The following is a 224124-nucleotide window of genomic DNA, read 5'->3' on the forward strand; positions in this document are numbered from 1 at the left end:
TCTGGTCGGGGCTGGGCATCTGCCTGACGGCGGTGATCGGCTGGGTCTTCTTCCGCCAGGGCGTCGATCTGCCCGCGATTCTGGGCATGGGAATGATCGTCGCGGGCATCGTGGTCATCAACGTCTTCTCGGGTACCGCGACGCATTAACGGCGCGCCTGCGTTCGCGCGTGGAGATCGGCGACGATGCGGCTGGCCGTCTTCTCGAAGAGAAACGGCAGCACGGCATGAATCAGCGCGGCCAGCCCGGCCGCCAACAGGCTCAGCGCAAAGCGCAGGGCAAAACGGGCGTGCTGCAGGTAGCTTTCGTTCACGCTCTGCGGATGATCCAGAAAGATGCGGGAAATCATGGTGCTCCTCCTTCAAGTTCACCGGCAAGTTACCCGCGGGGCGGTGGGAACATGTCCCAAACTTCGCAGCCTTTGCGATTTATTTGGGATCATCTCGCGTGTATCATTCAGGAATGGAGATTTTGGACGATCTCGACCGCCGAATCCTCGCCGCCCTGCAACATGATTGCGCCATCGCGCTCGATGCGCTGGGTGAAAAGGTGGGCCTGTCGCGCAACGCCTGCTGGCGGCGCGTCAAGGCGCTGGAGGCACGGGGCATCATCCGCCGGCGGGTGGCGCTCCTGGCGCCCGAGAAGCTGGGGCTGGGGCTCAGCGTCTTCATCATGGTCCGCACCGACCGGCACGCGGCTGACTGGCTGGAGCAGTTCCGCAAGGCCACCCGAGACATGCCCGAGATACTGGGCGCCTACCGGATGTCGGGCGATCTGGACTACCTGATCCGCGCACGGGTGGCCGACGTCGCCGCCTATGACGCGCTCTACCAGCGGCTGATCGAGCGGATCAGCCTGGCCGATGTCTCCGCCAGCTTCGTGATGGAGGAGATCAAGGAGACGACCGAGCTGCCGCTTTAGTTTTCCTCGACGATCACCAGGTCGCGGTCGCTGGCGCCCTTGGCGAATCCCAGCGCCTCTTGGTAGCGGGGCGAGTTGTAGCAGGCCACCGCATCCTCGAAGCTGTTGAACCGGGCCACGACATTGCGCGGCCGGTCGCGGCCTTCCATCTGCTGGTAGCGCCCACTGCGGGCCAGAAACACGCCGCCGTGCTCGGCGATGGCCTCGGTCGCGATGGCCGCGTATTTGCCGTAGGCCTCCTCGTCCAGCACCTCGACATGCGCGATCCAGAAAGCACCCATATCCGTCTCCCCTGTTGTCAGTCCTGTGCTGCGATCAGCGTCTCGACCGCCGCGATCGCCGCCTGGGCGCCGCCCGCATCCGGCCCGCCGCCCTGTGCCATGTCGGGACGGCCGCCGCCGCCCTTGCCGCCGAGCGCGGGCGTCGCCGCACGCACCATATCCACCGCCGAGACGCGCGACGTCAGGTCGTCCGTCACGCCGGCGGCCACCGCGGCCTTGGCCCCGGTATCGGCGATCAGAAGGATCGCGCCGCTGCCCAGCCGCGCCTTGTGCTCGTCGATGAGCGCCGGCAGGTCGCGGCCTTCGACGCCGTTCAGAACCGTGGCCAGGAACGGCACCCCGGCCACGTCGCGCGCCGCCGGACCGGCACCGTCCCCGGCACCGCCGGCCATCGCAAGTTCGCGGCGCAGTTGCGCGACCTCGTTCTGAAGCGCGCGCCGCTCGCCCAGCAGGACCTTCACGCGATCGGGCACCTCTTCCGGCTGCGCCTTGAGCGCCAGTGCCGTCTCGGACATCCGGTGGTCCTGCGCAGCGAGATAGCGGAAGGCAGCCTCGCCGGTCAGCGCCTCGATCCGGCGTACGCCGGCGCTCGACGCCGCGTCGCCCAGAAGCGCGAAGACCCCGATATCGCCGGTGCGCCGGACATGCGTCCCCCCGCAAAGCTCGATCGAATAGGTCTCGCCATCGAGCCCCTTGCCGGAATTGGTCTGCGTGCCCATCGATACGACCCGCACCTCGTCGCCGTATTTCTCGCCAAAGAGCGCCTGCGCGCCAAGATCGCGCGCCGCATCGGGCGTCATGATCCGCGTCTCCACCGGGCTGTTCTGGCGGATGAAGGCGTTCACCTCCTCCTCGACCTGGCGGATCTCCTGCGGGGTCAGCGCCTTGGCGTGGCTGAAATCGAAGCGCAGCCTCTCCGCCGCGTTGAGCGAGCCGCGCTGCGCGACATGCTCGCCCAGATGGCGGCGCAGGGCCTCGTGAAGAAGATGCGTGGCGGAGTGATTGGCGCGGATCGCGCGGCGCCGCTCGTGATCGACCTCAAGCTCGGCCGGCGCGCCGCGCGCGATCCGGCCCTCGGTCACTTCGGCGAAATGGATGAAGACGCCGGCGCTCTTCCTGGTGTCGGTGATGCGCGCCGCGCCGCCCTCGCAACGAAGCCAGCCGGTATCGCCTACCTGCCCGCCGGCCTCGCCATAAAACGGCGTCTGGTTGAGCACGATCTGCACCACTTCGCCGGTCTTCGCCGCCTCTACGCGCGCGCCGTCGCGGATTAGCGCCAGGATTTGCCCCTCGGCATTCTCGGTGTCGTAGCCCAGGAATTCGGTCGGTCCGTGCTCCTCGGCCAGGTCGAACCAGATCGCGGCATCCGCGGTCTCGCCCGAGCCCGCCCAAGCCGCGCGGGCCTGCGCCTTCTGCTCGGCCATCGCCGCGTCGAACCCGCCGGTATCGACCTGCCGGCCCTTCTCGCGCAGCGCGTCCTGCGTCAGGTCGAGCGGGAAGCCATATGTATCGTAGAGCTTGAAGGCCGCTCCGCCGGGCAGCGGCGCCCCCTCGGGCAGTTTCTCCAGCTCCTCGTCGAGGAGCCTCAATCCCCGGTCGAGCGTCTGCTGGAAGCGCGTCTCCTCCAGCCGCAGCGTCTCCTCGATCAGGGCGCGGGCGCGGCCCAGCTCGGTGAAATGGCTGCCCATCTGCGCCACGAGCGCACCCACCAGCCGGTGCATCACCGGTTCCTGCGCGCCCAGAAGATGCGCATGCCGCATCGCGCGGCGCATGATCCGGCGCAGCACGTAGCCGCGCCCTTCGTTCGAGGGCATCACACCGTCGGCGATCAGGAAGGAGGTGGACCGCAGGTGATCCGCGATCACCCGGTGATGCACCTTCCCCGGCCCGTCCGGATCGGTCGAGGTGGCATGCGCGGCCGCCTCGATCAGCGTGCGCATCAGGTCGGTGTCGTAATTGTCGTGCTTGCCCTGCAGGAGCGCGCCGATCCGCTCCAGCCCCATGCCGGTGTCGATCGAGGGTTTCGGCAGATCCTCGCGGTGGCCGTCCTCGAACTGCTCGAACTGCATGAAGACGAGGTTCCAGATCTCGATGAACCGGTCGCCGTCCTCGTCCGGGCTGCCCGGCGGGCCGCCGGGGATATGTTCGCCGTGATCGTAGAAAATCTCGGTGCAGGGGCCGCAAGGGCCGGTCGCGCCCATCGACCAGAAATTGTCGGCCGTCGGGATTCGGATGATCCGGTCGTCGCTCAGCCCGGCATATTTCTTCCAGATCTCGGCGGCCTCGTCGTCGGTATGGTAGATCGTGACCAGCAGCCGGTCCCGGTCAATCCCGAATTCCTTCGTGATCAGGTCCCAGGCATAAGGGATCGCCTGGTCCTTGAAATAGTCGCCGAACGAGAAATTGCCGAGCATCTCGAAGAAGGTGTGGTGGCGGGCGGTATAGCCGACATTGTCCAGATCGTTGTGCTTGCCGCCGGCGCGCACGCATTTCTGGCTGGTCGCGGCGCGGCTGTAGTCGCGGTGTTCGATCCCGGTAAAGACGTTCTTGAACTGCACCATGCCGGCGTTGGTGAACATCAGCGTGGGGTCATTGCGCGGCACCAGCGGCGAGCTGTCGACAATCTCGTGGCCGTGCGTCGCGAAATAGTCCAGGAAGGTGGACCGGATGTCGTTCAGGCTCGCCATATCTCGGGATCCCCGGCTAGGAAATGCGTGTCGGTTCCGGGGTGTAGCCCGGCGCCGTCAGACTGTCCAGCAATCCCGAATTTTGCAACGAGAAAGGGCCGCGCCCACAGGCCCGGCCCCTCGACTTTCGCGCGCGCAGCGCTCAGCCTTCGAGCAGCGCCTCGTCGGCATCGCCCGCCCCGGCCCCGGCCTTGGCGTCGAGCCCGTGCGCTGCGCGGATCTTGTCCTCGATCTCCTCGGCGATCTCGGGATGCTCTTTCAGGAAGCCCTTGGCGTTCTCGCGGCCCTGTCCGATCCGCTCGTCCCCATAGGAGAACCAGGAACCGGATTTCTCCACGATCCCGGCCTTCACGCCCATGTCGATCAACTCACCCGTCTTGGAGATGCCCTCGCCATACATGATGTCGAATTCGACCTGCTTGAAGGGCGGCGCCACCTTGTTCTTGACCACCTTGACGCGCGTGGCGTTGCCCACCACCTCGTCGCGGTCCTTGATCGCGCCGATGCGGCGGATGTCCATGCGCACCGAGGCATAGAATTTCAGCGCGTTGCCGCCCGACGTCGTCTCCGGGCTGCCGAACATCACGCCGATCTTCATGCGGATCTGGTTGATGAAGATCACCGTGCATTTGGAGCGCGAGATCGAGCCCGTGAGCTTGCGCATCGCCTGGCTCATCAGCCGGGCCTGGACGCCCACGGAACTGTCGCCCATGTCGCCCTCAAGTTCCGATTTCGGGGTCAGCGCGGCGACCGAGTCGACCACCACCATGTTGACCGCGCCCGAGCGCACCAGCGTATCGGTGATCTCCAGCGCCTGCTCGCCCGTGTCGGGCTGCGAGATCAGCAACTCATCGAGATCGACGCCCAGCTTGCGCGCGTAATGCGGGTCCAGCGCGTGTTCGGCATCGACGAAGGCGCAGACGCCGCCGGACTTCTGCTCCTCGGCGATGGCGTGCAGCGTCAGCGTCGTCTTGCCGGAGCTCTCGGGGCCGTAGATCTCGATGATCCGGCCCTTCGGGATGCCGCCGATGCCAAGCGCGATGTCGAGCCCGATGGAGCCGGTCGAGGTCGCCTCGATCTCGGCGATCGGATTGTCGCCGCCGAGGCGCATGATCGAGCCCTTGCCGAATTGCCGTTCGATCTGGCTGAGCGCCGATTCCAGCGCCTTCTGCTTGTCCATTTCGCGCTTTCCGTTCAACTCGAGTACGTTCTGGGTCGCCATGTCTTCACCTCTTATTTCATATCGCCGAAGGGGCGGCAATCGCTGCTCTCGTTCACCTCTTGTTCTACGCCTTTATGAGGTCAAAACAAGAACATTTCAACAGAATTTTCCGGCTCCCACTGTTCCATTGGTATAGTTAAGGATTGGTATACAACCTGAGGTATGCGTTACGTCTGCGGCAGACCTGTCCCATGCTTCTGTTCTGGAAGGAAAAGCCGCTCTATCTCGCGGCGCCCAGGACCGGAAGTTTCTCCATCGAGCACCGTCTGGCCAGGCACGCGGCGCTGATTCTGCGGAAGCCGCCGGCGATGAAGCATATGCCGGCCTGTCATTTCGAACGCGACTTCCGGCTCCAGGTGTTTGATCCCACGGTTTGATGGCGGCGATCCGAAGCGGCGGGCGGGCTACGCCTGCGGCGGGCGCATCTGCCCCTGCACGGTGGCGGTCAGTTCGCTCAGCGAGAAGGGCTTGGGCAGGAAGACGGCGTTGGGGATCGTCGACTGGTGTTCGGCCACCGAATCCTCGGCATAGCCGGAGACGAAGACGACCCGCGCATCGGGCCGCGACTTCAGCGCCTCGCGCACCCAGGTCGGGCCGTCCATGCCGGGCATGACCACGTCGGTCACGAAGACATCCACCGACAGGTCCGGATCGGAGAGCCGGTCGAGTGCGTCCTCCGCGGACTCCGCCTCGATAACCGTGTAGCCCCGCATCCGCAGCGCACGCGCCGCGAAGGCGCGCACCGGGGCCTCGTCCTCCACCAGAAGCACCACGCCGTCATCGACTTGTGGGCCGGCGCCGGTGGTGCCGCCCGAGACCGGCGCGGGGGCCGCGGCGGGGCGGTCATGGGCGGGGAAATAGAGCGTGAAGACGGTGCCCGTGCCCGGCGCAGAATCCGCGAAGATGAAGCCGCCGGTCTGCTTGACGATGCCATAGGCGGTCGAGAGCCCCAGCCCCGTGCCCTCGCCGGTGCGCTTGGTGGTGTAGAAGGGCTCGAACACCTTGGTCAGCTTGTCGGGTGCGATCCCCGTGCCGTCATCGGTGACCCGCACCGCCACATACTCGCCCGCGGGCACGATGGCCCGATCCCGCCTGAGATCCTCCGCCAGGTGGCAGTTTTCGGTCTCGATCCGGATCTCGCCACCGCCGTCCTGCATCGCGTCGCGGGCATTCACGACCAGATTCATGATCACCTGTTCCAGCTGCCTCTTGTCGGCGCGGATCGGGCGCAGATCCGGGTCATGGCTCAGTGTCAGAGCGATCCGCTCGCCCACAAGCCGGTTCAGCAGATGCGCCAGATCGGCCATCGTGTCGCGCATGTCCAGGGTTTCGGGCTGCAGGTTCTGCTTGCGGGAGAAGGCAAGCAACTGCCCCACCAGGCTGGCCGCGCGGTTGGCGTTCTGGTTGATCTGGATGAGATCCGCGTATTCGGAATCGCTTTCGTCATGGCGCAGCAGCAGCAGGTCGCAATGACCGGAGATGGCCGTCAGCAGATTGTTGAAGTCATGCGCGACACCGCCGGCCAGTTGCCCGATGGCCTGCATCTTCTGGCTCTGGACGAATTGCGCCTCCAGGGTCTTGAGTTCGGTCGCGTCATTGAGCACCGCCACCAGCGAGACCTCACCATCCTCCACGATCCGGTGGAGCATGATTTGCAGGAAGACATCGCCCTCCGCGCGGGCGGCGCGCACCACCTCGGGCTTGCGCGGCGCGCGGCCCCGCACTGCATCCGCCAGCCATTCGCGCACCGGGCGGCCCAGCCCCTCGACCAGTTCCCCGAGATGAACCGGGCCATTCATCGAGTGGCACAGTAACCCTCGCACCATGCGGTTGGCCATTGCGACGGTCCCGTCCGGCGCCAGCTTCAGCAGCGCCACGGGCAATTCGTCGAAGAACCGTTCTGTCGCAGCGCCGGAGAGTTCCTCGCCCTCGCAGGGGGCCAGATAGATCTCGCGCCGACCGCCCGCGCCGGTCTGCACGGTCACGCGGACATCGACCGGACCGCGAGCGCCGGCGATGCGATGCACCCGGTCCGGGCGCAGCGGCAGGTCGGTGAATATCCGTTCCAGATGCTTCACGCGCCCGCCCAGCAACTCGCGCAACGGTTCGTTCATCGAAAGGATCGTGCCGCTTTGCGATGCGGTGAGCATCGGAAGACCGACAAAGCCCGGCGCGTTGCTCCGCGGGGCGCTCATATCCTCCAGCCTCCAGAGCGTGCCATCCGCCCCCAGATCATGCGCCGATAGTCGCATATGGCCACCGCGCCCGACAATATCCTCGCGCGCGTGGCCGTAGGTCGCGGCGGTCTCGCGCATGCGGCGCAGCGTGAAGCCGGTGTTGGAGACCTGACCGGCCAGCGCGCGTGCCAGCATGTCGCCCGGAGCGGGCTTGAACCGCCGCGCGGCGGCAGCATTGCGGTAACGGATAATCCCGTCGCGATCGGTGCAGAAGGCCGGCACGCTGTCACCGTGGAGGATGCCGGTTACAAGGCCGAGCGTCCCCGGCCCCGCCGGTCCTCTGCCGCGCCGCCCCAGGATGGCCACGAGTCCGGCCAGCGCCGTGAGCATACCGGCCGCGCTGAGTAGCGCGAGCTGCGCGAGGGTGCCGGGCAGCAGGCTACCCAGGCCCAGACAGGCTGCAGACAGGATGAGAAACCAGCCGACGCGCGAGGACAGGATCCGTGCCGTTGCGGTCACCGGGCCGGGAAGGTTCGCGGAATACGCCACCAGGGCCTCCGTTGCGATTCGATGCCCCGGCATTAGCTCCGCGATTGGTTAAGGCCCCATTAAGCACCACTTGCGGTTGTTCTATGAACCATGTCCTACACGCGTCAAGACGCAACAATAGAACCCGTCGCCTTCCTGAGTCGGCAAGAATCTCTGCGCGAGAAGCTGCTCCCAAGCTGAATATTGGGACGTAAACGTCTGTATCTGTTTCGAATTTTCTGCATCAAGAAGGGAGCATGTGACATAGGCGAGCCGCCCGCCGGGCGCCACCAGTGCCGCGGCTTCCGCAAGAATGCCGCGTTGCGCGTCCAGGAGCCGTTCCAGCCCCTCCGGGTTCAGGCGCCACTTGGCTTCGGGGCTGCGCCGCCAGGCGCCGCTGCCGCTGCAAGGCACGTCGCAGAGCACCACGTCATAGGGCCCGTGCCGGTTCGCCGTGCCGGGTTCGATCGGCCGGATCGACGCAGCCGCCCGCGCGGCGCGGGCAGGCAGATCAACCATGCGCGCGGGGTCCGCGTCATGGGCGTCGATGGCCGCGCCGGGCGCCCGCGCGGCCAGGGCCAGCGCCTTGCCCCCACCGCCCGCGCAATAGTCGAGGATGCGGCCTTCGGACGGCACGGGCAGCAGGTCCACCACCGCCTGCGAGGCCAGGTCCTGCAATTCCACGAGCCCGTCGCGATAGGCGGACGAGTTCCGGATTTTTCGTTCGTTTTCCGTAACCTCCAGCGCCATCTTCACATTCGGATGCGGGCGCGCCACGATCCCGTCGGCAGTCAACGAGGCCAGCGCGCCGTCGCGATCCGCCCGCAGCGCATTGACCCGCAGCCAGACCGGCGCGCGGTGCCGCAACGCCGCCATGACCGGTTCGAAATCCGCGCCCAGCGATGCCTCCAGCGCGGGCATGAGCCAGTCCGGACAATCCAGCGCAACCGCCTGCGGCATCGCTACATCCGCCCCGAGATGGGCGTGTTCGGCTTCGGTCAGTGGCGCAGGGGAATGGGTGGCGCCGGTGAAAAACGCCTCCGGGTCCTGCCCGGCCTCGCGCAACTGGCCCAGCATCCGGCCGCGCCCGGTTTCCGCGCCGCCAAGCGCGGCATGTGAGCGCCAGCAGCGCAGCGCGGTGAAGACGTGATCGCGGATCGCCGCGCGGTCGCCGGAACCGGCGAAGCGGCTGGCGCGGGCCCAGTTGGTCAGCGCCTTTTCTGCCGGCGCGCCCGAGCCGATCCGGTCCAGTATCTCGATCGCGGCGGCGATGCGGGCGGACGGCGTCATGCGAAAATCACTGGAAATTCGCCTCGCAACTTATTTGGATAGCGCGTGAAAACCGGTTTCATTTATCCTCGATGAACCGATAACCGCCGCCTGCTCGCTCCAGCCGTCCCAGGGCCGGGCGAAGGATATGTCCGCCTGAGAAGAGCAGCCCGTCAGTCGCGATCATGTCGAGGCAGCGCTTGCGGGCGGCCCGCGCGGCCTCGGCATCGACATCGAAGGAGACGCCCACATCGGGATCGGCGAGTTGCAGGTCCTGCGCATGGACCACGTCGCCCGCATGGATGAAGGCCTGCCCCCCTGCGTCGAGCCGGAAGCCGCTATGGCCCGGTGTGTGGCCGGGCATCGGGATCGCGGTAAGGTCCGGCGCGATCTCGGCCTCGCCCTCCAGGCTGCGGATGCGCCCGTCATAAGCCGCGAGCAACGCCGCGGCGAGTTGCTGCCAGCCCGCCATCGTCTCGTCGCCCTGAAAGCGCGCCGCATCCGACCAGAAGGCAATCTCGGCCTCGGGGATCACCACCTCGGCATTGGGAAAGACCGCCGCGCCTTCAGCCGTCAGCGCACCGGCAATATGGTCGGGATGCAGATGCGTGAAGAAGATCAGGTCCACGTCGCCGGGCGCGACGCCGGTCTCGTCAAGCGCGTCGGGCAGATTGCCCGCGGTCGGCCCGAAAAGATCGCGCGGGCCGCTGTCAACCAGGATCGTGCTGCCCGGACGGCGGATCAGGAAGGCGTTGAAATTCGTGCGGATCGCCGCTTGCCCGGCGGCTTCCAGTAACTCCGCGATATGGCCCGGATCGGTGGCGGGAAAGACGCCGTTGTCGAACTCCAGCGCGCCGTCGGTCAGCACCGTCAGGCGGATGTCGCCGAATTCATGGGTCAGGGTCCGGGCCATACGCTCCTCCTGTTGTCATACCCCGCGGTAATTGGGGCTTTCACGGGTGATCTGCACATCGTGGACATGGCTTTCCTTCAGCCCCGCCCCGGTGATGCGGACAAATTCGCAGCCCCCGCGCATCTCGTCAATCGTGGCCGAGCCGGTATAGCCCATCGCCGCGCGCAGGCCGCCGACGAGTTGGTGGATCACCGTGCCGGCGGAGCCCTTGTAGGGCACCTGCCCCTCGATGCCCTCGGGCACCAGCTTGTCGGAGGCTGCGTCCTTCTGGAAGTAGCGGTCGGCCGAGCCGCGCGCCATCGCGCCCAGGCTGCCCATGCCGCGATAGGCCTTGAAGCTGCGGCCCTGGTAGAGGATCACCTCGCCCGGACTTTCGTCTGTACCCGCGATCATGCTGCCCACCATCGCGCAATGGGCGCCCGCGGCGATCGCCTTGGCGAAGTCGCCCGACAGCTTGATGCCGCCATCGGCGATGATCGGCGTGCCGCTCGGGTCGGCCGCGGCGGCGCATTCCATGATCGCGGAAAGCTGCGGCATGCCCACGCCCGCCACGACCCGCGTGGTGCAGATCGAGCCCGGTCCGATCCCGACCTTGACGGCGTCCGCGCCGGCGTCGATCAGCGCGCGCGTGGCATTGGCGGTGGCGACATTGCCCGCCACCACCTGTACCTCGTTGGAATGTTTCTTGATCCGCTCCACGGCCTCGGCCACGGCGGCGGAATGGCCATGCGCCGTGTCCACCACCACCAGGTCCACGCCCGCGTCAATCAGCGCCTCGGACCGCTCGAAGCCCGCATCGCCCACGGTGGTGGCCGCAGCCACACGAAGGCGCCCCAGATCGTCCTTGCAGGCGGCCGGGTTCAGCACCGCCTTCTCGATATCCTTGATGGTCAGGAGGCCGGTGAGCCGACCCTTCTCGTCCACGACCAGCAGTTTCTCGATCCGCCGCGCATGCATCAGCGACTTGGCTTCGGCCAGGTCGGCGGGCTCGCGCAGCATCGCCAGATTGTCCCAGGTCATCATCGCGCGGACCGGCGTGCGGTCGTCCTCGGCGAAACGCATGTCGCGGTTGGTCACGATCCCCAATACGCGGCCGTCACCATCCACCACCGGAAAGCCGGTTATCTTGTAGCGCTCCTGCAGCGCCTTGGCGTCGGCCAGCGTCTGGTCGGGGGTCAGGGTCACGGGATGGTAGACCACGCCGCTCTCGAAACGCTTGACGCGGCGGACCTCGCGGGCCTGCTCCTCCACCGTCAGGTTGCGGTGAATCACCCCGATCCCGCCGACCTGCGCCAGCGTGATCGCCATCTGCGCCTCGGTCACGGTGTCCATCGCCGACGAGAGCAGCGGAATGTTCATCGAAATGGTCTTGGTGACCTTGGTGCGGGTATCGGCCGTTGTCGGCATCACCGAAGATGCAGCGGGAACCAGCAGAACGTCGTCGAAGGTCAGTGCCTCGCGAATCTCCATGAGCGGTCTCCTGAAAGGGAGTTTCGTTTGGCGCTTCCCTATCTCACGGGCGGGACAGAAAGGAAAGCCGCAAATCGAGACTCAGGCTTCGGCGGCGTTGGTCTGCACCGCCAGCCGTCCCTTCGCCCAGAGTTGCATGACCTTCCAGGCGATGGGAAGGATGGCCAGCGTGGCGCCGACCAGCGCGAGGCCCGCCAGGATGCGCCACGGCCCGCCGGCGAGGCCGGCCATCAGTTCCATGTGCCCGGCGAAGGCCGCGAGCGGGAAGGTGAAGGCGCCCCAGAAGGGCGAGAACCCGGCCTGCGTCAGCCAGCGCGCCCCGGCCAGGAACAGCACCGCCAGCCCCAGCCCGGCCCAGGCGAGCGCCGCCCCCAGCGCGCCCTGCCCGACCATCAGCGCGACCGCGCCCAGCAGACAGACCGGCGACAGGTGGATCGCCAGCAACGGGCGCAGCGGCGCGGGCACGCCGGCGTGCAGAAACTGCCGCAGGCTTTCGGCCCCGATCAGCGCGGCCAGCGGCAGCGTGACCCACAGGATCGCCTCCGCAAGCGCCGGGTAGCCCAGCGGTGCGGCAGCCAGCGCGCCCACGATGAAGCCCACGAAATTCAGGTGCCAGACCGGCGTGACCCGGCGCTGTTCCGGCGGGCCGGTCACGAAAACCCGGACGATCACCAGGGCCAGAACGGTGTGCGCGGCGAAGCCCGCGGCCAGCACGGCACGCGCCGCGCCCAGGCTGTAGGGCTCCAGCACCAGCGCAAAGAGAAAGACCGACAGCGTCATCGCCGCCAGCCCGGCACGCCCCGGCAGGATTCGCAACTCGTCGGCGAAGACGCCGGGACGGCGCATCAGCTTGGTCACGTAAGCCGCCATCGTGAAAAGGAAAAGCAGGGTCGCGGCCCCGAGGAGCATCTCGCCGGGTGCGGCCCCGATGCCGAAGACCTCACTCGCTCTCCGCCAGGCCAGACCCAGGCCCAGCAAGCCGAGGACGGGAGGAAAGATCGCGGGCGGCGTGCGCCGCCAGAGCCCGGTTCCTGCCTGCATCTCGTCCTCCGCCATCTGCCTTTGGCGGAGCCTTGCGCAAACCGCGCCCTCTGGCGAGGGGGCGCGGCGTCGCAGTCCGGCTTGCCAGCTCCGCGCAGCGCGCGCATTCTGCGCCCCGAGGAGGAGCCGCCATGACCCGACACGGCTACGAGACCGGCCGACTGAACCTGCCCTTCGTGGGCATCGCGACCTTCGGCAAGCGCCCCCTTGCCACGGATTGGGACCGGATCGAGGCCGATGCGGCGATCCTGGGCGCTCCCTTCGATTTCGGCACCCAGTTCCGGCCCGGCGCGCGGTTCGGACCGCGGGCGGTGCGCGAGGCATCGACGCTCTTCTCCTTCGGCCATGCCGGGGCCTATGACCATGAGGACGACGCGACCTATCTGGGCCCGGACGTGCGCATCGTGGACATGGGCGACGCCGATATCGTGCATACGGACACCGTGCAGAGCCACGCCAATATCCGCCTGGGCGTGACCAAGGCGCTGGAGGCTGGCGCGCTGCCGGTGGTGATCGGCGGCGACCATTCGGTCAACATCCCCTGCATCGATGCCTTCGCCGGCCGCGGCGACATCCATGTCCTGCAGATCGACGCGCATCTGGATTTCGTCGACGAACGCCACGGCGTGCGCTTCGGCCACGGCAACCCGATGCGGCGCGCGGCCGAGAAGGACCATGTCACCGGGCTCACCCAGCTTGGCATCCGCAATGTCTCGTCCACCGCGCGCGACGGCTACGAGGCCGCGCGCGCCATGGGCGCCGACATCCTGTCGGTGCGGCAGGTCCGGGCCTTGGGCGTCGAGGCGGTGCTGGCGCGCATTCCGCCCGGCGCGCGGCTCTATGTCACGATCGACATCGACGGCTTCTGCCCTTCCATCGCGCCGGGCACGGGCACGCCCAGCCATGGCGGGTTTCTCTATTACGAGGTGCTGGAACTGCTTCAGGGCGTCGCGCGGCGTCACGAGATCGTCGGCATGGATCTGGTGGAGGTGGCTCCGGATTACGATCCGACCGGCTCCACCGCGATCCTGGCGGCGCAGATCCTGCTCAATTTCCTCGGATTTATCTTCCATGCCCGCGCCGTGGGCTGATCACGCCGCCTTGATACCCGGTGCCCCGCAGGCCTAGACTGGACCCGAGGTGAAGCCGGAACGAAAGACCAGGGATGCCATCTGAACCAATGCGGAGCGATCAGCCGGACCGCCCGGCCTGGCTGCAAAATCACAGGCTTCAGGCCTGGTTCCTGGGCATCATCGCCTTCGGGATCGTCCTCTTCCTGCTGGTCGAGGCGCGTTTCCTGCTGATCTCGCTGGCCATCGCGATCATCCTGTTCAGCCTGACCAGCGACGCGATCAACTATATCGGGCGGCTGCGCATCGCCGGGATCGGCATTCCAAACTGGCTGGCCAGCATGCTGGCGGTGGCGCTGATCGCCTCGGGGCTGCTGACGCTGTCGGGCGTGCTGCTCTCGCAGGTCAACACGATCCTCATCACCACGCTGAGCTATACCGAACAGGCGCAGTTCGCGATCGCCGACCTCTTCCGCTGGATGGGCGAGGACGTGTCGCAGGCGGTTCTGGGCGCGGTGCGGGACATAAATGTGGGCTCCTATCTGCGCTCGGCCGCCGGACAGGCGGGCAACGTGATGTCCGCGACGGTGCTGGTGATCCTCTTCGTGGGTTTCCTCTTTGCCGAACGGGTCTGGTTTCCCGCCAAGCTCACCAGCCTCTTTCCCGATCCCGGCCGCGCCGACCAGGTCCGCCGGACCATCGGCACGATCATGCGCCGCGTGAACCGCTACCTGCTGGTCAAGACGGCGGTCAGCATCGCCACCGGGCTGATGGTCTATGGTGTGATGCGGGCTTTCGGCCTGGACCTGGCGCTGCCGATGGCGATCGCCACCTTCGTGCTCAACTACATCCCGAATATCGGTTCCATCATCGCGACGGGACTGGTCACGCTGGTGACCTATGTGCAGTTCGCCGATCCGACGCCGACCCTGATCGTCTTCGTCGTCACCGGGGTGATCCAGTTCGTGAACGGCTCCATCATCGACCCGACGCTGATGGGCCGCGCGCTGCGGCTCTCGTCCTTCGGGATCATCATCTCGCTGGCTTTCTGGAGCGTGGTCTGGGGCATTCCGGGAATGTTCCTGTCGGTGCCGATCATGGTGGCGATCATGATCGTCTGCTCGCAGCATCCGGCCCTGCACCCGCTGGCGATCCTGCTCTCGCGGGAGGGGATCCCCAGTACGCTCAGCGAGGACGAGACACTGGACGACATGCAGCCTTCCCGCGACGACGAGCGCAAGATGCGGCAGGGTTGAGAGCCGCGCTCAGTCTCCGTCGCGGGACCCGCCCCGGAAACCAGAGGCGACGACGAATTTCTCGGAACTGTCGGACCGGCTGGCGGGCGGCTTCACATTGGCGACCTTCGCGAAATTCTGCTTGAGCAACGTCTGGAGCTCAGCCTCGGCACCGCCGGCCAGGACCTTGGCCACGAAGGTACCGCCCTGTTCGAGAACGTCGAACGCGAAATGCGCCGCCGCCTCGCAGAGTGCGACAATGCGCAGATGGTCGGTCTGCTTGTGGCCCGAACTGGCCGCCGCCATGTCGGACATGACCACGTCCGCCTTGCCGCCCAGCCAGCCCTTCACCGTCTCGTCGGCGTCGTCGGCCAGGAAGTCCAGAACGTGCAATTCCGCCCCCGGAATGGGCTCCACCTCACGCAGATCGACGCCGATCACGCGGCCGGCGGGCTTGCCGGGCTTCTCTCCCAGCGCGTTGACACGCGCGACCGCAACCTGGCACCAGCCGCCGGGGGCGCAGCCCAGATCGACCACGCGCGCGCCGGGCACGAGGAACCGGTATTTGTCGTCAAGCTCCAGGATCTTGAAGGCGGCGCGGCCGCGATAGCCCTCCTTCTGGGCGCGCTGCACGTAAGGATCGTTGAGCTGCCGCTCCAGCCAGCGGGTCGAGCTGAGCTTGCGCCCCCGCGCGGTTTTCACGCGCACCCGCAGGTCGCGCTGACCACGCCCCGAGCTTCGCTTCCTGTCATCGGCCATGTCAGTACGTCCCGCCGTCCAGAACCCCGTCGGAGCTCATCTGCGCGAAAAGCAGCGCCTCCCGCAAGCCCCGGTCGGCCACCGACAGCCGGTCGGTGGGCCAGGCCCTGAGTAGCGCCTGCAGGATCGCAGCCCCCGACATGATCAACGAATGCCGGTCGCGCCCGATCCTGGGGTCGCTGCGGCGACCCTCCGGCCCAAGCGCCAGGTACTCGTTGACCACCGCGTCGATCTGGGCGCTGGTCATCCGGAGCCCGTCGACCTTGTTGCGGTCGTAGCGCCTGAGCCCCAGATGCGACGCCGCAACCGTGGTGACGGTCCCCGAGGTGCCGATGATCTGGAAGCCGTCCCGCGCCTGATCGGCGGCGTCGTGATAGGGGCTGAAGGCCGCGAGCTTTTCCTCGAAATAGCAGGACATCAGGGCGAATCGGGCGCCGTCGTCTTCCACATCCGCAAACTGATCCTTCAGCGTGGCGACCCCGAGCGGCACCGAAATCCAGTCCACCATCCGGGCGGCAGGAAAGGGTCCGTCGGCATGGACGAAGCCGGTGTGCAGCCGCATCAGCGCGCGCGGCCGGTCGGGCGGGGCAACCGCCGTCAGGTCGAGCCAGACCAGCTCCGTCGAGCCGCCGCCGATGTCGATCACGAGAAGCTGCTCGGTCCGGGTGGAGACGAGCGGCGCGCAACTCACGACCGCCAGCCGGGCCTCCTCCTCGCATTCGATGATGTCGAGCTTCAGGCCCGTCTCGCGCCCCACCATGCGGATGAACTGCTGCGCGTTCTGCGCCCGGCGGCAGGCTTCGGTCGCCACCAGCCGCATGCGCTTCACCTGATGCTTCTGGAGCTTGCGCTGGCAGATTTTCAGCGCCGCGACCGTTTTGGACATTGCCGCGCGCGACAGCCGCCCGCTGGCCTCCAGCCCGTTGCCCAGACCGACGGATTTCGAAAAGCTGTCAACCACATGGAACTCATTGCCCTTCGGCTGGGCGATGAGCATGCGGCAACTGTTCGTGCCGAGGTCCAGAGCCGCGTAAAGGTCCGCCGGATCTGGCCGATTTGGCGCGGGGCGCTCAACCGATATCGGGAACGCGCCCGCGTTAACGGGGCGCTTGGGCGCCATGATTTGGTGCCTCCAAAGAAGTTGCGGGAAAGGTAACGCGCGCCCGCCCCCGGTGCAAGCCGCCGCGAGGTCGCTTCCTGCCTGTGCCAGGTCGAAATTCAGCGCAGGGTATGCGATGCAAGGGACTAGAAGTCTTCAATCAGGCCAAGGAGGTGCAATCCATGCCCGAGGTAACCATCGTCTATTGGCGGGACATCCCCGCCCAGGTCATCGTGGGCAAGGGGCGGCGCGGCGCGAAGGCCCAGCTTGCGGAACGTTTCGAACAGGCCATCGACCGCTGCGCGATGAAGGTTGGCGCGGACGACACCGATGCTTATCTTGCAGAGTGGCGAAAGGCGGAGCCTTACGAGGTCGATGGCGAGCCTCAGGAGGTCGCAAAAGCCGAAGCGGCCCGACTCGAAGCCGACTACGACACCGCGAAGATCAAGACACTGATCGCGAATGACGGATGGGCCTGAGCCCTTGACCCTCCAGAACATGAGGAGACGCGCCATGGCGCTGCTGAACTTCCGCCGCAAGGAAACGGCCCCTGTCCCGGTGAAGCCCGAGGTCGAGGCATTCCTCAAGGACTACTCCATCGAGGTAATGCCGCGCACCGCCGAGAAGGTGGAGGATTTCCGCGAGCTTCTGCCCGAGGGAACGCGCGTCTACATCGCCCATATCGAAGGCACGCCGATCGAGGACATGGTGGCCACCGCGACGCGCCTGAACGCCGACGGCTTCCGCGTGATGCCGCATTTCCCTGCACGGATCATCAAGGACAAGGCCATGCTGGCCGACTGGATCGCCCGCTATCAGGGCGAGGCCGACGTGCGCCAGGCGCTGCTGCTGGCCGGCGGCGTGGAAAAGCCGCATGGCGATTTCCACAGCTCCATGCAGCTCATGGAATCGGGGCTCTTCGACAAGGCCGGCTTCACCCGCCTGCATGTCGCCGGCCACCCCGAGGGCAACACCGATATCGACCCCGATGGCGGCACCCGCAATGTCGACGAGGCACTGCGTTGGAAGCAGAAGTTTTCCGAGCGCACCGACGCCAAGATGGCGCTTGCCACGCAATTCGCCTTCGAAGCGGCGCCGGTCATCAAATGGGCCGACAGCCTGGCGGAGGCCGGCATCGACCTGCCGATCCATATCGGCGTCGCGGGACCGGCGAAATTGCAGACGCTGATCAAGTTCTCCATCGCCTGCGGCGTGGGTGCATCGTTGCGTGTTCTGCAGCGTCGCGCTAAAGATGTATCCAAGCTGCTGCTGCCGTTCGAGCCCGACGAGTTCATCGGCGCGCTGGCGGCACACCGGGCCGCGCACCCGGATTTCAACATCACCAATGTGCACTTCTTCCCGCTCGGCGGGATCAAGACCAACGCAACATGGGCCATCGAACACGGCGGCGATTCCGCCATTCCGGCCGCACAACAGTAAGGACCGCCTGACATGACGCGCACCGTCGTCGAGAGCAAGACCAAGACCGTCACCATCGGCTTTGACGAGCCGTTCTGCGTGATCGGGGAACGCATCAACCCCACCGGCCGCAAGAAGCTCGCCGCCGAACTGGAGGCCGGCGATTTCTCCACCGTCGAAAAGGACGCGCTCGAACAGGTCGCCTGCGGGGCGATGGTGCTCGATGTCAACGCGGGCGTGGTCTACAACTCCAACCCCAACCCCAACGAGACCGAACCGCCGCTGATGACCAGGATGATCGAGCTGGTGCAGGGGCTGGTGGACGTGCCGCTCTGCATCGACAGCTCGGTGCCCGCGGCGCTGGAAGCGGGCTTGGCCGCCGCGCAGGGCCGGCCGCTCCTGAACTCGGTCACGGGCGAGGAGGACCGGCTGGAACTGGTGCTGCCGCTGGTCAAGAAGTACAACATCCCCGTGGTGGCGATCTCCAACGACGACACCGGCATTTCCGAGGATCCGGACGTGCGTTTCGCGGTGGCCAAGAAGATCGTCGAGCGCGCCGCCGATTTCGGCATCCCCGCGCATGACATCGTCGTGGACCCGCTGGTGATGCCGGTGGGTGCCATGGCGACGGCAGGCCAGCAAGTCTTCCGCCTGGTGCGCAAGCTGCGCGACGAGCTGGGCGTCAACACCACCTGCGGCGCCTCCAACATCTCCTTCGGGTTGCCCAACCGGCATGGCATCAACGCCGCCTTCCTGCCGATGGCGATCGGCGCGGGCATGACCAGCGCCATCATGAACCCGGTCCGCCCGGTGGAGATGGAGGCGATTCGCGCCGCCAATTTCCTGATGGCTCACGACCCCAACGGGGGCGAGTGGATCAAGTTCTCCCGCGTGCTGGACGCGGTCAAGGAAGGCAAGGAATTCGCCGAGGCCAGCCAGGAATCGGCGGCCGCATCGGCGGGCCAGCGTGGCGGGCGGCGCGGCGGCCGCCGGCGCAGTGCCTGAGCGGCATCGCCCCGGCGGCGCGCGGACAGCGCGCGCCTGAGATTGCGGTCAAGGCCGGGCGCGCGCCCGGCCTTGCGCATTTTCCGGGTCCTGCATAGGGCCTGAGCAGGAAGGGAGGATGGCATGACACGCTATTTCATCATTGCGGCACTGGCCGGGGCCGTCGGCGCCGTCAGCAACGCCTTCGCGGCAGGCGTGATCGCGGGGGCCAATACGCTTGCGCTCCTGGCCACCCCCGCGCGGTATGCCGTGGCTTGTGTCCTGGCGCTGCTGCTGCCGCTCATCTTCCGGGGAATGCCGCGCTGGTCGGCAATGCTGCTGGCATTGGCCGCGCTCACGTTCCTGCCCTCGCTCAACGCCAAACTTGTGCTGGGCGTCGGCGCGCCCTGGCAGACGGTGCTGGTTCTCAACGCGGTCTATGCCGGGGTGACGACGCTGGTCTATCTGGTGGCGGCCGGACGGCACGCCTCGCATCGTGGCTGAACGGCATGCACAAAAAGGTGACAGCCGCTCTCTGGACAGGCGCGGAGCAATCGCGGAACCTGCATGACAGACCGGCCGCCTGCGCCGGAACGAGGCTGGCCAACCGGCACCGGGGACAACGTGACGAAAATTCCTGACCGCGAGACCGGCCAAGCACCGGCGGTGCCGCCGCCCCCGCCGCTGCGGATCGCCGTTCTGCGCACGCTGCTGCGCATCGCCGCCATCGTGGCGCTGGCTGTGGCGATTCATCAGGCCACGGACTGGCTGATGGACCAGATCGTGACCATGCCCATCGAGTATCGTGGCCCCGCGACCATCCTGCTGGTGGGCGCGCTGCTGTGGTGCTACGCGCTGCTTCTGGCCATCCCCTTCGTGCCCGGCGTGGAGATCGGCCTTGCTGTGCTGATGGCCTATGGCGCGGCGGGCGCGCCCTTTGTCTATCTTGCCACCTGCCTAGGGCTGTTGCTGGCCTATTGCGTCGGCCGCTTCCTTCCTGTGGCCAGCCTGATCGCGGTGTTCCGGGATCTGCACATGCGCCGGGCTTGCGAGCTTCTGTCGAGGATGGAGCCCCTCGATGGCCCCGCAAGGCTCGCCCTCCTGCGCGGCCACCTGCCCGAACGGCTGGCGCCAGCCGCGCTGAAATGGCGTTACCTCGCGCTGGCGCTGCTAATCAACTTGCCGGGCAACGCCGTCATCGGCGGTGGCGGCGGCATCCTGCTGATGGCCGGGCTGAGCCGCATCTTCCTCTTCCGCAGCGTCGTGCTGACCATCGTGCTGGCCGTCGCCCCGGTGCCTCTGGCGGTGATCATCTTCGGGGCGGGCATCATCGACTGACGCTTTGCCGCTCAGAAGCAGGATTCTGCCGCTTGCCGCCTTTCATCCTCGGCTGCGGCCGCTATGCTGCGCGCGCAACGGCCGCCAGCAAGGACCCGTAGAAGACATGAGCCAGGATCCCCTCGTCATCTTCATGCCCTCCGGCAAGCGCGGGCGCGTGCCCGCCGGGACGCCCGTGCTGACCGCGGCGCGCCAGCTTGGCGTCGATCTCGACTCGGTCTGCGGCGGGCGCGGCATCTGCTCGAAATGCCAGATCGCACCGGCCTATGGCGAGTTTTCCAAACACGGCGTCACGGTCGAGGCCGACGCGCTGTCGGACTGGAACAAGGTCGAGGCCCGTTACGATGAGAAACGCGGCCTGAAATCGGGCCGCCGGCTGGGCTGCCAGGCGCAGATCATGAAGGATGTCGTGATCGACGTGCCGCCCGAGAGCCAGGTGCACAAGCAGGTCGTGCGCAAGGCCGCCACGGCGCGCAAGATCATCATGGACCCGGCCACCAAGCTTTATTACGTGGAGGTGGCCGAACCCGACATGCACGAGCCGTCGGGTGACCTGGAACGGCTTGCCCAGGCGCTTGAGGATCAATGGGGCCTCAAGGATGTGGCGGCCGATCTCCACATCCTGCGCGAAGTTCAGCCGGTGCTGCGCAAGGGCGGCTGGAAAGTCACCGTCGCGGTGCATCGCGGGCTGCACGACAACCGTCCGCGGATCATGGAAATCTGGCCGGGCTTCTACGAGGCCGGCATCTACGGGCTGGCGATCGACCTGGGCTCCACCACCATCGCGGCGCATCTGTGCGACCTGGTGGACGGGCGGGTGCTGGCTTCCGCCGGCGTGATGAATCCGCAGATCCGCTTTGGCGAGGACCTGATGAGCCGGGTCAGCTACGTGATGATGAACCCCGGCGGCGACCGCGAGATGACCGGCGCCGTGCGCGAGGCGATCAATACCCTGACGCGCGAAATCGCTGCCGAGGCGGGCGTGGATACCGGCGCCATCATGGAGGCGGTCTTCGTCTGCAACCCGATCATGCACCACCTGCTGCTGGGCATCGACCCGGTGGAGTTGGGCCAGGCGCCTTTCGCGCTGGCCACCGCCAATTCGCTGACGCTCAACGCCCGCGAGATGGATCTCGACGCGATGAACGCGGCTGCCCGCGTCTTCGTGCTGCCCTGCATCGCGGGCCATGTCGGCGCCGATGCCGCCGCCGTCGCACTGAGCGAGGAGCCGCACAAATCCGAAGATCTCGTGCTGATGGTCGATGTCGGCACCAATGCCGAGCTTCTGCTGGGCAACAAGGACCAGGTGCTGGCCTGTTCCTCGCCCACGGGCCCGGCCTTCGAGGGCGCGCAGATCAGCGCCGGCCAGCGCGCCGCGCCGGGCGCGATCGAGCGCGTCGAGATCGACCTGGAGACCCGCGAGCCGCGCTTCAAGGTCATCGGCTGCGACCTCTGGTCGAACGAGGACGGCTTTACCGAGGCCGTGGGCGATGGCGGCATCACCGGCATCTGCGGCTCGGGCATCATCGAGGCGGTGGCCGAGATGCGCATGGCCGGGATCGTCGATCCGTCCGGGCTGATCGGCTCGGCCGAACAGACCGGCAGCGCGCGCTGTATTCCCGAAGGCCGCACCCATTCCTACCTGCTGCACGACGCGCGGGCCGAAGGCGGGCCGCTCATCGCCGTGACGCAGGGCGACATAAGGGCGATCCAGTTGGCCAAATCCGCGCTCTACGCCGGCGCGCGGCTGCTGATGGACAAGATGGGCGTGGACGGCGTGGACCGCGTCGTGCTGGCCGGTGCATTCGGCGCGCATATCAGCCCGAAACACGCGATGGTGCTGGGCATGATCCCCGACGCCGATCTGGACCGCGTCACCTCGGCCGGCAACGCGGCGGGGACCGGGGCGCGGATCGCGCTCTGCTCGGTCGCGGCGCGCGCGGATATCGAAAAGGTCGTGCGCCGCATCCACAAGGTCGAGACCGCCGTGGAGCCGCGTTTCCAGGAGCATTTCGTCGCCGCCAACGCGATACCGCACGCCACCGCGCCCTTCGCCAAGCTCGCGGCCGCCGTGCCGCTGCCCCAGGTCAGCTTCAACACCGGCGGCGGCGACGGCACCGACGGCGGCCGCCGGCGCCGGCGCCGCGGCTGACGCGCATCGCGCTTGACGCGGGCGCGGGCTTGTCCTAATCGGACGGGATCGCGCGGGTGTAGCTCAATGGTAGAGCAGCAGCTTCCCAAGCTGACGACGAGGGTTCGATTCCCTTCACCCGCTCCATCCTCCACCGCCCGATTTTCCGTTGCACATCGCCGCGCCCGAGGCTAAGCGGCGGGGCATGGACCTGCGTTATCACATCCCGCTCGACCGCGCGACGCTGCGCGCCCACGGCGTGCCGGACGACTGGCCGATGGGCGTCGCCGACCGGGTGCGCTTTCACGAACTGGACACGCTGGGCCACGTGAACAACGCCGCCTATCTGACCTGGTTCGAAAACTTCCGCGTCCATTACACCACCGCCTACGGGCTGACCCGTGGTCGGCCGCAGCTCGACGGGCTGGTGCTGCGCGCACTCAACGTCGATTACCGCGCGTCGCTGCGGCTGGGCGAGGACTATATCGTGACCGGTCGCACCACGCAGATGCGCAACACGAGTTTCACGATGGAATACGGTGTGTTTTCAGGCGATCTTAAAGTTCTATCGACGGCCGTTCTGGTGCTTGTCGAAGCCGATGGCACCACCAAGCGGCCGATCCCGGAAGAGGTGCGCCGCGCCTTCGCGGAGCGTGACGGGGCGCAAGCAGCCTGAACGCGGCGGGCCTCAGCTCCGGTGGCCGCGGATATAGTCCAGAAGCTGCCGGGTGGAGCCATCCTGCCCTTCCGCCCCGGTCTCCCCATCCTCCAGCAGTGGCTCCAGCGCGGTGGCCATTTCCTTGCCCAGTTCCACCCCCCACTGGTCGAAACTGTTGATCCCCAGGATCACGCCCTCCACGAAGACCCGATGTTCGTAGAGCGCGACGATCTGGCCCAGCACGAAGGGCGCGAGACGCGGATAGAGCAGCGTGACCGAGGGTCGGTCGCCCGGAAAGACCCGGTGGCGGGCCTGGCGTTCCAGCTCGGTGCCCTCATAGCCCGCTGCCGCCATGCGCCGGCGCGCCTCCTCCAGGCTGCGGCCCTGCATCAGCGCCTGCGACTGGGCCAGGCAGTTGGCCAACAGCAGCCGGTGATGCCCGGCAAGGTCGGGCTCATGGCCCTCCGCCCCGGCCAGGAATTCGCAGGGCACGACACGGCTGCCCTGGTGGAGAAGCTGATAGAAGGCGTGCTGCCCGTTGGTACCCGCCTGCCCCCAGACGACCGGCCCCGTGTCGCGCCGGACCGGGTTGCCATCCATCGCCACAGACTTGCCGTTGCTTTCCATCTCGAGTTGCTGAAGATAGGCTGGCAGCAGCTCCAGCCGTTGCTCATAGGGCAGCACGGCGCGGGTCGCATGACCGCAGATCTGGTTGTGCCAGATGCCGGTCAGCGCCAGGAGAACCGGCAGGTTCCGCTCCGCCGACGTCTCGCGGAAATGCGTATCCATCGACGCGCCGCCGGCCAGGAACTCGGCGAAACGTTCCGGCCCGATGGCCAGCATAAGGCTCAGCCCCACCGGCCCCCAGAGCGAATAGCGCCCGCCGACCCAATCGGCGAAGCCGAAGACGCGCTCGGGCGGTATGCCGAACTCCGCCGTGCGCGCCTGCGCGGTGGAGACGGCCGCGAAATGCCCCGGCGCGGCCTCGGCCCCCAGCGCGGCCTCCAGCCGGGCGCGGGCGGTGGCGGCGTTGGTCATGGTCTCGACGGTGGTGAAGCTCTTGGAGACCACGACGAAGAGCGTCCTGGCCAGATCGACACGGGCCAGCACATCGGCGATATGCGCCCCGTCGACGTTGGAGACGAAATGCACTTCCGGCCCGTCGCCATAGGGGCTGAGCGCGCGCACCGCCATTGCCGGTCCCAGATCGGACCCACCGATGCCGATATTGACCACATGCCGGATTCGCGCGCCGCCGGGCGCGGTAAATCGCCCCGCGCGCAGGTCGCAGGCGAAATCGCGCATCCGCGCGAGCGCCCGGCGCACGCCCGGCATCACATCGGCGCCGTCCGGTTCCACCGGCCCGCCCTCGGGGTTGCGCAGCGCCGTATGGAGCACCGCTCGCCCCTCGGTCTCGTTGATGGGGGCACCCGAAAACATCGCCGCCCGGCGCGCCGCCAGGCCCGCCTGCCTCGCGAGATCCAGGAGCGCCGCGCGGATATCCGCGTCGATCGCGGTCTTCGAATAGTCGAAGAGGAGCCCATCCGCGCGGGCCGAGAACCCTGCGGCGCGATCCGGATCGGCGGCGAAAAGCGCCGCGATCGGCCGACGGGCGGCGGCAAGGCGTTTCAACTCCGACCAATCCGGCATCCGGGCACCGTCACTCCGCATGGTGGACAATGGCCTCGCCAAGGATCAGCCGTACCGGCGCATCGGCCACCGGCCCGCGTTCGGCGGCACGCTCCAGCGCGGCGCGTTTTTCCGGCCCGGTGATCAGCAGGTGCAGGTGCATCGCCCCCATCAGGACCGGCGCGGTCAGGGTGACGCGGGGCTCGGGCACCTCGGCGGCGCGGATCGCGGCCAGGGCCGGCGCATCGTCGGCCAGCGCGGCGTCCAGCCCTTCGCCGCCGCGAAAGAGCGACGCGATATGCCCGTCCGCCCCCATGCCCAGCAGGCAGACCGTCAGGGGCAGCACTTCGGCCACGCCTTCGCACAGGCGCTCCAGCGCATCCTCCGGTGCCGCAGCGGCGGGATCATAGAGCGGCACCAGCCGCGCTGCCGCCGCCTGCCCGGTCAGCAGCCGTTCGCGGATGAGCCGCGTGTTGGAGCGCGGATCGTCGGCGGGCACCCAGCGCTCGTCCGTGGGCACCACATCGACGCGCGCCCAGTCGAGCGACACCTCCGCCAGCGCGTCGAAGACCGGCCCCGGCGTGGTGCCTCCGGGCACCGCCAGCGTCGCGCGCTCACCCAGCGAGAGCGCGCCGCGCAGTTCCGAGGCGATGCGCCCGGCCAGATCGACCATCATGATATCGCGGTCGGGATACTCCTTCAGCTCCATCTCAACCCTCTATCTCGCGCCAGCGGCGTCCATCGCGATGCATCAGCATCAGCGCGTCGTCCGGCCCCGAACTGCCCGGATCATAGGGCATCGCACGCGCGCCCCGCGCCTGCCAGCCCGCGATCACCGGATCGGTCCAGGCCCAGGCGGCCTCGACCTCGTCGCCGCGCATGAACAGCGTCTGGTCGCCACGGATCACGTCCATGATAAGCCTTTCATAGGCGTCGGGGAAGTTGCGGCCATCCTCCCCCAGCGCCTCGGCGAAACTCATGTCGAGCGGCACCTCCACCAGCCGCATGCCGCCCGGCCCCGGCTCCTTGATGGTCACGCGCATCACCATGCCCTCGTCGGGCTGGAGCCGGATCGCCAGCACGTTGCCGCGCCGCCGTGTTTCATGGCCGAAGATCGAATGCGGCGGGTCCTTGAAGGTCACGGCGATTTCCGAGACGCGGGTGCGCAGCCGCTTGCCGGTGCGCAGGTAGAAGGGCGTGCCCGCCCACCGCCAGTTCGACACATGCACCTTGAGCGCGATGAAGCTCTCGGTGTCGCTGCCGGGGGTGCCGACCACATCGACATATCCCGGAACGCCCGGCCCCGCCCGGTACTGGCCGCGCACGATGTCCTCCGGCCCGACCGGATCGAGCGCGCGGATCACCTTGAGCTTCTCGTCGCGCACGGCGTCGGGCTCGAAATGCGAGGGCGGCTCCATCGCGATCAGGCAGAGAAGCTGCATCATGTGGTTCTGGACCATGTCGCGCATCGCCCCGGCCCGGTCGTAATAGGCGCCGCGCCCCTCGACCCCCAGACTCTCGGCCACGGTGATCTGGACATGGTCCACATACTGCGCGTTCCAGAGCGGCTCGAAGAGCACATTGGCAAAGCGCACCGCCATCAGGTTCTGGACCGTCTCCTTGCCCAGATAATGGTCGATCCGGTAGATCTGATGCTCGTGGAAGGCGGCGGCCAGAACGGCATTGAGCGCCCGCGCGCTTTCCAGGTCGTGGCCGAAAGGTTTTTCCACCACGATCCGGGTCTCGGGCCGGGCGATGCCGTGATCGTGGAGCCGCTCGGCCAGCGGCCCGAAAAGCGCCGGGCCGACAGAGAAATAGAACGCCTGCACCATGTCGGCGCGCAGCGCACCGGCCAGGTCCGCCCATCCCTCCGTGCCGATGGCGTCCAGGGGAATATAGCGGACCAACCCCAGAAACCGATCGAGAAGCGCCGCGTCGTATTGGTCCGCGGGCACTTGGTCGGTCACGGATTCGCGCACGAAATCGCGGTACTCGTCATCCGTCAGCCCACTGCGCGCGGCCCCGATGATGTGCGCGCCATCGGGCATCTGCCCCGAGGCGAGCCGCCGGTAGAGCGACGGCAGGATCTTGCGTCGCGCCAGGTCGCCCGTGCCGCCGAAAATGACCAGATCGAAGGGATCGACCGGGATGACGCGCGAAACCATTGCCGAACCTCCTGTCCGCCACCGCGCCCCGGAAGGCCGGATCGCGGGCAGAGTAACATCCCCCCCAAGCGGCACAAGCCGCTTCACATCCGCGTGGGAAAAAACCGCAAGACTTTTACAAACCGCGCGGGCAGGTTAGCTAGCGGATGAACGCTCATCACCAGCGCGAGGGATCATGAAGGACCAGGTCGAGGAAGCGAGGGTCAATGCGGGCAAGTTCCGGGATCCGCATCTGACCGCCACGGGCGAGCGCCGCGCCTCCGTTCCGCTCAGCCATCCCGAGACGCTGTGGTTCAACACCGGGACGCTGTGCAATATCGAATGCCGCAACTGCTATATCTTCAGCTCCCCCAGCAATGACGACCTGGTCTATATCACCGCCGCCGAGGTGACCGGCTATCTCGACCAGATCGCCGCGCGCGACTGGCCGGTGCGCGAAATCGGCTTCACCGGCGGCGAGCCCTTCATGAACCCCGAGATCATCCCGATGCTGCGGCAGAGCCTGGAACGCGGTTTCGAGGTGCTGGTGCTGACCAACGCGATGCGGCCGATGATGCGGCGGCGCGTTCGGGAAGGTTTGCAAGATTTGGCCAGCACTTACGGCGACAAGCTCACGTTACGGGTATCTCTCGACCATTTCCGCGAGGCGTTTCATGACGAGGAGCGCGGCGCTGGCGCCTATGCGCGCACCATCGAGGGTATGGAATGGCTGCGCGACACCGGCATTCGCATGGCGGTGGCCGGGCGCACTGTCTGGGGCGACAGCGACGCCGAGAGCCGCGCCGGATATGCAGCGCTCTTCGCACGCCACGGCTTTGCCATCGACGCGAATGACCCGTCGATGACCGTGCTCTTCCCGGAAATGGACGAGAACGCGGAAGTTCCCGAAATAACAGAGTCTTGCTGGGGCATTCTTGATGTAAAATCGGAGAGCATCATGTGTGCCTCGTCGCGCATGATCGTGAAACGCAAGGGCACGGCGCGGCCGGCGGTCGTATCTTGCACGCTGCTGCCCTACGCACCGGAATTCGAGCTGGGCGAGACGCTGGCCGAGGCCGAGCGCGACGTGCATCTGAACCACCCGCATTGCGCCAAGTTCTGCGTGCTGGGCGGGGCGTCTTGCTCGGGTTGAACACCTAGCGCCGGGCCGCAAGCGCGTCTGACAGGACCCCGCGCACCGCGTCCATGTCCACATCGCTGGCCACGAAGGCCTGGCCTATACTGCGCGCGAGGATGAAGCGCAGCTTGCCGTCCTGCACTTTCTTGTCCTGCATCATCAGCGCGAGAAGCTCATCCGTTTCTGGAAGATGGCCCGGAATATCCGTGACTTCCGTCATCATCTTCATGTTTCTGAAATGGGCGCGGACGCGGCTTGGTTCCTCCTGCGGACAAAGCCCCAGACGCGCCGAAAGCTCGAACGCCAGCGCGCAGCCGATGGCAACGCCTTCGCCATGCAGCAGCCGGTCGGAATAGCCGGTCGCGGCCTCCAGCGCGTGGCAGAATGTGTGGCCCAGGTTAAGCAGCGCGCGGTCGCCCTGTTCGGTCTCGTCGCGCACCACGATATCGGCCTTCATCTCGACCGATCGGCGCACGGCATGAGTCCGCGCCACCGCGTCGCCCGCAGCCAGCGCCGGGCCGTTCTCCTCCAGCCAGGCGAAGAACTCCGCGTCGCCCAGAAGCCCGTATTTCGCCACCTCGCCATAGCCGGCCAGGAAGTCGCGCTCCGGCAGGGTGTCGAGCACCTGCGTGTCCGCCAGCACCAGTGCGGGCTGATGGAACGCGCCCACCAGATTCTTGCCGTGGGGCGAGTTGATACCGGTCTTGCCGCCCACCGAACTGTCGACCTGCGCCAGGAGCGTCGTGGGCACCTGCGCGAAGCGCACCCCGCGGCGCAGCACCGCCGCCGCGAAGCCCGCCAGATCGCCGATCACCCCGCCGCCGAGCGCGATCACCATGTCGCGGCGTTCCACCTGCCGCTCCAGAAGCCATTCGACGGACCGTTCCAGCATCGGCCAGCTCTTGGTCGCCTCGCCGGGCGGCAGCGCCAGCGAGGACGATCCGACGCCTGCCTCCGCCAGCCCGTCCTGAAGCGCGCCCAGATGCAGCTCCGCCACCGTCTCGTCGGTCAGGATCGCGACCTCGGGCCGGGCGAGCAGAGGCGCGATGGCGTGTCCCGCCCCCGCCAGGAGCCCCGCGCCGATGCGCACGTCATAGGCGCGGCCCTCCAGCCCCACATGAACCGTCTCTGCCGTCGTCATCTGGACACCCTTTCAAGAATGCCGGCCGGGTGCGCCTCCAGCGCGGCGATCACACGCGCGGCCATATCGTCGATGGAATAGGCCGCATCGGCCTCTACCACAATTGCGGCCTGCGCGTAATGCGGCGTACGCGCCTCCAGAAGCTCCGCCAGGCGCTTGCGCGGCTCGGGCACGCGCAGGAGCGGCCGCGTGTCCTTGTGGCGCACCCGCTGCCACAGGAGCGGCAGGTCGGCCTTCAGCCACACGGCCACCCCGCGCGCCGCGATCAGGTCGCGGTTGCGCGGGTTCAGGAACGCGCCGCCGCCCGTGGACAGGATCACCGGCGGCCCGTCGAGAAGCCGTGCCAGCACGCGGGTTTCCTTGTCACGGAAAAAGGCTTCGCCGTCGCGCTCGAATATCTCGGCCACGCTGCGATTGGCGGCTTCCTCGATCGCGTGGTCGGAATCAACGAAGGCGACCCCCAGCTTGCGCGCCACCGCTTGTCCGACCGCACTCTTGCCCGACCCCATCATGCCGACCAGCGCCACGGTCTTGTTGAGTTTGTAGGCGCTTTTTCTTGGCATGGACCCGCTCAAACCCGTGCTGACAGAATTCAATGACGTGTAATCCAGCCCAATGCCATATATATTCGTTGGCGAACAGACCACAGGCGACGAACCGGGAAAACAACCGGCGGGCTGGCAGGTATCAATAGGGCAGACATGGGGCAGACATGGGGCGGATGTTGAAGTTTCTGGCGATTCTGGTGATTCTCGGCGGGGTCGCGCTGACCGGTTACGCCTATCTGGGCGATATGACCCCCCCGCGCGAGGAAGTGACACAACCGGTGACGCTGGATGTTGAATAGGACGCTCGCGGTCTGCGCGATCTGCCTGAGCACCCCGGCCTGGGCCGAGGAGCCGCTCTCGGCAATCGACTGGCTGTCCGATACCGTGCGCGAGGCCCCGGCCGCACCCTCCGAGGGCGCCGCCCCCGACATCGCCGATTCCGCCACCGTGGCCGAGGTTACGACTCGGCCGCTTGATGCACCCGACAAGGATGCGGTGGGCCTGCTGCCGCCCGAGACGACCGGCCTGCCGCGCGATCTCTGGGCCGGATCCTCCACCGCGTCGCTGGTCAGCCTGATCGCGCGGCAGCGCACCGACGCCCTGCCCGCCATCCAGGATCTGCTTTACACGATCCTGCTGGCCGAGGCCGACCCGCCTGCCGACAGCGGACCGGAGGCGCGGCTGCTGTTGGCCCGGCTCGACAAGCTCCTGGAATTGGGCGCGCTGGAGCAGAGCCAGGCGCTGCTGGAACGCGCCGGTCCGACCGAGCCCGAGATTTTCCGGCGCTGGTTCGACGTGAGCCTGCTGACCGGCCACGAGAACCACGCTTGCGCCACCATGCGCGCCACCCCTGCCATCGCGCCCACCCTGCCCGCGCGCGTCTTCTGCCTTGCGCGCGGCGGGGACTGGAACGCCGCCGTGCTGACCATGGAGACCGGCGAGACGCTGGGCCGGATCAGCGAGGCCGAGGCCGATCTGCTGGCGCGCTTCCTCGATCCCGCGCTTTTCGAGGGCACACCCGATCCGCCGGCGCCGGAGCGGCTGACCCCGCTCATCTTCCGCATTCGCGAGGCCATCGCCGCGCCGCGTCCGCCGGGGCCGCTGCCGCTGGCCTTCCTGCATACCGACCTGTCCCCCAATGCGGGCTGGAAAGCGCAGCTCGATGCCGCCGAGCGGCTGGCGCGCAACCGCTCGGTGCCGCCGGGAAGGCTGATCGCGCTCTATACCGGTCGCAAGCCCGCCGCGTCGGGCGGCGTCTGGGACCGGGTGCGCGCGGTGCAGGCCTTCGATGTGGCGATGCTGGCGGGCGATACCGAGGGCGTGGCGACCTGGATGCCGCGCGCCTGGCAGGCGATGCGCGAGGTCGGACTGGAAGTGCCCTTCGCGCGCTATTACGGCGCGCGGCTGGCGCTGCGACCGTTGACTGGCGAGCCCGAGAACCTGGCCTTCCGCATCGCGCTTCTGTCGGACGGCTACCAGGCGACGAGTGCGGTTTTCGAGCCGCAGGATGCCGAGGGCCGCTTCCTCAAGTCGCTGGCCCTCGGAAATGTCGCGGACCTCACGCCTCCCGGCGCCGTGGCCGCGGCCATCGCCGACGCCTTCTCCGCGCCGTTGGGGACAGGAACGCTCAAGGGGCTGCTCGACGAGGGCCGCCTGGGCGAGGCCATCCTGCGCGCGATGCTGCGCATCGAGGACGGCGCACATACCGATCCGGATGACATCCAGTCGGCGCTCGCGCTGATGCGGCAGGTCGGGCTGGAAGACGTGGCCCGCCGCACCGCGCTGCAACTGCTGCTGCTCGACGCAAGGGGCTGAGGCGATGAGCGCCGCCATCGAGAGGTTCCTGGAGGCCCAGCAGGCGGAACTCGGCGCCGCCGAGAACACCGTGCTGGCCTATGCCCGCGACCTGGCGCATTTCCGCGACTGGCTGGACCGCACGCAGGGCGCGACGCTGGAGACCGCGACCCGCAACGGGATCGAGGCCTACTTGTCCGGGCTGGAGGCCGACGGGCTGGCCCGCGCCACGCGGGCGCGCCGGCTTTCGGCGATCAAGCAATTCTACCGTTTCGCCTGGGATGAGGGCTGGCGCGGCGACAACCCGGCGATCCAGATCAAGGGGCCGCGCAAGGAACGCCACCTGCCCGGCACGCTGAGCGAGGCCGAGGTCGAGCGCCTGCTGGAGGCCGCGCGCCAAGTCGGGCGCACCCGCGCCGACCGGCTGCGCAACACCTGCCTGATGGAGTTGCTCTATGCCACCGGCATGCGGGTGAGCGAGCTTGTCGGCCTGCCGGTGGGCGCCGCGCGGGGCGGGCCGCGCATGTTGCTGGTGCGCGGCAAGGGCAGTAAGGAACGCATGGTGCCGCTCTCGCCGCCCGCGCGCGACGCGCTCGCCGCCTGGATCGGGCTACGCGACCGCGACGAGGCCGCATCCGTCGCGGCGGGCGGGCAGCCCTCGCGCTTCCTCTTCCCCTCCAGCGGCAAGGCCGGCCACCTGACGCGGCATCGCTTCTACGGGCTGATCAAGGAAATCGCGCTGACCGCCGGGATCGACCCGGCGGGCGTCACGCCGCACACGCTGCGCCACGCCTTTGCGACCCATCTGCTGGCCAATGGCGCCGACCTGATGTCGATCCAGACGCTTCTGGGACATGCGGATGTCTCCACCACCGAGATCTACACCCATGTGCTGGATGAACGCCTCAAGACGCTGGTCATGGACCATCACCCGCTGGCGCGGGAGGACTGAACTGCGGCTGGCATGACGGTCAGAGCCGCATTCCGAGACCGCGAGGACGGTCACTCCAGCCTGCATGGGTTTGATATTTAACGTATTTATTAATCTACGTACCGCCGCAGGCCGGGCGGCAACGTGTCCTCGCTGGGCCACCAGCCGCTCAACAACGCAGCGTCGTAACCCTGCGTCAGCCCCGCCGCGCACATTTCGGCCGCCGCCGCCTCGGCGTCGTAGTCTAGCCGTTCGATTCGCGGCGCGTCCCCGTCGAGCACCGCGAAGCGCGTGGCCCGGTGCCCGTCATGCGGCGGCAGGCCGATCACCCCGGCATTGATCCAGTCGATGCCCGCGACACGGCGGCGGAAGGCGATGCCGCAATGTCCGGCGACCACGCCGTCCACGGCTCCAATACCGGCCTGCAACAGTCGGATTTCATGCTCGAAAACATCATCGCCCGTATCAGGCCAGATGAACCGGCTGACATCCGAGGCCCCGCCATGCAGCACCGCGTAGCGCCGCCCGGCATGGGTGAAGACGATGCGCCGGGGCAGCCCCGCCATCCAGCCGCGCGCCGCCGCGTCGAGCCCGGCTCGCGCATGTGCGTACGAGTCGCGCGCCAGGACGGCACAGGCCGAACCCTGCCCGTAGCCGCAGCCGCAATCCGCGGCATCGGCGGCAAGCTGGATCTCGCAATTGCCGGCCAGCACTGCGCCGCCCGATTGCCGGATCAGCGCCACGCAGCCCGGCCCGTCGGCGCCATAGGCCACCACGTCGCCAGTGCAGATGCGCCGCGCGGGCGGTATTCCCAAGCCTTCGGCACGGGCCAGCAGCGCCTCGAGCGCCTGCCGGTTCGAATAGGGCCGCCATAAAGCAGGACCGGCCCGTCAAACACACCCAGATCGGTGAGCTGCATAGCGTCTCCCTTGATGCGGCGGGGCCGAGCCCCCATAAGGTCAGAGAACAGTTTTCCGCGACCGGGACAAGATGGACACCGCAGTAACGATGCTCGACACGACATTCTGGATGACCGCTGGCGCGATCCTGGGCCTGCTCGGGCTCTCGGCCTTCTTCTCGGGCTCCGAGACGGCCCTGACGGCCGCGAGTCGCGGGAAGTTGCGCGCGCAGGCCGACAAGGGCGCCCCCGGCGCGCAGGGCGCGCTGGAGATTACCCAGGACAGCGAGCGGCTGATCGGCTCGGTCCTGCTGGGCAACAATCTGGTCAATATCCTGGCGGCGTCGCTGGCCACCAGCCTCTTCACCCGGATGTTCGGGGATTCGGGCGTGGCGTTGGCGACGCTGGTGATGACCGCGCTGGTGCTGATCTTCGCCGAGGTGCTGCCCAAGACCTATGCGATCACCAACGCCGAAAGCGCCGCGGCGCGCGTCTCGCCGGTGATCCGGCTGGTGATCCTGGTCTTCTCGCCCGTGGTCGGCGCGATCCGCTGGTTCGTGCGCCAGATGCTGAGCCTCGTGGGCGTGCAGACCGATCCCGACAGCCGCATCCTCTCGGCGCATGAGGAGATCGCGGGGGCCATCGCGCTCGGCCATTCCGAGGGTACGGTGGAGAAGGAACATCGCGACCGGCTGCTGGGCGCGCTCGATCTGGGCGACCGGGCGGTGGAGGAGATCATGCTCCACCGCTCCTCGATCGAGATGATCGACGCCGATGCCGACCCGGAGGCGGTGCTCGCGCAATGCCTGGCCTCGCCCTATACCCGGCTGCCGGTCTATCGCGACCAGCCCGAGAACATCGTCGGCGTGGTCCATGCCAAGACCCTGCTGCGCGCCGTGGCGGGGCTGATCCGCGGGCCGCACGCCTCGGACGCGAAGCTGGCCGCCTTCCGCGTACTCGACGTGGCAATGGAGCCCTATTTCGTGCCCGAGACCACGACCCTGGACGACCAGATGCGCGAATTCCTGCGCCGCAAGACGCATTTCGCACTGGTGGTCGATGAATACGGCGCGCTGCGCGGGCTGATCACGCTGGAGGATATCCTGGAGGAAATCGTGGGCGAGATCACCGACGAGTTCGACGTGGACGAGGAAAAGCCACTGCGCGAGGCCGAGGATGGCAGCATCGTGGTAGAGGGCGGCATGACGATCCGCGACTTCAACCGGGCGACCGACTGGACGCTGCCCGACGACGAGGCCAACACCGTTGCCGGTCTGGTGATCCACGAGGCTCAGACCATTCCCGAACAGGGGCAGGTCTTCAGCTTCCACGGTTTCCGCTTCGAGGTTCTGGTCCGCATGGAAAACCGTATCACAAAGCTGAAGATACGCCGGCTCTGAGGCTGCCGCCGCGCGTCAATTCGTTTCGGCGAAGGTGATACTGACGCGGCGGTTGCGCTTGCCCTTCTTCTCGATCTTGCCGAATGCCACCGGCCCGATCTCGCCTGTTCGCGCGACGTGGGTGCCGCCGCAGGGTTGCAGATCCACCTGGTCTTCCGGGGTTCCGATCCGCACCAGCCGCACGCGCCCGGCGCCGCGGGGCGGCTGCACCGACATGGTCTTGACCAGGCCCGGATTGGCCTCCAGGTCCGCATCGGTGATCCATTCCTCGCCCACCGGCAGGTCGCGCGCGATCAACTCGTTGAGCCGGGCCTCCAGCGCGTCGCGGTCCGCCGGCGCCTCGGGCATATCGAAGTCGAGCCGCCCCTTCTCGGCCGTGATCGACCCGCCCGTGACCGGCAGCGGGATCACCACCGAGAGAAGATGCAGCGCCGTGTGGATGCGCATGTGGCGATAGCGGCGCTCCCAGTCGAGAAGCTGGATGACCTCGGTGCCGACGGGCGGCAGGCGGCTGGGCTCGCCCGGCACCAGCACGATCTCGCCGCGCTCGCCCTTGACGGTGGTCGCGACCGCGATCTCGCCGCCTTCCCACAGAAGCCGCCCGCTGTCGCCGGGCTGGCCGCCGCCGGTGGGATAGAAGATCGACGCCGCGCAGACGATGCCGCCTTCCTCGGTATGGGCGGTCACGCTGCTGCGCGTCTCGCGGGCATAGGGTTCGGCCATGAAGACCGGTTCGGTGGTCATATGTCGCCTCCATCCGCCGCATCACTGTCGCCTGCCTGGCCCGCGGGCGGCGCCTCGGTGCCCGGCTTCGCCGTGGCGACCGGTTCGCTTTCCGCACCTTTCGCCGGGGCGCCGCGCAGCGTCTCGGGGTTGCGCAGCCAGATGTCGCGCTGCGCGAACGGGATCTCGATGCCTTCCTCGGTGAAGCGCTTGACGATCTCGTGGTTCATGTCTGAATGCACGTTCAGCACGAAGTTCACGTCGCGCAGGATGGCGCGTATCTCGAAATCGAGCGAATCCGCCCCGAATTGCTTGAAGACCACATAAGGTTCGGGGTTGAGCACCACCATCGGGTGTTCCCTGGCCACCGACAGCAGGATTTCCTCCACCTTGCGGGTGTCGCTGCCATACGCCACGCCCACCGGCACGATGACCCGCCCGGCCAGGTTCGACAGCGTATAATTGGTCACCCGTCCGGCCACCAGATCGGCATTGGGCAGGATCACGTCGGAGCGGTCGAAAGTCTGGATCCGGGTCGAGCGCACCGAGATGTCGCCGACATAGCCATGCACGCCACCAACCTCGATCCAGTCCCCTTTCTTGATCGGCCGCTCGATCAGCAGGATGATCCCCGAGACGAAATTCGACACGATGTTCTGAAGCCCGAAGCCGATCCCGACCGAGAGCGCGCCAGCCACGATCGCCAGGCTCGACAGGTCGAATCCTGCGGTGGTGATGGCCAGCAGAGCTGCCAGGACGATACCAAAGTAGCCGGTGCCAGTGACGATCGCCTCGCGCCCGCCGATATCGAGCTTGGTGCGCGGCAGGACCGAACTGCGTAATGCGCCCTGGATCAGCCGGGTGATCGTGTAGCCGATCACGAAGACCACCACCAGGGTCATGATATCGCTGAAGGAAATGGTGACCTTGCCGATGGTGAACCCATCGCGCAACATCGTCCAAATCTCGCTCAGCCGCGAAGGACGCATTCCCCAGATCAGCGCGAAGAGCGGCACCGCGGCCAACACCAGCACGCCCGAGACCAGCACCGGGATCAGCGATTCCGCATGGCCGCCTTCGGGATCGCTGCGCATCAGCAGCGCGAAGCCGTTGACCAGGAGCCGCTGGAGCACCGCAATCAGCCCGATCAGCGTCAGCGACATCACCGAGGGGAAGACGAAGAACGTGCCGGCGTTGAAATAACCCACCACCGCCAGAAGCGGCCCCACCACGCCCACGCCCATGACAACGCGCGAGACCAGGTACATCAGCCGGTCGCGGAACAGCCCGCTGTCATCGTCATCCATGGTGTCGAGTGCATCGACGCGCAGCACCCGGCCCAGCCGCACCAGCAGGAGGCCCATCACGACGACGACGGGAAAGCCCAGGACGAGCCGCGCCTCTTCGGGGAAGACCGGCTGGCGCAGCGCGGCGCCGAGCAGCACTGCCACCGCCAACATTACGCCCAGCCCCGTGGCCGCGCGGCGGCCCTTGGCCAGCATCCGCTCGTCGAGATGGCAGAATTCCGGCGCGCGATCGTCGGAACTGAAGATGACCGAGGCCATCCAGCGCCCCCCGAAGAGGAAAAGCCCCATCCAGGGCAGCACGTCGAGCAGCGCATCGCCACGCGCGCCGGTCAGCCCGGTCAGCCGTACCGCGAACATCAGCGCTACCAGGCCCAGCATCGGCAGCGCGAAGCTGGAGAGCGACACGATGATCCAGCGGAACTCGCGATGGTAGATGCCGCTGCCGCGCGGGATGAACGCCCCCACCAGCCGCAGGAACCAGCGCCGTCCACGCACCAGCAGCACGAAGGCAAGAAGCGACAGGACCCCGATCAGCGGCGCGTTCTCGCGCCGTTTAACCGCACCCGTGCTGCTGTTCCAGTTCTCCCGGATTTCGCCCGAGACCTCATTGCCCAGGCGGGCCAGCCCGGCCGCGGCGCCGGGCCAGTTGGACGGGTTGAGTGGCGACGGACCGAGCCGGAAGATCCGGTCGGTCTTTCGCGTGTCTATGATCTTGTCGATCTCCTCGACCAGCCCGTTGGCGCGGGTGAAGGCTTCTTCCGCCCGGACATGGGGCGCGCGCGCCTCGGCGAGTTGATCGTTCAGTTCGCTCCGACGCTCGCTGATCGCATCGGGCTCGCTCTCACCCTCCGCCGGTGCGGGTCCAAGCGCGTCGATCTGGCCCTGTATGGTCTTGATTCGTTTGTCATTTACGGATTGCGCCGACTGGAAGCGGCTGCGCCAGTTCACCAGTTCCTTGCGCAGCGATTCTAGCGCCTCGTTCGACGCCTCGCCGCGCGCGACCGTGTCCTCGGCCCGTTTCGCGATCCGCGTCCATTCGTCGTAATCCGGTGCCTCGGCCTGCGTACCGGCCGACGGCTGCGCCATCAGCGGCGGCGCCGAGCCCCCCAGCGCCCCGGCCGCAACCACGAGCGCCAGGAGAACGGCGCGCAGAAGCCCGATCATCCTGACGCCACGCAGGGCCATCTATTCGAATACCGACGGCAGCGGCCGTGGTCCGGTGTCGAGCCATTGCGGCACCGGCAGGCCCTTCTCGTGCAGAAACTCGGGGTTGAAGAGCTTGGACTGGTAGCGGTTGCCATAGTCGCAGAGCACCGTGACGATGGTATGCCCCGGCCCCATCTCCTCGGCCATGCGGATCGCCCCGGCGATGTTGATGCCCGTCGAGCCGCCCAGGCAGAGCCCCTCCTCAGTCACCATGTCGAAGACCAGCGGCAGCGCCTCCGCATCGTCGATGCGCCAGGCCATATCCACCGAGAGCCCTTCGAGATTGGCGGTCACACGGCCCTGCCCGATGCCTTCGGTGATCGAGGTGCCCTCGGCCTTCAGCTCACCATGCGCGTAGTACTCGTAAAGCGCCGAGCCTGCGGGATCGGCGATGCCGATCTTCACGTCACGCCGGCGCGCACGCAGCCCCTCGGCCACCCCGGCCAGCGTCCCGCCCGAACCCACCGCGCAGACGAAGCCGTCCACCCGGCCATCGGTCTGTTCCCAAATCTCCGGTGCGGTGGTGTCGATATGTGCCTGGCGGTTGGCAACATTGTCGAACTGGTTGGCCCAGACCGCGCCATTGGGTTCGGTCTCGGCCAGCTTCTCGGCCAGCCGGCCGGAATAGCGCACATAATTGTTGGGGTTCTTGTAAGGGGCCGCGGGCACCTGCACCAGTTCCGCGCCGGCCAGGCGGATCATGTCCTTCTTCTCCTGGCTCTGGGTCTCGGGGATCACGATGACGGTGCGAAAGCCCATCGACCCGCCCACCAGCGCCAGGCCGATGCCTGTGTTGCCCGCAGTGCCCTCCACGATCGTGCCGCCCGGCGACAGCAGGCCGCGCTCCACCGCGTCGCGGATGATCCACAGAGCGGCCCGGTCCTTGACCGACTGGCCGGGGTTCAGGAACTCCGCCTTGCCCAGGATCTCGCAGCCCGTGCGCTCGGATGCCGCCCGCAGGCGGATCAGGGGCGTGTGTCCGACCGCGTCCGGCAGGTCCTTGAAAATCCGCATGTCCAGAGCCCCTTGTCTTGCAGCAGTGCCTTCCCTTGATAGGACCGGCGGCGGCGGAACTCAAGCACCAGCGGCCCCGCGCAGGCGGTCGCGGTTGCGCGCCAGCCAATGCGCCGAAACCACCAGCGGCGCGGTGCGCAACTCCCCCCGGTCGAGCGCCGCCATCAGCGTCTCGAACGACAGCAGATGGGTGCGGATATCCTCGCCCTCCTCGGCCAGCCCATGCACCCCGGCGATGCCGTCGGGCAGATCGGCAGGCGCCAGATAGGCGGTGATGAACTCGCTGAGCGCGCCGGGCGAGGGGTAGAAGGCCGAGATGCGCTCGAGCCCGCCCGCAAGCTCCAGCCCCGCCTCCTCCAGCGCCTCGCGGCGGAGCGTGGTCGCGTGGTCCTCGTCGGGCTCGCAGCGCCCGGCGATCGGCTCCAGCGTCCAGGGATGGGTGTCACCGCGCGCATGGGGGCCGACCCGGAACTGTTCGACAAGCAGAACCCTGTCGCGCCGCGGGTCGTAGGGCAGAACGGTCACGGAATCGGCGGTGACGAGGGCGGCGCGTTCGCGCGGGCGGTAGCGCCCGCCACCGAAGGCCGGCAGGTCGAGATCGAACTCCTCGACATTGAAGAACTTGGCGTAGGGGCGCCTGTGGGCGCGGGTTATCGCCGCGCCTGCGCCGGTGGCGATGCGCGGGCGCGGCGGGTCGCGGCGCGCGTTGAGGCGCGACTGCGCGCGTATCCGCATGAGCCCGTGACGCTCCGCGACATCCCGGCTGGAACGCGCGCCATACTCGCTCATGATCTCGCGCGCGGCCTCCAGCGCCAACATGCGCGGCCCTTTCTTCCAGGTCTCCAGGTGCCAGACATCGCCGGTCTCGAACCAGCCTGTCACCGGGGCGAACATATGCGCGGCGAGACGCGCACCCTGGCACTCCACCTCGACCGGGACGAGCCGGTAGTGGTCGCCCTCGCCCTCGTAGAACTTCAGCCGCGCGATCTCGTCGCTACCAAGCCCGGTCACGAGCACGCCCGCGGTCGCGCCGCCCTTGCAGGGCAGCACCACCGGATAATCGCCGGGCACGACGCTGCGCGGCTCATGCCCGTGCAGCCGCGCCGGCACGAGATCGGGCGCCGAATCCCGGCCCAGGACCACCGCCAGCAGGTCCGGGTCGCGCAAGGTGCCGTAGAGAAAGAGCCGCTCTGCCATCATGCCGAAACAGATATTCCTGCGCCTCAGCGCCAGCGTTGACTGGCCATTTCGGACAACGCGCCGCCGATCAGACCGCCGACGATCAGGACCGCGATGACCGGCAGCGTGGCCGCGCTTGTCGCGTATTCAGCGCCCAGCTTGAAGACGCCAGTGATCGCGTCGACCGGCCCGTCATAGCGCATCCGCGTGCTGAAGATCAGCATCTGCCGGATCGAGAAGATCAGAAGCATCCAGACCACGATCATCAGCGAGGTGCGCAGCCCGTGACCGGCGGCCGGAAGCACGCCCTGTCCCACGAGCCGACCCATCACGAACCAACCACAGAAGAGTCCCACCCCCGTCGCCGTCAGGAGCAGGTTCGTCGTCGCCATGCCCTCGGGCAGGATCTGCGTATACGCCATCCCCGCCAGAAGGCCGACAATGGCGAACGTGGCGGCGGCGACCAGTTTCGCGGCTGTGGGCAAGCGGCTCTCCTCGCGCGGGGCGGGTCATCGTGACCTGCGTCACATTACAGTTACCACCACGCAAGGACGCTGCGCAATATGCCAGTAATAGTCCCACATTTGCCGGAACCGCAGGTCGATGCCCGTTGCGCGGATGTCGCGCGGATATCGTCCCAGTCGCGCGCCAGTCGCGCGAGAAAAGCTCGTGCCTGCGGCGTGGAGCCCGGGCAGCATTCCGGACGGGTAGATCTATCAAGGCAAACGCATGAAATCCTCTCGCCCACCGGCCGCTCGTGTTGCCACTCGCCACGAGGTACATGGTTGATCCGGTCCATCTTCCGAGGTTGAACAAGGCGTTACAACCATTCATGTTCTTGAGGTTTTATCCATTTCGCGCGCGCGATAGGCAGCCAGGGCGTGGCGTCGGCCCGTGTCCAGCGCGACGAGCGGCTCGGGCACGGCCATATCGGGTGAGAGGTTCCAGCTTCGCGGCGCGGCCTCGAAGAACGCCAGTGCATCGGCCCCCGGCCGATCCCCGGCGCGCTCTGCCACGTAGCGCGCAACGTACTCCCTGCCGGGATCGAACTTCGCAAGCTGCGTGTCGGGATTGAAGATGCGGAAATACGGAGCGGCGTCCGGACCGGAGCCCGCCACCCACTGCCAGCCCATCGCGTTGGAGGCCGGATCCCAGTCGATCAGGCACTCCTCGAACCAGCGCTGACCGATCCGCCAGTGCTTCATCATGTGCTTGGTCAGGTACGAGCCCGCGATCATCCGGGCGCGGTTGTGCATCCGGCCGGTCACATACATCTCGCGCATCGCCGCATCGACGAAGGCGATCCCGGTGCGGCCCTGCTTCCAGCGCAGTACGGCCGTGTCCTCGTCCTCCGACCAGGGGAAGGCGTCCCATTCGGGGCGCCAGTTGGCATGGGTGATGCGCGGCGCGTGCCAGGCCAGGTGATAGGCGAATTCGCGCCAGCCAAGTTCTTTGAGGAAATGCTCGGCCCCCGGCGCGCCCCGGCGAAGCGCGGCGAGCCCCGCAAGCCAGACGGTGCGCGGGCCGATCTCGCCATAGGTCAGGTTCTCCGACAGGCGCGAGGTCGCGGGTTCCGCAGGATAATCGCGGCGCGCCTTGTATTCGGCGATCCGGCGGTCGATGAAGGCGCCAAGCCGGCCCTGCGCCGCGCGCTCGCCCACGCAGACATGGCGCGCCAGCACGACCGCGCCAGGCCCCATCGCCGCGCCCATCGCCCAGTCTGCCAGCCGCGCGGATTGCGGCCAGGTCTCCGGCGCCGCCAGCGACGTGACGGCGGGAAACGGCGCTTCCAGCTCGCGGTCCTTCACCGCGCGCCACATCGGAGAAAAGACCTTGTAGAAACCGCCCTGCTGGGTTTCGACGGTCCAAGGTTCGAATAACAGATGTCCGGGATGACTGCGCGCCGCGAGCCCGTCCTCGACGAGCCCCGCCTTGACGCCCGTGTCGCGCGCGACCGCGTCCGGGTCATAGGCGCGCGACCACCAGACCGCGCCGGCGCCCGTTTCCGCCGCGAGTTCGCGCAAGACCTCCAGCGCCGGACCGCGGCGCAGGGTCAAGCGCGACCCGATTTCCGCAAGGCGGGCGGCAAAGGCCTCCACAGCCAGCCCGAGACGCCATTTCGGGGCGGCGCCCAGCGTCTCGACCAATTCGTCATGGATGAAAACCGGAATGACCGGACGGCCCGACGACGCGGCGGCGTGCAAGGCGGGGTGATCGGCCAGGCGGAAGTCACGGCGAAGCCACAATATGACCGGCGATGCATCGCGCATGGCTGCCCCCTGCCCCGTTTCAGACGGATACGCGCGGCCCCCCGCCGTAGATCACAAGACCGCGTCGAGCGCCGTCATGAGCTGCTCGACTTCCGCTTCCTGCGTGTAATGTACGAAGCTCATCCGAAGCACACCTCGATCCGGGTCCACCCCCATCGCCTTCAGCGGGCAGACCGCGTAGAAATCGCCGCCGCCCGCCATGATGCCATGTGCGGCGAGTGCCGCGGCAACCGGTTCGGCCGGGCGGTCCAGCGCCAGCGCGACGGTGGGCGCACGCTGCGCCGCATCGCGCGGACCAAGAAGCCGCAGATCGTTGCGTTGCGACAGACGGTCGAGCAGCGGCTCCAGCAGCGCCACCTCATGCGCGCGCATCAGGTCATGCACCTGCCGGCCTTTCTCGACCGGGCGCGCGAGCCCGTCGAAATGGTGCATGTGCAGGGCGTCGACATAGTCGGCCATGCCCGCGCAGGCCGCGATCTGCGCGTGGTCCGGCCCCGCCGGGGTGAACCGCTTGTAGAGCGTATCGGCATTGAAGAAATGCGCCTGGTTGGGCAGCGCCTCGCCCAACGCGCGGCGGATCACCATCAGGCCCTGGTGCGGCCCGTAGGTCTTGTAGGCCGAGAAGAGGTAGATATCGGCCCCCAGCGCGCCCACGTCCGGCAGCCCGTGCGGGGCGTAGCTGACCCCGTCCACGCAGACGGCCGCGCCGGCGCGGTGCGCGGTCTCGACGATCTCGGCCACCGGGTTGATCTCGCCCACCACGTTGGAGCAATGCGGAAAACAGACGAGCCGCACATTGCCGTCCAGCAACGGCGGCAGCGCGGCGGGGTCGAGATGCCCGGTCTCCGGGTCGATCCGCCATTCCCGGATCTCGATCCCGTCCTCGGCGAGCCGCCGCCAGGGGCCGGAATTGGCCTCGTGATCCTGGTCGGTGACGATGATCGCGTCACCCGGCTTCAGGTGCTGCCGGAACGCCTGCGCCAGGACGTATGTGTTCTGCGTCGTGGACGGTCCGAAGGAGAGTTCGTCATTTTCCACCCCCAGGATCGCGGCCAGCCGGCTGCGCGCCTCATCCATCTCCTCCCCCGCGAGGCGGCTGGCCTCGAAGGGCGCATAGGGCTGGACCTTTCGCTCGCGGTAGAAGCGCGTCAGGCGCTCGATCACGAAACGCGACGCGTAGGAGCCGCCGGCGTTTTCGAAGAAGGCCTGACCCCGAAGCGAGGGTTCCGAGAAGGCGGGGAACTGGCTGCGCGCGAATTCAGTGTCGAGTTGGGGCATGGCCTCTCCTGTCATCAAAAGGGCCCCGGATCGGCTCCGGGGCCCTCTTGGATGTCAGGTTAGCCACCCCGCGCGGGCGGTGGCAAGCGCGATCAGGCGCGTTTCTCGCTCATCAGCCCCTTCAGGATCGCCCAGCAGATCATCAGCAGGATGATCGTGAATGGCAGACCGGTCGAGATCACCATCGCCTGCAGCGCACCCAGGCCGCCGCCGATCAGAAGCGCGATGGCCACAAGCCCTTCGAAGGTGCACCAGAAGACCCGCTGCGGGACCGGCGCATCGACCTTGCCGCCCGCGGTGATCGTGTCGATCACCAGCGAACCGGAGTCCGACGAGGTGACGAAGAAGACGATCACCAGGATGATCCCGATGGTCGAGGTGATCGAGGCCAACGGCAGCCCTTCGAGCATCGCGAAGAGCGACAGCGGCGGGTTGTAGCTGTCGATCACCTGCGCCTTGACCGCGCTGCCGACGGGATCGGACAGAACCTGGTCGATCGCCGCACCGCCGAAGACCGCCATCCAGAAGACGCAGACCAGCGACGGAATGATCAGTACGCAGGTAACGAATTCCCGCACCGTGCGGCCCCGGCTGACGCGGGCGATGAACATGCCCACGAAGGGTGACCAGGAAATCCACCAGGCCCAGTAGAACGCTGTCCAGCCCTGCATGTAGCCGGTGTCTTCACGGCCGAAGGGGTTTGACAGAGGGATGACGTTCTTGAAATAGGCCCCGATGCCCTGCACGAAATCGCCCAGGATCGTCATCGTCGCGCCGGCCAGCAGCACGAAGACCAGCAACAGCGCGGCAATCGCCATGTTGATCTCCGAGAGCACCTTCACGCCGCCATCGAGCCCGCGCAGGACCGAGATCAGCGCAACCGCCGTGATCGCGATGATCAGGATCACCTGAACCGTCACACTCTCCGGAATGCCGTAGATATGGTTCAGACCGGCGTTGGCCTGCTGTGCGCCGAAGCCCAGCGAGGTGGCCAGACCGAAGAGCGTTGCGAAGACCGCGAGTGTGTCGATGATATGGCCAGTCCAGCCCCAGACCTTTTCCCCGAAGATCGGGTAGAAGGCCGAGCGGATCGTCAGCGGAAGACCCTTGTTGTAGGAGAACAGCGCGAGCGACAGCGCGACAACGGCGTAGATGGCCCAGGGATGCAACGCCCAGTGGTACGAGGTCGCCGCGAGTCCCATTGCCTTGGCCGCCTCGACATTGCCCTCGATGATCGCCCCGTCCTCGCCGAAGGGCGACGGTACGCCGAGCGGCGCGGAAATCGCCATGTGGTAGACCGGTTCCAGAACCCCGAAGAACATCAGGCCGATCCCCATGCCCGCCGCGAAGAGCATCGCGAACCAGCCGGTATAGGTGTAGTCGGGCGTGGCGTCCGTGCCGCCCAGCCGCACCGAGCCCCAGGGGCTGACGATCAGGAAGAGACAGAAAATTACAAAAATGTTGGCCGAGAGCAGGAAGAACCAATCAAAGGTACTGGTCAGCGCAGGGCGCAGCCATCCAAAGAAATCGGACGCCTGCGCGGGCGCAATGAGCGCATAAGCAACAAAGGCCACAATGGTCAGGCCGGAAATCACGAAAACCGGATTGTGGATGTCGAAACCGAACGGCCCGATCCTGCCGTCTACATTGTCCTGACCGATCGTGTAATCCGTTTTGATCAGGTCGGCGGCGCCTTCGGGCGCCGGTATGCCCTGGTCGTCTGGTGCATCTGTCATGCAGTATCCCCCTTATGAGCTCGCTCGATTCTTTTTGGGCGGTCCAGGTGATTCACGCGGCCAAACCCTTGCATGAGCGACTTGTGGCCAATTTGTCCGCCGGAGATCGGTCCCCGACATGTCGCGTTGCGGTACCCGATACTACAAAAACGACAAAAAGCGCGCAATCGCCGCTTGGCTTGCCCATACCGACGCCCCATTGGCCAGCCTGCGGCGCGCTTCTCAGGCCTTGCGGCGCTGGCCTTTCCGCCGGTGAAGGACAATCTCCGCCAGGACCGAGAGCGCGATTTCCTCGGGCGTGATCGCCCCGATATCGAGCCCGGCGGGCGCGTGGAGCGCCTCGAGCCGCGCCGGATCCGCGCCGCTTTCGCGCAGCCGCGAATCGAGCGCCGCCATCTTCGCCCGGCTGCCCACGAAGGCCACGTAATCCGCAGGTGCCCCAAGCGCGGCCTTCAGCGCCGCCTCGTCGCCCGCGCCCTGCGTCGCGACGACGACATAGCGCCCGCGCGCGCTGACCGGCGTCCCGTCACCGGGCGGGGCATCAGGATTGCCTTGACCCGGCGCATCCTCCCCCGGCGCGCAGAGCGTCAACTCGAACCCGAAGCCCGGCGCCAGCCCTGCCAGCGCGCGCGCCACCGGGCTTTCGCCCCAGATCACCAGTTCGGGCGCGGGCACGACCGGCTCCACGAAGACATCCATCGTGCCCTGACTGGGGCACATGTTGCGGGCGAAGCGCACCCCCTCCACCTCGTCGCCGGGGGTCACGCCGCGCGCCTCCAGCACATCGCCCGGCTGGATCGAGATCAACCGGGGCCGGCCGTCCTCCAGTGCCTCGCGCGCCGCGCGCAGCACCGCCGCGCGGGCACAGCCGCCTCCGATCCAGCCCTCGTGGATGGTGCCGTCGGCGCGGATCACTGCCTTGGCGCCAGCCTTGGCCGCGGTGACCGACACGGTACGCACCACGGTGGCCAGCGCGAAGGGTGCACCGACCTCCTTCAGCCGCGAGGCCAGCGCCAGGATGTCGCTCTGGCTGGGAAGCGGCCCGGTCATAGCCGCGCGAACTCCGGCTCCAGCGCGGCCAGGCTCTCCAGCGTGTTGGCCGGGGCGAAGAGATCCAGATGCGGCAGCGCCGCCGCCATGCCGCGGGCCACCGGCGCATAGCCCCGCCAGCCCTTGAGCGGGTTGAGCCAGACGATCCGGCAACCCCGGCGCCTCAGCCGCGCCAGTTCCGCCGCCAGCCGCTCCGGCGGGTCGGTGTCGTAGCCGTCGGACAGGATCATCACCACGCTGCGCCCGTTGACGCGGGCCTTCGCATAGCCCGCATTGAACGCCGCCAGCGCGCCGCCGATCCGCGTACCGCCGCCGAAGCCCTGCGCCATGAGCGACAGCCGATTGACCGCGCGCAGGCTGTCACGGTCGCGCAGCGCGTCGGTGATCCGAACCAGCCCGGTGTGGAAAAGATACGCATCCGCGCGCATGTCGGCGGCCAGCACGCCCTTGAGGAAGGCCAGAAATACGCGGGCATAGACGGTCATCGAGCCCGAGACGTCCAGGAGCAGCACCAGGTTGGCGGGCCGGTCGGGGCGGCGCCGGTGAAAAAGGCGGATCGGCTCGCCCCCGGTGGCGACCGAGGCCCGCGCGATGCGCCTGAGATCGAGACTCTGCCCGCGCCGCGCCGCCTTGCGCCGCCGCGAGCGGCGGTCACGGATCGCGCGCGCCAGCCGCGCTGCGATGGCCTCGGCCTCTGCAATCTCCTCTTGCGTCACGAACTCGCGCAGATCGCTGCGCATCGTGTTGGCCCGGCGCGACGCGACGAGCCGGCCCTCCCCGTCCGCCTCCGCCGCGCCGCCGCTCTCGGCATCCGGGCGTTCCGCGCGTCCGGCGCGCCGCGCCTCCAGCGCCTCGGTGACGAAAGGCCGGTGCTGGCGGTCGCGCCGGGCCGGTTGGGCGGGATCCGGCACGGTGCCCGCCCGTTCGCGGCCTCGGTTGAACCAATAGGCGTCGAAGAGCGCATCGAAGCCCCCGACCTCCTCCGCGTTGCCCGCGCAGACCGCCTTGAGCGCCAGCCGCGCCTCGCGCGGGTCGGTCGGGTTGACCGCCGAAAGCGCTGCCATCGCCGCGGCGCATTCACCAACGCCCAGCCGCCATCCGTTGAGCCGCAGATGCGCGAGGAATCCCGCCAGACGCTCCGCCGGGCCGCTGGCGCGGGCGGGAAACCGGGTGACGCGGGACGTCATCACGCCGCCCGCCCGGCCAGCCGCTGCGCGACCTCCAGCGGGATCGCGGCGCGGTCGGCCTGTGTCTTCAGAAGCGTGACCAGCGCCGCCCTGAGCGCCACCGGGTCCTCGCCCAGATCGGCCAGGCCCAGACCGGCGATCGCGGCGGCGAAGTCCAGCGTCTCGGCAACGCCCGGCGCCTTTTCCAGCTCCTCGCGCCTGAGCGCCTGCACGAAACCAACGATCTGCGCGGCCAAGCCCGGCTCCAGGCCCGGATGACGCGCCGCGAGGATCGCCAGTTCGGTCTCGCGATCGGGATAGTCGAGATGGGCATAGATGCAGCGCCGTCGGAGCGCGTCCGAGAGATCGCGGGTGCCGTTGGAGGTCAGAATCACATGCGGCCGCGCCCGCGCCGTCACCGTGCCCAGTTCCGGGATCGAGACGGTGAAATCCGACAGCACCTCCAGCAGATAGGCCTCGAACTCCTCGTCGGCGCGGTCGATCTCGTCGATGAGCAGCACCGGAGGCCTGTCCTGGCTGATCGCCTCCAGAAGCGGCCGGCGCAACAGGAAGGGCTCCGAGAAGATGCGCGCCTCCACATCCGGACCGGTCTCGCCCGCCTCCGCCGCCGCCCGGATCGCCAGAAGCTGGCGCTGGTAATTCCACTCGTAGATCGCCTGGCCCGCGTCGAGCCCCTCGTAGCATTGCAGGCGGATCAGCCGCGCGCCGCGTAGCGCCGCCAGGCTGTGCGCCACCTCGGTCTTGCCGACCCCCGCCGCACCCTCCAGCAGTAACGGGCGCTCCAGCACCAGCGCCAGATGCAGCGCCATCGCCAGGTCGTCCGAGGCGACATAGCCCTGCCCGGCCATCCCGTCGCGCAATTCCCGCCAGTTCCGCATCGCCTCTGCCCGCTTCATCTTTCCCGAAATACTCCGGGGGAGTCCCGGATTTATCCGGGACGGGGGCAGCGCCCCCGCCCCTGCGACATCTCAGCCATGCAGGCCCAGGTCATGGGCGATCTTCCATATCCGCCAGTGATCGTGCGGCATGTGACTCTGCGTCAGACCAAAGGCCCGGAATGCGTCATGCACCGCGTTGGAGAAGGCCGGGACCCCACCCACATTGGGGCTCTCGCCCACGCCCTTGGCCCCGATCGGATGGTGCGGGCTGGGCGTCTCGGTCCAGTCGGTGGTGTAGTTGGGCGTCTCCCAGGCCGTGGGCAGGAAGAAATCCATCAGCGTGCCGGTCTTGACGTTGCCGATATCGTCATAGGCGATCTCCTGCCCCATGGCGATGGCCAGCGCCTCGGTCAGCCCGCCATGAACCTGCCCCTCGATCACCATCGGGTTGATCCGGGTGCCGCAATCGTCGAGGGCATAGAATTGCCGGATCCCGTGCTCGCCGGTATCCACGTCGATCTCCATCACGCAGATATAGGCCCCGAAGGGATAGGTCATGTTGGGCGGGTCGTAGTAGCTGACCGCCTCCAGCCCCGGCTCGATCCCCGGAATGGCCTGGTTATAGGCGGCATAAGCGATTTCGGCCATGGTCTTGAACCGCTCGGTCGCGCCCTTGACGGCGAACCGGTCCACGTCCCATTCCAGATCGTCGTCATGCACCTCCAGCAGATAGGCCGCGATCATCTGCGCCTTCGCGCGGATCTTGCGCCCCGCCATCGCCGTCGCGGCACCCGCCACCGGCGTCGAGCGCGAGCCATAGGTGCCCAGCCCGTAGGGCGCCGTGTCGGTGTCACCCTCCTCGATTGTGATCTGGTCGGCCGGGATGCCGGTCTCGGAGGCCAGGATCTGCGCGAAGGTCGTGGCGTGCCCCTGGCCCTGGCTGATCGTGCCCAGCCGGGCAATCGCGCTGCCGGTTGGGTGGATGCGGATCTCGCAACTGTCGAACATGCCCATGCCCAGGATGTCGCAGTTCTTGACCGGCCCCGCGCCCACGATCTCGGTGAAATGCGTCAGCCCGATACCCAGCAGCTTGCGGGTCTTCCCGGCCTTGAAATCGGCGATCCGTTGCGCCTGCTCGGCCCGCAGACCTTCATAACCCACGGCCCTGAGCGCCTTCTCCCAGGCGGTGTGATAATCGCCGCTGTCATATTCCCAGCCCAGGGCGGACTGGTAGGGGAACTGATCAGCCTTGATGAAATTGATGCGCCGCAACTCGGCCGCGTCCATGTCCAGTTTGGCGGCGAGAATCTCGATCAGCCGCTCGATCATGTAGGCGGCCTCGGTCACCCGGAACGAGCAGCGATAGGCTACGCCGCCCGGCGCCTTGTTGGTATAGACCCCGTCCACGGCCACATGCGCGGCCGGAATGTCATAGCTTCCGGTGCAGATATGGAAGAAGCCGGCGGGAAACTTCGTGGGGTCGGCGCAGGCGTCGAACGCGCCGTGATCGGCGATCACATGGGCCTTCAGTCCGGTGATCCGGCCGTCCTTCGTGGCCGAGATCGTACCGTCCATCCAGTAGTCGCGGGCAAAGGCCGTGGCCATCAGGTTCTCCATCCGGTCCTCGACCCATTTCACCGGCACGCCGGTGACAATGGAGGCCACGATGGCGCAGACATAGCCCGGATAGACCCCGACCTTGTTGCCGAAGCCGCCGCCGATATCGGGCGAGATCACCCGGATGTTGTGCTCGTCGATACCCGAGAGCAGCGAGGCCACCGTGCGCACCACATGCGGCGCCTGGAAGGTGCCCCGGACCGTCAGCTTGCCGTTGACCTTGTCCATCGAGGCGACGCAGCCGCAGGTCTCCAGCGGACAGGGATGGGTGCGCTGGTAATAGATCCGCTCCGAAACCACGACCTCGGAGCCGCCGATCGCGGCCTCCGCGGCCTCGCGGTCGCCCGCTTCCCACCGGAAGATGTGGTTGTGGTGGCGCCGCGGCCCGTGCGCGCCCTCGTCCTGTCCCTCGAGGTCCTCGCGCAGCACCGGGGCGTCGTCCTCCAGCGCCTTGTAGGGATCGACGACGACCGGAAGGTCCTCGTATTCGACCTCGACCAGATCGACGGCATCAGCGGCGATATAGCGGTCCTCGGCCACCACGAAAGCCACTTCCTGCCCCTGAAAGAGCACTTTGCCGTCGGCCAGCACCATCTGCCTGTCGCCGGCCAGCGTCGGCATCCAATGGAGGTTCAGCGGCTCGAGATCCTTGGCGGTCAGCACCGCGACCACGCCGGGCAGCGCCAGCGCGGCGGCGGGGTCGATCGACGTCACCCGCGCATGGGCGTGGGGCGAGCGAACGAAATCGCCGAAAAGCATCCCCGGCAGCTTCACGTCATCGACGTAATTGCCCTTGCCTTGCGTGAAACGGGCATCCTCGACCCGCTTGCGGGCGCAGCCCGTCCCCTTGAGATTGGCGGTGCGTTCCTCGCGGCTTGGCGTCATCTCGTTCATTGCGCGGCCTCCTTCGCGGCGTTGAGTTCGGCGGCGGCGGCCAGGATCGCCTTGACGATGTTCTGATAGCCGGTGCAGCGGCAGAGATTGCCGGACATGCCGAAGCGCACCTCCTCCTCGGTCGGGTCGGGGTTCTCCTGCAGAAGCCGCCAGGCGCGGGTGATCATACCCGGCGTGCAGAAGCCGCATTGCAGCCCGTGATGCTCGCGGAACATCTCCTGGAGCACATGCAGGGCGTCGGGCGTGCCGATCCCCTCGATCGTGGTGATCTGCGCGCCTTGTGCCTGCGCCGCAAGCACGGTGCAGGATTTCACCGACCGGCCGTCCATGTCCACGGTGCAGGCCCCGCAATGCGAAGTCTCACAGCCGATATGCGGCCCGGTGATCTCCAGGCGTTCGCGCAGCACATGGATCAGCAACTCGCGCGGTTCGGCCAGAGCCTCGACCGGCTTGCCGTTCACCGTCAGCTTCAGGTGCATCTTCTCTGCCATCTCCGCCTCCCCTTCAGGCGCGCTCGAAGGCGCGCGCGATCGCGCGGGCCAGGATCACCCCCGCGACATGTCTCTTGAACTCCACCGGCCCGCGATTGTCCTCCACCGGGTCGATATCCGCCTGCATCGCGTCGACCGCGGCTTTCACCGCCTCCGGCCCGCAACCGGTACCGGTCAGCGCCGCGGCCGCGCCCGCGCTCAGGACCGGGACATCCGACAGGTTGGTCATCGCGATGGCCGCCGCCGTGACCTTGCCGCCCTCCACCGCGATCTGCACGGCGGCGGCGGCGGTGGCGTAATCCCCGATCTTGCGCTTGAGCTTCTCATACGCCCAGCCGCCGGTCGGGCGCGCGAAGTTGATGGAGGTCAGTATTTCCTCCTCCTCGCGCGTGGTCATGAAGGCCGACTCGAAGAAGTCGCGCGCCGCGACCTCGCGCGTGCCGTCGGGGCCGGCCAGCGTGAAGCGCGCATCCAGACACTGCATCAGTCCCGGCATGTCGTTGCCCGGATCGCCATTGGCCACATTGCCCCCGATGGTGCCCAGGTATCGCACCTGCGGATCGGCGATCTGCCGCGCCGCCTCGGCCATGATCGGCGCGGCTTCCGCCAGGCCGGAATGGGTCAGGATCTCATGCTGCGTGGTCATCGCGCCGATGCGGATCTCCGCGCCGATCTCGATGCCCCTGAGTTCGTCGAGCCCCTGCAGGTCGATCAGGTGCTCCGGCGCGGCCATGCGCAGCTTCATCATCGGGATCAGGCTGTGGCCGCCCGCCACCACGCGCGCCTCGTCGCCATGCGCGCGCAGGAGCGCCACGGCCTCCGCCACGGCACCCGGTCGGTGATATTCGAAAACGCCCGGTATCATCTCTCCGGCTCCTCCGTGTTCTCCGGCGCCTTTTCCGGCGCGCTCCGGGGAGGCTAGCCCGCGCATCGCCGTCGTGCGACACGCCGCCGCACGGCGAGCGCATCCCGCTGCACGAGTTGCGGCATGGTTGCACGAATTGCGATCAGAGCCCCAGCCGGTCCCGCAGCGCGGCGACGCGGGCGCGACTCACCGGCACCTTTTCCAGATGCGCGAAACCCTCGAATAGGCAGACGCCATTATCCTTGCGCCGCTCGAAGCCGCTGACATGGCCGGTATTGACGAGATAGCTGCGATGGGCGCGAAAGAAGGCCCCGTCCGAGAGTCGCCGCTCCGCCTCCGTGATCGACCAGGGACAGAAGACCCGCCCGCCTTCGGTATAGGCGATCGTGTAATGGCCCTCGGCGCGGATCGCCGCAACCTGGCCCGCGGGCAGGAAATAAGTGATCCCGTCGCGCTCGAAGGGCACGCGCGGCCCGGTGCCCGCGGGCGGCGCGGAAGGGGCCTCCTCAGGCATGGCCGTCCCGCCCGGCGCCCCCGACAGGAACCGCGCCCCCGACAGCAGGAAGGCGCCCGAGATCACGAAGCCCGAGAAAAGCACGATCAGCGCAAGCTGCTCGTTGTCCATCGCCGGGCGCGGCAGCGCGCCGCCAGCAGTGGCGGCGAAGTCCGTCCAGTACATCGCGGTGAAATGCACGATCACCACGGACCCCCCGAAGATCAGCGTGGCCAGCAGGATGTTGCGGCCGGTGCGCCGCCCATAGGCCACGCGGATCGCCACGATCCCCATTCCCACGGCCAGGCCACCGGCCACGGCATATCCCGTTGGGTCGTAGACCGGCAGGCAGCCCTCGATGCCCGAAAGGCCCACGTAATGCATGACCACGATGCCCAGTCCCAGCACCGCACCCGCCGCGACGCTCTTCCAGCCCCGGCGCGGGCCGAAATGCATCAGCAACAGCGCCAGCCCCGCCAGCAGGATCGCGATCAGGACCGAGGCGACGGTCCTCAGCGCCTCGTAATAGACCGCCACGTTGAAACGCATCGCCAGCATGGCCACGAAATGCATCGACCAGATGCCGCCGCCCAGCGCCACCGCCGCCATCGCGATGCGCAACTGCCGGATGCCCATCGGCATGGCCGACAGCCCGCGCGTCAGCGCAAGCCCGGTAAAGGCCGCCATCATCGAGATCGCGACGGAGGCCAGAACCAGGCGGATATCGTAGCTGTAGACCAGCATGCCCACCGGGTCCGCGCAGGCCGCGCGGCCCCGTCATCCTTTCGTCCGGTACGCCCGGACGGCATGAAACGCCGCCACCCCTGTCCTGTCAACTCGGCAACGCCGGCGCGAGGCAGGCCGGATGCCGCGCATCAGGCCGAGAGATCGACCACCACGCGCCCGCGCACCTGCCCTTTCAGGATGTCGGCGCCCAGCCCCGGCAGGTCTTCCAGCGTCGCCGGCCGGACCATCGCCTCCAGCTTGTCCATCGGCAGGTCGCGGGCGATCCGCTCCCAGGCCCTCACGCGGTTTTGATAGGGCTGCATAACGCTGTCGATACCAAGAAGGTTCACGCCGCGCAGGATGAAGGGCGTGATTAGCGCGCCCTCGATCGCCGCGCCACCCGCGAGACCGACCGCGGCGACGCTGCTGCCGTATTTCATCTGCTTGAGAACCCGGCCCAGCATGACCCCGGCCACCGCATCGACGCAGCCCGACCATTGCTCGCTCTCCAGCGGCTTGCGGGTCGGCTCCGCGAAATCCTCGCGCGGCACAATCCGGCTCGCCCCCAGCCCCTTCAGGTAGTCTTCCTGCTCGGGCCGCCCGGTAACCGCGGCCACTTCATGTCCGAGATGTGCCAGGATCGCCGTGGCGACCGAGCCGACACCGCCCGCGGCGCCCGTGACCAGAACCGGGCCGTGGCCGGGTTCCAGCCCCTGATCCTCCAGCGCCATCACCGCCAGCATCGCGGTCAGTCCGGCCGTGCCCACCGCCATCGCTGCCCGCGTGTCCAACCCCTCGGGCAGGGGCACAAGCCAGTCGGCCCTCACGCGCGCCTTCTGGGCATATCCGCCCCAATGCGCCTCGCCCACGCGCCAGCCCGTGAGCACCACGCGATCGCCGGGCTTGTAACGGTCGTCGGCGCTCTCCTCGACCGTGCCGGCAAAATCGATCCCCGGCACATGCGGGTAATGGCGCACCAGCCCGCCACCCGGCCCGATGCAGAGCCCGTCCTTGTAGTTCACCGTGGAATATTCCACCGCGACGGTCACCTCGGCCCGCGGCAGGTCGGCCTCGGATATCTCCTTCACCGCCGCCGCGGTCTTGCCGGTCTCCTCGTCCTTCTCGACGATCAGTGCCTTGAACATGTCGCTCTCCTTGCCAATGGCGTGGCCGCGGCCCCGCTTTCTTCTTGCTCCAAATATCCCGGGGAGCGCGAGGGGCAGCGCCCCTCGCCCCCTCCGTCCGCCCGGCGCTCAGGCCCAGAATCCCTCCTGCACGACGCCGCGGCGTTCCCCGTCGGGCGCCATGACCCGAAGCTCCGACCCCGGCTCCCAATGTGTCATACGCACCATGCCGATGGCCACATTCGTCCGGTGGTCGGGCGAGAAGGCGGCGGAACTCACCCGGCCCACCCGGCGGCCCTTGTCCGACAGGACCGGCCACCACGCGGCGCAGGGCGGCACCGGCGCGCCGTCGATGGCAATGGCGCGGATCTGCTGTACCGGCCCTTCCCTGGCCACGCGGAGCAGGGCATCGCGCCCGATGCAGCCGATCGCCGTATGGGTGTTGCAGAACCGCCCCAGCCCGCATTCATGCGGCGTGTTGTCGTCGGTCATGTCATTGCCGTAGCTCAAGAGCCCGCCCTCGATCCGCTCGATCAGGTTGGGGCAGCCCGCATGCACATCCCACTCCTTTCCGGCCTCCATCAGCGCGTGCCAGAGCGGCATTCCGATATCGCCCCCCTCCACGTAAATCTCGAACCCGCCCTGCTTGGAATAGCCCGAGCGCGCGATCACCATGTCGCGGCCCTGGAAATCGAACACGCCGAAGCGGAAGAAGCGGATGTCGCGCACCGCGTCGCCGAATACCGCCGCCATCAGGTCATCGGCGCGCGGCCCCTGAATGGCCAGCGGACTCACATCCGGCTCATCGACCAGCACGTCGAGCCGCCAGCCATGCGCCGTCGCGCGCACCCAGTACAAGAGGTCCGAATCCGCAATCGAAATCCACCAGCGATCCTCGGCCAGCTTTACCGCCACCGGATCGTTGAGCATGCCGCCGGTCTCATCGACGATGGGCACGTAATAGCACTGCCCCGGCGTCATGCCGCGCAGGTCGCGCGGGGTGAGCATCTGCATCAGCCGGCCCGCATCGGGGCCGCGCAGTTCCACCTGCCGCTCGCAGGCCACATCCCAAACCTGCACCGCCTCCTTCAGGTGGCGGTAATCCTCCTCGATGGAACGGAACACCGTCGGCAGCAGCATATGGTTATAGACCGTATAGGCCTTGACCCCCGCCGCCTCGACCCCTTCGGAAAAGGGCGTGCGGCGAAGACGGCGCGACAGCGACAGAAGCGGTGCGCTCATGTTCCGGTTTCCTCGGGCATGAAGACCAGGTCCGTGTCGCCCCAGACGATACCGAGCGCCGTCAGCATCGCGTGGACCTGGCCCCGGTGATGGGTCTGATGATTGAAGAAATGCGCCACGCAGAGCGCGCGCGGCCGCGTGACCTCGCGCCCCTGCGCGCCGGAATGCCAGCTCAGCACCCCTTCCAGCGCCTCGGGCACCAGCCGGTCGGCCCAGTTCAGGATGCGCCGGTCCGCCGCCGCGCGCGCCGCCTTGTAGGCGGTCCAGTCGGAATGGAGGCGCGGGCTCTCGGCGATGCCGCCCTCGGGCGCGGGGCCGCCATCGAGCCGCGCCATCCACAGATCGTCAGCCCAGAGCAGATGGCTCAGCGTGCCGGCAATCGAACCAAAGAAGGCCCCGCGGTCGCGCTGCCGCGCGGCGGCGTCCAGTCGGTCGCATGCGGCGACGAGGCTTTCGTTCTGCCACATGTTGTAGCGCGCCATCATGGCGCAATATCCCGGTGTCGCGATCACTTGCCGGGGCCGTGCCAGTCGATCTGGCAGATCTCGGCCGAGCGGCCGTCGAAATCCCAGACCCGCCCGAAGGCGCGCACGCGGCCCTTGGTGGCGGTGGCCACGGTGATGTCGGGGCCCATCCAGTATTGCGTGTTGGTCACCACGATGTTGGTGTCGGGATCGGCGCCGCTCACCGGCACCACCTCGCCCTGGATTTTCTTGCCCACCATCAGCCGCCGCGTCTTGCCCTCGGTGGTGAACTCGACCGGCGCGCTTTCGGCACCCAGGAACTCGCTGACCAGAACCGCGAAGAGCCCGGTCGTGCCCCGCGCCTTGCCCGAGAAGATGTTGATGAGCGCGTTATGCGCGGCATAGCTGGCACGGTCGTCGATATAGGCCGCGGCCTTCCAGTTGCCGCGTGCCATCAGGCCGGGGATCTCCAGCACCAGGCCGACATTGAGCCCCGAAAGCTCCTCGCCGCCGTAATGCCCCTCGTCGATGCGCACCCCGGCCCAGGCCTGGCAGTAGCCCTCGGTGGGCGCGTGCTTGCCCAGGCTCACGACGCAGGGGCAGAAGACAGTGCAGTTGCAGTTCAGGATCAACTCGCCCTTGATCGCCCAGGGAATGTTGCCCGCATCCTGGCGCTGAGCACTCGGGTGGCGGCTGTCGATCTTCGCGGGGGTCTTAAGCCGGTCGGATTTGGTCTTGGCAGTCATGTCGTCCTCCCTGGGGTCAGCCGGTTCCGGCGACCAGTGTCGCAATCGCGGCCGCCAGCAGCACCAAGCCCAGCGGGCGGGTGACCGGTCGGCCGATCTCGGGCAGTTTCTCCAGGACCATCACCAGCGTGGCGAGTCCCATCCAGGCCAGGTTCATCGTCCCGCCCACGAAGGCCAGCGCCATCAGCGCCCAGCAGCAGCCCAGGCAGAGCACGCCCAGCCGCAGCCCCATCGCCGCCGCGCGCGCCGGACCCGGCGCCCAGTGCTGCATGAAGAAGGTCAGCGGCTGGCGGCATTTCGAAAGGCACGCTTCCTTGAGCGCGGTGAACTGGTAGGCCCCGGCCAGCGCCAGCAGGAGCGCGGTCAGCAGCGCCGAGCGGCTGCCGCCCAGCGGGTCCAGCAGCCCCGCACCGGCAAGCCCGACCTGCGCCCCCGCCGCCAGCGCCGCGAAGCCCAGCCAGACCGCCAGGTACCCCGCCAGCAGGGCCAGAAATCCGTCCCGCGTGGCCGCGCCCGTGGCAATCAGATCCTCGTATGTGGCGAGCGCCGGTAGAAAGGTTGGCGCCATCATCGCCGCCGACATGGCCACCCACATCGCCAGCACCGTGGGATATCCGGCAAGCCCCGGCTCCACCACGCAGAGCGCGGACCAGAAGTCGTGCCCGTAGAGCGCGGCACCGGTGCGCAGGTCGCCCGGCACCTGCATGGCATAGAGCAGCGCCCAGGCGCCCAGCACAGTGCCGAAGAAGGCCAGCCAGTGCCAGCCCGTCATCCGTCTGATCCGATGCGCCACGGTCATGGGCCGCTCTTTTGCGAAATGATTGCCTCGCAGGCCAAGGTCGTGCTAAATGAAATAAATGTCAAACAATTAATTGTCAGACAAATCAAGGCGGCGCAATGCAGGTGGAATACAGACTCAAGGAGGATGGCGACCTGTCGGTGCAGATCGCAGGCGCGATCCGCGATGCGATCGTCGCCGGGCGGCTGATCGTGGACGAACGCCTGCCCTCGGAGGCGGAGTTGGCCGAACAGTTCGACGTCTCGCGCCCCACCGTACGCGAGGCGCTCAAGCGGCTGGCCGCGCAGAACCTGATCCGCACCCGGCGCGGCGCCTCGGGCGGGGCGTTCGTCAACCGGCTGCGCTTCGAGGACGCGCATGGCCAGCAGATCACCACCTCGACCCTGCTGCTGAGCATGAACGCGGTCGACTTCGAGACCGCCTGCGAGGCGCGCTATGCGCTGGAACGCGCCTGCGTGCCGCTGGCTGCGGCCCGGCGCGGACCCGACCACCTGGCCACGATGCGCGCCGAGATCCACCGGCAGGGCCAGCCGGGGCTCTCCGACGAGAGCTTTTGCGCCTCAGACGTGGCCTTCCACCGCGCACTGGTCGATGCCGCCGGCAACCCGGTTCTGTCCTACCAGCTTGCCGGTGCGGTGGAAGCGATGCAGCCGCTGATGAACATGATCACATTCTCGGCCCGCTCGCGCGCCCGCATCCTGGCGCTGCACGGCGCCATCGCCGACGCGCTGGAGGCCCGCGACGCCGCGCGGGCGGAGGCCGAACTCGCCGCGCTGGCGGCCTACACGATCGAACTCGCCGATGACGTGCGCGCCCGGCGGCGGGCGCGCGCCGAGGCCGCCGGCGGCGCACCCGGCACCGGGCAATAATCCCTTGGCACGGCCCCGGCCCTGTTCTAGCGTCAGGCGGTCACGCATCGCGAAGACGGTGCGCCAACAAGGGAGCTACGACGATGAAACCACTCAAGAACGTAACGGCGCTGGCGACGATCATGGCACTCGCCGTCCCGGCGATGGCCGCCGACGACAACCTGCTGGTCTTCGACTGGTCCGGCTACGAGGACCCGGAATTCTTCAAGGGCTATATAGAAAAGCACGGCGAGGCGCCGAGCTACGCCTTCTTCGGGGATGACGACGAGGCGTTCCAGAAGCTCTATTCGGGCTTCAGGGCGGATGTGACCCATCCCTGTTCGCAGATGGTCTCGAAGCACCGCGACGCGGGGCTCGTGGAACCCTGGGATACGTCCAAGATCCCGGCCTTCGACAATATCAACGAGGATTTCCTGGCTTCCGACATCTTCAAGGACGACGCGGGCGTGTGGTTCATCCCGATCGACTGGGGCGCGACGGCGATCACCTACCGCACCGACGAGGTGCCCGAGGAGGAAGTGCAGACGCTCGAGGTCTTCAAGGATCCGAAATATGCCGGGCGCATCTCGCTGCCCGACAATACCGACGACGTGTGGTCGCTGGCCTATCTGGCCACCGGCGTGTCGGACTGGCGCAATGTGACCGAGGAGCAGTTCCAGGCCGCCGCGGACTGGATGCGCGAGGTGCACCCAAATGTGCGCGCCTACTGGCAGGACGGCGCGGAGCTGAGCCAGCTCATGTCCTCGGGCGAGGTGCTGATCTCCTGGTCGTGGAACGAGACACCGACCACGATGATCGCCGAGGGGCATCCGGTGGCGTTCGAGCGCGAGCCCGCGGAAGGCTCCTCGACCTGGTTCTGCGGTTACATGAACCTCAAGGACGGCCCCGGCATGGAGGAGCGCGCCTATGACTTCATCAATGCCTGGCTGGAGCCGCGCTCGGCCGAGTATATCGTGAACGCCTGGGGCTACGGCCACTCCAACGCCGAGGCGATGGCCGATATCCCAGAGGAAACCCTGGAAGAGGTCGGCCTGGCGGAGATCGACGCGCCGATTCTCGCCCAGGTGCCGATGGACAACGAACTGCGCAACCGCATGCAGGAAGAGTTCGAGAAGATCAAGGCGGGCTTCTGAGCCGCAAGCGCGCCGCCCGGACATCCGGGCGGCGCCGAGCTTTTGCCGCTGCGCGGCGGATCATGCCTCCGGCGGGAGTATTTCGGGAAAGATGAAGGCGCGCGCCGCGCCGTTCAGCGGAAGAGTACCATCGCGCCCGCGTCCCAGCCAACGCGCGCCCGTGCGCCGCGGTCGAGCACCGGGCGGCCGGGCAGGTTGCGCATCGAGATGGTGACCGGCGCCGCCACCCCGTCGAGCGTCACGTCATAATAGGTCATGTCGCCGAAATAGACCACTTCGCTGACCGAGCCCTCGGCCACGCGGGCGGCCTTCTCGGAAGTATCGAAGAGGATCGTCATGGTCTCGGGCCGGAGCCCGACCACGGTGCTGGTGCCGGAGCGGCCCTCGGGGCATTGCGCGGGGTCGAGCGCGACCCGCCCCAGCCCGGCCACATCGACCTCCAGCCCGTCGGCGCCGTTGCCGCCCACCGAGGCGTCGAGGAAGTTCATCACCCCGATGAATTCCGCCACCCGGCGCGACACCGGGCGGCGGTAGAGCACCTGCGGGCTGTCGAGCTGGGCGATGCCGCCGTCGAACATCACCGCGATCCGGTCGGACATGATCAGCGCCTCCTCCTGGTCGTGGGTGACCAGGATGAAGGTGATGCCGACCTGGCGCTGAAGCTTGCGCAGTTCGACCTGCATCTGTTCGCGCAGCTTCTTGTCGAGCGCCGAGAGCGGCTCGTCGAGAAGCAGCACCCGCGGCTTGAGCACCAGCGCGCGCGCCAGCGCCACGCGCTGCCGCTGGCCGCCGGACAGGGCGTGGCTCGCGCGCGTCTCATAGCCCCCCAGCCCCACCATGTCGAGCGCCTGGCCCACCTCGCGCGCCATCGCCTCGCGGCCCAGTCCCTTGCGGCGCAGGCCGAAGCCCACATTCTCGCCCACGCTGAGATGCGGGAAGATCGCGTAGGACTGGAAGACCATGTTGGTGGGCCGCTTGTTGGCCGGCACCCCGCGCATGTCCTGCCCGTCGATCCTGAGCTGCCCGCCACTGAGATCCTCGAACCCCGCGATGGTGCGCAGGAGCGTGGTCTTGCCGCAGCCCGACGGCCCCAGGAGCGAGAAGAATTCGCCTTCGCGGATCTCGGCCGAGACGCCGGTCAGCGCGCGCACCTCGCCGTAATTCTTCTCGACCCGGTCGAGTTCGATGAGCTGTCGTGTCACAGGAAGCCTCCGCTGTCCTTTGCCCCGGTTCTGGCGACGCCCCGGCGGCGGAAATATTCGGCGGCGGTCAAGAGCAGCAGCGAGGCCACGAGCATGATCGTACCCAGCGCCATGACGATGGGGATCTTCGTGGGGAAGCGCAACTGCGACCACAGATAGACCGGCAGCGTCGGTTCGTTGCCGGTCAGGAAGAACGCGATGATGAACTCGTCGAGCGAGATCGTGAAGGCGATCAGCATCGAGGAGATGATGCCCGGCATCACCAGCGGCAGGGTAATCAGCCGGAAGGTCGACCATTTCGTCTCGCCCAGGTCATAGGAGGCCTCCTCCAGCGACTCGTCGAGCGACAGGAAGGCCGAGTTCAGGATGGCGATGGAGAACGGCGTGCAGATCAGCACATGGCCCAGGATCACGGTCCAGGCGCCCAGATCAATCCCCAGTTGCAGCAGGACCACCAGCAACGCCACCGCGACGATGATCTCGGGCAAGACCAGCGGCAGCATGATCAGCCCCATGATCCCGCCCTTGGCCGGAAAGCGGTAGCGCGCCGAGGCGCGCGCCGCGAAGAGGCCGAAACAGGTGGACAGCACCGCCGTGGTCAGCGCGATCCAGAGGCTGTTGAAGACCGAGTCATGCAGCGCCTCGATCCGCGTCAGCTGCACGAACCAGCCGGTGGTGAAGCCCTGCAGCGGAAAGGCAATGATGGTACCGTCGTTGAAGGCGAAGAGCGGCAGCAGGATCACCGGCGCGTAGAGAAACAGCAGATAGGCGACCGCATATGTAGCCAGGCCGCGCCCCTTCATTGCCGCACCTTCAGGTAGCGGCGGTTGAGCCACAGGAAGATGAGCGAGATCGCGGTCACGATGATCATGCCCGAGATCGCCAGCGCCGCCCCCAGCGGCCCGTTGTTGAGCTTCATGAACTGGAGCTGGATCATGTTGGAGATCATCGCGCCGTCCGGCCCGCCCACAAGTTTCGGCGTGACGTAATCGCCGATCGTGGGGATGAAGACGATGAGCGTGGCCGCCACCACGCCGGGCATGGCCAGGGGCAGCGTGACTCGCAGGAAGGTGGTGAAGCGGCTCTCGCCCAGGTCCTGCCCGGCCTCCAGCAGCGCGCGGTCGATCTTTTCGAGCGCCACGAAGATCGGCAGGATCGCGAAGGGCGCCCAGGCATGGGCGAGCGTGATCACCACCGCATTGGCATTGTAAAGGATGAAGGTCAGCGGCTCGTCGATCAGTCCCAGCCCCAGCAGACCGGAATTCAGCACGCCGTTATATCCCAGGATCACCTTCCACAGAAAGACGCGCAGCAGGTAGCTGGTCCAGAACGGGATGGTGATGAGGAAAATCCAGAGCGCCTTGCGCTCGGGCCGGACATTGAAGGAGACGTAATAGGCGATCGGAAAGGCCAGCAGCACCGTCGCCGCCGTCACGATCACCGCGATGACGACGGAGCGCAGCATCAGCGTCTGGAAAAGCGGCTCTGTCCAGGCCCTGATATAGTTGGCGAGCGTGAACTCGCGGATCATCACGAGGTAATCCTGGGTCCAGAAGCTGATCGCCACGATGGTCGCGAGCGGCGCGGCCAGAAGCAGCAGGGCGTATAGGAAGGTCGGGCTGACAAGGATGAGCCCTTGTGCGCCCTCGCTGTGCCTCCAGCGGGAGAAAGCCCCGTCCGATGATGACATTCGCGTCCCTATCCCCGGTCCACCGCGGCAAGCTGCTGCCGCATATCCTCTGCGCCGGGTTCCTCGGGCAAGCACACCACCGGAACCTTCTCGCGCAGGTGATCATGGAATGTTTTCAGACCATACTCAAGATCGGAGAGGATCACCCCGTCATAGGCCGAGGATTTCGTGGCCTCCGCCGACCAGACACAGAGCATCTGGTCCTCCTCCAACGTGTCGCGGTCGATGCGCCCCGACAGGTAGCGCGCGAGGCGCAGCGCGCGGCTCTCGTCGCGGTGGCGGTAGACCGCGCCGCGCTGGAGCGTGCGTTCGGCATCGAGCGGGATTTCCTGGTAATAGGTCACGCTGTCGGGATAGAGCCCGATCACCGTGTTGGGGAAAAGCGCGATATAGACCCAGGCGCCGCGCTGCGCGGGGGCCAGCGGTGAAGTGTCGCCGATAATCGAGCGGTAGGCCCGCACCGACCAGAGCCGCGAAGGCCCGTCGTTGAAGCGCCCCTCCGACCGGGCCGCGCCGCGCTCGAAGGGCTCGTCGTGATAGGCCGTGCCGTAGAGGTCGTGCAGGGCGGGATGCGCCTGGCGGACATGGTAGCCTTCGTTGTCGACATCGCGGACCGCTTTCCAGTTCACCGCGATCTCGTCGGTCCAGAACCCGTCGCCCGTGGGCACGACATCCGCCGCGCCATAGGCTGCCGCCTCGGCCTCGTAACGAGCCAGCAACTCGGCCACCGGCGGCTGGCCGGAGGCCACGAAACGGATGAAGACGAAGCCCAGCCAGACCTCTAGCTCCACCGGCTTCAGCCCCCAGGCCACGCGGTCGAGATCGGGGAAGGTGTCGGCCTCGGCCACGCCGCGCAGCGTGCCGTCGAAATTGTAGGCCCAGCCGTGGAAGGGACAGATCATCGCCTTGTTGCAATGGCCGCGTCGGTCGGCGACCACCCGCGTGCCGCGATGACGGCAGAGGTTGTGGAAGGCGCGCAAGCGGCCGTCCTGCCCGCGGATCACCACGGCACGTTCATGGCCGATATCGAAACAGATGTAATCGCCCGGCTCCGGCAAGTCCGAGACATGGCCCGCCAGTTGCCAATGGGTGCGGAAAAGCGTCGCCAGTTCCAGATCGAAAAGCTCCCTGGAACTGTAGGTCCAGCCCGGCAGGCCGGAGCGGTCCCAGTTCACGGGCGGGGATGCAGCGCCGCTCATGTCTGCTCCTCCCGTCTTGTCCAGGCCCAGAGGCACATGATTTCGGACGCCACATGGGCACCGGCCACGGCGGTGGCCCCGGTCGGGTCGAAGGGCGGCGAGACCTCCACCACGTCGCCGCCCACCAGGTTGATGCCGGCGATGTCGCGCAGGATGACCGCCGCCTGCCCGCTGCTGAGCCCTCCCCAGACCGGCGTGCCGGTGCCCGGCGCGAAGGCCGGGTCGAGGCCGTCGATGTCGAAGCTCAGATAGACCGGATGGTCGCCCAGGATCTCCCGTATCCGGCGCGCCGCCGCCTGCGGACCCTGCAGATGCACCTCGCGCGCGTCGATGATGTTTACGCCCAGCGGATCGGGATTGTCGGTGCGGATGCCGACCTGAACCGACCGCGCGGGGTCCACGATGCCGCACTTGACGGCCTTGTAGAACATCGTGCCGTGGTCGATCCGGTCCATGTCGTCATCGGGCCAGGTGTCGGAATGCGCGTCGAACTGCAGAAGCGAGATCGGCCCGTATTTCGCGGCATATGCCTTGAGGATCGGAAAGGAGATGTAGTGATCGCCGCCCAGCACCAGGCTGGCCGCGCCGGCGTCCAGAATGCCGGCGATATGGGCCTCCAGCCGGGCGGGGAAAGACGCCACGGCGGCATAGTCAAAGGCCAGGTCGCCGTAATCGACGACGGTGAACTCGTCGAGCGGGTCGAAGCCCCACCCATGGGGCGCATCCGCCGACTGGAGGGCGGAGGCCTCGCGGATCGCGCGCGGCCCCAGCCGGGTGCCGGGCCGGTTTGTCACGGCCTGGTCGAAGGGCACGCCGGTCACCGCCAGATCGACGCCGGTCAGATCCTTGGTGTAACGGCGGCGCAGGAAACTCGGCGCGCCGCCGAAGGTGTTCTCGAAGGCGCGGCCACGGGCGTCTTCGCGGGTGAAGGCCGTGTCCACCTCGCGCCTTGCGTCGGGAAGCGCCATCAGCCCAGCCTCACCCCGTCGGCCACCAGCGCGTCGGTGACTTTCGCAATGGCGCGGCCCAGCGTCTCGGCCACGAAATCGACCTCGTCGCGGGTGATGACCAGCGGCGGCGACATGACGTTGAGATGGCCCATCGGACGCACCATCAGGCCCATCTCCTCGCAGGTGTCGGAGATCCGCCGGCCGATATCCAGCTCGTCGGGCAGCAGCCGCTTCGTCGCCTTGTCGGCCACATTCTCCACGCACATCATCAGCTTGCGGCCCCGGACCTGCCCGACGATGGGCAACTCCTCCAGCGCCTTGAGACGGGTCTCGAAATAGGTTCCGACCTCGGCCGCATGGGCCAGCAGGTCCTCGCGCTCGATGATCTCGATATTCTTGAGCGCCGCGGCGCAGCCCACCGGGTGTCCGGCATAGGTGAAACCCGAGGTGAACCAGCGGTCGCCCTGCATCGCGGCATGGATGCGGTCGGAATAGATCAGCGCGCCGATCGGGATATAGCCCGACGACAGCCCCTTGGCGGTGCAGACGATGTCGGGCTGCACGCCGAACTCGTCGAGCGACGAGAACCAGTGCCCCAGCCGACCCCAGGCCGTCACCACCTCGTCGGCGATGAAGAGGATGCCGTGGCGTTGGCAGACCTCCCACATCCGCTTGAGATAACCCTCCGGCGGCACGATCACCCCGCCCGAGGCCTGGATCGGCTCGGCAAAGAAACCGCCGACCTTTTCGGGTCCGATTTCAGCGATCTTCGCTTCGAACTCGGCTACCAGATGGTCGCAGAACTCCGCCTCGCTCATGCCCTCCGGCGCGCGGTAGTAATTCGGCACCGAGACATGGTGGATGCCCTCCTGCTTGTAACGGAATTCCGGCACCTGGTCGCCCGGCCGCTTGCCGATCGACATCGCGATATAGGTGGAGCCATGGTAGGAATGGTCCCGCGCGATCACCTGGGTCTTTTCAGGATGTCCCGCGCAGGTCTGGTAGTACTGGACCATCCGGTAGGCACTGTCGATCGCGGTGGACCCGCCGGTGGTGAAATGAACGTGGTTCAGATCGCCCGGCGCCAGTTCCGCGAGCTTGGCGGAGAGCCGCGCGGCGGGCGCGTTGGTGACATCCACGAAGGTGTTGGAAAAGGCCAGCCGCTCCACCTGCTCGGCGATGGCCTCGGCCATCTCGCGGCGACCCAGCCCGATATTGGTACACCAGAGCCCGCCGACCGCGTCGAGATACTTGCCGCCGTTCGCGTCCCACAAATGGCAGCCGGAACCGCGGTCGATCACCAGCGCGCCCTCGCGCTCGAAATTTTCGAAATGCTGCCAGGGATGCAGCGCATGGGCGCGATCCATCTCCCACAATTCGCGGGCGGCATCATTGGGTTTGGCGGCGCGGGTGGTCATCTTTCCTCCATCAGGCAGAGCCCTCGTCGGGCGGACCGGGCAAGCTTAGACACGGGCGCCGCCCGCGTGCCAGAGAATTCTTGCCCTTTCACGCGCGGGTTGCCAGAAGGTCAAAGGCCATAGCCGCCGGAGCGGATCATGAAACGCCTCTACGAACCCGAAGCCTACGATACGTCCTATTGGCCCGAAAGTTTCTGGCGCGCCTCGGTCGAGGAAGTGCCGGAGCATCCCGCGCTGGAGGGCGACCGCGAGGCCGAGGTCGCGATTATCGGCGCGGGCTACACCGGGCTCGGCGCGGCGCTGGAACTGGCGGAACGCTACGGCACCGAGCCCGTACTGCTCGACGCCGCGCAGCCCGGCTGGGGCGCCTCGGGGCGCAATGGCGGCTTTGCCTGCATCGGTGGTTCCAAGCTGCCTGACGCGACGGTGATCGAGCGCCACGGGCTCGACGCCGCGCAGGAATTCCACCGCTTCCAGCGCGCCGCAATCGACACGGTGGCCGACAATCTGGACCGCTACGGCATCGAGGCCGACACCCATTCGGAGGGTGAACTTTGCCTGGCGCACCGCCCCGGCGGGCTGGCGGAGTTGCGGGCCGAGGCCGAGACCGCCCGGCGCCGCTACGGGCTGGCGACGGAGGTGCTGAGCCGCCCGGAGTTGGCCGAACGCGGCATGGGCGCGGGCACCTTCCATGGCGGGCTGATCACCCGCGCGGGTTTTGCGCTCAACCCGATGAAATACGTGCTCGGACTGGCGCGCGCGGCGGGCGCGGCCGGCGTGGCGATCCACGGCCAGAGCCCGGTGACCGCGATTCGCCGCGACGGCGCGCGCTGGCGGCTGGAGACACCGGGCGGCACGCTGCGCACCGGGCGCGTGATCGTCGCCACCAACGGCTATTCCTCCGAAGACATACCGCCGGCGCTGGCAGGCGTGGTGCTGCCGGCGCTCTCCTCGATCCTGGTCACGCGGCCGCTGGAACCCGCGGAGCTTCAGACCGCGGGCTGGCGCAGCGACATGATGGCCTATGACACGCGGCGGCTTCTGCATTACTTCCGCCTGATGCCCTGCGGGCGGTTCCTCTTCGGCACCCGCGGCGGGCTATCGGCCGGACCGGGCGCCGCGCGGCAGGTGCGCGCGATGGCACGCCGGCAATTCGAGGCGATCTTTCCCGGCTGGGCGCATGTCGAGACGCCCTGGTTCTGGTCGGGCCTCGTCGCGCTCACCGGCAGCCTGACCCCGGTCCTGACCGCGGCGCCCGGCACGGAGGGCGTGATCCTGGCGCTGGGTTACCACGGTAACGGCGTGGCGACGGGCAGCCATGCCGGGCGCGTGGCCGCGGCGCTCGCCATGGGCGAGGATCGCCGCCCGGCGCTGTTGCGCGCCGCCCCGCGGCGCTTCCCGCTGCCGCGGTTGCGCCGGACCGCCCTGCGCGCGGCCTATGCCGCCTACGCCCTGCGCGACGGTCCGGTGGGCGCGTGACCCGGCGCCGCTTGCGCCTATGTCCCGGTCAGGGCAAAAGAGCCTGCGCGAACAGGAAACGGAGATCATGAGCGAAACCGACACGCAATTGCGCGCCGCCTTCCTGGCCGGGATGAGCCGCGCCGCCGCCACCGTCAGCGTCGTGACCACCGACGGCCCCGGCGGGCGCGCGGGCGTCACCGTGTCGGCCATGACCTCGGTCTCCGCCGACGGGGTGGCGCCGACGATGCTGGTCTGCGTCCATCACGAAAGCGCCACCGCCGCGGCGATCCTGGCAAACGGTTGTTTCTGCATCAATGTCCTGCGCGCCGACCAGCGCGAGATATCGGACGTCTTCGCGCGCCGCCTGCCGGCGCCGGGCGGCGACAAGTTCAAGGCCGGCGGCGCCGTGGCGATGACAACCGGCGCGCCGCGGCTCGACGATCCGCTGGTGGCCTTCGACTGCCGCCTCGTCTCGGGCGAGCGCGTGGGCACCCATCACCTCTTCATCGGCGCGGTCGCGGATGTGCATATCGGCGAGGGCCAACCGCTGCTCTATGGCAACCGCTCCTACCTGAAATCCCGCCCCCACTCGTGAACAATACGCCGCAACCCGTTGTGATTTCGGGAAATCACGGCGCCAGTCGGCGGTACTCCGTCACCATCCGGTAGTTCTTGCGCGGCCCCACGACGCGCCAGACCGTGCGCCAGACCGGCCAGCCGGTGAAATCGTAGGAGACATGGTAGAGGTCGGGCTCGCAAAGATGCGTGTCGTCGGGCATCAGCCGATCCGGAACGATGCGGTGAAACCGCCGCCCGTCCGCGTAGAGCACCTCGATCACCCCGCCTTCGCCCGCCCGCCAGAGATAGCGGCGCGTGGCATCGAGCGCGGGGCCATCCTGCATCTGCAGCCGCCCGCTCTCCTCCATCACCAGCCCGCCGGCGCCGTCAGGCGAGAAGCGCGCCCGCCCGTCCAGCCGGCCGGTGCCGCCGCCCAGGCGATCCGCGATCCGACGCGACATGGTCCAGTCGCCCAGGAATTCCTCCAGTGTCAGCCCGTGATCGGTCAATCGCTCGTGTCACCCAGGTTGAAAGCCGCACATCGTGGAACCCCGGCTGCTGCTTGCCGCCGGCCGGAGCGCGGTCTATGACGGCGCCGAGCATACACCAAAACGCAAAGGCCCTCATCCATGATCCCGCGCTATTCCCGCCCCGAAATGGTCGCCATCTGGTCGCCCGAGACGAAATTCCGCATCTGGTACGAGATCGAGGCCCATGCCTGCGACGCCCAGGCGGAGCTGGGCGTGATCCCGCGCGAGAACGCCGCCGCCGTGTGGAAGGCCCGGGACGTGGAGTTCGACGTTGCCCGCATCGACGAGATCGAGGCGGTGACCAAGCATGACGTGATCGCCTTCCTGACCCACCTCTCCGAGATCATCGGCGGCGAGGCCGCGCGCTTCGTCCACCAGGGCATGACCAGTTCCGACGTGCTCGATACCACCTTCAACATCCAGCTCGTGCGCGCCTCCGACATCCTGCTGGCCGAAATGGACGCATTGCTGGCCGCGCTCAAGACCCGCGCGCTGGAACACAAGGACACGGTGCGCATCGGCCGCTCGCACGGCATCCATGCCGAGCCGGTAACGATGGGGCTGACCTTCGCGCGCTTCTATGCCGAGATGGACCGCAACCGCGCCCGTCTCCGCGCCGCGCGCGCCGAGATTGCCACCGGCGCGATCTCCGGCGCGGTCGGCACCTTCGCCAATATCGACCCCGCGGTCGAGGCGCATGTCTGCGCGCAGATGGGCCTCGCGCCCGAGCCGATCTCCACCCAGGTCATCCCGCGCGACCGGCACGCCGCCTTCTTCGCCACGCTGGGCGTGATCGCGAGTTCCATCGAGAATGTCGCCATCGAGATCCGCCACATGCAGCGCACCGAGGTGCTGGAGGCGGAGGAGTTTTTCTCCAAGGGGCAGAAAGGCTCTTCGGCGATGCCCCACAAACGCAACCCGGTGCTGACCGAGAACCTCACCGGGCTCGCCCGGCTGGTGCGCATGGCGGTGGTGCCCGCGATGGAGAATGTGGCGCTCTGGCACGAGCGCGACATCTCGCACAGTTCGGTGGAGCGCAATATCGGCCCCGATACCACGGTGACGCTGGATTTCGCCCTGGCCCGGCTGACCCAGGTGGTGGAAAAGCTGGTGATCTATCCCGAACACATGACCCGAAACATGAACAAGTTCCGCGGCCTGGTGCATTCCCAGCGCGTTCTGCTGGCGCTGACCCAAAAGGGCGTGAGCCGCGAGGACGCCTATCGCCTCGTGCAGCGCAACGCGATGAAAGTCTGGGAAGAGGGCCGCGATTTCATGACCGAGCTCAAGGCCGACCCGGACGTGACGGCAGCGCTGAGTGCGGAGGAGATCGAGGACAAGTTCGACCTCGGCTACCACACCAAGCATGTGGACACGATTTTCGCCCGCGTCTTCGGCGACTGAAATCGCGCGCCTTCGGCGCAAGTCCTTGCTTTGCGCCCGCCCACGGCGGCCGCGGTGCCTCCGGCGGGGATACTTGGAGCAAGAAGAAATGGCGCGCGCCCATTCTTCTTGCAGGACATATCCCAAGGGGCCGCTCCGCCAGGGGCGGCGGGGGCAGCGCCCCCTGCGGCGCCGGACCGCCCGCGCTCAGGCTTCCTTGACGAGTTGCTCCTTGGCCACGAGCATCAGCTCGTCGAGCTTGCCGCGAATCTCGGCCTCGCTGGCGAGTTCGCCTAGGTCGCCGGCGACCTTGCGGACCACGTCACCGACGCCCGGCTCCTCGAAATCGGCCTTCACCACTTCCTTGGCGTAATTGGCCGCGTCCTCGCCCGTCTTGCCCAGAAGCTCCGCCGCCCAGAGCCCGAGCAGCTTGTTGCGGCGCGCTTCGGCGCGGAACTGCATTTCCGCATCATGGGCGAATTTGGACTCGAATGCATTTTCCCGGTCGTCGAATGTGGTCATCTCTGTCTCCGCAGGCTTGAGATCGGTCGAACCTAGATATGACCGGCCCCGCGGCGGCCTGCAAGGGCGGATAGGCGCGCGGGCGCGACTCCTTGCCCTGCTCGGGGCTTTGGCCTATAGCGCAGGCACACGCGGCCGGCATGCGAATCCCGGCCCCCTGGCGATTGGAGACCCGATGGCACGCCGCAAGCTCATATACGAAGGCAAGGCGAAGATCCTTTACGAAGGGCCCGAGCCGGGGACCATCGTGCAGTATTTCAAGGATGACGCCACAGCTTTCAACGCTGAAAAGAAAGAGGTGATCGAGGGCAAGGGCGTGCTCAACAACCGGCTCTCGGAATTCTTCATGACCGGGCTCAACGCGATCGGCGTCCCGACCCACTTCATCAAGCGGCTCAACATGCGCGAGCAGCTGGTGCGCGCGGTGGAGATCATCCCGCTGGAGGTGATCGTGCGCAACGTGGCCGCCGGCTCCATCTCCAAGCGGCTGGGGATCGAGGAGGGCACGCAGTTGCCGCGTCCGATCATCGAGTTCTGCTACAAGGACGACAAGCTGGGCGACCCGCTGGTTTCGGAGGAACATATCATCGCCTTCGGCTGGGCCAGCCAGCAGGATCTGGACGACATCGTGGCGCTGGCGCTGCGCGTGAACGATTTCCTCTCCGGCGTTATGCTGGGCGTCGGCATCCGGCTGGTCGATTTCAAGATCGAGATCGGCCGCATCTGGGAGGGCGACTTCCAGCGGCTGGTCGTGGCCGACGAGATCAGCCCCGACAGTTGCCGGCTGTGGGATATCGAGACCGGGCGCAAGCTCGACAAGGACGTCTTCCGCCGCGATCTGGGCGACCTGGCCGACGCCTATACCGAGGTGGCGAAGCGTCTGGGCGTGATGCCCCGCAACAGCAATGTCACCAGCGGCCCGAAACTGGTGCATTGAGCCGCACCGCCAGACTGTCAGAGCAGGCCGTCGAAACCGGAGAGAGATAGGATGAAGGCACGCGTGCATGTAACCCTGAAAACAGGCGTTCTGGACCCGCAGGGCGAGGCCATCCGCCACGCGCTGGGGGCGATGGGCTTTGCCGGGGTGGATGCGGTGCGGCAAGGCAAGCTGATCGAGCTCGATCTGGCCGAGACCGACCCGAAGGCGGCCGAAGACCAGGTGCGCGCGATGTGCGAGAAGCTGCTCGCCAACACGGTGATCGAAACCTACACGGTGGAGTTGGAGTAGGCGCATGCGCGCGGCGGTTCTGCAGGCCTGGCGCGCCGATCTCTCGCTGGAGAGCCTGCCCGATCCGGACTGCCCCCGCGACGGGGTCGTCTTGCGCGTTCTTGCCTGCGGCGTCTGCCGGTCGGACTGGCATGCCTGGACCGGCGCGGACCCCGATGTCGCCCTGCCCCATGTGCCCGGCCACGAATATTGCGGCGTGGTGGAGGAGACCGGCCCCGAGGTCTCGGCCTGGCGCCCCGGCGACCGCGTCATCGCGCCTTTCATCCTGGCCTGCGGGCACTGCCCGTCCTGCCAGGCCGGCCACCAGACCACCTGTCCGACCCAGATCGTGCCCGGCTTCACCTGCCCCGGCGCCTTCGCCGAGCGCATCGCGGTGGCGCGCGCCGACACCAACCTCACTCGCCTGCCCGAGGGCATGGATCCCGCGCTGGCCGCCAGCCTGGGCTGCCGCGTCACCACCGCCTGGCACGCGCTGACCGACCGCGCGGCGCTGGCGCCCGGCGAATGGCTGGCGGTCTTTGGCGGCGGCGGCGTGGGCATCTCGGCGCTGCTGCTGGGCCGGGCGCTGGGTGCGCGGGTGGTGGTCGTCGACGTGGTCGAGGAGAAGCTGGGATTTGCCCGCGCGCTGGGCGCGGATGCGACGGTGAACGCCGCCGACGCCGACGCGGCGGAGGCCGTCCGCGCGCTGACCGGGGGCGGCGCGCATGTGGCGGTGGAGGCGCTGGGCATCGCCGCTACCACCACCGCCGCGATGCGGTCGCTGCGCAAGCTGGGGCGCATGGTCCAGATCGGCATGCCCGCGGGCGAGCACGCCTCCATGACGCTGCCGATGGATGTGCTCTATTCCGGCCAGCTCGCGCTATTCGGTACCCGCGGCATGCCCGCGCGCCGCTATCCCGGCCTGCTGAGCCTGATCGAGGCCGGCCATGTCGATCTCGCACCCCTGATTGCGCGCCGGGTGCGCCTGTCGGACGCCACCACGGAGTTGCGCGCCTTCGATGGCCCGGCCCCGCCGGGCGTTGCCGTCATCACCGATTTCGCCGCCTGAACGAGGAGCCCGCCCCATGAAATCCGCCGTCATCGTCTTTCCCGGCTCCAATTGCGACCGCGATCTCGCCGTGGCCTTCGAGCAGGCCGGCGGCCGGCCCGCGCAGATGGTCTGGCACAAGGAGACCAGCCTGCCGGCGGGGCTCGACATCGTGGGCATTCCGGGCGGCTTTTCCTTCGGGGACTACCTGCGCTGCGGCGCGATCGCGGCGCGCTCGCCGATCTGCCGCGCGGTGGTCGACTTCGCCAAACGCGGCGGGCTGGTGCTGGGCATCTGCAACGGCTTCCAGGTGCTGACCGAAACCGGGCTGCTTCCGGGCGCGCTGCTGCGCAATGCCAATCTGAAGTATATCTGCAAGGACGTTGATCTTACGGTGGAAACAACGGACAGCCCCTTCACCCGCGGCTACCGAAAGGGCCAGGGCATCCGCATCCCCATCGCCCATCACGACGGCAATTACGCCGCCGATGCGGCGCTGCTCGGCCGGCTCGACGCGGAGGACCGCGTGGCCTTCCGCTATGTCGACAACCCCAACGGGTCGGCGGGCGACATCGCGGGCGTGCTGTCGGAAAACCGGCGCGTGCTGGGCATGATGCCGCATCCCGAACGGCTGGCCGATGCGGCGCTGGGTGGCACCGACGGGGCGGCGCTCTTCGCCGGGCTGGCGGAGGCGTTCGCGCCCGCCTGAGCCCGCCCCGCATAGGCGGCGTTTCGCGCAGGCGCGCGCGGCTTCGCTTGAGCCCCCGCCCCGGCGGGCCTAATGTTCCTGCATGTCGCACAGGCCGGATCCAGATATTCCGCGCATGACATCGCCCCGCCTGATGCGCGTGGTGGTGCTGTTTTTCGTCGTCGTGGCGATCAGCGTGGTCTGGGTCTCCAACCGGCTGCTGACCGAGCGTTTCACCGAGTCCACCAAGACCCGCGCGGAGCTGCGGCTGGCGCTCTATTCGGGTTCGATCGTCAGCGAGTTGCAGCGCAATTCGGCGGTGCCACTATTGCTGGCGCGCGATCCAGTGATGATCGCGGCGCTGAATTCCGGGGATTACTCGGCCACCTCGCAGCGCCTGATCTCATACCAGAAGGAGATCGGCGCGGCCTCGATGATGCTGCTCGACGGCGACGGGCGCACCGTGGCGGCCACCGATCGGCAAAAACTGGGCAGCCAGCACCGCAACGCCAATTACTTCGTCAACGCGGTGCGCACCAATGACACGGTCTTCACCACCTCCGAGATGGAGACCGGCGCGACCGAGTTCAATTTCTCCCGCCGCGTGACCAGCGAGAAGCAGGGCATCGGCGTGATTGTCGTGAAGGTCGATCTGGCCAAGCTGGAGCAAAGCTGGATCGGCACGTCCGAGGCGGTTCTGGTGAGCGACAGCGAAGGCCGCATCCTGCTGGCGACCGAGCCGCAATGGCGGGGTCGCCCGGTGCAGGAGGCGCTGGCCGCGCGCCCCGCGCCCTCGGCCATCGAACGCGCGATCCAGGCCACAGCGGACTGGAGCCAGACACCGGCGGATGCCTATCTGAAGGGTCAGGCGGTGCTGCGGACCGAAAGCCGCATACCGTTCCGCGGCTGGCGGCTGATCTCCTTCACCACCTATGCCTCCGTGCGGGAGCGGGTGAACGGCGTGCTGGCGATGGAAATCATGGGCTTTGCGATCCTTCTGGCGCTGATCTTCTACGTCCTGTCGCGGCGGGCCCGCAGCCAGTCTGTTCAGTTCCAGCGCGAGTCAATCGAGCTGCGGCGGCTCAATTCCCGGCTGCAGCGGGAGATTGCTGAGCGCGAGAAGGTCCAGCGCAATCTTCAGGTGGCCGAACAGACACTGGCGCAAAGTTCCAAGCTTGCCGCGCTGGGGGAGATGTCGGCCTCGGTCAGCCATGAGCTCAACCAGCCGCTCGCCGCGATGAAGACCTATCTGGCGGGCGCCAAGCTACTGCTTCAGCGCCACCGCCCGGAGGAGGCGCTGTCGAGCTTCCAGCGCATCGACGACCTGATCGAGCGGATGGGCGCGATCACCCGGCAACTCAAGTCCTATGCCCGCAAGGGGACCGAGGATTTCGCCCCCATCGACCTGCGCAAGTCGGTCGGCGCGGCGCTCACGATGATGGAGCCGCAGCTCAACAAGATGAAGGTCGAGATCACCACCACCCTGCCCAAGGAGCCGGTGATGATCGAGGCCGACCGGATCCGGCTGGAACAGGTCATCATCAACCTGCTGCGCAACGCGCTCGACGCGATGAAGGACCAGGACGACCGGCAGCTTGACATCCTGCTCAGCAAGGGCGAGACGGCGATGCTTACGATCCGTGACAACGGCCACGGGATCGAGGATATCGACGCGCTCTTCGAGCCCTTCTATACCACCAAGGCGCCGGGAGAGGGCGTCGGGCTGGGCCTGGCGATCTCGACCGGCATCATCAAGGATTTCGGCGGCCGGCTGACCGGGCGCAACGGGGCCGACGGCGGCGCGGTCTTCGAGGTGCAGCTCCCGCTGAAGAAACAGGACGATGACATGCGCGCCGCGGAATAGGACCGATCATGCAGGATACGATGAAAATAGCGATCGTCGACGACGAACAGGACATGCGCCAATCCATCAGCCAGTGGCTCGCGCTGTCTGGCTACGAGACCGAAACCTATGCCTCGGCGGAGGATGCGCTCAAGGCCATTGGCCCGGATTTCCCCGGTATCGTGGTCAGCGACATCAAGATGCCCGGCATGGGCGGAATGACCTTCCTCAAGAAGCTGATGAACATGGACAGTGCCCTGCCGGTGATCATGATCACCGGGCATGGCGATGTGCCGATGGCCGTGGAGGCGATGCAGATGGGCGCCTACGACTTCATGGAAAAGCCCTTCAACCCCGACCGGATGACCGATCTGGCCAAGCGCGCCGTCCAGGCGCGGCGGCTGACGATGGACAACCGCGCCCTGCGTCGCGAGCTGTCGGACGGCACCGTGCTGATCCGCAAGCTGGTGGGCACCAGCGCGGTGATGGAACGGCTGCGCGAGGACATCCTGGATCTGGCTCAGGCCGACGGCCATGTGCTGATCGACGGCGAGACCGGCACCGGCAAGAGCCTGGTGGCGCACGCGCTGCATGCCTGCGGTCCGCGGGCGGGCAAGAAATTCCTGACGATAAGCTGCGCCGCCTATTCCGACGAGGAACTGGCGGCCAAGATATTCGGCCCGATCGACGAAGGCACCGCCCTGCCGCTGGTGGAGGAGGCGCGCGGCGCGACGCTCTGCCTGGAGGATGTCGAGGCGCTCTCGCCCACGTTGCAGGCCCGGCTGCTGACGCTCATCAACGATCAGGCGGACATCCCGGAAGTGCGTGTCGTGGCGATCTGCAACCATCATGAGCAGGACCGGAGCTGCGAGGACGCGCTTCGCCCGGACCTCTACTACCGGCTGGCGGCGATGAAGGTGGTGATCCCGCCGCTGCGCACACGTGGCGAGGACATTCTGACGCTCTTCAACCGCTTCGCGGAGCAATTCGCCGAGGAATACGGCTGCCCCGCCCCGCAGGTCGCCGCCAAGGAGGCCGCGCAGCTTCTCCAGGCGCCCTGGCCGGGCAATGTGCGCCAGCTCATCAACATCGCCGAGCGCGCGGTACTGCAAAGCCGGCGCGGATCAGGCTCCATCGTCAGCCTGCTGCTCGACGACACCACGGATATGAGCCACGCGATCTCCACCGAGGGCAAGCCGTTGAAGGAATATGTCGAGGCGTTCGAGCGGATGCTGATCGACAACACCATGCGCCGCCACAAGGGCTCCATCGCGGCGGTGATGGAGGAGCTGAGCCTGCCGCGCCGCACACTGAACGAGAAGATGGCCAAATACGGGCTGAGCCGGTCGGACTACCTCTGACCGGCCGTGTCGCCGGGTGGCAGGACCAGCGGCGCACGGCTGAGCGCGTTGCCCCGGTCGGCGGCCTTGGCGGCGAGGCGCAGGAACTCGGCCCGCTCGGCAGGGTCGAGCCCGACCAGGATCTCGTCCTGCAGTTCCTCCACCACCGGGGCGGCCGCGGCCAGCAGCGCGCGGCCCGCCGGCGTCAGCGTGAGCGCGCGCGCGCGCCGGTCGCTGGCGGAGACAGCGCGGCGCACCAGCCCCTTGGCGGCCAGGCGATCGGTCACACCGCCGATCGTCGCGCGGTCATAGGCGATGAGCCCCGCCAGGCTGGCCTGGTCCAGCCCCGGATGGCGCTCCACTGCGCGTAGGGCGGCGAATTGCACCGCGGTCATATCCCAGCCATGCGCGCGCATCCGGTCCTGGAAGACCGAGGTAGAGATCTGGTTGAGCCGCCGGATCAGATGGCCCGGCATCAGATGGATGTCCATGTTACGCCCCTTCTGCCGTGCGCCGCGCGCGCCCGGCTGACAGAGCCGATTGACAGGCCACGCGTAAGTGTATTACCTCCATTGATAAGTATACTGCGCATTTCTGGCAATGGGGGAGTTTCCATGAATCGCACGACGCCCCGCCGGACCACCCCGGCATGAGCGCGGCGCCCGTCCTGATCGCGGGTGGCGGCATCGGCGGGCTGGCTGCCGCGGCCGGCCTGGCGCAGAAGGGCATCGCATCGGTCGTCGTGGAACAGGCCGCGCGGCTGGGCGAGATCGGCGCGGGGATCCAGATAGGCCCCAACGCCTTCCATTCCTTCGACTATCTGGGCATCGGCGATGCCGCCCGCGCGAATGCGGTCTATATCGACGCGCTGCGCCTGATGGATGCGCAGGACGGCACCGAGATCACCCAGATCCCGCTGGGCGAGGCGTTCCGCGCCCGCATGGGCAACCCCTATGCCGTGGTGCACCGGGCCGACCTGCATGGCAGCCTGCTGGACTATTGCCGCGAAAGCCCACTGGTCGAGCTTCGCACCGGCACACGGGTCACGGGCTATGCGCAAGAAGGCGGCACTGTCCGGCTGATATCGACGGAGGGCACGCTTGCGGGTCGCGCGCTGATCGGGGCCGAGGGGCTGCGCTCACCCATCCGCGCGCAGATGCTGCGCGACGGGGAGCCGCGCATCTCGGGCCACACGACATACCGTTCGGTCATCCCGACGGAACAGATGCCCGAGGATCTGCGCTGGAACGCAGCCACGCTCTGGGCCGGGCCGAAATGCCATATCGTGCATTACCCGCTCAAGGGCTGGAAGGTTTTCAACCTCGTCGTGACCTATCACCGCGACCTTCAGGAGGCGATCGCCGGCCGGCCGGTCAGCAAGGCGGAGGTGGCGCAGGGCTTCGAGCATATCCATCCCCGCGCGCGCCAGATCATCGAGCACGGGCAGGACTGGAAGCTCTGGGTGCTCTGCGACCGCGAGCCGGTTTCGAACTGGGTCGACGGCCGCGTGGCGCTTCTGGGCGATGCGGCCCACCCGATGCTGCAGTATTTCGCGCAGGGCGCCTGCATGGCGATGGAGGACGCGGTGGCTCTGTCGCATTGCATGGCGGCCCATGACGACACCGAAACGGCGCTGGAGCGCTATCAGCAGATGCGGCGGGTGCGCACCGCGCGGGTGCAGATGAATTCCCGCCTCATCGGCGATTACATCTACCATCCCGACGACGCCAAGGCGGCGGTGCGCAACCACGTAATGTCCACCATGACGCCCGAGGACTGGTGCGACCGGCTGCACTGGCTCTATGGCTCCAACGGGCTGGAAACCTGAAGAGGAGGACAGCATGTCCCTGACCGAGAAACCCGAAGAGACGCCGGAGCGGCTGGCCTTCTACGACAAGATCGACAAGGAGGCGTTCACGCCGCTCTGGGCGGTGATGTCCTCGATCATCACGCCGGAGCCGAAAAGCGCCTGCCAGCCGCATATCTGGCGTTTCGAGAATGCCCGCGCGCATTTGCTGGAGGCCGGCGGGCTGATCACCGCCAAGGAGGCCGAGCGGCGCGTGCTGATCCTGGAAAATCCCGGCCTGCGCGGCACATCGAAGATCACCACCTCGCTCTATGCCGGGCTGCAACTTGTCATGCCGGGCGAGGTCGCACCGGCGCATCGGCACAGCCAGTCGGCGCTGCGCTTCGTGCTCGACGGCTCGGGCGCCCATACCGCCGTCAACGGCGAGCGGACCGAGATGCAATATGGCGATTTCGTCATCACCCCGCCCTGGGCCTGGCATGACCACGGCAATACCACGGATGAGCCGATGATCTGGCTCGACGGGCTCGACATTCCCATCGTGACGCATTTCGACGCCTCTTTTGCCGAGGGCATGGACGCCGACGAACAGCCGATCACCCGCCAGACCGGCGACAGCCTGGCCCGGTTCGGCGCCAACATGCTGCCGGTGGACTACCGGCAGGAGAAACTGGCCTCGCCGATCTTCAACTATTCCTATGCCCGCTCGCGCGAGGCGCTGGAGAAGATGAAAGCGCAGCAGGAATGGGATCCCTGCCACGGGCTGAAGATGCGCTATGTGAACCCCGTTGATGGCGGCTATGCGATGCCCACCATCGCGCCCTTCCTGCAATTGCTGCCCAAGGGGTTCAAGACCGCCGCCTACCGTTCCACCGACGCGACGGTCCATGTCCCGGTGGAGGGGCGCGGGCGGACCAGCATCGCGGGCGAAACCTTCGAATGGGGGCCGCGCGACATTTTCGTAGTGCCAAGCTGGCACCATGTCAGTCACGAGGCGGATGAGGAAGCCGTGCTCTTCAGCTATTCCGACCGCGTGGCGCAGGAAAAGCTGGGGCTTTTCCGCCAGGACCGCGGCAACAACTGAGGATCGGATCACCCATGGATTATGTCTTCCCCCCTGCCCCCGTCCCGTCGGTCGCCGTCGCGGGCAGCGACGCGCGCCTGCCGGTGCGCCGCATTTTCTGCGTCGGGCGCAACTACGCCGCCCATGCCCGCGAGATGGGCAAGGATCCGGACCGCGAGCCACCCTTCTTCTTCATGAAACCCGCCGACGCGCTGGTCATGGATGGCGAGACCGTGGCCTATCCGCCGCAGACCGAGAACCTGCATTACGAGGCCGAGATGGTCGCCGCCATCGGCACGGGCGGGCACGACATCGCGCCGGAGGAGAGTCTTTCCCACGTCTGGGGCTACGCCGCGGGCAACGAGCTGACCCGCCGCGACTTGCAGATGGAGGCGCGCGACATGGGCCGGCCCTGGGACCTGGGCAAGGGCTTCGATCGCTCCGCCGTGGTCGGGCCGGTGCATCCGGTGGCCGAGGTCGGCCATCCCGACAAGGGCTTCATCCGGCTGCGGGTCAACGGCGAGACGCGGCAGGATGCCGACCTGGCCGAACTGATCTGGTCGGTGCCCGAGATCATCTCGATACTGTCTCAATCCGTGACGCTGGCGCCGGGCGACCTGATCATGACCGGCACGCCGGCGGGGGTGGGCGCGCTGCTGCCCGGCGATGTCTGCGAGGTCGAGGTGGAGGGGCTGGGCCGGATCACCACCACGATCGGCCCGCGCGCCTGAACTGCGGACGGGCTCAGCCCAGCCGCCCAAGCTCCCGCGCCAGATCGCCATAGCCGGTGAAGCGGCGCTCATATTCCAGTCCCAGCCGCGCCGCGCAGGCGCGCGCCTTGATGTCGAGGGCGGGATCGTCGGTCTGCGCCTGGTAGACCAGCCGGGTGTAGTTGCCGAAGAGCATGTCGCGCAGCTCCGGGTGCCGGTCGAGCCCCATCGGCTTCCACACGAAAGCGTCGAACTGCTTGACCAGGAAATCGGTCAGGTAGAAGACCGTCATCTCGTCCTCGGCCTTCGCGGCGAAGGCCTCGTTGCCCTCGAAGAAGGCGTAGCAATGCGGACCCGGCACCATCTCCACGCCCAACTCGGCGCATTTGGCCTGCAACCCGCCGCCGGTGCCGCAATCGGCATAGACCACGAAAATCGTCTCATAGGCGTCGCGGTGCTTCTCCACCGCCTGCGCCACGGCCTGGGTGATCTTCTCGGGATAGAGATGCAGCTTGGCGGGCAGGCAGGTCAGGTCCATGTGGTCCCAGCCATTGGCGCGCTTCAGCGCCAGTATCTCGTGGGCCAGTGCGCCGCAGGCGATCAGCAGAATGCGCCCGCGCCCGTCGGCCGCGTTCAGCCCCTCTTCGGTCAGTGTCCTGTCGTCGGGTTTCACTTCAGCACCATTGCGGTTCCGTGGAAGACCACCTCGCTGCGCGCCAGCCCCCGCACCGCGGCGGTCTCCCGCCCTGGCACCGCCTCGGTCGTCACACCCGGGAGATTACTTTTCGATACGATCATAATGATCGTCGTCGCGCTTCGACAGCCGGTCCGAGATGACGCGGAAGATCAGGTAGGCGATCAGCGCCACCGGGATTACCACCAGCCAGCTCAGCGCCGGGGACCGCACCAGGCCCGACAGCAGCGTGCCCAGGAACAGCGTCACCCCGGCCGTCGCGAAGACGCAGACGAGGATCAGGACGAGGCGGTCGACGGGCATGGCCTGGCCTTCCATAGCGAGTACCTGCCATTAACTTGTGTCATCGCACCGCGAAAGCCAAGGCCGCCTGCGCCAAAAGGCCCCACAGGGGGCCTTTTGCGCGTCACGCGGCGGCAATTCCGTCACGCATTGGGCTGATTGTGCTTGCGCGACACATAGGTCTTCGCGGTTTCCACCGCCACCGCGGCGTCGCGGCAATAGGCATCGGCGCCGATCGCCTTGCCGAATTCCTCGTTCAGCGGCGCACCGCCCACCAGCACGATGTATTCGTCGCGGATGCCCATCTCGATCATCGTGTCGATCACGACCTTCATGTAGGGCATGGTGGTGGTCAGCAGCGCCGACATGCCCAGGATGTCCGGCTGTTCGCTTTCCAGCGCTTCCATGTAGTTCTCGACCGGGTTGTTGATGCCCAGATCGACGACCTCGAAGCCCGCGCCTTCCATCATCATGCTGACCAGGTTCTTGCCGATGTCGTGGATGTCGCCCTTGACCGTTCCGATCACCATCTTGCCCTGCTTGGGCGCGCCGGTCTCGATCAGCAGCGGCTTGAGGATGGACATGCCGCCCTTCATCGCGTTTGCCGCCAGCAGCACCTCGGGCACGAAGAGGATGCCGTCCCGGAAGTCCTCGCCCACGATCTTCATGCCGCCGACCAGCGCCTCGGTCAGGATCCGGTAGGGCGCCCAGCCACGCTCCAGCAGGATATACACGCCGTCCTCGACCTCGTCCTTGAGACCATCGTAAAGGTCGTCATGCATCTGCGGCACGAGTTCCTCGTCGGGCAGTTCCGACAGGACAATATCTTCTTCATCAGCCATGGTTTAACCCCGTTTGCTGCGCGCAGCCTCTATTCATCTGGCGCTGTTTCCCCTTAATGCGGCATTCGCTCTGCGCGAATTGCGACATGCACCGCGCTCTAACCGACAGATTGTCGCAGGCGGACCGTGCCGCGGGACCGAATCCGCGCAGGCTTGCGCATGTTCCTGGTTCGTTCTAGTCTTGCGGCATGCTGCCCCGACGCCCCATCGCGCCCGCCGAGCGCCCCGGCCGTGGCGCCACGACCAACCGCAGCGGCCGGTATGAGCAACTCACGCATGAGCGCGCCGACGACGGCTGGGAGCTTCCCTGGGAGGCGCCGCCGATCCGCACCGAGATCCGCGAGGAGCGCGCGCGCAGCATCCTGACGCGCAACACCTCCCCCGATGTGCCCTTCGACCGCTCGGTCAACCCCTATCGCGGCTGCGAACACGGCTGCATCTATTGTTTCGCGCGTCCCAGCCACGCTTGGCTGGGCCTCTCGCCGGGGCTCGATTTCGAGACCCGGCTGATCGCCCGCCCCGACGCGCCCGAATTGCTGGACCGCACGCTGCGGAAACCGGGTTACAGGCCGCGGCCAATCGCCATCAGCACCAATACCGACCCCTACCAGCCGGCGGAGCGCGACCGCGGCATCATGCGCGCGCTGCTGGAGGTGCTGCGCGACCACAACCACCCGGTGACGGTCGCCACCAAGGGCACGCTGATCGAGCGCGACGCGGATATCCTGGGCGAGATGGGCCGCAAGGGCCTGGCGCAGGCCGGCATTTCCGTGACCACGCTCGATCCCGGCCTCGCGCGGCGGCTGGAGCCGCGAGTGCCCGCCCCGGCGCGCCGGCTGGCCGCGATCGCGGCGCTGGCGGAGGCCGGCTGTCCGGTCCGCGTCATGGTCTCGCCGGTCATCCCCGCGCTGACCGACCACGAGGCCGAGCGCATTCTGGAGGCCGCGCGCGATGCCGGGGCGCAGGCAGCGAGCTGGATCATGCTGCGCCTGCCGCTGGAGGTGGCGCCGCTTTTCCGCGAGTGGCTGGCCGAGCACGCGCCGGGCCGCGCGGCCCGCGTCATGGCGCGGGTGCGCGAGATGCATGGCGGGCGCGACTATGCCGCCGACTGGCACCGCCGGATGCGTGGCGACGGCCCCTATGCCGCGATCGTTGCGCAGCGTATCCGCGTGGCGATGGCGCGGCTGGGCCTCAAGGCGGAACTGCCGCCGCTCGACCTGGCGCAGTTCGCCCCGCCCCCGCGTGCGGGCGATCAGTTGTCGCTCTTCTGAAGTCATGGCTCCGGATCCGGCTCAGGCCCTGCGGCGGCGCCGTTCGCGCGGCTTGGCGCCCGCCCCGTCGGTGCCGTCGGAGACCGAGGAAAAACCGCCCAGGGTTTCGGCGATCTGCTCCAGCGTCGGGCGCGGCCCCGGCGTCCGGCTCTCAAGCGCGGCGCGCATCAGGCGCAGATGCTCGGGCATGGTGCCGCAGCAGCCGCCGATGATCCGCGCGCCGCAGTCGCGGGCCAGCACGGCGTATTCGGCCATCAACTCCGGCGTGCCGTCGTAATGGATATGCCCGTCCACGTATTTCGGGATGCCCGCGTTGCCCTTGGCGATCACCGGGCGCTCGGCCCCGGCGGCGAGGATGCCCAGCACGGTGCGCAGCAGATCGGCCGCGCCCACGCCGCAATTGGCCCCGAAGGCCAGCGGCGGATGGTCCATGCCCTCGACCAGTTGCGCCAGATCGGCCGATGTCACGCCCATCATCGTGCGGCCCGCGGTGTCGAAACTCATCGTGCCGCACCAGGGCATGCCGGCCAGCCGCGCGGCTTCGCCTGCGGCCTTGTATTCCTCGGGCGCCGAGATCGTCTCGACCCAAAGCACATCGACACCGCCCGCCTTCAGCCCCTCGGCCTGCTCGTGGAACATCTCCACCGCATGCTCGGGCGTGAGCGCGCCCATCGGCGCCATGATCTCCCCCGTCGGGCCCATCGACCCCGCGACAATCACCTCGCGCCCCGCGGCATCCGCGATCTCGCGGCCGATCTCCGCCGCGACCCGGTTGAGTTCGGCCACGCGCGCCTCCGCCCCGTGCAGCTTGAGCCGTGAGGCATTGCCGCCGAAGCTGTTGGTCAGGAAGAGATCGCTGCCCGCCTCGACCGCGCCGGAATAAAGCGCGCGCACCTTTTCGGGCGCCTCCACATTCCACATCTCGGGCGCGTCGCCCGATTGCAGCCCCATGTTGAAGAGATTGGTGCCCGTCGCGCCATCGGCCAGCACCCAGTCCCGCTCAGCGAGCATTCGCGTCAGTGCATCCGTCATGCTGATTGGCCTCCATTCCGCTCATGCCGAGCCGGGCCGAGTCGCGCGCCCCGTCCCTTTCATACCAGATGTGCCACGACGTGCCCGCCGGCACAAACTCATATCCGGCATGAAAATGATGAATTCCGCTCAAGTTCACGCCGCTGCGGCGCGGCCGGCGACCTCCCTGATACGCCCGACCATGGCCCTGAGCCCGTTGGAGCGCTGCGCCGAGAGATGGTCGTGCAGCCCGAGCCGTGCCAGAGCGCCGCCTGCGTCGAGCGTTTGCACCTCCCGCACGGGGCGTCCGGCGTAAAGCGCGTGCAGCACCGCAATCAGGCCGCGCACGATCATCGCGTCGCTGTCGCCGCGGAAGCTGAATGTGGCCTCGGGACCCTCGCCCTCGATCTCGGGCACCAGCCAGACCTGGCTGGCGCAGCCCTCGACCTTGGTGGCGGGCACGCGAAAAGCGTCGTCGAGCGGGTCCATCGCGCGGCCCAGCTCGATCACGTAGCGGTACCTGTCTTCCCAATCCTCGAGAAACTCGAAGTTTTCGGCGATTTCCTCGAATTCGGTTTCAGCCAACTCAGATCTCCCGTCGCGTCCCTGCCCTTCACGTAGGGACAAGCGCTGCAAAGGTCCAGTCCGCGCCGCCGCCGGCCCGGATCATGGCTTTCCAATAGCTCCGGTTTCGGTTTATCCAAGGGCAGGTTGCAAGGGAAGCCGTCCATGAAAGCCGTCACCGCCGCCCTGTCGATCCTTTTGCTGGTCAGCGCCTGCGCGACGATCCGCGAGTCGCGCCTCAACCCGGTCAACTGGTTCGGCCGCAGCGTGGAGACGCGCCAGCCGGCGCGCGGCCAGGATGCGCAACTGATCGCCGCGGCGGAGACCGAGGCCGCGCGGCCGATCGGGGCCGACGGCCGGCCGATCCGCCCGGCGCTTCGCCACGATATCGGCGATTACCGCATCCTTGTGACCGAGATCACCGACCTGGACGTGATCCGCGTGCCCGGCGGAGCCATCGTGCAAGCCACCGGACGGCCGCGCCGCCAGGGCTACTGGGACGCGGATCTGGTCATGGCGCGGCTCAGCGACCAGACGGAGGAACGGCTGGTCCTGGAACTCCGTGTCTTTCCGCCCGTCGCCGCGCGGCCCGCGGGCAGTGCCCCCTCGCGCGAAGTCGTGGTCGCCCGCCACCTGAGTGCGAAAGTACTCGACGGCGTGCGCGAGATCGTCGTCGTGGGCCAGATGAACCGCATGAGTTCGCGCCGCTAGTGTTCGCCACCTGACAAAAGGTTCCCAGTCTGCCTCTGGTGCGCCCTCGGTCGCTCGGACGAAGGTCCGAGGGGGCAGAGACGCGCCCGCCGCTGCCGTTCGGGTTGCCGCCGCGCGCGGGATCAAGGCCGAAGGCCGCCGCGTGATCGCCGACGCGCCCCCACGCGGCGGCGATTTGGAGAGGCAAGCGCCACGCTCTGAATCTTTTTCGGATTTGGCAGGGATAAAGTGCCCCCAACGACCGTCGGATCGCCACCGCGCGCGTCGGAGACCGCGCGGCTCCCCGCTTGAGCGCCTTGTCCACAAAGGGCTCCTAGCCGTCCTCTGACCGTTTTCGCTCAAGGATGCTGGGCCGATGCCCGATACCCTGCTTCCATCGGGTATCTTGTGTCAGGTGGCGAACACCAGGGCGACCTCCCTCTGCAAGAAAAGGCCAAGCGTGAAGGTTCGCCTGTTACCCCATGCAGGATGAAGGGCGAATCCCGCCGCGCGGGCCGCCCGGATGGACCGGCGACGTCTCCGGATATGCCAACAGGCGCATGGATCATCGTCCCTCCTACGGCTACGGGGGCTCAGACCGCCGCCCCCGCCCGGCATCCCGCGGTTGCATCCTTCGGCCGCCCGCCCTGCGCACCGCGCCGTCACGAGGTTTCTGCAATTCCGCTGTTGCCGTTCGCCCCGGCATCGCTACGATCCCCGCAAAACAATTTGCTGCGACCAGGGAGACCGCACATGAACCGCATTCTGAAAACCTCCGCCATTGCCGCCATCGCCGTCAGCTTCGCCGGGGAGACATTCGCGCTGGAGTGGAATGTCTCGCTCTGGGGCAAGCGGCGCGCCTTCACCGAGCATGTCGAGAAACTGGCCGAGCTGGTCTCCGACCGGACCGGTGGCGAGTTCACGCTCAACATCTCCTATGGCGGGTTGTCGAACAATCGCGAGAACCTGGACGGCATTTCCATCGGTGCCTTCGAGATGGCACAGTTCTGCGCTGGCTACCACCGCGACAAGAACCCGTCGATCACGGTGCTCGAACTGCCCTTCCTGGGGGTGGACGACCTTAATGTGGAGCGCAGCCTGTCGATGGCGCTCTACGGCCATCCGGCGGTGGTCGAGGATCTGGCGCGCTGGAACGCGACGCTGCTGATGCCCTCGCCCATGCCGCAATACAACATCATCGGCCTGGGCGACGCGCCCCGCGAGCTGGAGGATTTCGAGGGGCTGAGCGTGCGTGCCACCGGCGGGATCGGCGTGGCGATGGAAACGCTGGGCGCGGTGCCCACCTCGATGTCCGCAACCGAGGTGCGCCAGGCGCTCGACAGCGGCGTGGTCAAGGCGGTGGCCTTCGCCCCGCATGCGCATATGTCCTTCGGCACGGTCGAGAACGCCCGCTGGTGGACCACCAACCTCAACCCCGGCACGGTCAACTGCCCGGTCGTGGTCAATACCGACGCGCTGAACGCCCTCTCCGACGAACATTTCGAGGCACTGATGGGCTCGGTCGATGAGGCGCTCGATCACTACGTCGCCAATTACGAGAACAACACGATGGCCAAATGGGGACCGCTGCTCGACGACAAGGAGATCGAGCGGATCACCTATTCCAAGGAGGATCTGGCCGCCTTCCGCGCCGCCGTGGCCGAACCCGCGGCCCAGGCCTGGATCGCCGAGAACGACGCCCGCGGCCTGCCCGCGCAGGAGCTTTTCGACTTCGTGCAGGAACTGCTGGCGGAGCGCGCCGGGGTCGACGATGGCTCGCTCAAGTCGCTCGATCCGGTCGAGGGGCTGCCGGAGGAGTTGCAGGAGAAGGATACGCAGTAAACGGACGCGCCCCATGGCCGGCACCGCCTCGGTTCTGGAAGACGCCACAAGACTGAGCCGCCTCGACCGCGGGCTCTACCGGGTGGAGCGTGCGCTGGCGCTGCTCAGCGGGCTTGCCGTCTTCGCGCTGATGATCCTGGCGGTGGTTTCGGCGGGGGGGCGCAATCTCATCAACCAGCCGCTGCCGGGCTATGTCGACTGGATCGAACAGGCGATGCCGCTCATTGCCTTCATGGGCGTGGCCTATACCCAGCGCGATGGCGGCCATATCCGCATGGATATCCTCGTCGGGCGGCTCTCCGGGCGGATGCTCTGGGCGGCGGAGTTCCTGACCACGCTCATCGTGCTGGCGCTGATGCTCCTGCTTGTGTGGGGAAGCTGGGCGCATTTCGCCCGCAGCTTCGATTTCGCCGCCCCGCTCTGGAGCCGCGACAGCTCGATGGATATCGCTCTGCCCCTCTGGCCCGCGAAACTGCTGGCGCCGGTGGCCTTCGCGGTGCTCTGCCTGCGGCTGGTGCTGCAACTCTGGGGCTATGCGCGGGCCTTCGCGCAGAATGCGGTGGCGCCGGTCGCGGTGCCGCTGATCGAGGACGCCGCCACCCTGGCCGAACGCGAGGCCCGGCACCTCGCGGGCCACGACGGGTAGCGGCGCGTGGAGCCCATCGACATAGGGATCGCGGTCACCGGCGGGATGCTGGTGCTGGTGCTGCTGGGCATGCGGGTGGCCTTCGCCGCCGCACTGGCCGGGTTCGCCGGGCTCCTGTGGATCTTCTGGGCGCGCAAGGGCCTTGAGCCGGAGGCCTTCGCCTGGGCGCTGACCCTCGCCGCCAAGACCGCGGGCCAGGTACCGCATTCGAAAGTGTCGAGCCAGGCGCTCTCGCTCATCCCCACCTTTATCCTGATCGGTTATCTGGCCTATTACGCGGGGCTCACCCGCGCGCTCTTCGAGGCCGCGAAACGCTGGGTGGCCTGGGTGCCGGGCGGGCTCGCCGTCGCCACCGTCTTCGCCACGGCGGGCTTCGCCGCCGTCTCGGGGGCGAGCGTTGCCACCGCCGCCGTCTTCACTCGCATCGCGATACCGGAAATGCTGGAGATCGGCTACGACAAGCGCTTCGCGGCGGGCGTGGTGGCCGCCGCCGGCACGCTGGCCAGCCTCATCCCGCCGTCGGCCATCCTGGTGATCTACGCGATCATCGTGGAGCAGGATGTGGGCAAGCTCCTGCTCGGCGGGTTCATCCCCGGTGTCTTCTCGGCGCTGGTCTACGGGCTGCTGATCGTCGGCATGGCGCTGGCGATCAAGGGCTTCGGCCCGCCGGTGGGCGGCTATTCCTGGCGCCAGAGACTTGTCGCGCTGCCGCCGGCGCTGCCCATCGTGGCGGTGGTGGTGATCATCATCTTCTTCGTCTACAACCCGCTGCCCGAATGGGTGCGCCTGGGTCCGGTCCAACTTGGCGGCGACGCCTGGGGCACCCCCACCGAGGGCGGCGCGATCGGCGCCTTCATCGTCTTCTGCGTGGCGCTCTGGCGCGGTATGCGCTGGGCGGAGTTGAAGGACGCGCTGCTGGAGACCGCCAAGCTCAGCGTGATGATCTTCACGCTGATCTGGGGCGTGCTGATCTATGTGCGTTTCCTGGGCTTCGCCGACCTGCCCGGCGCCTTTTCCGAATGGATCACCGGACTCAACCAGCCGCCGCTGCTGACGCTGGTGATGATCCTGCTCGCCTATGCGGTGCTGGGCATGTTCATGGACGCGATCGGCATGCTGCTTCTGACCCTGCCGGTGGTCTACCCGGCGGTGATGGCGCTCAACGGGGGTGAGTTCGTCGCCGCCGCCGATAGCGCCTTCGGCATGTCCGGGCCGATGTGCGCGATCTGGTTCGGTATCCTGGTGGTGAAGATGGCGGAGTTCTGCCTGATCACCCCGCCCATCGGGCTCAACTGCTTCGTGGTGGCGGGGGCGCGCCCCGATCTGAACGTGCAGGACGTGTTCCTGGGCGTGACGCCGTTCTTCCTGGCCGACGCGGTGACCATCGGCCTGCTGGTCGCCTTCCCGTCAATCGTCCTGTGGCTGCCCGGACTGGCCTGAGGCCGCATCGAGCAAGCGGGTCACCTCGGCATCCGGGACCTGGCCGAAGTTCACGTAAAACTGCCCTACGGCGAGGAAATCCGCGGGCGCAGACAGGCAAACGACCTCGTCCACCTCCCGCTCCAGCACACCCAGCGTGTCGCGCGGCGCGACCGGCACCGCCAGCACCAGCCGCGCGGGACCGCGCCGCGCCAGCGCCTTGAGCGAGGCGCGCATCGTAGCCCCGGTGGCGATGCCGTCATCCACGACGATGACCGTCCGCCCCTCCACCGGCACCGGCGCCCGGCCGCCCTGGTAGAGCGCGCGGCGGCGCGCGATCTCGGCAAGTTGCGCCCCGGCCAGGCGTTCGATCCCGGCGCGGTCGAGCCGGGCCATCGCCGCCACCGCGTCGTTGATGACGATTTGGGGCGCATCGCCGTTGACCACTGCGCCGGCGGCCAGTTCCTCATGCCCCGGCACGCCGATCTTGCGCACCATGACGATGTCGAGCGGCGCCGAAAGCGCAAGCGCCACCTCGTAGCCCACCGGCACGCCGCCACGCGGCAGCGCCACGACAACCGGATCGGCATACCCCTTGTTGCGCAACGCATCCCCCAACGCGCGCCCGGCCTCAATCCTGTCGGCAAAGCGGGTCATCCCGGCACCGCGGTTTTCAGATGCGCCGTGAACCAGCCCACAGCCAGGTCGGCGGCGCGTTGCAACGTGCCCGGCTCGGTGAAGAGATGCGAGGCGCCCTCGACAAGCTCCAGCCGGTGCTTGCAGTGAAGCTGCATCGCGGCGTCCTGGTTGAGTTCTATCACCCCGTGATCGCGCGCGCCCACGATCAGCAACGTCGGCGCGCGCACGAAACGCAGGCGCCGCCCGGCAAGGTCGGGCCGCCCGCCGCGCGAGACCACCGCGGCCACCTGCCCCGGTGTCTCGGCCGCCGCCACCAGCGCCGCCGCCGCCCCGGTGCTGGCGCCGAATAGGCCCAGCGGTAGAGACGCGAGCCGCGGATCGTGACGCACCCAGGCGATCGCCTCGGTCACCCGCCCGGCCAGCAGCGGAATGTCGAAGATGTTGGCGCGGTCCTCCGCCTCCTCCGGGGTCAGCAGATCGAAAAGCAGCGTCGCGATGCCCTGCGCCGCGAACACATCGGCCACGGAGTTGTTGCGCGGGCTCAGATGGCTGCTGCCTGCGCCGTGCGCGAAAAGCACCATCGCACCGGCATCCCGCGGCAGCCGGAGTATCCCCTGCTGGCCGCGCGCGCCCAATGTGACGAACTGCTTGCTTCCCTGTTGCAGAACCATGGCCCTGTCCGCAATCCTTGGCCTTTCGTGCGGTCCTCCCGCGACTGAGATCATATTCGCATACCGCGCCGGCGCAGGTCGTTGATATAAGTCAATACGCACGGCCCGCCCGTGCCCCCTTGCCCGCGCCGCGCGCGGTGCTAACGTCGGGCGCGCCCGACAGGAGACCATCCATGACCGCAGCCTTCAACCCGCATCTCGCCGCCACCACACCGCCCCCGGTGATGGAGGCCCGCCGCTGGATCGAGGGCGTGACCTTCCCGCCGGAGCGCCCGCTACTCAATGTCAGCCAGGCCGCTCCGGTGGAGGCCCCGCCCGAAGGGCTGCGCCGCGCCATCGCCGAGGCCGCGATGCGGGAGCCGGAGGCGCATCTCTATGGCCCGGTTCTGGGCCTGCCGGAACTGCGCGCGCAGCTCGCAGCGGACTGGTCGGCGGCCTATGGCGGGCGGATCGAACCCGGCCAGGTGGCCATCACCCAGGGCTGCAACCAGGCTTTCTGCGCCGCCATCGCCACGCTGGCGGGCGCGGGCGATGCGGTGATGCTGCCGGTGCCCTGGTACTTCAATCACAAGATGTGGCTCGACCAGCAGGGCATCGCGACGCAGCCACTGGCCACGGGCCCGGACCTGTTGCCCGACCCCGAGGCGGCGGCGGCGCTGATCACCCAAGCGACCCGCGCCATCGTGCTGGTCAGCCCCAACAATCCCGGCGGCGTCGAATACCCTGCCGGGCTGGTGCGGGCCTTCATGGATCTGGCGCGCGCTCGGGGGGTGGCGCTGATCCTCGACGAGACCTATCGCGATTTCGATGCGCGCAGCGGCGCGCCGCATGATCTCTTCGGCGATCCCGACTGGTCCGACACGCTGATCCATCTCTATTCCTTTTCCAAGGCCTACCGGCTGACCGGGCACCGTGTCGGCGCGATGGTCGCCTCCGTGGCGCGGCTGGCGGAGGCGGAGAAGTTTCTCGACTGCATCGCCATCTGCCCCAACCAGCTTGGCCAGCGCGCGGCGCTTTGGGGGATGCGCAATCTCGGCCAGTGGCTGGCCGGCGAACGGGCCGAGATCCTCGACCGGCGCGCCGCGCTTTCCGACGCGTTCGCGGTGCTGGAAGGTTGGCGGCTGATGGGCTGCGGCGCCTATTTCGTCTATGCCGAACATCCCTTCGAGATGGACTCCGACGTGCTGGCCGAACGGCTGGTGCGCGAGGCCGGCGTGCTGCTGCTGCCCGGCACCATGTTTGCGCCGACCCGCGCCGAAGGCGGCGACGGAGGCGCCGAACGGCAGTTGCGCATCGCCTTCGCCAATATCGACCGGCCGGGCATCGAGACGCTACTGGCCCGGCTGGCCGCGTTTTCGCCCTGAGCGCGGGCGGGGATGCTTGTCACCCCTGGCGGCAGCCATTAAGACCGGCATCAGGACGCGAGCATGGAAGGGCCGCAGATATGGCGACTATCGGCAAGGGCAAGGGGTCCAAGATCTTTCTGGCGATCCTGCTGGGTCTGTTGATCCTTGGCCTGGCGGGCTTCGGCATCGGGGATTTCGGCGGCTCGGTCCGTTCCGTGGGCGCGGTGGGCGATGAGGAGATCCCGGTCCAGGAATACGCCCGCGCCCTGAACACGCAGCTTCAGGAATTGCAGAACCAGACCGGCGAGCGGCTGTCGATGACCGAAGCCCGCCAGATGGGGCTGGACCGGATGGTCCTGGGGCAGCTTCTGCGCACCGCCGCGCTCGACAACGAGGCGCGCCGGCTCGGACTTTCCGTGGGCGACGGGCATGTGCGCGAGCGCCTGATCGCCATCCCCGCCTTCCAGGGTATCGACGGCAGCTTCGACCGCACCTCCTACGAATTCGCCCTGCAACAGGTCGGGGTGACGCCTGCGGAATTCGACGAAGAACTGCGCGACGACGCAACGCGCAACCTGCTGGCCGACGCGATCACCAGCGCGACCGAGCCCGGCGACACCTACACCCGGACGCTTCTGAATTTCATCGGCGAGCGGCGCGACTTCACCTGGGCGCGCCTTGGCGCCGACGCGCTGGAGGGACCCGCCCCCGAGCCGACCGAGGCGGAACTGGCCGAGTATCACGACGCCAATCCCGAGCTTTTCACCACGCCGGAGTCCCGCGACATCACCTATGTCTGGCTGACCCCGGACATGCTGATCGACAGTATCGAGGTGGACGAGACGCAGTTGCGCGCGCTCTACGAGGAACGCGCGGACCGCTACAGCCGCCCCGCGCGCCGGCTGGTGGAGCGGCTGGTCTTCGGCACCACGGAGGCCGCGGCCGCGGCGCGCGCGCAGATCGACACGGGCGAGACGAGCTTCGACGACCTGGTGGCCGAGCGCGGCCTGACGCTGGACGAGGTGGATATGGGCGAAGTGACCCGCGAGGATCTCTCGGCAGAGGCGGCGGAGCAGGTCTTCGGCCTGCTCGGCCCCGGCGTCGCCGGTCCGGTGCAGTCGAGCCTGGGTCCCGCGCTCTTCCGTGTCAACGCGCTGCTGGAAGCGCAGAAGGTGCCCTTCGCGCAGGCGGAGGCGGATCTGCGCGACGAGTTTTCCAGCGATCGCGCCCGGCGGATCATCGACGACAGCGTGGACCGGATCGACGACCTTCTGGCCGGCGGCGCCACGCTGGAAGAGATCGCCGCGGAAACCGAGATGCGCCTGGCCCAGATCGACTTCAACGCCGAGACCGATGGCCATATCGCGGCCTATGACGCTTTCCGCGACGCCGCGGGCGCGGTGCAGGAGGGCGACTTTCCCGAACTGGGCGAGCTTTCGGATGGCGGCATTTTCGCGCTGCGCCTCGACGGGATCACCCCGGCCCGGCTGCAACCGCTCGACGAGGTCCGTGCGGCCGTCGAAGCGGCCTGGCGCGAGGACGAGAACCTTGCCCGGCTCGCGGATATGGCCGAGGAGAAACTGCCCGCGCTCGAGGACGGCGAGAGCTTTCGTGAACTCGGCCTGGAGCCGCAGAGCGATACCGACCTGACCCGCAACGCCTTCATCGACGGCGCCCCGCGCGGCCTGCTGGAGACGGTCTTCCGGCTGGAGACCGGTGGCGTGGCGATGGTGGAAGGCGAGCGCGCGGTTTTCGTCGCGCGGCTCGACGCCGTCACGCCACCCGACATGGACGACCCGGACATGCAGGCGCTGCGCGAGTCGCTCCGGTCCCGCCAGCAGAGCGGTATGGAGGACGACCTCTTCGAGGGCTTCGCCAGCGCGGTGCAGCAGAATGCCGGGGTCGAACTGAACCAGACGGCGATCAACGCCGTTCACACGCAGTACCCCTGAGGCGAAGCGGCATGGCCCTTACCCCCAGCCTCGCGGAATTTTCCGCCGGATACGACGCGGGCCGCAATAAGGTCGTCTATGCCCGCCTTGCGGCCGATCTGGACACGCCGGTTTCGCTGATGCTCAAGCTCGCGCAGGGCGCGCGCGACGCCTTCATGCTGGAATCGGTCACCGGCGGCGAGACCCGCGGACGCTATTCCATCATCGGCCTCAAGCCGGACCTGATCTGGGAATGCCGGGGCATGGAAAGCCGCGTGAACCGCACCGCGCGCTTCGACGCGGACGCTTTCGAGCCGATGGAGGCCGACCCGCTGACCGCGCTGCGCGGGCTGATCGAGGAAAGCCGGATCGACCTGCCCGACGACCTGCCCGCGGCCTCGGCCGGGCTTTTCGGCTATCTGGGCTACGACATGATCCGGCTGGTCGAGGATCTGCCCGACGTGAACCCCGATCCGCTGGGCCTGCCCGACGCGGTGATGTTGCGGCCCTCGGTCGTGGCGGTGCTCGACGGGGTGAAGGGCGAGGTGACGGTGGTCAGTCCCGCATGGGCCGGATCGGGGCTGTCGGCCAAGGCGGCCTACGCGCAGGCGGCGGAACGGGTGATGGACGCGGTGCGCGATCTCGACCGTCCCGCACAGGGCGAGACCCGCGATCTGGGCCAGGCCGCCGAGGTGCCCGAGCCGGTCTCCAACTTCGTCCGCGCCGATTACCTGGCGGCGGTCGAGAAGGCCAAGGACTACATCCGCGCGGGCGATATTTTCCAGGTCGTGCCGTCGCAGCGCTGGGCGCAGCCCTTCCCGCTGCCGCCCTTCGCGCTTTACCGGGCGCTCAGGCGTACCAATCCCTCGCCCTTCATGTTCTACTTCAATTTCGGCGGCTTCCAGGTCATCGGCGCGAGCCCCGAGATCCTCGTGCGGGTCTTCGGCGGCGAGGTGACGATCCGCCCGATCGCGGGCACGCGGCCGCGCGGTGCGACCCCGGCGGAGGACAAGGCGCTGGAGGCCGAGCTTCTGGCCGACCCGAAGGAACAGGCGGAACACCTGATGCTGCTCGATCTGGGGCGCAACGATGTGGGGCGCGTGGCCCGGATCGGAACCGTGCACCCGACCGAGGAATTCACCGTCGAACGCTACAGCCACGTCATGCATATCGTCTCCAACGTGGTGGGCGAGCTCAGCCCGGAGCATGACGCGCTCTCGGCCCTTCTGGCGGGCCTGCCCGCGGGCACCGTCTCGGGCGCGCCGAAAGTGCGCGCGATGCAGATCATCGACGAGCTGGAGCCCGAAAAGCGCGGCGTCTATGCTGGCGGCGTCGGCTATTTCAGCGCCGGGGGCGACATGGACATGTGCATCGCGCTCCGAACCGCGGTGGTGAAGGACGAAACGCTCTATATCCAGGCCGGCGGCGGCGTCGTCTATGACAGCGACCCCGACGCCGAGTTCCAGGAGACGGTCAACAAGTCGCGCGCCATCCGCAAGGCCGCCGAGGATGCCGGTCTCTTCGTCCGCGGCAAGGGTCAGTAGCGCCCCTGCCTGCCCCGGATCGACCGCGACGTTTGGTCCCATCTGTGCTAGGCTCCGGCCACGCAAACACGCAAACGGGGGGACTTGCGATGACTGTCAGACCTGACCCAACCTTCCACGCCTCGCCGAAGCTGGCCATGGAAGCTCCTGCCGAGTCTCTTGCCTATACATTGATGCTCAGCCCGGATGGCTCGAAACCTGACGGGCTGGCCATCGTTAACGTGGATCCGTCATCCAAGGATTTCGGCAAGGTCGTCCATCAGGTTATCATGCCCAACAAGGGCGACGAGTTTCACCATTTCGGCTGGAACGCCTGTTCCTCGTCGCTCTCGCCGCTGACCGGCCATGCCTTCCTGGAGCGCCGCTACCTGATCATTCCCGGCATCCGCTCGTCGCGCATCTACGTGGTGGATGTGAAAGAGCCGCTCAAAGCCAAAATCCACAAGATCATCGAGCCCGAGGAGGTCTTCGCCAAGACCGGCTATTCGCGCCCGCACACGATTCATTGCGGCCCCGAAGGCATCTATGTCTCGACCCTGGGCGGCGGCGGCGAGGACGGCACCGACGGCCCGCCGGGCATCTTCATCATGGATTGCGAGACATTCGAGGTGATCGGCCGCTACGAGATGGATCGCGGCCCGCAGGACAAGCACTACGATTTCTGGTGGAACCTGCCGCGCGACTACATGGTCAGTTCCGAATGGGGCCTGCCGCCGCAATTCGAGAACGGCATCGTGCCCGGAGACCTCTTGTCCAACCAGTATGGCCACCGCATCCATTTCTGGGACCTGCGGGGCCGGCGCAACGTGCAGACCATCGACCTGGGCGAAAATCACCAGATGCCGCTGGAGATCCGGCCGGCGCATGATCCGGTCAAGGAATATGGCTTCTGCGGGGTCGTGGTGGACACCACCAACCTGGAGGGCTCGATCTGGACCTGGTGGCGCGACGACAAGGGCAAGTTCCACGCCGAGAAAACCGCCACCATCCCGCCGGAGCCCGCGAAGGCCAAGGATCTGCCGGAACTGCTCAAGGGCTTCGAGGCGGTGCCGCCGCTGGTGACGGATATAGACCTGAGCCTCGACGACCGGTTCCTCTACGTCTCCTGCTGGGGCACCGGCGAGATGCGCCAATACGATGTCTCCGACCCGATGAAGCCCAAACTGGCCGGATCGGTACGGATCGGCGGCATCACCGGCAAGGCGGGGCATCCGTCGGGCAAGGCCTATGCCGGCGGGCCGCAGATGGTCGAGATCAGCCGCGACGGCAAGCGCGTCTACTGGACCAATTCGCTCTATTCCACCTGGGACGACCAGTTCTATCCCGAGGGCGTTCCGGCGGCGATGGTCAAGGCGGATGTGGGTCCGGACGGGGGGCTGACGCTCGACAAGAAATTCTGGGTCGAGTTCCCGGAGGGCTACCGCAGTCACCAGATCCGGCTGGAAGGCGGCGACTGCTCGACCGACAGTTTCTGCTACCCCTCGGTCTGACGATTGGACGGGGCGATGACGGCCACGGCCGGCCTCTGGCTGGCCGTCATCGCCAGCGGGCTCTACCACGGCGTCAATCCGGGCATGGGCTGGCCGCTGGCGGTTTCCGCCGCGCTGATGGAGGGCGGACGCGGCGCGCTGTGGCGGGCGCTGGCGGCGCTGGCGGTCGGCCATTTCGCCGCGATGCTGGCGATCCTGCTGCCCTTCGCCGCGATGAACCTGCTGGTGGAATGGCAGCGCGAGATCCGCATCGGCGCGGGCGGCGTGGTGATCGCGCTGGGGCTCTGGCTGCTGGTCAACCGCCGGCATCCGCGGTTTCTGGCGCGTATCCCGCCGGCGCGGCTCGCGCTCTGGTCCTTTCTGGTGGCCACGGCGCATGGCGCGGGGCTGATGCTGGTGCCGATCTATCTCGGGCTCTGCGGTCCGGCGGAGACCGATACCGGCCACATGGCCGCGGCGGAGCTGATGGCGCGCAATGCCGGCGTGTCGCTCGGCGTGGCGCTCGTGCACACCGTCGCGATGATCGGCGCGGGCGGGGCGGTGGCGCTGGCGGTGCATCACTGGCTGGGGCTGAAATTCCTGTCGCGGAGCTGGTTCAACCTCGACATTCTCTGGGCACTCAGCCTGATCGCGGTGGGCGGCATCGCGCTGGCCACCGCGATCTGAGCCCTCACTGCCCGCGCAGAACCGCCGAAACGGGCGCCAGGATCACGGTTTCCGCCTGGTCTCCGAGCGCCCATTCGAAGAGCCCCGTCACCGTGTCGGAATAGCTGTGGCCCAGCATGACGACATGGCCCTCGGTCCGGGCGCGGAAGGCGGCGCGGTCGAGATAGCGCTTAATGACCGGCGCGGCCTCCTGCTCCGCATCCAGGCTGCGGAAGACCAGCGCGGCGGGAACGCCCTCGCGCGCGGCCTTCTTGTGAGTGGTGTTGAGCCCCTCGTCATGGGTCAGCAGCCCGTGCCCGCTATCGGCCAGATAGGCGATCACCGCGTCGGCGATCGGGCCGGTCCGCGCGAAACCTCCCGACGCGCGGTCGAGCAGCCCCACCGCCTGCGGCAGCGTGTTGAAATAGGCGGCGAGCGCCGTTTCCACATCCGCGGGCTTGGCCGAGGGCGGGATGCCGGCATCGCCCGATCCGGTCAGCGAGATCACCTCGAAACCGGCTTCGCGCAGGTCGGCGGCGCGGGTGGCGGCGTTGGGCGCGGCCGGGTCGATGGCGAAGCTCACCGGAAAGCTGAAGGTCTTGAGCACGTCGATATCGAGCCCCTCACCGCCCGCGTCGATCAGCACGATGGCCATCAGCGGACGGTCGTCGGCGGCCTCGAAGCCCACGGCGTTGCGCGCCAGCGCGCCAAGCGCGGGACGCGCCGCGTCAGCCGTCTCCTCCCCCTGCTCCTCGGTGCCGGGGGCGTCGTTTCCGGGGGCTTCCTCGTCGCCGGTGCCGACGCTGGGCGGCTCCTCCGGCTCGGGGGCGGGCTCGGCCTCGGGCGCCGCGGTCTCCGGCGCGCCGATCTGGGGAAATTGGCGTTTGGGGGTCGAGCCCACCGGATTCTCGATCTCCGGCATCGGCACTCCGACGGCCTGGTCCGGGATCTCCACGGGCGGCTCTTCCACCGCCGGGGCAATCGGGGCCTTTTCGTCCTCGGGTTCCGGCGCGACGGCGGGCTGATCCAGCGCCGCAGTCACATCGGGCGGATCGGCCGGCGCGGTGTCGGCTGCCGGGGGCGCCGACTGTGTCGTTTCGTCCTCGGGCGGCGCGGGGCGCGGCGTGTCGGCGGACGGCGGAGTGTCCGGCACCGGCAGGACCGGCTCGCTCTCGGCGCGTTCGCGCGTGAAGCCGGAGCCCGCGGGCACCGCAAGCTCGGCCTGGGCAGTCTCCGCGCGGTCGCTTTCAGGCAAGGGTGCCAGCGCCGACGCGATGCCCAGAACGATGACCGAAAGGACCGATCCCCAAATCAGACCGGAAATGAGACCTCTGCCCATGCTCTGCCTCCATTGCTCCCGCAGGTCGGGCCTTGACCCCCGCCCGCGGCTCTGAGCATTTATAGCGCGACCACGGTCCGGGTTCACCCCCAATTGCGCGAAAGGCCCGAGATGCTTCTGCTGATAGATAACTATGACAGCTTCACCTATAACCTCGTCCATTACCTGGGCGAATTGGGGGCCGACGTGACCGTGCGCCGCAACGACGCGCTGGACGTGCAGGCGGCAATGGCGCTGCGCCCATCCGGTATCGTGCTCTCGCCAGGGCCTTGCGATCCGGACCGGGCCGGCATCTGCCTGGCGCTGACGGAAGCCGCCGCCGAGACCCGCACGCCGCTTCTGGGTGTCTGCCTGGGCCACCAGACCATCGGCCAGGTTTTCGGTGGCCGGGTCGTGCGGGCGCGCGAGATCGTGCATGGCAAGATGGGCGTGATCCGGCATGGCGCCGCGGGCGTCTTCGCCGGGCTGCCCTCGCCATTGCTGGCCACGCGTTACCACTCGCTGGTGGTGGAGCGTGAGAGCCTGCCCGATGTGCTCGAGGTGACGGCGGACCTGGAGGACGGCACGATCATGGGGCTGCGCCACCGCGAGTTGCCCATCGAGGGCGTGCAGTTCCACCCCGAGTCGATCCGCTCGGAACATGGCCACGCCATGCTGAAGAATTTTCTGGAAACGGTTCCGGTGCCGGCATGAGTGAACAGATGAAACCCCTGATCGCCGCCGCAGCCGACCGCGCCCTGACCCGCGCCGAGGCCGAGGCGGCCTTCACCATCCTCTTCGAGGGCGATGCAACCCCCAGCCAGATGGGCGGTTTCCTGATGGCGCTCAGGACGCGCGGCGAGACGGTGGACGAATACGCCGCCGCGGCCGCCGTGATGCGTGCCAAGTGCAACGCCGTGCGCGCGCCCGAAGGCGCGATCGACGTGGTGGGCACCGGCGGCGACGGCAAGGGCACGCTCAACATTTCCACCGCCGCCGCCTTCGTGGTGGCGGGCGCGGGTATCCCCGTGGCCAAGCATGGCAACCGCAACCTCAGTTCCAAATCCGGGGCGGCCGATGCGCTGACGCAGATGGGCATCAACGTGATGATCGGCCCGGAGGTCGTTGAGGAAGCGTTGAAAGAGGTCGGCATAGGCTTCATGATGGCGCCCATGCACCACCCCGCGATCCGCTTCGTCATGCCGACCCGCCAGGAATTGGGAACCCGCACGATCTTCAACATTCTCGGCCCGCTCACCAATCCCGCCGGGGTCCGGCGGCAACTCACAGGTGCCTTCTCGCAAGCCATGCTGCGCCCGATGGCCGAGACGCTGGCCAAGCTCGGCAGCGAACGCGCCTGGCTAGTGCATGGCAACGACGGTACCGACGAGTTGTCGATCGCCGGGCCCAGCCATGTCGTCGCGCTCGAAGCGGGCGAGATCACCGAGTTCGAGATCACGCCGGAGGATGCCGGGCTGGAACGCCACCCGTTCGAGGCCATCCTGGGCGGCACGCCCGAAGAAAACGGCACCGCCTTCCGGGCGCTGCTCTCCGGCCAACCGTCGGCCTATCGCGACGCGGTCCTGCTCAACGCGGGGGCCGCGATCCTGATCGCCGGGAAGGTCAAGACATTGCCCGAAGGCGTTGCAAAGGCGAGAGAAAGCATAGACAGTGGCGCAGCCCGCGCAAAAGTGGACGGGCTGGCCAAGGTGACACAGGCGGCTGCATGAGCACGATTCTGGAGGATATCCGCGCCTACAAGCTGGACGAGGTCGCCAAGCGCAAGGCCGAGCGTAACCGGGAGGACCTGGAGGCTTCCGCCAACGCCGCGCCCGTCCCGCGTGGCTTCGCCGAGGCGCTGCGCGCTGCCAGCGTCAACGGCTACGGCCTGATCGCCGAGATTAAGAAGGCCAGCCCTTCCAAGGGCCTGATCCGTGAGGATTTCGACCCTGTGGCGCTGGCGCAAGCCTATGAAGCGGGCGGCGCGGCCTGCCTGTCTGTGCTGACCGACACGCCGTCCTTTCAGGGCGCCGACCGGTTCCTGACCGAAGCGCGCGAAGCCGTGGCGCTTCCGGCGCTGCGCAAGGATTTCATGTTCGACCCCTGGCAGGTCATCGAGGCGCGGGCGCTCCATGCCGACTGCATCCTGATCATCATGGCCGCAGTGGACGATGCGCTCGCGCAGGAACTGGAGGCCACGGCGCAGGACTGGGGAATGGACGTGCTGATCGAGGTCCACAATGCCGAGGAACTGGAGCGGGCGGCGCTTCTCTCCTCTCCTCTGATCGGAATTAACAATCGGGATCTCAACACGTTCGAGACCGATCTTGAAGTCAGCCGCAACCTGGCCCGCCAAGTGCCGATGGACCGTCTGATTGTCGCGGAATCCGGGCTTAATACGCCCGAGGATCTCGCCGATCTGGCCCGCTACGGCGCGCGATGCTTCCTGGTCGGCGAAAGCCTGATGCGCCAGGACGATGTCGAGGCCGCCACCCGCGCGCTGCTGCGCGACCCGCTGAGCGCCGGGGGCGGGTTATGAGCGGGCTGACGCATTTCGACGCCGGCGGATCGGCGCATATGGTCGATGTCTCCGACAAGGACGTGACCGACCGGGTCGCGGTGGCCGAAGGCTATATCAAGATGTCGCCTCAAACCCTTGAAATAATTATGGACGGCAGCGCCAAAAAAGGTGACGTCCTCGGCGTTGCGCGGTTGGCCGGGATCATGGGCGCGAAACGCACGTCCGATCTGATCCCGCTCTGCCACCCGCTGCCGCTGAGCCGCGTCGCGCTGGACCTTGTCCTCGACACCGCCCTGCCGGGCATCCGCATCGAGGCGACCGTGAAGACGTCGGGGCGGACCGGCGTGGAGATGGAGGCCCTGACCGCCGTCAGCGTCGCCGCGCTGACCGTCTATGACATGGTCAAGGCCGTCGACAAGGAGATGCAGATCGGCGGCACGCGGGTCATCCTGAAGGACGGCGGAAAATCCGGGCGCTACGAGGCCGCGCGATGATCTCGACCGAAGAGGCGCTGGCGCATGTGCTGGCGCTCTGCCGCCCGCTCGGGGTGGAACATGTGCCGCTGGCGGAGGCCGCGGGGCGTGTGCTGGCCGAACCGATGGTGGCGCGGCGCACGCAGCCGCCCTTCGCCGCCTCGGCGATGGATGGCTACGCGCTGGACGGGGCTGGCGCCCTGCCAGGTTCGTGCTTCAAGATCATAGGTGAAGCTGTTGCCGGAAAAAGATTTTCCGGCGCGGTTAATCCCGGTGAGGCTGTGCGCATCTTCACCGGCGCCCCGGTGCCCGAAGGTGCCAGCCGCGTCGTCATCCAGGAGGATGTGGTCCGCGACGGAGACACGATCACCCTGGGCGACGATCTGGGCGGCAAGGACCATATCCGGCCCGCGGGCGACGATTTCAAGGCCGGAGACCGGCTGGAGGCGCCGCGCCGGCTGAGCCCGTCCGACATCGCGCTGCTGGCCGCCATGAACCATGCCGAATTGCCCGTCGCCCGGCGCCCGGAGATCGCCGTCATTCCCACCGGGGACGAACTGGTGGCGCCGGGAGAGGACCCCGGCCCCGACCAGATCATCGCCTCCAACAGCTACGGGCTCAAGGCGCTGCTGGAGGCACAGGGTGCCCGCGTGCGCCTGCTGCCCATCGCGCGGGACACGGCCGCCTCGCTGGGTACGGCGCTGGAGCTGGCGCGCGGTGCCGACATGATCGTGACCATCGGCGGCGCCTCGGTCGGCGATCACGACCTGGTGCGGCAGGTGGCGGGGGACCGGGGGCTCGCGCTGGAATTCTACAAGATACGCATGCGGCCCGGCAAACCGCTCATGGCCGGCCGGATCATGGGTAGCGTCATGGTCGGCTTGCCCGGAAACCCCGTCTCGGCAATGGTTTGCGGGCATATCTTCTTGCGCCCCGCCGTGGATGCGATGCTGGGCCTCAAGGTGCGCGCGCTGCCGCGGATGCAGATGCCGCTTGAGCAGGCTATCCGCCCCAATGGCGGGCGGGAACACTACATGCGCGCCCGGCTGGTGGAGGGGGCGGAGGGTCTGCGGGTGCGGGTCTTCGGCCGGCAGGACAGCGCACTCCTAAGCGTTCTGGGCGACGCCGACGCGCTGGTCGTCCGCCCGCCCGACGATCCCGCGCGCGCCGCTGGCGAGCAGGTCGACGTGATCCGGCTGTGACCGCCGCCGATATTGACACAAAACAGGAACAGAGATAGAACAGGCCCGAACAAGGACCGGCGACGACACGCGCCGGCCGACAGGCGGAGGGCCGAGCATGCTGACGCAGAAACAACGCGAACTTCTGGAATTCATTCACAAACGTCTGCAACGCGATGGCGTTCCCCCGTCCTTCGACGAGATGAAGGAGGCGCTCGATCTGCGCTCGAAATCCGGTATTCACCGGCTCATCACGGCGCTGGAGGAGCGCGGATTCATCAACCGTCTGGCCCACCGGGCCCGCGCCATCGAGGTGATCAAGCTTCCCGATGCCATTGAACGCGGCGGCTTTTCGCCCCGCGTGATCGACGGCGAGGCCGACAATTCCAACCCGCCGCGCGACGCCATGCCGGTTGAGGCCGCGCATGCGCTGGAACTGCCCGTCATGGGCCGGATCGCCGCCGGCACCCCGATAGAGGCGATCAGCCACGCGTCGCGCAACGTTGCCGTTCCCGGCTCGATGCTGGGCAGTTCCGGGCACCATTACGCGCTGGAGGTCAAGGGCGACTCGATGATCGAGGCCGGGATCAACGACGGCGATATCGTGGTGATCCGCGAACAGTCGAGCGCCGACAATGGCGACATCGTCGTGGCCCTCGTGGAGGATCACGAGGCGACGCTCAAGCGGCTGCGCCGGCGCGGCGACATGATCGCGCTCGAGGCCGCGAACCCGGCCTACGAGACGCGCGTCTACCGTGCCGATCAGGTCAAGGTGCAGGGCCGGCTGGTCGGGCTCATCCGCAATTACTGAGGCGCTTCGCGCCGCCCTGTCCCGCGAGTCCAGAGCCTGTCGCCGGCCAGCGGGCGCGCGCCGGTGAAGCTGTAGCCGCCCCCGTCGCGCCGGTGTGCCGCAATGGCTCCCAGCGCGCGCAGGTGGTTCTTGTCCACCACCACCGCCGCACAGTCCGCGCCGTCCAGCACCGTCTCCGGCACCAGTACAAGCGCCTCCGCCGCGCAGGCGGCCGCCAGCATGGCGGGTTCCGGCGCGCCGTCGAAAACCGCGAGTACCGGGTCCGGCGGTTCCCTTCGGGTCGCCGCGTCTTCCTGTGCGGCCAGATCGCCGTCATTCTCCAGCCAGGAGCGCGCCGCGAACCCCTCGCCCCGCGGCTTGCTGAGCACCCTGCCCCCGGACCCCATAACGCCGGTGAGCTTGCCGGTCTCCGAGATCAGGATCTCCGGCCGCTCGGCCCCCAGCCAGAACGTCGCCGCCAACAGCACCGGAAGCAGTCCGGCCAGCCGCAGCCGCCCCTGCCAGAGCACGACCACCAGCGCCCCCGCCGCCAGCAGAGGCAGCACCGCGCCACCGGGCTTGACCACCGGGATCACCGCGCCCTCCCAACCCGCCACGCGATGGGCCACGCCGAGGATCCAGTCGATCCCCGCACCCATCGCCGCGAAACCCGGCCCCGCCAGACCCAGCGGCCAGAGAAGGAAGGCAAGCACCGCCGCGGGCATCACGACCATGCCCATGACGGGAACGGAGGCGAGGTTGGCCAGCAGCCCGTATTGCGACATCTGGTTGAAATGCACGGCGGCGATGGGTGCGGTCGCGGCCCCGGCCACCGCCGAAGAGATCAGCACCGCCAGCGCCGGGCGAAGCCAGCGCGGCATGCGCCAGGCATCCTCCGGCCGGGCTTGCTGCCAGTTGCGCAGCGCGCCGAACACCGCGACCAGCGCGGTCGTGGCGGCAAAGGACATCTGGAAACCCGCCGTCACCAGGCTTTCGGGACGCAGCGCCAGCACCAGCATCGCCGCCATCGCCACCGCGCGGAGCGTCAGCGCCCGCCGGTCCAGCAGCACCGCCAGCAGCATCACCGCGACCATGATGAACGCCCGCTCCGTCGCGACGCTGGCCCCGGAGATCAGCAGGTAGGCGAAGGCCACCGGCAGCGCCGCGGCGGCGGCCAGTTTCTTGCCCGGCACGCGCAGCGCGAGCGGCGGGACGAGCGCGATCCCGGCCCGCAACCCGGCGAAGACGAAACCGGTGAGCAGCCCCATATGCAGCCCCGAAATGGCCAGCAGATGCGCCAGGTTGGAGGCGCGCAGATCCTCCAGCACGGCGCTCTCCACAGCAGAACGGTCGCCGGTGACGATGGCCGCGGCGAACCCGCCGCTGCGGCCGGGCAGTTGCGCGCGGATTGCCTCGGAAAGCCGCATCCGCAGCGCAAAGACCCACGGCCGCCAGCCATCGGGTGCGGGCGCGGTCAGGCCCAGCATCGGGCTGCGCGTGTAGCCCACCGCACCCAGCCCCTCGAACCAGGCCAGGCGGCGGAAATCGAAGCCGCCGGGCTCCACCGGGCCGGAGGGGGGCGACAGATGCGCCGTGGTAATCACCCGCGCGCCGGGCACCGCCCGGTCGAGCCCGGTTTCGCCATGCAGCGAGATGCGCACCCGACCGGGCGTCGCGTCGGGGTCCACGCGTGACAGCACCACCCGGTCGAGCGTGACGCGCGGCCGGTTCGAAAAGGATCGGTCGAGCGCGACGACGCGGCCTTCCACCGGGCCGTAATAGCGGAACCCCAGCACCGGCGCGGCCACGTCATGGGCGCGAAACCCTGCCAGCAGGAAGCCCAGAACCGCCAACGCCACCGCTGCCGCGATGGGCGCGGCGGCCGGCCCGACCCGGAGCGCCAGGAGCGCCGCGCAAAGCCCCGCCGCCGCCGCGGCGGCGTAGTGGCCCGGCTCGGGCTCGCGCCCCAGCCCGAACCAGAACCCGATCCCGCAAGCCATCATCACCGGCACCCAGGGAAAGAGCCGCCCCCGCTGCCTCAGCAGCGCCAGAGCCGCGAAATGCAGGGGGGCGAGGCTTGTTCTCATGCCGGGGATTGCCTAAACACTGGGGGCCAAAGCCTATTCCCCACATGGTTTCCAGAAGGTTAACGCGCGCATGTCCCAGGCCCCCGTCGTCACCCGTTTTGCCCCGTCGCCGACCGGTTTCCTGCATATCGGCGGTGCGCGCACGGCGCTTTTCAACTGGCTCTACGCACGCGGCCGCGGCGGGAAGTTCCTGCTCAGGATCGAGGACACCGACCGCGTTCGATCGACCCCGGAGGCGACGCAGGCTATCCTGGACGGGCTGACATGGCTGGGGCTCGACTGGGACGGCGAGCCGGTCAGCCAGGCCGCGCGCGCGGCGCGCCATGCCGAGGTGGCGCGCACGTTGCTGGACCGGGGCCATGCCTATAAATGCTTCGCCACGCAAGATGAGATCGAGGCGTTCCGAGAAGCCGCGCGGGCCGAGGGACGCTCCACCCTCTACCAGAGCCCCTGGCGCGATGCCGACTCCGCCAGCCATCCCGACGCGCCCTATGTGATCCGGCTGAAGACGCCAACCACGGGCAGCACGGTGATCCGCGACGTGGTTCAGGGCGACGTGACGATCGGCAACGACCAGCTCGACGACATGGTGCTGCTGCGCTCGGACGGCAGCCCGGTCTACATGCTGGCCGTGGTGGTGGACGACCACGACATGGGCGTGACACATGTCATCCGCGGCGACGACCACCTCAACAACGCAGCGCGGCAGATGGGCATCTACGGGGCGATGGGCTGGGACATCCCCGTCTGGGCGCATATCCCGCTGATCCACGGGCCCGACGGCAAGAAGCTCAGCAAACGCCACGGCGCGCTGGGGGTGGAGGAATACCAGCGCATGGGCTACCTGCCCGAGGCGATGCGCAATTACCTGGCGCGGCTGGGCTGGAGCCACGGCGACGAGGAGTTCTTCACCACCGCCCAAGCGCTCGAATGGTTCGACATCACCGGCATCAAGAAGGCTCCGGCGCGTTTCGATTTCAAGAAACTCGACAATCTCTCGGGACGCCATATTGCAGTTGCAGCAGATGCCGAGATTCTGCACACGCTTTTGCAATATCTCGCGGCGACGGGCGCCGCCCCATTGACAGACGCACAAAAATCGTCCCTCATGCGTGCGATGTATTGCCTTAAAGACAGGGCAAAGACCATGCCGGAACTCCTTGAAAAAGCGCATTTTATCCTTGGGTCACGGCCCTTCTCGCAGGATGCGCAGGCGGAGAAGGTTCTCGACACAGTATCCCGTGGTATACTGAAACAATTGACGCCGCACCTGCAAAATGCTAGCTGGTCGCGGGATGGGCTGGAGGCCGCCGTGCAATCCTTCGCGGAGGCACATGACCTCAAGCTCGGAAAGATCGCACAACCCCTCCGCGCCGCGCTCGCCGGCCGGATGGTGTCCCCAAGCGTTTTCGACATGATGACCCTCATCGGACGCGATGAGACCATCGCCCGGATCGAAGACGCCACAGCTTGACGGTTCGGCCGGGAGACGCGCCGGACAAAAGAAAAACCGGGGCACGCGCGCCCGAATTGCGTTGCGCGGGCCCTGTCCGGCAGACCTTCCGGCACCCGGCGCGACCGGGTCCGCCACAGCATGAAAGGGACAGATGATGGCCGACAAGAAGACTGCAACTTTGAGCTTTGCCGACAAGACGCTTGAGTTCCCGATCTACTCGCCGACCGCGGGGCCCGATGTGATCGATATCCGCAAGCTCTACGCCGATGGCGGCGTCTTCACCTACGATCCGGGCTTCACCTCCACCGCATCCTGCGAATCGAAGATCACCTTCATCGACGGCGACAAGGGAGAGCTGCTCTATCGAGGCTACCCGATCGACCAACTGGCCGAGAAGTCGCATTTCCTCGAGGTCTGCTTTCTGCTGCTTTACGGCAACCTGCCTTCGGCCGTTGAACTGGAGGATTTCGAGGCCCGCGTGACCAAGCACACGATGGTCCACGAGCAGATGATGTATTTCTTCCGGGGCTTCCGCCGCGACGCGCATCCGATGGCGATCATCACCGGGGTGATGGGCGCGATGTCGGCCTTCTATCACGACAGCACCGACATCACCGATCCCTGGCAGCGCGAGGTCGCGGCGATCCGCATGATCGCCAAGGTTCCGACGATCAGCGCGATGGCCTACAAGTATTCGGTCGGCCAGCCCTTCGTCTATCCGCGCAACGATCTGGATTTCGCCTCCAACTTCCTGCGCATGTGCTTTGCGGTGCCGGCCGAGGAATACGAGCCCAACCCGATCCTGAGCCGCGCGATGGACCGCATCTTCACGCTGCACGCGGATCACGAGCAGAACGCCTCGACCTCCACCGTGCGGCTGGCGGGCTCGTCGGGTGCGAACCCTTTCGCCTGCATCGCGGCGGGCATTGCCTGCCTCTGGGGACCGGCGCATGGCGGCGCCAACCAGGCCTGTCTGGAGATGCTGCGCGAGATCGGTACGGTGGACCAGATCCCCGAATATATCGCCCGCGCCAAGGACAAGGACGACCCGTTCCGCCTGATGGGCTTCGGTCACCGGGTCTACAAGAACTTCGACCCGCGCGCGAAGGTGATGAAGGAAAGCGCCGACGAGGTGCTGGACCTGCTGGGGATCGACAACAATGAGACGTTGAAGGTCGCCAAGGAACTCGAGAAGATCGCACTCGAGGACGAATATTTCATCTCCAAGAAGCTCTATCCGAACGTGGATTTCTATTCCGGCGTCATCCTCGACGCGATGGGCTTCCCGACCTCGATGTTCACGCCGATCTTCGCGCTGTCGCGCACGGTCGGCTGGATTTCCCAGTGGAAGGAGATGATCGGCGACCCGACCCAGAAGATCGGCCGTCCGCGCCAGCTCTACCAAGGGGCCACGATGCGCGACTATGTGGATGTGGAAGACCGCTGACGGCGCTGAAATCACGGATGCGGCCGCCCATTTCGGGCGGCTGTTTTCCGTTCGGGGTCCAAATGATCTGCAAGACACGGCATTGCGCGGTGTGCCGCGCGGGATCGAGGGCGAAGCCCCTACCCCGCCCCGCCGTCGCGCCGCGGGGTCCGGGACGCTCCGCGCCGCGCCGCCCAGCCGCCCCGCCGTCCGGTCTGGCCCGCACGGTCGAGCCCGGCTTCCAGCACGCGGGTCATCGGATGGTCGGGCTGGGCGCTGCCATAGACCTCCAGCAGTTCGGGGATCAGCGCCTTCATGTCCGCGCCGTCGGGCATGCCCAGCGCCCAGTCGAGGAAAATCGTGCGGCAGTCGGGCTCGGTGATGCCCTCGATCCGGTAGGCCTCGTAGATCAGTCCGCGCGGATCGGCTGCCAGTTTCGGTCGTGCCATGTCCATGCCCCGTCATGCGCCGCCGGTCAGTCCCGCGGTGCGCCAAGAATATCATCCACCAGCCGTTCGCACCGCATCTGCTGCGACCCGAGCGTGTCACGCAGCGACGCGATATCCTCCGCCCCGGTCTCGCGCAGCAGAAAAGCGCGGCCGCCCTCGCCAAGCGCCTCCATGTCGAGCGGCTTCTCCACCAGCAACCGGCTGCCCTGGTTGAGCCGGCGCAAAAGCCCGTGCGCCTCGGCCAGCGCGGCGGCCTGCGCCTCGGCAATCCAGCCGCAGTCCGCGCCGGCCTGCAACTGGGCATCGGGCTGGCGGTCGGGCACGCCGGCGATCAGCGCCGCGGCCTGGGCCACCAGCTCGATATCCTGGAGCCGCCCGCGCCCCAGCTTGGGCTCCCACGGGTTGCCCACACGCCGGGCATCGGCGGCGCGCGAGATACGCTTGCGCATGTCGGCGGTGTCCTGGCGTATCTTCTCCGTATCACCGCGAGCGGTCAGGAGCGTGCGCCGGAATTCCCCGATCTCCGCGCAGAGCCCGTCATCGCCGGCCACGGGCCGGGCGCGGGTCAGGGCCAGATGCTCCCATGTCCAGGCCTCGCGCTGCTGATACTGCGTGAAGGCCGACAGCGCCGTTGCCACCGGCCCCTGCCTTCCCGACGGTCGCAGCCGCATATCCACCTCGTAGAGCTGCCCCTCGGCCATGCGGGCCGAAAGCGCGGTCACCAGCGCCTGCGTCAGCTTCGCGTAATAGGCGGTCACGGAGAGCGGCTTGCGGCCCTCCGACTCGGTCGCGCCGCGCGCGTCGTAGATCACGATGAGGTCGAGATCGGATTTCGCCGTCAGCATTCCCGCACCGAGCGAGCCCATCGCCAGGACCGCCGCGCCGCGCCCCGGCGGCGGCCCGTGGCGTACCGCGAACGCCCCGCAGACCACGGGCCAGAGCGCGCGCAGCACCGCCTCGGCCAGGTCGGAATACTGCCCGGCGGCCTCGTCGGCGCCGATCAATCCGCGCAGGTGATGCACGCCGACGCGGAAATGCCGCTCCTTCATCCAGCGCCGCGCGGCGTCGAGTTGCGCCTCGTAGTCGTCGAGTGGCGCCAGAACGGCGGCGAGTTTCTCGGTCAGCCCGTCCGCCCCCGGCCAGGGATCGAAGAAATCCCCCGCGATCACCGCGTCCAGGACCTGCGCGTTGCGCGACAGATGCGCGGCCAGCCCCGGTGCGGTGGCGCATATATCCGCGATCAGGTCGACAAGCTGTGGATTGGCCTCGAAGAGCGAGAAGATCTGCACGCCCGCGGGAAGGCCCGACAGGAACCCGTCGAACTGCGTCAGCGCCTCGTCGGGCCGCGAGGCACGCGCGAACCGCTTCAGCAGCACCGGCTTCAGGCGGTTGAATATCTCCACCGCGCGGGAGCTGCGCAGCGCCGGATAGCTGCGCCAGCGGCTGACGATCTCGCGCGCGGTCTCGGAAAATGCGTCTTCCGGCGCGGCCTCGCCCTGACCGGGCGCGAAGAAGCCCTCGATCAGCGTGTCCACGCCCTCCAGCCGGGAGCGCAGGTCGCGGCGGTAGGCCTCGGTATCGTCCCAGCCCGAGAACCGCGCCAGCCGGTCGAACCCGTCGGCGCTGCCCGGCAGCTTGTGGGTCTGCGCGTCACCCAGCATCTGCACGCGGTGCTCGACGGTGCGATGCGCGACATAGGCCTCGGTCAGCGCTTCGGCCGCCTCCTGCGGCACCCAGCCCTTGTCCGCCAGCACCGCCAGCCCCTCCACCGTGCCGCGCAGCCGCAGGTCGGGGTCGCGGCCGCCGGCGATGATCTGCCGTGTCTGGGTGAAGAACTCGATCTCGCGGATGCCGCCGCGTCCGAGTTTCATGTCATGGCCTTCGAGCGTCAGCCGCCCGCCCAGCCCCTTGTGCGAGCGAATGCGCAGCCGCATGTCGTGGGCATCCTGGATCGCGGCGAAATCCAGGTGCTTGCGCCAGACGAAAGGCTTGAGCCGGTCGAGGAACGCCTCGCCTGCCGCGATGTCGCCCGCGCAGGGGCGCGCCTTGATATAGGCGGCGCGTTCCCATGTGCGCCCGACGCTCTCGTAATAGCGTTCGGCGGCTTCCATCGACAGGCAGACCGGCGTCACCCCCGGATCGGGGCGCAGCCGCAGATCGGTGCGGAAGACATAGCCCTCCCCCGTCACATCCGACAAGAGCGCGCACATTCGCCGCGTCGCCCGGATCAACGCCGCGCGGACTTCGTGGAAATCGTCGGGGTCGTATCGGGTCTCGTCGAAAAGGCAGATCAGGTCGATATCCGAGGAATAGTTCAACTCCCCCGCGCCCATCTTGCCCATCGCCAGCACGCACATCCCCGCGGCGGTCTCGATCTCGTCCTCGCCCGCGCCGGGGATCTTGCCGCGCCGGATCTCCGCCCCGACCAGCGCCTTGAGCGACAGATCGACCGCCCGGTCGGCAAAATCGCTGAGCGCCCCGGTGATCCGATGCAGCTCCCACACACCACCCAGATCGGCCAGCGCGATCAGCAACGCCACCCGGCGCTTGGCCTGCCGCAGCGCGTCCTCGAGCGCCCCGGCATCGCCTGCGGACAGCGCCGCCATCACGTCGGCCAGCGCCTCCTCCGGGGGTTGCTCCCAGGCCGCGCGCAGCCACTCCGCCTCGCGCCGCAGGAGGGTGGCCAGGAAAGGGCTGCACCCGGCCGTGCCCTCAATCAGCGCGCGCATCGGCGCGGGCGCGCCGTCATAGAGCGCCGCCGTCTCGGCACCGATCTCGGTCTCATAGGGGATGGGCGCGGAACTGAGCCGGGAAATCAGGGACATGGGCGCAGAATGCGGCCCCGCGCGATGGGGGTCAACGCCTCTCCGCGCGCAGTCCGGTTATTGCTTGTCATTGCCCGCGCCTTCTTCAAGACTGCCCGCGCAGGCCGGGCGGCGACCCGACGGCGGAGACGGGAGCAGATCATGAGCAAGAGTGTCAGGCGCGTCAGGGAGGTGCTGGAGGCCGCCGGGCTGGACGTGGAGATCATGAAGACACCGGACAGCACGCGCACCGCGCAGCAGGCAGCCGTGGCGGCAGGCTGCGCGCTGGACCAGATCGTGAAGTCGATGATCTTCGCAGGGGCCAAAAGCGGGCGGCTGCTGCTCTTTCTGACGGCGGGCGGCAACCGGGTGGTCGAGGCCGCCGCCGAACGCCTGTCGGGCGAGCCGCTTGTCCGCGCCGACGCCGCGCGGGTGCGCGCGGAGACGGGCTTCGCCATCGGCGGGGTCGCGCCGCTGGGCCATCTGAACCCGATCCGGGCCTTTCTCGACCCGCGGCTCTGCGATTTCGACACGGTCTGGGCCGCGGCCGGCACGCCCTATCACATATTCCCGATCGCCCCCGACCGGCTGATCGCACTGACCGGCGCGACCACGGGCGAATTCACGAGATAGCGTCCAGCACCGCGCGCGCCGCGCGCAGGCCCGGATCCGGCCCGTCGCGGCCCAGCTTGCGCATCGTCTCGCGCGCCGCTGAAAGCTGCTGCGCACGCACCGACCCGTCGGTCAGCGTCTCCAGCAGCGCCTCGGCGATGGGCGCGGGCCGGCAGGCTTCGCCGATAAACTCCGGCACCGCGCGGCGCTCGGTGACGATATTGACCAGGTTGACCGTGTCGATCCGGATCAGCCGCTTGATGATGCGCCGCGAGAGCCAGTTCATGTCATAGGCCACCACCATCGGCGTGTCGGTCGCGGCCAGTTCCAGCGCCACCGTGCCCGACGCCGCAAGCGCCGCGTCGGACGCCGCGAAGGCGCGGCGTTTTTCGGTCTCGGCCTCGGGCGCGGACATCTCGCGCGGGTCGAGCACCACCGGATCGCCGGGCCAGCGCGCCACTGCCGCCAGCACCTCACCCGCCACGTGGCGCGCGGCGGGAATGACGACGCGCGCCTCCGGCAGCCGGGCCAGGACCGGACGCAGGGCCTCGCCGAAGATAGGTGCGAGCCGCGACACCTCGCCCCGGCGCGAGCCCGGCAGCACGCAGATCAGCGGTACGCCCGCGGCGATCTCGTGGCGGGCACGCAAGGCGCGCGCCTCCTCGGCCGAGGGGACCGGATCGCAGACCACCGGGTGGCCGACGAAGTCACAGCCCATGCCCGCTTCCTGCATATAGGGGGACTCGAAGGGGAAAAGCGCCAGCACATGGTCGATGCACTGTGCCATCTTCGCCGCCCGGCCAGGCCGCCAGGCCCAGACCGTGGGCGCGACGTAATGGATCGTGCGGATCTCCGGCGCGGCGGCCTTCACCCGGCGCGCCACGCGCAGGCAGAAATCCGGGCTGTCGATGGTGATGAGCGCGGCGGGCCGCGCGCTCAGCACCGCGTCCACGGCCTCGTCCCGGCGCGACAGAAGGTGCCGCAGCCGCGGCAGCACCTCGGTAATCCCCATCACCGACAACTCGTCCATGGGAAAGATGCTCTCCAACCCCGCCGCCTGCATCAGCGGGCCGCCCACCCCGATGAAGAGCGCATCGGGGTCTGCCGCTGCGAGCCCCTGCATCAGGCTCGCGCCCAACCTGTCGCCCGACGCCTCGCCCGCGATCAGGAAGAAGGTGCGCGTCATGCAAGACCCCCGCGCGCCCAGATGAAAAGCCCCGCCGCATCGGCGGCGGCCAGCGTCGCGGCACGGTCGAGGATCATCACCCCGCCCGCGGCGATCACGATGCCCGCCAGCCCCGCCCCGGCGGCGCGGCGCACCGTATCGGGACCGATCACCGGCATGTCCGCGCGCAGGTCCTGCCCCGGCTTGGGGCGCTTGAGGAAAACGCCGCGCGCGCCCTTTGCGTCCGGGCGGCAGGCCGCGCCTGTGCGCGCCACCCAGTCCAGCATCGCGTCGGTACCCTGCACCGTCTCCACCCCCAGGCAAAGCCCCTGCGCGACGACCGCGCCCTGCCCCAGGTCGAGCGCACCCAGCGCGGCGGTGATCGCATCGGCACGGTCGGCATCGGCGCGGTCGGCGGGCGTCGGCGCATGGGCGCCCAGAACGCCCTCCTCCGCCACGAGGCCCGGCACCAGTTCATGCGCGCCCAGAACAGCGAAGCCCGCCTCCTCGAAGACCGCGATCACCGCGCGCAGGAGGCCGTCATCGCCCGACTTCAAGGCCGCCATGATGCGCGGCGCCAGCGCCAGCGTCGTGGCGTCGAGCGCGGCGGGGTCGAGCGCCGGGCGGGCGAGCGCGCCGGCCATCACCACCCGGTCCACGCCTGCGGTGCGCAGATCGTCGAAAAGCGCGCCCAAACGCTCGAACCGGGCTGCGATCACCTCGACATCATCCGGGACGGCTGCGCGGACCCCGGCGAAATCGACGGCGCAGACGGGTGTGCCAGCGGTGCGGGCGGCCTGCGCGATATCCGAAGGCAAGGTACCGTCGCCCGCCAGGATCGCAAGTTTTCCAGCCGCCCCCATGCCCGGCCTCACCGCGGGGTCAGGAACGAGCGTTCGGACCCGCCCAGGATGAAGGCGATCATCTCGCGCAGATGGGCGTTGCCGCTGCCCGCGGCCTCCAGCTTCGCGGCGCGGTCCTGAAAGCTGCCCTCGCCGGTGGCCAGCGCCCGGTAGGCGGCGCGCAACTCGGCGATCTCGGCGCGCGACAGGCCGCGGCGCTTGAGCCCCACCAGGTTGAGCCCGTCGAGCCGCCCGCGCGGCCCCTGCACCAACCCGTAGGGGATCACGTCATGGGTGACCATCGTCACCGCGCCGACGATCGCGCCCTTGCCCACGCGCACGAATTGGTGGATGCCCGACAGCCCGCCGATCACAACCCCGTCGCCGATCACGCAATGGCCCGCGAGTGCCACGTCATTGGCCAGGATCACGCTGCTGCCCACCTGCGCGTCATGGCCCACATGCGCGCCGGTCATCAACAGGCAGTCGTCGCCCACGCGCGTGACCCGGCCGCCGCCCTCGGTCCCGGTGTTGAGCGTCGCGCCCTCGCGGATGCGCACGCGGCGGCCCACCTCCAGCCGCGAGGCCTCGCCCTTGTATTTCAGATCCTGCGGCACCTCGCCCACGCAGGCGAAGGGAAAGATCACCGTGCCCTCGCCGATGCTCGTATGGCCGGTGACGACGGCATGGCTCTTGACCTCGACACCCGCCGCCAGCCGCACATCCGGGCCGATCACCGAAAAGGGGCCGATCCGGCAGTCCGCGCCGATCTCCGCGCCGTCTTCCACGATGGCCGCGCCATGGATCTGCGCCGAGGGGTGAATCGCCATCAGGCGGCCTATTTGTTGTCGCCGGGAAGCACGATCATGGCCGAGAACTCGGCCTCGGCGGCCTTTTCGCCATCGACCATGCCGATGCCTTCGAATTTCCAGATCTTCCCGTGCCCGCGCAGCACGTTCACGTGCAGCTCCAGCACATCGCCCGGCACCACCTGCCGGCGGAACCGCGTCTTGTCGAGCGTCATGAAATAGACCAGAGGATGCTTGTCCACCAGATCGAGCGTCCAGCCCACGAGGACGCCTGACGTCTGCGCCATGGCCTCGATGATCGTGACGCCGGGCATCACCGGCTTGGTCGGAAAATGTCCCTGGAAATGCGGCTCGTTAAAGGTGACGTTCTTGACCCCGACGGCGCTCTCTGCGGGGAGGATGTCGCGCACCCGGTCGATCAGGAGAAACGGGTAGCGATGCGGAATGATCCGCTGGATCAGAGAGATATCCGCTTCGTCCAGCGGCGGTTGAGACGCATCCATCATCGTCGGGAAACCCTTCCAGTTCTGCGGGCCGTCGCGGGCCTCCGCTCCTGACTAGCAAGCCGCCCCCGGACTGGCAAGCGCCAGCCCTATCCCAGCCACCGGTCCGGTTCTTACTCTGACGCGGGCGCCGGCGGCGCGTCCCCGGTCGGCTCGGGCGGTTCGTCCACAGGCGCGCCGGGCGCCGGCGCGGGCGGCTCGGCGGGCGTGTCCTCGCCGATCTGCGACCCGTCTCCCAGTTCGGCGTTCACGCGCTCGATCGCGATATCGGTGATGTCGATGCTGCCCGCCGACAGGATGATCGCCCGGTCCTGCAACAGAACGGCCGCGCCGGCTTCCTGCACGATGCCCAGCAGCACCGGCAGCGAGGCCTCGAAGAAGCGCTGGCGTTCGGATTCGGTTCGTACCTCGATGTCGCGTGCTTTCTTGTCCTGGCGGGCGCGGATCGCGACAACCCGTTCGTCGAAGGCGTCGGCCAGATCACGAAACTGGGCCGCATCCATCTCGGGGCGCCTTTCGGTCAGCTCGCGTTCCTCGGCGGTCAGCTCCGCCTCGATCCGCCGGTTCTCCGCCGCCAGGTCGTTGGCCTGCTGCTCCAGCTCGCGCAGCACGCGCTGGCCGAAATCCGACTGCGAGAAGAGCCGCTCCTGATCGAGGGTCAGCACCGGGCTGCGCGGCAGGCCGTCCTGTGCCGCTGCCACCACAGGCAACCAGGCCGCGATCAGCCAGGCCAGCGCGGCCCCCAGTATTCGCGCCGGGCCTCGCCGCCCCATCATCGTCAGAACTGCGTGCTGACGGTGAAGTCGAAGGCCCGCGTCTCGTCCTCGGGCTCTTTCATGAGCGCCTTGGAAAAGTTGAATCGCAGCGGCCCCAACCCGGTCTGCCAGAAGACCGAGAAGCCGATGGCGGAGCGCAGAGCAAAGCCATCATCAACCGGCACGCCGCCCGTGCCAATCGTGTCGTCGAGTCCCCAGAGCGAGCCGACATCTAGGAACACGCCGCCGCGCACACCGAATTCCTCGGGCAGGCCGACCGGGAACTGCGCCTCGAAGCGGGCAACCGCGAAGTAGTTGCCGCCCAGACCGTCCTGGTTGACGGAATTCACGTCACGCGGGCCGATGCCGCGGAAATCGAAGCCGCGCATCTGCTGGGAACTGAGGTTGAACCGGTCGGTCAGCCGGGAGTCGTCGCTCAGCATGATGAGCCCGCCCACCTCCAGCTCCGCGCTCAGCGTGATCTCCTCGTTGCGGATACGCTTTTGCGCGCCGATCAGTGCGGTGGACTTGACGTATTCGACATCGCCGCCCAGCCCCGCGACATCGCTGGAAAAGGTCAGGATCACGCCTGCAGTGGGATCGAGTCCCGTCCGCCGCGTGTCGTAGGAGTAGGAGAAGCCGACGGCACTGGTCAGGAAGGAGCCCTCGTCGCGCTGGATGATGGGCGAGTTGTTGGCGTCCACGCCACTCAGCTGGTCCTCGGAGATGCGGTAGCGAAGCTGGAGCCGCCCGTTCTCGGAGACCGGGAAGTCGATGGAGGGCTGGAAGCCGATCGACTGGGTATCGAACTCCGCATTGTCCTGATCGGTCCGCCGCCGGAAGAAGAGCTTCATTCCGACGCCCAGATCACGGTCGAGGAAGCCGGGCTCGCGAAAGTCCAGATCGAGCGTGCGCGTCTCCTGCGCGGTGTTCACCGCGAAGCGCAGGAACTGCCCGCGGCCCAGGAAGTTGCGTTCCTCGAATGAAGCGCCGATGCCGGGGCCGTCGTCGGTGCTGAAGCTCAGCCCCAGCGACAGCGTGCCGGTGGGCTGTTCCTCGACATTGACGTCGATGATGCGCTGTTCGGGGCCGGACCCTTCGGAGGCGTTCACGTCGGAATTCGCGAAGAAACCCAGCGCGCGGATGCGCTGCGCGGCCTGACGAATCTCGCGCGGGTTGAACGGATCGCCCTCGACGACATGGAACTGGCGCCGGATCACCCGGTCCACCGTGGTCGTGTTGCCCTCGATGTCGATGCGCTCGATGAAGACGCGCTCGCCCCGGATGATGTCAAACTCGACATCGAGCGTCAGATCCGCGTCGTTGCGGGTGATCCGCGGCTCGACCCGGATGAAATCGAGCCCGTCACGCACCGCCAGCCGCTCCATCCGCGCGATGGCGCGGTCCACCAGCGCCGGCGAATAGGTGATGCCGGGGCGGATGCGCAGCACCTTGTGGTATTTTTCCGGGTCGATCTCGGGCAGGTCCGACACGGTGGTGATCTCGCCGAATTCGAAAGACTGACCCTCGCGGATATGGAAAGTCAGGAAGAAGGCGTCGCGGTCGCGGGAAAATTCCTGCGTCACCGACAGGATCTCGAAATCCACGTAGCCGCGCGAGCTGTAGAAATCCGTCAGCTCCTGCCGGTCGAAGTCGATTCTATCGGCGATATATGTGTCGCTGCCGATAATGCGCCGCAGGATGCCCGCCTGCTTGGTCTGGAGCACGCGGCGCAGACGGCGGTCGGAGAAGCTGCGGTTGCCCACGAAACTCAGGCGCTCGACCTCCACGACGCCGCCCTCGCGGATCTCGAAGATCAGATCGACGCGGTTGTCGGTACGCCGGATGATGACGGGTTTCACACGCGCGGCCATGCGGCCGGTCTGGCGATAGGCGTCGGCGATGTTGTTGGCGTCGCGTTCGGCCTGGGCGGGGTTGTAGACACGCCGTGGCTGCGATTCGACGATCGCCGTCAGCGCCTCGTCGTTGAGCCGCTTGTTGCCCTCGAAATTGATCCGGCTGATGGTCGGGAACTCACGCACCCGGATCAGCAGTTGCGCGCCCTGCGGCACGACCTCGACGGATTCGAACAGCCCGGTCCCGATCAGGTTCTGATAGGCGTCGTTCACCGCGCCCGTCGTCACGGCCTGACCGCGGGGGATGCCCGCGAATGTCTCGATCGAGGAGCTTTCGATCCGCTGGTTGCCTTCCACCACGACGGAGGTGAAGCGGTAGCTCTGCGACGCGGCCGGCCCGGCGGGCAGGATCAGCGCCAATACGAGTGTCAGGAAGGCCATTCCGGCGATGACCTGCACCCAGCGCATCGTCCGGTTTTCATTCACTGATCTGGACGTCATTCTGGGAGCCCCGCCTCACACGCAATCGAAGCCTGAATAGAGCGTATGGGGGGGCTTGTCAAAAGCCCAGAAACGCGAGGCGGCGCTGTTGAAAACAGCGACCGCCCGAGCATGCAAACGTGAGGGGTTAATGACGAAAGTTCTGGTCAGACAGGGATGAACCAGGCCAACACGCCCAGAGACGCCGCAATCGCGCACGCATAGACCAGAAGGTCCGCGTTCAGGTCGATCAGCAGCGCAAGTCCCCTGTATCCGGCATGTAGCTGGCGCATTTTACTGAGCCTTTCCAATCATCCTCATAAAAAAATAGCCAAGGATTATGGCGCAAATTTGTCGGGATCAGGGACAGAACAAGTCGTTCGTCAGCCCGAAGACCATCAGCGAAAGGATCAGCGTGAGCCCGACCGTCATCATGATCTGGAGCGCCCGGTCGCTGGGCGGACGGCCGGTCACCGCCTCGTAGCCGAAGAAGACCAGATGCCCGCCATCGAGAACCGGAATCGGAAAGAGGTTGAGCATCCCGACCGCGGTGGACAGCACCGCGATGAACCAGATGAAGCTCTCCAGCCCCTGGCTGGCCGCCGCGCCCGAGACTTCGGCAATGCCGATCGGCCCCTGAAGGTTGCAGGAACTGATCGCGCCGGTGACCATGTGCCACAGCCCGCTCAGGCTGCCGGTGATCACCCCCCAGGTCCGCTCGGAACCCAGTTTCAGCGCCTCCAGCGGGCCGGGGGTATAGGTATGGGGCTCGAAGAATGTGCTTCCGGTGATGCCGATCAGCTTGCGCGTCTCCCAGCCGCCCTCGTCCGCCGGCAGATCGACGATCTTGGGCAGCAGCGCAATCTCCAATGTCTGGCCCGACCGCCAGATCGTCAGGCGCAGCGGATCGGTGCCCGACTGCGTGACCGCGTTCTTGAGTTCGTTGAAGCTCGCGATGGGCTGGCCGTCCACCGCGCGGATCATGTCGCCGGCTTCCAGCCCCGCGGCGATCGCGGCCGAACGCGGCTGCACGCTCGAAACAAGCGGCGGCATCGGGAACGGGCCCTCCACCGTCATCCGGGTGCTGTCGCGTTCCACCAGATAGGACTTGCTCGGCGCGGGCGCGGCGGAGTCGGCATAGTCGAAATAGGCCTCGAAGGAGGGCACCTCGTTACCGTCCACGGCCAGAATCCGGTCGCCCGGCTGCAACTCCACGGGAATGTCCTGCGGCAGCGGCTTGAGCGCGCCCACGATGGGCGTGTCGCGGGCCAGCCCGCCGACGATGAAGACCATTGCGAAGACCAGGATCGACAGGATGAAGTTGGCGACCGGCCCCGCCGCAACCGTCGCCGAACGCGCCCAGAGCGGCGCGCCATGCATCGTGTCGCCGTGGATGTTGGAGCCTCTCGCGGCCTCCAGCGCGGCGTCGTCCCGGCCGCTCGCCGCATCCGCGTCGCCCAGGAATTTCACGTATCCGCCGAATGGCAGCGCCGCGACCTGCCAGCGCGTACCGCGCGCATCGACCCGCGACCAGAGCACCGGGCCGAACCCCAGCGAGAAGACCTCCGCCCCGATGCCACACCAGCGCCCGACGATATAATGGCCGAACTCGTGCACGAAAACGATGATGCTCAGGGCCAGTATGAAGGCGATGACCGTGGCGGCGAAACCGCCGAACGACGGCAACAGGGAGACGATATCCAAACTTGTCCTCAGCTCTGGTTCAGGCGGCTTGCCGCTTCTTGCGTTGTCCTACGAGCCAGATGGTCCGTCGCCAGCACGCTATCAAGGGTGAATGTGGCACCGGTAAGGTCACCTTGGGCCATCAGCTTGTCGAGCGTCACCTCCACCAGCGGCGCCATGTCGGCAAAGCCGATCTGCCCGGCGAGGAAGGCATCGAGCGCGCTTTCCTTGGCCGCGTTGAAGGCCGCGCCCGCCAGGCCGCCGGCCTGCATCACCCCGCGGGCCAGGCGCAGGGCGGGGAAGCGCGCCTCGTCGGGCGCATGGAAGTCGAGCCGCGCGATCTCGGCCAGGTCGAGCCGCGCCACCGGCAGCGCGGCCCGGTCGGGCCAGTTAAGCGCATAGCCGATCGCGTGCCGCATGTCGGGCGGTCCCAGATGCGCCATCAGCCCGCCATCGGCGAAGCCGACCAGCGCGTGGACGATGGATTGCGGGTGAATCAGCACCTCGATCTGTCCCGGCGAGAAATCGAAAAGCTCACGCGCTTCAATGACTTCCATCGCCTTGTTGAAAAGGCTTGCGCTGTCGATGGAAATCCGCTGCCCCATTCGCCAGTTGGGATGCGCCATCGCCTCCGCCACCGTCGCGCGGGCCAGCCTTTCGGCGGGCCAGTCGCGGAACGGCCCGCCCGAGGCGGTCAGGATCACCCGTTCCGCATCGGCGCGCCTCTCGCCCGTCAGGGCCTGGAAGATCGCCGAATGCTCGCTGTCCACGGGCAGGATCGTCGCGCCGTGGCGCGCGGCCTCCGCGCGCATCAGCGGACCGGCGCAGACCATGCTCTCCTTGTTGGCCAGTGCCAGTGTGCCGCCATGCGCCAGCGCCCGCATCCCCGGCGCCAGACCCGCCGCGCCGACGATGGCCGACATCACCCAGTCGGCGGGCCGCGCGGCGGCCTCCAGCAGCGCGGCGGAACCGGCGGCCGCCGCCACCCCGCTGCCGGCAAGCGCGGCGCGCAGAGGCTCCAGGCAGTCGTCGAAGGCGGTCACGGCGATCTCGGCCTTGAGACGCCGCGCCTGATCGGCCAGCAGCGCTACATTGCGCCCGCCGCTCAGCGCGACCACGTCGAAGGCATCGGCGCCGCCGGCCTTGGCGATCAGGTCCGCCGTGTTGACGCCGATGGAGCCGGTCGCGCCGAAGATCGAGACCCGCCGCATCGGCCTAGCCCCCCAGACCGGGCGGGAAGGCGAAGAGCACGGCGTAGAGCGCCAGCACCAGCGCCGCGCCCACCAGCCCGTCGAACCGGTCCATCAGCCCGCCGTGTCCGGGCAGGATATTGGACGCGTCCTTGACGCCCGCGCGCCGCTTGATCCAGCTTTCGGCGACATCGCCAAGCTGCGCGGCCAGGCACATCGCAACCGAGAGTGCCATCAGCGGGTTGGCCCAGACGCCCTCGATGGAGGCGGCGAAGACCAGCCCTACCAGCGCCGCGCAGATCCAGCCCGCGACGGTGCCCGACCAGGTCTTCTTGGGGCTGATCCGGGGCCAGAATTTCGGCCCCCCGATCAGCCGCCCGGCGAAATACCCCGCTACGTCGGAGGCGATCACCACAAGAACCAGCCACAGCATCCAGACGGGTCCGTCATCGGCGCGCAGCACCACCAGCGCCGATGTGGCCACCACCATCGCGGCAGCACCCAACGCGAAGGTCAGCCTGCGGCCGGGGGCCACAAGCGCGGCCATCGCGGGGACCACCAGCAGGCCCAGCGCACCCCAGGGCGCGGGCAGCACCGGCGCGGCCAGGACGGCGGCGGCGGCCACGAGCGCGGGCTGCGGGGGCTGCGGCGCGCCCTGCATCCGCGCCAGTTCCCACACCATCAGCCCCGCGACCAGCGCGCAGAGAGTCAGGAAGGCCGCGCCGCCATACCAGACGGCCGCAAAACCCAGGAGGGCCATCACGGCGGCCGAGCCGGTGCGCGCGGCCAGGTCGGAAAAGCTTGCGCGGGCCAAGACTACCCGGCCACCGCGCCGAACCGGCGTTCGCGCGTTTCGAACCGCGCCAGGCAGCGCGCGAACAGTTCGGGCGTGAAATCGGGCCAGAGCGTATCGACGAAATCGTATTCGGCATAGGCCGACTGCCAGAGCAGGAAATTCGAGATCCGCGCCTCGCCGCTGGTGCGGATCACCAGGTCGGGGTCCGGCAGCACATGGGTGTCCAGGAAGCCCGCCAGCGTCTCGGCGCTGACCGCTTCGGGGTCGAGCCGGCCCGCCGCCACTTCGCGCGCCAGGCGCTGCGTGGCGCGCGCGACCTCGTCGCGGCCGCCGTAGTTCAGCGCGATAGTCAGATCAACGGTGGAATTTCCGGCCGTGAGTTCTTCCAGCCCGTCCATCATCGCGACAAGCTTGCGGTCCAGCCGGTTGCGATCGCCGATGAACCGCACCCGCACGCCGCGCTTCAAGAGCCGCTGCGCCTCATTGCGGATATAGCGGCGGAAAAGGGCCATCAGTCCCGCGACCTCGGGCTGCGTGCGCTTCCAGTTTTCCGTCGAGAAGGCGAAGATCGTCAGGTAGCGGACGCCGAGATCGGGGCACGCCTCGACGATCTCGCGCACACGCGCTGCACCGGCGCTGTGTCCGAAGAGCCGCGGGCGCCCGCGGCTCTGGGCCCAGCGCCCGTTGCCGTCCATGATGATCGCGACATGCATCCGCCGCGCGATCCCTGCCGCATCCTCAGCCATTCCGGGCCGCCCCGCCGCCGTGTCCGCCTGCCCGTGCCGGGGTCATACCTGCATGATTTCCTCTTGTTTGGATTCCAGCGCCTGATCCACATGCGCGATGGCCTTGTCGGTCAGTTCCTGGATCTCGTCATGCCAGATGCGCTCGTCATCCTCGCCCATGCCTGCCGCCCTGGCCTTCTTGAGCTGGTCCATGCCGTCTTTTCGCACGTTGCGGATCGCCACGCGCGCGTGTTCGGCATATTGCGCGGCGACACGGGAAAGCTCGCGGCGGCGTTCCTCGTTCAGTTCGGGGATCGGCAGGCGGATGATCGGCCCGTCCGTCTGCGGGTTGATGCCCAGACCGGAATTCCGGATCGCCTTCTCCACCGCGCCGATCAGGCTCTTGTCCCAGACATTCACCGTGATCATCCGCGGCTCCGGCACATTCACGGTGCCGCACTGGTTGATCGGCATGGTGGAGCCGTAGGCCTCCACCATCACCGGGTCCAGCATGGAGGCCGAGGCCCGCCCCGTGCGCAGCGATGCGAATTCGGAGCGCAGCGCGCTCATCGCGCCGTCCATCCGGCGTTGCAGATCGTCTAGATCAATCTCGAGGTCATCTCCCGACATGGCCCGTCTCGCCCTTCTGGTCTCTTCAACGGCTCTATAGCCGCTTCATTCCACGATTGTATAGGTGCCTTCGCCCCTGAGGATACCCTGGAAGCCGCCCGGTTCGTCGAGGGAGAAGACGATGATCGGCAGGTTGTTGTCGCGCGCCAGCGCGATCGCGGAGGCGTCCATCACCTTGAGGTTCTTCACCAGCACGTCGTCATAGCTCACCCGGTCATAACGTTTCGCATCCGCGTCGATATTGGGGTCCTTGTCATAGACCCCATCGACCTTGGTGCCCTTGAAGATCGCCTCGCAGGCCATTTCGCTGGCCCGCAGCGTGGCCGCGGTGTCGGTGGTGAAATAGGGATTGCCAGTCCCGGCGGCGAAGATGCAGACGCGCTTCTTTTCCAGGTGGCGCACGGCGCGGCGGCGGATATACGGCTCGCAGACCTGGTCCATCGGAATGGCGCTGATCACCCGCGTATAGACGCCCAGCGCCTCCAGCGCGGCCTGCATGGCCAGCGCATTCATCACCGTGGCCAGCATTCCCATGTAGTCGGCGGTGGTGCGCTCCATCCCCTGGGCGGAACCCTGAAGGCCCCGGAAGATGTTTCCGCCGCCGATCACCATGCAGATCTCCACGCCCAGATCGTGGACAGTCTTGACCTCCCTCGCGATACGCTCGACCGTCGGCGGATGCAGGCCGTAGCCCTGGTCCCCCATCAGCGCCTCACCGGAGATTTTCAGCATCACCCTCTTGTATGTCGTGCCCGTTTGGGAAGATGATGCGTCGCTCATGTTAGATGCTCTCCTGATACCCGGCCCCTTTGCCGCCGACAAAATGTCGGAAAAGCCCGACATGTTCAACGTCAATCGCGGGGCGAGGCGCTACGCAGCCGGAGCAAGCCGGAGATGATCGCGCCGGGGGCGCTCGATCCGGATCGTCCGGTGCTGATCGCGGGGCCGACCGCGTCGGGAAAATCCGCGCTCGCGCTGGAAATCGCGGACCGCGACGGCGGCGTGATCGTCAATGCAGACGCGCTCCAGGTCTATGATTGCTGGAAGGTGCTGACGGCCCGCCCGTCGGCGGCCGACGAGGCCCGCGCGCCACATGCGCTCTACGGCCATGTGCCCTGCGACCGCGCCTGGTCGGTGGGCGACTGGCTGCGCGACGTGGCAGCCCTGCTGCGCGACGCGCAGGCGCGCCCGATCGTCGTGGGCGGCACCGGGCTCTATTTCACCGCACTGACAGAAGGGCTGGCCGAGATCCCGCCGGTGCCCGCCGCGATCCGGGCCGAGGCCGATGCGCGGCTGGCCGCCGAAGGCGCGGCCCCGCTGCTGGCCGAACTGGCCCGCGCCGATCCGCGCACCCATGCCAGGATCGACCGGCGCAATCCCGCACGGGTGCAGCGTGCCTGGGAGGTGCTGCGCTCCACCGGCCGCGGACTGGCGGACTGGCAGGGCGAGACCGGCCCGCCGCTCCTGCCCCTGTCGCGGACGCAGCCCTTCGTCCTCGAGGTGGACCGCGACCGGCTCAACGCGCGCATCGCCCGGCGCTTCCGCACCATGCTGGAGGCCGGCGCGCTGGACGAGGTGCGGGCCCGCCTGCCCCGTTGGAACCCCGCCCTGCCCTCCGCCCGCGCCATCGGCGCGACCGAACTTGTCGCCCATCTGCGCGGCGAGATGACGCTGGAGGAGGCCGAGACCGCCGCCTGTCAGGCCACGCGCAACTATGCCAAGCGGCAGCGAACCTGGTTCCGCTCCCGCATGAGTGGCTGGACGAGGCTCGAAGCCCTTGCCTGAGGGCGCTCCAGGCCCGGCGGCAGAGGGCGAACGGCTCCACATCGGCGCTTTTCGGCACTTTGTTGAAGATTTCAACGCTTTGCCATTTTTTGGCCACAGGGGTCATGTTACGGTCTGTTTCTAAACCTGCAACAGAACCGCCATTTATCGACCGGAGGTTTCCCGCGACCATGCAAGAGCACGCCACGACACCCGCTTCCCCGGCGCTTGCCTATGTCCGCATCTGCTCGCTGCAAAGCGTCGCATCCGGCGCGGGCTGGCATGTGGAAGCCGCCCGCAGCCTCTCGGCCGACCTGTTTCTGTGGATCACCAAGGGCCAGGGGCGCAGCACCATCGACGGCATCACCCGCGGCTATGGTCCGCATACCGCGGTCTTCGTGCCCGCCGGCGTCATGCACGGGATCGAGGTGGGCCCGCGCGTCCAGGGCTACGCCGTCTTCATCCCCCGCGGGATGGAGCCCGGCCTGCCCCGCAATGTCATGCAGATCCGCACCACCGACATGTCCGAGCAGGGCGAGGCCACCCGCATGATCGAGGTGATCCAGTCCGAAATGTCGGACCGCCGCGAAGGGTTCGACCGCGCCGTCGCCGCGCAGATCACCATGCTTTCGGTCTGGCTGGAACGCCGCACCGGCCGCAACGAGCGCGCGGCGCCCGCCCGTTCCAGCGCCGCGCAACGCATCGTGCGCGATTTCGCCGCCCTCCTGGAGCGCGAGATCGATGCAGGCAAGTCGGTTTCGGATTTCGCCCGCGCGCTCTCGGTCACGCCCACGCATCTGTCGCGGGTCTGCCGGGACAGTTTCGGCAAGCCCGCCTCCGAGGTGCTGCAGGACCGGATCATCCTGGAGGCCCGGCGGATGCTGGGCGAAACCGACCTGAAGGTGCAGGAAGTGTCGGCCCGGCTCGGCTTCTCCTCGCCCGCATATTTCACCCGGCTCTTCGCGCAGCGCACGGGGCTCTCGCCCAGCGTCTTCCGGCAGCGCCACAGCAGGGGCGCCCATGTCTGAGCCCGGCCTGGGCCCAGTCTGATCCTCGCCTGAATCGCGGCCCGTCAGGGCGCTCCCGACCCGTGAACCGGCATTGACCCGGCCCGCGATCTGTTGCGGTATGGAAGGACGTTCCACACCGCAACCCGAGGACCGAGCGCATGACCGACCCTCTGAGCCAGGCGAGAGACACGCACCCGGCCCTGTTGGCGGAGGCGCGGGCCTGCCGCGACGGGCGACTCGGGCGGCGGGAGTTCCTGGCCCGCGCCTCGACGCTCGGTGCCTCCGCAGCGCTGGCCTACGGCCTGATCGGCCTGTCCGCACCGCGCGCCCAAGCGACAGAGCCGGCGCGGGGCGGAACCCTGCGCATCCAGCAGGACGTGCGCGCGCTCACCGACCCGCGCAGCTATGACGGCAGCCAGATGGCGAACCTCACGCGCGGGCTGCTGGAATATCTCGTAGAATACGGGCGCGACGGCGTGTTCCACCCGATGCTGCTGGAGCGCTGGGAGGTCGACGCGGACGCCACGCTCTACACGCTGCATCTGCGCCGCGGGGTGCGCTGGAACACCGGCGTCGCGTTCACGGCCGACGACGTGGCCCGCAACATCGCGCGCTGGTGCGACCGCAGCGCGCCGGCCAATTCGATGGCCGGGCGCTTCGCGAGCCTGATCGACCCCAACACCGGGCTTGCAGCGGAGGGTGCCATCGAAATTGTCGATACACACACGCTGCGGCTGCATCCGCACACGCCCGACATCACCCTGATCGCCGGGATGGCCGACTACCCCGCGGCGATCACCGATGCGAGCTATGATGGCGGCGACCCCTTCGCCCACGGCATCGGCACAGGCGCCTACCGCCCCGTGGCGCTGGAGGTCGGCCGGCGCTGCGTGCTGGAGCGTCACCCAGAACATGACTGGTGGGGGACGGAGGTGCTGGGCGGCCCCTGGCTCGACCGGATCGAGTTCATCGACACCGGCACCGATCCGGCCTCGGCGCTCGATGCGGCAGCGGCGGACAGTATCGACATGACCTATGAGACGACGGGCGCCTTCATCGGCGCCTTCGACCGGCTGGGCTGGCGGATATCCGAGACCGAGACGGCGAACACCATCACCATCCGGACCAACCAGGCCGCCGAGATCGGCGGCCGGGCGCCCTATGCCGACCGGCGGGTGCGCCGCGCGCTCGCCCTGGCGGTGGACAACGCGATCTGCCTGGAACTGGGCTACGAGAACCGGGGCAGCGTCGCGGCCAATCACCATGTCAGCCCCTTGCATCCCGAATATGCCGATATCGGACCGGCGCCATATGATCCGGCCGCCGCGCGCGCGCTGATGGAGGAGGCCGAAATGGCGGATTTTGCGCATGAACTGGTCTCGATCGACGACGACTGGCGCGCGCGCACCGCCGAGGCGGCGACCGCGCTTCTGCGCGACGCCGGCCTGACGGTCAGCCACGTGCTGCTGCCGCGCGCCGTCTTCTGGCAGAACTGGACAGGCTACCCGTTCAGCTGCACCGACTGGAACATGCGTCCATTGGGCGTGCAGGTCCTGGCGCTGGCCTATCGCAGCGGCGAGGCCTGGAACGAAACCGCGTTTTCCAATGCCGAGTTCGACGCGGTCCTGGCCGAGGCGCTGGGCATCGCCGACCCCGACCGGCGGCGGCGGCTGATGGCCCGGCTGGAGACGATCCTGCGTGAGGAGGGTGTCATCATCCAGCCCTATTGGCGCCGGCTCTTCCGCCACACCCGCAACGGGCTGCACAACGCGGGCATGCATCCGGCTTTCGAGATCCATGTCCACCGCATCGGCTTTCAGGCCTGATGTGCGGCCGGGCTGGACATCGATGCCGGGCCGGGCGAGACTTGACCCCGCACCCACCCGACCGAAGACCGCCGCCATGTCCCACTTCGCGCCGCTGCCCGTTCCGCCCTATCACGCCGTCATCTTCACCGCCCAGCGCCGCGAAGGCGACCGCGGCTATGCCGAGATGTCCGCCGAGATGTCGGCGCTCGCCGAACGGCAGCCGGGATATCTGGGGATGGAAAGCAGCCGCGACGGCGAGGGCTTCGGGATCACGGTCAGCTATTGGGCCGACGAGGCGGCGCTGCTCAACTGGAAGGCCGTCGCGAAACACCTGATGGCCCAGCGACTGGGACGCACACGCTGGTACAGCCATTACCGTATCCGCGTGGCAAGGGTCGAACGCGCCTATGAGGGACCGGAGGGGCGCTGACCCCGGCCGGCATCCCGGAATACGGCGCGCCTGCGGCGCAAATCCATGGTTTGCGCCCGCCTCCGGCAGGCGCAGTGCCTCTGGCGGGGATATTTGGAGCAAGAAGAAAGGATGCCGGCGACCCGTTCTTCTTGCTCCAAATATCCCGGGGGAGTCGCCCCGACAGGGGCGGCGGGGGCAGAGCCCCCGACCTATCGCTCCAGGATCGCGGCGACGTAGCCTTGCGTTTCGGCATAGGGCGGCACACCGCCGTGGCGCGCCACGGCTTCCGGCCCGGCGTTATAAGCCGCAAGCGCCAGCTCCCAGCTTCGAAAACGGTCGTATTGCTGGCGCAGGTATCGCGCGCCGCCATTGAGGTTGTCGCGGGGATTATCCGCGTCCACGCCCAGCTTCGCCGCCGTTCCAGGCATGAGCTGAGCCAGCCCGCGCGCGCCCTTGTGCGAGACCGCCTTCGGGTTCCAGCCCGATTCCTGCTGCACCAGCCGCGCGAAGAGATCGGCCGGCACCCGGTGGCGTGTCGCAGCCGCGCGGGCCATGCTGAAATAGGGGCCGCGGTAGCGGCCGCGATAGGCCGGCACGGCTTCCTCGTCACGGTTCGGACGCAGGCGTTCGGAATGGTCGTATTGCCGCGCGAGGCGGCGGTCGAGAAACTCCAGCTTCGCATCGAAATCGCCCTGGCGGCTCTTCGAGGATTTCGAAAGCCCCTGGCCCGCGGCCGGTGTCGCCGCAGCCAGCGCCAGCGCCGATATCGCGCAGAGGCACCGACCCGTCCGGCCCGTCCAGAATGCAATCCCCCGCCTCACCGCCAGCGCCCCCGCCTGCCGCTTCAATGATTTCCGGCGCGCATCGTAGCGGATGCGCCGGACGTTTCAAGCCCGTTACCCGGCTGCGCCCCTTCCCGCGCAAGCAGCGGCGCATCCATCAGGTCCTCGATCAGGAGGCTCACGAGCTGGCTGCGCCCGCTCACCCCGGCCTTGCGGTAGATCGCGGCAAGCTGGCTCTTCACGGTGCCTTCGGCCGCGCCGCGCAGCCCTGCGATCTCGGCGATGGAGAGCCCCTTCATGGTAAAGGCCGCGACGTCGCGTTCGGCCGCGGTCAGGCCCCAGGCCCGGAAAAGGCCCTGCATCACATCGGCCAGCGCCCCCGAGGCGACGGCCAGGCTGCGCGCGGCAACCTGCTCACGGCGCAACATCTCCAAAAGGAAGCGCAGTTCCACCGCGATGCCGACAATGAGCGCGATGCTCGCGATGGCCTCGATCACCAGATGCAGCCGCAGTGCCGCCATCCCGCCGCCATCGACCAGATCGGCGACCACATCGCCCAGGAAAAAAACCGCGCAGACCGCCTGTACGCCGATCAGCAGCGCCAGCGCGCGGCTGGAACCCTCCCTGGATGGCGGCGGACTCGATTGCGGCATCGGCGTCAGTCCTTCGTCTTCTCCGTCGCGTCCTTGTAACCGGTCACCATCGGGCGCACCAGATTGCGTTTCTCGATCAGCGATTCCGCGATCACGCCCCCGACATGCAGGACCACCGAGAAGATCGCCCAGTTGGCCAGGAACTCGTGCAACTCCTCCACCCAGTCGACGCCCCAGAACATGTCGGTGGTCATCATCCACCCGGTCGCGCCCAGGGCGAGCATGCAGGCCAGCAGGTTGTAGACCATGAGCGCCCCCAGCGGATTGTGGGACCGGTGCGGCCGCACGATCCCCCGCGCCATGTCGCCCAGATGCGCGAGTGCCGCCGAGAGCGACGGCGGAAAGGCGCTGAAACGCGCCTGCGCCGGCCCGGCGAAGCCCCAGAGGATGCGCAGCAGGGCCAGCGCCAGTACCGCGTAGCCCACGCGTTCGTGCCAGGCGCCTTCATCGTCGAGCACCGCGAGGTTGAGCGCGAAGCCAAGCACGACCGACCAGTGGAACACCCGCACGAAGAGGTCCCAGGATTTTTCCCGTTGCATTGCCATGTCTCCCGTTTGGCGGCTCCGGGGACGGGCCGGCAGGCCCGCCCCCGGCGGCCGGTCAGTCATCGGCCTTGATACGGCGCGGGTCGAAATTCTCGTCTAGGTAAAGCTCCATCCGTTGCCCGTCCTTGAGCGCGTAGACCTCGACCTCGCCATCCTCCATCTCGATCTTGCGCACCTCGTAGCCCTGCGCCGTCAGCTTCTCGGTGATCGTCTGCCGGTCCGCCGCGCTGATCGTGCCCGAGGCGAGCGCCGGGGAGGTCAGCGTCACGGCGGCGGCCAGGGCGGCGGCAATTCTTGCGGTTCGTGTCATGTCTCTCACTCCTGTCAAGACCCTGCGCCTGCTGCGCCAGGGCCGGTTGCGTCGTGACATGATCTGGCACGCGCGCAGGCCGCCGCGCCATCAACCGGCGGAGCAGACCGGTGCTTCTATGGCCGGGGTTGAGGCCCGTCTGCCTGGGGTTTATGCGCGCAGGGCGTTTCCACCCGCCGGACAGGGTTAACCATTCCTTCACCGCCCCGCGGGAATGGTGTAGATCGATCAGACGCAGGGGATTCGGCAGGAGGAACGCATGGCAGGTTCGGTCAACAAGGTCATTCTCATCGGCAATCTGGGCCGCGACCCGGAAGTGCGGACCTTCCAGAATGGCGGCAAGGTGTGCAACCTGCGCGTCGCCACGTCGGAGACCTGGCGCGACAAGGCGAGCGGCGAGCGGCGCGAGCGGACCGAATGGCACAGCGTGGCGATCTTTCAGGAGGGATTGGTGCGCGTCTGCGAGCAATACCTTCGCAAGGGCTCCAAGGTCTATCTCGAAGGCAAGCTGCAAACCCGCAAATGGCAGGACCAATCCGGTCAGGATCGCTATTCTACCGAAGTCGTCCTGCAAGGTTTTGACGGCACGCTTGTGATGCTCGACGGACGCGGCGAAGGCGGTGGCGGTGGCAGCTATGGCGGCGACGACCGAGGCGGCGATCCGGGCGCGTCCTCGGGCGGCGGCTTCTCCGGCGGGCCGGCGGGCGACCTGGACGACGAGATCCCGTTCTGACTCCCCGCTTGTCCGGCAGCGGCGAGGCACGGCGCACGCAGCCGCTGGCCGTGCTCCACCCGCGCTACGGGCAAGAGGCGCCACGTTTGCTGGTGCCGGGTCTCAACCCGGCGGCGCATCCCGCCTGACGGGCAGGCTCAGCGCAGCCGGGCGGGCTTGCGGGTGCTCAGAAGCAGGCTCGTCTCGCTCAGTGCCACGCCGTCGAAGCGCCGGACCGTCGCCAGCACCCGATCCAGCGCCTCCAGCGTGTCGGTGCCGATCTCCACGATCAGGTCCCATTTGCCGTTGGTGGCGTGCACCGCCTGAACCTGCGGAATGCCCAGAAGCCGTGCCACGGTGCGTTCGGTGCCGCGCCCCTCGATCCCCAGCATCATCAGCCCGCGCACCGGGGCCTGCGCCACGTCGTCCTTCAGGAGCGCGGTGAAACCAACGATCTCGCCCCGCTCCACAAGCTTGCGCAGGCGGTCCCGCACCGTGGCGCGCGAGACGCCCAGGGTCGCCGCCAGATCGGAGAGCGCGGCCCGCCCATCGCGCCGGAGGGCCGAGACGAGCCGGCGGTCGGTGTCGTCCATTTCGGTCATTACATCCACCATTATGGAAAGTATGACACCAATATGGCCAAAATGGCTGGTTCCGTCCATCCCGGTTTGCGCGAACTCTGGCGGCAAGACATGACCAAGCCATGACAAGGACATTCCCGATGACACCTAAAACCTGCATTCTGCTCGGCGCGCCGGTCGACAGCGGCAAGCGCCGTCCCGGCTGCCTGATGGGGCCTGCGGCCTATCGCACCGCCGGGATTGCCGGGGCAATCGCCGCTCTGGGCCACGGCGTGGAGGACCGGGGCGACCTGGCCCCCGCCCCGCCGAGGCCCGCGCAAAGCGCCAATCCCGCCGTGCATGGCCTGGGCGAGACGATCGCCTGGACAGAGAACCTGACCGCCGCCGCCCGCGACGCCGCCGCGGCGGGCTTCCCGATCTTTCTGGGCGGCGACCACAGCCTGTCGCTGGGCACGGTCGCCGGGGTCGCCGCGCATGCCGCGGCCGAGGACCGCCCGCAATATGTGCTCTGGCTCGATGCGCATCCGGATTTCCACACTCCGCTGACCACCGCCTCGGGCAACCTGCACGGCACGCCGGTGGCCTATTTCACCGGCCAGCCCGGATTCCACGGCTTCCCGCCGCCCGCCGCACCGGTGCCGGGCGAGAGGGTCTGCATGATGGGGCTGCGCTCGGTCGATCCGGCAGAGCATGCGGGGCTTCTCGAGCACGGCATCGGAATCCATGACATGCGCGCCATCGACGAGCATGGCATCGCCGCGCCGCTGCGCGCCTTCCTGGCGCAGGTCGCGGCCAGCAACGGCTGCCTGCATGTCAGTCTGGACGTGGATTTCCTCGATCCCGGCATCGCGCCGGCGGTCGGCACCACGGTGCCCGGCGGCGCCACCTTCCGCGAGGCGCATCTGGTGATGGAACTTCTGCATGACAGCGGGCTCGTCACCTCGCTCGACCTGGTGGAATTGAACCCCTTTCTCGACGAGCGCGGGCGCACCGCCACGCTGATGGTCGAGCTCACCGCCTCGCTTCTGGGCCGCAAGGTCTTCGACCGCCCGACACGGAGTTTCGCATGAAAAACCTCAACATCGTTCCCTTCGTCTCCGTCGACAACATGATGAAACTGGTGCTCGCGACGGGTGTGGAGCGCTTCCTGACCGGGCTGGCCGACTATATCGAGGAGGATTTCCGCCGCTGGGAGCTTTTCGACAAGACCCCACGCGTGGCCAGCCATTCCAAGGAAGGCGTGATCGAGCTGATGCCCACCTCCGACGGAGAGGTCTACGGCTTCAAATACGTCAACGGGCATCCCAAGAACATGAAGGAAGGCTTGCAGACCGTCACCGCCTTCGGGCTGCTGGCCGATGTCGGCAACGGCTACCCGGTGCTGCTGTCGGAAATGACGATCCTGACCGCGCTGCGCACCGCGGCGACCTCGGCGATGGTGGCCCGGCACCTGGCCCCAAAAGGCGCGCGCACCATGGCGATGATTGGCAACGGCGCGCAGTCCGAATTCCAGGCGCTGGCGATGAAGGCGGTCTGCGGGGTGGACCGGCTGCGCCTCTACGACATCGACCCGGTGGCGACCGAGAAGGCGATGCGCAACCTCGCCGGTTTTGGCTTCGACATGAGCTTCTGCCGCAGTAGCGAGGAGGCCATAGAGGGCGCCCAGATCATCACCACCTGCACCGCCGACAAGCAATACGCCACGATCCTGACCGACAACATGGTCGGCGCTGGCGTGCACATCAACGCCATCGGCGGCGACTGTCCGGGCAAGACGGAACTGCATCGCGACATCTTGCTGCGGTCGGACATTTTCGTGGAGTTTCCGCCGCAGACCCGGATCGAGGGCGAGATCCAGCAGCTCGACGCGGACCACCCCGTGACCGAGATGTGGCGGGTCATCAACGGCGCCGCGCCGGGGCGCCGGGACGCCCGCCAGATCACGCTTTTCGACGGCGTGGGCTTTGCGGTGGAAGACTTCTCGGCCCTTCGGTTCCTGCGCGACCGGCTGCGGGGCACGCGCTTCTACGACGATCTCGACATGATCGCCGATCCCGACGAGCCGCGAGATCTCTTCGGGATGCTGCTGCGCGCCGCGTCCTGATCGGCACCTCGCCCGTACCGGCCACCGGGGCGGGCGCTTCCTTCGGTCAGTGCAGCGATATCTCCCCGGTGACGTTGCGCCATTCGCCCGGCGAGATCAGCTTGCGGTGGGTGAAGCGGACGGAATGCAGCGGCCCCTCGATCTCTTCCTGCCAGAATTCGATGAACTTGAAGAGCTTCGGGTAATCCGGTGCAAGGTCGTATTCCTGCCAGAGAAAACTGTTCAGGACATGCTGGTAATCCGGCATCCGGTAGATCATTTCGGCCGTGGTCAGGCCGTAGCCGTCCAGCATCAGCTCGATCTCGGTCCTCGGCATTCTGCTACCTCCTTTTCTTCTTGTTACATAATGTTTGCCCGGCTTTTCCGATCCGTCAAGAAATCTGTACATCAAAGATAAATGATTCCAGTGTGTTAGCAGACAACGCCGTTGGCTGCTCGCGGCACAGGCAGAGGCCGATTGCATCCCGTATCTGGGTTCGGGTATAATCGCGCCAACTAGATATAGATGTCGGCAATACAGGCGCAGCACACGTGAGCGACACTCCAGAACCCCCTGACAACGCGGACGAAATGCAATTCGGCGGTCCGTCTTTCGAAGGCCCCTCGATCACCATCGAGGAGGAAATGCGGTCGAGCTACCTCGATTACGCGATGTCGGTCATCGTCTCGCGGGCGATTCCCGACCTGCGCGACGGGCTCAAACCGGTGCACCGGCGCATCCTCTACGCGATGCACGAGACCGGCAACACGCATGACAAGCCTTATCGCAAATCCGCCCGCCCGGTGGGCGACGTGATGGGCAAGTATCACCCGCATGGCGACAGCGCGATCTACGACGCGCTGGTGCGCATGGCGCAGGATTTCTCGATGTCGCTGCCGCTGCTGGACGGCCAGGGCAATTTCGGCTCGATGGACGGCGATAACCCAGCGGCGATGCGCTATACGGAAGTGCGCATGGATAAGCCCGCGCAGGCGCTGCTGGCCGATATCGAGAAGGAAACCGTCGACTTTCAGGACAATTACGACGGCAAGGATCTGGAGCCGACGGTCCTGCCCGCGCGCTATCCCAACATGCTGGTCAACGGCGCGGGCGGCATCGCGGTGGGCATGGCCACCAACATCCCGCCGCACAATCTCGGCGAAGTCGCGGACGCCACGCTGGCGCTGATCGAACAGCCGGACCTGACCTCAGAGCAACTCATGGACTACATCCCCGCCCCGGATTTTCCGACCGGCGGGATCATCCTGGGCCGGTCGGGCGCGCGGAAAGCCTATCTGGACGGGCGCGGCAGCGTCGTGATCCGCGCCAAGACCCGGATCGAGGAACTGCGCAAGGACCGGTACGCCATCATCATCGACGAGATCCCCTATCAGGTGAACAAGGCCGGCATGATCGAGCGGATCGCCGATGCCGCCAAGGAAAAGCGCATCGAGGGCATCGCCCATGTCCAGGACGAGAGCGACCGTGTCGGCGTGCGGGTGGTCATCGAGCTCAAGCGTGATGCGACGCCCGACGTGGTGCTCAACCAGCTATTCCGCTTCACCCCGATGCAGACCTCCTTCGGCTGCAACATGCTGGCGCTCAATGGCGGGCGGCCCGAGCAACTGACGCTGCGCAAGTTCCTGACCGCCTTCGTGTCCTTCCGCGAAGAAGTCGTGGCCCGGCGCACCGCGCATGACCTGCGCAAGGCGCGCGAACGCTCGCACCTGCTCTGCGGGCTGGCGGTGGCAGTCTCCAACGTGGACGAGGTCGTGGCGGCGATCCGAAGCTCAGCCGACCCCGCCGAGGCGCGCGAGAAGCTGATGACCCGGCGCTGGCCCGCACGGGACATCCTGGAATATATCCGGCTGATCGACGATCCCACCCACCCGGTCAACGAGGACGGCACCTATAACCTGTCGGAAGCGCAGGCGCGCGCGATCCTGGAGTTGCGGCTGCAACGGCTCACGGCGATGGGGGTCAAGGAAGTCACCGACGAATTGCAGAGCCTGGCCGACAAGATCCGCGACTATCTGGACATCCTGCGCTCGCGCGAGCGGATCATGGGCATCATCGCCGACGAACTGCGTCAGGTGCGCGACGATTTCGCCGTGCCGCGGCGCACCGAGATCGTCGATTACGACGCCGACATGGACGACGAGGACCTGATCGAGCGCGAGGACATGGTCGTGACCGTGACCTCCTCGGGTTACATCAAGCGCACCCCGCTGGTGGATTATCGCGCGCAGCGCCGCGGCGGCAAGGGACTGTCGGGCATGGCGACCAAGGAAGACGACGTGGTGACGAATCTCTTCGTCGCCAACACCCACACGCCGCTTCTGTTCTTCACCACCGACGGGATGGTCTACAAGCTCAAGACCTGGCGCCTGCCGCCGGGCGGGCGCAACGCGCGCGGCAAGGCGATCGTGAATATACTGCCGATCGCGGCCGGGGTTTCGATCGCCGCGATCATGCCGGTGGATGCGGCGGAGGAGGATTGGGACAAGCTCCAGATCGTCTTCGCCACGTCCGAGGGTACGGTGCGGCGCAACGCGCTGAGCGATTTCACCAACGTGATGCGCAACGGCAAGATCGCGATGAAACTGCCCGAGGGCGTGAGCCTGGTGAATGCGCGCATCTGCACCGAGGACGACGATGTCATGCTGGTAACCGCCAGCGGCCGGGCAATCCGCTTCCGCACCACCGATGTGCGGGTCTTCAAGGGCCGTGGCTCGACCGGCGTTCGTGGCATCAGGCTGGGCAAGTCGGACCGCGTGGTGTCGATGGCCGTGATCCGCCATTTCGAGGCCACGCCGGAAGAGCGCGCCGCCTATCTGAAGATGCGCCGCGCCGTCGCCGGGCTGGCCGACGACGCCGAGATGGACGACGAGGACGTGCCCGCCGCGGCCGATTTCAGCCAGGAGCGTTATGCCCAGATGTCGGCGGCCGAGGATCTCATCCTGACCATCACCGAGGGCGGCGCGGGCAAGCTCAGTTCCTCCCATGACTATCCGGTGCGCGGGCGCGGTGGCCAAGGCGTGGCGGCGATGGACCGCGCCATGCGCGGCGGCGATCTGGTCGCCGCCTTCCCGGTGGAGATGGACGACCAGATCATGCTCGCCACTTCCAAGGGCCAGTCGATCCGATGCCCGGTGGACGGCATCTCCTTCCGCTCCCGCGCGGCGGGCGGGGTCAAGGTCTTCAATACCGCGAAGGGTGAGAAGGTCGTCTCGGTCGCCTGGATCGCGGAGCGCGGCGAGGACGAGGAAGACGCCCCCGACGACGAGGCGTGAGTGCCGCGCGGCAGGGCTGTGACGGCCCTGCCGCCGGCCCTTGGTGAATTCCGCAATGTGATCCTAATCTGAACACATTTCTCCCGGAGGTTGTTTTCCGAGGGCGGGCGTCTAGTGACCGAGGGATGGAATGAACCAGCATGCCGAATTTCGCGCGAAACGGGAATACAGGTATGTGGAGGACATGTTGCGGGAGGCCGCCGCGGCGGCAGCGCGCGAACCAATAGTCCCGCCCGAACCGGCACCCGCGGCACCGCCCGAGGCCACGCCGCTCGACATTTTCGCGACCTTCACGCGTGTAGTCATAGGCTCCTTCTTCCTGGCGAAATCGGCCGGTCTGGTGCTTGCGGGCAACGCGCTCCACCAGGTGTTCGCGGCCGGGCTGATCCCCGGCACCTTCATCTGGGTGAGCGTCGGATTCGAGTTCCTCGCCGCCTTCTGTGTGCTGATCGGCTTCCAGACCGTGCTCGCCGCGTCGGTGCTGGCGGTGCATGTGTTCTGGAGCAGCTATCTCTTCAACTACGACCCCGGAAACTTGCCCGCGCTGCATCTCTTCTGGAAGGATTTCTCGATGGTAATGGGGCTCTTCATCGTGATCCTGCTCAGCCGCTACGGCGCCGGACTGGACCGGCTGAGCAAGGCCACCGCCCTGCGCGGCCTGCGCGACTGACCCCCACCGCCACCGCGCCCCCCTTTCCTTTTCCCGGCCACTCCCCTACATCCGGCGCATGACCGGACCCATCCATATCATCGGCGGCGGCATGGCCGGGGCCGAGGCCGCCTGGCAGGCGGTCCAACTGGGCGTGCCCGTGATTCTGCACGAGATGCGCCCGCGTATCGGCACCTTCGCGCACCGCACCGGTGATCTGGCCGAGATGGTCTGCTCCAACTCCTTCCGCTCCGATGACGATGAACAGAACGCCGTGGGCCTGCTGCATTGGGAGATGCGCGCGGCCGGCGGTCTGATCATGGAAATGGCCGATGCCCATGCCCTGCCCGCCGGCGGGGCGCTGGCCGTGGACCGCGACGCCTTCTCGTCCGGGGTGAGTGCGCGCCTGCGCGCCCATCCGCTGGTCACCCTCGAGGAGGGCGAGATCACCGGCCTGCCACCCGCCGACCGGGGCTCCTGCATCATCGCGACCGGGCCGCTGACCTCCGACGCGCTTGGGGAAGCGATCCGGGCCGAGACCGGGGCCGAGGCGCTGGCCTTCTTCGACGCCATCGCGCCCATCGTGCATTTCGACAGCATCGACCTGTCCAAGGCCTGGTTCCAGTCGCGCTACGACAAGGGCGAAACCGAGGAGCAGCGCACCGCCTATCTCAACTGCCCGATGGACCGCGACACCTACGAGGCGTTCATCGACGCCCTGCTGGCCGCCGACAAGACCGAGTTCCACGAGGGCGAGACCGCCAAATATTTCGACGGCTGCCTGCCGATCGAGGTGATGGCCGAGCGCGGCCGCGAGACGCTGCGTCACGGACCGATGAAGCCGGTGGGCCTGACCAACCCGCACGCGCCGGATGTGAAGCCGCATGCAATCGTGCAGCTTCGCCGGGACAACAAACTGGGCACACTCTACAATATCGTGGGCTTCCAGACCAAGATGAAGTATGGCGCGCAAACCGATGTTTTACGTATGATTCCAGGATTGGAACATGCCGGTTTCGCGCGACTTGGGGGCATACACCGCAACACGTTCCTGAACTCGCCGCGCTATCTCGACGCGCAGTTGCGGCTGAAATCGCGTCCGCATATCCGCTTCGCCGGGCAGATCACCGGGGTCGAGGGCTATGTCGAATCCGCCGCGATGGGTCTGCTGGCGGGACGGCTGGCCGTGGCCGAACTGCGTGGCGCGCCGCTCTGCGCGCCGCCGCCCGAAACGGCGCTGGGCGCGCTCGTCACCCATATCACCGGCGGCGCGGATGCGAAGACCTTCCAGCCGATGAACGTGAATTTCGGCCTCTTCCCGCCGGTCGACCTGAAAGGCGGGCGCCGCAACCGGCCCGCGCGCTACCGCGCCTATACCGACCGCGCCAAGGCCGCCTTTGCAGAATGGCTGGAGAACCAGACCGCTCTGGACCTTTGCTGACCGGGCTTGTTATCCTGTTTGCGACAGGGGAAGCCTATGAACGACACCGATACCATTGAAGAACGCACGAACCAGACGGGTCCGGCGGCCGGGCGTGACCGCGCCACCGCCCCACAGGACGCCGCGGCGGCGCTGCGCGACTGCGGCGCCGATACGGGCGCGCCGCTGCTCGATTTCGGCTGCGGCAACGGCATATCCGGCGCGGCCTTCGCCGATGCGGGCTTCCGGGTGATCGACGGCATGGACCCGTCGCCACGGATGCTGGAACGGGCGGCCGCGCGCAACATCTACCGCGGCCTCTGGCAGATCGTGCCGGGGCGCCGCCTGCCCTCGGGCAATGGCCCCTATGACAATATTGCTGCGCTGTGCGCGATCGGCCCCGGCGCCGCGCCGCCGGAGACCTTCGATGGGCTCTTCCGGCTGCTCAAGCGCGGCGGCTACATGATCCTCTGCTTCAATGCGGAGACACTGGCCGATGCGCGGTTCGAGGCCCGGATCGCCGAATATGTCGATTGCTGCGCGGCCGAGGTACTGTGCCGCGACCAGGGCGACCAGATCCCCGGGACAGAGCCCGGCGCGGTTGTCTATGTGCTGCGAAAACGCTGAATGTGCACGCGATTCGCGCCCTCGCCCACGGGTCTCCTGCATCTGGGCCACGCCTTCTCGGCGCTGACGGCCTGGGACATGGCGCAGGCGGCGGGCGGTACTTTCCTGCTACGTATCGAGGATATCGACACCGCCCGCGCCCGGCCCGAATTCGAGGCCGCGATCTTCGAGGATCTCGCCTGGCTGGGGCTGGACTGGCCGCGCCCGGTGATGCGCCAGTCCGACCGGATGCCGGCCTATCGGGGCGCGTTGACGCGGCTGGCGGCTTTGGGCGTGGTCTATCCCTGCTCCTGCAGCCGCGCCGATATCCGCGCCGCCCTTGCCGCCCCACAGGAACGCGCGGAGCCCGCGCGGGACGGTCCCGACGGCCCGGTCTATCCCGGCACCTGCCGGGGACGAGGGATGGCGACGCGGACGCCGGGCGATGCGCTGCGCCTCGATATGGTACGCGCGCTGGCGCGGTTGGGCGACGGTACCGACACGCATCACGCGGCGGAGACCGGCGCAGCGGAGATCGCGCGCCACCGGCTGGACCCGGACGCGCTGACGGATCGCTGCGGCGACATCGTGTTGGCGCGCCGCGATATCGCCACCTCCTATCACCTCTCGGTCGTGGTGGACGACGCGGCACAGGGCATCACCCATGTCGTGCGCGGCCGCGACCTTCTGGCGGCCACGCCGATCCATATCCTGCTTCAGGCGTTGCTGGAGCTTCCGCATCCAAGCTACCACCATCACGTTCTTATTCGAGATGAAGCGGGGCGCCGTCTCGCGAAACGCGACGACGCGCGCGCGCTGCGGCTCTGGCGCGAATCGGGCGAGAGCCCGGCCGACCTGCGGCGCCATCTGGGCCTGCCGCCCCTGGCGGCCTGAGCGGTTCAGCCCGGTTCGGGGCGCATCAGTTCCGTCTCCTCGCCGTCGCGGATGCCGGTGAAAAAGCAGCTCCTGCGGTTGGTGTGGCAGGCGGGGCCGGTCTGCTCCACCAGCACCAGCAGGCAGTCGCGGTCGCAATCGACGCGCAGTTCCACGAGCCTCTGGACATGGCCGCTCGTCTCGCCCTTGACCCAGAAGGTCCGGCGCGAGCGCGACCAGTAGGTGACGCGGCCGGTCTCCAGCGTGCGCGCGACGGCATCGGCATTCATCCAGGCCAGCATCAGCACCTCGCCGGTCGCGGCCTCCTGCGCGATCACCGGGATCAGGCCGCGGTCATCAAATTTCAGCGTGGAAGGATCGAATGCCATGACATATCCTTTTCAACGGGACCGGTCCGGACTATCTATTTGATCCGACGCCAACAGGAAAGTACCCACCCATGAGCGCCGAATCCGAACTGATCAAGCTCTATTCCCAACGCATCCTGGCGCTTGCCGCGGATATCCCGCTGACCGAACGGCTGGACGCGCCGGACGCCACGGCGAAACGGCGCGCGCCGCTCTGCGGCTCCAACGTGACGGTGGATCTGACAGTGTCGGACGGGCGCATCACAGACTTCGGGCAGGACGTGAAGGCCTGCGCGCTGGGCCAGGCCGCCGCCGCGGTGGTCGGGGCGAACGTGATCGGGCGCAGCCGCGACGAGATTCTGCGCGCCCGCGACGAGCTGAAGGCGATGCTCAAGGAGAACGGCCCACCACCCTCGCCGCCCTTCGACGGGCTGGCGGTGCTGGAGCCCGCGCGCGACTACAAGAACCGCCACGCCTCGATCATGCTGGCGCTGGAGGCGACGCTGGAGGCCTTCGATGCAGCCCGCGAGACCGCCTGCGCTTGATCTGCCATGCAGACCAAGAAAAAACCGCCGCGAGGCATGAGCCCGCGGCGGTGAGTGAGCGTATCTGGACCCCGAGGGGAGCGGAACCGAGGCCGGTCCGCCCCCCGCCCCCGGAACAGGCGATGTCGGGGGCGCGCATCCGGGGACGGGATGCCGGGGCGGTACAGAACGCAGGCAGGTTCAGACGAAACCGGGAAGATGCAACGCGACCAGAAGCGTGACCAGGATCGCGGCGCAACCCAACGCGTCTTCCGCCAGGGTCTGGGGCGAGCGGGCGATGATCCTGCGAATATCCGTAAGCATCCTGATCTCCTGTTCTTCCGATCCGTGTTGCCACTTTGTTCTCATATTCTTAACGCCCTGTAAAGAACTTTTGAGGAACATTTGCGAACAAAGCCGGTATCAGGTTTCTGGAACAGCCCCATTCGGTCCGCAACATATGGCCTTGCGCGCACATTCAACCGTTGTCCCCGCGCGGGAACACAGCCGCAGAGCGCCCGCTAGCGTTATTGTCATCGCTTAGGATTCGGGTCTTCCCGACCTGGCACTACCCGACCGAAATCAGACGAATCGCGCGATCCTGCTCCATCAGGTAGAGCAGCACGCGCGCCGCCTGCCCGCGCGGTCCCTCCAGCCCAGGATCGGCGGTCAGAAGCGCGCGCGCGTCGCTCTGCGCGGTGGCCATCAGCCCGGCCTGCGCCTCCATGTCCGCCACGCGGAAACGCGGCAGGCCGGATTGCGCGGTGCCCAGCACGTCGCCCGCGCCGCGCATCGCCATATCCTCCTCGGCAATGCGGAATCCGTCCTCGGTCTCGCGCATCACGCTCAGCCGGCGGCGGGCGCCATCGGAGAGCAGCCCGCCATGCATCAGCAGGCAGGTGGAGGCCGCCGCCCCGCGCCCCACCCGGCCGCGCAACTGGTGAAGCTGCGCGAGACCGAAATGCTCGGCCCCCTCGATCACCATGATCGAGGCGTTGGGGACGTCGACGCCGACCTCTATTACGGTTGTCGCCACCAGAACACGTGTGCGCCCGGCCTGGAAATCGGCCATCGCGGCATCCTTCTCGGCGGGCGGCATCTGGCCATGCACCAGCCCCACCGCGCCCTCGCCCAGCCGCGCGCGCAGCGCGTTGAAACGCTCGGTCGCGGCGGTCAGCTCCACCGTCTCGCTTTCCTCCACCAGCGGGCAGACCCAATAGGCCTGCGCGCCGTTCGACGTGGCATCCGCCAGATGCGCGATCGCCTCCTCCATCCGGGCGGAGGAGACCAGCGCCGTTTTCACAGGCCGGCGGCCCGGCGGCTTCTCGTCCAGCACCGAGACATCCATGTCGCCGTAATGCGCCAGCGCCAGGCTGCGCGGGATCGGCGTGGCGGTCATCACCAGGATGTCCACCGCGCGGCCCTTGGCGCCCAGTTCCATTCGCTGGGCGACGCCGAAACGGTGCTGCTCGTCGATGATCGCGAGCCGCAGGTCGTGGAACTCCACATCCTTCTGAAAGACCGCATGGGTGCCCAGCAGCACATGGATATCCCCCGCGGCGAGCGCGGCCAGCTTGGCGGCGCGCTCCGCCCCCTTGTCGCGCCCGGTCAGCAACTCCACCACGATGCCCGCGGCCTCGGCCAGCGGGCGGATCGAGGCCAGGTGCTGACGGGCCAGGATTTCCGTGGGCGCCATCATCACGCCCTGCCCGCCGGCCTCCACCGCGATGGCCAGCGCCATAACCGCCACCAGCGTCTTGCCTGCGCCGACATCGCCCTGAAGCAGCCGGTTCATGCGCAAGGGCGCGGCCATGTCGGCGGCGATCTCGACCATCGCGCGGTCCTGCGCGCCGGTGGGCGCATAGGGCAGCACCGTGCGCAGCCGCGCCTGCATCCGGCCAGTGCCCTCGGTCACCACGCCCTTGGCGCGGCGCAGCCGGGCGCGCGCCAGCGCCAGCGTCAACTGATGGGCGAAAAGCTCGTCATAGGCCAGCCGCAGCCGCGCCGGGGCGCCGGGCGCGAGGTCGGCAGCACTCTGCGGGCCGTGCGCGGCGGCGACGGCCTCGTGCCAGTCGGGCCAACCCTCACGTGTCTTGAGCGCATTGTCGATCCACTCTTCCAGTTCCGGCGCGCGGGTCAGCGCGGCGCGCGTGGCCTTCCACATCGCCTTCTGGGAAATGCCCGAGGTCAGCGGATAGACCGGCTCGAATCGCGGGATGTCCGCCGCCTCCTCCGGCCGCAGGATGTGGTCGGGATGGATCATCTCGGCGATGCCGTCAAATAGCTCCAGCTTGCCGGAGACCACGCGCCGCGATCCGGCTGGCAATTGCCGGCGCAGCCAGTCCTCGCGTGCATGGAAGAAGACCAGCCGGAAGCTGGTTTCGGCGTCCTCGACCGTGACGCGGTAGGGCCGGCCGCGCCCCGAGGGCGGGTGATGCGCCCCCACCTCGACCTCCACCGTCACGGTGCAAGGCGGCGCGACCTCGCGGATCGAGCCGCGCCGGGTGCGGTCCACCACCGAATGGGGCAGCGTGAAGAGCAGATCGCGCGGATGCGTCACGTCAAGCTGTGCGAAGAGCTTGGCCGTCTTGGGGCCCACGCCGTCCAGCGTCTCCAGATCCGCGAAGAGCGGGAAGAGGATTTCGGGACGCCCGGCCACGCGCTCAACCGTCCCCGATGAGGGCGAGCCAGCCGTCCTCATCCACCGTCTCGATGCCCAGTTCGGCGGCCTTTTTGGCCTTCGACCCGGCGCCGGGCCCCGCGACCACCAGATCGGTCTTCGCGCTCACGCTGCCCGAAACCTTGGCCCCCAGCGCCTCGGCCCGTGCCTTGGCCTCGGCGCGGGTCATCTTCTCCAGCGTGCCGGTGAAGACGACGGTCTTGCCCGCGACCGGGCTGCCTTCGGTGTCGGGCGGTTCGTCGGGGCGCACGTCCAGATGCGCGATCAGCCGGTCGATCGAGGCGCGCTCGGCCTCCTGCGCGAAGGCGTCGGCGAGCGAGGCCGCCACCGTCGCGCCGATCCCGTCGATCCCCACCAGATCGTCCCAGGCGACCTTGGCGCCCATTGGCAAGTCGGCCTCGGCCCATACGGCCTCGCGCGTCTCGGTGACGCGGGCGCGGCGGCCCTCGACCTTCGCGGCGGCCTGTTCGGCGCCGACGGCCTCCGCGGCGGCGCGATGGGCATGGGCGGCGGGAATCGCCGCCTCGACGCCGACGGCGAAGCTCTCCCAGGTGCCGAAATGGCGCGCGAGATCGCCCGCGGCAACCTCGCCCACATGGCGGATACCCAGCGCGAATATTACGCGCCGCAGGTCGATTTTCCGCTTCTCGTCAATCGCTTCGAATAGGTTACTCGCGCTTTTCTCGCCCCAGCCTTCGCGGTTCTTCAACTGCCGCGCACCCGACCCGAATCGCTCCGCCAGCGTGAAGATATCCGCCGGCTCCGCGATCCAGCCGTCGCGGTAGAACTGCTCCACCTGCTTGGCGCCCAGCCCCTCGATGTCGAAGGCCGCGCGGGAGACGAAATGCCTGAGCTTCTCCACCGCCTGCGCGGGGCAGATCAGCCCGCCGGTGCAGCGCCGTACCGCGTCGCCTTCCTCGCGGATCGCGTCGGAACCGCATTCGGGGCAGACCGTCGGGAAGGCGTAGGGCGCGGCATCTTCGGGGCGCTTCTCGAGATCCACATCCGCCACCTTGGGGATCACGTCACCCGCGCGATAGACCTGCACCCAGTCGCCCTCGCGGATGTCCTTGCCGCCGCGGATCGGGTTGCCCCCGGCATCGCGCCCGGCGATGTAATCCTCGTTGTGAAGTGTCGCGTTGGAGACGACGACGCCGCCCACCGTCACCGGCGTGAGGCGCGCCACGGGGCTGAGCGCACCGGTGCGGCCGACCTGTATCTCGATCTTCTCCAGCCGGGTCCAGGCCGTTTCGGCCGGGAACTTATGCGCCAGCGCCCAACGCGGCGTGGTCGACCGGAAGCCCAGCCGGCGCTGGTAGTCCAGATCGTCCACCTTGTAGACCACGCCGTCGATATCGTAGCCCAGTGTGGCGCGGCCCTGCTCGATGGCGCTGTACTGCGCCAGCATCCCGTCGGGGCCGTCGCAGCGCACGGTCAGCGGATTGGTCCGGAAGCCCAGTTCGGCCAGCCGCGCGATGGCGTCATACTGCGTGCCGGCGAGCGGCTCCGACAACTCCCCCCAGCCATAGGCGAAGAAGCGCAGCGGGCGGTCGCGGGTGATCCGCGCGTCGAGTTGGCGCAGCGAGCCCGCGGCGGCGTTGCGCGGATTGGCGAAGGTCTTGTCGCCGCGTTCGGACTGGCGCCCGTTCAGCGCCGCGAAATCCTCGTGGCTCATATAGACCTCGCCGCGCACCTCCAGCACCTCGGGCGCGTCGTCCAGCCGCTCGGGAATGTCATCGACGGTGCGTGCATTGGCGGTGACGTTCTCGCCGGTCTCGCCATCGCCGCGCGTCGCGGCCTGCACGAGGCGGCCGCCCTCGTAGCGCAGGTTGAGCGAGAGCCCGTCGATCTTGGGTTCGGCCGTAAAGGCGAGCGGCGCGCCGTCCTCGAGCCCCAGATACCTGCGCACCCGCGCATCGAACTCGGCCACCTCCGCATCCTCGAAGGCATTGCCCAGCGACATCATCCGCACCGCATGGGTGACCTTCGCGAAGCCGTCGGCAACCGGGCCGCCGACCTGTTCGGAGGGGCTGTCGGCGCGCTTGAGATGCGGGAAGGCGTCCTCGATGGCCGCGTTGCGCGCCTTGAGCGCGTCGTATTCGGCATCGCTGATGCGCGGGGCATCTTCGGTATGATAGGCGCGGTTCGCCGCGTTCAGCGCCTCGGCCAGGCGGTCCAGTTCGGCGCGCGCTGCGGTCTCGTCGAGCCGGTCCACCGGCGTCTTGGCATGGCGCTCTGACGGCATGCGGGTCCCTCTCCAGGCGTTGCGCTCCAAGTGATAGGTCGCAGGCCCGGAGAGGTCCAGAGCGGGGTGGAAGCCGCATCAAGGATTTGCCGCGCCGCCAGGCGCCGCGGCGGAGGGTCGTGTCAGGCGGTTTCGGCCAGCGCCGCCGGGGCGGATTCGAATTCCTTCTCGGGCTCGCGCAGCACATATCCGCGGCCCCAGACCGTCTCGATATGATTGTCGCCGCCGGTCGCCTGGCAGAGCTTCTTGCGCAGTTTGCAGATGAAGACGTCGATGATCTTGAGCTCCGGCTCATCCATGCCGCCATAGAGATGGTTGAGGAACATCTCCTTGGTCAGCGTCGTGCCCTTGCGCAGCGACAGAAGTTCCAGCATCTGGTACTCCTTGCCGGTCAGGTGCACCGGCTGGCCATCGACCTCCACCGTCTTGGCGTCGAGATTGACCGCGATCCGGCCTGTGCGGATGATCGACTGTGAATGGCCCTTGGAGCGGCGGATGATCGCGTGGATGCGCGCCACAAGCTCCTCACGGTGGAAGGGCTTGGTCAGGTAATCGTCGGCGCCGAAGCCGAAGCCCTTGAGCTTGTTTTCGGTGTCGTCGCTGCCGGTCAGGATCAGGATTGGCGTCTCCACCCGCGCCATGCGGAGCTGGCGCAGCACTTCATGTCCGTCCATGTCCGGCAGGTTCAGGTCAAGCAGGATCAGGTCGTAGTCGTAAAGCTTCGCCAGGTCGATCCCTTCCTCCCCCAGGTCGGTCGCGTAGACGTTGAGATTGGCATTCGACAGCATCATCTCGATACTACGTGAAGTTGTCGGATCGTCCTCGACCAGAAGTACGCGCATAACGGGTCTCCACTCTGATTTCGTGTCCCGTTAACGAAACACGACATTGGTTAATCACTCGTTACCATAGAACAAGAATTAAAAACAGCAACTCAGGGTTGTCTATACCGCTGCACCGATGTGGCCTTCAGCGCCCGTTCGCCATGCAACTCGATTGCACGTTTCCAGCCCTCCAGTTCTTCCTCCGACAACTCATAGATTTCGCGGGCTTCCGCATCGCTCAGCAGCCCATAGATCACCGCCCGCGCAACGGCCGCCTTGCGACTGGCCACCCAGCGCCGCGTCGCGGGCACGGGGAGGTCGGATCGGAACATCCGGCTGCCATCGGGCAGGCGGACGGAGCTTGGCCCCGCCATCCGTCTGATATACATGGTCTCACCCCTTGCAACCGCTCGCGGGGGAAACCCTGCGTGCCGCAGCTTAACGCGGGGTGAAACCGGATCTTGAGAATACCGCGCATTTTCCTATATTCCTGCGCATCTTCCCTTCGGAGGCCCCGATGCCACTCGACAGCCGACCCCACCCGCTGAACTCGCTTGGATTCGCCAAGCCCGAGCGCGACACGCGCGTCGTCGTGGCGATGTCTGGCGGCGTGGACAGTTCCGTCGTGGCCGCGCAACTCGCCGAGGGAGGCTATGACGTGGTCGGTGTCACGCTCCAGCTTTACGATCACGGCGCGGCGCTGGCCCGCAAGGGCGCCTGCTGCGCGGGGCGCGATATCCACGATGCCCGCCGCGTGGCCGAGACGATGGGCTTTCCCCATTACGTGCTCGATTACGAGGACATGTTCCGCGAGGCGGTGATAGACGAGTTCGCCGACAGTTACCTGGCCGGCGCCACGCCTGTGCCCTGCATCCGCTGCAACGAACGGGTGAAGTTCCGAGACCTGCTGGAGACCGCGCGCGATCTGGAGGCCGATTGCATGGCCACCGGACATTACATTCAGCGCAAGATGGGTGCCAACGGTCCCGAACTGCACTGCGCCACGGATGCGAACCGCGATCAGTCCTATTTCCTCTTCTCCACGACGCCCGAGCAACTCGATTATCTGCGCTTTCCGCTGGGCCACCTGCCGTCGAAGGAGGCCACGCGCAAGCTGGCGGCGAAATACGGGCTGAGCGTGGCCGACAAACCCGACAGCCAGGATATCTGCTTCGTGCCCGATGGCGATTACGCGAATGTGATCGAGAAGCTGCGCCCCGGCGCGGGCGAGCCGGGCGAGATCGTGGACATGGATGGACGGATGCTAGGCTGCCACGATGGCGTGATCCGCTACACGATCGGCCAGCGCCGGGGCCTGGGGATCGGCGGGCTGGCCGAGCCGCTCTACGTGGTGCGGCTCGACCCCGAGGCGCGGCAGGTCGTGGTCGGACCGAAGGATGCGCTGAGCACCCGCCACGTCCCCCTGCGCGAGATCAACTGGCTGGGCGCCACGCCGATCGGATCCCGCGCCGAATGGCATCTTTCGGTGAAAGTCCGCTCCACCCGCCCGCCGCGCGAGGCGATCCTGCGCCCCGCCGCCGGCGGCGCGGTGGTGGAACTGCTCAACCCCGAGGAAGGCGTCGCCCCCGGCCAGGCCTGCGTCTTCTACGAGACCGGATCGAGCCGCGTTCTGGGCGGCGGCTGGATCACGCGGCGCGCCTAGGCGCGCGGATGGCTGGACACCGGCGCGCCCGCTGCTAGGCTCCGCCCCGCCGTTGGAGACAAGGAGCCCGCCCATGCCGCTGGAAAAAACCCTCGCCCGCATCGACGCCGATCTGGACGCCGCGACAGGGCGGCTGCTGGAGCTCATGCGCATCCCCTCGATCTCCACCGATCCGGCCCACAAGCCCGATTGCGAGGCCGCCGCGGACTGGCTCGTGGCTGACCTGGAAAGCCTCGGCTTCGACGCCTCCAAGCGGGCAACGCCAGGCCATCCGATGGTGGTGGCGCATTGCGGCGGGCCGGGGCCGCATCTGCTCTTCTACGGCCATTACGACGTGCAGCCGGTCGATCCGCTGGACCTGTGGCGGCGCGATCCCTTCGACCCGGCGCTGGAGGCGACGCCGGCCGGCACGGTGATCCGCGGGCGCGGGGCATCGGACGACAAGGGGCCGCTCATGACCTTCATCGAGGCCTGCCGCGCCTGGAAGGCCGAACATGGCCGCCTGCCCTGCCGGATCACGGTCTTCCTGGAGGGCGAGGAGGAGTCGGGTTCGCCTTCGCTCATCCCCTTCATGAAGGAGAACCGGGACGAGCTTTCGGCCGATCTGGCGCTGATCTGCGACACCGGGCTCTTCGGCCATGACACGCCGGCGATCGTGACCATGCTGCGCGGCCTGGTGGGCGAGGAACTGACGATCACCGGCCCCGACAAGGACCTGCATTCGGGCATGTATGGCGGCATCGCAATGAACCCCGCGCGGGTGCTGGCGCGCATCCTGGCGGGGCTGCATGACGACACGGGCCGGGTGACGGTGCCGGGTTTCTACGACGGCGTTCCGGAGCTGCCCGAGGAGATCGCCGCGCAGTGGCAGGGGCTGGGCTTCGACGCGGGCGCGTTCCTGGGCGGTGTGGGGCTCTCGGATCCAGCCGGCGAGGCGGACCGCACCGGGCTCGAGATGATCTGGTCGCGCCCCACAGCCGAGATCAACGGCATGTGGTCGGGCTATATCGGCGCGGGTTTCAAGACGGTGCTACCGTCGCAGGCCGCCGCCAAGGTCAGTTTCCGGCTGGTGGGCGCGCAGGACCCCCACGCGATCCGCAAGAACTTCCGCGACTGGGTGCGCGCGCAGCTTCCGGCCGATTGCGGCGTGACGTTCGAGGCTCACGGCGCCTCCCCGGCCAGCCGGATGGCCACCGAAAATCCCGCATTCGAGGCCGCCCGCCAAGCCCTGACCGAGGAATGGCCGAACCCGGCGGCCTTCGTGGGCTGCGGCGGCTCGATCCCCATTGCCGGCTACTTCAAGGACATCCTGGGCATGGACGCGCTCCTGGCCGGATTTGCCCGCGACGACGACGCGCTGCATTCGCCCAACGAAAAATACGACCTGGAATCCTTCCACAAGGGTATCCGCAGCTGGGCCCGCATGCTCGATCGCATCTGCGACGCCTGAGCCGCCTCGCTCCCCCTTCTTCTTGCCCAAAATATTCCGGGGGAGGCGCGCCGCAAGGCGCGGCGGGGGCAGCGCCCCCCTCGCCACGGGACGGATCCCGCGCGCCGTGGCAAATCCCTGGGATGATCTTCGCGGAATGGCGCGGTTGACGGGGCTCGAACCCGCGACCCCCGGCGTGACAGGCCGGTACTCTAACCAACTGAGCTACAACCGCATTTCCGTATGCGGGGACCTGGGACGGGCAGTGGTGGCGCGGTTGACGGGGCTCGAACCCGCGACCCCCGGCGTGACAGGCCGGTACTCTAACCAACTGAGCTACAACCGCTCACTGCCGTCGGGCGGCGCCCGGACGTGGGGAGCCTTCTATGACCGCCCGCCCGCCCCGTCAAGCGCCAAGAGCGCAAAAATGCGGCCCGCGGTTCAGCGCTGGATACTCTCCAGGTAATAGGCCAACGAAAGGATGACCCCGCGGGTGAAGATCACCGTCCCATCCGGGCTGTCGAGCACGCCCGGACGCCCTTCCAGAAGCGCGCCGAAGACCGGCATCGGCCCGCCATGCCCCGCGCGCGTGGCACGCCCGTCGATCTGGTGCACCACCTCGCGCATCGGAAAGGCCCCGCCATTGCGCGCCGTCAGCCGCGTCAGGTCCGGGACTTCGACGGTCAGCAACTGCGCCATCGGCCCGTCGCCCTGGCCATCTGCGCCGTGGCAGGCCGCGCAATGGGTCGCGAAGGCCGCCGCCCCCGGATCCTCCCGCGCCGCATCCTGCGCGCGGGCCGGCGCGGCCAGGGCGAGCCCGCAGATCAGCATCACTCTCAGCATCTCGCATCTCCCTTCCGGCCCACCGGCCCATTCTGACGCCCGCGCCGCGGCGGGGCCTTGACCTGGATCATGCGCATTCGGCTTTCTCGGCCAGGGTCAGCCAGTCCTCCTCGGCTTTGGCGAGCGCCTCCTGTCGCTGTGCCAGCGCCTCGGTTGCCTTGCCGAATTTCGCAGGCTCACGCCGGTAGAGGTCCGGATCCGACAGGACCGCCTCCAGTTTCGCGATCTCCGCCTCAAGCCGCGCGATCTCATCCGGCAGACGCTCCAGCCGGTGCTGCTCGGTATAGCTGAGCCCGGACTTCCCGGCGCGTTTCTCCGGACGCGGACGTTTCGGCTTCTCGGCCGGAGCCGGGCCAGGTTCGTCCGGCGCGCCGCGCTGCGCGCGGTAGTCACTCCAGCCGCCGGCATAGACCGTGGCACGCCCGTCGCCCTCCATCGCCACGGTCGTGGTGGCGACGCGGTCCAGGAAATCGCGGTCGTGGCTGACCAGAAGCACGGTGCCGGGATAGTCGCCCAGGATATCCTGAAGCAGGTCGAGCGTCTCCACGTCCAGATCGTTGGTCGGCTCGTCGAGGACCAGCAGATTGCTTTCGGCGGCCATGATCCGCGCCAGCAGGAGCCGCGCCTTCTCGCCGCCCGAGAGCGCGCGCACCGGCGCCCGCGCCTGGCGCTCGTCGAAGAGAAAATCCTTCAGATATCCCACCACATGGCGCGGCTGGCCGCGCACCATCACCTGATCGGCCTTGCCCGCCACCCGCATCGCCTTGTCGCCGGTCAGGCTCTCCCAGAGCGTGGCGTCGGGGTCGAGCGCGGCGCGGTTCTGGTCGAAGACCGCGATTCCGAGATTCGTGCCCAGTTCCACCGATCCGGTATCGGGTGCCATCTCGCCGGTCAGCAGCTTCAGGAGCGTGGTCTTGCCGGCGCCGTTGGGGCCGACCAGCGCCACCCGCTCGCCGCGCCGGATGCGGATCGAGAAGTCGCGCAGGATCACGTGCTCCCCGAACCGTTTCGAGATGCCGCGCGCCTCGATCACCCGCTTGCCGCTCCGGGGGCCCGCCTCCAGCGCCATCGCCGCAGCGCCCTGCCGGGCGATCATCGCGGCACGTTCGGCGCGCATGTCCCGGAGCGCCCGCAGGCGCCCCTGGTTGCGCTTGCGCCGCGCGCTGATGCCCTCCACCGCCCAGCGGGCCTCGGACTTGATCCTGCGCTCCAGCTTGTGGCGGTTCTCGTCTTCCTCGGCCCAGAGCTTGTCGCGCCAGTCCTCGAACCCCTCGAACCCCGCCTCGCGCCGGCGTACCGCTCCCCTGTCGATCCAGAGCGTGGCGCGCGTCAGCGCCTTGAGAAACGCCCGGTCATGCGAGATCAGCACGAAGGCGCGCCGGGTCTCGGCAAGCTGCGCCTCGAGCCAGGTGATCCCCTCGATATCCAGATGGTTGGTGGGTTCGTCGAGCAGCATCAGCTCCGGCGCCTCCGCCAGCAACCGCGCCAGCGCCGCGCGCCGCCGCTCCCCGCCCGAGGCCGTCGCCGTATCCGTCGCGGGGTCGAATTTCAGCCCTTCGGCAGCCATCTCCACCCGGTAGGTCTCGCCCGGCTCCAGCCCGGCGGCGGCGAAATCACCCAGCGTGGCGAAGCCTGCGAGGTTGGGATGCTGCTCCATGTAGCCCACCGAGGTTCCGGGCGAGAGCACCCGCGCGCCGGTATCGGGCTCCACGAGCCCGGCCATGATCTTCATCAGCGTGGACTTGCCCGAGCCGTTGCGGCCCACCAGCGCCACCCGGTCGCCGGGCTGCACCACCAGGTCGAGCCCGGCGAAGAGCGGCTCGCCCCCGAAGGTGAGCGAAATGTCCGAAAGCTGGAGAAGCGGTGCGCGTGCCATGGCCCTTCCGCTACTAGCGCGCCGCGCCGGGGTCAATCCTCGGCCGCCGCGCACTTGTCACATGCCGATTGCGCTCCGCCCCCTCGAGGGGGTGGCCGGGTGGGGGCCGACGCTCATCTCCTGCTCCCGGCATGGGGGCGCCGCGGGGGCGCGGGGGCCTCACGCGGGCATCGCCGTCTCGACGATCTCCGCCCACCAGGACGCGCCGGCGGGGATCGCCTCGTCGTTGAAGTTGTATTCCGGGTGATGGACCATCGCCCCCGGTCCGTTACCCACCAGGATATAGGCGCCGGGCCGGGCGTTGAGCATGTATGCGAAATCCTCGCCCCCCATGATCAGCGGCGCCTCGCCGCAGTCGCCCGCGACCTTGCGCGCCACCTCGGCGGCAAACGCGGTCTGCGCCTCGGCATTGCGCATCACCGGGTAGCCCGGCATGTAATTCACCTCCGCGACCGCGCCGAACGTGGCCGCGGTGCCCTCGGCGATGGCGCGGAGCCGCTCGGCGGCCTGCGCGCGCACGCCTTCGTCGAGCGAGCGGATTGTGCCCTTCAGATGCACCCGCGCCGGGATCACGTTGAAGGCGGTCGAGGAGGTCTGGAAACTGGTGATCGAGACCACGACCTGCTCGGTCGGGTCCACGTTGCGGCTGGCGATGGATTGCAGCGCCAGAACCAGGTGGCTGGCCGCCAGCGTGGGGTCGATCGTCTCATGCGGCTTGGCGGCATGCCCGCCCTTGCCGTTGAGCGTGATCTCGAACTGGTCGGTGGCGGCAAAGAACGGCCCGGGCCGGATCGCGAAACGGCCCAGCTCCAGCCCCGGCCAGTTGTGCATGCCATAAACCTCCTGGATGCTGAAACGCTCCATCAGCCCGTCCTCGACCATCTCGCGCCCGCCGCCGCCGCCTTCCTCGGCGGGCTGGAAGATCACCACGGCGGTGCCGTCGAAATTGCGCGTCTCGGCCAGGTATTTCGCCGCCCCCAGCAGCATCGCCGTGTGCCCGTCATGACCGCAGGCATGCATCATTCCCTGCACGGTGGAGGCATAGGGCAGCCCGGTCGCCTCCTCGATGGGCAGCGCGTCCATGTCGGCGCGTAGCCCCACCACCTTGCCCGAGCGGTCGCTGCGGCCGCGGATCACGCCCACGACGCCGACGCGGCCGATGCCCGTCACCACCTCGTCGCACCCGAAGCCGCGCAGCTTCTCGGCCACGATCCCCGCGGTGCGGTGCGTCTCGAACAGCAGTTCGGGATTGGCGTGCAGGTCGCGCCGCCATTCGGTGATTTCGTCATGCATCTCCGCCAGGCGGTTCTTGATCGGCATGGTTCGGTTCCTTTCACCCCTTGGGCAGAGAGTGGGTCGCCCCCCACGCCCCGTCAAGCACTCACGTCCAGGCGTTCTTTCAGTGGACTGCCTTGCGGATGCGCCGCACGATCAGCCAGACGACCAGCACCACCGGCAGCGTCAGGACCGCCGTGACCCCCGGCTTGTCGAGCCCGACCGCACCTTTCGCGAAGGGCGCCACGACATAGCTGGCCAGGTTCACCGCGTAGTAGCTGACCGCCACCACCGACAGCCCCTCCACCGTCTTTTGCAGGCGCAGTTGCGCGTCAGCGCGCCGGTCCATGCTTTCCAGCAGCTTCTGGTTCTGCGCCGAGCGTTCCACATCCACCCGCGTCCGGAGCAGATCGGCCGCCCGCGCCGCGCGTTCGGTCAGGTTGGTCAGCCGGTCGCGGGCCGAAGCGCAGGTGCGTATCGCCGGGTCGAAGCGGCGCATCATGAATTCGCGGAAGGTCTGGCGGCCCTGGAATCGCGCCTCGCGCAGCACCTCGATGCGCTGGCCGACGATCGCCGAATAGGCTTCGGTCGCGGCGAAGCGGTAGCCGTGGCGTGCCGCCATGTGCTCCAGTTCGGCCGAGACCTCCAAAAGCGCGTGCAGCGCCTCCTCAGCCTCCGCCTCATGCGCCGAGAGGCTGTCCACCAGTTCCGCAAGGCGCTCCTCCAGCCCGTTCATGCGCCCGCCCAAATCGCGCGCCACCGGAAGGCCCAGCATCGACATGGTCTTGTAGGTCTCGATCTCGGTCAGGCGCTGCACCACGCGGCCGATCCGCCGCTGCCCCGTGGTCGCGGGCACGAAGACGGCGATGCGGCTGTGGCCGGTCGCGTCGATGCGGAAATCCGTGGCGATCACCGCCGAGCCGTCGAGCACCCGGCTGATGGCCAGGCTTTCGGCCTCGAACCATTCCGCGATACGCCGCGCGATCGCATCCTCGTCGCCGTCATGGACCTCCACCCGCACCAGGGCCGAGACCAGCCGCTTTCCCGGCGCATGTTCCAGCCAGTCCTCGGGGAAGACCTCGAAGGCCGCGGGGTCGAAGGGCGCATCCTTGGTGCCCTCCACGAAGACCGTGTAGGTCATGAACTCGGTATGGCATTCCCATTTGACCCGGTGCCGGCCGAGCTGTCCGAAGTAATGCGTGGCCTCCGGCCCCGGATGGCTGGAGCCGAACCTGTCGAGAAGCGCGATCAGATGCGCGCGGTCCTGCCCGCGGTCGCGCCCGGCGGCGTTCTCGGCCCGCTTGATGGCCAGGAAGACCGCGTGGCACGGCGCCGCGAGCACCGGGAAGGGCCGCGCGTGAAGCTCCTGCGACAGCGCGTAGCGCCGGGGATAGTCTTCGATCGGGGTCACGCTCGGGCTCTCCTGTTGTCTCTGCGCGGGGGGCGGGTCCGGTCGGCATGGAACTGTATACCGGAGCCCCCTGAAATGACGAAGCCCCGGCATTCTGGCCGGGGCTTCTATCCGTCGGTTTGTCGCCCCGTGCCTATTCGATAAGCGACAGAAGCTTGTCCAGCGACGCCTTCGCGTCGCCGTAATACATCCGCGTGTTCTCCTTGAAGAAGAGCGGGTTCTCGATGCCTGAATAGCCCGTACCCTGCCCGCGCTTGGAGACGAAGACGGTCTTGGCTTTCCAGACCTCCAGCACCGGCATTCCGGCGATGGGGCTGTTGGGATCGTCCTGCGCCGCCGGATTGACGATGTCGTTGGAGCCGATGATGATCGCTACGTCGGTGTCCGGGAAATCGCCGTTGATCTCGTCCATCTCCAGCACGATGTCATAGGGCACCTTGGCCTCGGCCAGCAGCACGTTCATATGCCCCGGCAGGCGGCCCGCGACGGGATGGATGGCGAACCGCACCTTCTTGCCCTTGGCGCGCAGCTTGCGGGTCAGTTCGCTGACCGACTGCTGCGCCTGCGCCACGGCCATCCCGTAGCCCGGAACGATGATCACGCTGTCGGCCTCCTCCAGCGCCTGCGCGACGCCGTCGGCCTCGATGGCGACCTGCTCGCCCTCGATATCCGCCGCCGGGCCCGTGCTGCCGCCGAAGCCGCCCAGGATCACATTGACGAACTTGCGGTTCATCGCCTTGCACATGATGTAGCTCAGGATCGCACCCGACGAGCCCACCAGCGCGCCGGTCACGATCAGCAGGTCGTTGCTGAGCGTGAAGCCGATGGCCGCCGCGGCCCAGCCCGAATAGGAGTTCAGCATCGACACCACAACCGGCATGTCGGCCCCGCCGATGCCCATGATCAGGTGCCAGCCGATGAAGAAGGCGAAGGCCGCGATCAGGATCAGCGTCCACATGCCCGCGCCGCTGAAATAGCCGATCGCCAGTACCACACAGGCCGCCAGTGACAGCGCATTGAGCGCGTGGCCGCCGGGGTATTGCGTGGGCTTGCCGTCGATCTTGCCCGCCAGCTTGCCGAAAGCCACGACCGAGCCGGTGAAGGTCACAGCGCCGATGAAGACGCCCAGCACCACCTCGATCTGCAGGAAGGTGATCTCGGCCGGGGTCTTCTTGGCCACCGTCGCGGCGAAGGCCGAGAAGCCCTCGCCGCCCGCGCCCGCGGCCTTGGCCGCCGCGACGCGCAGACGTTCCATCTCGGCGTTGAAGCCCACGAAGACCGCCGCGAGACCCACGAAGGAATGCAGCGCGGCCACGAGCTGCGGCATCTCCGTCATGGCGACCCGCTTGGCCACGATGGCGCCGATCACGGCGCCCAGTGCCATCATCGGGATCATCAGCCAGAATTTCCCGATCCCCGGCCCGAAGGCGGTGAAGACCACGGCCACACCCATGCCGACGATCCCGTACCAGACCGCGCGCTTGGCGCTTTCCTGATTGCTCAGCCCCCCCAGCGAAAGGATGAAGAGAACACTGGCCGCAATGGCTGCGGCGGTGACGAATTCCTGTCCGAACATCGCGCTCTCCCGCCGCTCAGGATTTCTGGAACATCGCGAGCATCCGGCGCGTGACCAGGAAGCCCCCGACAATGTTGATCGACGCGATCAGGACCGAGATCGCGGCCAGGATCACGACCAGCGCGCCGCCCGAGCCGATCTGCAGCACCGCGCCCAGCACGATGATGCCCGAGATCGCGTTGGTCACCGACATGAGCGGCGTGTGCAGCGCGTGGCTGACGTTCCAGATCACCTGGAAACCGATGAAACAGGCCAGCACGAAGACGATGAAATGCTGCATGAAGCTGGGCGGGGCGACCTGCCCCAGCAGCAGCATCAGCACACCGCCCGCGGCCAGCATCCCGACCTGCCGGCGGGTGTCGGCCCGGAAGGCGGCGAGCTCCTGCGCGCGCTTTTCCTGAGGCGTCGGCACCTTCGCCGGCTCCTTCTTGGGGGCCGCGGCGATGGCCTGCACCTTGGGCGGCGGCGGCGGGAAGGTAATCTCGCCCGCATGGGTCACCGTGGCGCCGCGGATCACGTCGTCCTCCATGTCATGCACGACCTTGCCGTCCTTTTCGGGCGTCAGGTCGGTCATCATGTGGCGGACATTCGTGGCGTAGAGCGTCGAGGACTGCGTTGCCATCCGGCTGGGGAAATCGGTGTAACCGATGATCGTCACGCCATTGTCGGTGACGATCTTGTCGTCCTTGACCGTCAGCTTGCAATTGCCGCCCTTCTCGGCCGCCAGATCGACGATGACCGAACCGCGCTTCATGGATTTCACCATGTCCTCGGTCCAGAGTTCCGGCGCCTCACGGTTGGGGATCAGCGCGGTGGTGATGAGGATATCGACCTCCGGCGCCAGTTCGCGGAACTTGGCAAGCTGCGCCTCGCGGAACTCGGGGGACGAGACCGAGGCATAACCGCCGGTCGAGGACCCGTCCTGCTGCTCCTCCTCGAAATCGAGATAGACGAATTCGGCGCCCATGCTCTCGACCTGCTCGGCCACTTCGGGGCGGACGTCGAAGGCCAGCGTGACCGCGCCCAGGCTCGTGGAGGTGCCGATCGCGGCCAGCCCCGCGACGCCCGCGCCGACGATCAGGACCCTGGCCGGCGGCACCTTGCCCGCGGCGGTGATCTGGCCGGTGAAGAAACGGCCGAAATTGTTGCTCGCCTCGATCACCGCGCGATAGCCCGCGATATTGGCCATCGAGCTCAGCGCGTCCATCTTCTGGGCGCGCGAGATCCGGGGCACCATGTCCATCGCGATCACGCTGGCGCTGCGCGACTTGCACAATTCGAGAAGCGTCTCGTTCTGGGCCGGCCAGAAGAAGGAGATCAGCAACTGCCCCTCGCGCAGGCGCTTGGCCTCGGTGTCGGTCGGCGGCTGCACTTTCGCCACCACGTCGCAGGCCTTCCAGAGCGCCGCCGGCGTCTTGATGATCTCGACGCCCGCCTCCTTGTAGGCCGCGTCCGAGAATCCCGCCGCGGTGCCCGCGCCCGCCTCGATCGCACAATCAAAACCCAGCTTCTGCAATTGAAGCGCCGAGTCCGGCGTCATGGCGACCCGCGCCTCGCCCTTCGCAACTTCCTTGGGTGTCCCGATTTTCACGTCAATTCTCTCCCATCTTCCCCGAAATGGTCGTTTTTGGCCCCGGAAATGCCGGGGCAGGCCTCTTTAAACGTGTTTTGGCGCCGCGGCAACAGTCACCTTCGTGGCATGCGACAATCATAACCAGCGGTGCACCCGCGCCATATACGCCTCCGCCGCGGGTCCGAAATTCTCGATCAGGCCGCGCTCTTCCCCGCGGATGAAGCGGCGCGAGATCACCGCGCCGAAGACGGGGACAAGCACCAGCGACGGCAGCGCGTCCCACAGAAAACAGAGCCCCGCAAGCACCAGTGTGTCTCCCAGATAGATCGGATTGCGCGTGACGCGATACACGCCCGTGTCGATCAGGTCGCGCGGCCTCTGGCGCGGCACGATCGTGGTGCGGTGGCGCAGAAACTCTAACCCTGCCAGCCCCATCAGCCCGACGCCACCGCAGATCAGCGCCCAGCCCATCACGGCCGCCCATGGCCCCGGCAGCCCGACGCCCAGGATCCGGCCCTGCGCCCAGACCAGCGCGGCGAAGCCGGCAAGCCAGACGGGCGGCAGATCGAACGGTCTGATCAGTCTCAATGGCAGGCGCTCCGAAACGCATCTTCGTGCCGACTGTCCGACAGAACGCCGCCCGCGTCCAGTGCCCCTTGCGGCAGGCCGCGCATCGCGCCAGCATGGGCGCGCGGAAGCAACGGAAAGGACGATCATGGAGGGCGGGTTTCTCGACGGGCGGCACGCGCTTGTCACCGGTGGTGGCAGCGGTATAGGCGCCGCGATCGCGCGCGCGCTCGCAGAGGCCGGGGCCGAGGTGACCGTCACCGGGCGGCGCGCCGGGGCGCTCGAGGCCCTGGCAGCGGCAGGCACGGGCCTGCACCCGCAGGTCATGGACGTCACCGACGAGACCAGCGTCGCCGCCGCCACCGCCGCCGCAGTCGCCGCGCGCGGCCCGGTCGCGATCCATGTCGCAAATGCCGGCATCGCCGAGGGCGCCGCGATCCACAAGACCGGGCTCGCGGACTGGCGCCGGATCATGGCCACCAATCTCGATGGCGCGTTCCTGTCGATTCGCGAGAGCCTGCGCACGATGCGTGGCGGCGATTGGGGGCGGGTCATCGCGGTCAGTTCCATCGCCGGGCTGCGCGGGCTGAAAGGCGCCGCCGCCTACAGCGCCTCCAAGCACGGCATGGTCGGGCTGATCCGCGGGCTCGCGGCGGATTACGCAGGCGGCCCGATCACCTTCAACGCGCTCTGCCCGGGCTATGTGGATACCGATATCGTGACCCGCAACAGCGCCTCCATTGCCATACGCACCGGCCTGACCGAGACCGAGGCCCGCGCCGCCATGATCGCCCGGAACGCGCACGGCCGGCTGATCGCCCCCGACGAGATCGCCCGCGCCGCGCTCTGGCTCTGCGGTCCCGGCTCCGGGAGTGTGAACGGCCAGGCCATCGGGATCGCCGGCGGCGAGACCTGAGCCCGATGCGCCTGCGCAGATACCGCCCCGCCGACGCAGCGCCCGCCTATGCGCTCTTTCGGCGCGCCGTGCATAAAGGCGCCGCCGCCGCCTATTCGGCCGAGGAACGCCGCGCCTGGGCGCCGGACCGGGAAATGCCCGCGGACTGGCCCGCGCGGCTCGGCGCGCATATCACCTGGCTGGCCTTTCACCGCCACCGGCTGGCGGGGTTCATGACGCTGGCCCGCGACGGCCATCTCGATCTGGCCTATGTCGCGCCCGAGGCGATGGGACGCGGCGTGGCCGACGCGCTCTATGCCCGGCTGGAGGCCGAGGCCCGCGCCCGCGGCCTGCCCGTGCTCGATACCGCCGCGAGCCATCTCGCGCGGTCCTTCTTCCTGCGCCACGGCTGGCAGGTCGCCGCGCGCCAGAGCGTCATCCGAAACGGCGTCGCGCTGACGAATTTCCGCATGGAAAAATGCCTCGCCCCGCCCGACGGCGGCTGACCTGCACCCCCCGCCCCCTTCTTCTTGCTCCAAATATCCCTGGGGGTGCGGGGGCTGGCCCCCGCCCGCACCCGCCGCAGGCTGCATACGGCGCTTTCCTTTCGTGCCACGGCTGCTACAATCTGAACCGAACGGTTCGGATTTCAGGGAGGCTGCCATGGCCCACAGACTGACCATCAACGGCGAGACGCAGGAGATCGACCTGCCGGGCGAGGTGCCGCTGCTCTGGGCGCTGCGCGACGGGCTGGGGCTGACGGGCACGAAATTCGGCTGCGGCATCGCCGCCTGCGGCGCCTGCACGGTGCACGTGGACGGCGAGGCCGCGCGCGCCTGCCAGTTACCCATTTCCGATGTCCGGGGGCCGGTCACCACGATCGAGGGGCTCGGCCGCCCCGGCGCGCTGGCCGCGATCCAGACCGCCTGGGTCGAACACCAGGTCGCGCAATGCGGCTATTGCCAGTCCGGCCAGATCATGCAGGCCGCGGCGCTGCTGTCGCAAAATCCCGACCCCACCGATGCCGAGATCGACGAGGCGATGGCCGGCAATCTCTGCCGCTGCGGCACCTATCCGCGCATCCGCGCCGCGATCAAGACCGCCGCACAGGCGATGAAGGGGGCCTGAGATGTCTAAACTGGGCAAGATCACCCGCCGCGGCTTCCTCGTCACCGCCGCCGCCGTCGCGGGCGGCGTGGCCTTCATGGTCTGGCAGGACCGCAAGCCGGTCGCCAACCCGCTCGCGCCCGAAGGCGACGCGGTGGCGCTCAACCCATGGCTCGTCATCGACGCCGAGGGCGTGACCATCGTCACCCCGCGCGCCGAGATGGGACAGGGCACCCAGACCACCCTGGCCGCGATGGTGGCCGAGGAACTGGACCTGGACTGGCAGGATATCCGCATCATGCACGGCCCGGCGTCCAAGAGCTACTATAACGGCGCGATCCTGGCCGCGGGCCTGCCCTTCCGCGACTACGCGCGCAGCGGCTGGAAGGAAAGCGTGGCGGACGCGACCGACGTGCTGGGCAAGCTCATGGGGCTTCAGGTCACCGGCGGATCGACCGCGATGATCGACGGGTTCGAGAAGATGCGCCATGCGGGCGCCGCGGCGCGCATCGTGCTGACCGAGGCCGCGGCGCGGCGGCTGGACCTGCCCGCCTCCGACCTGAGGACCGAGGCGGGCCATGTCGTCGCGCCCGACGGCACCCGCCTGGCCTATACCGACCTGGCCGCGGACGCCGCCGGGATCGAGCCGCCGCGGGCGCCCGCGCTGCGCCCGGCCGCCGAATGGCGCTATCTGGGCCGCGACATGCCGCGCCTCGACATGGAGGCCAAGGCCACGGGCACCGCGGAGTTCGGCATCGACGTCCGGCTGCCGGACATGGTCTTCGCCACGGTGCGGATGACCCCGCATCTGGGCGGTGGCATGAAAGGCTTCGACGCCACCGCCGCGCGCGCCATGCCCGGCGTGATCGAGGTGATCGACCTTGGCACCGGCATCGCGGTCGTGGCCAGCAACACCTGGCTGGCCTTCCAGGCCGCCGAGGCGGTGGAGATCGACTGGGGTCCCGCCCCCTACCCCGCCAGCACGGCCGAGCAGTTCGACGTGATCGCCACCGCACTCGACGAGGCGCCCAACTCCACCCTGCGCGGCGATGGCGATGTGGAGGCCGCGCCGGGCACGCTGGTGGAGGCCGAGTATCGCGCGCCGTGGCTCGCCCATGCCACGATGGAGCCGATGAACGCCACCGCGCGGATGCAGGACGGCCGACTGGAGATCTGGTGCGGCAACCAGGCCCCGGTCATCACGGCCGAGAAATGCGCCGCTGCCGTCGGGCTGGAGCGCGCCGCCGTCACCGTCCACACGACCTTCCTGGGCGGCGGGTTCGGGCGGCGCGGAGAGACCGATTTCTCCACATATGCCGCGCGCATCGCGGCGGCCATGCCGGGACGCCCGGTCAAGGTCACATGGACCCGCGAGGAGGACATGCGCCACGACTTCTACCGGCCCGCCGGCGTGGCGCGGTTCCGCGGCAAGGTCGAGGGCGGCACCGCGACGGCGCTGGCCGGCGCCATCGCGGCGCCCTCGGTCACCCGGCAGGCGGGCTACCGCATGGCCGGAATCGCCGCGCCGGGCCCCGACAAGTCGCACGTGGACGGGGCCTTCGACCAGCCCTACGCGATCCCGAATTACCGGATCGATGGGCATCTGGCCGATCTCGACGTGCCGATCGGCTTCTGGCGCTCGGTCGGCTTCTCGCTCAACGGCTTCTTCCACGAAAGCTTCATCGACGAGCTGGCTCATGCGGCGGGCCGCGACCCGCTGGAGTTCCGGCTGGAGCTGATCCGCCCCGAACACGCGCCCTCGGCCAAGGTGCTGGAGGCGGTGCGCGAGATGTCCGGCTGGACCGGCAACACGCCTGCGGGCGTGGGCCGCGGCGTGGCCTTCTGCTATTCCTTCGGCACCGCGGTGGCACAGGTCGTCGAGGTCCGCGACAGCCCCGACGGCATCCGCATCGCAAATGCCTGGATCGCCTGCGATCCGGGGCTCGCGCTCGACCCGCGCAACATCCGCGCGCAGATGACCTCGGGGCTGATTTACGGCCTTTCCGCGGCGGCTTACGGCGAGATCACCTTCACCGGCGGCCGCGTCGATCAGGGCAATTTCCCCGATTACGAGGCGCTGCGCATGCACACCGCCCCCGCGGTGGAGGTGCGCGTGCTTGAAAACAACGCGCGCATGGGCGGTGTGGGCGAACCCGGCACGCCGCCCTCGATGCCCGCGCTGGCCAATGCGCTTTTCGATCTCACCGGCACCCGCGCACGGGAATTGCCGCTCAGCCGGAGTTTCGATCTGATGATCTGATCCGGTTCGGTCGCCCCGGCGAACCGCGTTGCATTTCGCGTCCATTGCCCCGACACTCGGGCAAGGGAGGGATCGCATGCTCAGCAAATCCGACGAGACGACGGCCCGCAGGTCGATCCTTCTGGGAACGATTCCGCCGGATATCGCCGACCAGTTGATGGGCCGCGCCCATGTGCGCGAGTTCGCGCGCGGCGAGACGATCTTCGTGCAGGAGGAGCACGCCCACAGCGTCTTCGTGGTGCTGGAAGGCTGGATCAAGCTCTACCGGATCGCCCAGAACGGCAGCGAGGCGGTGGTCGGGGTCTTCAAGTCCGGCGACAGTTTCGGCGAGGCGGTGGCCTTCCGCAACGACGCCTACCCGGTGACGGCGGAGGCGGTCTCCGATTGCAGGCTGCTGCAAATCCGCGCCGACATCGTGCTCGAGATGATGCGTTCGCGGCCGGAGATCTGCACCGCGATGCTGGCCGCAACCTTCCGCCACCTGCAGGAGCTGGTGCGCCAGATCGAGCAGCTCAAGGCGCGCTCCGGCGCGCAGCGCGTGGCCGAATTCATGCTGGAGCTCTGCCCGGTGGAGACCGGCGCCTGCACCGTGACGCTGCCTTTCGACAAGGTACTGCTGGCGGGTCGGCTGGGCATGAAGCCCGAAAGCCTCAGCCGCGCCTTCGGGAGGCTCAAGGGCGCCGGCGTTCAGATCAGCCGCGAGCGCGCTGCGATCGCGGATGTCGAACGGCTGCGCGACTATGCCGAACAGGACCGCGCCGAGGCCTGGAGCCGGGCGAGATGAGCGCCCGCCTGCGCACCGTGCTGGAGGCGATCGACGCCGCCAATGCCGCGGACCCGACGCTGGAACCCGATGGCGCGGGCGAAGCGCCCGCCGCGCTGCTCTACGGTCGGCGGATGTCCGCGGAACTGGCCGGGGTCGCGACCGATCCGCCGGAGGTTTTGCAGATCGCGGTGCGTGGCCAGCATATCGAGCGCTGGAAGCTGCCCCGCACGGACTTCCCCGAGGGCCGAGATGGCTATCTCGCCTGGCGGCGCGCGCAGGCCGCCGCCCATGCCGGGCGCGTGGCCGGGCTGATGGAGGATGCGGGCTACGACGCCGAAGACCAGGCGCGCGCGGGCCAGTTGCTGCGCAAGGAAGGCATCAAGCGCGACGCCGATGTGCAGATGCTCGAGGACGTGGCCTGCTTGGTCTTCCTGCGCTGGTATTTTGCCGATTTCGCCGCCCGGCACGACAGGGCGGCGGTGGCCCGCATCGCCGCCAGGACCGCGCGCAAGATGTCGCCCGAGGGCCGCGCGCGGGCGCAGGCGGAATTCGATCTGGGCGACCTCGCCGCGGCCTTCGCGCCATAAGCCTCATAGCAGCGGCGCGGGTTCGAGACCGGCAGGAAGCAGCAGACGGACCCCGATCACAAAGGTGATGCCGCACCGCCAGGCCGGCTCCGCGTCGGCGGGGACGGCCATCAAGCCACCAGGTGGCGGTAGATTTCGGGCAGCGCCTGGGTCAGCCGGTCGGGATGGGCCACGACCGAGAAGCCGCCGCGCCCGAAGATGCGCCCGAACCAGGCCTTGGAGCGGCTGTCGATGGTCACGGCGTGGACAGCATGGCCCGCGCGGCGCGCCTCGCGCACCGCCATGCGGCTGTCCTCGATGCCGTGGCGCCCTTCGTAATGGTCCAGATCGTTGGGCTTCCCGTCGGTGATGACCAGAAGCAGGCGGCGGCGGCGCGCCTCACGCGTGAGCCCGGCCGAGACATGGCGCAGCGCTGCCCCCAGCCGCGTGTAATGGCCCGGCCGCAGCGCCGCGATGCGGGCCTCCACAGCCGGGCCCATCGGCTCGCCGAACCCTTTGACGCGGCGCAGCCAGACGCGGTCCCGCCTGAGCGAGTTGAAGGCCGAGATCGCGCAATCGTCGCCCGCCGCGCTGAGCCCCCAGGCCAGCGCCACCAGCGCCTCGCGCTCGATGTCGATCACTGCGCGGCCGGTCACCGCGCTTTCGGTGGAGCGCGAGATGTCGAGCAGGATCGACACCGCCAGATCACGCGCCTCGTGCCGCGCGGCGCGCCAGATGCAACCTGAGCCCTGCCCGGTGGCCAGCAGGTCGGCACGGGCGCGCACCGCGGCATCCAGGTCGATCTCCTCGCCATCTGGCTGTCCGGGCAGCATGACCCGCGCGGGGCGCAGTGCCTCGAACTGACGGCGCACCGCGCGGATGCGCCGCGCGGCACGCGGATCGGGCGGCGGCGGGGTTTCCAGCGCCTCGGCCGGGCTGTCGAGCACCCGCGCATGGCCGGCCAGATAACAGCCCGCCCGCGCATCCCATTCCGGGTAGACATGGATACCGGAAATCCGTTCCAGGTCAGCCTCTTGCGGGGCAAGGTCGAGATGCAGCTTTAACCGTGCGGCGGGGGCTTTGGAGATCTGCGCCAGGGCGATCTCGTCGGCGTCCCGCGCGGCTTTCTGCGCGTTGCCGGGATCGTCGTCATCGACCCGGCGGTTGAGGTTCAGGAATTCCGCGAAGCTCAGGATCGCCTCGAACTTGTGCAGGATCAGGCTGTCGCGCCGTTCCGGTCCGTCGGCCTTTCGGCGGCGCGCCTTCTTCTGGAGCGCCTCCTCCGCGGCCTCGGGCGCCCCGTCCGGTGCCTCGCCCGACGCATCGGGGCGCGCGCCATGCTCGAAGGGGCGCAGATCGGGCCAGAGCGGCACCGGCAGGAACGTGCGGTAGCCGCGCGGCGCGCACGGCACCTCCCCCGCCTCGGCGTCTTCCAGCGCGAACCAGAGCCGCGCGCCCTCGCCCGTCCGGGGCCGTTCCGCGCCCAGAAGATGCAGGATCACCCCCTCGACCCCGGCTTCAATGGCCGGCAAGGCGCGCCGGGGCCGACCCGCGCGCAAGGCGCCGCAGAGCTCGCTATGAAGTCCCGTCAGGCCCGGACAGTCCTCCAGCACCGCCCGCGTCGCCGCGCGCGCGGCGCGCAACGCGGCCAGGTCGCGGGCCAGCGGATCGGCGGGCAGAGCGGCGGGCGCCCCGGCCCGCGCGGCCATCGCCGCCAGCCACAGATAGAGCGCCCCATTGGCGGCACGCATGGGAAAGACCGTCAGGCGCGGCGGCAGGCGCAGCGCGGCGCCGTCGAAACTGGCGCGCGCCAACCGCTCCTCGGCCACGCCCAGACGGCGGCGCTGCGTCAGGCGATGCGTGCTGACCTCGGCGGCGGCGGGCCGGATCTCCACCGACCCGGCGCCGCCCAGGCCGCGAAAGAAGACCGCCAGCCGCCCGCCGATCTCGGAGAGATCGACCGCGGCCTCCTCATGCGTCTCGGGCGCATCGAGGCGGCTGGCGAAGGCATGCCACAGTTTCCCGACAGTTTCCTCGGGTTCCCATGGCTCGAGATCGATCCCGCCCATCGCCGGCCTCACCCGAAAACGGCGGTGACGAGATCAAGGAGCCCGCGTTTCACATCCTCGTCGTCGCTGAGCGGCTCGATCATCGCGGCGCGAACCGCGCGGTCCACGTCCATCCCCTGATGGATGAGCGTGGCGCAGTATACGATGAGCCGGGTGGAGACGCCTTCCTCCAGATCCTGGCCGCGCAGCGCCCTGAGCTTGCCCGCAAGCCGCACCAGCGGCGCAACGCGCGCCTCGGCCAAGCCGCTTTCGGCGGCGACGACGGCGATTTCCTGGCCCGGTTCGGGGAAGCCGAATTCCAGCGACAGGAAGCGCTGGCGGGTGGAGGGTTTCAGCGTCTTGAGAATATTCTGGTAACCGGGGTTGTAGGAGGCCACCAGCATGAAGCCGGGGGCGGCCTGCAACTCCTCGCCGGTGCGGTCGATAGGCAGGCTGCGCCGGTCGTCGGTCAAGGGATGCAGCACCACGGTCACGTCCTTGCGGGCCTCCACCACCTCGTCGAGATAGCAGATTGCGCCCTCGCGGACCGCACGGGTCAACGGGCCGTCCACCCAGACGGTTTCGCCGCCCTTGAGCAGGTAGCGCCCGATCAGATCCGCCGCCGACAGATCGTCGTGACAGGCCACGGTATAGAGCCGCCGGCCGAGGCGCGCGGCCATGTGGGCCACGAACCGGGTCTTGCCGCAGCCGGTGGGTCCCTTGAGCAGCAGCGGCAGGCCATTGACATGGGCGGCCGCGAAGATGTCGCACTCGTCGCCCTGGGCGAGGTAGAAGGGGGCCGCGGCCCCCTCCTGCATGATATTTCCGTCCATCGGTCTCACTCCGCCGGCGTGGTTGCATCGGCCGAGATCACCTCCCGGCGCGGGACGAGCACGGCGTAGATGAAGACCAGCACGCCCAGCACGACGACGGCACCGGCACCCAGCCGCATCCAGTAGAAGATCGCAAGCTGGTCCTGCACGCCCATGTAATCCTCGCCCAGCACGCGCTGGAGATGGGTCTGGAGCGTGCCCGCGAAAGTCAGCACCACAGTCATGAAGACCATGCCGCCCGACATCAGCCAGAAGGAGGCCATGTTGAGCACCTGGTTATAGGGATCGCGGTTTCGCAGGATCGGCATGGCGTAGGTGAAGATCGCCAGGTTGAGCGAGACATAGGCTCCGAAAAAGGCCAGGTGCCCGTGCGCCGCGGTGATCTGCGTGCCGTGGGTATAATAGTTGACCCCGTGCAGCGTGTGCAGAAAGCCCCAGACCCCGGCGCCGAAGAAGGCCAGCGTGGCACAGCCCAGCGACCACAGAAGCGCCGCCTTGTTGGGATGGTCGCGCCGGCCCTTCCAGACCATGACGAAGGCGAAAGCCATCATCCCGAAGAAGGGCACCACCTCGAGCGCCGAGAAGATCGAGCCGATCCACTGCCAGTAGCCCGGCGTGCCGATCCAGTAATAGTGGTGCCCGGTACCCAGGATGCCCGAGAAGAGGGCCGTGGCGACGATGACATAGAGCCATTTCTCCACCACCTCGCGGTCCACGCCGGTCAGCTTGAGCATCAGATAGGCCAGGATCGCGGCCATGATCAGCTCCCACACACCCTCGACCCAGAGATGCACGACATACCACCAGTACTGCTTGTCGAGGCCCAGATTCTCAGGGTTGTAGAAGGCGAAGAGGAAGAGCAGCGCCAGCCCCCAGAGCCCCAGAAGCAGGACATTGGTGATCGCCGTCTTCTTGCCCTTCAGGAAGGTCATGGTGACGTTGTAGAGGAAGATCAGCGCCGCCACGACGATGCCGATCTTGACCCAGCCGGGCTGTTCCAGGAACTCTCGCCCGTCCTTGCCCAGCAGCCAGCTTCCCTCGAAGAGGTTGAAGACATAGGTCACGACGACGCCGAGCGTGCCCAGCACCAGAATGGCAAGCTGCACATAGGCCAGCATCGGCGAATGGATCTCGTGCTCGGCCTCTTCGGGGATCAGGAAATAGGCCGCCCCCATGAAGCCCAGGATCAGCCAGACGATCAGGCTGTTCGTGTGCAGCATCCGCACGATGTTGAAGGGCAGCACCTCCGAGAGCGTGTTGGGGGCGACATAGATCAGCCCCGCCAGCAGCCCGCCCAGAACCTGGATCGCGAAGAGCGCCATCGCGGTGACGAAATAGACCTTCGCGATCTGTTGTGTCTCGTATTTCATGGTCTTTCTCCTCAGCCCGCGTCGTTCGGCGGCCAGTTCTGGGTGTCCATCCGGTCGGTCCAGAGCAGGAACTCGCTCAACGCCCGGATGTCGCTGTCGCTCAGGTTGAATTGCGGCATCTGCCGGCGCCCCGGCACGCCCGTGGGCTGCGCCTCCATCCAGCCCTTGAGCACTTCGAAGGCGCCCTCATGGTCGTCGGCGACGCCCCAGCGGGTCATCACATTGCCCAGCTCGGGGGCGAAATAGGCGCCCTCGCCATGCAAGGTGTGGCAGTTGATACAGGCGTTTTCTTCCCAGACGCGCTTGCCGCGCGCCACCTCTTCGGTCAGTCCCGCCGTATCCGTCGATGTGTTCACGATGTAGTAGTGGCTGTGAACCGACAGGCCGACGAAGATGACGATGAAGAACAGCGACCCGCCGTAGAATATGTTGCGGGCCATGGATTTCGTCATGACTTCGCGCATTGCGCTCTCCCCTGCGGAAGTTGTTTCGGTGCAGGGACCATGCGCACGCGGCGCAGCGCAGACCTTAACGAAAGTCAAGCAGATCGGGGAAAGGCGCGGCGCTGGTGTTCGCCGCCTGACATAAGATACCCGATGGAAGCAGGGTATCGGGCATTGGCCCAGCATCCTTGAGCTAAACGGTCAGATGACGGCTAGGAGCCCTTATTGATCGAGCGAGCAGTTGCCGCATTTCGCAGATGCAACATGAAGCCGCCAAGCTGTCCGGGATACTAAGCCACTTCACTACATCATGAATTTCCCGGTTGGCTCAAACCAAAGCGGCTCTTCCCACGGCACCGCTTCAACCTCCCCCCGCCTGCCCCTGGCGCAGTAGACCTGTTTCAGACCGTTTGAAGTTTGCAGCCATGCCCCTTTCTTTCGCTCCAACCATGCGCTTGCGTAGAAACCACCCATCCCTCGGCGACTACTTGCGCCAGCCAGTGCGGCATTGATGAATTTCTTTCCGTGATCAGTGGGCCAAAGAGTTGCCTTGAAGGACAATTCACCGTGTCCAACATCGGCAACACTCGCCACTGCAGGAATCCCGTCCATGTCGAATTCAATCACGGGCTGATCGCCCCAGCGATTGCCATTCGCGGCTAGCGTAATGAGTTTGCGCCGCAAGTATTCGTTGATCGTGCGAACAAGCACCTTCTGGGCCAGAAGCTCCTTGGCGTTCATAGTTTACCCCACTACTGTCGGTTGTCTCGGGGACCATACCTCCGTTTGGTGATGAAGGAAATAAAACTGATGGGGCAGGTTCGCTGGCACCGCGGATTCATTCGTATTTGGGGTGTATTTTCGTTGATGTGGGTATTGTTATGGGTGGTAAATCTCTGGGTGAGCTACCCGACCGGGGATGGTGAAGTGTTTCTTCGACACGGAAGGATCGTCATGGGCATTGACCATGCAAAGCAACGCGCTCAAGAGATCGAGTATTCAGACCCTGAAGGTTCCCGCGAACTCATTGCCCAGATTCCCGCAGCTGAGGAACGGCTTGCGGCGCAGAAGAGGGACGAATTTGTCAATACTGCCATCGTGATTATCCTTCCACCCGCTGCTCTCTTGGGGCTGCTCTACGTCTTCGGCTGGATTGCCCGCGGTTTTCGAAGTAATGACTGACGCGAAAATCTGAATCCGATGTGATTTGGTCGTGTCGAGCATGCTGCGCTTGCGCACACTGACCTCGCAGCCGCAGTGATTGAGCGCTCCGTCCGCATCTCTGCCCCCTCGGACCTTCGTCCGAGCGACCGAGGGCGCACCAGAGGCAGACTGGGACCCTTTTGTCAGGTGGTGAACACTAGCGTCCGCCCCGAAGGAACGCGCCCAGCGTCTCGGTCATCCGGGCGGCCTCGGCCTCGGTCAGCCGGGCATGGCCGGGCAGGAAGGCCGCGATGTCGTGCCCGGTATAGCGCCCAAGGAGCTGGCCGTCGCGGTGGATCAGGTTCAGCCGGGCGAAATCGCGCGCCGGGTCATGGCAGAAGATGCAGCGCTCGCGATAGAGCCCGCCCGTGGCAAGCTGCGCGCGGAAAACCTCCAGGAATAGCTCCAGCTCCGCGCCTTGCAGGCCGCCCTTGTGGTGGGCCAGGAAGGCTTCGATATCCTGCCCGTCGCTGCCCACGAGCCGGCCGTTCACGACGCTCAGCCGCTCGCGCACGAAAGGCCCGGCATGTCCGTGACAGGCAAGGCAGCGGGCCTCGAAAATTTTATGGAAATCCTGGGATGCCGCCGGCCCGCTCAGGCCGGCGGCGAAAATCAAGGCACCCGCGAGGTGCCGCCAGACCCTATTCGAAGGTCTCGAGATAGGCGATGACGTCTGCACGGTCTTCTTCCTTGCGCAGACCGGCGAAGCTCATCTTGTTGCCGGGAATGAAATCGCGCGGGTTTTCCAGATAGGCGGCCAGGTTATCTTCGCTCCAGACCATGCCCTCTTCCTTCTTCGCCATGAAGGCGTCGGAATATTTGAAGTCTTCGTTGGAGGCGACTTCGGCGCCCACGACCCCGGTCAGCGGCGGACCGACGCGCGGCTTGGCGCCCTCGCCGATCATATGGCACGCCTTGCACTTGCGAAACACCTTCTCGCCGGCTTCGGCGTCGCCATCGGCATGGGCCGGCAGCGCGATGCCCACCAGGCAGGCCACTGTCAGGGCGGTCTTGAGTTTCATCTTGTCATCCTCCTAGTTTTGGGAACGGGTTTTCAGATCAGTGTTTCCACGCGGGTTTCCGGTTGTCCAGCCAAGGTAGCGTGAATGTCGGGCGCGTCCATGAGACAAAAGGCGGTGGAGAGCCCGTCTGCCAGCGCCGCCCGCGGGGCGGAGATCGAGACCACCCGCCAGCGCCCGCCGGGGCGGCCCGTCAGCGGGTCGATGATATGACCGACCCGGCCTGCGGCGTCGAGCAGCGTGCCCTGCGGTGCCGACGTGGCCAGCGCCCGGTCGCTGAGCGCGGTGCGGCCCACAAGCGCGCCGTCGGGGCCGGCGATCCCGGCCTGCCAGGGACCGCCATCGGGCCGCCTGCCGTTGCCCACGACCTCGCCCATGTTCACCAGCACGTCGCCGAAGCCCCGCGCCCGCAGCAGGTCCGAAATCCGGTCGGCGATATACCCCTGCGCGATCCCGTTGAGCGTCAGGGCCATGCCGGGCCGGGCGAAGCGCACCGCCTCCGGGCCGAAGCGGACATGGCCGAAGCCAACGCAAGCGCGCGCCGTCGCCACCGCCGCCGCGTCCGGGCGGCTGCCACGTTCCGCCGCGCGGGCATGAAGCATCCAGAGCGGCTGCACGCTGGGATCGAAGGCGCCGCCGGTCTTGCGGTGGAGCGTGGCGCAGAGCCCGAGCAGTTCCAACATCTCGGGTGGCGGCGTCGGCAATTCGCCGTCGCGGTTGAGCTGCGCCAGGGCGCTGCCAGCCCGGTGCAGGCTGAAGATCGCCTCCTGCCGCGCGACCTCGGCCGCAACATCGGCGAAGATCGCCTGCGCCTCGTCCCCGGCGACACCGGCCAGCACCATGCTGGCCTCGGCCCCAAGCGCACGGCCCTGCCAGCGGGCGGCGGGCGCGGCGGCACGCGCGCCGGCTGGCCAGGCCAGCGCGGCGGCGCTCAGCGCGATGAAACGGCGGCGGCTCTGATGCTGTTGCTGGCTCATGGCTTTCATCCTTCCGGTAGCTCGATCTCGACCGGGGCGAGCACGGCCTCCGACGGTATCTCGTCGAGCCGCACCACCCGGCCGCCCTTGCGCGCGGCGAAGTCCTCTGCGCCTTCTGCGGTGCCGAAGGGCACGATTTCCGGCGCGCCCATGCCGCCCCTGACCTGTGCGCCCAGCACGAAATGCGCCGCATCGGCGGCGATCCAGTTCTCCGGTCCGGGCGCCTCCCAGCTTGGCGCAGCGCCCATGTCCGAGACATAGACCGCCAGCACCGGCGCGCTGCGCTCGGCACTTCGAAGATAGGCCAGCGCGTCGCGGACCTGCGAGAAGAAGATCGGGTCCGGCACGCCTTCGAGATGTATCTGCCCCTTGGGCCCGGCATGGCCGGTCAGCTGCATCATGCAGAAATGCCCCAACGCGTCGCCGGTCATGGCGGCGGGTTCGGGTGCCTCGGCAGTCTCTTCCCGGCAGGCGGCGGCCAGCATCAGGATCGCGGCGGCCAGAAGCGTGCGGGCGATCATGGCTCCAGCCTCCCCAGCGCGGCGCGCGCCAGCGCCAACCCAGCCAGCGGCCACAGAAGCAGCGACAGCGGCGCGGCCCAGCCCGGCAGGGCATCCGCGGCGCCCGTCATGCCACCGGCCAGCGCGACCTGTTCCGATCCCGCGACATTCCAGAGCCGGAACGCATCCGCGGGGTTGAGCGCCAGGACCCACGGAAAGACATGCCGCGTGAAGGCACCGCCGCCGTCATAGACCACCGCGCCCAGAAGGCCGAGATCGTAAAGCACCACCATCACCAGCCAGAGCCCGACGGCGAAGCCCGCGGCCCCGGCCGCCGATCCCGCCAGCGCCGAGGCCGCGTAGCCCAGCGCCAGGAAGGCCGCGCCCAAAAGCACCGCCGTGGCGACGAGCCGCGCGAGCGCGAGCACGCTCTCCGCACCCGCGCCACCCAGCGCCGCCGCCACCGCGCCGGCCGCGCCGAAGCCGACCAGCGTGGCGAAGGCCAGCGCAGCGAGTTGCGCCAGGAACTTGCCCGCCAGCAGCTCGCCGCGCGTCAGCGGATAGGTCAGCACCAGGCCCAGCGTGCCGCGCTCCACCTCGCCGGCGACGGCATCGAAGGCCATCATCAGCGCGATGAAGGGCACCAGGTAGACCGCCAGCGTGGTCATCGAGGCGACCGAAACGGTCAGCAGATCCACACCCAGCGACCCGGTCGGGGCCGAGCCCGCCAGCGTCAGCGCCAGCGCGAAGAGCGTCATCATCGCCGTGGCCATCATCAACCAGCGGTTGCGGCGCAGGATGCCCAGTTCCAGCCGGGTGACGGCGAGGATGCGGCGGATCATGGCGCGCCCTCCGTGGTGGCAAAATGGCGATAGATGTCCTCCAGGCTGGGCGGCGTCATCTCCACATCCGCGACCGCCCCGCCCAGGGCGGTGATCCGCGCCAGCCGCGCCATCTTCTCGGAGGCGGGGCAGGTCAGATCCAGCGCGTGCCCGTTGATGCGGCTGCCGCCCAGCGCGGCCTGCAGCGCGTCGGCACCATCCGGCCCGGCGGTCAGGCGGATTCGGATCGGCAGCGCGGCGCGCGCGGTCAGTCCCGAGAGCGTGTCATTGGCCACCAGCCGGCCCTCGCGCAGGATGGCGATCCGGTCGGTACGGGCCTCCAGTTCGGTCAGCGCATGGCTGGAGGTCAGCACCGCGGTCCCCTGCGCGGCCATCTCGTCCACCACCGCGTAGAGGTCATGGCGCGATACCGGGTCGAGCCCGCTTGTCGGCTCGTCGAGCAGCGCCACGCGGCGGCGGCCCAGAAGCGCCTGCGCCAGCCCCAGCCGCTGCCGCATGCCCTTGGACCAGGTGCCGATGCGGCGATCCGCAGCCGCGGAGAGCCCGACGCGCTCCAGCAAGGGCCCGACCACGCGCAGCGGCTCGCCTGCCAGGCGCGCGAAGAACTCCAGTTGCTCGCGGCCTGTCAGCGCGCCGTGGAAGGCGACCTGTTCGGGCAGATAGGCGGTGGCGGCGCGCGCAGCGGCGTCGCCCGGCGCGGCCCCCGCGACGCGGATGCGCCCCGCGCCGGGCCGCGTCAGCCCGAGGATGAGCTTGAGCAGCGTGGACTTGCCCGCGCCGTTATGGCCCAGCAGCGCCACGCGCTCGCCGCCCGCGACGGCGAGGCTCAGATCGCGCAGCACCTCGCGCCCGGCGTAGCTCTTGCTCAGGTCCGCCACCGTCAGGACGGGATCGGTCGGATCGCTCATGTCTTGCCCCCCTTGCCGGGCTCGTCGATCTCCACCGGGCGCATCAGCGGGTGCGGATCGACCACGCCGCCCGGCAGGAGCGCCGGGAAGGCCGATTGCGCCCAGCGCACAAGCTGCACCGCGGGCGCGCCCAGCAGCAGCTTCGCCGCCGGCTGCGACCAGAGCACATGGTCCATGCTGTCATTGGGCCGGTAGGGCGCATCCGCGATGCCGTCGCCGTCGATGTCGTAGGCGGCGAAATCGCTCCAGTAATTGCCCCGGCCCTCATGGCTCCAGTCCAGCCATTTGGAGCCCACGTATTTCACCTGCGTGCGGTTGCCGACAAAGGCGTTTCCGGTCATCGCGTTGCGTTCCGACCCGGCGGTGAAATGCACCCCGATATCGCAGCCCTCGAAGCGGTTTCCGGCGACCTCGTTCTTGTGGGCATTGTAGATGAAGAGGCAGCGGTTCGCGCCGTTGCGCACCAGATTGCCCGCCACGACCGAACTGTTGGTGTAGTTCAGCATGATCCCGTGCTGGTCGTCGCGGATCGAAACATTTCGGGTGATCCGCACCTTCCGCGAATACATCACCGCGAAGCCCAGATCGTTGCCGATCGAGACATTGCCGGACACTTCGCTCTCGTTGGCGTACATGTAATGGACCGCGAAGCGCAGGTCGCGGAGCTGGTTGTCGCGGAAGCTGTTGTCGCGCGAAGTGTTGACGAATATCCCGTCGCGGCCCCAGCGGATGTCGTTGCCCACCACGTCCGATCCGGGCGCATTCCAGACATAGACGCCGTTGCCGCGGTCGTTCACGCGGTGGTCCTGCCGGCCCTCGATCACGTTCCGCGCCACCATCGCATCGCGGGCACCGTGAACATCCACACCGTAGAGATTGCCGGTCAGCCGGTTGCCGGTGACGCGCGCGCGGTCAGCACCCTCAAGCAGCCTTATACCGCTGTCGAGCGTCTCATGGCTGTCGCCGGAACCGGTGATCGCGCAGCCTTCGACCGTCACGTCGGGCGCGGTGACGGTCAGCACCGAGCCCTGCCCGCCGCCGTCGATCCGCGCGCCCTCGGCGCAGGTGAGCGTCAGCGGTTTCGATATCTCCTGGCCGCCCGCATGGCGGCCCGCGCCGAGGCGGAGGGTATCCCCCGCCCCGGCCTCGCGGATCGCCTCCGCCAGGCCCGCGCCCCCTGCGGCCACGTCCCGCTCCGCCGCCGGGGCGAACCCCGGCGCGAACAGCAGCAGCGCAAGACAGAGGGCGCGGACCGGCATGGCTCAGGCGCCTCGCGGCTCGACCAGCATCCGGCCGCGCATCTCCATGTGGAGCGCATGGCAGAACCACTGGCAATAGAACCAGTGCACGCCCGGACGGTCGGCGGTGAAGGTGACCGAGGCGGTGGCCTGCGGCGCGATCTCCATCGCCACCCCGTAATTCGAGATCGTCAGCCCGTGCGTCACGTCATCCACATCATCCAGGTTGGTAACGTAGATCGTCACCTCGTCGCCCTGTCTGACGGTGAATTTCTCCATGCTGAACTGGGGCGCGACGGACCACATGTAGACCCGCACCTTGTTGCCGTCGCGAATGGGCTCGGGGTGGCCGTCCTCCAGTTCCACGCCATCGGCTTCGGCCTGGCGGCGGGCATCCTCGAACATCGGATCGTCGCGCGACCAGACGTTGACCGGGTTCACGATGTCGCGGCGCACGATGATGCAGTCATGCGGCTCGGCGAAGGTCGGCCCGTCATGTACGACCTGCATCTCGTCCGAGGAGATATCGATGAGTTGCTCGTTCTCGGGCTTGAGCGGCCCGACATTGATGAACCGGTCCTTGGAGAACTTGTTCATCGAGATCAGCCAGTTGCCGTCGGCATCCTTGGTCTCGCCCATCGAGGTGTGGTTGTGGCCCGGCTGGTAATGCACGTCCACCTTGGAGATGATCGGATCGACATCCTCTCCCGCATAGGCGCGGACCGCCTTCTCCATGTCCCACTTGACCACCTGGCTGTCGAGGAAGAGCGTGGTATAGGCCATGCCCTTGCCGTCGAAGGCGGTGTGGAGCGGGCCCAGGCCAAGCTGCGGCTCGGCCACGATGCACGAGCGCGGGTCGGCGTCGCTGTCGAAAAGCGCATCGACCCTGGTCACGTCGATGACCGAACAGGTGGGCGACAGCTTGCCGTTGATGACCACATGCTTGCCGTCTGGCGCGGTGTTGCAGCCATGCGGGCTGTTGGGGATCGGCACGTAGCGGGTGTAGTTCTTGCCCGACTCCTTGCGCCCGTCCAGAACCTTGACGCCGTTCAGTTCCTGGTAGTCGCCGTTGGCGACACCCGCTTCGATCTCCTTGATGTTGAAGATCACCACATGGTCGGTCTCGCTCGCGGTCATCTCGGCCAGGTTCATCCCCATCTCGGAGTTGTAGCTGGTCGAGAAGGCGTATTTTCCCTGGTAGTCCGCATCGCAGTTATCCAGGTTGCCGCTGACGATCACCTGCCAGGCAACCTCCATCGTGTCACCGTCGATGGCGGTGAAGATATTCACGTATTCCGACGGATCGTCGAGGATCTTGCCGTCATTGACCAGCGGCAGTTCATGCTCGCCATTGGCGAAGACATAGCCGGTGCGCGGGTATTTCTGCGGCCGAAGCCCGTGGATGTCGCCGGCATTGGGCACCTCGAGGATCTTGTCGCATTTCATCACGTCGCAGCGCACGCGGGCCACGCGGGTGTTTGCCTTGTCGTTCATGAAAAGATAGCGCCCGTCATAGGTCCCTTCGGTAAAGGACATGTGCGGGTGGTGCAGGTCGCCATTGTCGTAGGTCTTCATGCCGCGCGCGGCCAGCATGTCCTTCGTCTCCTGCGTGAGCCCCTCGGTCAGCACCTTCAGGCTCTCGTTGGTCTGGCCCCAGCCGGTGGCCGAGCAGCGGTTGAAGACCGGCACACGCATCAACTCGCGCATCGACGGGAAGCCCAGGATGCGCAGCTCGCCGCTCTGGCCGGAGGACCAGAAGCCGTAATACTCGTCCAGCTCGCCCGGCACCGGGGAAAAGCTGCCCTCCGCGGCGCGGGCGGGGCGCGCGCCCGAGAAAAGCCCGGCGGTCCCGGTCGAGGCGACAAGCGCCCCCGTGGCGGTCGCGCCCAGCATGCTGCGGCGGCTCATCTTGAACATCTTGGTTACGTCAGACATCGGAGCTCTCCTTTTCCACTGTCTTGGCGCCGAGCAGACGCGACATCGCACCTGCATCGGCCTCGTTCGCCGCGCGATCCTTCGCGCGCCGTTTCAGTTGCCTGATCACAACCGGGCACTTTGCCTCGGACTGGTAGAGCACCTGGCAATGCAGGCAGTTCACGCATTCGTTGGGATTGATCTCGCCCGTGGGGTGGATCGCCTGCACCGGGCATTCGTTGGCGCAGGTCTGGCACGGGCTGCCGCACTCGCGGTAGCGCTTGAGCCAGTCGAACATCCGCATCCGGGCCGGGATCGCCAGCGCCGCGCCCAGCGGGCACATGTAGCGGCAATAGAACCGCTCGACGAAGAGCCCGATCACCAGCAGCGTCACGGCGAAGACCACGAAGGGCCAGTCGCGGACGAATTTCAGGATGATCGCGGTCTTGAACGGTTCCACCTCGGCATATCTCTCGGCCATCGGCATGGAGGCCAGCGAGAGGCCGAACAGCCCCAGGAAGATCACGTATTTCACCGGCCAGAGCCGCTCATGCAGGCCCCAGGGCAGTTCCCATTGCGGCACTTTCAGCGCCCGCGCGACGCGGTTGGTCAGCTCCTGGAGCGCGCCGAACGGGCAAAGCCAGCCGCAATAGGCCCCCCGCCCCCAGAAGATGAGCGCGGCAGCCACGGCGAACCACTGGATGAACACGAGCGGGTCCATTAGGAACGCATCCCAGGTGAAGCCCGAGCGCAGAGAACCCGCCAGCGCCATCAGGTTGACGACGGAAAGCTGCGCGTTGGCGTACCAGCCCACGAAGACCAGCGTCAGCGTCAGGAACCCCATGCGGAACCAGAAATATGCGCGCGCATGGCGGGTGATCTGCATCTGGAAGAAGAAGGCGCCGGTCAACACGACGAGCATCGCCAGCAAACCCGCGATCTCCAGTTGCCGGTCGCGCCAGATACGCTGCCAGAGCGCGGTCTTGGCCGCCGCCTCCTCCGCCGCGTCGGCGAGCGCGGGGGCGGGCGCCAGCGGCTCAAGATACCGCTCGGGCAGCTTGTAGCCCAGATCGAAGGTCAGGAAGGATTTCTCCACCGCGCCCACGGCGCGTTGAACCAGTAGCTGCACCCGAAAGGGCGCGGCCGGGTCAAATTCGGCATCTGCGGGGATGCGGAAGAGATCAAGCTCGGTCACGCTGGGCGCGCCTTCGGCGGCGATCTCGCCCAGGCGGCGGTGGTCGCGGTCGAAGAATCGCACCGACCGATCGCCCTGGATAAGCTGTATGCGGTCGAAGATGCCGCCGCGCACATAGCCAGACCCCTTGAAGGAATAACGCCCGCGCCCGGCCAGCAGCAGCGCATGTTCGCCCGGTCGCAGCCAGTTGCGGAGATTTGCGTATTCCGCCTCGCCCAGCAACGACCGCCCGATGCCGGGCACGCTGACCAGCGCGGCCTTGAGATCGATGAACGTCTCCTCCGGCGCGCCCTTTGCGGGCCGGGCGGCGGCGCGGGTGTCGCCGCTGGCCTCGAAGGCCGCGTTCACCTGCCCCAGATCGAGCGACAGTTCGCGCACCGATCCGTCGCCGGTGAGCGCCTGCCAGTCGCGGATCTCGCCCTCGCCCCCGGCCAGGGCGCGTTGCGGCCCGGACTGCGCGGCCGGCGCGAGCCCGCCCAGCCCCAGCGCGCGCGCCACTTTCAGGCCGCCACGCACCAGGCTATCGTCGATGACCATGACCGTGACCGTGGCGCCCGAGATGATGTCGAGCTCATGTGCCTCGCCGCCGGCTTCGGCCTCGGCCTTCAGGTCGAGCCCGGCATAGCCCTCGATCACCCGGCGCATCTTTGCCTCCGGGATACCGACCAGGACGATCGGCTCGGAATGTTCCACCAGCCGCGCGCCGGTCAGCACCGCATCGGGCGAGATCGCGGCGATGACGTGGATCGGTTTGCCGGAATACCCCGTGGTCCCGGCGAAATCGGAGGTCAGGAAAGCCCAGGCCGCGACCTCGCCCTGCCGCAGCACCGGCACCACCGGCACATCCTCGCGCATCTGCCCGAAGGACGTGGCGCCCTCCACCAGATCGCCCGGTGCCACCCGGTCCAGGAGACCGGGCAGATCGGCCGCCCGAAGCGGTGCGGATAGCGCCAGCGCGGCCGTGGACAAGGCCGCAAGAAACCCGAGAAAGCGAAGCATTATTTCTTTCCGTCGCTGCACGAGGCGACTTGTCCCGCGGTGGCGCCGCGTCGGCCTTGATGAAAGTCAAACGTACAGGAATTTCGCGATTTTCTCAATTCAGAGTCGCGGGCGGGTGAGCACCGGCGCCAGTGCGAGAAGGAAAAGCCCGAAGGCCAGGAGCCACAGCAACGCGGCTCCGCCGAGCGCGCCGAAATACCAGCCCGCACCGCCCCAGGAAGCCGCGACGCGCAGGATCGCCGAACCGGCCACCAGCCCGTAGGCCCAGGCCACGGGGCGGGGCGCGACCAGCGCGCGACCGGTATGGCCGAGGCTCGCGCGGCTCATCACCGCGACGGTCATCCCGCCCACCGCTCCGATCCCCAGCAGATGCAGCGCCGCGCTTTCCGGCAGCAGGCCCAGCCAGGCCAGACCCAGCGCCAGATAGCCCGCCGCGAGCATCCCGAAGCCCAAATGGAGCGACCAGAGAATCGGCCGGTCGAGTACCAGCGCCCCGCGCCAGCCCGCAAGCCGCAGCGCCAGCGCCGCCCCGGCGATCAGCGCGGCCGCGCCGGCCAGCCAGCCCGGTGCGCCGGCACCGGCCAGAAGCGGCGTCAGGATCACCGCCGCGACGGCCGCGGCCTCCACCGGGCGGCGGCTTACCGGCAGGCGCGTCTCCTCGCCGCTCGCGCGCAGCGCGTTGCGGGTGAAGGCCGGCGTCACCCGCCCGCCGACCACCGCGATCACCGCCGCCACGCCCAGAAGCCCCATACGCAACCCCGGCGCGGCGCCGTTTTCCAGCACGCCGGTCCATTCCAGATGGGTCATCAGGTTGCCGCCCCAGACGATTGCGAGCAGGCCCAGCAGCATCACGTTCTGGGGCTTGGGCCGCTTGGCTAGCTGAACCGCGATCTTCAGGCCCAGGATCGGCAGGAAAGCCAAGTCGGCCACCGCCACCAGAACCGGATCGAGAAGGCCCGAGAACCACAGCGCGATCCGGCCCGCGAGCCAGATCGCCGCCGCCGCGGCGACGAATCGCGCACGCGCCTCCGGCGTGCCGGTCCAACTCGGCACTGCGGTCAGGAAGAAGCCGCCCAGCACCGCGCCGGCATAGCCGAAGATCATCTCATGCGCGTGCCAGTGCTGGGGCAGCGGCGCAACTGCGAAGCCGGGCCAACCGCCGCCGGACGCCTGCCCCGCGATCCAGGCTGACCAGGCCAGCATAGACACGATTGCATAGATCGCAGCCCCCAGGAAGAAGACGCGGAAGCCGCTGCCCAGCACCAACCTCAGGCGCGTGAAGCGCGGCGCAGACGCGGGCGGCAGAGACATGGACTGGACATCGCTCATGGGTTCACTCCGGAGGCGGCGCCGCCCCGCTGGCGGCGCTTGAGGACGGGACAGGTGGCGGCGTCGTGGAAATTCACCTGGCAGCGCAGGCAGAGCACGCATTCATTGGGGTTGATCCGCCCGATCGGGTCGATCGCGCCCACCGTGCAATGCTGCTCGCAGAGCCGGCATTCGCGACCGCATTGCGGGCGGCGGCTGAGCCAGTCGAAGAGTTTCAGCTTCGCCGGGATCGCCAGCGCCGCGCCCAGCGGACACAGGTAGCGGCAATAGAACCGCTCGATGAAGAGCCCCGACAACAGCAGGAGCGCGGCGAAGGCGACGAAAGGCCAGGCGCGCAGGAAATGCATGGAGATGGCGGTCTTGAATGGCTCGGCCTCGGCCAGCACCAGCGCCGCGCGCATCGAGTAGAAGGAGAGCGCGAGGATGCCCAGGAAAAGCACGTATTTGATGACCCAGAGCCGCTCATGCAGCACGAAGGGCACCGCGATCTGTGGCACGCCCAGCCGCCGCGCGGCCTGGTTGCTCAGTTCCTGAAGCGCGCCGAACGGGCAGAGCCAGCCGCAAAAGACGCCGCGCCCCCAGAAGAGCAGCCCCAGCGCCACGAAGCCCCAGAGCAGGAAGATCACCGGCTCGATCAGGAAGGTCTCCCAGCGGAAGCCGGTCAGCAGCGATTGCAGGAAGGCCACGACCTGCACGACCGAAAGCTGGCCGCCCGCGATCCAGCCCAGCCAGACCAGCGTGACCGCCAGATAGGCCGTCCGTCCCCGGCGCCAGAGCCTGGGGCGGCGCACGAAGCTCTCCTGGAAGAAAAGGATGCCGGCCAGCATGGTCAGCATCAGCGCGACGCCCGCAATCTCCACCCGGCGCGCCTGCCAGGCTGATATCCAGAGCGGCTCCGCCAGCGATCCGGGCGCGGGGGCGAGGCGCAGCGCCGCCGGCAGGCTGTAGTCGAGCGGTATCTCCATGCCCACCGCACCGCCCGCCGCGGCCGGGCGGCTGGCGGAGACCACCACGCGGAACGGCCGCGCGGCCTCGATGCGGTCCGCCGGCAGGCGGAAGACGCTGATCTCCTTCAGCTCCGGCGCCCCGGCGATCTCCAGCCCGTCGATGCGGGTGAAGTCGTCCGCCGCCGGACGGAAGACGCTCTCGTCCTGCTCCAGCCTGATCCGGTCGAAGCGGTCGCTCTGCCGCCAGGCCAGCCCGCGATGCGAATGTAGCCCGCGCGAGGCCACGAAGAGCGCCGCCTCGCCGGGGGCGAGTGCGGCCATGATCCGTGAATAGCGGGACTGTCCCAGAAGGTTGCGCCCGATCACGGGCGCGTCGAGCACCCCGGCCCATAGCTCCAGGAACGGCGCCTCGCCGCCGGGCAGCAGATGGGTCGCGCCGGTCAGCGCGGCGGCGGCCTCCGACATGCTGACCCGCGTGTGCGCCAGCGCGCCGTCGGCCAAAAGCCCCTGCCAGTCTCGCGGCGCGAAAGCCATACGGTCGATCCCGCCGCCGCCCGCGATCAGCCCGTGCCCCTCGGCCAGCACGCGCGCGGTGCGCAACACCGCGTCCCGGATTACCCCGGTCGTGACCGTGGCGCCCGAAATCACGTCGGGCAACCCGGCGCGCGGCGCGAAACCCGCCGCGTGCCTCTCGCGCAGGTCGAGCCCTGCGAAGCCGCCGACATAAGCGGCGATGTCTTCGGTTGAAATGCCCAGCGTCAGGATCGGCTCGTCATGGCGCACCAGTTCGGCGCCCGCGATGCCCGCCTCTGGCGTGACCGCGACCAGCACGTCGAGCGGGCGGCCCGAATATCCGACGGACCCCGCGACCTCCCATGTGGCGCCGACATACCCCAGAAGCGCGCCGTCCTGCGTGACCCGCCAGCCGGGAACGGGGCTGTCCAGCCGCTCCAGCCGTACCGGACCCGCGTGGCCAAGCAGGCGCGCGGCCTGGCCCGCGTCGAGTGCCGGGTTCCGCTCCACCCCGGCGCCCGGCAGCAACGCACCGCCCTCGCCCGCGCGGACCGGCGCGACCAGAAGCAGCAGCAGGCCGCAGGCAAGGCAGACGATGAGACATGCAAAGGGGCGCATGGGGCGGGCTCCGTGGCACTTCTGCCCGATCCATCGCGCAGCGCGCCCGGTCCGGCCTTAACGAAAGTCAAGGCGGTGCGCGCGGCCCCGCCGCAGGGTGACGCTGCCTCACCAGCGAACGGAGATACCGGAATGACAGTGATATCCAAGCTCCGCACAGCCGCCCTGACCGCCAGCGTCGCGATTCCGATCGCCCTGCTCGGCGGCCCGTCGGCGGCTCAGGACAAACCCGAGGGTCACGGCGATGCGCCAGCGGCCCAATACACCTACAGCGCCACCACGCTGGGCGAAATCGACGTGGAGCTTCCGGGCCGCAAGCCCGGCGATCCGGTGATCACGCCATCGGAGTTCAACAAGGCCGCGACGATCTATTTCGAGCGCTGCGCGGGCTGCCACGGCGTGTTGCGCAAGGGGGCCACCGGCAAGCCGCTGACCACCGACATCACGCGCGAGAACGGCTATGACTACCTGGTCAGCTTCATGACCTACGGCTCGCCCGCCGGGATGCCCAACTGGGGCACCTCGGGCGAGCTTTCCGAGGCCGAGATCGACATGCTGGCGCGCTACCTGCTGATCGAGCCCCCCGCCCCGCCGGAATTCGGCATGGCGGCGATGCGCGGCACCTGGAAGCTGCATGTCGCGCCCGAGGACCGGCCGACCGAGCAGATGAACGATCTGGAGATCGACAAGCTCTTCTCGGTGACGCTGCGCGACGCCGGCCAGGTCGCGCTGATCGACGGCGACAGCTACGAGATCGTCAAGGTGCTGGAGACCGGCTATGCCGTGCATATCAGCCGCATCTCGGCCTCCGGGCGCTATCTCTTCGTGATCGGGCGCGACGCCAAGGTCAACATGATCGACCTGTGGATGGAAGAGCCCACCACCGTGGCCGAGATCAAGGTCGGCTCGGAGGCGCGTTCCATCGAGACATCCAAGATGGAGGGCTGGGAGGACAAATACGCGATCGCCGGATCCTACTGGCCGCCGCAATACGTGATCATGGACGGTGCCACGCTGGAGCCGCTCAAGATCAAGTCCACCCGCGGGATGATCTACGACACGCAGGAGTTCCACCCCGAACCCCGCGTCGCGGCGATCATCAGCTCCCACTACAAGCCGGAATTCATCGTCAACGTGAAGGAGACCGGCAAGATCCTGATGGTGGATTATTCCGACATCAAGAACCTGAAAGTGACCGAGATCGAGGCCGAGCGCTTCCTGCATGACGGCGGACTCGACTCGACCAAGCGCTATTTCCTGACGGCGGCCAATGCCCGCAACAAGGTCGCGGTGATCGACACCAAGACCAGTTCGCTGATCGCGATGGTCGATACCCAGGGCCAGACCCCGCATCCGGGGCGCGGCGCCAATATCGACCACCCGGTCTTTGGTCCGGTCTGGGCGACCTCGCATCTGGGCGACGAGACGGTGGCGTTGATCGGCACCGATCCCGAAGGCCATCCCGAACACGCCTGGAAGGTGGTTCAGCAACTCTATGCGCTGGGCGGCGGGTCGCTCTTCGTCAAGACCCACCCGGAGAGCGAGCATCTCTACGTCGATGCGCCGCTCAACCCCGATGCCGAGGTTTCGGCCTCGATCGCGGTCTTCAAGGTCGGCGACCTGACGCAGGAGGAGCCGGAATACACCGTGCTTCCGATCGGCGAATGGGCCGCCATCGCGGACGGGCAGCCGCGCGTCGTGCAGGGCGAGTTCAACCGCGAAGGCGACGAGATCTGGTTCTCGGTCTGGAATTCCAAGGACAAGGAATCGGCCATCGTGGTGGTCGATGACAAGACCCTGGAGCTCAAGAAGGTGATCAAGGACGAACGGCTGGTCACGCCGACCGGCAAGTTCAACGTCTACAACACCCGCGCCGACGTCTACTGAGGCGGCACCACGGCCGGGGCGGCGCAGCGCCCGCCCCGGCCCCCTTACCGACAGGACCGGAGGGCAGTCATGAAACCGATCGGCAAGGTCTTTCTGGTGGGCGCGGGCCCCGGCGATCCCGGCCTTCTGACACTCCGGGCCGCGCGGCTGATCGAGAACGCCGAGGTCATCGTGCATGACCGTCTGGTCTCGCCCGAGATCATGGCGCTGGCCCCGCCGCAGGCGCGGCTGATCCCGGTCGGAAAGGCGCCGCGGCACCATCCGGTCCCGCAGGCGCGCATCAACGAGATACTGATCCGCCTGGCGCTGGAGGGCCGCACGGTCCTGCGCCTGAAAGGCGGCGATCCCTTCATCTTCGGCCGCGGCTCCGAGGAGGCCGCGGAACTGCGCGACATGGGCGTGCCGGTGGAGGTGGTGCCGGGCATCACCGCCGCGCAGGGTGCGGCCAGCGCGACCGGTGTGCCGCTCACCCATCGCGGGCTGGCCACCGGTGTGCGTTACGTAACCGGGCATTGCCGCGCCGGGGCCGACCTGGCGCTGGACTGGGAGGGGCTGGCCGATCCCGACACCACGCTGGTGATCTATATGGGCGTGGCCAATATCGGCCGGATCGCCGCGGCGCTGCACCGTGCCGGGCTGGATGCCGAGACCCCGGTTATGGCCGTGGCAGGCACCACCACCCCGCAGGAACGACGGTTGATTTCCAGCCTCGGGCGGATTGCGGGAGAGGTTTCGCGCGCCGGGCTGGCGGGGCCGGTGCTCTTCATCGCGGGGCGAGTCGTCTCGCTCTATCCCGGCTGCCCGGCCAGCGTCCTGGCCGCCCTCGCCGCCCCTGCCCGAACAGAACCCGCCCATGTCTGACCCCCAGATCATCCTTGCCGCGACGCTGCTGGCGCTCTGCGCAGGAGACGCCGCCGCTGACGAACCGCAGCACGACCGGCTGGAACGGCTGGTGCGGCAGGACTGCGGTTCCTGCCACGGGATGCGGCTCTCCGGCGGTCTGGGGCCGGACATCCGCGCCGCTGCGCTGGCCGGGCGCGACAACGAAACCCTGGAGACGATCATCCTCGACGGCATTCCGGGCACGCCAATGCCGCCCTGGCGGCCGCTGCTCAGTGCCGCCGAGGCGGCCTGGATCGTCGGTTACCTGCGCGAGGTGGACAGGCCATGACACACAATCTGCGACTCATCCTCCTGATCGTCATTCTTGTGCTCGGCGCGGCGCTGCGCCAGGCCGATGCGGGCGAGACCGGGGCCACGGCCACCGGCGATCTGGGCGTGGTGGTGGAACGTGCCAGCGGCACGCTGCTGATCGTGGACCGCTCGGAGCGCGCGGCGGTCGGGCGTGTGACGGGGCTGGGCGATCTCTCGCACGCCTCGGTCACCTTCTCGCCCGACGAACGCTTCGCCTATGTCTTCGGCCGCGACGGCGGGCTGACCAAGGTCGACCTGCTGACCCGGACCATCGCAGCCCGCGTGATCCAGTCCGGCAACGCCATCGGCGGAGCGATCTCCGATGACGGGCGGCTGATTGCGGTCTCGAATTACGAGCCGGGCGGCGTGCGGGTCTTCGACGCCGACACGCTGGAGATGCTGGCCGACATCCCCACCGGCGCCAAGACCATCGGGCTGGTCGATGCCCCCGGCCGCCGCTTCGTCTTCACGCTCTGGGACGCGGGCGAGACCTGGATCGCGGATTTCTCCACCGGCGGCGACCCCGCGATCACGAATATCCGCGGGATCGGCGCCAATCCCTATGACGCGCTGATCACCGCCGACGGGCGCACCTATATCGCCGGGCTCTTCGGCGAGGACGGGCTGACACGGCTCGATCTTTGGCAGGAGCGCCCCGCGCCGGAGCGCATCCTGGCGGGTTACGGGCGCGGCGAGGCCCCGCTGCCGGTCTACAAGATGCCGCATCTGGAAGGCTGGGCGCTGGCGGGCGACCGGTTCGCGCTGCCTGCCGTGGGCCGGCACGAGCTGCTCTGGGTCGACGCGCGCGACTTTGCGGAGATCGGCCGGACCCGCACCCACGGCCAGCCGGTCTTCGCCGTGGCGCGGCCCGGCGGGCGGCAGGTCTGGGTCAATTTCGCCCATCCGCTCAATGACACGGTGCAGGTGGTGGACGTGCCTTCGGGCGAGGTCGTGCATACCCTTACCCCCGGCCCCGGCGTTCTGCACATGGAGTTCGCGCCCCGCGGCGCAGAGGTCTGGCTGTCGGTGCGCGATGGCGGCCGGGTCGAGATCTACGACACCGAAACCTTCCGCAAACTGGGCGAGATCGCGGCCGAGAGCCCGTCGGGCATCTTCTTCACCGCGCGCGCCCACCGCATGGGGCTCTGAGCCATGACCGGACCGCTCGACGAGATCGACCACCGGCTGCTGGATGGCTGGCAGCGCGACCTGCCGCTGGTCCCCCGCCCCTTCGCGGCGATGGCCGGCGCGCTGGGCATTCCGGAGGCGGAGGTGCGCGCGCGGCTGGCGCGGCTTGCCCGCATGGGCGCGGTCAGCCGGGTCGGCGCGACCTGCCGGCCCAACACGGCGGGCGCCAGCACGCTGGCGGCGCTGGCCGCACCCGACTGGAAGGTCGAAGCGGTCGCGGCGACGCTGGCGCAGACGCCGGGCGTCAACCATGTCTACCTGCGCGAGGACACCTGGAACCTCTGGTTCGTGGCGACCGGGCCGGACCGGGGGCACGTGGACCACGCGCTTGACGCAATCCGCCGGGCCACGGGGCTGCGGGTGCTGGATCTGCCGCTGGTGCGGCCCTTCAACATCGACCTGGGCTTCCCGCTGCGCGGCGACCGTTGCGCGCCACCGCCACGCGCCGCCGATCCGGATGCGCTCCGGCCCGGCGACCGGGCGATCATGCAGGCGCTTTCCAGCGGCCTCGCGCTGGTGTCCCGCCCCTTCGCCGCGATCGCCCGCGATCTTGGACGAGGCGAGGCGGAAGTGTTGGAGCGCATCCGCGCGCTCGCCGCTGCCGGCATCCTGTCGCGGGTGGGAGTGATCGTGCGTCACCGGGCGCTGGGCTGGCGCTCGAACGCGATGGTGCTCTGGCAAGCCGCGCCGGAAGAGATCGATCGCGCTGGGCCGCGCCTGGCCGCCGTGCCGGGCGTCACGCTCTGCTACGAGCGCCGCCCGGTCCCGGTCATCTGGCCCTACACGCTCTACTGCATGATCCACGCCCGCAGCCGCGCCGAGGCGTTCGAGACGCTGGCGCGTGCCGCCGCAGAGTCCGGGCTGGAGCACGGGGCGCGCCGGGTGCTGTTTTCCACACATTGCTACAAGCAGACCGGCGCGCTGGTCGCCACAGGACGGGGAGACGCCGCATGAGTTCCGGCCCCGACGAGACCGACCGCCGCATTCTCAATGCTTTGCAGGAGGGTCTGCCGATCTGCCCGCGCCCATTCGCCGCCGCCGCAACCGCGCTGGGGTTGGACGAAGCCGAGTTGATCGCCCGGCTGGAACGTCTGCGCGCCGCGCGGATCATCACCCGCTTCGGCCCATTCTACGACGCCGCCGCGATGGGGGGTGCGTTCTGCCTTTGCGCTATGGCGGTGCCAGAGGACCGGTTCGACGCGGTGGCCGAGATCGTGAACGGCTTCCCCGAGGTGGCGCATAATTACGCGCGCGATCACGCGCTCAACATGTGGTTCGTGCTGGCCACGGAATCCGCGGACGGCATCGCGCCCGCCGCCGCACGCATCTCCGCCGCGTCCGGGCTGGAGGTGCTGCGCTTTCCCAAGCTGAGAGAGTTCTGCATCGGTTTCCGGGTGGCGGCATGAGCATCGACGCAACAGACCGCCGGATCGTCGCGGCCACGGCCGCGGGCCTGCCGCTGGTCCCCGCGCCCTATGCCGGGATCGCCGCGCAGACCGGGATCGCGGAGGCCGAGGTGATCGCCCGCATGTGTGCCATGCAGGCGCGCGGGGTGATCCGCCGGGTGGCCGCCGCGCCCAACCACTACGCGCTGGGCATGACCGCCAACGGCATGACCGTCTGGGACGTCGACGACGCGCAGGCGGAGGCGCTTGGCGATGCCGTGGGGGCACTCGATTTCGTCAGCCATTGCTACCTGCGCCCGCGCGCCCTGCCCGCCTGGCCCTACAACCTCTTCGCGATGGTCCACGGGACGAGCCGCGCGGAGGTCGAGGCCAAGCGTGCCGTCATCGCCCGGCTGCTGGGGGACGCCTGCAGGGCGCGCGACGTGCTCTACTCAACCCGGATCCTGAAGAAGGCCGGTTTCCGGCCGAGGCGCGAAGGAGACGCCTGATGTTCCGCCTCTCGCAATACATGCAGCAGCTTGTCACGCCGAGCCCCGTGCGCCGCCCGCGCGGGGTGCAGAAGCCGGTGGTGATCTGGAACCTGACCCGGCGCTGCAACCTCAAATGCCGCCATTGCTACACGGTCTCCGCCGACCATGCCTTTCCGGGCGAGCTGACCACCGCAGAGGCACATGGCGTGCTCGACGACCTGGCGGGTTTCGGCATCCCCGCGCTGATCCTGTCGGGTGGCGAGCCGATGGTGCGCCCTGACCTGATGGAGTTGGCGGCACGCGCGCGGGCCATGATCCGCTACCTCGCGCTCTCCACCAACGGCACGAAGATCGCGGGGGAAGCCGCCGACAGGATTGCGGAAATCGGCTTCGACTACGTGGGCATCTCGATCGACGGCGTGGGCGCCACCAATGACTGGTTCCGCGGCATGGCGGGCGCCTTCGATCAGGCGGTGGCTGGTGTGCGGGCCTGCAAGGCGCGTGGCATCAAGGTCGGTCTGCGCTTCACGCTGACCCGCGACAACGCCGCGCAACTGCCCGATCTGCTGGCGCTCTGCGATGCCGAGGGGGTGGACAAGTTCTATCTCTCGCATCTGGTCTATGCCGGGCGCGGCGACAAGAACCGGGGCGAGGACGCGGCCCATGACCACACGCGCGCCGCGCTCGATCTGCTGATCGACCGGGCCTGGGTCGCCGCCGCCGAGGGCGCGCCGCTCGACATCGTGACCGGCAACAACGATGCCGACGCAGTTTACTTGCTGCACTGGGCCGCGCGCCATTTCGCGCCCGAGAAGGTGGCGCATCTGCGCACCCACCTGGAAGCCTGGGGCGGAAACTCATCGGGCCTGGGGGTGGCCAATATCGACACCCAGGGCGGCGTGCATCCCGACACCTACTGGTCGGATTACACGGTCGGCAATGTGCGGGATGCGCGGTTCACCGAACTCTGGACCGGGCCCGACCCGATCCTGGCCGAGTTGCGCCGCCGCCCGCGACCGCTCAAGGGCCGCTGCGGGGCCTGCGCGTTTCGGGCGGTCTGCGGCGGCAACACCCGCATCCGCGCGCTGCAACTCACCGGCGATCCCTGGGCCGAGGACCCGGCCTGCTATCTATCCGATGCGGAGATCGGCGTGGACGCCGCGCCGCGCCTGACGGTCACGCCATTCCGGGGGAAACGCCATGATCCGGCGCATCGTTTCGTCTAGCCTGTTGCTGCTGGCGCTTACCGGCGCACCGGCGCACGCCGCCGACCCGGCGGCGCTCTATGCCGCGAACTGCGCCGCCTGCCACGGTGCGGCGCGGCTGGGCGGCACCGGCCCCGCGCTGATCCCCGAGACGCTGGGGCGGATGCGCGGCCCCGACGTGGCCAGCGTCATTGCCGGGGGCCGCGCCGCCACGCAGATGCCGGGTTTCGCCAGGGTGCTGCACGCGGACGAGATCGCGGCACTGGCGGATTACGTAACAGCGCCACTGGACGCGGTTCCGGTCTGGGGCGCGGACGAGATCGCGGCGAGCCGCAGCCTCAACCCCGATTACCGGCCGGTCGCAGCACCGGTCCACGGGGCCGATCCGCTCAACATGTTCCTGGTGGTCGAGAAGGGCGACCACCATATCAGCGTGCTCGACGGCGACAGCTTCGACGTGCTCGACCGGTTCCCGACGCCCTTCGCCGTGCATGGCGGGCCGAAATTCGCCCCCGACGGCCGGACCGTCTTCGTCATGTCGCGCGACGGCTGGGTGCTGAAATACGACATGGAGGCGCTGGCCGAGGTCGGGCGCGTGCGCGCGGGCATTAACAGCCGCAACATCGCGATCTCGCAGGACGGCAAATGGCTGGCGGTGGCGAACTACCTGCCCCGCACGCTGACCATCCTCGACACCGCCGATCTGAGCATCGCGCGCATCTTCGAGATCGCCGGCCGCGACGGCGCGCGCTCGCGCGTCTCGGCGGTCTACCAGGCCCCGGCGCGCGACAGTTTCATCCTGGCGCTCAAGGACGTGCCCGAGGTCTGGGAGATCGCCACTGACCCGGAGGCGCCGCCGGTTTACGAGGGTTTCGTGCATAGCCGCGAGAAGGGCATGGTGGAGGCGCTGCCCTCCTCGCAGGGGCTCTTCGCACGCCGCCGCATCATGGTGAGCGAGCCGATCGACGATTTCTTCTTCACGCCGGACTATTACAACCTGATCGGCGCCACGCGCGACGGCACGCGGGGGGTCGTCGTCAACCTGATCGTGGGCCGCGAGATCGCGGAACTGCCGCTGCCGGGCATGCCGCATCTGGGATCGGGGATCGCGTTTTCGCATGGCGGCCGGCAGGTCATCGCCACCCCGCATCTGCGCGAGGCCAAGCTCTCGGTGATCGACCCGGCAAGCTGGAAGGTGGTTGCCACGGTCGCCACCGAAGGCCCCGGTTTCTTCTTGAGGAGCCACGAGAACAGCCCATATTTCTGGGCGGACGTGTTTTTCGGGCCGAACCGCGATGCGATACATGTGATCGACAAGGAGACGCTGGAGATCGTGCAAACGCTGCGCCCCGTGCCGGGCAAGACGCTGGCGCATGTGGAGTTCGACCGCGACGGGCGGCACGCGCTGGTCAGCCTTTGGGAAGACGACGGTGCGGTGATCGTATATGACGCGAGGACGCTGGAAGAGGTCAAGCGCCTGCCGATGAAGAAGCCTTCTGGAAAGTACAATGTCTTCAACAAGATCACCTTCTCCGACGGCACCAGCCACTGAGCGCGCGGCGCTGATCGTGGCGCATGGCCAGCCTTCGGACCCGGACGGCCCGCAGGCCCGCGCGGAGGCGTTTGCGGAGGCGGTCGCGCGGCATCTGCCCGACTGGCGCGTCGCCGGGGCCACGCTGGCCGCGCCGGGCGCGCTGGCGCGTGCGGTCGCGGCGCTGGGCAACGCGCGGCCGGTGGTCTATCCGCTCTTCATGTCCGACGGCTGGTTCGTGAAGACCGAACTGCCGGGCCGTCTGGCCAAGGCGGGCGCGCCATCGGCCCGCATAACGGCAGCGCTGGGGCTCGATCCGGGCATGCCTGCGCTGCTGGCTCGGGCCGCGCAGGCGGGCGCGCAGGCGCATGGGCTGACGCCCGCGGAAACCGGGCTTCTGCTGGCCGCGCATGGCTCGCCCTCCAACCCCCGGCCCCGCGCCGTGGCCGACGAGGCGGCCCGCGCGATGGCGCCCCTGGCGGGGTTCCGCGAGATCGTCACCGGCTTCGTCGACGAGGCCCCCGGCATCGCCGAGGCCGCCCGCCACCTGCCCGCGCCCGCGCTCTGCCTGCCCTTCTTCGCGCGCACCGGTGGGCATGTGCTGGACGATCTCCCCGCGGCGTTGGCCGAGGCCGGGTTCGACGGACCGCTCCTGCCCCCGGTCGGCGAGGACGCGGCGGTGGCCGAAATGGCGGCACGCACGATCGCCGCCCTGCCCGTGGAGGATCCGGCATGAGCCCCGGCCACGACGCCCGCTGGCCGGTCTGGCGGCTGGCGCTGTTGCTCGCGCCCTTCGCCTTCGGTGCGGTGGCGATCAATCTTTTCATGCTGGGGCTGATGGCGCAGGCGGTGGGCCTTTCCGCGCTCTCGCCCTATGCGGCGATGGCCTGGGCACTGCCGCTGACCCCGCCGGCAAGCTGGGCGGCGGGCCGGTGGCTGCGCCGGCTGATGGACGAGGCCGAGGGATAGGTCGGGGCAGTTCAGCCCCGTTCGATACGTAGTCCGGAAGCGTCCCAGCCGCCCGGCCACACCTCCGCACCAGCCCCGCGCAGTTGGCGGATCAGCCCCACCGGGATGTCACGGGCATGGAGCCGGAGCCCCAGCGGATCACCCGCGGGCGCGGCATCGAACGGGCCGATCTCGGCAAAGCGGCCGTCGAAGCCCAGCGCCGGTTCGCAAGGCAGGTAGACCGCCGCGCCCGAGACATTGGGCCGACCCTCGCCCAGCGGCGTAGTTCCGGTCACGCCCACCACCGCCACCGTCGCCATCAGTTCGACGGCGCGCGCGCGGGCGCAGGCGAAGACACGGGAATAGCCCGACATCTGGCGCGTCATGGATGGGCAGAGGATCAGGTCGAGCCCCGGCGCTTCCCGCGCCAGCCGGGCCGAAAGCGCAGGCAACTCGATGTCGAGGCAGGTCAGAATTGCGCAGGTGAGTCCATTCCAGCCGAAGACCGAGAGTCCGTCATGTGGGCGGATCGCCCAGCGGTCCGGCGCGCGTTCGTTGGGCGTCGGGCAGAGCTTGCGCTGCACGAGGGGCGACGCCCCGCCCGCGCGGTAGAGATGCGCGCCGTTCTGGTACCGGCCGGCCCCGTCGGCGACCGGCCAGGTGCCGGCCAGGATGTCGATGCCGTGCCGGTCGGCGACACCCTGGATGCCGGGCCCCATCGCGGCGCCCGCCTGGGCCATCAGCGCCGCCTCGTCCCTCGCCGCGAAGCCCGGTTTCTGCCAGATCAGCCAGGCTTCGGAGACGTACTCCGGCGCCACCAGCAGCGCCGAGCCCTGCGCCGCCGCTTCCGCCGCGACCTTGTCGAGGCCATCGAGCCAGTCCTGCGGGCCGCCAAGCGGCCGGGCGAGATCGGCCGCCCAGAGCGTGAGCGAGAGCGTAACGGTCATCCGTGCCTGTCCATGAGTGCAGAGAAGGCGCGCGCAGGGCCTCCCGCGCGCGCCCGGTCCGGCCCTATTGCTTCAGCCGGGTCCAGATCTTGTTGTACATGTCCACCGTTTCCTGCGGACAGGGCCGCACGAAGTCGGGTGCCGGCGCGTCGGCGGGCATCACGATCTCGGGCGCGGTCAGCATCTCGGGGTCCATGAATTCCTCGCTACCCGCGATGCCGTTGGCGTAGCGCGCGAAATTGGAGATCAACGCGGCATTCTCGGGCGCCATGATGAAGTTCACGAAGAGTTTGGCGTTCTCCATGTTGGGCGCATCCGCCAGCACGGCGACGTTGTCCATCCAGCCGGTGAAGCCTTCCTTGGGATAGGCGTATTGCAGCGTCGGGCGCTGTGCCCGCGCGCGCATCGCCGCACCGTTCCAGTTCTGCGAGATGTCCACGTCGCCGGAGGTCAGCTTCTCGATGGTGGAATAGTCCATCGTGCGCCAGTGCTGCTTGGCGTTGAGCAGCAGCTCCGTCACCTCCTTGAGTTCCTCGACATTGCCGTTGCACCGCTCGTAGCCCAGATAGCGCAGGCCCGCGTTGATGACATCGTTCATGTCGTTGAGCATGTTGATGCGGCCCTGAAGCTCCTCCGGCGGTTCGAAGAGAAGCGCCAGCGTGTGGATGTCGTCGCCCTTGAAGACCTCGGTATCGACGGTGAAGGACGTCGTGCCCCATTGCCACGGCACCGAGTAGTTGCGGCCCGGATCCCACCACACATCGACCCATTTCGGGTCCATATGCTCGAAATTCTCCATCTCGTTGGGCTTGATCTCGGCCAGCAGGCCCTGCTCGATCATGATCTTGATCATGTAGTCGCCCGGCACGACGATATCGTAGCCGGTGCCGCCCTCCTTGACCTTGGCCAGCATCGTCTCGTTGCTGTCATAGCCGTCGAGCGTCACGTCGACATCGTATGCCTTCTCGAATTTCTCGATCAGTTCGGGGTTGGTGTAGTTGCCCCAGTTGTAGATGTTGAGTTCGCCTTCGGCCCAGGCCGGCGCGGCCCCCGCAAGGCCGAGCGCGCCGGCCGCGAAGAGCGTTACAATGCGTCTTGTCATCTGTCTTTCTCCTCTGTTGGTCGTTCTTGTGATACGGGCGCAAGCAGACCCGCCCGGTCAGGTCTTCCGCTGTTTCCCGATCAGGAAGAACAGCGTCACGAAAATCAGCGACAGGCCAAGTAGCAGCGTCGAGACGGCGTTGATCTCCGGCGTGATGCCGCGCCTGATCTGGCCCAGTATGTAGATCGGCAGCGTCGTCTCGCCCGGTCCCGCCACCAGCAGGGTGATGATGACATCATCGAGCGAAACCACAAAGGCTAGCATCACGCCCGCGAAGATGCCCGGCATCAGAAGCGGCAGCGTGACCCTGCGGAAAACCTGGAACGGCGGCGCATAGAGGTCGGCCGCCGCCTGTTCCAGCGTCAGGTTCATGTCCTCCAGCCGCGCACGAATCGGCATATAGGCGAAGGGGATGCAGAAGACCGTGTGGGCCAGCATCAGATAGCCGATCCCGGTGATGCCGGTGGCCTTCTTGATGATCGTGAAGAGTGCCAGCGTGGCCACGGCCGTGACGATCTCGGGCACCATCAGCGGCTGGTTGACGATGGCGTAGGCCAGCGTCTGGCCGCGATAGGGCCGCGTGCGCGTGGTCGCCAGCGCGGCCATCGTGGCGAAAATCGTGGAGAAGAGCGTCGCCACCGTCGCGACCTGGAAGGAGATTACCGTGGCGTTGCGGATGCCTTCGTTGCCGAACGCCTCGACATACCAGCGGAAGCTGAACTCGGTCCAGCGCACCACAGATCGGTTGTCGTTGAAGGAAAACGCGATCAGCACCGCAATGGGCGCGTAGAGGAAGACGATGCAGACCCAGGCCATCGGCGTGAAACCCGGCTGGTGGCGCAGGTCCGTCCGGAGCCGGGCACGCCGGCCGGCGGGGGCTGCGGCGGCGGGGGCTGCGGCGTCAGCCATGATTGCCCCCCTCGCGCGAGGCGTTGCGCACATAGATCAGCAGCGCCACCATCACCACCGCCATCAGGATCAGCGCGGCGGCCGAGCCGAAAGGCCAGTTGCGCGACGATCCGAACTGGAGCGCGATCAGGTTGCCGATCATCAGCTCCTTGCCGCCGCCCAGCAGCGTCGGCGTGATATAGGCCCCGAGGCCAGGGATGAAGACAAGGATCGAGCCCGCAACGATGCCGGGCTTCGCCGCCGGCACGATGATCCGCCGGAGCACCTGGAAGCGCGTGGCGTAAAGGTCGTAGGCCGCCTCCACCAGCCGGAAATCGAGCTTCTCCAGAGAGGCGTAGAGCGGCAGCACCATGAAGGGCAGATAGCTGTAGATCAGCCCGATGAAGACCGCCGTGTCGGTGTAGAGGATGCTGATCGGCCTGTCGATCAGACCGGCATTGATCAAGCCAAGGTTGATGATTCCCTCGTCGCGGATGATCAGCAATACCGCATAGGTCCGGATCAACAGGTTGGTCCAGAACGGCAAGGTGATGAGGAAGAGCCAGACATTGCGCTGCTCAGGCGGCTTGGAGGCGATGAAATAGGCGGTCGGAAAGCCGATGATGAGCGCGCCCACCGTCGCCACGAAGGCCAGCCCGATGGAACGGCCGTAAATCTGAAGATAGGTGGAGGAGAATTCCAGCGTGCCGTCGAAAATGTCGCGCTCGAAGAGGAACTGCACATAGGCATCGGTCGAGAACTCCCATGTCACCCCGCCATAGGTGCCCGGCGACAGGAAGGAATAGATCAGTGTGATCGTCAGCGGAAAGAGCCCGAAAATCCCGATCGTCAGCAGTGCGGGCGCCAGCAGCAGCCAGCGCGCACGGCGTTCGCGGACCTCCGCGGCGCGTCTTGCATCGACGAGTGTGCTCTGCGCCTCCGCCATCAGTCCACCAGAACCTGAAGATGCTCGTCGGGCAGAATGACCCCTGCCCGGTCGCCCGCGCCGCCCGGCGCATGCGGCGCACGCGCCACGATCGGCGGGCCGTCATCGAGGCGGATATGCACATTGTGCGCGGAGCCGAAATAGACCACCCTCTCGATCTCGCCCGTAGCGGTGCGCGCCCCGTCCTCGGGCCCCGTCAGGAGCACGTTTTCGGGGCGGATCGCGACGCTCACGGCGCCCGGCCGCATCTCCGCCTCGGGCAGCGCGGCCGAGGCCGTGGCGCCGCCGGGAAGCCGGACCACGCCGCGCCCTTCGTCAATCTTGTCAAGATCGACGTCCAGAATATTGATATCACCTATGAAATCGGCCACGAATCGGCGCGCGGGATGGTTGTAGATATCCTTGGGCGTGCCGACCTGGAGGATCTCGCCCGTGGCCATGACCGCGATCCGGTCGGACATGGTCAGCGCCTCCTCCTGGTCATGGGTGACGAAGACGAAGGTGATGCCGGTCTCGTTCTGGAGCCGCTTGAGTTCGATCTGCATCTCCTTTCGCAGCTTCAGGTCGAGCGCCGAGAGCGGCTCGTCGAGCAGCAGCACCTTCGGATGGGGGGCCAGTGCGCGGGCCAGCGCCACGCGCTGCTGCTGCCCGCCGGAGAGCTGGTCGGTGCGCCGGTCGGCCAGCCGTTCCATCTTCACCAGGTCCAGCATCCGCGCAACGGTGCCACCGATTTCCGCCGTCGGTTTGCCCTGCATTTCCAGCCCGAAGGCGATATTCTGCGCCACTGTCATATGCGGGAAAAGCGCGTAATTCTGGAACACCGTGTTCACCGGGCGCCGGTAGGGCGGCAGATGGCCGATCTCGGCCCCGTCGAGCAGGATGCGGCCCGCGCTCGGCAACTCGAACCCCGCGATCAGGCGCAGGAGCGTGGTCTTGCCGCAGCCCGACGGGCCCAGCAGCGTGAAGAACTCGTTTTCGCGGATCGTCACCGACACGTCATCAAGCGCCGTGACGCCGTCGGCGCCGCGCCCGAATGTCTTGGTCACGCGTTCGGCCTGGACCATCGCGCGGTCCGCGCCGGGCGTGTCGGTCCTCTGCTGCATCCGCACTCCCCCTCTCCGGTGGACATGGAAAGCCTAGGGTGGGGCCGGTCGTGGCGTAAATACCCCCGCGGGGATAGGCCCCTCAGGCCGCAGATTGACGCGAAAGCGCGCCCAGAAAAAGGGCGAAGAGTTCGGATTGCGAGGAAATGCCGAGCTTGCGGTAGATATTCTTGCGGTGGATCTTCACCGTGCCGGGGCTGATCCCGGCCATCCGCGCCACCGACTTCGAGGAATGCCCCTTGAGCACCAGGATCGCGATCTCGCGTTCGCGGTCGGTCAGGAGCCCCGCGCCAAACTCCGAGAGCGCGCCGTCGATGCCGGTGCCCGCGCCGGCGCCCCGCCGGGACTGCTGCGCGGCCGGGGTGAAGTGGCGGCGGTTGAGCGCGGCGAAGACCGATAGTGCGGCGCGCAGTGCCCGCAGGTCGGCGGCGGTGAAACGCGGCTGATCGGCCAGCCGCCCGATAGAATAAAAGAGATGCCGCCGTTCCGGCAGGTCGATGAGGAAAGCGGCCTCGTCCTGAAGCCGGATCGAATGGTAGTATTCCCGGCAATAGGTGGATTGCGCAAAGCGGTCCGGCGCAACCTCGCTGAGATGCAGGAAGGCGGGCGCACGCCCGGCCCGGAAGGCGACATAGAACGGGTCCAACAGATAGGCGCCTTCCAGGTAACGCCCGATCACCGCATCGCGGCGGTCCTCGCGCACGTTGTCGTAGACGCGCATGGGCGGGCGGCCGTCCTCGAGCATCAGCAGAAGGCAGCCCCGGAACGGCGCCACCGCGCGCAGGTAGTCCACCGCGCGGGGCACGAAGCCCGGCGCGCCGATCGCCGCGATGGCTTCGGCCAGCGCCTCGGGCGGGGTCAGGCCCGGTCCCGTATCGTCGGTGTAAAAGGCTGCCACGTTCGCCGTCCTGCCTTCCCAAAAGGGATATTTACGCGCCTCGGATGACAGCGCATCCTAGGCGTGTCGCCGGGCTTTGGGAAGCACCCGCCGCCCAGCCTGGCCGGAGGTGAAAGCGGATGGAACAGACAGCCGACATGGTGATCCTGAACGGGCGTGTCCTGACGATGGAAGATACGCACCCGCGGGCCGAAGCGCTGGCCTTGCGCGGGAGGCGCATCCTGGCGGTGGGCGGCACGGACGAGATCCGCGCCCTGGCCGGGCCGGGCACGCGCATCGTCGATGCCGGGGGCAATACCGTGCTGCCGGGCTTCATCGACAGCCATGTGCATCTCTTCCAGGGCTCCGCCGGGCTGGATTTCCTGTCCCTCGACACGGTGCGCGGGGCCGAGGCGCTGGCGGAGGCGATCCGGGGCTATGCCGCCGCCCGCCCCGACGAGCCGCTCATCGTCGGCACGGGGGCCAATTACGGGCTGATCGGCGGGCGCAACCCGACCCGTCACGACCTCGACGCGATCCTGGCGGAGCGCCCCGTGGCGCTGCTGGCCCCCGATATCCACACCGTCTGGGCCAATACCCGCGCGCTTGAGATGGCCGGATTGCTGGACGGGGCCGTTTGCCCGGAAGGCTCCTCGGTGGTGATGGGAGCGGACGGGCGCGCGACGGGCGAGTTGCTGGAGACCGGCGCCTTCGGACCGGTCCTGAAGCTTTCGCGCACCGGTGGGCGCGACATGCTGGGCTATGTCACCGGCGCCGACCCGGAACCGCCCGCAACCGCCGCCGAGCGCGCCGCCGACAAGGCGCTCATTGCCCGCGGCCTGGCGCATGCCGCCGCGCGGGGCATAACGACGCTGCACAACATGGACGGCAATTTCTACCAGTTGGAGCTGCTCGACGAGATGGAGGCCGCGGGCGATCTCATCTGCCGGATCCAGATCCCATTTCACCTCAAGAATTTCGACCCGCTCGAGCGGCTGGCGGAGGCGGCGGAAATGCATGCGCGTTACCGGGGCGAGCGGCTCTGGTCCGGGCGGGTCAAGATGTTCATGGACGGGGTGATGGAAAGCCGCACCGCGCTGATGCTGCGCGACTATCCCGACAGTCCGGGCAATGCCGGCGAGGCGGTCTTCCAGCCGGAGCATTTCAACGCCGCGTGCATCCGCGCCGATGCGCTGGGGCTGCAGATCAGCGTCCACGCGATCGGCGATCTGGCGGTGCGGCGCACCCTTGACGGCTATGCCGCGGCGCGGCGTGCCAACGGGCCGCGCGACAGCCGCCACCGGATCGAGCATATCGAGAGCATCCATCCCGACGACCTGCCGCGCATCCACGGGCTGGGCGCCGTCGCGTCGATGCAGCCGCGCCACGCCGCCTTCGCGGGCTTCTTCGACCCGCCCGCGCCGGACACGGTGCTCCATGCCGACCAGTTGCCGCTGGCCTTCGCCTGGGCCGATATCCGGCGCAGCGGCGCGCCGCTGGTCTTCTCCACCGACTGGCCGGTGGTGCCCGTGGACGTGATGCCCAACATCCAGGCGGCCGTGGCGCCGCGCGACCTGGGGCCGGGCTGGGGCGACCAGCGGCAAGGGCTGATGGAGACGCTGGCCTCCTACACGCGCGGCAATGCCTGGGTGGAGTTCTCGGAAGGCGAGAAGGGGCAGCTCGTGGCGGGACAATTCGGCGATGTGGTCGTGCTCGACGCCGACCTGGAGGCCACTCCGCCGGAAGCCATTGGTGCGGTCGCGCCCATGATGACGATCTGCGGCGGGTGCGTGACTTACGAGGCCTGAGCCGCGCTCCGCGCGGGATTTCCGCCTCCGGCGGGGATATTTGGAGCAAGAAGCAAGAAGAAGGGGCCGGCTCACGCTCGCGCGAGCGGCGGCGCGCCCGCGATTGCGCCGCGCGGCGTTCGGTGCTTTATGGATCGCGGTCGATCCAGGGGGCGATTGCGACATGACACGAACCATGCGGGCGGCGGATGTCCTGGCCCGGCGGCTTCACGAGGCGGGCTGCCGGATGGCCTTCGGGATGCCCGGCGGCGAGGTGTTGACGCTCGTCGATGCGCTGGAGGCGGCGGGGATCGAGTTCCGGCTGGTCAAGCACGAGAACGCGGCAGGGTTCATGGCCGAGGGGCTCTGGCACCGGACCGGCGCGCCGGGGATCATGGTCGCCACGCTGGGACCCGGCGCGATGAACGGGGTCAATGTGGTGGCCAACGCGCATCAGGACCGGGTGCCGTTGATCCTGCTCACCGGCTGCGTCGATGCGGTGGAGGAGGCGAGCTATACCCATCAGGTGATGAATCACCGCGCCGTCTTCGCCCCGATCACCAAGGCCAGCTTCCGACTGGAGCCGGACGCGGTGGACGCACAGGCCGACAAGGCGCTGGGGATCGCCACGGAGCCGCGCGCGGGGCCGGTCCATATCGACGTGCCGATCGCGGCGGCGGGCGCGGCGGTTGCGGTGCCGCCGCGGCCCGCGCGGCGGGCGGGCGCGGCGCCGCTCACCCCCGCGCCCGGCCCGGAACTGGAGCGCGCCCGCGCCTGGCTGGCGACCGCCGAGCGCCCGGCGATGCTGGTCGGGCTCGACGCGCTGGCCGAGGATGCGGGCGGGGCGATCCGGGACTTCGCGGATGCCTGGCAGATACCCTTCGCTACCACCTACAAGGCCAAGGGGCTGGTGGACGAGGACCATCCGCTCTGCCTCGGCGGAGCGGGGCTCTCGCCGCTGGCCGACCGGTCGCTGGTGCCGCTTTTCGGGCAGGCCGACCTGGTGATCGCGGCGGGCTATGACCCGATCGAGATGCGTCCGGGCTGGCGCGATGCCTGGGACCCGGCGCACCAGAATGTGATCGACATCGCGCCGGTGCCCAACCATCATTACATGCACCAGGCCGGGCTGGCCTTCCAGAGCGGCGTGGGCCCGACCCTGGCCGCGCTCGGCCGGCCCGGACGCCTGCCACCGCGCTGGCCGGGCGGCGAGGATGAGGCCGCACGCGCGGCCCTGGCGTGCGCCTTCCCGCGCGACGGCGACTGGGGCCCGGCGGCGGTAATCGACACCTGCCGCAGCGCCCTGCCCCGCGACACGCTGGCTACCGCCGACAGCGGCGCGCACCGCATCCTGCTGTCACAGATATGGACCTGCCACGAGCCGCGCGGGCTGATGCAATCCTCTGGCCTGTGCACCATGGGCTGCGCCATCCCGCTGGCGATCGGCGCGCAGATCGGTGCGCCGGAGCGCCCCGTCGTGGCCTTCACCGGCGATGCGGGCTTCCTGATGGTGGCGGGCGAGCTGGCCACACTGGCGGAGACGGGACTCGCCCCGATCATCGTGGTCTTCGCGGATGCGAGCCTGGCGCTGATCGAGCTCAAGCAGCGCGGCCAGCAGATGAAAAATGCCGGCGTCGATTTCGCGCGCCACGACTTCGCGGCCATCGCGCGCGGCTTCGGCGGGCATGGTCACGACGTAAGCAACCGCGCCGAGCTTCAGGCGGCGCTGGATCAGGCGCTGCGCGCCGACCGGTTCACGGTGATCGCGGCCCGGATCGAAAGGGGAGCTTATGACGGACGCATCTGAGGCACGCGGCGCACTGGACGGGGTGGTGGTGCTCGATCTCTCGCGCATCCTTGCGGGGCCCACCTGCACGCAGCTTCTGGCCGATCTGGGCGCCACGGTCTGGAAGATCGAGAACCCGGCCACCGGCGGCGACGACACCCGCGCCTGGGGCCCGCCCTATGCGCCCGACGGCCGGGGCGGAGACTCCGATCTCAGCGCCTATTTCATGTCCGCCAACCGAAACAAGCACTCGGTCGCGGCCGATCTGGCCGATCCCGCGGATCGGGCGATGCTGATGGACCTGGCCGCGCGCGCCGATATCGTCATCGAGAATTTCAAGCCCGACGGGCTGGAGCGGTTCGGGCTCGACGCCGAGAGCCTGCGCGCCGCCTATCCGGGGCTGGTTTACTGCTCGATCTCCGGCTACGGCCAGACCGGACCCAACCGCGACAAGCCGGGATACGACCTGATGGCGCAGGGCTGGGGCGGGATCATGAGCCTGACCGGCGCACCCGACGGCCCGCCGATGAAGGTGGGCGTCGGCATCGCCGACGTGATGTGCGGGATGTATGCCTGCGTGGGCATCCTGGCCGCGCTGCGCCACCGCGACGCCACCGGAGAGGGCCAACATGTGGAGATCGGCCTTGTGGACAGCCAGATGGCCTGGCTCATCAACGAGGGCACGAACTACCTGACCTCCGGCAAGTTGCCGCGGCGGCGCGGCAACGCGCATCCCAACATCGTCCCCTACGAGGTTTTCGCGGTGGCCGACGGGCATGTGATCGTCGCGGTGGGCAACGACGCGCAATTCGTACGGTTCTGCGATTTCCTGGGCCTGCCGGACCTGGCCGCCGACCCGCGTTTCGCCACCAACCCGGCGCGGCTGGAGCATCGTGAGACATTGATCCCGGTTATATCCGAAGCGCTGGCGCGCCTGCCCGCAGCCGCGGTCACCGAGAGCCTGGAGGCGCGCAAGGTGCCGGTCGGGCCGGTCCATACGGTCGATCAGGCGCTGGGCTCCGAACAGGCGCGGGCACGTGAAATGGTGGTGGAGGTCGCGCGGCCCGATGCGCCGCCTGTGCGGCTTCTGGGCAACCCGCTCAAATTCTCCGCAACGCCGGTAACATATCGTCGCGCGCCGCCTGCGCTGGGCGAGGGCCAAGCGGCGCTCGGGCGTTTCCTGGCGGCGACGCCGCCCAAGCAGGACTCAGGGGAGAACGATTAGATTACAGAGAGTTGGCGCCGGTTCCTCGACCAATCCGGACGAACCGGCGGAAAGCCGCGCGCGGCCTGACATCCGGACACAATTGCGTTGGGTCGCGCCCTCCGGCATGGCAAAGCAACGGCAGCGATGCAAGTGAATGTCGTGAAACGTTAACGGGTGATTCGAGAGGTACCGAGGTGCAGACCGACATTTACGGCAACGACATCTCCCTGGCGGCGGCGGACGCGGCCGAATCCTGGAACGCGATGATGCAGGCCTTCCTGGCGCATGGCGCATCGGTTCCCGATCACCTGGCCAGGGTTATCGCCGCCGAGCCGCAGTTCGGGCTGGCGCATGCGGTCAAGGGGCTCTTCATGCTGACCTTGGGCCGGCGCGAACTGGTCGCCGTTGCCGCGGAGGCGCTGGCCGCGGCCCGCGCGGCGCCCGGCGCGACCGCGCGCGAACGGCTCTATACCGAGGCGCTGGCCGAGTGGCTGGCCGGCCGGCCGACGCAGGCCGTCGCCCGGCTCGAGGCGGTCCTCGGGATGCATCCGCAGGACGCGCTGGCGATGAAGCTCAGCCATGCCATCCGCTTCATCATGGGCGACCGCCGTGGCATGCTCTCCTCGGTGGAGGCCGTGCTGCCCGCCTATGGCGCCGATCACCCCGCGCGCGGCTACCTGCTGGGCTGCCGGTCTTTCGCGCTGGAGGAGAACGGGTTCTTCGACGACGCCCGTCTGACCGGGATCGAGGGGATGCAGTCGGCCCGCGACGACGCCTGGGGCCTGCACGCGGTGGCGCATGTTCACGACATGACCGCCAATTCCGCCGCCGGGCTGGCCTGGCTGGAAGCCAATGAAGGCGCCTGGGACCATTGCAACAACTTCCGCTACCATGTCTGGTGGCACAAGGCGCTGATGCATCTCGACCAGGGCGATCTGGACAGCGTCTTCAGCCTCTACGACGCAAAGATCCGCAAGGATCACACCGACGATTTCCGCGACATCTCGAATGGAACCTCGCTGCTGATGCGGCTGGAACTGGACGGTCACGACGTGGGCAGCCGCTGGGAGGAACTGGCCGATCTGTCGGAGAACCGCATCGACGACGGCTGCCTGGTCTTCGCCGATCTGCATTACCTGCTAGCGCTGGTCGGCGACGGCCGCAAGGAGGCCGCGGCACGGCTCGTCGCGCGCATTTCCCGCGACGCAGATTCCGACGGCGTGGAAGTCGCGCGCATCTGCGCCGATCCGGGGCGCGCCGCCGCCGAGGGGCTGGAACTGTTCGGCGAAGGCGCCTATGCGCCCGCTTTCCACAGGCTGGCCAGCGCGCGGGCCGGCATGCAGCGCATCGGCGGCAGCCATGCCCAGCGCGACGTGTTCGAACGCCTGACGATCGACGCAGGCATCCGCGCGGGCTATCTCAACGATGCCGAGAAGATTATTTTGGAACGCTCCGCCATGCGCGCGGGCGCCGAGGACGCCTATGCCGCATCGCGCCGCGAACTGATCGGCCGGATGCGGCGGCAGGCCCTTGCGATGCCGGCGGAGTAGTGCATTTAACGTCTGAACCGAAATGACGACCGCGACAATCGACATGTCCGCTGCGCCCAAACCACCGCCGGCCCAGGGTCAGGCGTTTGCGCGCGCCGCTGCGGCGGCGAGCCCGGTTGCGCGCGAACGCGACATCCGGCTCGACTTCTATCGCGGGCTGGCAATGTTCATCATCCTCTTCGCCCATACGCCCGGCAATCTTTTCACAAGCTGGATCCCGGCGCGGTTCGGTTTCTCCGACGCGACCGAGATCTTCGTCTTCTGCTCCGGCATGGCCTCCGCGATCGCATTCGGCGCGGTCTACGCCAATCGCGGCTGGCCAATGGGTTCGGCCCGGATCGCGTTCCGGGTCTGGCAGGTCTACTGGGCGCATGTCGGGCTCTTCCTGGCGGTGGCGGCCACCGTGGCGGCGCTCAACGCATCGGGGCTCTTCATGCGCGACTACGTGGCGCAACTGAACCTCTACCCGTTCTTCGAGGACACCGCCGCCAACTTGATCGGCCTGCTGACGCTGAGCTACGTGCCGAACTATTTCGACATCCTGCCGATGTATCTGGTGATCCTGGCGATGGTGCCGCTGATGATGGGGCTGGCGCGCATCGACCCGCGGCTGGCGCTGGCGGGCTCGGCGCTGATCTGGGCGGCAACGCAGGTCGGCGGGTTTGCCCAGGGCGGCTATGAGGCGCTGGCCCCGCTCGCCGCGCGGCTGGAGTTTCTGCACCTGCCCGCCCAATACTGGTTCGAGCCGCCCAACAACACCCGCAACTGGTTCTTCAACCCGTTCGGCTGGCAACTGGTCTTCTTCACCGGCTTCGGCTTCATGCGCGGCTGGATACCGGCGCCGCCGGTGCGCCCCTGGCTGATCGGCCTGGCGCTTGCCGTGGTGCTGGTCAACATTCCGCTCAGCCATATCGGGATGCGCGAGCTGGGCACCGCCGACTGGGCGCGCGACTGGCGCATCGCCAACACGCCCTTCTTCGACAAGACCGATTTCGGGATCCTGCGCTACACGCATTTCCTGTCCCTGGCCTATCTGGGCTGGGTCGCGGCAGGCAGCGGCGGACACCGGCTGAAGGCGGACCCGCGCGGAATGCTGGGCGCCGCCTGGGGACGGCTGCTGCGCTGGATCCTCAAGGTCGGTCAGCAATCGCTGGCGGTCTTCATCACCTCCATGTGGCTTGCGCGGATCCTCGGCGTCTGGCTGGACGAGGCCGGCCGGAATCTGCCGACATTCTGGCTGGTTAACGTGACGGGTTGTGCCGTGCTGATCGCCGTGGCCTATGTGGCGGGTTGGTTCAAGAGCCACCCCTGGCGCAAACCGAAGGTGTAACGATGTTGCGGCGTGCGTTCGTTTCCGGCCTGGCTGCCCTGGCCGCCGTTCCCGCGGTTCCGGGCGCCGCCCGCGCCGGTGCAGGCGCGCCCTTCGACCCCGACGCGCTGCGCCGCATGGCTCAGGAGCGCGCATCCCGGCCATTCACCCTCCGCCCGACGGTTCCGCAGGCCTGGCTCGACCTGAAATACGAGCAATACTCCACGATCCGCTACAAGCCCGAACAACAGGTCTGGCGCGACACCGACACGCCCCTTCGGATGGAGTTCTTTCCCAACGGGCTCTACTACCCTTTTGCGGTGGGCATCCATGTGGTCGAGAATGGCCGCACCCGGCGCGTGGCCTACGACCCCGCAGTCTTCGCACGCGGCGACACGGTGCCCGATCTGCCGCAAGGCGACGCGCTGGGGTATTCCGGCTTCCGCCTGCTGACCGAACTGGAGACGGCCGACATCTTCCAGGAATTCTTCGTCATGCAGGGGGCGAGTTATTTCCGCGCCCATGCGCCGGGGCAGGTCTATGGCATCTCGGGGCGCGGGCTGGCGCTCAAGACCGCCGAGCCGGAGGGCGAGGAATTCCCGGAATTCACTGACTTCTGGGTGCTGCGCCCCGAGCCCGGCGCCGAGGTCTTCCGCGTCTACGCGCTGCTCGACAGCCCCTCGACCACCGGACTCTACCGGTTCGACATCCGCCCCGGTCCGCTGATCGGCATGGAGGTGAGCGCCGAGCTTTTCCCGCGCAAGGCGATGACGCATGTCGGGCTGGGCGCGCTGACCTCGATGTTTTTCTTCGACGAGACAAACCGCGACCAGCACCCGGATTTCCGGCCCGCCGTGCATGACAGTGACGGTCTGCTGATTTTCAACGGTGCGGGTGAGCGGCTGTGGCGGCCGCTGGCCAACCCAAAAACGCTTCAGGTCAGCGCCTTCCTTGACGAGAATCCCAAGGGTTTCGGGCTGATGCAGCGCGAGAGGCAGTTCGACGATTTCGCCGATCTGGTCGCGCGTTACGAACTGCGCCCGTCGCTCTGGGTGACGCCGGGCGAGGATTGGGGACGCGGCGCGGTGACGCTGGTGGAAATTCCCACCGACCGCGAGATCTACGACAATATCGTGGCCTATTGGCGCCCCGCCGAACTGATCGAGCCGGGCGCGTCCTACGCCTTCAGCTACCGGCTGGACTGGGGCGCGATGCCGGAGGGCGCGCGCGCCGTGGCGCCGGTGATCAACACCCGCATGGGGCCGCGCCACGAGGGCGGGATCGTCGTGGCGATCGACTTCGGACCCCATGCCGTGCTGCCCGACGACCCAGCGGAGCTGGGCCGCATGGTGCGGGCGACGCGCGGGCGGGTTGGCGATCCTTCGCTTAACCGCAATCCCGAGACCGGCGGGCTGCGGCTCGATTTCACCTTCTTTCCCGAGGGCGCGACGCTCTCCGAAATGCGCGCGCAACTTACGCTGGACGGGCGCGGCGTGTCGGAAGTCTGGCTCTACAGGTGGACGGCATGACGCTGCACGCGCCGATAACGGCCGAAGCCCCCGTCTGGATGCCGCCCGAGGCGCCGCTGGATTTCCCGGCGCAGGACCTCGCACACCGCGATACCGGGCCGGTGGCGCCGCCTGCGACCGACGGCCCGCGCCCGCATCGCTGGCGCCTCGCCATCGCCTTCGGCGCGCTCGGCTTGACGGCCTGCTACCTGCCTCTGCTCTGGCGCTGGTTCTCGGCCGGCGGGCTGAGCGCACTGGAGACCGGCGTGATCGCGCTGACCACAATCCTCTTCTTCATGATCGCCTGGTCCGCCTCCACCGTGGTCGCCGGGATGCGCCCGATGCCCGCCGCACCGCAGCCCGCGAGGCCGCCGCGGCCCCTGAACGTCGCGGTGCTCGCGCCCATCCATAACGAGGAGCCGGAGGAGGTCTTCGCCAATCTCGCGATCATGCGCGCCGCGCTGGCCGCCGCGCCGGGTATGCACCGCTTTGCCTTCTTCGTGCTCTCCGACAGCACCGACGACGCCATTGCCGCGCGCGAGCAGGCGCTGACCCTGCGCGCGCGTCACATGATGCCGGGCGCGCCGGCGATTCATTACCGCCGCCGGGCCGCCAATACCGACCGCAAGAGCGGCAATATCGCCGACTGGGTGTCACGTTGGGGCGCGGGCTACGACGCCATGCTGGTGCTCGACGCGGACAGCCTGATGAGCGCGGAGGCGATCACCGCGCTGACCGACACGCTGGCAGGCGACCCGTCGCTGGGGCTCGTGCAGACCGCCCCGCGCCTGCACGGCGCGCGCAATCTTTTCGCCCGGCTGCAACAGTTTTCCAACGCCGCCTATGGCGATCTCTTCGCGCGCGGACTGGCGCACTGGTCGGGCCGGGCAGGCAATTACTGGGGCCATAACGCGATCCTGCGTACCCGCGCCTTCGCCGAAACCGCAGGGCTGCCGCGGCTGGGACGCCGCAAGCGGCTGATCCTGAGCCATGATTTCGTCGAGGCCGCGCTGATGCGCCGCGCCGGTTGGGGCATCCGCCTGTTGCCCGATCTCGGCGGCAGTTTCGAGCGCGCGCCCGAAGATCTGATCGACTACACGCTGCGCGACCGGCGCTGGTGCAAGGGCAATCTCCAGCATCTGCGTCTGCTGGCCACTCCGGGGTTGCACCCGGTCTCGCGCATGCACCTAGCGCTGGGCGCGCTGAGCTACCTGGCCTCGCCCGCCTGGTTCGCGATCCTCGTGGTCTGGGCGCTGGTGGGCAACGGTGCCGAGGTCTCGGTGATCCGCTATTTCAACGAGGCCAACCCGCTCTACCCGGTCTGGCCCGAAACCTCGATGATCGCGCCCTGGGTGCTGCTGGCGATCCCGCTGGCGCTGCTCTTCGCACCGAAATTCATCGCCGCGGCGCGGGTGCTCGACGACCCCGACCGGCTGGCGCGCTTCGGGGGCGCGCGGCGCTTCCTGGCCTCCTTCGGGCTGGAACTTCTCGCCTCGGTCCTCTACGCGCCCATCCTCATGGTGCAGCAGACCCTCGCGGTCGTGCGGGTCTGGCTCGGCGCGCCGCAAGGCTGGGCGCCGCCGACCCGCGGCGGCGGCCAGTACGGGCTTCGGGCGCGGCTGGCCTTCCACTGGCTGGAGACGTTTGCGGGCGCGCTGCTGCTGGCAGGCATGGCTGCGGGCGTGGTCACGCTCTGGCTGGCGCCGATCGCGCTCAGCCTCGCGGCGGCAGTGCCACTGTCGATGATGAGCTGCTGTTTCGCCCCCGGCGATCTGCTGGAGACCGGTGTCGACCTGCCCGACGGGATCGCCCCCATACCCGGCGCCCCGATGTCGGTTGCCGCTGAGTAAACGCCCGCAATCTCCACAGAGCCTTCATTTTTCCGCCAGTTTTCAGATCTAGCCAACAGGCGGGACTTGGAAGAAAGGGCCGACGATGAACTATTTTGCGCTGGGTTTCGGTGTGATCGCCGCCACGGCGGTGGCCGGGCTCGATTACGCGACGCAGGCCCGTCAAATCCCCGGCGGCCTGTCTGTGGTGGCATATGTTCAGACCATCCCTGCACGTTTCAACGTCGCGCAGGATGAGACGCGCGCAGCCGAGGAGAAGGCCGCCCGGCAGGCGCAGCCGGCCAGCATCCATCTGCCCGAGCCACCCGCGGGCTGGACCCGCCGCGCCCTGACCGATGCCGACAGGGCCTTGCTGGACCTGCTGCCGCCCCAGCCCAGCGCCCGGGAAAAGGCCCTGACTGCGGAGTTGAAGGAAAGCACGGTCGCCGGCGCGCTGCTGGATCTCGACGCCCGCAAAGCCGAGGCCGCGCGGGCCGAACGCGACGCCCAGACATGGGTCTACCAGAAGGGCGAGGACATCGTCGCGCTGCGCGCCAGCTACAGCCGCACGCGCACGCCGCGCGGCATGCAGGGGCTGGCGATCGAGATTTCGGACAACAATGTGGCCGCGATGGTCGGGCGCGAAGGTTTCGCGGTGATCCAGGGCGTGGCCTATAGCCGTAATCTGGGCCTGCTCGGCGCCAGGGCCGAAGCCCCGTACCGGGAATTCAACGGCAGCCTGCGCGACGAGGTGAAGATCCTCGCCCGCGCCCGCGCCTCGGACGCGGCAGTACGCGAAATCCTGGCGGCGATCGACTATGACGGGCTGAACGCAATGCTCGATACGCCGCTCGACAATGTCGGCAGTAACGCCCCCGTCCTGTCAGTCGAGGAACAGAAACGCCTGGCCGACGCCGAAGTGAATATCCGCCGGGACCGCCATCTGGCCGCGGCGCGGGCCGCCGAGGATCGGCTCAAGGGCAAGGCCGACGCCGCACAGGAGGAGGTCGCGACCGATCCGGCGGCCGAGACGGCAGAGCATGCGGAGACAGATGACGCGGCGGAAGACTCCTTCTTCAGCCGCATCTTTGCCAAGCTGACCGGCGGCGGCGATAGCAGCACCGACACCGAAAAACGCTACGAGCCCAAGCGCTTCAGCGTCTCCACGAAGGGCAATTGCAAGATCGTCGCCACCGGCAAGACCTGCTCGGTCAAGTAACAGCAGCGGGCGACTCCGGCACCGGCGCGAGCAGGCTGCTGCAGAACGCAATCCAGGTCATTGCACCGGGCCAGTGCGTGGAGGGCCACCCATGGTGTAGAAGATGCCTGCGCATGTGCGGCTATCCCTGCGCCGCGTCCGGGACCACCACGGGCAGCCCGCGCCTGACCCAGCCCGGCCCAGCGGCGGATCCGTTCATGCCTTCCGGGATGTCGATCAGCCGGGTCATCCCGGCGGCTTGCAACCGCGCGGTAAGCTGGCTCGAGCGGACGCCGCGCGCGCAGATCAGCGCGACCGGACGATCCGGGTCGGCGGCGGTGATCCGCGCCAGCGCCTGTTCGAAATCGTCGCGCCGCATGTCGAGTGGGTGGCCGCCTTGCGGCACGCCGGTGCGCGCCCATTCGTCGGGGCGGCGGATGTCGATGAGGAAGATCTCCCCCGCGCGGGCCTTCTCAAAAGCCTCCGGCGCGCTCAGTTCCGGCCCCTCGAAGGGGCGCCGCGACCGCCAGCCATGGACACCCAGAGCCACCGCGAAGATCGCCGCGCCGGCGCCGAGAAGCACACGGCGGCGCGTCGTCGGCGCGTTACGTGCACCCATTTGCCTGTCCGCCATCGGCGGTTCCGCCCGTTCTGCCGACCGTTTCATGGAACCAGAAATAACGCAGTCCGGCTGCCGGGGCACCCCGCCCTCGCACCAAAGTGATGGCGCACGTTCAGAGTCCCAGGTAGCGGTGCAACGCCTCGCGGTCCTCGCGCAGTTCGGCCGAGTTGCCCTGCCAGACGACAACGCCGCGCTCGATGATGAAATGCCTGTCGGCGATGCGCAGCAGGTCCTTGAGGTTCTTGTCGACCACCAGGATCGACAGGCCGCTGCGCTTGATCTCCTCAAGAGCGGTCCAGATCTTCTGGCGTATCAGCGGCGCCAGCCCCTCGGTCGCCTCGTCGAGGATCAGAAGTTTCGGGTTGGTCATCAGCGCGCGCCCGATGGCCAGCATCTGCTGCTCGCCGCCCGAGAGCAGATTGGCCATCGAGCCACGCCGGTCTGCCAGTTCCGGGAAGAGCGCGAAGACCTTTTCCACTGTCCAGGGATCGGCCTGCTCCAGGTGGTTGGAGGCCGTGGCCACCAGGTTCTCCCACAGTGACAGGTTGGGGAAGACCTGCCGGCCCTCGGGCACCAGCCCGATGCCCAGATTTGCGTTGCGGAACGATGGGCGGCCCGCCAGTTCCGTACCGTCGAAGACGATGGAACCGCTGGTGGGCCGCACGATGCCCAGGATCGAGTTGATCGTGGTCGTCTTGCCCATGCCGTTGCGGCCCAGCAGCGTCGCCACCTCGCCGCTGCCGAACTCCAGATCGACGCCGAACAGCGCCTGGCTGGACCCGTAATGCGTCGTCAGGCCGGAAATCTTCAGCATCCGCCTACTCCTCCCCCAGATAGGCGTGGCGGACATCGTGGTTGAAGCGGATCTCGTCAGGCATGCCGGTCGCGATCACATGGCCGTAGACCAGCACCGATATCCGGTCCGCCAGCGCGAAGACCGCATCCATGTCATGCTCGATCAGCAGGATCGTGCGGCTGCCCTTGAGTTGCTTGAGAAGCGCCACCATCAGCGCGGATTCCTCCGGTCCCAGACCTGCCATCGGTTCGTCGAGCAGCATCAGCCCGGCCTCGGAGGCCAGCGCGATGGCGATCTCCATCAGCCGGTGCTCGCCGTGGCTGAGGGCCACCGTGGGCGCGTCGGCGCGCGGCCCCAGGCCCACCTGTTCGAGATAGCCGCGCGCGGCCTCGCGAATATGGGCGACGGCGCGCGCCGGGCGCAGGAAGCGGAAGGAATGCCCGTCGCGGGCCTGCACCGCCAGCGCGACATTGTCGAGCACCGACATCTCCATCACCAGCGAGGTGATCTGGAAGGACCGGGTGATGCCAAGCCGGGCGCGGGCATGGGCCGGCATCCGGGTGATATCGCGGCCCCGGAACACGATCCGCCCGGTATCGGGGCGGAGCGAGCCGATGAGTTGCGAGATCAGCGTTGTCTTGCCCGCGCCGTTGGGCCCGATGATCGCGTGCAACTCGTTCGCGGTAACCGCCAAGTTTATGTCGTCCGTGGCCTTGATACCGCCGAAGCTCTTGTTGAGCCCGGATATTTCCAGTTCCGCGCTCATTTTCCGTCCCTGCCCCGGCCGATCACGCCCATCAGCCCGCCGCGCGCGAAGAGCACCACGGCGATCAGCATCAGCCCGAACGGCAGGTGCCAGTAGATCGTGTAATTCGAGAGCACCTCCTCGATGATGATGAAGACCGCCGATCCCATCAGCGGGCCCAGCGTCGTCGCGGCGCCGCCCAGGATCACCATGAACATCAGTTCGCCCGAGCGCGACCAGTCCATCATCTCGGGCGAGATGAAGGTGGTGAAATTGCCCAGCAGCGCCCCGGCATAGCCCGCCATCGCGCCGGAAATGACATAGGCCGTCAGCTTGTAGAGATAGGTGTTGTAGCCCAGCGTCACCATCCGCTCGTTGTTGCCCTTGGCGCCCTGAAGCACCATGCCGAAGCGGGAATTGGCGATGGTGCGCACGATCAGCAGCGCCGCGATCAGGCTTGCGTAGCAAAAGAAGTAGAGTTGCAGCGGCTCGTCCAGTTCGATGAAGGGCAGTTGCGAGCGCATGTCGATCACCAGCCCGTCATCGGCGCCGTATTCCTCGATAGAGATGAAGAAGTAATAGACCATCTGTGCGAAGGCCATGGTGATCATGATGAAGTAGACGCCCTTGGTGCGCAGGCAGATCGCCCCGGTGATCAGCGCGAAAAGCGCGCTGACCGCAACCGCCAGCGGGATCTGGAACATCCCGTTGAAGGAGGCCACCGCCTCACCCCCGCCATAGAGCATGTGATAGGCGGGAATGCCGACCGCATAGGCGCCGATCCCCACGAAGGCCGCATGCCCGAAGGAGATCAGCCCGCCATAGCCCAGGATCAGGTTGAGGCTGGTGGCCGCGATGCCCAGAATCACCAGCCGCGTGGCAAGGTCCACGTAAAAGGGATTGCCCATCCAGATGAAGACCGGCGGCATCACCGCCAGCAGCACGAGGACAGCCAGCGTGATCCAGTGTCTGAGAGCCATGCCTGCCATCCTTAGCGCACCTTGGGCGGAAAGAGGCCCTGCGGCCTCAGGGCCAGAACCACCGCCATGATGATGTAGATCAGCATCGCCGAGACCGCCGGGGCCGAGGTCTCGGCCGCAGTAGGTGACATGACCAGCCCGAAGATGTTGTCGAGGAAGGACCGCCCCATCGTGTCGATCATGCCGATCAGCAACGCCGCGATGAAGGCACCCTTCATCGAGCCGATCCCGCCCACGATAATGACCACGAAGGCTGTGATGATGATGCTGTTGCCCATCCCGATAGAGGCTTCGGTGATCGGTGCGATCAGCATCCCGGCGAGCCCCGCCAGCATCGCGCCCAGCGCGAAGACCAGCCCGAAGAGAAGCTGGATATCCACCCCCAGCGCGGCCACCATCGTGCGGTTCGAGGCGCCGGCCCGGATCAGCATGCCCAGCCGCGTGTAGTTCACCAGCCAGAAAAGCCCCGCAGCAGTGGCCAGCCCCATCGCGATGATGAGCAGCCGGAAGGACGGGATCGCCAAGGTCCCGCCCAGCACGATCTGCCCGTTGAGCCAGTTCGGGAGCGGCACCGCGATACCAGCGGGCCCCCAGATCATGTGGGCCAGCGTGTCGAGCACCAGGATCACGCCGAACGTGCCCAGCACATGGTCCAGATGGTTGCGGGCATAAAGCGGCCGCGCGATCACCCGCTCCACCCCGTATCCCAGCAGCCCCGCGATCGGCAGCGCCACGATCAGCGCCAGAATGTAATTGCCCAGCGCGAAGGTCAGCGAGGCGCAGATGAACGCGCCCAGCATGTAGAGCGAGCCATGCGCCAGGTTGACGAAATCCAGGATGCCGAAAACCAGCGTCAGGCCCGAAGCCACGAGAAACAGCAGCAGGCCAAGCTGCAGACCGTTCAGCGCCTGTATGAAGAAAAGCCCGTAATCCACGGGGACCGCTCCGAGTTTTGCTTATGTGTCAGGCCGGGCTTGGGGCGCCCGGCCTTTTGTTGCGATGCGCCCGGCCGTCAGTCCAGCTTGCACTCGGAGGCATAGATGTCCTGATGGTTCTCGAACACGGTTTCCACGACTTTCGTGGTCCAGTTCCCGTCCTCGTCGACCACGACCTCGCGCAGATAGAAGTTCTGGATCGGAATGTTGTTGTTGCCGTAGCTGTAGCTGCCCTTGACCGACCCGTAATCGGCTTCCTTGAATGCCGCGCGGATGCCGTCCTTGTCTGACATGTCGCCATCCACCGCGATGACGGCGTCGGCGATCATGTTGATCGAGTCATAGGCCTGGGCCGCGTAAAAGGACGGGTAGGACCCGTACTTCGCCTTGAAATCGGACACGAATTTCTTGTTGGCCGGGTTGTCCAGCGTCGGATCCCAGGATTGCGTGACCTTTGAGCCAAGAACCGAATCAAAGCCCGCCGCCTGAAGCTTCGGCAGCGACAGCGCATCGACGGTGAAGACCGAATAGAGCGGCAGCGTGTCCTTCAGCCCGGCCTGGCCGTATTGCTTGATGAAGGCGCCACCCGCGGCACCGGGATAGAATACGAAGATGCCGTCCGCCCCCGACGCCTTGGCCGAGGCCAGTTCGGCGGAGAAATCGAGCTGCGCATCCGCGCCCCATTTGGTCAGGTCACGGCCCACGATCTCGCCCGCGAAGGTGTTTTCCACGCCCGCGACCATGTCCTTGCCCGCGGCATAGTTCGGCGCCATGACATAGAGCGACTTGACCCCTTGCCGGTTCAGCACCTCGCCCATCGCCATCGGCGTCTGGTCGTTCTGCCAGGAGGTGGAGAAGAAGTTCTCGTCACAGAGAACGCCGGCCATCTGCGACGGTCCGGCATTGGCCGAAATCAGGAACTTCCCCGCATCGAGCACCGATTTGCGCGAGGCGAGCAGAACGTGGCTCCAGATATAGCCCGCGACGAAATCGACATCGTCCTGCTTGACCAGCTTGTCAGTGGCCTGCTTGCCGGTTTCCGGCGCGAAGCCGTCATCGGCGAAGATCACGGTCAGGTCATGCTCGCCCGCCTTGCCGCCGAGATGCTCCATCGCCAGATCGACGGCGTTCTTCATGTCGTTGCCGATCACGGCGGCGCCGGTGGTCAGCGTGGTGACGAAGCCGATCTTCACCTCGGCCGCCTGGGCCGGCGCGGTCAGCATGGTTGCTGCAAGCAGCGCAGTCAGCGTTCTTTTCATTTGGTCCTCCCGGTTTCAGAATTTGGCCAGCCCTGCATCCGTCGCCGGACCGGGGGCTGGCCGTCCCTTGTTATGTGCCGGCTGCGTCATTTGGTGGCCTTGCAGAAGCCGCGCAGCGATTCCTTCTGCATTAATGCGTTATTTTGCCTGTTGTGCAAGCCGCGCGTGGCCCGGTGCCTCGGGGCGGTGCGCAGGAGGCTGACGGCAATGACAAAATCTCCACTGCGCCCGCGCGTCATTTCGACAGGTCCAGCCGTGGCGTGGCGGCCGGACGCGCGGCCCAACCGGGTAACGCGGGCGACACGGCGCGGGTGACTGCAATATAATGCAGAAAATGAGTGCATCACGCCCCCGCCCCGTGTGCCGCCCGCAGCCCCTGCCGGTCGATCTTGCCGGTTCCGGTCTTTGGCAGGGCGTCCAGATAGACGATCTCGCGCGGGTATTTATGGGGAAGCAGGGCCGCCTTGGCATGGGCCTGCAAGGCCCGCGTCATCGCCGCGTCGCCGCCGCACCCCTCCGCCAGCGCCACCCAGGCCACCAACGTCATGCGGCAATCGGCCATCTCCACAGCCTGCACGCAGGCCTCCACCACATCGGGGTGCTCGTTGAGCGCCAGTTCGATCTCCAGCGGCCAGACCCATTGGCCCGAGACCTTTACCAGATCGTCCGCGCGTCCCCGGAAGAAGTAGTAGCCCTCCGCGTCGGCCACGAAACGGTCGCCGGTGTCGATCCAGCCCGCGCGCATTGTCCCAACCGTCTTGTCGGGGCGGTTCCAGTAATACTCCGCCCCCGAAAGCCCCATGACCTGCATCACGCCCTCCTCGCCCGGCACGGCCTCGTGTCCGTCGGGCGCGATCAGCCGCACCGCGTAGCCGGGCACGACCCGGCCCGCCGAGCCCTGTTTCTGCACCCGCTCGTCGTTGGTCAGGTAGATATGCAGCATCTCGGTGGAGCCCAGCCCCTCGACGATCGCGTGACCGAAACTGTCGCGCCAGGCTCCGGCGATCTCGGCCGAGAGCACCTCCGCCGCCGATACGCAAAGCCGCACCGACGACAGGTCGGCGCCTTCGGCGGCAGGGTCCCGCACCAGCGCGGTATAGAGCGTCGGCAGCCCGAAGAGAATCGTCGGGCGGTGACGGGCGATCTGCTCGAAGGCGCGGGCGGGCGTCGGGCGGCCCGACATCAGGACCGCCGCGGCGCCGGCCGCCATCGGGAAGGTCACGGAATTGCCGAAGCCGTAGGCAAAGAAGATCTTCGGGATCGAGAAGCAGATGTCACCCGGTCCGATCTTCAGCACGTCGCGCGCGTAGCTCTGCGCGGAATAGGCCGCGTCCTCATGCTTGTGGACCACGCCCTTGGGCCGCCCGGTCGAGCCCGACGAATACATCCAGAAGGCCATGTCGCGTCTTGTGGTGGGGTGCTCATCCAGCACCGGGGGCGCGTCCGCCCAGGGCCGCGCGCCCGCGTTCAGCACCGCGCCGCAGGCGGTTCCCGCACAGGTCTCCGGCCCGAAAAGTCCCGCGAAGGCGTCCGAGACGACGGCAGCCACCGCGCCGCTATCCTCCAGAAAGAACCGGATCAACTCGGGCGGCGAGAGCGTGTTGATGAGCATCGGCACCAGCCCCGCGCGCATCGCCCCTATGATCGCTGCCGGATAGGCGGGCTCGTCATCCATGAACATCAGGATACGATCGCCGGGCCGCGCGCCCGCACCCAGCAGCGCATTGCCGATCCGCGCGGCCTCGGCGGCCAGGACGCGATAGCTCCAGACGCCGCCGTCGTGCAGGATCGCGGGCGCGTCCGCGCGCGCCGCCAGGTTGTCCCACAGAAGCCGCGCCGCGTTGTAGCGCTCCGGCAGATCGAAGCCGATCCCGGCCGCGAGCCCCTCGGGCGTCGGCGCGCTCATGCCGCGTCCGGCGCGATGCCGCGCGCCGCCAGTTCGGCCGCGAAGCCTGGCGCCATGGCCTGAAGCCGCGCGGCGTCCAGCCGCCCGCCCCTTCGGATATAGCTCAACGAGAAATGCCAGGGGTCGAGCGCCATATGTTCCCCGAAGCCCTCGTACCAGGCGGCGGAATTGCGCGCGGCGGTCACGATTTTTTCCAGCACCGGCTGCCGCGCGGCCTGATAGGCCGGCAGCGCCTGCGCCACGTCCCAATCCGCCCCCTCCAGCGCGTGAACCAGCGCGATCACGTCCTCCAGTGCCAGCCGCGTGCCCGACCCGATGGAGAAATGCGCGGTGTGCAGCGCGTCGCCCACCAGAACCCGATTGCCCGCGTGCCAGCGCCCGCAGGCGAGGTTGGGAAAGCGCCGCCAGAGCGAATTGTTGGGGATGAGCCGCGCTGGGCCGAGTTGATCGGCGAAGGCCGCCTCGCAGGCGGCGCGGTACTCCGGCTCCGCCATCTGCGCGAACCCCGTGCGGGCGAACGTGTCTGCCTGCATCTCGACGATGAAGGTCGCGCGGCCGGGTGCGTAGCTGTAGTGATGCGCGGTCATCGGCCCGTGTTCGGTGTTCACGAAGGTCTGGGTCAGGGCGTCGAACTCACGATCCGCCCCGTACCAGACAAATCGGTTGTCGGCTTCGGTCAGGTCGGCGCGGAACGCCTGCGGATCGCTGCCCCGAACCAGGCTGTTGAGCCCGTCGGCCCCGATCACCAAATCGGCCGCGGGCAGGTCCGCCAGCGCTTCGACCCGCGCACCGTAGCGCGGCCGGATGCCCAGCGCCGCGGCGCGCTCCTGCAAGAGTTGCAGCAGCTCCAGCCGCCCGATGCCGGAAAAGCCGATCCCGTCGATCACCACGCGCCCTTCCGGGTGATTCACCACGATGTCGGACCAGCGCATCATGTGCGGCGAGATCAGCGCGGCGGTCTCCGGATCGTCCTGCGCCAGGAAGTCCATCGCCTGATCGGAAAACACGACACCGAAGCCGAACGTGGCGTCGGGCGGGTTCTGCTCATGGATGGAGATATCCAGATCGGGCCGCGTCCGTCGCAGCAGAATCGCGGCGTAGAGTCCCGCCGGTCCGGCCCCCAGGATGTTGATTTTCATGGCCTATCCCCCGGAGTTTCGCCACGCGATCATGTCCGCGCTTCATTTACGTAATCATTTACGTTATGCGTAAGTCAAGCCATCACATCGCGGAGGCCCCGATGACCGACAAGCCCAGACCGCCCGCCGGCCGCATCAGCGGCGTACAATCCGTCGAGGTGGCGCTGCGCCTGCTCAAGGCGCTGGCCCGCGCCCCCGGCCCCGCCAGCCTAACCGTGCTGGCCGCGGAGACCGGCATGGCCCCGGCCAAGGCGCACCGCTACCTGACCAGCCTCATCGCGGCGGGCATGGTGCGCCACAGGCAAAGCGGCAGCTACGACCTGGGCCCCGGCGCGGCCGAGATCGGGATCGCCGCGATCGCCCGCCACGACCCGGTGAACGCCGCCGCCGACGCCCTGCCCGGACTGGTGGACCGCACCGGGCTGACCGGGCTGCTGGCGGTCTGGGGCAATCGCGGCCCCACCGTCGTGCGTTGGGAGAAGGCCGCGACGCCGCTCGTCACCACGCTGGGGCTGGGATCGGTGCTGCCGGTCACTTCCTCGGCCACGGGGCTGGCCTTTCTTGCGCATCTCCCCGACCGCCTGACCGCACCGGCCATCGCCGCGGAAATCCCCGGCAAGGGCCCCGGCGACTTCGCCGATGCGGCCGCGGAGGTGCGCCGCGACGGACTGGCCATCGCGCGGCAGGATTTCATTCCTGGCCTCTACGCGATGGCGTGTCCGGTGCTCGATCTGCAAGACCGGGCGGCGGCGGTTGTCACGCTTATCACCACCGACCCGAAAGCCATCGCGCCCGGCAGTGCAGGCCGGCGCGCGCTCGCGGAATTCACGCCGGCGTCAGCGTGATGTGCAATATGTTGCAGAATTCATGCACATTTGTATTATTCTGCATAAAAGGTGCCGACTCAGCAGAGCGCCATGATGGCCGAAGCCGCCCGGAACAGCGGCGCGCGCGGCCGATGACCGGGAGGAAGAATGACACACGCGAACGAGAACGCGGCGCTCTATTTCGTCGACCGCCATGTCGATGAGGGGCGCGCCGAGAAGCCCGCTTTCATCGAGGGGATCGGGGCCGCGCGCAGCCTGAGCTATGGCGCGCTTTCGGACCTGTCGGGCCGCATGGCCGCGCTCTATGCCCGCCACGACATCCGCCGCGAGGACCGCGTCGCGATGCTGGTGCTCGACCAGATCGAGTTCCCGGTGATCTTCTGGGGCAGCCTGAAGGCAGGCGTGGTCCCGGTGGCGCTGAACACGCTGCTCTCCACCCAGGTCTATGACACGATCCTGCGCGACAGCCGGGCGCGCGCGCTCATCGTCTCGCACGACTTGCTGCCGGTGGTGGAGCCGCTCCTGGCCGACAGCCCCTACCTGGACGCGGTCTTCGTGATCGGCGGGGAGACCCCGGAAGGCTGCCACGACTTCACCGCGGAACTCGAGCGCAGCGAAACCGCGCCGCCGGTCGGCGTGAGCGGGGCGGAATGCGCCTTCTGGCTCTATTCCTCGGGCTCCACCGGCCAGCCCAAGGGCGTGCGCCATGTCCATGCCAGCCTGCGCGCGACATCCGACACCTACGGCGCCCAGGTCCTGGGTGTCGCGGAAGAGGACCGCGTCTTTTCCGCCGCCAAGATGTTCTTCGCCTACGGGCTGGGCAACGCGATGACATTCCCGATGGCCGTCGGCGCGACGACGCTGCTGCTGGCCGGGCGCCCGACGCCCGATGCCGTGCTCGACATCATCAACCGGCTCAAGCCCACGATCTTCGGCGGCGTGCCGACGCTCTACGCCGCGACGCTGGAGCATATCGACTCCGGCAAGGGCCGCATCGACGCACCGCTCCGCCGCTGCATTTCGGCCGGCGAGGCGCTGCCCGAGTTCATCGGCACATCCTGGAAGAAGCGGACCGGATGCGATATCCTCGATGGCGTCGGCTCCACCGAGATGCTGCATATCTTCCTGTCCAACCGGGCCGACGACGTGGTCTATGGCACTTCGGGCGTCGCAGTGCCGGGCTACGAGTTGCGGCTGGTGGACGAACACGGGCAGGAGGTCGGCACCGGCGAGGTGGGCGAATTGCTGGTGCAGGGCGACTCGGCCGCGCAGGATTACTGGAACCAGCGCGAGAAGAGCCGCGACACCTATGAGGGCCGCTGGACCCGCACCGGCGACAAGTACGAGCGCACCGCCGAGGGGCGCTATGTCTACTGCGGGCGCACCGACG

At 67.9% G+C, this 224124-nt stretch carries 211 protein-coding genes and 3 tRNA genes (2 of these 214 cut by a window edge); 94 read left to right on the forward strand and 120 right to left on the reverse strand.

What is annotated here, in order from left to right:
- Positions 1–149: the 3' portion of a multidrug efflux SMR transporter gene (locus DDZ14_RS00290; protein WP_109422947.1), read on the forward strand. Its footprint begins 187 nt before the window's first position; 149 of the gene's 336 nt are visible here — the last part of the coding sequence; the start codon falls outside the window, past its left edge; its stop codon occupies positions 147–149.
- Here the strand turns inward: DDZ14_RS00290 and DDZ14_RS00295 are convergent.
- Entirely contained in the window at positions 146–349 is a 204-nt protein-coding gene (locus tag DDZ14_RS00295) for a DUF6356 family protein (RefSeq protein WP_109422948.1), read from the reverse strand. The two genes, DDZ14_RS00290 and DDZ14_RS00295, sit on opposite strands and share 4 nt — an antisense overlap.
- Positions 350–462: 113 nt before the next feature.
- Between DDZ14_RS00295 and DDZ14_RS00300 the strand changes: the two genes are divergently transcribed.
- Complete coding sequence (locus DDZ14_RS00300) at positions 463–921, forward strand: Lrp/AsnC family transcriptional regulator (RefSeq protein WP_109422949.1); 459 nt, start codon at positions 463–465, stop codon at positions 919–921.
- Here the strand turns inward: DDZ14_RS00300 and DDZ14_RS00305 are convergent.
- From DDZ14_RS00305 to recA, 3 genes are all read right to left on the reverse strand, one after another.
- Positions 918–1202 carry a DUF1330 domain-containing protein gene (locus DDZ14_RS00305; RefSeq protein WP_109422950.1) on the reverse strand — a complete coding sequence of 95 codons (285 nt, stop codon included), beginning with the start codon at positions 1200–1202 and terminating at the stop codon, positions 918–920. The two genes, DDZ14_RS00300 and DDZ14_RS00305, sit on opposite strands and share 4 nt — an antisense overlap.
- A 17-nt stretch (positions 1203–1219) precedes the next feature.
- A complete protein-coding gene (gene alaS, locus DDZ14_RS00310; RefSeq protein ID WP_109422951.1) occupies positions 1220–3889 on the reverse strand; it encodes an alanine--tRNA ligase in 2670 nt (889 codons plus the stop codon).
- 142 nt (positions 3890–4031) lie between these two features.
- On the reverse strand, positions 4032–5111 hold the full coding sequence (recA, locus tag DDZ14_RS00315; protein WP_109422952.1) for a recombinase RecA: 1080 nt from the start codon (positions 5109–5111) through the stop codon (positions 4032–4034).
- 191 nt (positions 5112–5302) lie between these two features.
- On the opposite strand from recA, the gene DDZ14_RS00320 reads away from it, so the two are divergent.
- Positions 5303–5488, forward strand: a complete 186-nt coding sequence (locus DDZ14_RS00320) for a hypothetical protein (protein WP_109422953.1) — start codon at positions 5303–5305, stop codon at positions 5486–5488.
- 27 nt (positions 5489–5515) lie between these two features.
- On the opposite strand, the gene DDZ14_RS00325 is transcribed toward DDZ14_RS00320, so the two are convergent.
- From DDZ14_RS00325 to DDZ14_RS00345, 5 genes are all read right to left on the reverse strand, one after another.
- The gene (locus DDZ14_RS00325; RefSeq protein ID WP_233252416.1) at positions 5516–7837 is read right to left on the reverse strand and encodes an ATP-binding protein; all 2322 of its coding nucleotides are present in this window, start codon (positions 7835–7837) and stop codon (positions 5516–5518) included.
- Positions 7838–7918: 81 nt separating this feature from the next.
- A complete protein-coding gene (locus DDZ14_RS00330; RefSeq protein WP_109422955.1) occupies positions 7919–9106 on the reverse strand; it encodes an RsmB/NOP family class I SAM-dependent RNA methyltransferase in 1188 nt (395 codons plus the stop codon).
- Between the two features lie 58 nt (positions 9107–9164).
- Positions 9165–9998 (reverse strand): MBL fold metallo-hydrolase, encoded by an 834-nt coding sequence (locus tag DDZ14_RS00335; RefSeq protein ID WP_109422956.1) that lies wholly within the window; start codon positions 9996–9998, stop codon positions 9165–9167.
- Between the two features lie 15 nt (positions 9999–10013).
- Positions 10014–11468: an IMP dehydrogenase gene (gene guaB, locus DDZ14_RS00340; RefSeq protein ID WP_109422957.1), complete on the reverse strand. Its 1455-nt coding sequence runs from the start codon at positions 11466–11468 to the stop codon at positions 10014–10016.
- Between the two features lie 81 nt (positions 11469–11549).
- A complete protein-coding gene (locus DDZ14_RS00345; protein WP_233252417.1) occupies positions 11550–12509 on the reverse strand; it encodes a tellurium resistance protein in 960 nt (319 codons plus the stop codon).
- A 131-nt stretch (positions 12510–12640) separates the two neighbouring features.
- Here DDZ14_RS00345 and speB (DDZ14_RS00350) point away from each other — a divergent pair, with 131 nt between their 5' ends.
- On the forward strand, positions 12641–13600 hold the full coding sequence (gene speB, locus DDZ14_RS00350; protein WP_109422959.1) for an agmatinase: 960 nt from the start codon (positions 12641–12643) through the stop codon (positions 13598–13600).
- 89 nt (positions 13601–13689) lie between these two features.
- Positions 13690–14835 (forward strand): AI-2E family transporter, encoded by a 1146-nt coding sequence (locus DDZ14_RS00355; RefSeq protein WP_109422960.1) that lies wholly within the window; start codon positions 13690–13692, stop codon positions 14833–14835.
- Positions 14836–14844: 9 nt separating this feature from the next.
- Here DDZ14_RS00355 and DDZ14_RS00360 read toward each other — a convergent pair whose 3' ends face one another.
- A complete protein-coding gene (locus DDZ14_RS00360) occupies positions 14845–15573 on the reverse strand; it encodes an RlmE family RNA methyltransferase (protein ID WP_109422961.1) in 729 nt (242 codons plus the stop codon).
- Position 15574: 1 nt separating this feature from the next.
- Entirely contained in the window at positions 15575–16693 is a 1119-nt protein-coding gene (locus DDZ14_RS00365; protein ID WP_109422962.1) for a Ppx/GppA phosphatase family protein, read from the reverse strand.
- A gap of 161 nt (positions 16694–16854) precedes the next feature.
- Between DDZ14_RS00365 and DDZ14_RS00370 the strand changes: the two genes are divergently transcribed.
- The 8 genes from DDZ14_RS00370 (at position 16855) to DDZ14_RS00405 (ending at position 23220) form a co-directional block, all read left to right on the forward strand.
- Positions 16855–17151: a virulence factor gene (locus tag DDZ14_RS00370; RefSeq protein WP_109423178.1), complete on the forward strand. Its 297-nt coding sequence runs from the start codon at positions 16855–16857 to the stop codon at positions 17149–17151.
- Between the two features lie 34 nt (positions 17152–17185).
- The gene (locus DDZ14_RS00375; protein ID WP_109422963.1) at positions 17186–18112 is read left to right on the forward strand and encodes a 5,10-methylenetetrahydrofolate reductase; all 927 of its coding nucleotides are present in this window, start codon (positions 17186–17188) and stop codon (positions 18110–18112) included.
- Between the two features lie 12 nt (positions 18113–18124).
- A complete protein-coding gene (locus DDZ14_RS00380; RefSeq protein WP_109422964.1) occupies positions 18125–19096 on the forward strand; it encodes a methyltetrahydrofolate cobalamin methyltransferase in 972 nt (323 codons plus the stop codon).
- 123 nt (positions 19097–19219) lie between these two features.
- Positions 19220–19579: a hypothetical protein gene (locus DDZ14_RS00385; protein WP_109422965.1), complete on the forward strand. Its 360-nt coding sequence runs from the start codon at positions 19220–19222 to the stop codon at positions 19577–19579.
- A gap of 120 nt (positions 19580–19699) precedes the next feature.
- Positions 19700–20413, forward strand: a complete 714-nt coding sequence (locus tag DDZ14_RS00390) for a hypothetical protein (protein WP_146193042.1) — start codon at positions 19700–19702, stop codon at positions 20411–20413.
- Positions 20414–20519: 106 nt separating this feature from the next.
- Positions 20520–22565: an ASKHA domain-containing protein gene (locus DDZ14_RS00395; RefSeq protein WP_109422967.1), complete on the forward strand. Its 2046-nt coding sequence runs from the start codon at positions 20520–20522 to the stop codon at positions 22563–22565.
- Positions 22566–22617: 52 nt separating this feature from the next.
- Positions 22618–22691: transfer RNA gene (locus DDZ14_RS00400), tRNA-Gly, on the forward strand.
- 58 nt (positions 22692–22749) lie between these two features.
- Positions 22750–23220 (forward strand): thioesterase family protein, encoded by a 471-nt coding sequence (locus DDZ14_RS00405; protein WP_109422968.1) that lies wholly within the window; start codon positions 22750–22752, stop codon positions 23218–23220.
- A gap of 12 nt (positions 23221–23232) precedes the next feature.
- Here the strand turns inward: DDZ14_RS00405 and pgi are convergent, their stop codons facing one another.
- From pgi to zwf, 3 genes are read right to left on the reverse strand one after another with little or no spacing between them, the layout of a single operon-like run.
- Positions 23233–24852, reverse strand: coding sequence for a glucose-6-phosphate isomerase (gene pgi / locus DDZ14_RS00410; RefSeq protein ID WP_109422969.1), 1620 nt, complete (start codon positions 24850–24852; stop codon positions 23233–23235).
- A gap of 10 nt (positions 24853–24862) precedes the next feature.
- The gene (pgl, locus tag DDZ14_RS00415) at positions 24863–25540 is read right to left on the reverse strand and encodes a 6-phosphogluconolactonase (protein WP_109422970.1); all 678 of its coding nucleotides are present in this window, start codon (positions 25538–25540) and stop codon (positions 24863–24865) included.
- Position 25541: 1 nt separating this feature from the next.
- Positions 25542–26996, reverse strand: coding sequence for a glucose-6-phosphate dehydrogenase (zwf, locus tag DDZ14_RS00420; protein ID WP_109422971.1), 1455 nt, complete (start codon positions 26994–26996; stop codon positions 25542–25544).
- A gap of 175 nt (positions 26997–27171) precedes the next feature.
- Between zwf and DDZ14_RS00425 the strand changes: the two genes are divergently transcribed.
- Positions 27172–28128, forward strand: a complete 957-nt coding sequence (locus DDZ14_RS00425) for a radical SAM protein (RefSeq protein ID WP_109422972.1) — start codon at positions 27172–27174, stop codon at positions 28126–28128.
- Positions 28129–28132: 4 nt separating this feature from the next.
- On the opposite strand, the gene aroB is transcribed toward DDZ14_RS00425, so the two are convergent.
- Positions 28133–29254, reverse strand: a complete 1122-nt coding sequence (aroB, locus tag DDZ14_RS00430) for a 3-dehydroquinate synthase (RefSeq protein WP_109422973.1) — start codon at positions 29252–29254, stop codon at positions 28133–28135.
- Positions 29251–29817 (reverse strand): shikimate kinase, encoded by a 567-nt coding sequence (locus DDZ14_RS00435; RefSeq protein WP_109422974.1) that lies wholly within the window; start codon positions 29815–29817, stop codon positions 29251–29253. Before DDZ14_RS00435 ends, aroB begins: the two co-directional genes overlap by 4 nt.
- 158 nt (positions 29818–29975) lie before the next feature.
- Here DDZ14_RS00435 and DDZ14_RS20100 point away from each other — a divergent pair, with 158 nt between their 5' ends.
- Genes DDZ14_RS20100 through DDZ14_RS00445 form a run of 3 tightly spaced genes read left to right on the forward strand, consistent with a single transcriptional unit; the run spans position 29976 to position 32548 of the window.
- Positions 29976–30101, forward strand: coding sequence for a hypothetical protein (locus DDZ14_RS20100; RefSeq protein ID WP_255417481.1), 126 nt, complete (start codon positions 29976–29978; stop codon positions 30099–30101).
- Complete coding sequence (locus tag DDZ14_RS00440; RefSeq protein WP_109422975.1) at positions 30091–31617, forward strand: hypothetical protein; 1527 nt, start codon at positions 30091–30093, stop codon at positions 31615–31617. Before DDZ14_RS20100 ends, DDZ14_RS00440 begins: the two co-directional genes overlap by 11 nt.
- A gap of 4 nt (positions 31618–31621) precedes the next feature.
- Entirely contained in the window at positions 31622–32548 is a 927-nt protein-coding gene (locus DDZ14_RS00445; RefSeq protein ID WP_109422976.1) for a site-specific tyrosine recombinase XerD, read from the forward strand.
- A gap of 89 nt (positions 32549–32637) precedes the next feature.
- Here DDZ14_RS00445 and DDZ14_RS00450 read toward each other — a convergent pair whose 3' ends face one another.
- Complete coding sequence (locus DDZ14_RS00450; RefSeq protein ID WP_233252418.1) at positions 32638–33342, reverse strand: metallophosphoesterase; 705 nt, start codon at positions 33340–33342, stop codon at positions 32638–32640.
- Between the two features lie 175 nt (positions 33343–33517).
- Between DDZ14_RS00450 and DDZ14_RS00455 the strand changes: the two genes are divergently transcribed.
- A complete protein-coding gene (locus DDZ14_RS00455; protein ID WP_109422977.1) occupies positions 33518–34825 on the forward strand; it encodes an HlyC/CorC family transporter in 1308 nt (435 codons plus the stop codon).
- Between the two features lie 15 nt (positions 34826–34840).
- Here the strand turns inward: DDZ14_RS00455 and DDZ14_RS00460 are convergent, their stop codons facing one another.
- The 20 genes from DDZ14_RS00460 to DDZ14_RS00555 form a co-directional block, all read right to left on the reverse strand.
- Entirely contained in the window at positions 34841–35569 is a 729-nt protein-coding gene (locus DDZ14_RS00460) for an alanyl-tRNA editing protein (protein ID WP_109422978.1), read from the reverse strand.
- A complete protein-coding gene (locus DDZ14_RS00465; RefSeq protein WP_109422979.1) occupies positions 35566–38040 on the reverse strand; it encodes a DUF3772 domain-containing protein in 2475 nt (824 codons plus the stop codon). Before DDZ14_RS00465 ends, DDZ14_RS00460 begins: the two co-directional genes overlap by 4 nt.
- Entirely contained in the window at positions 38041–39075 is a 1035-nt protein-coding gene (locus DDZ14_RS00470) for a cysteine synthase A (RefSeq protein ID WP_109422980.1), read from the reverse strand. It lies immediately after the preceding gene.
- Positions 39076–39135: 60 nt separating this feature from the next.
- A complete protein-coding gene (locus DDZ14_RS00475; protein ID WP_109422981.1) occupies positions 39136–40275 on the reverse strand; it encodes a gamma-glutamylcyclotransferase in 1140 nt (379 codons plus the stop codon).
- Between the two features lie 23 nt (positions 40276–40298).
- Positions 40299–40739 carry a TrgA family protein gene (locus DDZ14_RS00480; protein WP_109422982.1) on the reverse strand — a complete coding sequence of 147 codons (441 nt, stop codon included), beginning with the start codon at positions 40737–40739 and terminating at the stop codon, positions 40299–40301.
- Between the two features lie 345 nt (positions 40740–41084).
- On the reverse strand, positions 41085–42524 hold the full coding sequence (locus tag DDZ14_RS00485; protein ID WP_109422983.1) for a deoxyribodipyrimidine photo-lyase: 1440 nt from the start codon (positions 42522–42524) through the stop codon (positions 41085–41087).
- Positions 42525–42575: 51 nt separating this feature from the next.
- A complete protein-coding gene (locus DDZ14_RS00490; protein WP_109422984.1) occupies positions 42576–43802 on the reverse strand; it encodes an aminotransferase class V-fold PLP-dependent enzyme in 1227 nt (408 codons plus the stop codon).
- Between the two features lie 92 nt (positions 43803–43894).
- Positions 43895–45538 carry a BCCT family transporter gene (locus DDZ14_RS00495; protein ID WP_109422985.1) on the reverse strand — a complete coding sequence of 548 codons (1644 nt, stop codon included), beginning with the start codon at positions 45536–45538 and terminating at the stop codon, positions 43895–43897.
- A 222-nt stretch (positions 45539–45760) separates the two neighbouring features.
- Positions 45761–46588, reverse strand: a complete 828-nt coding sequence (locus DDZ14_RS00500; RefSeq protein ID WP_109422986.1) for an XdhC family protein — start codon at positions 46586–46588, stop codon at positions 45761–45763.
- Positions 46585–47775 carry a VWA domain-containing protein gene (locus tag DDZ14_RS00505; RefSeq protein ID WP_109422987.1) on the reverse strand — a complete coding sequence of 397 codons (1191 nt, stop codon included), beginning with the start codon at positions 47773–47775 and terminating at the stop codon, positions 46585–46587. Before DDZ14_RS00505 ends, DDZ14_RS00500 begins: the two co-directional genes overlap by 4 nt.
- The gene (locus DDZ14_RS00510) at positions 47775–48671 is read right to left on the reverse strand and encodes an AAA family ATPase (RefSeq protein ID WP_369914205.1); all 897 of its coding nucleotides are present in this window, start codon (positions 48669–48671) and stop codon (positions 47775–47777) included. Before DDZ14_RS00510 ends, DDZ14_RS00505 begins: the two co-directional genes overlap by 1 nt.
- 72 nt (positions 48672–48743) lie before the next feature.
- Positions 48744–51164 carry an aerobic carbon-monoxide dehydrogenase large subunit gene (locus tag DDZ14_RS00515; RefSeq protein ID WP_109422988.1) on the reverse strand — a complete coding sequence of 807 codons (2421 nt, stop codon included), beginning with the start codon at positions 51162–51164 and terminating at the stop codon, positions 48744–48746.
- Positions 51161–51655, reverse strand: a complete 495-nt coding sequence (locus DDZ14_RS00520; RefSeq protein WP_109422989.1) for a (2Fe-2S)-binding protein — start codon at positions 51653–51655, stop codon at positions 51161–51163. The genes DDZ14_RS00515 and DDZ14_RS00520 overlap by 4 nt, the downstream gene beginning before the upstream one ends.
- Positions 51656–51668: 13 nt before the next feature.
- Positions 51669–52520 (reverse strand): xanthine dehydrogenase family protein subunit M, encoded by an 852-nt coding sequence (locus DDZ14_RS00525; protein WP_109422990.1) that lies wholly within the window; start codon positions 52518–52520, stop codon positions 51669–51671.
- A gap of 142 nt (positions 52521–52662) precedes the next feature.
- Positions 52663–53757 (reverse strand): MHYT domain-containing protein, encoded by a 1095-nt coding sequence (locus DDZ14_RS00530; protein WP_109422991.1) that lies wholly within the window; start codon positions 53755–53757, stop codon positions 52663–52665.
- A gap of 131 nt (positions 53758–53888) precedes the next feature.
- A complete protein-coding gene (acuI, locus tag DDZ14_RS00535; protein ID WP_109422992.1) occupies positions 53889–54884 on the reverse strand; it encodes an acryloyl-CoA reductase in 996 nt (331 codons plus the stop codon).
- A 108-nt stretch (positions 54885–54992) separates the two neighbouring features.
- Positions 54993–56105, reverse strand: a complete 1113-nt coding sequence (locus tag DDZ14_RS00540) for a dimethylsulfoniopropionate demethylase (protein WP_109422993.1) — start codon at positions 56103–56105, stop codon at positions 54993–54995.
- Positions 56102–56590 (reverse strand): DinB family protein, encoded by a 489-nt coding sequence (locus tag DDZ14_RS00545; RefSeq protein ID WP_369914209.1) that lies wholly within the window; start codon positions 56588–56590, stop codon positions 56102–56104. The genes DDZ14_RS00540 and DDZ14_RS00545 overlap by 4 nt, the downstream gene beginning before the upstream one ends.
- A gap of 23 nt (positions 56591–56613) precedes the next feature.
- Positions 56614–57315, reverse strand: a complete 702-nt coding sequence (locus DDZ14_RS00550) for a DUF1326 domain-containing protein (RefSeq protein WP_109422994.1) — start codon at positions 57313–57315, stop codon at positions 56614–56616.
- Positions 57316–57331: 16 nt separating this feature from the next.
- A complete protein-coding gene (locus DDZ14_RS00555; protein ID WP_233252419.1) occupies positions 57332–58114 on the reverse strand; it encodes a DUF2182 domain-containing protein in 783 nt (260 codons plus the stop codon).
- Positions 58115–58218: 104 nt separating this feature from the next.
- Here DDZ14_RS00555 and DDZ14_RS00560 point away from each other — a divergent pair, with 104 nt between their 5' ends.
- Positions 58219–58983: a FadR/GntR family transcriptional regulator gene (locus DDZ14_RS00560; protein ID WP_233252420.1), complete on the forward strand. Its 765-nt coding sequence runs from the start codon at positions 58219–58221 to the stop codon at positions 58981–58983.
- Between the two features lie 83 nt (positions 58984–59066).
- The gene (locus tag DDZ14_RS00565) at positions 59067–60116 is read left to right on the forward strand and encodes an extracellular solute-binding protein (protein ID WP_109422996.1); all 1050 of its coding nucleotides are present in this window, start codon (positions 59067–59069) and stop codon (positions 60114–60116) included.
- A gap of 113 nt (positions 60117–60229) precedes the next feature.
- Here the strand turns inward: DDZ14_RS00565 and DDZ14_RS00570 are convergent, their stop codons facing one another.
- From DDZ14_RS00570 to DDZ14_RS00595, 6 genes are read right to left on the reverse strand one after another with little or no spacing between them, the layout of a single operon-like run.
- Complete coding sequence (locus DDZ14_RS00570; protein WP_109422997.1) at positions 60230–61318, reverse strand: ABC transporter ATP-binding protein; 1089 nt, start codon at positions 61316–61318, stop codon at positions 60230–60232.
- Entirely contained in the window at positions 61315–62121 is an 807-nt protein-coding gene (locus DDZ14_RS00575; RefSeq protein WP_109422998.1) for an ABC transporter permease, read from the reverse strand. Before DDZ14_RS00575 ends, DDZ14_RS00570 begins: the two co-directional genes overlap by 4 nt.
- Positions 62118–63008, reverse strand: a complete 891-nt coding sequence (locus DDZ14_RS00580; RefSeq protein WP_109422999.1) for an ABC transporter permease — start codon at positions 63006–63008, stop codon at positions 62118–62120. Before DDZ14_RS00580 ends, DDZ14_RS00575 begins: the two co-directional genes overlap by 4 nt.
- An 8-nt stretch (positions 63009–63016) precedes the next feature.
- On the reverse strand, positions 63017–64207 hold the full coding sequence (locus DDZ14_RS00585) for an aromatic ring-hydroxylating dioxygenase subunit alpha (RefSeq protein ID WP_109423000.1): 1191 nt from the start codon (positions 64205–64207) through the stop codon (positions 63017–63019).
- On the reverse strand, positions 64204–65175 hold the full coding sequence (gene speB / locus DDZ14_RS00590; RefSeq protein ID WP_109423001.1) for an agmatinase: 972 nt from the start codon (positions 65173–65175) through the stop codon (positions 64204–64206). Before speB (DDZ14_RS00590) ends, DDZ14_RS00585 begins: the two co-directional genes overlap by 4 nt.
- Positions 65175–66575 (reverse strand): aminotransferase, encoded by a 1401-nt coding sequence (locus DDZ14_RS00595; RefSeq protein ID WP_109423002.1) that lies wholly within the window; start codon positions 66573–66575, stop codon positions 65175–65177. The genes speB (DDZ14_RS00590) and DDZ14_RS00595 overlap by 1 nt, the downstream gene beginning before the upstream one ends.
- Before the next feature lie 138 nt (positions 66576–66713).
- Between DDZ14_RS00595 and DDZ14_RS00600 the strand changes: the two genes are divergently transcribed.
- Positions 66714–68054, forward strand: a complete 1341-nt coding sequence (locus DDZ14_RS00600) for an FAD-binding oxidoreductase (RefSeq protein ID WP_109423003.1) — start codon at positions 66714–66716, stop codon at positions 68052–68054.
- A gap of 67 nt (positions 68055–68121) precedes the next feature.
- Entirely contained in the window at positions 68122–68631 is a 510-nt protein-coding gene (locus DDZ14_RS00605) for a flavin reductase family protein (RefSeq protein ID WP_109423182.1), read from the forward strand.
- 34 nt (positions 68632–68665) lie between these two features.
- On the opposite strand, the gene DDZ14_RS00610 is transcribed toward DDZ14_RS00605, so the two are convergent.
- On the reverse strand, positions 68666–69103 hold the full coding sequence (locus tag DDZ14_RS00610; protein ID WP_233252421.1) for a DUF6314 family protein: 438 nt from the start codon (positions 69101–69103) through the stop codon (positions 68666–68668).
- Between the two features lie 120 nt (positions 69104–69223).
- Between DDZ14_RS00610 and purB the strand changes: the two genes are divergently transcribed.
- Complete coding sequence (gene purB, locus DDZ14_RS00615; RefSeq protein WP_109423004.1) at positions 69224–70528, forward strand: adenylosuccinate lyase; 1305 nt, start codon at positions 69224–69226, stop codon at positions 70526–70528.
- A 186-nt stretch (positions 70529–70714) separates the two neighbouring features.
- Here purB and DDZ14_RS00620 read toward each other — a convergent pair whose 3' ends face one another.
- Positions 70715–71029, reverse strand: coding sequence for a DUF1476 domain-containing protein (locus tag DDZ14_RS00620; protein ID WP_109423005.1), 315 nt, complete (start codon positions 71027–71029; stop codon positions 70715–70717).
- A 175-nt stretch (positions 71030–71204) separates the two neighbouring features.
- On the opposite strand from DDZ14_RS00620, the gene purC reads away from it, so the two are divergent.
- From purC to DDZ14_RS00650, 6 genes are all read left to right on the forward strand, one after another.
- Complete coding sequence (purC, locus tag DDZ14_RS00625; RefSeq protein ID WP_109423006.1) at positions 71205–71966, forward strand: phosphoribosylaminoimidazolesuccinocarboxamide synthase; 762 nt, start codon at positions 71205–71207, stop codon at positions 71964–71966.
- Between the two features lie 51 nt (positions 71967–72017).
- The gene (gene purS, locus DDZ14_RS00630) at positions 72018–72257 is read left to right on the forward strand and encodes a phosphoribosylformylglycinamidine synthase subunit PurS (protein WP_109423007.1); all 240 of its coding nucleotides are present in this window, start codon (positions 72018–72020) and stop codon (positions 72255–72257) included.
- A 4-nt stretch (positions 72258–72261) separates the two neighbouring features.
- Positions 72262–73305, forward strand: coding sequence for an alcohol dehydrogenase catalytic domain-containing protein (locus DDZ14_RS00635; protein WP_109423008.1), 1044 nt, complete (start codon positions 72262–72264; stop codon positions 73303–73305).
- Between the two features lie 16 nt (positions 73306–73321).
- Positions 73322–73993, forward strand: a complete 672-nt coding sequence (gene purQ, locus DDZ14_RS00640; protein WP_109423009.1) for a phosphoribosylformylglycinamidine synthase subunit PurQ — start codon at positions 73322–73324, stop codon at positions 73991–73993.
- Positions 73994–74108: 115 nt separating this feature from the next.
- Positions 74109–75836, forward strand: coding sequence for an ATP-binding protein (locus DDZ14_RS00645; protein WP_233252422.1), 1728 nt, complete (start codon positions 74109–74111; stop codon positions 75834–75836).
- A gap of 8 nt (positions 75837–75844) precedes the next feature.
- Positions 75845–77176 (forward strand): sigma-54 dependent transcriptional regulator, encoded by a 1332-nt coding sequence (locus tag DDZ14_RS00650; protein WP_109423010.1) that lies wholly within the window; start codon positions 75845–75847, stop codon positions 77174–77176.
- On the opposite strand, the gene DDZ14_RS00655 is transcribed toward DDZ14_RS00650, so the two are convergent.
- Positions 77167–77646, reverse strand: a complete 480-nt coding sequence (locus tag DDZ14_RS00655; protein WP_233252423.1) for a MarR family winged helix-turn-helix transcriptional regulator — start codon at positions 77644–77646, stop codon at positions 77167–77169. The genes DDZ14_RS00650 and DDZ14_RS00655 overlap by 10 nt on opposite strands.
- 158 nt (positions 77647–77804) lie before the next feature.
- Here DDZ14_RS00655 and DDZ14_RS00660 point away from each other — a divergent pair, with 158 nt between their 5' ends.
- The 3 genes from DDZ14_RS00660 to DDZ14_RS00670 are packed head-to-tail and all read left to right on the forward strand — an operon-like array spanning position 77805 to position 80756.
- A complete protein-coding gene (locus DDZ14_RS00660; RefSeq protein ID WP_109423011.1) occupies positions 77805–78983 on the forward strand; it encodes a 3-hydroxybenzoate 6-monooxygenase in 1179 nt (392 codons plus the stop codon).
- A gap of 13 nt (positions 78984–78996) precedes the next feature.
- Positions 78997–80046 (forward strand): gentisate 1,2-dioxygenase, encoded by a 1050-nt coding sequence (gene gtdA, locus DDZ14_RS00665; RefSeq protein WP_109423012.1) that lies wholly within the window; start codon positions 78997–78999, stop codon positions 80044–80046.
- Between the two features lie 14 nt (positions 80047–80060).
- On the forward strand, positions 80061–80756 hold the full coding sequence (locus tag DDZ14_RS00670; RefSeq protein ID WP_109423013.1) for a fumarylacetoacetate hydrolase family protein: 696 nt from the start codon (positions 80061–80063) through the stop codon (positions 80754–80756).
- 13 nt (positions 80757–80769) lie between these two features.
- Here DDZ14_RS00670 and DDZ14_RS00675 read toward each other — a convergent pair whose 3' ends face one another.
- From DDZ14_RS00675 to DDZ14_RS00685, 3 genes are all read right to left on the reverse strand, one after another.
- The gene (locus DDZ14_RS00675; protein ID WP_109423014.1) at positions 80770–81408 is read right to left on the reverse strand and encodes a DUF1638 domain-containing protein; all 639 of its coding nucleotides are present in this window, start codon (positions 81406–81408) and stop codon (positions 80770–80772) included.
- A gap of 105 nt (positions 81409–81513) precedes the next feature.
- On the reverse strand, positions 81514–81732 hold the full coding sequence (locus DDZ14_RS00680) for a hypothetical protein (protein WP_109423186.1): 219 nt from the start codon (positions 81730–81732) through the stop codon (positions 81514–81516).
- 122 nt (positions 81733–81854) lie between these two features.
- Entirely contained in the window at positions 81855–82553 is a 699-nt protein-coding gene (locus DDZ14_RS00685) for a B12-binding domain-containing protein (RefSeq protein WP_109423015.1), read from the reverse strand.
- 188 nt (positions 82554–82741) lie between these two features.
- Between DDZ14_RS00685 and DDZ14_RS00690 the strand changes: the two genes are divergently transcribed.
- On the forward strand, positions 82742–83824 hold the full coding sequence (locus DDZ14_RS00690; RefSeq protein WP_109423016.1) for a PA0069 family radical SAM protein: 1083 nt from the start codon (positions 82742–82744) through the stop codon (positions 83822–83824).
- 21 nt (positions 83825–83845) lie between these two features.
- On the opposite strand, the gene bmt is transcribed toward DDZ14_RS00690, so the two are convergent.
- Both bmt and DDZ14_RS00700 read right to left on the reverse strand, forming a co-directional pair.
- Complete coding sequence (gene bmt, locus DDZ14_RS00695) at positions 83846–84856, reverse strand: betaine--homocysteine S-methyltransferase (RefSeq protein WP_109423017.1); 1011 nt, start codon at positions 84854–84856, stop codon at positions 83846–83848.
- Positions 84857–84991: 135 nt separating this feature from the next.
- A complete protein-coding gene (locus DDZ14_RS00700; RefSeq protein ID WP_109423018.1) occupies positions 84992–85420 on the reverse strand; it encodes a SufE family protein in 429 nt (142 codons plus the stop codon).
- Between the two features lie 144 nt (positions 85421–85564).
- Here DDZ14_RS00700 and DDZ14_RS00705 point away from each other — a divergent pair, with 144 nt between their 5' ends.
- The 4 genes from DDZ14_RS00705 to DDZ14_RS00720 all read left to right on the forward strand — a co-directional run bounded on the left by DDZ14_RS00705 (position 85565) and on the right by DDZ14_RS00720 (position 90017).
- The gene (locus DDZ14_RS00705) at positions 85565–86110 is read left to right on the forward strand and encodes a hypothetical protein (protein ID WP_109423019.1); all 546 of its coding nucleotides are present in this window, start codon (positions 85565–85567) and stop codon (positions 86108–86110) included.
- A 732-nt stretch (positions 86111–86842) separates the two neighbouring features.
- Positions 86843–87931 carry a TRAP transporter substrate-binding protein DctP gene (gene dctP, locus DDZ14_RS00710; protein WP_109423020.1) on the forward strand — a complete coding sequence of 363 codons (1089 nt, stop codon included), beginning with the start codon at positions 86843–86845 and terminating at the stop codon, positions 87929–87931.
- 13 nt (positions 87932–87944) lie between these two features.
- A complete protein-coding gene (locus DDZ14_RS00715) occupies positions 87945–88577 on the forward strand; it encodes a TRAP transporter small permease subunit (RefSeq protein ID WP_109423021.1) in 633 nt (210 codons plus the stop codon).
- Positions 88578–88583: 6 nt separating this feature from the next.
- Positions 88584–90017, forward strand: coding sequence for a TRAP transporter large permease (locus DDZ14_RS00720; protein WP_109423022.1), 1434 nt, complete (start codon positions 88584–88586; stop codon positions 90015–90017).
- On the opposite strand, the gene DDZ14_RS00725 is transcribed toward DDZ14_RS00720, so the two are convergent.
- Together DDZ14_RS00725 and DDZ14_RS00730 are read right to left on the reverse strand one after the other, a co-directional pair.
- The gene (locus tag DDZ14_RS00725) at positions 89985–90653 is read right to left on the reverse strand and encodes a phosphoribosyltransferase (protein ID WP_109423023.1); all 669 of its coding nucleotides are present in this window, start codon (positions 90651–90653) and stop codon (positions 89985–89987) included. The genes DDZ14_RS00720 and DDZ14_RS00725 overlap by 33 nt on opposite strands.
- A complete protein-coding gene (locus DDZ14_RS00730) occupies positions 90650–91306 on the reverse strand; it encodes a dienelactone hydrolase family protein (protein ID WP_233252424.1) in 657 nt (218 codons plus the stop codon). Before DDZ14_RS00730 ends, DDZ14_RS00725 begins: the two co-directional genes overlap by 4 nt.
- Positions 91307–91479: 173 nt before the next feature.
- Here DDZ14_RS00730 and DDZ14_RS00735 point away from each other — a divergent pair, with 173 nt between their 5' ends.
- From DDZ14_RS00735 to DDZ14_RS00755, 5 genes are all read left to right on the forward strand, one after another.
- Entirely contained in the window at positions 91480–92670 is a 1191-nt protein-coding gene (locus tag DDZ14_RS00735; RefSeq protein ID WP_109423025.1) for an aminotransferase, read from the forward strand.
- Positions 92671–92750: 80 nt separating this feature from the next.
- Positions 92751–94604: a SurA N-terminal domain-containing protein gene (locus DDZ14_RS00740; protein ID WP_109423026.1), complete on the forward strand. Its 1854-nt coding sequence runs from the start codon at positions 92751–92753 to the stop codon at positions 94602–94604.
- Between the two features lie 11 nt (positions 94605–94615).
- The gene (gene trpE, locus DDZ14_RS00745) at positions 94616–96127 is read left to right on the forward strand and encodes an anthranilate synthase component I (RefSeq protein ID WP_109423027.1); all 1512 of its coding nucleotides are present in this window, start codon (positions 94616–94618) and stop codon (positions 96125–96127) included.
- An 89-nt stretch (positions 96128–96216) separates the two neighbouring features.
- Positions 96217–97617: a selenium-binding protein SBP56-related protein gene (locus DDZ14_RS00750; protein WP_109423028.1), complete on the forward strand. Its 1401-nt coding sequence runs from the start codon at positions 96217–96219 to the stop codon at positions 97615–97617.
- Between the two features lie 15 nt (positions 97618–97632).
- Entirely contained in the window at positions 97633–98283 is a 651-nt protein-coding gene (locus tag DDZ14_RS00755) for a hypothetical protein (protein WP_109423029.1), read from the forward strand.
- 4 nt (positions 98284–98287) lie between these two features.
- Here the strand turns inward: DDZ14_RS00755 and DDZ14_RS00760 are convergent, their stop codons facing one another.
- Positions 98288–99601, reverse strand: coding sequence for a divergent polysaccharide deacetylase family protein (locus tag DDZ14_RS00760; protein WP_158275436.1), 1314 nt, complete (start codon positions 99599–99601; stop codon positions 98288–98290).
- 111 nt (positions 99602–99712) lie between these two features.
- Between DDZ14_RS00760 and DDZ14_RS00765 the strand changes: the two genes are divergently transcribed.
- The 6 genes from DDZ14_RS00765 to lexA all read left to right on the forward strand — a co-directional run bounded on the left by DDZ14_RS00765 (position 99713) and on the right by lexA (position 104566).
- Positions 99713–100294, forward strand: coding sequence for an aminodeoxychorismate/anthranilate synthase component II (locus DDZ14_RS00765; protein ID WP_109423031.1), 582 nt, complete (start codon positions 99713–99715; stop codon positions 100292–100294).
- A complete protein-coding gene (gene trpD, locus DDZ14_RS00770) occupies positions 100291–101310 on the forward strand; it encodes an anthranilate phosphoribosyltransferase (RefSeq protein WP_109423032.1) in 1020 nt (339 codons plus the stop codon). Before DDZ14_RS00765 ends, trpD begins: the two co-directional genes overlap by 4 nt.
- Entirely contained in the window at positions 101307–102119 is an 813-nt protein-coding gene (trpC, locus tag DDZ14_RS00775) for an indole-3-glycerol phosphate synthase TrpC (protein WP_109423033.1), read from the forward strand. Before trpD ends, trpC begins: the two co-directional genes overlap by 4 nt.
- On the forward strand, positions 102116–102595 hold the full coding sequence (gene moaC, locus DDZ14_RS00780; protein WP_109423034.1) for a cyclic pyranopterin monophosphate synthase MoaC: 480 nt from the start codon (positions 102116–102118) through the stop codon (positions 102593–102595). The genes trpC and moaC overlap by 4 nt, the downstream gene beginning before the upstream one ends.
- Positions 102592–103776, forward strand: a complete 1185-nt coding sequence (gene glp / locus DDZ14_RS00785; RefSeq protein ID WP_109423035.1) for a gephyrin-like molybdotransferase Glp — start codon at positions 102592–102594, stop codon at positions 103774–103776. Before moaC ends, glp begins: the two co-directional genes overlap by 4 nt.
- A gap of 97 nt (positions 103777–103873) precedes the next feature.
- Positions 103874–104566 carry a transcriptional repressor LexA gene (lexA, locus tag DDZ14_RS00790; protein ID WP_109423036.1) on the forward strand — a complete coding sequence of 231 codons (693 nt, stop codon included), beginning with the start codon at positions 103874–103876 and terminating at the stop codon, positions 104564–104566.
- On the opposite strand, the gene DDZ14_RS00795 is transcribed toward lexA, so the two are convergent.
- A complete protein-coding gene (locus DDZ14_RS00795) occupies positions 104560–106632 on the reverse strand; it encodes a ComEC/Rec2 family competence protein (RefSeq protein WP_109423037.1) in 2073 nt (690 codons plus the stop codon). The genes lexA and DDZ14_RS00795 overlap by 7 nt on opposite strands.
- 70 nt (positions 106633–106702) lie before the next feature.
- Here DDZ14_RS00795 and gltX point away from each other — a divergent pair, with 70 nt between their 5' ends.
- Together gltX and gltA are read left to right on the forward strand one after the other, a co-directional pair.
- Positions 106703–108106: a glutamate--tRNA ligase gene (gltX, locus tag DDZ14_RS00800; protein ID WP_109423038.1), complete on the forward strand. Its 1404-nt coding sequence runs from the start codon at positions 106703–106705 to the stop codon at positions 108104–108106.
- A gap of 133 nt (positions 108107–108239) precedes the next feature.
- Complete coding sequence (gene gltA, locus DDZ14_RS00805; protein ID WP_199221250.1) at positions 108240–109535, forward strand: citrate synthase; 1296 nt, start codon at positions 108240–108242, stop codon at positions 109533–109535.
- 119 nt (positions 109536–109654) lie between these two features.
- On the opposite strand, the gene DDZ14_RS00810 is transcribed toward gltA, so the two are convergent.
- Positions 109655–109963, reverse strand: coding sequence for a hypothetical protein (locus tag DDZ14_RS00810; RefSeq protein ID WP_109423188.1), 309 nt, complete (start codon positions 109961–109963; stop codon positions 109655–109657).
- Between the two features lie 26 nt (positions 109964–109989).
- Complete coding sequence (gene glnE, locus DDZ14_RS00815) at positions 109990–112788, reverse strand: bifunctional [glutamate--ammonia ligase]-adenylyl-L-tyrosine phosphorylase/[glutamate--ammonia-ligase] adenylyltransferase (protein WP_109423039.1); 2799 nt, start codon at positions 112786–112788, stop codon at positions 109990–109992.
- 141 nt (positions 112789–112929) lie between these two features.
- On the opposite strand from glnE, the gene DDZ14_RS00820 reads away from it, so the two are divergent.
- Positions 112930–113400: a YbaK/EbsC family protein gene (locus tag DDZ14_RS00820; RefSeq protein ID WP_109423189.1), complete on the forward strand. Its 471-nt coding sequence runs from the start codon at positions 112930–112932 to the stop codon at positions 113398–113400.
- Here DDZ14_RS00820 and lpxB read toward each other — a convergent pair.
- The 12 genes from lpxB to pyrH all read right to left on the reverse strand — a co-directional run bounded on the left by lpxB (position 113390) and on the right by pyrH (position 125593).
- On the reverse strand, positions 113390–114565 hold the full coding sequence (gene lpxB / locus DDZ14_RS00825; RefSeq protein WP_109423040.1) for a lipid-A-disaccharide synthase: 1176 nt from the start codon (positions 114563–114565) through the stop codon (positions 113390–113392). The two genes, DDZ14_RS00820 and lpxB, sit on opposite strands and share 11 nt — an antisense overlap.
- Positions 114562–115407, reverse strand: coding sequence for an LpxI family protein (locus DDZ14_RS00830; protein ID WP_109423041.1), 846 nt, complete (start codon positions 115405–115407; stop codon positions 114562–114564). Before DDZ14_RS00830 ends, lpxB begins: the two co-directional genes overlap by 4 nt.
- A gap of 8 nt (positions 115408–115415) precedes the next feature.
- A complete protein-coding gene (lpxA, locus tag DDZ14_RS00835; protein ID WP_109423042.1) occupies positions 115416–116216 on the reverse strand; it encodes an acyl-ACP--UDP-N-acetylglucosamine O-acyltransferase in 801 nt (266 codons plus the stop codon).
- A gap of 8 nt (positions 116217–116224) precedes the next feature.
- The gene (gene fabZ, locus DDZ14_RS00840; RefSeq protein ID WP_369914281.1) at positions 116225–116698 is read right to left on the reverse strand and encodes a 3-hydroxyacyl-ACP dehydratase FabZ; all 474 of its coding nucleotides are present in this window, start codon (positions 116696–116698) and stop codon (positions 116225–116227) included.
- Positions 116699–116811: 113 nt separating this feature from the next.
- Positions 116812–117474: an OmpH family outer membrane protein gene (locus DDZ14_RS00845; RefSeq protein WP_109423044.1), complete on the reverse strand. Its 663-nt coding sequence runs from the start codon at positions 117472–117474 to the stop codon at positions 116812–116814.
- Positions 117475–117476: 2 nt separating this feature from the next.
- Positions 117477–119810 (reverse strand): outer membrane protein assembly factor BamA, encoded by a 2334-nt coding sequence (bamA, locus tag DDZ14_RS00850; RefSeq protein WP_233252425.1) that lies wholly within the window; start codon positions 119808–119810, stop codon positions 117477–117479.
- A 339-nt stretch (positions 119811–120149) separates the two neighbouring features.
- On the reverse strand, positions 120150–121493 hold the full coding sequence (rseP, locus tag DDZ14_RS00855; RefSeq protein ID WP_109423046.1) for an RIP metalloprotease RseP: 1344 nt from the start codon (positions 121491–121493) through the stop codon (positions 120150–120152).
- 8 nt (positions 121494–121501) lie between these two features.
- Positions 121502–122683 carry a 1-deoxy-D-xylulose-5-phosphate reductoisomerase gene (gene dxr, locus DDZ14_RS00860; RefSeq protein ID WP_109423047.1) on the reverse strand — a complete coding sequence of 394 codons (1182 nt, stop codon included), beginning with the start codon at positions 122681–122683 and terminating at the stop codon, positions 121502–121504.
- A gap of 4 nt (positions 122684–122687) precedes the next feature.
- Positions 122688–123476: a phosphatidate cytidylyltransferase gene (locus tag DDZ14_RS00865; protein ID WP_109423048.1), complete on the reverse strand. Its 789-nt coding sequence runs from the start codon at positions 123474–123476 to the stop codon at positions 122688–122690.
- 2 nt (positions 123477–123478) lie between these two features.
- Entirely contained in the window at positions 123479–124204 is a 726-nt protein-coding gene (gene uppS / locus DDZ14_RS00870; RefSeq protein ID WP_109423049.1) for a polyprenyl diphosphate synthase, read from the reverse strand.
- Positions 124205–124246: 42 nt separating this feature from the next.
- Positions 124247–124813 (reverse strand): ribosome recycling factor, encoded by a 567-nt coding sequence (frr, locus tag DDZ14_RS00875; RefSeq protein WP_109423050.1) that lies wholly within the window; start codon positions 124811–124813, stop codon positions 124247–124249.
- A 45-nt stretch (positions 124814–124858) separates the two neighbouring features.
- On the reverse strand, positions 124859–125593 hold the full coding sequence (gene pyrH, locus DDZ14_RS00880) for a UMP kinase (RefSeq protein ID WP_109423051.1): 735 nt from the start codon (positions 125591–125593) through the stop codon (positions 124859–124861).
- A 114-nt stretch (positions 125594–125707) separates the two neighbouring features.
- On the opposite strand from pyrH, the gene miaA reads away from it, so the two are divergent.
- The 4 genes from miaA (at position 125708) to DDZ14_RS00900 (ending at position 129825) form a co-directional block, all read left to right on the forward strand.
- On the forward strand, positions 125708–126598 hold the full coding sequence (gene miaA / locus DDZ14_RS00885; RefSeq protein WP_109423052.1) for a tRNA (adenosine(37)-N6)-dimethylallyltransferase MiaA: 891 nt from the start codon (positions 125708–125710) through the stop codon (positions 126596–126598).
- Positions 126599–126768: 170 nt separating this feature from the next.
- Positions 126769–127605 carry an AraC family transcriptional regulator gene (locus DDZ14_RS00890; protein WP_158275437.1) on the forward strand — a complete coding sequence of 279 codons (837 nt, stop codon included), beginning with the start codon at positions 126769–126771 and terminating at the stop codon, positions 127603–127605.
- A gap of 140 nt (positions 127606–127745) precedes the next feature.
- Positions 127746–129413 (forward strand): ABC transporter substrate-binding protein, encoded by a 1668-nt coding sequence (locus DDZ14_RS00895; RefSeq protein ID WP_109423054.1) that lies wholly within the window; start codon positions 127746–127748, stop codon positions 129411–129413.
- Positions 129414–129489: 76 nt separating this feature from the next.
- Positions 129490–129825, forward strand: a complete 336-nt coding sequence (locus DDZ14_RS00900) for an antibiotic biosynthesis monooxygenase (protein ID WP_109423055.1) — start codon at positions 129490–129492, stop codon at positions 129823–129825.
- Between the two features lie 191 nt (positions 129826–130016).
- Here DDZ14_RS00900 and DDZ14_RS00905 read toward each other — a convergent pair whose 3' ends face one another.
- From DDZ14_RS00905 to DDZ14_RS00920, 4 genes are all read right to left on the reverse strand, one after another.
- Entirely contained in the window at positions 130017–130574 is a 558-nt protein-coding gene (locus tag DDZ14_RS00905; protein WP_109423190.1) for a lytic transglycosylase domain-containing protein, read from the reverse strand.
- Between the two features lie 77 nt (positions 130575–130651).
- Positions 130652–131242, reverse strand: coding sequence for a helix-turn-helix transcriptional regulator (locus tag DDZ14_RS00910; protein WP_109423056.1), 591 nt, complete (start codon positions 131240–131242; stop codon positions 130652–130654).
- Between the two features lie 5 nt (positions 131243–131247).
- A complete protein-coding gene (locus DDZ14_RS00915) occupies positions 131248–131781 on the reverse strand; it encodes a cytochrome b/b6 domain-containing protein (protein WP_109423057.1) in 534 nt (177 codons plus the stop codon).
- A 61-nt stretch (positions 131782–131842) separates the two neighbouring features.
- Complete coding sequence (locus DDZ14_RS00920; RefSeq protein WP_109423058.1) at positions 131843–132097, reverse strand: PepSY domain-containing protein; 255 nt, start codon at positions 132095–132097, stop codon at positions 131843–131845.
- A gap of 259 nt (positions 132098–132356) precedes the next feature.
- Between DDZ14_RS00920 and ssb the strand changes: the two genes are divergently transcribed.
- The gene (gene ssb, locus DDZ14_RS00925; protein ID WP_109423059.1) at positions 132357–132830 is read left to right on the forward strand and encodes a single-stranded DNA-binding protein; all 474 of its coding nucleotides are present in this window, start codon (positions 132357–132359) and stop codon (positions 132828–132830) included.
- 137 nt (positions 132831–132967) lie between these two features.
- On the opposite strand, the gene DDZ14_RS00930 is transcribed toward ssb, so the two are convergent.
- Entirely contained in the window at positions 132968–133402 is a 435-nt protein-coding gene (locus DDZ14_RS00930) for an Lrp/AsnC family transcriptional regulator (RefSeq protein ID WP_109423191.1), read from the reverse strand.
- A gap of 128 nt (positions 133403–133530) precedes the next feature.
- Here DDZ14_RS00930 and rocF point away from each other — a divergent pair, with 128 nt between their 5' ends.
- The gene (gene rocF / locus DDZ14_RS00935; RefSeq protein WP_109423060.1) at positions 133531–134460 is read left to right on the forward strand and encodes an arginase; all 930 of its coding nucleotides are present in this window, start codon (positions 133531–133533) and stop codon (positions 134458–134460) included.
- Positions 134457–135494 (forward strand): ornithine cyclodeaminase, encoded by a 1038-nt coding sequence (locus DDZ14_RS00940; RefSeq protein WP_109423061.1) that lies wholly within the window; start codon positions 134457–134459, stop codon positions 135492–135494. The genes rocF and DDZ14_RS00940 overlap by 4 nt, the downstream gene beginning before the upstream one ends.
- Before the next feature lie 46 nt (positions 135495–135540).
- Here the strand turns inward: DDZ14_RS00940 and DDZ14_RS00945 are convergent, their stop codons facing one another.
- On the reverse strand, positions 135541–135810 hold the full coding sequence (locus DDZ14_RS00945; protein WP_109423062.1) for an usg protein: 270 nt from the start codon (positions 135808–135810) through the stop codon (positions 135541–135543).
- A 215-nt stretch (positions 135811–136025) separates the two neighbouring features.
- On the opposite strand from DDZ14_RS00945, the gene gyrA reads away from it, so the two are divergent.
- The 5 genes from gyrA (at position 136026) to gluQRS (ending at position 142336) form a co-directional block, all read left to right on the forward strand.
- Positions 136026–138767, forward strand: coding sequence for a DNA gyrase subunit A (gyrA, locus tag DDZ14_RS00950; protein WP_199221251.1), 2742 nt, complete (start codon positions 136026–136028; stop codon positions 138765–138767).
- 130 nt (positions 138768–138897) lie between these two features.
- Entirely contained in the window at positions 138898–139437 is a 540-nt protein-coding gene (locus DDZ14_RS00955; RefSeq protein WP_109423064.1) for a DoxX family protein, read from the forward strand.
- Between the two features lie 58 nt (positions 139438–139495).
- A complete protein-coding gene (gene trmFO / locus DDZ14_RS00960; protein WP_109423065.1) occupies positions 139496–140857 on the forward strand; it encodes a methylenetetrahydrofolate--tRNA-(uracil(54)-C(5))-methyltransferase (FADH(2)-oxidizing) TrmFO in 1362 nt (453 codons plus the stop codon).
- 36 nt (positions 140858–140893) lie between these two features.
- Positions 140894–141463: a class I SAM-dependent methyltransferase gene (locus DDZ14_RS00965; protein ID WP_109423066.1), complete on the forward strand. Its 570-nt coding sequence runs from the start codon at positions 140894–140896 to the stop codon at positions 141461–141463.
- Positions 141464–142336 carry a tRNA glutamyl-Q(34) synthetase GluQRS gene (gene gluQRS / locus DDZ14_RS00970; protein ID WP_109423067.1) on the forward strand — a complete coding sequence of 291 codons (873 nt, stop codon included), beginning with the start codon at positions 141464–141466 and terminating at the stop codon, positions 142334–142336.
- Positions 142337–142341: 5 nt separating this feature from the next.
- On the opposite strand, the gene hisI is transcribed toward gluQRS, so the two are convergent.
- Entirely contained in the window at positions 142342–142704 is a 363-nt protein-coding gene (gene hisI / locus DDZ14_RS00975; protein ID WP_109423068.1) for a phosphoribosyl-AMP cyclohydrolase, read from the reverse strand.
- Positions 142705–142775: 71 nt separating this feature from the next.
- Between hisI and DDZ14_RS00980 the strand changes: the two genes are divergently transcribed.
- Positions 142776–143228, forward strand: coding sequence for an iron-sulfur cluster assembly scaffold protein (locus DDZ14_RS00980; protein WP_109423069.1), 453 nt, complete (start codon positions 142776–142778; stop codon positions 143226–143228).
- 180 nt (positions 143229–143408) lie between these two features.
- On the opposite strand, the gene DDZ14_RS20105 is transcribed toward DDZ14_RS00980, so the two are convergent.
- The 5 genes from DDZ14_RS20105 to DDZ14_RS01000 all read right to left on the reverse strand — a co-directional run bounded on the left by DDZ14_RS20105 (position 143409) and on the right by DDZ14_RS01000 (position 149345).
- Positions 143409–143531 carry a hypothetical protein gene (locus DDZ14_RS20105; RefSeq protein WP_255417478.1) on the reverse strand — a complete coding sequence of 41 codons (123 nt, stop codon included), beginning with the start codon at positions 143529–143531 and terminating at the stop codon, positions 143409–143411.
- Between the two features lie 244 nt (positions 143532–143775).
- Positions 143776–145866: an ATP-dependent DNA helicase RecG gene (recG, locus tag DDZ14_RS00985; RefSeq protein WP_109423070.1), complete on the reverse strand. Its 2091-nt coding sequence runs from the start codon at positions 145864–145866 to the stop codon at positions 143776–143778.
- Positions 145867–145870: 4 nt separating this feature from the next.
- Positions 145871–148132, reverse strand: a complete 2262-nt coding sequence (gene ligA, locus DDZ14_RS00990; RefSeq protein ID WP_109423071.1) for an NAD-dependent DNA ligase LigA — start codon at positions 148130–148132, stop codon at positions 145871–145873.
- A gap of 122 nt (positions 148133–148254) precedes the next feature.
- Complete coding sequence (gene ctrA / locus DDZ14_RS00995) at positions 148255–148974, reverse strand: response regulator transcription factor CtrA (RefSeq protein WP_109423072.1); 720 nt, start codon at positions 148972–148974, stop codon at positions 148255–148257.
- 92 nt (positions 148975–149066) lie between these two features.
- Complete coding sequence (locus DDZ14_RS01000) at positions 149067–149345, reverse strand: DUF1153 domain-containing protein (protein ID WP_109423073.1); 279 nt, start codon at positions 149343–149345, stop codon at positions 149067–149069.
- A gap of 128 nt (positions 149346–149473) precedes the next feature.
- Here DDZ14_RS01000 and mnmA point away from each other — a divergent pair, with 128 nt between their 5' ends.
- Both mnmA and DDZ14_RS01010 read left to right on the forward strand, forming a co-directional pair.
- Positions 149474–150619, forward strand: coding sequence for a tRNA 2-thiouridine(34) synthase MnmA (gene mnmA, locus DDZ14_RS01005; protein WP_109423074.1), 1146 nt, complete (start codon positions 149474–149476; stop codon positions 150617–150619).
- Between the two features lie 73 nt (positions 150620–150692).
- Positions 150693–152069, forward strand: a complete 1377-nt coding sequence (locus tag DDZ14_RS01010) for a M20/M25/M40 family metallo-hydrolase (protein WP_109423075.1) — start codon at positions 150693–150695, stop codon at positions 152067–152069.
- 137 nt (positions 152070–152206) lie between these two features.
- Here the strand turns inward: DDZ14_RS01010 and DDZ14_RS01015 are convergent.
- From DDZ14_RS01015 to DDZ14_RS01055, 9 genes are all read right to left on the reverse strand, one after another.
- Positions 152207–152283, reverse strand: a tRNA-Asp gene (locus DDZ14_RS01015).
- A gap of 34 nt (positions 152284–152317) precedes the next feature.
- Positions 152318–152394, reverse strand: a tRNA-Asp gene (locus tag DDZ14_RS01020).
- Between the two features lie 95 nt (positions 152395–152489).
- A complete protein-coding gene (locus DDZ14_RS01025; protein ID WP_109423076.1) occupies positions 152490–152891 on the reverse strand; it encodes a c-type cytochrome in 402 nt (133 codons plus the stop codon).
- Between the two features lie 67 nt (positions 152892–152958).
- Entirely contained in the window at positions 152959–154767 is a 1809-nt protein-coding gene (locus DDZ14_RS01030; RefSeq protein WP_109423077.1) for an ABC-F family ATP-binding cassette domain-containing protein, read from the reverse strand.
- Between the two features lie 159 nt (positions 154768–154926).
- Complete coding sequence (locus DDZ14_RS01035; RefSeq protein WP_109423078.1) at positions 154927–156087, reverse strand: M20 aminoacylase family protein; 1161 nt, start codon at positions 156085–156087, stop codon at positions 154927–154929.
- A 79-nt stretch (positions 156088–156166) separates the two neighbouring features.
- Positions 156167–157453, reverse strand: a complete 1287-nt coding sequence (locus tag DDZ14_RS01040) for a DUF3422 family protein (protein WP_109423079.1) — start codon at positions 157451–157453, stop codon at positions 156167–156169.
- A gap of 133 nt (positions 157454–157586) precedes the next feature.
- Complete coding sequence (locus tag DDZ14_RS01045) at positions 157587–159029, reverse strand: NAD(P)(+) transhydrogenase (Re/Si-specific) subunit beta (protein WP_109423080.1); 1443 nt, start codon at positions 159027–159029, stop codon at positions 157587–157589.
- 16 nt (positions 159030–159045) lie between these two features.
- Complete coding sequence (locus tag DDZ14_RS01050; protein WP_109423081.1) at positions 159046–160620, reverse strand: Re/Si-specific NAD(P)(+) transhydrogenase subunit alpha; 1575 nt, start codon at positions 160618–160620, stop codon at positions 159046–159048.
- A gap of 117 nt (positions 160621–160737) precedes the next feature.
- Positions 160738–161190, reverse strand: a complete 453-nt coding sequence (locus DDZ14_RS01055) for an isoprenylcysteine carboxylmethyltransferase family protein (RefSeq protein ID WP_233252426.1) — start codon at positions 161188–161190, stop codon at positions 160738–160740.
- A 127-nt stretch (positions 161191–161317) separates the two neighbouring features.
- Here DDZ14_RS01055 and DDZ14_RS01060 point away from each other — a divergent pair, with 127 nt between their 5' ends.
- From DDZ14_RS01060 to DDZ14_RS01085, 6 genes are all read left to right on the forward strand, one after another.
- The gene (locus tag DDZ14_RS01060) at positions 161318–162085 is read left to right on the forward strand and encodes an SDR family NAD(P)-dependent oxidoreductase (protein WP_109423083.1); all 768 of its coding nucleotides are present in this window, start codon (positions 161318–161320) and stop codon (positions 162083–162085) included.
- Positions 162086–162090: 5 nt separating this feature from the next.
- Complete coding sequence (locus DDZ14_RS01065; RefSeq protein ID WP_109423084.1) at positions 162091–162570, forward strand: GNAT family N-acetyltransferase; 480 nt, start codon at positions 162091–162093, stop codon at positions 162568–162570.
- A gap of 157 nt (positions 162571–162727) precedes the next feature.
- Complete coding sequence (locus DDZ14_RS01070) at positions 162728–163192, forward strand: (2Fe-2S)-binding protein (protein WP_109423085.1); 465 nt, start codon at positions 162728–162730, stop codon at positions 163190–163192.
- Between the two features lies 1 nt (position 163193).
- Positions 163194–165431 carry a xanthine dehydrogenase family protein molybdopterin-binding subunit gene (locus DDZ14_RS01075; protein WP_109423086.1) on the forward strand — a complete coding sequence of 746 codons (2238 nt, stop codon included), beginning with the start codon at positions 163194–163196 and terminating at the stop codon, positions 165429–165431.
- Positions 165432–165507: 76 nt separating this feature from the next.
- Positions 165508–166215, forward strand: a complete 708-nt coding sequence (locus DDZ14_RS01080; RefSeq protein ID WP_109423087.1) for a Crp/Fnr family transcriptional regulator — start codon at positions 165508–165510, stop codon at positions 166213–166215.
- On the forward strand, positions 166212–166784 hold the full coding sequence (locus DDZ14_RS01085; protein ID WP_109423088.1) for a DUF4202 domain-containing protein: 573 nt from the start codon (positions 166212–166214) through the stop codon (positions 166782–166784). Before DDZ14_RS01080 ends, DDZ14_RS01085 begins: the two co-directional genes overlap by 4 nt.
- 110 nt (positions 166785–166894) lie before the next feature.
- Here the strand turns inward: DDZ14_RS01085 and DDZ14_RS01090 are convergent, their stop codons facing one another.
- From DDZ14_RS01090 to DDZ14_RS01110, 5 genes are all read right to left on the reverse strand, one after another.
- Positions 166895–168832: a nitric oxide reductase activation protein NorD gene (locus tag DDZ14_RS01090; RefSeq protein WP_109423089.1), complete on the reverse strand. Its 1938-nt coding sequence runs from the start codon at positions 168830–168832 to the stop codon at positions 166895–166897.
- 8 nt (positions 168833–168840) lie between these two features.
- Entirely contained in the window at positions 168841–169644 is an 804-nt protein-coding gene (locus DDZ14_RS01095) for a CbbQ/NirQ/NorQ/GpvN family protein (protein ID WP_109423090.1), read from the reverse strand.
- Between the two features lie 5 nt (positions 169645–169649).
- Positions 169650–171014, reverse strand: a complete 1365-nt coding sequence (locus tag DDZ14_RS01100; RefSeq protein ID WP_109423091.1) for a cbb3-type cytochrome c oxidase subunit I — start codon at positions 171012–171014, stop codon at positions 169650–169652.
- Between the two features lie 11 nt (positions 171015–171025).
- The gene (locus DDZ14_RS01105; RefSeq protein ID WP_109423092.1) at positions 171026–171478 is read right to left on the reverse strand and encodes a cytochrome c; all 453 of its coding nucleotides are present in this window, start codon (positions 171476–171478) and stop codon (positions 171026–171028) included.
- Positions 171479–171760: 282 nt separating this feature from the next.
- Entirely contained in the window at positions 171761–172198 is a 438-nt protein-coding gene (locus DDZ14_RS01110) for a hypothetical protein (protein ID WP_109423093.1), read from the reverse strand.
- 69 nt (positions 172199–172267) lie between these two features.
- On the opposite strand from DDZ14_RS01110, the gene DDZ14_RS01115 reads away from it, so the two are divergent.
- Positions 172268–172639 (forward strand): hypothetical protein, encoded by a 372-nt coding sequence (locus DDZ14_RS01115; protein ID WP_146193043.1) that lies wholly within the window; start codon positions 172268–172270, stop codon positions 172637–172639.
- A 178-nt stretch (positions 172640–172817) separates the two neighbouring features.
- Here DDZ14_RS01115 and DDZ14_RS01120 read toward each other — a convergent pair whose 3' ends face one another.
- From DDZ14_RS01120 to DDZ14_RS01170, 11 genes are all read right to left on the reverse strand, one after another.
- Positions 172818–173174 carry a hypothetical protein gene (locus tag DDZ14_RS01120; protein WP_146193044.1) on the reverse strand — a complete coding sequence of 119 codons (357 nt, stop codon included), beginning with the start codon at positions 173172–173174 and terminating at the stop codon, positions 172818–172820.
- A 127-nt stretch (positions 173175–173301) separates the two neighbouring features.
- Positions 173302–173682 (reverse strand): cytochrome c family protein, encoded by a 381-nt coding sequence (locus tag DDZ14_RS01125; RefSeq protein WP_109423096.1) that lies wholly within the window; start codon positions 173680–173682, stop codon positions 173302–173304.
- A gap of 32 nt (positions 173683–173714) precedes the next feature.
- Entirely contained in the window at positions 173715–174656 is a 942-nt protein-coding gene (locus tag DDZ14_RS01130; protein ID WP_109423097.1) for an FAD:protein FMN transferase, read from the reverse strand.
- A 5-nt stretch (positions 174657–174661) separates the two neighbouring features.
- Entirely contained in the window at positions 174662–175177 is a 516-nt protein-coding gene (locus DDZ14_RS01135; protein ID WP_199221253.1) for a nitrous oxide reductase accessory protein NosL, read from the reverse strand.
- A complete protein-coding gene (locus tag DDZ14_RS01140; protein ID WP_369914283.1) occupies positions 175174–175995 on the reverse strand; it encodes an ABC transporter permease in 822 nt (273 codons plus the stop codon). Before DDZ14_RS01140 ends, DDZ14_RS01135 begins: the two co-directional genes overlap by 4 nt.
- On the reverse strand, positions 175995–176906 hold the full coding sequence (locus tag DDZ14_RS01145) for an ABC transporter ATP-binding protein (RefSeq protein WP_109423099.1): 912 nt from the start codon (positions 176904–176906) through the stop codon (positions 175995–175997). Before DDZ14_RS01145 ends, DDZ14_RS01140 begins: the two co-directional genes overlap by 1 nt.
- Positions 176903–178165, reverse strand: a complete 1263-nt coding sequence (locus tag DDZ14_RS01150) for a nitrous oxide reductase family maturation protein NosD (RefSeq protein WP_109423100.1) — start codon at positions 178163–178165, stop codon at positions 176903–176905. Before DDZ14_RS01150 ends, DDZ14_RS01145 begins: the two co-directional genes overlap by 4 nt.
- A 3-nt stretch (positions 178166–178168) precedes the next feature.
- Positions 178169–180079 carry a TAT-dependent nitrous-oxide reductase gene (nosZ, locus tag DDZ14_RS01155; RefSeq protein WP_109423101.1) on the reverse strand — a complete coding sequence of 637 codons (1911 nt, stop codon included), beginning with the start codon at positions 180077–180079 and terminating at the stop codon, positions 178169–178171.
- Entirely contained in the window at positions 180072–182252 is a 2181-nt protein-coding gene (locus DDZ14_RS01160) for a NosR/NirI family protein (protein ID WP_109423102.1), read from the reverse strand. Before DDZ14_RS01160 ends, nosZ begins: the two co-directional genes overlap by 8 nt.
- 99 nt (positions 182253–182351) lie before the next feature.
- The gene (locus tag DDZ14_RS01165) at positions 182352–183581 is read right to left on the reverse strand and encodes an NnrS family protein (protein ID WP_233252427.1); all 1230 of its coding nucleotides are present in this window, start codon (positions 183579–183581) and stop codon (positions 182352–182354) included.
- Positions 183578–185659: a NosR/NirI family protein gene (locus DDZ14_RS01170; RefSeq protein WP_109423104.1), complete on the reverse strand. Its 2082-nt coding sequence runs from the start codon at positions 185657–185659 to the stop codon at positions 183578–183580. Before DDZ14_RS01170 ends, DDZ14_RS01165 begins: the two co-directional genes overlap by 4 nt.
- A gap of 132 nt (positions 185660–185791) precedes the next feature.
- On the opposite strand from DDZ14_RS01170, the gene DDZ14_RS01175 reads away from it, so the two are divergent.
- From DDZ14_RS01175 to DDZ14_RS01225, 11 genes are all read left to right on the forward strand, one after another.
- Positions 185792–187546: a nitrite reductase gene (locus DDZ14_RS01175; protein ID WP_109423105.1), complete on the forward strand. Its 1755-nt coding sequence runs from the start codon at positions 185792–185794 to the stop codon at positions 187544–187546.
- A 69-nt stretch (positions 187547–187615) separates the two neighbouring features.
- Entirely contained in the window at positions 187616–188407 is a 792-nt protein-coding gene (gene cobA / locus DDZ14_RS01180) for a uroporphyrinogen-III C-methyltransferase (RefSeq protein ID WP_109423106.1), read from the forward strand.
- A complete protein-coding gene (locus DDZ14_RS01185; RefSeq protein ID WP_109423107.1) occupies positions 188400–188717 on the forward strand; it encodes a cytochrome c in 318 nt (105 codons plus the stop codon). The genes cobA and DDZ14_RS01185 overlap by 8 nt, the downstream gene beginning before the upstream one ends.
- Positions 188714–189889 (forward strand): cytochrome D1 domain-containing protein, encoded by a 1176-nt coding sequence (locus tag DDZ14_RS01190; protein ID WP_109423108.1) that lies wholly within the window; start codon positions 188714–188716, stop codon positions 189887–189889. Before DDZ14_RS01185 ends, DDZ14_RS01190 begins: the two co-directional genes overlap by 4 nt.
- A gap of 3 nt (positions 189890–189892) precedes the next feature.
- On the forward strand, positions 189893–190882 hold the full coding sequence (locus DDZ14_RS01195) for an AsnC family transcriptional regulator (protein WP_109423109.1): 990 nt from the start codon (positions 189893–189895) through the stop codon (positions 190880–190882).
- Positions 190879–191334, forward strand: a complete 456-nt coding sequence (locus tag DDZ14_RS01200; RefSeq protein WP_109423110.1) for an Lrp/AsnC family transcriptional regulator — start codon at positions 190879–190881, stop codon at positions 191332–191334. The genes DDZ14_RS01195 and DDZ14_RS01200 overlap by 4 nt, the downstream gene beginning before the upstream one ends.
- Positions 191331–191822, forward strand: coding sequence for an Lrp/AsnC family transcriptional regulator (locus tag DDZ14_RS01205; RefSeq protein WP_109423111.1), 492 nt, complete (start codon positions 191331–191333; stop codon positions 191820–191822). Before DDZ14_RS01200 ends, DDZ14_RS01205 begins: the two co-directional genes overlap by 4 nt.
- Complete coding sequence (gene nirJ, locus DDZ14_RS01210; protein WP_109423112.1) at positions 191822–193030, forward strand: heme d1 biosynthesis radical SAM protein NirJ; 1209 nt, start codon at positions 191822–191824, stop codon at positions 193028–193030. Before DDZ14_RS01205 ends, nirJ begins: the two co-directional genes overlap by 1 nt.
- On the forward strand, positions 193005–194561 hold the full coding sequence (locus DDZ14_RS01215) for a cytochrome D1 domain-containing protein (protein ID WP_109423113.1): 1557 nt from the start codon (positions 193005–193007) through the stop codon (positions 194559–194561). The genes nirJ and DDZ14_RS01215 overlap by 26 nt, the downstream gene beginning before the upstream one ends.
- Positions 194518–195276: a CbiX/SirB N-terminal domain-containing protein gene (locus DDZ14_RS01220; protein WP_109423114.1), complete on the forward strand. Its 759-nt coding sequence runs from the start codon at positions 194518–194520 to the stop codon at positions 195274–195276. The genes DDZ14_RS01215 and DDZ14_RS01220 overlap by 44 nt, the downstream gene beginning before the upstream one ends.
- Complete coding sequence (locus tag DDZ14_RS01225; protein ID WP_109423115.1) at positions 195273–195509, forward strand: hypothetical protein; 237 nt, start codon at positions 195273–195275, stop codon at positions 195507–195509. The genes DDZ14_RS01220 and DDZ14_RS01225 overlap by 4 nt, the downstream gene beginning before the upstream one ends.
- Before the next feature lie 11 nt (positions 195510–195520).
- On the opposite strand, the gene DDZ14_RS01230 is transcribed toward DDZ14_RS01225, so the two are convergent.
- The 6 genes from DDZ14_RS01230 to DDZ14_RS01255 all read right to left on the reverse strand — a co-directional run bounded on the left by DDZ14_RS01230 (position 195521) and on the right by DDZ14_RS01255 (position 201372).
- On the reverse strand, positions 195521–196435 hold the full coding sequence (locus DDZ14_RS01230) for a nitrilase-related carbon-nitrogen hydrolase (protein ID WP_109423116.1): 915 nt from the start codon (positions 196433–196435) through the stop codon (positions 195521–195523).
- A gap of 64 nt (positions 196436–196499) precedes the next feature.
- Positions 196500–197537, reverse strand: coding sequence for an extracellular solute-binding protein (locus tag DDZ14_RS01235; protein ID WP_109423117.1), 1038 nt, complete (start codon positions 197535–197537; stop codon positions 196500–196502).
- A 57-nt stretch (positions 197538–197594) separates the two neighbouring features.
- Positions 197595–198353 carry an ABC transporter permease gene (locus tag DDZ14_RS01240; protein ID WP_233252434.1) on the reverse strand — a complete coding sequence of 253 codons (759 nt, stop codon included), beginning with the start codon at positions 198351–198353 and terminating at the stop codon, positions 197595–197597.
- A gap of 85 nt (positions 198354–198438) precedes the next feature.
- Positions 198439–199371 (reverse strand): ABC transporter permease, encoded by a 933-nt coding sequence (locus DDZ14_RS01245; RefSeq protein ID WP_109423119.1) that lies wholly within the window; start codon positions 199369–199371, stop codon positions 198439–198441.
- Positions 199371–200474 (reverse strand): ABC transporter ATP-binding protein, encoded by a 1104-nt coding sequence (locus tag DDZ14_RS01250; protein ID WP_369914257.1) that lies wholly within the window; start codon positions 200472–200474, stop codon positions 199371–199373. The genes DDZ14_RS01245 and DDZ14_RS01250 overlap by 1 nt, the downstream gene beginning before the upstream one ends.
- Positions 200475–200556: 82 nt before the next feature.
- Positions 200557–201372 carry a helix-turn-helix transcriptional regulator gene (locus DDZ14_RS01255; RefSeq protein ID WP_109423120.1) on the reverse strand — a complete coding sequence of 272 codons (816 nt, stop codon included), beginning with the start codon at positions 201370–201372 and terminating at the stop codon, positions 200557–200559.
- A 119-nt stretch (positions 201373–201491) separates the two neighbouring features.
- Between DDZ14_RS01255 and DDZ14_RS01260 the strand changes: the two genes are divergently transcribed.
- The 8 genes from DDZ14_RS01260 (at position 201492) to DDZ14_RS01295 (ending at position 213546) form a co-directional block, all read left to right on the forward strand.
- Positions 201492–203159, forward strand: coding sequence for an amidohydrolase (locus DDZ14_RS01260; RefSeq protein WP_109423121.1), 1668 nt, complete (start codon positions 201492–201494; stop codon positions 203157–203159).
- A 163-nt stretch (positions 203160–203322) separates the two neighbouring features.
- On the forward strand, positions 203323–204945 hold the full coding sequence (locus DDZ14_RS01265) for a thiamine pyrophosphate-binding protein (RefSeq protein WP_109423122.1): 1623 nt from the start codon (positions 203323–203325) through the stop codon (positions 204943–204945).
- Complete coding sequence (locus DDZ14_RS01270; protein WP_109423123.1) at positions 204929–206149, forward strand: CaiB/BaiF CoA-transferase family protein; 1221 nt, start codon at positions 204929–204931, stop codon at positions 206147–206149. The genes DDZ14_RS01265 and DDZ14_RS01270 overlap by 17 nt, the downstream gene beginning before the upstream one ends.
- A 176-nt stretch (positions 206150–206325) precedes the next feature.
- Entirely contained in the window at positions 206326–207681 is a 1356-nt protein-coding gene (locus DDZ14_RS01275; RefSeq protein ID WP_109423124.1) for a tetratricopeptide repeat protein, read from the forward strand.
- A 22-nt stretch (positions 207682–207703) separates the two neighbouring features.
- Entirely contained in the window at positions 207704–209011 is a 1308-nt protein-coding gene (locus DDZ14_RS01280; protein WP_233252428.1) for an OpgC family protein, read from the forward strand.
- A gap of 2 nt (positions 209012–209013) precedes the next feature.
- Complete coding sequence (locus DDZ14_RS01285; RefSeq protein WP_109423125.1) at positions 209014–210519, forward strand: glucan biosynthesis protein; 1506 nt, start codon at positions 209014–209016, stop codon at positions 210517–210519.
- Positions 210516–212348 (forward strand): glucans biosynthesis glucosyltransferase MdoH, encoded by a 1833-nt coding sequence (gene mdoH, locus DDZ14_RS01290; RefSeq protein ID WP_109423126.1) that lies wholly within the window; start codon positions 210516–210518, stop codon positions 212346–212348. The genes DDZ14_RS01285 and mdoH overlap by 4 nt, the downstream gene beginning before the upstream one ends.
- Positions 212349–212433: 85 nt before the next feature.
- Positions 212434–213546 carry a hypothetical protein gene (locus DDZ14_RS01295; RefSeq protein WP_109423127.1) on the forward strand — a complete coding sequence of 371 codons (1113 nt, stop codon included), beginning with the start codon at positions 212434–212436 and terminating at the stop codon, positions 213544–213546.
- 121 nt (positions 213547–213667) lie between these two features.
- On the opposite strand, the gene DDZ14_RS01300 is transcribed toward DDZ14_RS01295, so the two are convergent.
- The 8 genes from DDZ14_RS01300 to DDZ14_RS19830 form a co-directional block, all read right to left on the reverse strand.
- Positions 213668–214159 (reverse strand): rhodanese-like domain-containing protein, encoded by a 492-nt coding sequence (locus tag DDZ14_RS01300; protein WP_233252429.1) that lies wholly within the window; start codon positions 214157–214159, stop codon positions 213668–213670.
- A 100-nt stretch (positions 214160–214259) separates the two neighbouring features.
- On the reverse strand, positions 214260–214961 hold the full coding sequence (locus tag DDZ14_RS01305; RefSeq protein WP_109423128.1) for an ABC transporter ATP-binding protein: 702 nt from the start codon (positions 214959–214961) through the stop codon (positions 214260–214262).
- 4 nt (positions 214962–214965) lie between these two features.
- On the reverse strand, positions 214966–215709 hold the full coding sequence (locus DDZ14_RS01310) for an ABC transporter ATP-binding protein (protein ID WP_109423129.1): 744 nt from the start codon (positions 215707–215709) through the stop codon (positions 214966–214968).
- Entirely contained in the window at positions 215706–216668 is a 963-nt protein-coding gene (locus DDZ14_RS01315; RefSeq protein WP_109423196.1) for a branched-chain amino acid ABC transporter permease, read from the reverse strand. Before DDZ14_RS01315 ends, DDZ14_RS01310 begins: the two co-directional genes overlap by 4 nt.
- An 11-nt stretch (positions 216669–216679) precedes the next feature.
- Positions 216680–217603, reverse strand: a complete 924-nt coding sequence (locus DDZ14_RS01320) for a branched-chain amino acid ABC transporter permease (RefSeq protein WP_109423130.1) — start codon at positions 217601–217603, stop codon at positions 216680–216682.
- A gap of 77 nt (positions 217604–217680) precedes the next feature.
- Entirely contained in the window at positions 217681–218862 is a 1182-nt protein-coding gene (locus tag DDZ14_RS01325; RefSeq protein ID WP_233252430.1) for an ABC transporter substrate-binding protein, read from the reverse strand.
- A 343-nt stretch (positions 218863–219205) separates the two neighbouring features.
- On the reverse strand, positions 219206–220768 hold the full coding sequence (locus DDZ14_RS19825) for a benzoate-CoA ligase family protein (protein WP_199221254.1): 1563 nt from the start codon (positions 220766–220768) through the stop codon (positions 219206–219208).
- A complete protein-coding gene (locus DDZ14_RS19830; protein ID WP_199221255.1) occupies positions 220765–221907 on the reverse strand; it encodes an FAD-dependent monooxygenase in 1143 nt (380 codons plus the stop codon). The genes DDZ14_RS19825 and DDZ14_RS19830 overlap by 4 nt, the downstream gene beginning before the upstream one ends.
- A gap of 101 nt (positions 221908–222008) precedes the next feature.
- Here DDZ14_RS19830 and DDZ14_RS01335 point away from each other — a divergent pair, with 101 nt between their 5' ends.
- Both DDZ14_RS01335 and DDZ14_RS01340 read left to right on the forward strand, forming a co-directional pair.
- Complete coding sequence (locus tag DDZ14_RS01335) at positions 222009–222752, forward strand: IclR family transcriptional regulator (RefSeq protein ID WP_158275438.1); 744 nt, start codon at positions 222009–222011, stop codon at positions 222750–222752.
- Positions 222753–222881: 129 nt separating this feature from the next.
- Positions 222882–224124: the 5' portion of a benzoate-CoA ligase family protein gene (locus DDZ14_RS01340; protein ID WP_109423132.1), read on the forward strand. 305 nt of this gene lie beyond the right edge of the window; the window shows 1243 of its 1548 coding nt (coding positions 1–1243); its start codon is at positions 222882–222884; its stop codon lies beyond the right edge, outside the window.

This window comes from Maritimibacter sp. 55A14, assembly GCF_003122205.1.
Lineage (GTDB): Bacteria > Pseudomonadota > Alphaproteobacteria > Rhodobacterales > Rhodobacteraceae > QEYE01.

Excerpts from the sequence above, each read along its gene's own strand:
- DDZ14_RS00295 (WP_109422948.1), bottom strand. The coding sequence starts at position 349 with ATGATTTCCCGCATCTTTCTGGATCATCCGCAGAGCGTGAACGAAAGC.
- DDZ14_RS00300 (WP_109422949.1), top strand. The coding sequence starts at position 463 with ATGGAGATTTTGGACGATCTCGACCGCCGAATCCTCGCCGCCCTGCAA.
- DDZ14_RS00305 (WP_109422950.1), bottom strand. The coding sequence starts at position 1,202 with ATGGGTGCTTTCTGGATCGCGCATGTCGAGGTGCTGGACGAGGAGGCC.
- alaS (WP_109422951.1), bottom strand. The coding sequence starts at position 3,889 with ATGGCGAGCCTGAACGACATCCGGTCCACCTTCCTGGACTATTTCGCG.
- recA (WP_109422952.1), bottom strand. The coding sequence starts at position 5,111 with ATGGCGACCCAGAACGTACTCGAGTTGAACGGAAAGCGCGAAATGGAC.
- DDZ14_RS00320 (WP_109422953.1), top strand. The coding sequence starts at position 5,303 with ATGCTTCTGTTCTGGAAGGAAAAGCCGCTCTATCTCGCGGCGCCCAGG.
- DDZ14_RS00330 (WP_109422955.1), bottom strand. The coding sequence starts at position 9,106 with ATGACGCCGTCCGCCCGCATCGCCGCCGCGATCGAGATACTGGACCGG.
- DDZ14_RS00335 (WP_109422956.1), bottom strand. The coding sequence starts at position 9,998 with ATGGCCCGGACCCTGACCCATGAATTCGGCGACATCCGCCTGACGGTG.
- guaB (WP_109422957.1), bottom strand. The coding sequence starts at position 11,468 with ATGGAGATTCGCGAGGCACTGACCTTCGACGACGTTCTGCTGGTTCCC.
- DDZ14_RS00345 (WP_233252417.1), bottom strand. The coding sequence starts at position 12,509 with ATGCAGGCAGGAACCGGGCTCTGGCGGCGCACGCCGCCCGCGATCTTT.
- speB (WP_109422959.1), top strand. The coding sequence starts at position 12,641 with ATGACCCGACACGGCTACGAGACCGGCCGACTGAACCTGCCCTTCGTG.
- DDZ14_RS00355 (WP_109422960.1), top strand. The coding sequence starts at position 13,690 with ATGCGGAGCGATCAGCCGGACCGCCCGGCCTGGCTGCAAAATCACAGG.
- DDZ14_RS00360 (WP_109422961.1), bottom strand. The coding sequence starts at position 15,573 with ATGGCCGATGACAGGAAGCGAAGCTCGGGGCGTGGTCAGCGCGACCTG.
- DDZ14_RS00365 (WP_109422962.1), bottom strand. The coding sequence starts at position 16,693 with ATGGCGCCCAAGCGCCCCGTTAACGCGGGCGCGTTCCCGATATCGGTT.
- DDZ14_RS00370 (WP_109423178.1), top strand. The coding sequence starts at position 16,855 with ATGCCCGAGGTAACCATCGTCTATTGGCGGGACATCCCCGCCCAGGTC.
- DDZ14_RS00375 (WP_109422963.1), top strand. The coding sequence starts at position 17,186 with ATGGCGCTGCTGAACTTCCGCCGCAAGGAAACGGCCCCTGTCCCGGTG.
- DDZ14_RS00380 (WP_109422964.1), top strand. The coding sequence starts at position 18,125 with ATGACGCGCACCGTCGTCGAGAGCAAGACCAAGACCGTCACCATCGGC.
- DDZ14_RS00385 (WP_109422965.1), top strand. The coding sequence starts at position 19,220 with ATGACACGCTATTTCATCATTGCGGCACTGGCCGGGGCCGTCGGCGCC.
- DDZ14_RS00395 (WP_109422967.1), top strand. The coding sequence starts at position 20,520 with ATGAGCCAGGATCCCCTCGTCATCTTCATGCCCTCCGGCAAGCGCGGG.
- DDZ14_RS00405 (WP_109422968.1), top strand. The coding sequence starts at position 22,750 with ATGGACCTGCGTTATCACATCCCGCTCGACCGCGCGACGCTGCGCGCC.
- pgi (WP_109422969.1), bottom strand. The coding sequence starts at position 24,852 with ATGCCGGATTGGTCGGAGTTGAAACGCCTTGCCGCCGCCCGTCGGCCG.
- pgl (WP_109422970.1), bottom strand. The coding sequence starts at position 25,540 with ATGGAGCTGAAGGAGTATCCCGACCGCGATATCATGATGGTCGATCTG.
- zwf (WP_109422971.1), bottom strand. The coding sequence starts at position 26,996 with ATGGTTTCGCGCGTCATCCCGGTCGATCCCTTCGATCTGGTCATTTTC.
- DDZ14_RS00425 (WP_109422972.1), top strand. The coding sequence starts at position 27,172 with ATGAAGGACCAGGTCGAGGAAGCGAGGGTCAATGCGGGCAAGTTCCGG.
- aroB (WP_109422973.1), bottom strand. The coding sequence starts at position 29,254 with ATGACGACGGCAGAGACGGTTCATGTGGGGCTGGAGGGCCGCGCCTAT.
- DDZ14_RS00435 (WP_109422974.1), bottom strand. The coding sequence starts at position 29,817 with ATGCCAAGAAAAAGCGCCTACAAACTCAACAAGACCGTGGCGCTGGTC.
- DDZ14_RS20100 (WP_255417481.1), top strand. The coding sequence starts at position 29,976 with ATGTTGAAGTTTCTGGCGATTCTGGTGATTCTCGGCGGGGTCGCGCTG.
- DDZ14_RS00440 (WP_109422975.1), top strand. The coding sequence starts at position 30,091 with ATGTTGAATAGGACGCTCGCGGTCTGCGCGATCTGCCTGAGCACCCCG.
- DDZ14_RS00445 (WP_109422976.1), top strand. The coding sequence starts at position 31,622 with ATGAGCGCCGCCATCGAGAGGTTCCTGGAGGCCCAGCAGGCGGAACTC.
- DDZ14_RS00455 (WP_109422977.1), top strand. The coding sequence starts at position 33,518 with ATGGACACCGCAGTAACGATGCTCGACACGACATTCTGGATGACCGCT.
- DDZ14_RS00460 (WP_109422978.1), bottom strand. The coding sequence starts at position 35,569 with ATGACCACCGAACCGGTCTTCATGGCCGAACCCTATGCCCGCGAGACG.
- DDZ14_RS00465 (WP_109422979.1), bottom strand. The coding sequence starts at position 38,040 with ATGGCCCTGCGTGGCGTCAGGATGATCGGGCTTCTGCGCGCCGTTCTC.
- DDZ14_RS00470 (WP_109422980.1), bottom strand. The coding sequence starts at position 39,075 with ATGCGGATTTTCAAGGACCTGCCGGACGCGGTCGGACACACGCCCCTG.
- DDZ14_RS00475 (WP_109422981.1), bottom strand. The coding sequence starts at position 40,275 with ATGATGGCAGAGCGGCTCTTTCTCTACGGCACCTTGCGCGACCCGGAC.
- DDZ14_RS00485 (WP_109422983.1), bottom strand. The coding sequence starts at position 42,524 with ATGCGCGATGCATCGCCGGTCATATTGTGGCTTCGCCGTGACTTCCGC.
- DDZ14_RS00490 (WP_109422984.1), bottom strand. The coding sequence starts at position 43,802 with ATGCCCCAACTCGACACTGAATTCGCGCGCAGCCAGTTCCCCGCCTTC.
- DDZ14_RS00495 (WP_109422985.1), bottom strand. The coding sequence starts at position 45,538 with ATGACAGATGCACCAGACGACCAGGGCATACCGGCGCCCGAAGGCGCC.
- DDZ14_RS00500 (WP_109422986.1), bottom strand. The coding sequence starts at position 46,588 with ATGACCGGGCCGCTTCCCAGCCAGAGCGACATCCTGGCGCTGGCCTCG.
- DDZ14_RS00505 (WP_109422987.1), bottom strand. The coding sequence starts at position 47,775 with ATGACGTCCCGCGTCACCCGGTTTCCCGCCCGCGCCAGCGGCCCGGCG.
- DDZ14_RS00510 (WP_369914205.1), bottom strand. The coding sequence starts at position 48,671 with ATGAAGCGGGCAGAGGCGATGCGGAACTGGCGGGAATTGCGCGACGGG.
- DDZ14_RS00515 (WP_109422988.1), bottom strand. The coding sequence starts at position 51,164 with ATGAACGAGATGACGCCAAGCCGCGAGGAACGCACCGCCAATCTCAAG.
- DDZ14_RS00520 (WP_109422989.1), bottom strand. The coding sequence starts at position 51,655 with ATGGCAGAGAAGATGCACCTGAAGCTGACGGTGAACGGCAAGCCGGTC.
- DDZ14_RS00525 (WP_109422990.1), bottom strand. The coding sequence starts at position 52,520 with ATGATACCGGGCGTTTTCGAATATCACCGACCGGGTGCCGTGGCGGAG.
- DDZ14_RS00530 (WP_109422991.1), bottom strand. The coding sequence starts at position 53,757 with ATGCTGGTCTACAGCTACGATATCCGCCTGGTTCTGGCCTCCGTCGCG.
- acuI (WP_109422992.1), bottom strand. The coding sequence starts at position 54,884 with ATGTTCAAGGCACTGATCGTCGAGAAGGACGAGGAGACCGGCAAGACC.
- DDZ14_RS00540 (WP_109422993.1), bottom strand. The coding sequence starts at position 56,105 with ATGAGCGCACCGCTTCTGTCGCTGTCGCGCCGTCTTCGCCGCACGCCC.
- DDZ14_RS00545 (WP_369914209.1), bottom strand. The coding sequence starts at position 56,590 with ATGATGGCGCGCTACAACATGTGGCAGAACGAAAGCCTCGTCGCCGCA.
- DDZ14_RS00550 (WP_109422994.1), bottom strand. The coding sequence starts at position 57,315 with ATGACTGCCAAGACCAAATCCGACCGGCTTAAGACCCCCGCGAAGATC.
- DDZ14_RS00555 (WP_233252419.1), bottom strand. The coding sequence starts at position 58,114 with ATGACCGTGGCGCATCGGATCAGACGGATGACGGGCTGGCACTGGCTG.
- DDZ14_RS00565 (WP_109422996.1), top strand. The coding sequence starts at position 59,067 with ATGAAACCACTCAAGAACGTAACGGCGCTGGCGACGATCATGGCACTC.
- DDZ14_RS00575 (WP_109422998.1), bottom strand. The coding sequence starts at position 62,121 with ATGAAGGGGCGCGGCCTGGCTACATATGCGGTCGCCTATCTGCTGTTT.
- DDZ14_RS00580 (WP_109422999.1), bottom strand. The coding sequence starts at position 63,008 with ATGTCATCATCGGACGGGGCTTTCTCCCGCTGGAGGCACAGCGAGGGC.
- DDZ14_RS00585 (WP_109423000.1), bottom strand. The coding sequence starts at position 64,207 with ATGAGCGGCGCTGCATCCCCGCCCGTGAACTGGGACCGCTCCGGCCTG.
- speB (WP_109423001.1), bottom strand. The coding sequence starts at position 65,175 with ATGGCGCTTCCCGACGCAAGGCGCGAGGTGGACACGGCCTTCACCCGC.
- DDZ14_RS00595 (WP_109423002.1), bottom strand. The coding sequence starts at position 66,575 with ATGACCACCCGCGCCGCCAAACCCAATGATGCCGCCCGCGAATTGTGG.
- DDZ14_RS00600 (WP_109423003.1), top strand. The coding sequence starts at position 66,714 with ATGAAACGCCTCTACGAACCCGAAGCCTACGATACGTCCTATTGGCCC.
- DDZ14_RS00605 (WP_109423182.1), top strand. The coding sequence starts at position 68,122 with ATGAGCGAAACCGACACGCAATTGCGCGCCGCCTTCCTGGCCGGGATG.
- purB (WP_109423004.1), top strand. The coding sequence starts at position 69,224 with ATGATCCCGCGCTATTCCCGCCCCGAAATGGTCGCCATCTGGTCGCCC.
- DDZ14_RS00620 (WP_109423005.1), bottom strand. The coding sequence starts at position 71,029 with ATGACCACATTCGACGACCGGGAAAATGCATTCGAGTCCAAATTCGCC.
- purC (WP_109423006.1), top strand. The coding sequence starts at position 71,205 with ATGGCACGCCGCAAGCTCATATACGAAGGCAAGGCGAAGATCCTTTAC.
- purS (WP_109423007.1), top strand. The coding sequence starts at position 72,018 with ATGAAGGCACGCGTGCATGTAACCCTGAAAACAGGCGTTCTGGACCCG.
- DDZ14_RS00635 (WP_109423008.1), top strand. The coding sequence starts at position 72,262 with ATGCGCGCGGCGGTTCTGCAGGCCTGGCGCGCCGATCTCTCGCTGGAG.
- purQ (WP_109423009.1), top strand. The coding sequence starts at position 73,322 with ATGAAATCCGCCGTCATCGTCTTTCCCGGCTCCAATTGCGACCGCGAT.
- DDZ14_RS00645 (WP_233252422.1), top strand. The coding sequence starts at position 74,109 with ATGACATCGCCCCGCCTGATGCGCGTGGTGGTGCTGTTTTTCGTCGTC.
- DDZ14_RS00650 (WP_109423010.1), top strand. The coding sequence starts at position 75,845 with ATGCAGGATACGATGAAAATAGCGATCGTCGACGACGAACAGGACATG.
- DDZ14_RS00655 (WP_233252423.1), bottom strand. The coding sequence starts at position 77,646 with ATGGACATCCATCTGATGCCGGGCCATCTGATCCGGCGGCTCAACCAG.
- DDZ14_RS00660 (WP_109423011.1), top strand. The coding sequence starts at position 77,805 with ATGAGCGCGGCGCCCGTCCTGATCGCGGGTGGCGGCATCGGCGGGCTG.
- gtdA (WP_109423012.1), top strand. The coding sequence starts at position 78,997 with ATGTCCCTGACCGAGAAACCCGAAGAGACGCCGGAGCGGCTGGCCTTC.
- DDZ14_RS00670 (WP_109423013.1), top strand. The coding sequence starts at position 80,061 with ATGGATTATGTCTTCCCCCCTGCCCCCGTCCCGTCGGTCGCCGTCGCG.
- DDZ14_RS00680 (WP_109423186.1), bottom strand. The coding sequence starts at position 81,732 with ATGCCCGTCGACCGCCTCGTCCTGATCCTCGTCTGCGTCTTCGCGACG.
- DDZ14_RS00685 (WP_109423015.1), bottom strand. The coding sequence starts at position 82,553 with ATGGCTGATGAAGAAGATATTGTCCTGTCGGAACTGCCCGACGAGGAA.
- DDZ14_RS00690 (WP_109423016.1), top strand. The coding sequence starts at position 82,742 with ATGCTGCCCCGACGCCCCATCGCGCCCGCCGAGCGCCCCGGCCGTGGC.
- bmt (WP_109423017.1), bottom strand. The coding sequence starts at position 84,856 with ATGACGGATGCACTGACGCGAATGCTCGCTGAGCGGGACTGGGTGCTG.
- DDZ14_RS00705 (WP_109423019.1), top strand. The coding sequence starts at position 85,565 with ATGAAAGCCGTCACCGCCGCCCTGTCGATCCTTTTGCTGGTCAGCGCC.
- dctP (WP_109423020.1), top strand. The coding sequence starts at position 86,843 with ATGAACCGCATTCTGAAAACCTCCGCCATTGCCGCCATCGCCGTCAGC.
- DDZ14_RS00715 (WP_109423021.1), top strand. The coding sequence starts at position 87,945 with ATGGCCGGCACCGCCTCGGTTCTGGAAGACGCCACAAGACTGAGCCGC.
- DDZ14_RS00725 (WP_109423023.1), bottom strand. The coding sequence starts at position 90,653 with ATGACCCGCTTTGCCGACAGGATTGAGGCCGGGCGCGCGTTGGGGGAT.
- DDZ14_RS00730 (WP_233252424.1), bottom strand. The coding sequence starts at position 91,306 with ATGGTTCTGCAACAGGGAAGCAAGCAGTTCGTCACATTGGGCGCGCGC.
- DDZ14_RS00735 (WP_109423025.1), top strand. The coding sequence starts at position 91,480 with ATGACCGCAGCCTTCAACCCGCATCTCGCCGCCACCACACCGCCCCCG.
- DDZ14_RS00740 (WP_109423026.1), top strand. The coding sequence starts at position 92,751 with ATGGCGACTATCGGCAAGGGCAAGGGGTCCAAGATCTTTCTGGCGATC.
- trpE (WP_109423027.1), top strand. The coding sequence starts at position 94,616 with ATGGCCCTTACCCCCAGCCTCGCGGAATTTTCCGCCGGATACGACGCG.
- DDZ14_RS00750 (WP_109423028.1), top strand. The coding sequence starts at position 96,217 with ATGACTGTCAGACCTGACCCAACCTTCCACGCCTCGCCGAAGCTGGCC.
- DDZ14_RS00755 (WP_109423029.1), top strand. The coding sequence starts at position 97,633 with ATGACGGCCACGGCCGGCCTCTGGCTGGCCGTCATCGCCAGCGGGCTC.
- DDZ14_RS00760 (WP_158275436.1), bottom strand. The coding sequence starts at position 99,601 with ATGGGCAGAGGTCTCATTTCCGGTCTGATTTGGGGATCGGTCCTTTCG.
- DDZ14_RS00765 (WP_109423031.1), top strand. The coding sequence starts at position 99,713 with ATGCTTCTGCTGATAGATAACTATGACAGCTTCACCTATAACCTCGTC.
- trpD (WP_109423032.1), top strand. The coding sequence starts at position 100,291 with ATGAGTGAACAGATGAAACCCCTGATCGCCGCCGCAGCCGACCGCGCC.
- trpC (WP_109423033.1), top strand. The coding sequence starts at position 101,307 with ATGAGCACGATTCTGGAGGATATCCGCGCCTACAAGCTGGACGAGGTC.
- moaC (WP_109423034.1), top strand. The coding sequence starts at position 102,116 with ATGAGCGGGCTGACGCATTTCGACGCCGGCGGATCGGCGCATATGGTC.
- glp (WP_109423035.1), top strand. The coding sequence starts at position 102,592 with ATGATCTCGACCGAAGAGGCGCTGGCGCATGTGCTGGCGCTCTGCCGC.
- lexA (WP_109423036.1), top strand. The coding sequence starts at position 103,874 with ATGCTGACGCAGAAACAACGCGAACTTCTGGAATTCATTCACAAACGT.
- DDZ14_RS00795 (WP_109423037.1), bottom strand. The coding sequence starts at position 106,632 with ATGAGAACAAGCCTCGCCCCCCTGCATTTCGCGGCTCTGGCGCTGCTG.
- gltX (WP_109423038.1), top strand. The coding sequence starts at position 106,703 with ATGTCCCAGGCCCCCGTCGTCACCCGTTTTGCCCCGTCGCCGACCGGT.
- gltA (WP_199221250.1), top strand. The coding sequence starts at position 108,240 with ATGATGGCCGACAAGAAGACTGCAACTTTGAGCTTTGCCGACAAGACG.
- DDZ14_RS00810 (WP_109423188.1), bottom strand. The coding sequence starts at position 109,963 with ATGGCACGACCGAAACTGGCAGCCGATCCGCGCGGACTGATCTACGAG.
- glnE (WP_109423039.1), bottom strand. The coding sequence starts at position 112,788 with ATGTCCCTGATTTCCCGGCTCAGTTCCGCGCCCATCCCCTATGAGACC.
- DDZ14_RS00820 (WP_109423189.1), top strand. The coding sequence starts at position 112,930 with ATGAGCAAGAGTGTCAGGCGCGTCAGGGAGGTGCTGGAGGCCGCCGGG.
- lpxB (WP_109423040.1), bottom strand. The coding sequence starts at position 114,565 with ATGACGCGCACCTTCTTCCTGATCGCGGGCGAGGCGTCGGGCGACAGG.
- DDZ14_RS00830 (WP_109423041.1), bottom strand. The coding sequence starts at position 115,407 with ATGGGGGCGGCTGGAAAACTTGCGATCCTGGCGGGCGACGGTACCTTG.
- lpxA (WP_109423042.1), bottom strand. The coding sequence starts at position 116,216 with ATGGCGATTCACCCCTCGGCGCAGATCCATGGCGCGGCCATCGTGGAA.
- fabZ (WP_369914281.1), bottom strand. The coding sequence starts at position 116,698 with ATGGATGCGTCTCAACCGCCGCTGGACGAAGCGGATATCTCTCTGATC.
- DDZ14_RS00845 (WP_109423044.1), bottom strand. The coding sequence starts at position 117,474 with ATGATGGGGCGGCGAGGCCCGGCGCGAATACTGGGGGCCGCGCTGGCC.
- bamA (WP_233252425.1), bottom strand. The coding sequence starts at position 119,810 with ATGACGTCCAGATCAGTGAATGAAAACCGGACGATGCGCTGGGTGCAG.
- dxr (WP_109423047.1), bottom strand. The coding sequence starts at position 122,683 with ATGCGGCGGGTCTCGATCTTCGGCGCGACCGGCTCCATCGGCGTCAAC.
- uppS (WP_109423049.1), bottom strand. The coding sequence starts at position 124,204 with ATGGCTGAGGATGCGGCAGGGATCGCGCGGCGGATGCATGTCGCGATC.
- frr (WP_109423050.1), bottom strand. The coding sequence starts at position 124,813 with ATGTCGGGAGATGACCTCGAGATTGATCTAGACGATCTGCAACGCCGG.
- pyrH (WP_109423051.1), bottom strand. The coding sequence starts at position 125,593 with ATGAGCGACGCATCATCTTCCCAAACGGGCACGACATACAAGAGGGTG.
- miaA (WP_109423052.1), top strand. The coding sequence starts at position 125,708 with ATGATCGCGCCGGGGGCGCTCGATCCGGATCGTCCGGTGCTGATCGCG.
- DDZ14_RS00890 (WP_158275437.1), top strand. The coding sequence starts at position 126,769 with ATGCAAGAGCACGCCACGACACCCGCTTCCCCGGCGCTTGCCTATGTC.
- DDZ14_RS00895 (WP_109423054.1), top strand. The coding sequence starts at position 127,746 with ATGACCGACCCTCTGAGCCAGGCGAGAGACACGCACCCGGCCCTGTTG.
- DDZ14_RS00900 (WP_109423055.1), top strand. The coding sequence starts at position 129,490 with ATGTCCCACTTCGCGCCGCTGCCCGTTCCGCCCTATCACGCCGTCATC.
- DDZ14_RS00910 (WP_109423056.1), bottom strand. The coding sequence starts at position 131,242 with ATGCCGCAATCGAGTCCGCCGCCATCCAGGGAGGGTTCCAGCCGCGCG.
- DDZ14_RS00915 (WP_109423057.1), bottom strand. The coding sequence starts at position 131,781 with ATGCAACGGGAAAAATCCTGGGACCTCTTCGTGCGGGTGTTCCACTGG.
- DDZ14_RS00920 (WP_109423058.1), bottom strand. The coding sequence starts at position 132,097 with ATGACACGAACCGCAAGAATTGCCGCCGCCCTGGCCGCCGCCGTGACG.
- ssb (WP_109423059.1), top strand. The coding sequence starts at position 132,357 with ATGGCAGGTTCGGTCAACAAGGTCATTCTCATCGGCAATCTGGGCCGC.
- DDZ14_RS00930 (WP_109423191.1), bottom strand. The coding sequence starts at position 133,402 with ATGGACGACACCGACCGCCGGCTCGTCTCGGCCCTCCGGCGCGATGGG.
- rocF (WP_109423060.1), top strand. The coding sequence starts at position 133,531 with ATGACACCTAAAACCTGCATTCTGCTCGGCGCGCCGGTCGACAGCGGC.
- DDZ14_RS00940 (WP_109423061.1), top strand. The coding sequence starts at position 134,457 with ATGAAAAACCTCAACATCGTTCCCTTCGTCTCCGTCGACAACATGATG.
- DDZ14_RS00945 (WP_109423062.1), bottom strand. The coding sequence starts at position 135,810 with ATGCCGAGGACCGAGATCGAGCTGATGCTGGACGGCTACGGCCTGACC.
- DDZ14_RS00955 (WP_109423064.1), top strand. The coding sequence starts at position 138,898 with ATGAACCAGCATGCCGAATTTCGCGCGAAACGGGAATACAGGTATGTG.
- trmFO (WP_109423065.1), top strand. The coding sequence starts at position 139,496 with ATGACCGGACCCATCCATATCATCGGCGGCGGCATGGCCGGGGCCGAG.
- DDZ14_RS00965 (WP_109423066.1), top strand. The coding sequence starts at position 140,894 with ATGAACGACACCGATACCATTGAAGAACGCACGAACCAGACGGGTCCG.
- gluQRS (WP_109423067.1), top strand. The coding sequence starts at position 141,464 with ATGTGCACGCGATTCGCGCCCTCGCCCACGGGTCTCCTGCATCTGGGC.
- hisI (WP_109423068.1), bottom strand. The coding sequence starts at position 142,704 with ATGGCATTCGATCCTTCCACGCTGAAATTTGATGACCGCGGCCTGATC.
- DDZ14_RS00980 (WP_109423069.1), top strand. The coding sequence starts at position 142,776 with ATGAGCGCCGAATCCGAACTGATCAAGCTCTATTCCCAACGCATCCTG.
- DDZ14_RS20105 (WP_255417478.1), bottom strand. The coding sequence starts at position 143,531 with ATGCTTACGGATATTCGCAGGATCATCGCCCGCTCGCCCCAGACCCTG.
- ligA (WP_109423071.1), bottom strand. The coding sequence starts at position 148,132 with ATGCCGTCAGAGCGCCATGCCAAGACGCCGGTGGACCGGCTCGACGAG.
- ctrA (WP_109423072.1), bottom strand. The coding sequence starts at position 148,974 with ATGCGCGTACTTCTGGTCGAGGACGATCCGACAACTTCACGTAGTATC.
- DDZ14_RS01000 (WP_109423073.1), bottom strand. The coding sequence starts at position 149,345 with ATGTATATCAGACGGATGGCGGGGCCAAGCTCCGTCCGCCTGCCCGAT.
- mnmA (WP_109423074.1), top strand. The coding sequence starts at position 149,474 with ATGCCACTCGACAGCCGACCCCACCCGCTGAACTCGCTTGGATTCGCC.
- DDZ14_RS01010 (WP_109423075.1), top strand. The coding sequence starts at position 150,693 with ATGCCGCTGGAAAAAACCCTCGCCCGCATCGACGCCGATCTGGACGCC.
- DDZ14_RS01025 (WP_109423076.1), bottom strand. The coding sequence starts at position 152,891 with ATGCTGAGAGTGATGCTGATCTGCGGGCTCGCCCTGGCCGCGCCGGCC.
- DDZ14_RS01030 (WP_109423077.1), bottom strand. The coding sequence starts at position 154,767 with ATGGCACGCGCACCGCTTCTCCAGCTTTCGGACATTTCGCTCACCTTC.
- DDZ14_RS01035 (WP_109423078.1), bottom strand. The coding sequence starts at position 156,087 with ATGCCGATCAAGAACCGCCTGGCGGAGATGCATGACGAAATCACCGAA.
- DDZ14_RS01045 (WP_109423080.1), bottom strand. The coding sequence starts at position 159,029 with ATGTTCGGACAGGAATTCGTCACCGCCGCAGCCATTGCGGCCAGTGTT.
- DDZ14_RS01060 (WP_109423083.1), top strand. The coding sequence starts at position 161,318 with ATGGAGGGCGGGTTTCTCGACGGGCGGCACGCGCTTGTCACCGGTGGT.
- DDZ14_RS01065 (WP_109423084.1), top strand. The coding sequence starts at position 162,091 with ATGCGCCTGCGCAGATACCGCCCCGCCGACGCAGCGCCCGCCTATGCG.
- DDZ14_RS01070 (WP_109423085.1), top strand. The coding sequence starts at position 162,728 with ATGGCCCACAGACTGACCATCAACGGCGAGACGCAGGAGATCGACCTG.
- DDZ14_RS01075 (WP_109423086.1), top strand. The coding sequence starts at position 163,194 with ATGTCTAAACTGGGCAAGATCACCCGCCGCGGCTTCCTCGTCACCGCC.
- DDZ14_RS01080 (WP_109423087.1), top strand. The coding sequence starts at position 165,508 with ATGCTCAGCAAATCCGACGAGACGACGGCCCGCAGGTCGATCCTTCTG.
- DDZ14_RS01085 (WP_109423088.1), top strand. The coding sequence starts at position 166,212 with ATGAGCGCCCGCCTGCGCACCGTGCTGGAGGCGATCGACGCCGCCAAT.
- DDZ14_RS01090 (WP_109423089.1), bottom strand. The coding sequence starts at position 168,832 with ATGGGCGGGATCGATCTCGAGCCATGGGAACCCGAGGAAACTGTCGGG.
- DDZ14_RS01095 (WP_109423090.1), bottom strand. The coding sequence starts at position 169,644 with ATGGACGGAAATATCATGCAGGAGGGGGCCGCGGCCCCCTTCTACCTC.
- DDZ14_RS01100 (WP_109423091.1), bottom strand. The coding sequence starts at position 171,014 with ATGAAATACGAGACACAACAGATCGCGAAGGTCTATTTCGTCACCGCG.
- DDZ14_RS01105 (WP_109423092.1), bottom strand. The coding sequence starts at position 171,478 with ATGCGCGAAGTCATGACGAAATCCATGGCCCGCAACATATTCTACGGC.
- DDZ14_RS01110 (WP_109423093.1), bottom strand. The coding sequence starts at position 172,198 with ATGAACGCCAAGGAGCTTCTGGCCCAGAAGGTGCTTGTTCGCACGATC.
- DDZ14_RS01115 (WP_146193043.1), top strand. The coding sequence starts at position 172,268 with ATGGGGCAGGTTCGCTGGCACCGCGGATTCATTCGTATTTGGGGTGTA.
- DDZ14_RS01125 (WP_109423096.1), bottom strand. The coding sequence starts at position 173,682 with ATGAAACTCAAGACCGCCCTGACAGTGGCCTGCCTGGTGGGCATCGCG.
- DDZ14_RS01130 (WP_109423097.1), bottom strand. The coding sequence starts at position 174,656 with ATGAGCCAGCAACAGCATCAGAGCCGCCGCCGTTTCATCGCGCTGAGC.
- DDZ14_RS01135 (WP_199221253.1), bottom strand. The coding sequence starts at position 175,177 with ATGATCGCCCGCACGCTTCTGGCCGCCGCGATCCTGATGCTGGCCGCC.
- DDZ14_RS01145 (WP_109423099.1), bottom strand. The coding sequence starts at position 176,906 with ATGAGCGATCCGACCGATCCCGTCCTGACGGTGGCGGACCTGAGCAAG.
- DDZ14_RS01150 (WP_109423100.1), bottom strand. The coding sequence starts at position 178,165 with ATGCCGGTCCGCGCCCTCTGTCTTGCGCTGCTGCTGTTCGCGCCGGGG.
- nosZ (WP_109423101.1), bottom strand. The coding sequence starts at position 180,079 with ATGTCTGACGTAACCAAGATGTTCAAGATGAGCCGCCGCAGCATGCTG.
- DDZ14_RS01160 (WP_109423102.1), bottom strand. The coding sequence starts at position 182,252 with ATGCTTCGCTTTCTCGGGTTTCTTGCGGCCTTGTCCACGGCCGCGCTG.
- DDZ14_RS01165 (WP_233252427.1), bottom strand. The coding sequence starts at position 183,581 with ATGAGCGATGTCCAGTCCATGTCTCTGCCGCCCGCGTCTGCGCCGCGC.
- DDZ14_RS01170 (WP_109423104.1), bottom strand. The coding sequence starts at position 185,659 with ATGCGCCCCTTTGCATGTCTCATCGTCTGCCTTGCCTGCGGCCTGCTG.
- DDZ14_RS01175 (WP_109423105.1), top strand. The coding sequence starts at position 185,792 with ATGACAGTGATATCCAAGCTCCGCACAGCCGCCCTGACCGCCAGCGTC.
- cobA (WP_109423106.1), top strand. The coding sequence starts at position 187,616 with ATGAAACCGATCGGCAAGGTCTTTCTGGTGGGCGCGGGCCCCGGCGAT.
- DDZ14_RS01185 (WP_109423107.1), top strand. The coding sequence starts at position 188,400 with ATGTCTGACCCCCAGATCATCCTTGCCGCGACGCTGCTGGCGCTCTGC.
- DDZ14_RS01190 (WP_109423108.1), top strand. The coding sequence starts at position 188,714 with ATGACACACAATCTGCGACTCATCCTCCTGATCGTCATTCTTGTGCTC.
- DDZ14_RS01195 (WP_109423109.1), top strand. The coding sequence starts at position 189,893 with ATGACCGGACCGCTCGACGAGATCGACCACCGGCTGCTGGATGGCTGG.
- DDZ14_RS01200 (WP_109423110.1), top strand. The coding sequence starts at position 190,879 with ATGAGTTCCGGCCCCGACGAGACCGACCGCCGCATTCTCAATGCTTTG.
- DDZ14_RS01205 (WP_109423111.1), top strand. The coding sequence starts at position 191,331 with ATGAGCATCGACGCAACAGACCGCCGGATCGTCGCGGCCACGGCCGCG.
- nirJ (WP_109423112.1), top strand. The coding sequence starts at position 191,822 with ATGTTCCGCCTCTCGCAATACATGCAGCAGCTTGTCACGCCGAGCCCC.
- DDZ14_RS01215 (WP_109423113.1), top strand. The coding sequence starts at position 193,005 with ATGATCCGGCGCATCGTTTCGTCTAGCCTGTTGCTGCTGGCGCTTACC.
- DDZ14_RS01220 (WP_109423114.1), top strand. The coding sequence starts at position 194,518 with ATGTCTTCAACAAGATCACCTTCTCCGACGGCACCAGCCACTGAGCGC.
- DDZ14_RS01225 (WP_109423115.1), top strand. The coding sequence starts at position 195,273 with ATGAGCCCCGGCCACGACGCCCGCTGGCCGGTCTGGCGGCTGGCGCTG.
- DDZ14_RS01230 (WP_109423116.1), bottom strand. The coding sequence starts at position 196,435 with ATGACCGTTACGCTCTCGCTCACGCTCTGGGCGGCCGATCTCGCCCGG.
- DDZ14_RS01235 (WP_109423117.1), bottom strand. The coding sequence starts at position 197,537 with ATGACAAGACGCATTGTAACGCTCTTCGCGGCCGGCGCGCTCGGCCTT.
- DDZ14_RS01240 (WP_233252434.1), bottom strand. The coding sequence starts at position 198,353 with ATGGCCTGGGTCTGCATCGTCTTCCTCTACGCGCCCATTGCGGTGCTG.
- DDZ14_RS01245 (WP_109423119.1), bottom strand. The coding sequence starts at position 199,371 with ATGGCGGAGGCGCAGAGCACACTCGTCGATGCAAGACGCGCCGCGGAG.
- DDZ14_RS01250 (WP_369914257.1), bottom strand. The coding sequence starts at position 200,474 with ATGCAGCAGAGGACCGACACGCCCGGCGCGGACCGCGCGATGGTCCAG.
- DDZ14_RS01260 (WP_109423121.1), top strand. The coding sequence starts at position 201,492 with ATGGAACAGACAGCCGACATGGTGATCCTGAACGGGCGTGTCCTGACG.
- DDZ14_RS01265 (WP_109423122.1), top strand. The coding sequence starts at position 203,323 with ATGACACGAACCATGCGGGCGGCGGATGTCCTGGCCCGGCGGCTTCAC.
- DDZ14_RS01270 (WP_109423123.1), top strand. The coding sequence starts at position 204,929 with ATGACGGACGCATCTGAGGCACGCGGCGCACTGGACGGGGTGGTGGTG.
- DDZ14_RS01280 (WP_233252428.1), top strand. The coding sequence starts at position 207,704 with ATGACGACCGCGACAATCGACATGTCCGCTGCGCCCAAACCACCGCCG.
- DDZ14_RS01285 (WP_109423125.1), top strand. The coding sequence starts at position 209,014 with ATGTTGCGGCGTGCGTTCGTTTCCGGCCTGGCTGCCCTGGCCGCCGTT.
- mdoH (WP_109423126.1), top strand. The coding sequence starts at position 210,516 with ATGACGCTGCACGCGCCGATAACGGCCGAAGCCCCCGTCTGGATGCCG.
- DDZ14_RS01295 (WP_109423127.1), top strand. The coding sequence starts at position 212,434 with ATGAACTATTTTGCGCTGGGTTTCGGTGTGATCGCCGCCACGGCGGTG.
- DDZ14_RS01300 (WP_233252429.1), bottom strand. The coding sequence starts at position 214,159 with ATGGCGGACAGGCAAATGGGTGCACGTAACGCGCCGACGACGCGCCGC.
- DDZ14_RS01305 (WP_109423128.1), bottom strand. The coding sequence starts at position 214,961 with ATGCTGAAGATTTCCGGCCTGACGACGCATTACGGGTCCAGCCAGGCG.
- DDZ14_RS01310 (WP_109423129.1), bottom strand. The coding sequence starts at position 215,709 with ATGAGCGCGGAACTGGAAATATCCGGGCTCAACAAGAGCTTCGGCGGT.
- DDZ14_RS01315 (WP_109423196.1), bottom strand. The coding sequence starts at position 216,668 with ATGGCTCTCAGACACTGGATCACGCTGGCTGTCCTCGTGCTGCTGGCG.
- DDZ14_RS01325 (WP_233252430.1), bottom strand. The coding sequence starts at position 218,862 with ATGAAAAGAACGCTGACTGCGCTGCTTGCAGCAACCATGCTGACCGCG.
- DDZ14_RS19825 (WP_199221254.1), bottom strand. The coding sequence starts at position 220,768 with ATGAGCGCGCCGACGCCCGAGGGGCTCGCGGCCGGGATCGGCTTCGAT.
- DDZ14_RS19830 (WP_199221255.1), bottom strand. The coding sequence starts at position 221,907 with ATGAAAATCAACATCCTGGGGGCCGGACCGGCGGGACTCTACGCCGCG.
- DDZ14_RS01335 (WP_158275438.1), top strand. The coding sequence starts at position 222,009 with ATGACCGACAAGCCCAGACCGCCCGCCGGCCGCATCAGCGGCGTACAA.